Below are 228,241 nucleotides of genomic sequence, written 5' to 3' on the forward strand. Positions count from 1 at the left end.
AGATCTTCCTCCGTCTCGCGGCGGACGATGACCCGCGCCTGTCCGTCGCGCACCGCGACGACCGGCGGGCGCAGGGCGTGGTTGTAGTTGCTCGCCATGGAACGGCAGTACGCGCCGGTGGCGGGCACCGCGATCAGGTCGCCGGGGGCCAGGTCGGACGGCAGGAAGGCGTCCTTGACCACGATGTCGCCGCTCTCGCAGTGCTTCCCGACGACCCGGACGAGCATCGGCTCGGCGTCCGAGGTCCGCGAGACGAGCGCGACGCTGTACTCGGCGTCGTACAGCGCGGTGCGGATGTTGTCCGACATCCCGCCGTCCACGCTGACGTACGTCCGCAGCCCCTCCAGGGGCTTGATCGTGCCGACCTCGTACAGCGTGAAGGCGGTCGGCCCGACGATGGCGCGGCCCGGCTCGACGGAGATCCGGGGGGTGGCGAGCCCGGCGGCCTCGCACTCACGGGTCACGATGTCACCGAGCGCCTTGGCGATCTCCTGCGGCTCGCGCGGGTCGTCCTCGGAGGTGTACGCGATACCGAGGCCGCCGCCGAGGTCGATCTCGGGCAGCTCGACGCCGTGCTCGTCGCGCACCTCGGCGAGCAGCTGCACCACGCGCCGGGCGGAGACCTCGAAGCCGGCCATGTCGAAGATCTGCGAGCCGATGTGCGAGTGGATCCCGATCAGTTCGAGCCCGTCGAGGGTGAGCGCCCGGCGGACGGCCTCGGCGGCCTGTCCGCCGGCCAGCGCGATGCCGAACTTCTGGTCCTCGTGCGCGGTGGCGATGAACTCGTGGGTGTGGGCCTCGACGCCGACGGTCACCCGGATCTGCACGGGCTGGCGCCGGCCGAGCCGCTGCGCGATGTGGGAGACCCGGACGATCTCCTGGAAGGAGTCGAGGACGATCCGCCCGACGCCGGCCGTGACGGCCCGCTCGATCTCGTCGACGGTCTTGTTGTTGCCGTGGAAGGCGATGCGCTCGGCGGGCATCCCGGCGTCCAGCGCGGTGGTCAGCTCGCCGCCGGAGCAGACGTCGAGGTTGAGCCCCTCCTCCTTCAGCCAGCGCACGACCGCGCGGGAGAGGAAGGCCTTGCCGGCATAGAAGACGTCGGCGCCGGGGCCGAAGGCGTCGGACCAGGCGCGGCAGCGGGCCCGGAAGTCGGCCTCGTCCAGGAAGTAGGCCGGGGTACCGAACTCCTCGGCCAGCCGGGCGACTTCGATCCCGCCGACGGTCAGCGCGCCGTTCCCGTCGCGGGTGACGGTACGGGACCAGACCTTGTCGTCGAGGACGTTGAGGTCCTCGGCCGGGGCGGAGTAGTGGCCCTCGGTCATGACGTCGGCGTGGCGGGGACCGGCGGGGTGTGCGGATCGGCTCATCGTGTTGCTCTCTCGGGTCTCTCAGAGGTACGGGGGCGCGCTGATGCCGAGCAGGGACAGGCCGCCTGCGAGCACCGTCCCGGCGGCTTCGGCAAGAGCGAGCCGGGTGCGGTGGGCGGCCGAGGGTTTCTCGTCCCCGACGGGCAGGGGTGACGCGGCGTCGTGGAGGTCGAGGAACGCGTGCGCGACCGCTTCGAGGTGCCGGGCGAGCCGGTCGGGCGCGCGGTGGCGCGCCGCGGCGGCGAGCACGGCGGGGTGGTCGGCGACGAGGGCGAGGAGCGCGAGCGCCTCGGGCTCATCGAAAGCGGCTCGGCCGGGGGTGGGGGCGGGGCCCAGCTTCTGGCCCTGGTTCCGGTTCCGGCCGAGGTCCTGGTCCTGGTCCTGGTCCTGGGCGCGGTTCGAGTCCTGGCCGGGGGCCTGGCCGGGGTCGCTGGTGAACCCGAGCCGCTGGGCGCCGAGGGTGAACGTGTGGGCGCGGGAGTGGGCGTAGCGGACCAGGAACAGCGGGTTGCCCTCGCCCTGGACGAGGAGCCCGCCATCGAGCCGGGCGCGGTCGTGACCGGCCGGCCGGAGCAGCCCCCAGCGGGTGGCGTCGGGCCCGAGCCGCTCCAGCAGCTCCCCGGCGGTGGCGCCGGCCGGGACCGGCCGGATCTCCGTCAGCGGTACGGGGGGCCGGCCGTGGGCGTCGACGGCGATGCCGAGGCGCACCCAGTCCGGGTCGGAGGCCTCGTCGCAGCTGATGCGCACGGGCGCGCCCTGGGACCGTACGAGCCTGCGCACCGCGTCCGCGGTGACGGCGGCCCGGACCTCGCGGGCGTGGCTGAATTGCAGCGGCGTCCCGGCGAGCGCGTCGCCGTGTCCGTAGCGCAGCCCCTGGTCCAGCACCTGGCGCACGAGAGCGCCGTGGGCGTCGGCGGGGGCGTCGAGCGTGAAGTTCAGGAATCCGGGTCCGGTGATCTCGACCCGCCCGATCCCCGGTGCGCCGGCCATCCGCTCCCGAAGGATCTCGGCCACCTCGCGCGCGGGCAGTGCGGCGGGCCCGGCCAGCTGGAGAGCGACGGCACTGGCGTAGTCGCCCCGGCCGCCCGGCCGCGTCCTCTCCACTCGCACGCGCGCGGGCACGGGCGCGTGCAAGGCGTCCTCGTCGACCGCGCGGCGCACGGCGTGCAGCACGGTCGAGGAGAGGTCGGCGGGGGTCACGGGACAAGCGTATGGGAGGGAGGGGGGCCTTTCGCGAACCGGTTTCGCCATCCGGTCAGCCGGCGGCGCGCTCCGCCCGCCCGGCGCCCTGCCTGCCGTCGAGCGCCGACGGGCGGCCGCGCTCCATCAACTCCCGCACCACCCGCACCAGCTCGCTCGGCTCGAAGGGCTTCGCGAGGAACGCGTCGACCCCCGCCGCGACACCGTTGTCCACCTCGTACGGCGTACAGGCGCTGATGATCGCGACGGGCAGATGCCGCGTCCGTGGATCGGAGCGCAGTCTGGTGGCCGTCTGCAGACCGTCCAGCCGGGGCATGACGACATCGAGCGTGATCACATCGGGACTGACCCGATGCACCAGATCCAGACACTCGACACCATCGGCCGCGGTCACGACCTCGAAGCCCTCAAGCTCGAGATTGACCCTGATCAACTGCCGGATGACCTTGTTGTCGTCGACAACAAGCACGCGGCCGGACGCCCCTGACACCCTTCGAGAGTAGGCGGGCCGGAGTGGCTGCGTCCGGGTTTTGCCCACTTCCGTCCCCGGACGGATGGCGGCGCAGGTTGGCCGGATGTGTGTGCGACGGGTCCGGCGGGGCTCGCGGGACGTCCGCGACACCTCCGCGACGGCTCGGAAATACCTGTTCACGGCCACCCCGTCGAAGCTGGTAGTGTTTCACCCGTCGCCAAGCAACACAGCGATACGCCCCCGTAGCTCAGGGGATAGAGCATCGGCCTCCGGAGCCGGGTGCGCAGGTTCGAATCCTGCCGGGGGCACTTTCACCGGACAGCGTGATCATTACGTTGAAAAAGTGAAGTGCCAGACTTCGAGAGCCGGATCCAGTTCCACTGGATCCGGCTCTTCTGTCGTTGCGTGACCAGCCACCACGGGCGGTGGCTCAGCCGAGGACATGAAGATCGGCGCGCTTGGCACCCCGCGCCGGACCGTCGAGTCAGCCGGTGGGGAAGTGGTCCGGAGTGCTGATCCGGTCCTTGAGCAGTGCTCCGGACTCGGTCAGTACGCCGCTGGTGCTGTAGTCGGTGCCGTCGCACGTACCCGGGCGCAGCGCGGCGCTGCTCTCCGGAGCGTCGGAGTAGGTCCAGTTCGCGTAGCTGATCTTCAGCTGATCGAGGAGGTCCAGCCAGGCCGTGGTGCTCGCCCGGTCCATCGCTCCACCGCCGGTGGCGCTCACCGTGCCGAACTCGGTCACGAACAGGGGCAGTCGCGCGGCGGCCCGGCTCACTGCGGCGCGGTAGTTGTCCTTGTGGCTCGCGGCGTAGAAGTGGAACGTGTACATGATGTTGGTGGCATTGACCGGGTTGTTGATGACCTCGCTCTCGCCGGAGCCGTCGGAGACTCCCAGCGAGGACCAGCCACGGGTGCCGACCACGATCACGGCGTCCGGGTCAGCGGCCCGGATGACCGGGATGACCTGTTCGGCGTAGCTCTTGATGGCCGCCCAGCTCACGCCGTTGGGCTCGTTGGCGATCTCGTAGATCACGTTCGCCTTGTCGGCGTTGCGGGCGGCGACGGACGCGAAGAACGTCTTGGCGCGGTCGAGGTTGTAGTTCGGATCGCCCGGCGTCAGGGTGTGGAAGTCGATCAGGGCGTACATGTCGCGGGCCTCGGCCATGTCGACGAGGCCGTTCACGCGGTCCGTGAAGCCGGCCGGGTCGGTCTCGTAGCCGTCTTCCTGGACGTACATGGCGATACGCAGGAGGTCCGCCTTCCAGTCATGGGCCAGCGCGTCCATGGAGGCGGCGTTGTAGCACTGGCTGAACCACTGGATGCCGTGCGTACTCATGCCCCGCAGTTGTACGGGGCGGTCGTACTGGTTGCACAGGTTCACCCCGCAGACGTGAAGCCGTCCGTTGGTCCCCACGGGGGTGCCGTCGTCCACGACCGGGGGCTCTCCGGTGGAGCCCGTGCAGGGGACGCCGTTGAGCGTGAACGCCGAGGGGGCCGGGTTGGCGCCGGCGAAGGAGCCCGTGAAGCCGAGGTCGGCCGCTGCGCCGGTGGCCAGCGTGGCGTTCCAGTCCGGGGCGGTGGCGGTGACGGCGGAGCCGGCCTGCGACCAGGTGGCGTTCCAGCCCTGCGCGACCCGCTGCCCCGTGTCCGGCATGGCGAATGCGAGCTTCCAGCCGGCGACGGGGGCGCCCAGGTTGGTGACCTTCACCGCGGCCTGGAAGCCGCCCTGCCAGGTGTTGGTGACGGTGTAGTCGACCTGGCAGCCGGTCGCGGCCACCGCCGCCTGAGGGGTGGCCAGTGCCGTGAGGCCCAGGACCGTCGCGCAGGTCGCCAGTAAGGCGAGTAGACGCTTCAAGGTGTTCCTCCTCGTTCGAAGCGGACAACCGATATGGGAGCGCTCCCACTTCCCCGTTGGCCCGAGACCGTACACCGGAACGCCGATGCGCAGAAGGCATTCGACCGCCGCGGATTCCGGCGTCCGGTGACCGGCGGAGCGAATCCGACGGCGGCGGGCGACGGGCCGGTCGCGCCTGGTATCAAGATGATCAACGACAAGGGCAAGGCCCTACCGGTCGGTCCGGAACGCTTCAGCTACTCCGACGGAGAGCCGGGGCGCGATGAGTGAGGTGATGGTGGGCGTGACAGATTTCCGCCGGGAGGGGCGGCTCTTCAGGGTCAGCGGGTTCAACCCCTCGCACCGGCAGCTCTTTCTCACCAGTGAGGCCACTTTGGTGGACCGGACCACGACGAGGGTCGAGGTGTACTTCGGCCACGTCACGCTGATGTTCCTCAAGCCCCTCTACCGGAACGGGCTTTACGTCCGGGCGGCGAACGAGGCCGAGTTCGGCGTGCTGAGCGAGCGGCACGGCATTCCGGAGGAGGACGCCCCCTTCACATGGATGCTGGAGCAGGACGGCGACAGCTTCGTCCGCAGCGGCAAGCCGTCGTGGCGGGAGGCGGAGTACGAGCTGATGGGCGAGCGGCAGTCGTTGTACGGCCCACAAGCGGCCTGGCCTCCGGACTTCCCGGCGCAATGGGGGCAGATCGGCTGACCGTCGGCTGACCGTCGGCCGGCCGAAGCCCCGGCGGCCGGACCGAGAGGCGGGACGCTCGGCGCGCTACGGCGGCCCGCACAACCCCAGCAGGGTCCGTGCGGGCCGCCGTAGCGTGCGCGCCCGACCGGCCGAGGGCGTCCTGAGCGGTTGAGGCTCACCGGGGGCGGGCCCCGGCCGGGGCGCCGCTCACCGGCAGCCGGGCTCCGCGATCCCGGGCAGGACGTCGACCGGTGCGGCGCTCGCGACCGCCGCCGTGGCGCCACGGCCGGGGTCCTCCCATTCCAGCAGCGGGAGGCCGGCGCCGCCCGCCTTCAGCAGGGCCTCCCGGCGCACCCAGGCCCGGAGCAGTCCGGGGCCCGGGTCCCGCGAAGCGGCCGCCGCCCGCAGTTCGGCCTCGGGCAGCACCCGCCGCAGCACCGCCATCGGGCCGGGCCGGCGGGTGGCGGGCTCCACGTCGATGCCCACGGCGCCGGGGCCGGCCGCCGCCGCGACCAGGCCCTGGGCGTGGCTCATGCTGACGCCGGTGCGGGGGCTGTCCCGGAGCGAGGGGCGGCCGTGCTCGTCCTGCCGGCACTCGGGGCAGAACTGGACGAGCTCGTGGGCGTCCGGGGCGCTGCCGGTGAAGCGTGAGGCGCACAGGCGCAGCAGGAGTCGCGCCGCGACCACGTCGTCGCGGCGGGCCGGCACCCGTATCCGGGCCAGGCGCCGTTGCTCCCAGGGGGCGAGCATGTCCGCGTCCAGCTCAGGGTGGGCCAGGACCTCCGCCGTGGTGGCCACCGCGGCCACCACGCGGCCGGGGCGCGGCCGGGGACGGACGCTCAACGGCGGACGCTCATCCGGACGCCGCACCTGCGGCTGCCCCGGAGGCCGCCGAGGGGACGGGCGGGGTCAGGAAGGTCCGCTGTATGCGGTCGAGGGTGCGGAAGTCGTCGATGGTGACTTCCTGGAGGTCGATGCTGTTGCCGGAGAGCTCCTCCAGCAGGTCGATGAACTCCAGGAAGTCCATGGAGTCGATGAGGCGCGCCTCGATCAGGTCCTCGTCCGGGGCGAGGGCGCCGGTGAGGCCGGGGTTCTTCTCGTGGAGCCACGCGGTGATGCTGTCCATGGTGGGGAACCGTTCCTTGTCGTACGGGTGTTGTCGGAGCCGAGGCGGCCCGGAGCCGGGCCGCCTCGGCTCCGGGGTGAGCCGGAAGGCGCTCAGTCGCCGGCGCGGCGGAGCCGGTCGAGGGCCAGTTCGGGGGTGCCGTGGGCGAGGACCATCGCGTGGACCCAGCGCTCGACGCCGAAGGCCACGCAGGAGCTGTACACGGGTTCCTGGGAGCCCGCGCGGATGCCGAGCCGCTCGCCGAAGAAGTTGCGGTGCCGGTTGACCGAGGCGATCGCGGTACCGTCCGGGGCGCTGAACTCGTGCTTGACCGGGTCCAGCATCATCAGACGGGCGCGGGATCCGCCCTTGTCGTAGAACGGGTCGTCGGCTGCGGCCCGGGTCAGCTCCAGGCCGAGCAGGGCGGCGGCCTCGCGGATGAACTCCGCCCCTCGGTCCAGGTGTTCGGATGCCCCGTCCTGGGTGCCGAGGTACAGCACCTCGCGCATGTGGAAGCCCCAGAGCCGCCGCAGCCCGTCGTAGTGGGTCTCGTTGCGGTAGCAGCGGCCGGTCGCCGAGAGCCTCAGCCCGTCCGCGCCGATGTCCTGTCCCTCCAGCGAGAGCAGGAGCCCGTAGCAGGTGGCGGAGGGCAGGAGGTGGCCGGTGGGCTCCAGCGGCAGGCCGCCCGGCTGCTGACCGCCGGCCAGCCCGTCGAAGGCGTCCGGGGCGAAGCGGCCTGCGGCGACACCGAGATGGGGGAAGTTGCGGAAGTAGTCCAGCCGGGACAGGCCCTCTGCGGAGAGCAGGGGCGGGCCCACCACCTCCGGTGCCGAGAGCCTGGCCGCCAGGCCCGTCAGCAGGGAGTCCAGTCCGTGCAGCAGGGCGGTGTGGACCGGGTCCAGTGGGACCAGTCCGGGTCCCGGGCTCTTCAGGGTGATACCCGACGGCTTCGTGGTGTCGGTTGTGCTCATGCAGACCGCTCCCTCTGAGCGTGGCGAGGAGAGCCGAGGAGATGGTCCATCGGCAGGGCGGAACGTTCCGGACCGCTGGTCGGGGCGGAGCGAAGTTCCTTGTGAAGGTGGCCATTTCGACGGAACGCACGGAATGCGCCGACGGAGGCTCCGTCAGGAGCCATGCCACGTAGGGACCTTAGGGCGGGTCGCCGTAATTTGTCTAGACCAAAGATGACGAAACACCTTGCTGACCCGGCACGTTGCCCACGGCGGTGACAACGGCCCGCGCGCCCGTACCGGCGCGTCGCTTGACAGGGGTAATGGTCTGGACCACTGTGCTGATCGCGGGATCTCCACCGATCCGCCGGAGTGACCGCCCCCGATCCTGCCGTTCGCACTCTCCGCGGACAGCGGCGTGCTGCCCCTGGCCGAGAAGGAGTCCGTGTCCGCCATGCCCTTCTCACGCCTCCCGCGCGCCCTTCCTCCGGCGCCTGCCAACGGGACCCCGGGCGACCGCCGGGCCGCCCGAGTCCCCCTGCCCAGAAGGTCAGAGTGATACCCAACACCCCGCAAGGCTCCCGCCGTCCCCGGTTGCACCGGGCGGCGTCCGACCGTCCCTACTTCAGCGCCGACGGCGAGTCCTACCTCGCCCAGACCACCCTTCGGGAACTGAGCAAGTCGCGGCCGCTGCGGGTGCTGTCCGAGGAGGACTTCGCCCACTGGCAGACCTATGGCTACGTCGTCGTCCGCGAGGCGGTCCCCGCACAGACGGCCCGTCAACTCCTCGACTTCACGTGGGACTTCCAGGGCCTCGACCCGGACCGGCCGGACAGCTGGTACGAGGACCGCCCGTTCCGCTCCCAACTGGACCGCCAGCTGCACGTCTACGGCTTCGTCGAGGCGTACCACCACCAGCTGCTGTGGGACAACCGCCAGGCCCAGCGGGTGTACGACGCCTTCGTCGACGTGTGGGACTGCGAGGAGCTGTGGGTCACCCTGGACCGGCTCAACCTCAACCCGCCCAACGTCGGGAACCGGGACCGCGCTCTCATCGACGCCACCGACCGGGGCTTCGACATCGAGCTGCACTGGGACATCGACACCACGCTGGGCGTCCCGCCGCAGCGGGTGCAGGGCATCATCGCGCTCAACGACACCAGCCCGGAGACGGGCGGCTTCCAGTGCGGCCCCGAGCTGTTCCGGCGGTTCGAGGAGTGGAAGATCGGCCAGCCCGCGGACCGGGACCCCATCCGTCCTTCGGTGGACCGTTCCGAGTTCCCGGTCGTGCGGCCCGACCTGCACCCCGGTGACCTGCTGATCTGGAACGGCCTGCTCGCCCACGGGGTGGCCCGCAACACCTCGCGCGACGGCGTCCGGGCGGTCCAGTACCTGTCCATGATGCCCGCGCTGGAGGAGCACGAGAGGCTGCGGCGCTCACGCGTCGAGTCCTGGCGGCACCTGCGCACCCCGCGCTGGAACCGCACCCTGGTCGGCGATCTCACCCAGCACGAGTCCAAGCGCTACCCCACCGCCACGCTCGACGGGCTCGGCAGCCGGCTGCTCGGCCTCACCTCGTGGAACGACGCGGACCAGGAGCAGGGCCAGGAGCAGGTCCAGGGCCAGGACCAGGAGCAGCCCGCCGCCGGACGGAGCGAGGAGCCGTCGTGCGCCGCGTCTGCCTGACCCTCCCGACGAACCGGCCCTGCGCCGAGACGATCGCCGCGGTCGCCGCGGAGGCGGCCCACGGCGCCCGGCACTTCGGCGTCGAGGTGCACCTGCTGATCCTGGACTCGTCCGACGCCCCGGCACTCACCGGGCACCGGGCGGCCGTCTCAGCTCTGCCCCGGGAACCCGGCGTGGTCGTCCACCACCTCGACGAGGCCCGGCAGCGGGCCTTCCTGCGGGAGGTGGCCACCGCGTCCGGCGTCGCCGACCCGGACCGGGTGCTCGGCCTGATGCTGCCCGACCGCGTGTCGTACGGCGCCTGCACCAACCGGGCCTTCCTGATCGCGGAGGCGCTCGGCTGCGAATCGGTGCACCGCCGGGACTCCGACAGCCGGTACCAGAGCCTGGACGGCGAGCCGGTCTTCCCCCTCCACCAGGAACTGACCTCCCTGGGGCGGCGGGCCGCCGACGTCGCGGACCTGGTGTCGCGCAGCCGGCTCGACCCCGCGTACGCGCACCGGCCGGTGGCCATGGTGGGCGGCTCCTTCATCGGCGAGATGTCCGTGGACGTCGAGGAGATCCGCCGGCTCGACCCGGCCGTGCACCACGAACTGGTCGGGCTGTCGGTGCCGGAGGGGTATCCGGAGATCTGGCGGCGGAACCTGATCGAGGAGTCCTTCCGCGGCGCCGGGACGACTCCGTTCGCCGCCGACCTCACCACCCTCACCAGGGTCGCGCCGACCCGCGTCGACATGTGCAACATCGGCTTCGACAGCCGGGTCTACGGGGCGGTTCCGCTGCCGCCCGCCACGGACACCATCGGCAGCGACTACTTCCTCATCCACCTGGTCCACGACGCCCGCCTCCCCGGCGTGCTGCACAACCGGCACATCGTCAACTACCACACCGGTGAACGCCGTTCGGATGCCGGTTTCGTCGCCTACCAGGTGCGGCTGGCGAAGTTCCTGCTGTCGACGCCGTACTTCAACGCCGTGTACGCGGCAGCGGCGGCGGCCGGCGACACGCTGCTGGACCCGGCGGGCCGGGTCCGTCCCGACGCCGTCGCCGCGCTGGTCCGGGACAGCACACGGCTGGACCCGGCGGGGAACGCCGAACGGTTCGACGTCATCGAGCGCTCCTACCGTGCGCTGGGCGGCCGGTACACGGCGGTCGCGGAGGCCCTCGCCGCGCACCGCGAACCGCTGCTCGCCGCGGCCAGGGCGGACATGGAGGACTTCGCCCTGCTGATCGACGCCTGGGAACCCCTGGTACGGGCCGCCGGACGCGCCGGCCTCGGTACCGGTGCCGGGACCCGGAGCGGGACGCCCCGGCCGGGGCAGGAACGTACGGTCACCGTCGCCTACGCGGGCGGCGAGAGGCGCCGGGGCCCCGTCACGATGGGGCAGGCGAACATGATCCGCTGCATCCTGCGGGACGAGCCCCTGCACATCAACAACCACGACGTCTGGCCGGTCCCCCAGGGCGCCGCGCTGCAGCAGGTCCTCGACGCGCTGCGCGAACTGGTGGTACGCCACGAAGCGCTGCGCACCACCTTCCCCGAGCCGGCCGCCGGCGCGTCCCGCACCCAAGTCGTCGCCGCCGAAGGCGATTTCACCGTACGCGTCCTGGACCACGAGGAGTTGGGCGCGGACCCCGCGCACTACGCCGAGACGGTCGCCCGGCAGGCCCGTGCGGGGCGGTTCCGGCTGGACCGCGACTTCCCGCTCCGCATCACCCTGCTCAGCCTGCGCGGAGCACCGGCCTTCGTCACCCTGTCCTCCAGCCACGCGGTGACGGACGGCAGCGCCCTGGCCGTACTGCGCGAGGAGTGGCTCGCGCTGCTGGACGGCGCCGGGCTGCCGCCGGTGGAAGCGCTCACCCCGCTCGATCTCGCGGCCGAGGAGGCGACACCGGCCGGACTGCGCAGGTCGGAGGCGTCACTGCGGTACTGGAAGCAGATCATCGGCACCGGGCCGCAGGAGATGTTCGCCGAACCGAGGGCCGTCCGCTCGGACGGGCAGCAGCCGCAGCTCACCCTGCGCTCGCGGCGGGGTGCCCGAGCGCTCGCGCAGGCGGCCAAGCGCACCGGCAGCCCGTCGCCCACCGTGCTGCTGACGGCGTGGTGCACGCTCGTCGCGCACCGCGCCGGCCAGTCCACCTGCGTCGCCGCCGCCCCGCTGTCCAACCGGTCGCGCCCGGGGCTCGCCCGCTCGGTCAACACCCTGTCGCAGGACGCGCTGCTCTCCCTCGACGTGCGGGGGCCCTCCTTCGACGCGGTGCTGCGCAAGGCGTGGGGGGCGGCGCTCGGCGCCTACCGCCACAGCCAGTTCGACTCGGTACGCCTGTGGGAGGCGATCGAGGGGACCACCTTCGAACGGGGCAGCCACTTCGCGCGCGACGTGGTCTTCAACGACGTGAGCGTCCTCACCGACACCCGCGCTCCCGCCACCGACAGCCGCACCGGGGACGCGCAGGACGCCGAACTCGACCTGGACTGGGGCCCGGTGCAGGTACTGCCGACCCGCCTGCTGTGCTTCGCCTACCGGACGGACCCGGTGCTGCACCTCGGGATGTGGGCGGACCCCGCACTGTTCTCCCGGGAGGAGGCGGAGACCTTCCTCACCGGTCTGGTGAAGCTGCTCGAGGTGGTCGCGTACGAGGACGTACCGCTGGCCGCACTGACGGAAGTCACCGGGATCCGGCCGGCCGTGCGCGCGGGCGACTGGCTGCAGGTGGACGGCTGCTGGACATCACCGACCGCCGTGGCGGGCGCCCTGAGCGACGCACTGGGCGGCCTGCCCGTACACGTCACGACGGACGACGTCTCCGGACCCGAGCCGGTCGGCGATTCCCCCGGAGGCGGCCTGACCGCCTTCATCGCGTCCGGCGGCGCGCCACTCACCCCGGACGGGGCCCACACCGCGCTGATGGACGTGATCTCCGCGCCCGGCCCCGGCCATTCGGGACTCCTGGCGCCCACGCGATACGTCATCGTTCACGATTCGCCGGCCACTCCGGGCGAAAGCACCGCATGGCTCCGGCAGCGGATCCTCATGGAAGGGAACGGCCGTCACCGGCCGACGCGAGATGACCACTGACGAAGTGCTGGACCGGCCGGAGTCCCCGGATTCCGCTCCGCTCCCCAGCCCCTGGAAGTCGGGTTCCTTCCGGCTCTTCTTCACCGCCCGCAGCGCCTCGCTGCTCGCCGACGGCATGCTGATGGTCTCGCTGACCACGGCCGTGCTGGGGGCCGGATACGGCGCCGGCGGTGTGGGATACGCGCTGGCCGCGTGGATGGCACCGATCGCCCTGCTCGTGCTGTTCGGCGGCGTGCTCGCGGACCGGTTCACCCCGCAGGTGATGATGGTCGGCGCCGACCTGGTGCGGATGCTGGCCATGCTCACCCTCGCGGCGCTGCTCCTCACGACCGAGGTGCGCCTGTGGCAGATCATGGCCCTGATGGCGCTCAGCGGCGCCGCGACCGCCATGTTCCAGCCCGGGGTAGCCAGCATGGTTCCGCAGGTCGCGCCGGACATCCAGCGGGCCAACGCGCTGCTGCGGATATCCGAGGCGATGAGCGCGCTGGTCGGCCCCGGCCTGGCCGGTCTGCTGGTCGGCTACTGGCAGGTGGCGGGCTCCTACTTCGTGATCGCGGCGGCCTACGGGCTCAGCGCGCTGGTCCTCGTACCGCTGCGCAGGCTCAGCGTCGTCCGGGAGGAGGGCGACGACCCGGTGCTGCACCGCCTGAAGGCGGGCTGGCAGGAGTTCCGCTCCCGCTCCTGGCTGTGGGGCGTGATCGTCGTCTGGGCGATCTACGGCCTGTTCGTCTTCGGGCCGGCCCTGCCGCTGGGCGCCGCCCTGCTCACCGAGCAGCACGGGGCGGACGGCTACGGCTGGATCGCCTCCGCCGACGGCGCCGGAACGATCGTCGGCGGCCTGCTCGGCATGCGGGTACGGCCCACCCGCCCGCTCGTCGCGGGAGCCTGCGCGATGTTCTGCTTCGCCCTCAACCCCCTGGCCCCGGCCCTGGGTTGGTCCTTCACCGCCACCATGCTCACCGGGGTCCTGGCCGGCTGCGGCTTCGCCTTCTGGGGGGTGATGTGGGCGACCAGTGTGCAGTCCCACATCCCGCTCGCCGTGCTGAGCCGGGTGTACGCCTACGACGTCGCCGGGTCCATCATGGCCATCCCGCTGGGCAGGGCCCTGGCCGGCCCGGCATCCGAGGCCTTCGGCGCGGACCGCGTGCTGCTGTTCTCCTCGGCCGTCTCGGTGGTGTGTCTGGCCGCCATGCTGAGCGTGCCCGCCATCCGCCGCCTGGGCCGGGAGCCGGGGAAGGCCGACGCGCTGGAGTCGCCGATCACGGCGGAGGAGGTGCCGGCGGTCGGGCCGGCGGGGGCTGTGTGAGGGGCGGCGGGGCGCTGCGGGGGCCGGGAGCCATCGACAGCCAACGCAGTCGCCTCACGACCGAGCCCCGAAGCTACTGGGCTGTCTCGGTTGGCTCCTGGCCCTGCCCCCGGCTCCAGCGCAGTTCGTTCATCGCCTCTGCCGCCTCCCTGCGGACCTCGGGACGGAGGTCGCGAAGGAACCGCTCGACGATCGGCAGCGATCCCTGTCACTGCTCGAACCGGCGGTACGTTGACGGAGTCGGGTGGCTGAGCCACGCGGACCGGCATCCAATGCCAGCTGCCCTCTCGACCAGGCTTCCCTCTCAGCTGGTCGGGCCTGGACGGATTGAGCAACCCGGGACCTGCGTTCAGGCCGATGACGAACCATCAATTGACGGGACTTCCTCAAGTTTCCGAAAGATATTTTCGAGGTCTTCCGCCGTCGCCGCACAGAATTCCTGGTCACTCTCCCGAATTGCACCCATAGCATCATTGAAGTTTGCACCATCCGGCCCAGCCTCTCGCATGAGACGACTCGGCACGATCATCCAGTTCCTCACCGATTTAAACGTCCACTCGACCCTCTCCGGCGCTTCTTTCACGGCCGCCTCGAACAATTTCTTCAGCTCTTCACGGGGCTCAACATAACGCCACGCCACAAATGAGATCTGAAGGTAGCCATAAATGGGGTGACGCTCCACCGGGTGTCTAAACCACGCCACATCACCGAAACGACTCAACACCTGCCGTGCCCGCTCATTTCGTTTCATGCCTGCCTCTCCTGCCGACTTCAACGCCGCCTCCACGGGGGCGGCATCTTGTATTCCCCATTGTTCCGGATGACTTTCTCTCCATCATTCGTCAGCCTCAACGCCCGCTCATAGTCACCAAGAGGAACTGGATTGTGACTGAGAGTTGGATCGTAGACATAACGCCCGTCCGTATACACCTCATGGAAGGTGTAATCCTCAATATCCACACGGGCGCCGGCGCGTTCAGGGATCCTGATGTCACCGCCCGAGAAAGTCGTATAGTGCACTATTCTACCTTCCCCATCGGCTCTGCGAGATATGAAAGAAGCGATGTCGGAGCAGTCAACCTCCGGGCCTCGGGGTGCCGCTCTCATTACATCAGTGAGGTTGGCACTTGGCGGATGAGCGGAATTTGGTTCCCGAAAGTCGTAGGGGCCGCGCGGGCATGGCGAAAGCCCCAGAGGATCTGACCAGGTATGTGGATTATGGACGTAGGTACTGGGGTTCGGTGCGGCGGCCAAACCGAGTGGGTCAGAGCTGAAGTACCGCGCAGTTTCCGGGTCGTAGTGGCGGTGAAAATTGTAGTGGAGACTCGTTTCCGGGTCGAAGTACTGCCCCGGGAAGCGCAGCGGGATGTATGAGGTGCTGGACGCCGCCCACGTAGTCGTGCCCCACAGAGTGGCACGCGTCCGCCACGCGATAGCCCCCCGCTCGTCAATGAGCTCGGTCGGCGTACCAACAAGATCTGTGACGATCGAGAAGAAGCGCTCGTTGATCTCGCTCTGCGGTACATCCTTGGCCAGTATGCGTTCGGTCTGGGCCACAGGACGCATGTCGTGATAGTCCCAAGTCACCGAGACCGGGTGGGGCAATATGGGAGAGTACGTCACCTGCTCGCACAGAATGGGGCCATCCCAGATGAAGTCCACCCTCTCCAGCGCGGTCGAGCCGTCGGGGGCCAGTCGCCGCTTCCCTATGCGCCGCCCCACAGGGTCGTAGAGGTAGCGCCACAGGGTTCCGTCGGGTGTGGTGACGGCGGCAAGTCGATCCTCGACGCCCCAGCGAAAGCGCCAAACATCTGCCTTGCGCGAGAGGCGCTGTCTCCTGCGCAGTACAACGCGCCCCTGAGTGTCGTACTCGTAGTGCACGTTTCCTGCTTGAGTGATGCGCGTGCCGCGGTAAAGCCGAGGCCCTGTGGCTTCCTGCCCGGGATGTGAAGATGGCCAGACCGCATTCGTTTGGTTTCCGGCATCGTCATAGGTGTACTGCTCTGTCCACCCTGCTGCATGGACCGCAGTTACTCGGCCTGTGGTGTCGAGGTCGAAGGTCCGCGAGCCATTGAGGTCATCGTGAATACTCGTGAGGTGCCCATCCGTGCGATAGGCGTAAGCACGACGCTGGATGGGCTCACCTTGCGCCCCTGTCACTGATTGGCTAGTGATTCGACCTACTTCGTCGAGGGAATTCTGTATGGTTACAGCCTCGTTTATCTGGCGGACGACTTCCCGCCCGGCCACGTCGTAGCCAAACCGGAATGTGCGCCCCGAGGTTGTCAACTCGTTGCATCGACCTGCCCGGTTGTACTTCCAAGTACTGATCACACCGCTCGGCGTCTTGCGCCCTGTTCTGCGACCGATAGCATCGTAGGTGAACTCGATTATGCCGCCATTGACGGTCTCAGACTTCAGGCGGCCATTTCGATCACGCAGCCGCGTCAACGTCGCATCTGGGCCAATAGCCAAGGCGATTTCGTCGAATAGGTCGTACTCAAAAGTGGTGACCGCGCCCTGCGCCGTCTTGCGCAGGGTCTGGCCAAGCGCGTTGCGTTCGTATTCCACGGTATGGCCAATACCGTCGGTACGCGATATGAGATGCCCGGCATCGTCGTACACGTAACTCAGCGTACGAGAATCAAAGTCGGTTTCGCTCACGATCCGGCCGGCCGGATCGTAGTCATAACTCCATGATTGGCCCTGGGGGTTGAGCACCCGAGTCAGGCGCAGCCCGACATCGTGGCTGAACTCGTACCTCACGCCATCCGGCTCGGTCCGTGCCACCTGCAGATCGAAGCTCGTGTACTCAAAAGAGGTCGTCCCGCCGGACGACGCAGTGTGGGAAGTGCAGTTACTCTCGCCGTCGTATGTCCAAGACTCGTAGGAGCCGTCGGCTTCGATTTGGCGAGCAAGCTTCCCCTCGACTGTCCATTCGAAGGAGATGGTTGCGCCAAGAGGGCCGGTAACTGCAGCGAGGCGACCGAAGCAATCCCGTGAGTAGCGGATCGTGGCCCCCGACGAATCGGTGAACTCGACGGGAAGTCCCGCGGGGTCGCAGCGAAGCTGCGAGGCACGGCCAAGGGCATCCGTCACTGATATGAGATTCCCCGCGTCGTCGTACAAGAACCGAGTCGTCAAGCCTGCAGAGTCTGTGGTCGCGAGACGATTACCTCGCGCGTCGTAAGCACTGCGTAGAACGGTGCCGTCTGTTCTCCTCACAAGAACGGGCAGCCCTAGAGCGTTGAACTCCGCCGTAGCCCTGCGTCCGTCCGCGCGCTCCACGACAACAGGCCGGCCGTGCTCGTCGTACGTCGAGCGGCTGACGTGTCCCAGTGGGTCGGTGACGGACAGCAGCCGGTGGTATTGGTCGTATTCGAAGCGGGTGACAGCTCCCAGTGCGTTGATCTCGGCTATGACCTGGGAGCGGTCATTGATGACGTACCGGGTGGTGTGGCCGAGGCCGTCGGTCATGGAGGTCATGCGCAGGCCGGTGACGGGGTCGGTGTCGTCCCAGGTGAAGTGGGCTTCGAGGTAGCCGTTGGTGCCGGCCTGGTGGATGCAGCGGTCGTGTTCGTCGTAGACGTATTCGTAGCGGCTGTTGTTGGTGTCGGTCCACGCGGTGATGCGGCCGTGCTCGTCGCAGTCGAAGCGCAGGGGCTTGCCTGAGGAGTTGGTGGTCGCGGTGAGGTGGCCGTCGGTGTAGCCGTAGCGCAGGATCTCCTGGTCGGTGCCGTCGGGGGCGGCGCCTGCCAGGTGGAGGGCGGTGACTCTTCCCTCGTGCGTGGTGAGCTTCAGGTGGTAGCCGCCGTGGTGGACGATCGACGTCGGGGCGCCCGTCTCGTCGTACTCGAAGGCGATCCATCGGTTGTTGCGGTCGTCGATCTGGGCCAGGAGCGCCAGTTCGCCGTTGGAGTGGTCGGCGAAGTAGCGGACCTGGCCGGTGTCCGGGTCGGTGATGGTGTAGCCGTCGTCGACCCGGTCCAGGGGCCAGCGCCGGCCGTGCGTCGGCAGGACGGGAACGCCGGGCGCGGGGTGCGGGTAGGCCAGCAGGCTGCCGTCCTCGGCGCTGAACACCACTCCTTCCGCGTCGATCTCCAGGCGCTGGTCGACCGTGCTCGACCAGCCGGACCCGAACCAGTTGCCGGCCCGGTAGGAGGAGTCGAAGACCCGCTCGAAGGCGAGAGGCAGCGATCCGGGCAGCGCGATGTCCGTCTGCGGAAGCAGCATGCGGCCGGTCGCGACGTCGATGGGGTCACCGGCGCATTTGACCTCGCTGCACTTCTTGGCGCTGGAGGCGGGGTTCTTCTCGTGGCCGCGGCGGCCCTTGCCCTTGGGGTGTTTGAGGAGGTCCTTCATTCCGGCGCGCAGACCGCCCTTGAGCAGGCCGCCTCCCTTGGTGCCGAATACTTCGGGGACGAGTCGGCCGAGGAATTCGGCGGGGTCGCCCTTGGCTGCGCTCCAGGCGTTCTGCAGTGCCCGGTCGGGATTGGCGGCGGTGGATGCGAGCCCGGCGAGCGTCGTGTTGACGCCCTTGTAGTACTCGGCCGGGTGGGTCAGGTTGTAGGGGTCGAGCGGGTCGACCGAGCGGACGAAGTTCAGTATCCCCGCGGTGCCCTTGAGGACTCCGCCGCCGAAGTGGGACAGCTCGATTCCCTGGCCGACCTCGTAGTCGATGAGCTCCTGCTCGGCGCGGGCCAGACCGGTGGGCTCCTTGGGTGCGTGTGCCATCGCCGCGGTGATGGCCGACTTGGCCACTTCGGCGGCCTCGTTCCGCGCCCGCCGCGCGTCTTGCAGGATCTCCTGGGCGTGCTGGCGTTTGGCCACGCCCGGATCGGTGAACTTTCCCGGATGCGGGAGCGGATGATCGGTGTTGCGGACCGCGTTGTACGCCTCCGCCTTCTCCTTGAACGCGGCTGCGGCACGCTCGTAGTCCTGCTTGCTCTCCTTGTAGAGAGCTATCGCCTCAGTGGCCTTGGCCTGCGCGCTCGTGACCGTGCCGCAGTACGTCTCCAACGCCCCCGCAGCGTCCTCGAACGCATCCGCCGCCCGCAGCCAGTCCGTCGGCAGCGTCTCGAACTTCGCCCGGAAGGCATCGGCAGCCGCACCCTTCCAGTGACCGGAGTCGAGCCGTTTCATCCCGCCGCCGACGAGATCGAACGCCCGGTGGAAGTCCCGGAGGTTCGTCACCGTCGCGCTGATCTTCTCCGGCCGGCCATGGATCAGCTCGTCCGCTTCCTCACTCTGACCGAGCTGCTGCTCCCCGATCTCCGCACCCAGTGAGGACGCGGTCTCGTCGCCCCAGTCCTCGACCGTGTCCGCCCACTCGTGCGCACCGACCTTCTCCAGGCCCGAGCCGACGATGTCGGTGCCCTCGTCGACGACCTCACCGACGACCTTCTTGCCCTTGTCGACCAGCTTGCCCGCACCGTCGTACAGGTCTCCGCCGAGCTTCCCCCAGTCCACCATCAGCGGTTCTCCCCCCACCGCGGCTTCTCGGCCCGATCGATCGTCTCCTGCGACGGATCGAGCTTCTGCTTCAGCTGTTCATCCGCCGCCGCCCGCACATCCGGGTCCACCATCCCGGAGCGCTCCATCGAGTCGAGCAGGGAATCCTCCACGTCGTAGGTCGTGTCCTTCCAGGTCTGCTTCACCTCGTCGTGCGCCTCCAGCATCGACTTCGCACTCCAGTCCGGGTTGTCGTACGAGGTCTGGCTGCTGATCGTGTCCCAGCTCTTGTCCTTGACCTCGTCCTCGGACAGGTGCGGATTCCCGTTCAGGGAGTTCACGCCGATCTTCACCGAGTCCTTTACGTACTGCTCCTGCTCGGCGAAAGACCCAGCCGACAGCCCCACGCCCAGCGCGAAGCCGTTGCCCTTCTGCGTCAGAGCCCGCACACCCCACTCCCAGCGATCGCAGAACGTCCCGAACTCCGACGTCAGCCCGCCATGCCCCAACTCCAGCCCCGACAAAGCGAGATCGGAGAATCCCCGGCCCATCGACGCCTGTCCGATCATGCCGAGATCCTTCAGCTCCGCATGCGCCAGATCGATCCCCTTCGCGATCTCCGGCCTCCGGCGGCACCCGAAGCTCCGAGCCCTCCCCGCTCATCGCAGCCCCCCGAGATCCACAGCAACCCCGTCGGGCACGATCCCGGCCACCGGCGGAAACAACATCCCGCCATCCGCACTGCCCGCGTCCAACGCCACCCGGGCAGGCCCCGGCAACATCGGCACCATCACATCCAGCAACCGCGCACCCAGCACTGCCCGGAACACCCACTCACGCCCGGCTTCCCCACGGACCTCCGCGAACCGGGCCAACGCCGCCTCGTCCGAGAACGCACAGATCCAACGGACCCCGTCCCACTCCGCCGACCACAGATCCCCGGCCCCATCCAGCGGCACCAACACCGCCGCACGCCGGAACTCACCCAGCAACACAGCAAACTCACGCCGCGCCACCGCGACCGGATCATCGGCGTCTGTCATGGCACCGGCCGCGTCGGATACAGCCCTCAGCGCGGGATCCCCTTCGCCGGCGGGCCGGACGGCCAGACCCGCCGTGCCGGCCGTCCCTGGAAGCCGGGCAGGCGCAGCCGCCACATCATCCCCGTTATCGAACATACATTGCAGACTGTCACGGAGTCGTTTCCAGGAGCAACGACGAAAAGTAGTCAGCCGCGTTCCGGCCCCGGGCCTGCCGTTCGGCAGTGAACGCCTGGCGCGTCCGGCGCGCCAGCTGCTTGGCCACGGCATGTGGAAGCTTCTGCCGGGGCGGGCAGCGACAACCGGCGCGTTCTGTAGGACGTGTGGTCGGGGAACGGTTTCGGGGCCGGAAACCTCCGATCAACACGTCGCGGCGCCGGAACCGGCACCGGCACCGGGGCGCATTCGTACAGCCAGTCCCTACAGCGCCGGCAGGAAGGCCATCGGCGGTGCCTGGGTGAAGCTGCCGGTGACATCTCCGACGAGTCCGCCTTCGAGGCCGGTGTCGTGGGCCAGGTCGAGCTTCAGCACGGGCGCACCCTCCGAGAGATCGAGTCCGGACATACGGACCCAGACGATGTTGGGCCGTGACGTCGACTCATAGACATAGATGCCGTTGGTCAGGTCAACGAGGGTGCGCCAAATGGTCTGCGAGGCGTAGGGCTTGTCGGGGTCGGCCACACGGAAGGGCTGAGCGGCGTTGCGCATCACGCTCAGCAGCGACGCCACGGCCTCGGTGGTGCCGGCGGGCTGCGGGAGCCTGGACAAGTAGTACGCCGCGCGGGCAAAACGGTCCGAGGGATCAGTCCCGCCCGGCAGGGGCTCAACTCCGCCCAAGCCCTCGATCGTGCGCAGGCGAGCAAGCTGCTCCTCGAACGGAGGCGAGTTGGTGACCACCGTGTAGGCCCGGTCATGATGCACCCGCGGCGTCCCGTCCAGGTACTCGACGATCGCCGAGTCGCCCGACCGGTCATCCAGCGCCATGTGCAGCGTCACCGCCTTCCCGCTCGACGGGTCGGTCTGCGCGACCACTTGCAGCTGCGAGCTCTCGATCCAGGCGGCCGCGTCGGCGACGGTCGCGAAGTTGTCGAGTACGTACTGCATCCAGACCGCCGCACTCAACGCAGGCCGGCTCGTGTCCCGCTCGCCGTAGTCGGACTCCGGGAGGAACAGCTGATGCGCCGCAAGACCGGCTTCGTTCACCCCGTCGACGGTCATCAGGTCATGTGCACCGGCGACCACACTGCCGTACGTAGAGGCCCAGGTCAGCGCCCCACCGAGACCGTCTTCACGGGACATGCCACGCGGAAACGCCCAGAGGTTCGTCGCCATGTCCTCCATCCAGTCCATGTTCCGCCCAGCAAGAACCGCCCCGCCCGCATCAGCCCAGAGTGCCCGCGTACACATACGTTCTCGCTTTCCGGCCGTCAGAGATCCGAACTGACCCATAGTGGACAGAGGTCGTGATCGTCCACATCGCCATTATGGCGAATTAGGGGGAAATCGTCCTGCTGGTTCCGGTCGTGTTCAGCTCAGGACACGGGCTGGTCCCAGGGGCGCCGTCCTGCTGGGCCCGTACGTTGACCAGCCCCCGGCCGGGCCGGGCAGCGGAATAGCGAGTCCGCGGTGAAGCTGCTGAGCGGCCTCCGAAAGCGGCCGTAGCCTCGCCGGATCCTGACTGTCCGGGTACCGGGCCGAGCCAAAGCGCGACCCCAGGGCGGGAAGAACGCCGGCCAACACGTCGCGGAGCCGGTTGATCATCCGTCGCCGGCAGGAGACCGGACACGAACGTTGCCCGTCGAGCAGGACACAGGGCCCGCAGGGTTCCCGGGGCATCCGCTTTGATCACGTGATGCCGTGGGCCCGCCCCGCTGAGCCGGGGCCCGTCCGTGGTGTGGCCGACACCTCGCCGTCCAGTGCCCTCCGGGCCACGGCAACGAACCCGGTGCTGCCGGCGGACCGGGCACGCAGTGCCCCTGAGCGGGCTGAAGGCTCGAGTTCGGCGGCGCTGTCAGTCGCGTCCGGGCTGTCGTTCACGATGCGCGCGCACAGTCGGAACTCGCGACCTATGCTGCGAAGAACCTCGGCTCCGCGCTCCGCGACCTCGTCCGGTCCTACCAGCCGAACCCGGATGTACGCCTCATCCAGAGCCCTGCGCGCAGCGAATCCTGCTTCCCAGCGGCGCGACTCCGGGAGCGGAAGCGCGAACCACCCCTCGTCCAGGACGCGGTAGGCCGCGTCAGCCTCGGACAAGAGCTTCTCGTACGCCTCCCGGCGCATCTCCCGATGGTCGGTCGCCCGCCGCTCGGCCCGTTCCTCCCGGGCCAGGACACTCTGGTGACGTAGCTGCCGGCCGGTCACCCACGCCGAAGCCGCACCTGCGAGCCCCGCCGCGCTCAGCGTGGACAGGGACGTGATCAGGGCAACCGCGACAGTGTCATTCACGGCGCCCATCCCTGAGCCTGAGGCTGGAAAAGGCTCATGGAATTCCCACGGCAACCGCGTCGGGCACGATCCCGGCCACCGGCGGAAACAACATCCCGCCATCCGCACTGCCCGCGTCCAACGCCACCCCGGCAGGCCCCGGCAACATCGGCACCATCACATCCAGCAACCGCGCACCCAGCACTGCCCGGAACACCCACTCACGCCCGGCTTCCCCACGGACCTCCGCGAACCGGGCCAACGCCGCCTCGTCCGAGAACGCACAGATCCAACGGACCCCGTCCCACTCCGCCGACCACAGATCCCCGGCCCCGTCCAGCGGCACCAACACCGCCGCACGCCGGAACTCACCCAGCAACACAGCAAACTCACGCCGCGTCACCGCATCACCCGCCGCCGTCATCGCACCGGCCATGACCGGTGCCCCCCTCAGTGCGGAATCCCCCTCGCCATCGGACCAGCCGGCCGGATCCGCCGCGCCGGCCGTCGTCGAACACCGGGCAGGCGCAGCCGCCGCATCATCCCCGTTATCGAACATGCATAGCAGAATGTCACGGTGTGGTTCCCGGGAGCAACGACTGGCGGAGTCGATTGGAACGGCACCGCCGTCAGTCGGTCCGCCCAGCGCGGAGCCGCTGAACGTCCCGCACGAGCGTGTACGAAGCGCTGAGGAAGATCGCGGCTCCAGCCACGACCCAGAGAACCGACGCGCCAGAGCGGTACTCACGAACGCCCGCAACGACCAGCATCACGCTCGCAAGAACACCTGAGGCCGAGATCAGAGCGCTGATGCGGTGAGTCACACAGACATCATCAACGACAACCCCGGCCGGCGGAAGCGATCCAAACGAACCGGCCCAGCGGCCGGCACTCCAGGAGATCGCCGCCGAGGGACCCAAGTTGGTGCAGTTCGAGAACGGCCGCCGCGCGGGCTCCCTGCAGGAGGTTCGGGTCACGGACACCGAGGACCGGCCTACGGCGGCAGTGCCCCGACCACTCCGAGAGACCGAATGCCACTGCGTGCGCGACTCGGCAAGCCGGTGCTCGACCGGGACTTCTGAGTACGGGAGGAAGATCTCCGTCTCTTGGTCGAGTTTTCGCCACGGAAGCCTCAAAGGCTGCCCAAGGGTTCTCGAAGAGAGTCAAGGTATCGGCATCTCGACACACCCACCCGCGCTTGTGATCAGCGAGCATCCCCGTGGGTGCCCGCTCGGTCACCAGTCGTCACCGAGCGTTTGCGGGCCACGCCGGGCGTACGCTTCAACAAGTTGTTGACCGGGCATCAATCCCTTTAAACGCAGGGGTTGTTGGTGCATTCGACGTGTCACCACCAGGGAGAATGCATGCCTGCTGCCATGGGGGCGGCGCAGCCCGGACACCGGGCTGCCGCCGATGCGGGGCGGATACAGCTACGAGGCATTGCGCAGGTCGCCCTCAGCGCCAGCCCGTGGACCGGTTTGCTTTTCACCGCGGCACTGTTCACGAACGGCTGGCGTATCGGCCTGTACGGTCTGCTCGGCGCGGCGGCCTCCACCGTGGCCGCGTCCTTGCTGGGCGCCGACCGGGAGGGTCTGGTCAGAGGGCTGGAGGGCTACTGCGGTTGCCTGACCGCCATCTCCGTCGTCGTCCGGCTCGGGGCCTCGTGGCGCACCGCGCTGCTCGCCGTCCTCGCCGGAGCGGTCTGCGCGGTACTGGGTGCGGCGGCCGGCCGTCTGCTGGGCCGGGTCGGCCTGCCCGTACTGACGGCCCCGTTCTGCCTGGTTGCCGGAGTGCTGCAGATCGCCCTGCCGACCGCCCCGGCCGCCGCCGCGCCGGCGATCGACGGTGACGGGATCACTCATCTGTCGGCCCTCGAACTCGGCCGCGCCTTCTGCGACAACTTCGGTCAGATCTTCTTTCTCGACAAGTGGTACGCGGGCCTGATCCTGCTGGCCGGGCTGCTCGTCGCGTCCCGGGCCGCCGCCGTGGCCGCGGCCTGCGGCAGCGTGGTCGCGATCGTGACCGCCTGTGCCACGGGCCTGCCCGCCGACCCGATCAGCGCGGGGCTGTACGGCTACAACGCGGTACTCGTCGCCATCGCGCTGGCGGCCACCTTCTTGACGGTCACCCCGTGGACCGCGGGATACGCCGCGCTCGCCGTCATCTCATCGGTCCCCTTCACGGCTGCCTGGCAGGCCTTCGCCCGGCCTTCCGGCGGCTCCCCCTTCACCTGGCCGTTCGTCGTGACGACCTGGCTCTTCCTGGCGGCCGCTCCAGCCTTGGACCGGCCGGGCATCTCGCTCGAGAAGGCGAAATGACGCCATGAACCCCGCACCACGCGAGATCGACGAACTCCACACCTAGCAGACCGACGCCCCGCGGCATCGAGTTCGAGATCGCGGACACCCCCGTGGTGGTCGACGTCGACGTGCCGGTCGAACCGCAAAGGCCGGACCCTTCGGACGTGGTGAAGGCCGAGGACGTACGCGGGCTGGACCCCTTCGCGGAGTGAGCCCGCGAGCGGCCTTACGCCTGCGAGTCCCCCAGCCCCACCAGCCCCACCAGCCCCACCAGTCCCACCAGCCCGAGCAATGCCCGCAGTTCCGGAGGCGTTCCGCGTAGGCGCAGCGCGCAGGCGGTCGTTCTGCGGGCTGTCAGGGAGAGGCGGGCGATGTCCTCGACCGTTGCCAGGTCCGGATGGACGACGCCGCTCAGGTCGCAGCGCACCGTTGTGTCGTCCGCCGGCCCGGCCAAGGGGGCTTCCGGGCCTGCGCACCAGTCGGGGGCGGCGTCGCGGGTGATGCGGCCGGAGACGTTGAGCGCGGCCGGGCGCGGGGCTTCCGTACCCTGGTAGACCCGGGGCCGCGCCGGAAAGTTCCATCGCCCTGCGTGCCTGCGGTCGAGACCGGCCGAGGGACGTCGACCGCTTCAGCAACCGTCGAGAGGGTGCCTCGCACGTGAGGCACACCCCCAGCTTCACGCTCGAAGGATCCCCACCACCAGGCAAGATCGCTCAAAGTAACGAAGCACCACTAGACCGCGAAGCCGTTCACCCGCTCCGGCGTGATCCGGACGATCAGACGCACTTCCTCCGCCCCCTCGTGCGGCGGGTCCTCGCCCAAGTAGCGGTGCGACAGCCGACGCGGCAGCTCCTTCTCCGGGTCCGGTAGCAGCTCGGCAGTGCCACGGACCTCGACCGAGTGGTACGGGTTCGCCAGATCGAAGACCGTCAGGCTGACCCGGGGATCGCGGTCGATGTTGCGGGCCTTGCGCCGGGCCGCCGTCACCGAGACCAGCAGGGTGCCGTCCTCGCGCACGTACCAGACCACTGAAGTCTGCGGCCCACCATCGGGGTTGAGGGTGGCGAGCGTCGCGAAGTTCTTGCCGTCGAGGAGCTTTGCGGTGGCGGCGTCGAAGCCGTCGAAGCGTGTCATGTGAGGGGTCAACAGGGCTGCACGGCCCCACATTCCCGGTCCCGAGGAGCGCGGGCGAGAGACCCGCCAGCCCTATGACCACGGCTCCTTACACTCCTTGGATGCCCGTTCCCCTTTCCTCACTCGAGCGGGCCGGTACCGGTAGTCACCCACGTTCCGTTCCGGACTCGAGGCTTTCCTTCGACGGCGGCTCTCGGGCTGGCGACACCCAACGTGTGTCATCGGCGGCAGAGTTGGGGTGGTGCCAGTGAGGCGCTCAGACCATGAGGAGTGCGAGGAGCGAGACAACCATCCTGAGCAGTACGAGGCCGGCAAGCACTGTTCCGGCGATGAGCCAGGGGCCACGTGAGTGGCGCAGGAGGATGGCACCGCACCGGAGTCCGTAGGCGGCCAGGCCACCGGAGATGAGGAGGAACAGAAGAGTGCCGGCCAGTCCGTTCAGTCCGGCCGCACCCAGGAGGAACAGGACGACGTAGCACAGCAGGAGTTGTGGGAGCCCCAGTAGCCACACCTTCCGCACCTCTGCGGGGTCCGGGGCACCCAGGAGCGGAGGCGCAGCCGGTCCGGCAGGCGCCATAGGAGGCGGAGGTCCTGCGGTGACGTCGGGAGAGTAGTCATACGTCGCCGAGGTGGGAGGCGGCTGAAGGGCTGCACGCAACCGGTCGGCGAAGTCCGGGTCCGCCAGCAACTCGTCCGCGATCACGGATTCGACGATGCCCGACGACCCGGCACCGGGCTGCTCGTGCAGACGGGCGAGGGCGGAGGATCCCAGCGCGGTACGCCCGAGCTGGCCCCAGACTATTTCGCGAACCGCTGCGGTCTGCTCTGCCGAGGCCGGCGTGGACCCGGTCAGCACCCTGACCGCCGCAGCGGATATCTCGGAAGCCTGCATCTGGATCCTTCCGGCGCCTCAGTAGGTATTCGATCGTATGGGCGACCTTGGCGATTGGTCCCCGGTTTGCGACTACGCGCGGATGAGGGGCCGGGCCGCACGGCAGCTCGGCCGTGTCGTTGACGGACGGCCCTTGTCAGCACGGCTCGCTAGCATGCGAAACATGGGCATCAAACTTGAGAACGTCGGCATCGCCGTTCGCGACCTCGAAGCAACGATCTCCTTCTTCACCGACCTCGGCCTCACGGTCCTCGGCCGTGACACGGTCAGTGGTGAGTGGACCGACACAGCCGTCGGCCTTGACGGCAACCACGCCAGGATCGCAATGCTCCAGACACCGGACGGCCAGGGTCGTCTTGAGCTCTTCGAGTACATCCACCCCGAAGCGATCGAGACGGAACCCACGCTTCCCAACGAGATCGGCATGCATCGCGTCGCCTTCTCGGTCGACGACATCGACAAAGCACTCGCAACCGCCGCAAAGCACGGATGCCATCCGCTGCGCGGTGTGGCGACTTATCAGGACGTCTACAAGCTCACGTACCTACGCGGCCCCAGCGGCATCCTTGTGATGCTCGCCGAGGAGCTGAAGAAGAGCTGATCACGTCCGTCTGGATGGATGTGCTGACCTGACGGTTGGCCAGTGAGCCCAAGGGCCGTCCAGCAGTGTTGGTGGGGTGGGGCCGGTGGCCGCAGCAGCAGCTGCCCGACCGTTGACGTCGCTTCGGCGGCTGCGGCCGAAGGGGGCCGTGGCCTACTAGTCGCCGGTGCAGAGGTCGGCGGTCAGAGCCGCGCTGGCCCACTCCTCCCAGGCGTCGGGTGACCAGCCCCGATCACGTACGAAGATCAGGTACAGCTCCGGGCTGAGGAGCCCGTACAGCAGGTCGGCGGCGCGGGTGGTGTCGACGTCGGGGCGAGCGTCGGGTTTGGAAGTCAGTGCTGTCGCCGCGGCGTGCTGGACGGTGTAGCGCGGGTCGGCGTCGGCGGGCCACTGCGCGGCGATCTCCGGGTCCGTGGCCGCGGCGGCGGCGATCAGCGGCACGATCGGGGCGACGCGGCCCAGCATGTCACGTACACCCCGCACATGGGCGCGTAGTTGACCGGCTGCGGTGGGCTCGGCGCACGCGGCGCGAAACCAGTCCCGGTCCATCGTGGCGACCGGTTCGGCGTCGCCCGCGATGGATGTGTCGACGACGTCCTTGAACAGCGCGCGCTTGTTGCGGAACACGAAGTACACGGTCTGTACGGCCACACCCGCGCGATCCGCGACCTCCTGAAGGCTCGTCGCGCCGTACCCCTGCGCGACGAACAGGTCCCGCGCCGCCGCCACGATCTTCTCGCGAGTGCGCCGTGAGCGCTCGGCCTGCTTACCGGGGCGCTTGACGTTTCCGCCGGGTCCCTTGACTCCATCCATGACGGGAGTCTATCTCTAGAGTTAGCCACTAGAGCTGAACTCTAGTTTTGGAGAGATAGCCATGAACGAGACTCGGACAGCTGCGGAGCTCGGCCAGGAGGCGGCCGTGCGCCGCATGCTGGAGGACTACTACCGGAACGGTGAGCCACCGTGGGACAGCGGCGTCACGCCGCCCGAGCTGGTGGCCGTAGTGGAAGGGCCCGGCGCGCCGATGGCCGGCCGGGCCCTCGAACTCGGCTGTGGCACCGGGACCAACGCGGTGTACCTGGCCCGGCACGGCTGGCGGGTAGCGGCCGTCGACCTGGTCGACCGCGCGGTCCACCAGGCGAGGGAGAAGGCGGCCGAGGCCGGAGCAGACGTCACGGTGGTGTGCGGGGACGCCACCCGACTCGACGAGATGGACGTGCCCGGCCCGTACGATCTGTTCTTCGACCTGAGCTGCTACTGCGGGATTCCGCCGCACCGCCGCGACGCTTATGCCGCCGGCGTCACAAAGCGTGCCGCCCCCGGCGCGCGACTGCTGATGTTCGGTTACGGGCCCGAGGCGTTCGACGACCCGATCTCCGGCGTCACCGCCGACGAACTCGCCACCAGGTTCACCGGGTGGCAGCTGGCCGACGTGACACCCGGCACGAATCCGGTCCCGACGTTCTGGTTCACGCTGTACCGCGCCGCAGCCATGTCGTGATCCCGGTACTCCGGGCCACAGACGTCACGCACGGCCGTGCTCATAAATGGTCGTCTCGGAGCAGGCATCGGCGATGGCCCGCGTGTCCCAGTAGAACGGACGGACCTCCGTGATCCGCCGGTCCTTGACCGTGATCGTTTGCAGAATCGGGAAGCTGAGCTCGCGGCCGGTCGCACGGGCGCGAGCACGGACCTGGGTGAGCACGACCGCAGTTTCGCCGGTGGCGAGAAACTCCTGCTTCACCATCTCGAACGACTCCCACACCTCCCCCATCACGCGGAAGAACTGCGCCATGCCCTTGTGCCCACGCCAAGTGCCGCCGTAGGGCAGAGCGTCTGCTTGGTGCAGCTCGACGTCCGGTGCGAAGAAGGGGGCGAGCAGGTCGAACGAGGCCTCGCCGGGGCCTCCTGCCGCCAGGTACTCCGCCTCGGCCGCATACATGCCGGTGAGAACTGTCGTTGAGTCCGCAGTGGATGACATCGTCATGCCGCCAGAGTGATCAACGCAGGAGGATCTTGCTGGCGGCATTCGGACGTCGTCGTGGGGGACGGTTCGTTGTCCGGGACGGTCCGCTCTGCGGGCAACAGGCCCTGGTTCTACGGGGCCAGCGTGCGCACGACGCAGAACTCGTTGCCCTCGGGGTCCGCCAGGACCACCCAGTTCCGGTCCGGGCCCTGGCCCACGTCCGTCCTGGTGGCGCCGAGGCCGAGCAGTCTGCTCACCTCGTCCTCGGTACTGCGGTCGATCGGGCTGACGTCGAGGTGCAGCCGGTTCTTCGCAGTCTTGTCCTCGGGCACCTGGATGAACACCACGGTCGGTGGCATCTGACCGGCCCGGATATCCTCGACGGTCGGCTCCCAGGAGCCGATCTCGACCTGGCCCGCTCTCCGGTCGATCACCTTGAAGTCCAGGACCTCGCACCAGAAGGCCGACAGCCTCTCCGGGTCGTGACAGTCAACGGTCAACTCGGTGAACCTGCTTGCCATGTCTCCCCCAGATAGTGCGGACGGGGTTCAGGGTACTGACCGGCCCGCCCGCGCAACAGGCGGGTCAGACACGTCTGCCCCGTCAGACCGGCATGACCTGTACGTCGTACTGAGGAATCCACGGGCTCCGGGTGACCAGCGCCAACCCCTCGGCCTGCGCCTGCGCGACGAGTATCCGGTCGAACGGATCGGTGTGCACCATCGGCAGCCGGCCCGCCCGGACGCCGTGCGCGGCTGTGATGGGCAGGGCGCCGAACTGGAGATCCCGCACCTGTTCGGCCAGGTCTCCGGGACCCTCCAAGCCGCCGAGATACTGCTTGACGGTGATCTCCCAAGCCGACACCGCGCTGATGTACACGGCCGGTGCGGTCTCCAGGAGCTCCTTGCATGACGCGGGCAGTTGTGGTGAGTCTGCGATCCACCACATGACCACGCGCGTATCGAGAAGAAGTCGCATCAGCGCATCCCCAGCGCTTCCGCCACCGAGGCGCGCGCATCGTCGAAGTCCGCCGGGATACGGATACGGCCCCGCAGCGAGCCCCGCCCCGGCCGCCGCCACTGCGGTTGCGGCCTCGGGGGTGACGGTGGCTGCAGAAGCCTCCTCGCCACCGGTTGGCCCGCCCTGCTGATGACGATCAGCCGGCCGTCGACCAGCTGAGTCAGCGTGCCGGTGAAACGCGGCACGCACTCAGGCACCCGGCGCCGGAGCAGCCTCTTCCAGAGCGCCCTCACGACGAGACCACCGGGCCCGTCGCCGCCTTGCCCCGGCTCTCGGCCGCCGGTGCTGTTGCCCGCACGGTCACCTGCTCGGCTGCGTGCAGGCGCAGGGCCGGGCCTCCGTCGGCCAGGACGATGAGGACCGCCAGTCCTCCCGATGCGTACCGCTCGCTCCGTACCGCGCGAACCGTCTGCCAGGCGCCCCATGCGCGTACGCACTGGCCGGGCCGGACGGACACCGCCGCGATCTGGACCTCTGCGGGGGCGGGTACGGCGCCCGGTGCCAGGAGTTCCGCCCACACCGTCTTGCCGATCCCGGCCCGGCGCTCGTCCACGCCCCAGCGGTGTGCCAGCGCCTCGACGAGCAGGAGCCCGCGCCCGCCCTTGTCCAGTTCGCCGAGCCGTTGCACCTCGGGCCGACCCGACCCGGCGTCGCTCACCTCCAGCCGCAGGAGTTCGCCCCTCCCCCGGCACTCGATGCGTACGCCCACCATCCGGTCCCCGGGCACGGGCACCCGCACCGCGTTGGTCACCAGCTCCGAGAGGATCAACTCGCCATCCTCAGCGGCCGCCTGGACCGCCCGCCACTCCCCGAGCTTGGCGCGGAGCGCCGCTCTTGCCCTGGGGATGCTGCTGCGGCACCGAATCAGCCGAAGGCTGACTTCGCGACGGTCGAAATGCTCTGCCATAGCGCTCCCTGAGGGTCGCAGGAATCAAGACAAGGGGCTTTCGTTCAGGTGAAGTTAGTGGCCACTCCCCACGCCCAGAATGCACGTACACTTTGTACTCGCGCAACGTTGAATGGTTACCCGATGCCCAATTCATCCGTTCGTGCATCATGAGCGCAAAATCCTCACGCGACTGGTAAGGAGTGACTTATGCCATCCGTAAAGCCATCGACCGTCCTGGGGCGCCAACTCGGCGACGAGCTACGCCGTTTCCGTGAGGACGCCGGGCTGTCCACTGCCGCGGCAGCTGAGGTTCTCGACTGCACCAAGGGCAAGATCAGCCGCATCGAGAACGGGCATGTACCGGTCCGAACACCCGATCTGAGCGCCCTGATACACGCGTATGCCGTGTCGGATCCAGAGGCTCGCGACCGCCTCGCCTCACTTGCTCGCACAGCGAACCGTCGCCGCCGCGAGGGCTGGTGGCATCAGTACGGCTCCGTACTCGGTGACACATACCGCGACTACATCGAGATGGAGACGATCTGCGACGGCGTCAGGACGTTCCAGGTTCAGCTTGTCCCCGGGCTCCTGCAGACGCCGGAGTACGGGCGGGCGGTGACCGTCGCCTCCCGTGCCTGGCAAACCGCCGAGGAGATCGATCAGTTCGTACAAGTTCGACTGGCCCGGCAGAAGCGGCTGGCCGGCGACGATTCACTGGAGTTCTGGGCCGTTCTCGCGGAGGGCGTCCTCCACCAGCAGGTCGGCGGACAGGCCGTCATGCGCGACCAGCTGGAGCACTTGGCCAACCTGGCCGAGCAACCCAACATCACTGTCCAGGTGCTGCCGTTCTCACGCGGAGCGCACGCAGGTATGTTCGGTCCGTACCTGCTGCTGAGCTTTCCGCGGGTGTCGGCGCTCGATCTCGTACTGACGGAGACTCCGACCGGCAATATCTGGATGGAACGAGAGTCCGACGTCGCTCGATACCGGGACCTCTTCGACGACGCTCGCACCTCGGCGTTGCCGCCAACGGAATCACTCAGCGTGATCCGACGCATCGCCAAGGAGTACAGACCATGACTCGAGACCGCCACCTCCTGCCCGACCTTGCGGGAGCTGTTTGGCGCGTCAGCAGTTACAGCGGGGGCCAGGGCGAGTGTGTCCAAGTCGCTGACAACACCCCCCACCTCGTCCCCGTCCGCGACAGCAAGCGCCCCGCCGGTCCCGTGATCGCCTTCACCGCAGACGCCTGGCGCACCTTCGTCGGCGGACTGGGCTGAGCCGGTCTCGGCGGCCGTCGGGCAGGCCGGCTACGCCTCCCGGGACGGCGCGGCGCCGGGTCCGTCCTTGGCGCCGCCCCGTCCCGGGCACGGATTACGACACCGGCAGCCCCGGCGCCGGGTAGCCGTCCATCAGGTCCTTCACCTCGGCGCGGACCTTGGCGATCGCCGGTTCGTCTCCGGTGCGGGACGCTGTGACGGCGCGGTCGATCCAGCCCGCGACCGTGGCCATCTCCGAAGCGGGGATTCCTCGTGACGTGAGGGCCGGGGTGCCGATCCGGATGCCCGAGGGGTCGAAGGGCTTGCGGGGGTCGTACGGGACGGCGTTGTAGTTCACGACGATGCCCGCGCGGTCCAGGGCCTTGGCCGCCGCCTTGCCGGGGACGTCCTTGGTGGTGAGGTCGATGAGCAGCAGGTGGTTGTCCGTGCCGCCGGAGACGAGGTCGAAGCCGCGGGCGGCCAGTTGCTCACCGAGGGCGCGGGCGTTGGCCACCACCTCGTGGGCGTAGGTCCGGAACTCCGGCGTGGCCGCTTCCCGCAGGGCGACGCCGATGGCTGCCGTGGTCTGGTTGTGCGGGCCGCCCTGGAGGCCCGGGAAGACGGCGCGGTCGACGGCGCGGGCGTGTTCGGCGCGGCTGAGCAGCATCGCGCCGCGCGGGCCGCGCAGGGTCTTGTGGGTGGTCGTCGAGACGACGTCCACGTGCGGGGCGGGCGAGGGGTGGGCGCCGCCCGCGATCAGACCGGCGATATGGGCGATGTCCGCCACCAGGACGGCGCCCACCTCGCGGGCGATGGAGGCGAACCCGGCGAAGTCGATCTCGCGGGGGACGGCCGTGCCGCCACAGAAGATCACCTTGGGGCGCTCCGCGAGCGCCAGGTCGCGGACCTCGTCCAGGTCGACGCGGCCGGTGTCGCGCCGCACTCCGTACTGGACGCCGTTGAACCAGGTGCCGGTGGCGGAGACGCCCCAGCCGTGGGTGAGGTGGCCGCCCATGGGGAGCGCCATGCCGAGCACCGTGTCGCCGGGCTTGAGGAAGGCCAGGTACACGGCGAGGTTGGCCGGTGAGCCCGAGTACGGCTGCACGTTGGCGTGGTCCATGTCGAAGAGCGCCTTGGCCCGGTCGGCGGTGAGCGTCTCGACCTGGTCGATGATCTGCTGGCCCTCGTAGTACCGCTTGCCGGGGTAGCCCTCGGAGTACTTGTTCTGGAGCACGGTCCCCGAGGCTTCGAGCACGGCGGCCGATACGTAGTTCTCACTGGGGATCAGGCGGAGGGTGTCGGCCTGGAGCTGCTCCTCGGCGGCGACCAGGGCGGCGAGTTCCGGATCCGCCGCCGCCAGTGCGGGGTGGCGGGGGTTCGAGGGTACGGATGCGGTCACGGGATCCTCCCGGGTCGGCCGCGTACTGCGGCGTGGACCCGGATGCCCAGGCGGACGGCTCTCCGGCGATGACACCCCGGGCAGGCCCGGGGGGTGCCGCTCCCCCGTGGTCGATTCCACTGAGCACCCCGGTGAGGGGTACGCGCCAGTCGCGGCGACTCGTACCTTACCGGGCGCCGACGCCTGTCGTCTGGATCGGGCTGAGCTCACGGGGCCCGATACACGCGGCGACACCGGGCGGGATTTGTTGGTCTCCGGCCATTCGGTGCGAACCGCCCCCAGGCGGCGCCGCAAGGCGATCTCGGGGCGGCGGGCACGCGTGCGCCTGTCCCTTCCGCGCACCGTTCTCCCCTCACTCCGCCCGCCCGTCCGCCGCATGTGACCCGCACGGTCACCCGTACGGGTTGTCCATGACTATGGCATATGCCAACTCGCGGGATGCGGGCGAGAATTCGACAAACGGTCGCACTCGGCCGCCGTGGGCCCGGGTATCGAGCGCCTGTACGGAAAGGATGTCTGTGGAAGTCGGTACTCGGCTGTCCGGAGGGGGACGCATGCGGGGGTACGAGCACAGCAGCAACGATCTGAGCGGTACGGTGCACGGCTTCGTGGTGCAGGCGGGGAGCGTGCAGGGCGGCATCCATGTGGCCGGAACCGGGCCGCGGGAAAAGGTGCCGCCGCCCTGGCAGTTACCGCCCTCCGTCCGGATCACCGACCGCACCGACGAACTCCGCGCCCTGGAGGCGCACCGGTGCAGGGCTGCGGAGGACGGGCATTCCACGTTGGCGGCGGTGAGCGGGCTGGGCGGGGTGGGGAAGACCGCGGTCGCGGTCGCCTGGCTGCACACCCTGCGCCCGCACTTTCCCGGCGGTCAGCTGTACGCCGATCTGGGCGCGCAGGCACCGGGCGGACCCGTCGACCCCGGCGAGGTGGTGGGACGGTTTCTGCGGGCTCTGGGTGTCCCCACGGGCCAGGTGCCGTCGACGGTGGGCGAACGGGTCGCGCTCTACAGGTCATTGACCGCCGAACGACAGCTCGTAGTGCTGCTGGACGACGCCGCGACCGCTGCCCAGGTGCGGCCTCTGCTACCTGCGGGGCGGTGTGTGACGGCCGTGACGAGCCGCCGGCGAATGCCGGGGCTGAGCCTCGACGGGGGTCATGTGATCCATCTGGAGCCCCTCTCCACCGAGGCAGCGGTAGAACTCCTCGACGCGACCCTCGCCGACGGCCGCGTCGCCGCCCAGCCCGAGGAGGCGCGAGCCCTCGTCCTGCTGTGCGCGGGTTTGCCGCTCGCGGTGCGCATCGCCGGGGCTCGGCTGGCGGCCCGTCCCCGACAGGGCATCACCACGATGGTCCGCGCCCTGTCCGAGGAGCACGAACGGCTGAAGGCCCTGGCGATAGAGGGCGACCACGACGTGCGGGCGGCGCTGGACCTCTCCTACCAGGGCCTCCCGCCCACGGCTGCCCGCCTCTACCGGCTACTGGGGCTCCATCCGGGCCCGGAGTACGGCGCTCCGGTGGCCCGAGCGCTGCTGGGTGGGGATGCCGTCGAAGCCCTCGACGCGTTGCACGACGCGAATCTGATCGTCGATATCGCCGGGGTATCGGGCGGTGAGCGCTACCGGTTCCACGATCTGGTGCGACTGCACGCCGCCGCATGGGCCCTGCAGGAGGAGAGCGGCGACGAGCGGGCCGCCGCCCTGCTCCGTATCGGTCACCACTACCTCGCCAACGCCGGCCGGGCCGAGCAGATCATCGAGCCCGGACGCGCCTCCTTGGAAAGGGACTTCGAGCCGGAATCCGTCGTGGAGGAGGATCTCGCCCCCCTGGCTGGGCAGACGGCGGCGGAGGCCGCGCTGGACTGGCTGGAGCGGGAACTGCCCAGTCTGATGGCAGTGGTCCGCCTGGCGCGCCCGGCCGGCGCCCCGGAGCTCGCCTGGGGGCTCACCGACGCGTTGTGGCCGCTGTTTCCGCGTCGCAAGCTCTACAGGGAGTGGCGCGAGGCCCATGAGGAGGGGCTGCTGGCCGCAGAGGAGGCGGGGAACGAGGAGGCCGCCTGCCGGATGCTGACCTCCGGGGCCCTGGGAAGGCTCGCGACGGGCGACCACGCCGAGGGGCTGGCGATGTTCGAGCGGGCCGCCGCCTCCTTCCGGGCGCGCGGCGACGCCCTCGGCCATGCCCGGACGCTGAACTACCGGGGGCTGGCCCATCAGCGGCTCGGGCAACCGGACCGCGCGGCTGAACTCTTCGCCCGAGCGGCGGCCGAACTCCCCGCCTGCGGGGACCTCCGGGCCGGCGCGCTGGCCCGGTTCAATCTGGCCGATGTCGCCCTGGGCCAGGGGCGGTACGGGGATGCCGTCGTCAACGCCGAGGCCGCCCGGCTCACCCTGGAGGCGGCCGGCGACACGTACAACGCCGCTCGGGCCGCCGGCCTCGCCGGGCGGGCCTGCGTAGGTCTGGGCAGGCTCGACGAGGCGGAGTCGGAGCTGTCGGCGGCGCTGTCCGCGCTGCAGACCGAGCGGGCCGGGTTCGAGGCTGCCCACGTGCTCGGAGGCCTGGCCCGGCTCTCCGAGCGGCGCGGGCAGCCGTTGCAAGCCCGGCAGTACTACCGCAAGGCGCTGTTCCTGTACTCCTCAGCCGGCCGGTCGCAGTCGGCGGAGGCGGCCGAAGCACTGGCACGGCTCAGTGCGCTGGAGCCGCCGGAAGCGAGGCCCGGGGATCCGGGCCCCGAGGCTCCGGAGCCGGATGTGTCCGACGATATCCAGGACGGCGATGCCGCCGGCCGATAGCCGCGAACGGTCCTGACGACCCGTACGACCGCCGGGTCGAACTCGTCCGGGTCCCGGCCGGCCACCAGCCAGACGTGCGCGACCGAGGCCCAGACCGCCCAGGACTGCACCGGCCACCACGGCTCACGGACCAGCAGCCGTGGCCGGCCGCCGAACCGCAGCCAGCAGCAGGGGCCCCGGTACGCGGCCACCACCAGGGCGCCGGGGTGACAGTCGGCGAGGCCGGCCGTGTACCGGGCGGGGTCCTCGTGCGGCGGACGCCCTGCCGAGAGCAGTGCGACAGAAGGGAGTTCCGCCACCAGGACATCAGCCAGCAGCGGCATCGGAGGCGGTGCGGAGAGCCGGACGCGCAGATGCTCATCGACGTCCCGCAGCGCTCGGTCCGGGCACAGCAGAGCCGCTTCGGTGTGGCGGACTCCTCGCTGCGGGACGTCCTCGGTGAGCTGTACGGTCATCGCGCTCATCAGGCCGGTCCCCGGTCGTCGTGCCGCACCGTCACCGGCAGCGGGGCGTGGTCCGTACGCGGCCGGACGCCAGGGGCGCGCAGCCGGAGCTTGCGGTAGATCAGAGCCCGCATCCTGACGGCGAACCGCCCCGGCTCCGAGGTGATCCGAGCCGCCACCTGTTTGTATCGTTCGGCGCGATGGGCCGATGCGGCGCGGGCGAGCTGACGGTCCAGGGGACGGCCGATCTGCAGTCTCGGTGCGAAGGAGGCGAGTTCGGCGGCGGGCGAGGCGGGGTCCAGGTCGCCTGCCGGGTCGCTGCCCATGAAGACGGGGACTCCGGTCATCGCTCCGTAGAGAGTGATGGAGCCGTGGTCCCCGACGATGTAGTCGGCGGCGACCAGCGCGCCGACCCAGTCGGCGTACTGGCTGATCACCAACAGCCCGGCGCGTCCGAGCGCCGCGAGCCAGCTGCGGATCTGCCACACGCCGTGAGCGTTCCAGACATGCGGGTGGAGCAGGAGCGCGACGCGGAATCCCTCCCGGGGCAGCTCCCCGACCAGCCGTTCCAGCAGCTCCCACTGCTGGCCGAGGAGGGAACCCGGCCCCCAGGTGGAGCAGGCCATGACCAGTTGCTGTCGCGGCCCGACCCCCAGGGAGTCGCGGTAGAGGGCCCGTTGCGGCAGGCTCACGGTGATCCGGTCGAAGCAGGGGTCGCCGACCACCTCGGCTGCGGGCAGTGCCTCGGGGCATTCGCGTCCGAGGCGGGTCATGTCCTCGTGGTGGGCGAGCACGATCGATTCGGGCACCAGACGGCCGTCCTGGATCAGCCACTGCCGGTTGAGTCCGTAGATCCCGCGTCCGGCGACCCGGCGGCCGCGTTGCCCGGCGGGGACCAGCTTGTTGTGCCCGGCGCCGTGCGGGAGCACGATCACCGGGGCGTGTAACTCCCCCAGCCCGCCGTTGGCGGCCGCCAGTGCCAGGTCGAAGGGCATCTGGACCGCCTGGTGCCAGGGCAGTACCAGTCCCCCCAGCTGGTCCAGGAAGTGGTCCACCCCGTGGCTGAACACGTCGGGCGCCTGGGTGAAGAACACCTGCAGCCGCGCGTCACCCTCCAGCAGCCGTACGGCTTCGAGCAGCCGCTGCCCCGCTGTGACGGTGTGCACCACAGCCAGGATCTTTCTGCGCGTCCGCCGGGTGGCCCAGCGTTCGACGTCCAGGCGTACCGGTACGAGCGGCCGGTGCGCGTCCGACATGGTCAAGCTCATCTGATCAGTCCCCGTTTCCGTCGCCGCGGGCCAGTCGGCCTGCGGAGGCCGCGGCTGGTGGCGGCCCGGCACGCTTCTGCCCATGGGCGTGGACGGAGGGCTTGCAGGAATCCTGCGTTCCAGCTGTACGAAGAAGTGCGCTGCGCTATGCGCCCCGGCCGCGCCCCCATGCGCTCTAGTCCGGGTCGGTGGCTCAGGGAACAGTGGACTGTTCCGCACAGACGTGCGGGCGCTGCCGACGGCGGCAGGAAGTGACGCACCCATCGGGGGGCGATATGGACCTTCTTGCTCTGGGACCTCTGGAACTATGGCACGGAGACCAGCAGCACATGCTCGGTTCGGTGAAACACCGCTGTGTGCTCGCGGTTCTGGTACACGCGCGTGGGGAGCCCGTCGCCGTGGACACGTTGATGGAACGGGTCTGGGGCGACGAACCTCCGCCCAAGGGCCCCGCCACGCTCCAGACCTACCTCTCCAAACTGCGCAGACATCTGGGCGACGCAGTGGGTCCGCTCGTGCAGGTGGACCATGTGGCGCCCCGGCTGTACCGACTCCGCATGAACGACCTGAACGACCTGGACCTGATCCGCTTCCAGCGGTTTCGCGCCGAGGCCGCGGTGGCGGCGGAGCAGGGCCGGACGGACTGGGCGATCGGGCTGCTGCGCACCGCCGAGAGCATGTGGCGGGGCGAGCCGCTGACGGAGAGCTCCGGCGAGTGGGCTGCGTCGGTACGCACCCGCCTGATGGAGGACCACCGCCATGTCCGGGAGGAACGCATCCGGCTGGAGCTGGAGCTCGGCCGCCATGCCGATCTCATCGGTGAGCTGCGCGAGCTGGCTGCCGAGAGCCCGCTGGCCGAAGGGGTCGTCGGCTCCCTGATGCTGGCTCTCCACCGAAGCGGAAGACACAGCGAGGCGCTGGAGCTCTACCGGACAACCCATGCCAGGCTGCGCGAGGGACTGGGCATGGACCCGGGCCCCGGTCTACGGACCCTCCACCAGCGAATACTGGAACAGGACCGGGGCCTGACGGAGACCCGGGCGGTGGCCGTCACTGTCGGGACGCCCTCCCCCGCGACTCTCTCCCCGCCCGCTCCACCACCCGCCCCCACCGCCCCGCTCACGCGGCCCCCGGCCGGTTCCCCGGCCCGCAACAATCTCCCCCGTGACACCCGGGACTTCACCGGTCGCACCCGGGAACTGACGCTCCTGCGCGCAGGTATCGCCGGTGCCGACGACTACGCGCTGCCGCTCGCCGTATTGCACGGGATGCCCGGCATCGGCAAGACCGCGATCGCGATCCACGCGGCGCACCGGCTGGCCGACGCCTATCCGGACGGTCAGCTGTACGTCGATCTGCACGGGTTCAGCGGACAGCGTCCCTCCGACCCGGCCGAGGCCCTGGCTCTCCTGCTGCACGCCGCCGGATCGGGCGGCGCGCTGCCGGGCACACTCGACGAGCGGGCGGCCAAGTGGCGGGAGTGGACCGCGCGCAACCGAGTACTGGTGGTCCTCGACAACGCCCGGGACGCCGCCCAGGTCCGCCCGCTGCTGCCCGGTTCGGCCGGCTGTCTGGCCATCGTGACGAGCCGAAACCGCCTCTCCGCACTGGACGGGGCGACGTCCCTGCTGGTCGACGCGCTGCCGGCCCAGGAGGCGACGGCTCTGTTCACCCGGGTCGCGGGCACCGCCCGCACCTCTCGCGATCCGGAGGCACTGAAGCTGCTGGTGGATGCCTGCGGTCGTCATCCGCTGGCCACGACGCTGCTGGCAGGCCGGTTCCGGCACCGGGAGATCTGGGACCTGCGCCACCTGCTGAAGCGCCTGGAGCAGTCGAGCGACCCACTGGCCGAGCTCGACGAGGACGTGTTCGTCTCCGCGTTCCGGTTCTCGTACGCGGAGCTGACTCCCGGCACCCGCCGGCTGCTGCGCCTGCTGGCGCTGCATCCCGGCCCCGACGTCACAGCCGCAGCCGCGGCCGCACTGTCGGGAAACGCAACCGGCCTCGCCCCCGGGGCCGGAGCCGGGGGCGTGCGGCGCAGCATCGAGGAGCTGTTGGACTGCCACCTGGTGACGGAACCGGCACTCGGCCGCTACCAGTTGCACGACCTCACACGGGCTTTCGCGCTGCGCATGTCGACGGCCGAGGAGCCGGAGAGCACTCGCGGCAAGGCTGTCGGCAGGCTTCTCGGGTACTACCTCACTTCCGCGCACCGGGCCCACCGCCTCACTCATCCGCACCGCCGGGCCCTGGAGCCCGATCTCCCGTCGGTCCACGCGACCGAGTTCGGCGACGACGGAGAGGCGACGGCCTGGCTGAACGCCGAGCGGGCCAACCTGCTGGCCGCCGCTCGCACGGCTGCCGCCGAGAACGCGGACCACGCGGCCCTGTTCCCTCACGCGCTCGCCCCCTCCCTGAGGATCTGGGGCAGCTGGGCGGTCACCAACGAGTTGTACGGCGCGGCCGTGGAGGCGCTGCGCCCCCGGGGCAACCCGGTACTGCTGGCGCAGACGCTGATGGAGGCGGCGGACGTTCTGGCGCAGACGGGGCCCGGGGAGGCGCTGAGCTGTGCGGGCGAGGCGCTGACGCTGTTCCAGGACCTCAATGATCCCGCAGGATGCGCCGACAGCTCGTTCCAGGCGAGCCGCGCCCACCTGGCCGCCGGTCACACCGGCCCGGCGCTGCGCATGGTGGAGCGGGCACGGGCGCTCTACCGTGGCCTGGGCGACCTGCACGGCGAGGCGGACTGCCTCAACGTCGAGGGGGCAGCGCTGTATTACGAGGGCCGGTACGACGAGGCGCTCGTCCGGGCGCGCGTCACGCTCCGGATCCACGAAGGGACGGGCGACCTGCTGGGGCAGATCCGTGCGCACAACAACATCGGCGAGATCCACCAGCTCCAGGGGCGCATCGAGCGCGCCCGCGACCATCTCGAACGATCGCGGATGCTGGCCCAACTGCACAGCGGAGCCCAGGAGCTGGCCATTCTGGACACGAACATGGGCACGGTGCATCAGGCCATGGGAGACACTCCACGGGCGCTGGCCGGCTTCCGGCGGGCACTGGAGAGCCACCGGGCCCGAGGGGACGCACTGGGTGAGGTGAACGCCCTGATCAGCATGGGTGCCGCGCACGCGGCGAACGGCGACAGCGAGGAGGCGCTGCTTCAGTTCACTGTGGCGGAGGAGGTCGCGCGGAGGATCGACAGTGCCTATGAGCGCGCCAGGGCCTTGCTCGGCATGGCCGACATCCACCGGTCGGCAGGCCGGCCGGACGTGGCCCTGGAGATCTACGGGCAGGCACTCGGCCTGTCCGAGCGCACCGGCTCCCGTCCCGCTGCGGCGCGGGCGCTGGCCGGTCTCGCGCGTGCGGCCCTGACTACGCACCGGAGCGGCCTTGCCCTGGAGTACGGCAGGAGGGCGCAGGAGGTGTACCGGAGCCTGGGCACCGAAGCCGAGGCGGAGAGCCTGCGACGTCTGCTGCTGGAGGAAGTGAAGCGGACCGACACCTGAGCCTCGCCCAGCAGTCGGCCCGTTCGACCGCGGTGTGGATCAACCGCCGGTGACGTCCCCGGACAGGGGCCGCGAGGTCACCACATCCACTGAAGAATTTTCCACATGTACTTTACAACTTCCTTAGTTCCAGGCCGAGTTGGCCGATTTTCGGTGCCGATGATCCGACTGAACGATCATGGCACAGGAAACGGGCCGGCGAGCCCGAACTAGCTCACCCATTCGGGTGATTCGGTTACACAGGCCGCCAGCAACTCCCTTGCACAGCAAGGCATTTCGGCACATAGCGTGCCGATCTCCATGCACGCGACACGGAATGCCTGCATGACACCGCACGGCTCGCTTCCGACCCGGGCAGGAGCGCGACAGCGAATACCGATTCGACGGGCCGAACGGCTCCGCTACCCATACGGCTCCACGGCCCGTACGGGTGGACCCAGACCTGGACGTCCGGATCTATCGGGCACCTAAGGACAAGGGAGCCCTTCGCCTCGCAATCCGGTGCGAACCTCCCCCACCGGAAAGGCCCTTGGCCGATTCTTGGTCATTACATGCCCCGTACATGAAGCGTTGCTCGCCAGAGTGGCGCATTACATGTGCACATCATTCGGCACATGCTCCGCACGCGAGACCCACATCGCAGGGGGTTACTTTGAGAATCAGCCGCGCCGGACGACGCGCCGGGCTGAGCATGGCAGCGACACTGCCACTGCTCGCCGGAGCGCTCGCCCTCGGGATACCCAACGCAGCAGCGGACTCCGCACCGAGCGGCCGGGATGCGCTGCAGGGCACCAAGCCGGCCTGGGCCACCTCCACGGCCGACCGGGGCGCCACGGCGGACAGCGGAAAGGTCGCCGTCCGGGTCCACCTCGCCGGGCGGGACGCGAAGGGGCTGACCGCCTACGCGGCCGCCGTCTCCGACCCGCAGTCGGCGTCGTACGGGAAGTACCTGAGCGCCGCGCAGGCGCAGGCACGGTTCGGGGCGACCCAGGACCAGATCGACCGGGTCAGCAAGTGGCTGAAGTCGAGCGGGCTGACCGTCACCGGCGCCAACCAGCACTACGTCTCGGCCACCGGTGAAGTCGCCCGGACCGAGAAGGCGTTCAGCACCCAGCTACGCAACTACCGCAAGGGCGCCCACACCTACCGCGCCCCCGCCTCCACCGCTTCCGTGCCGGCCGCGCTGAGCGATGACGTGCTCGCCGTATCGGGTCTGGACAACGCGCCGCACAAGTCCAGCCACGACGAGGTGCTCCCGCCGCCGGACGCGGTGTTCCGCAACTCGGGTCCGGCCTCGTCGTACTACGGGTCGAAGACCGCCTCCACCCTGCCGAGCGCGTACGGGTCCAAGGTTCCGTACGCGATCAAGGGCTACACCGGCAAGCAGCTGCGCGCCGCGTACGGGGCCGGGAGCTACACCGGAAAGGGCGTGACCGTCGCGATCACCGACGCGTACGCCTCGCCCACCATCGCGGAGGACGCCGCCGAGTACGCCAAGCGCAACGGCGACGCACGTTACAAGCGCGGGCAGTTCAGCCAGGTGCTGCCGGACGACTACACGAAGACCGAGGAGTGCGGGGCCTCCGGCTGGTACGGCGAGGAGACCCTCGACGTCGAGGCCGTGCACGCCGTCGCACCCGCCGCGGACATCGTGTACGTGGGCGGCGCGTCCTGCTACGACAACGATCTGCTGGACTCGCTGAACAAGGTCGTCGACCACCGGCTCGCGGACATCGTCTCCAACTCGTGGGGCGACGTCGAGGCCAACCAGACCCCCGACCTGGCGCTCGCGTACGACCAGGTGTTCAAGATGGGCGCGATCGAGGGCATCGGCTTCTACTTCTCCTCCGGCGACGCCGGCGACAACGTCGCCTCGACCGGCACGAAGCAGATCGACGTCCCCGCGAACTCCGCCTGGGTGACCTCGGTCGGCGGTACGTCACTGGCCGTCGGCAAGCACGACACCTACAAGTGGGAGACCGGCTGGGGGACCACGAACGCTCCCCTGTCGGCCGACGGCAAGAGCTGGAAGGGGTTCCCCGGCGCCTACACCTCGGGCGCGGGCGGCGGCACCAGCTCCACCGTCGAGCAGCCGTTCTACCAGCGCGGCGTCGTGCCGGACTCGCTGGCGAAGGCCAACGGCAGGACCCGGATGCGCACCGCTCCGGACATCGCGGCCGTCGCCGATCCGAACACCGGATTCCTGGTCGGCCAGACCCAGACGATGCCCGACGGATCGCTGGGCTACGACGAGTACCGCATCGGCGGCACGTCGCTCGCGGCGCCGGTCATCGCCGGCGTCCAGGCCCTCTCCCAGCAGGCCAACCGGGGCAGGCCGCTCGGCTTCGCCAACCCGGCGATCTACGACCGGTACTTCTCGAAGGCGTACCACGACGTGACGGACCACCCGCTGGGCGCCGGGCACGACCTCGCCGTCGCCCGGGTGGACTTCGCCAACGGGTACGACGCGGCCGACGGTCTGCTGACCTCGGTGCGGAGCCTCGGCAAGGACGCCTCGCTGTCGGCGGTGCGTGGCTACGACGACGTGACGGGTGTCGGAACTCCGGCCCCCGGATACGTGAGCTCCTACCGCAAGCACTGATCCTCTGATCCGGTAGCGGTCGAGGTAGCGGAGCGGGAGTACGGGAAAGCGGAAGCGGACGGCCGCCCCGGGGCACGAGCCCCGTGGCGGCCGTCCGGTCCGTTCCGTCCGGTCCGTTCCGTTTGTTCCGCGCGTTCGTCCCGTTGGGGGGGCAGCGGGTCGGCGTGCCGGGGAAACGGCGAGGTCAGGCTGAGGTGCGTTTGCGCGGGGTGCTCTTCGCACCGGTCCGCTTATTCGCCGTTGTCTTCTTCGCCGCTGTCTTCTTGGTCCCCGCCTTCTTGGCCGCTGTCGCCTTCCTGGCCGGCGTCTTCTTCGCACCCCCGGCTGTCGCCTTCTTGGCCGGCGTCTTCTTCTTCGCCGTCGTCCCGGCAGCCGTGGACTTCTTCGCGCCCGACGGCTTTCGGTCCGCGATCGAGGTGACCTTCGCGACCCGCGCGTCCTCGCCGTCCCCCTCCTCCGCCCCGCCCGCGCGGGCCTCCTTCGCCGCCCGGACGCTGCTCTCCAGGGCCGCGACCAGGTCGATCACCTTGCCGCCGGTGTCCTCGGGCTCAGCCCGCAGCGGCACCTCGCCGGCGGCCTTGGCGGCGACGAGCTCCTCGACCGCCTCCCGGTAGTCGTCGCGCAGCGAGTCCATCTCGACCTCACCGAGCGTGGCCATCAAGGCGTCGGCCAGGTCCAGTTCGGCGGCGCGCACCTTCACGCCGGTGTCCGGAGCAACCCCCTCGGGGGCGCGGATCTCGTCCGGCCAGAGCAGGCCGTGCATCGCGATCACGTCGTCGACCACCCGCAGCATCCCGAGGCGCTCGCGCCCGCGCAGCGCGTACTTGGCGACGGCGACCTTGCGGCTGCGCTTCAGCGCCTCGCGCAGCAGGGTGTACGGCTTGGCGGCCGGGACCCCGTTGGCGGAGAGGTAGTAGGCCGCGTCCATCTGGAGCGGGTCGATCGACTCGGCCGGTACGAAGGCGACGATCTCGATCGTCTTGGCCGTCGGCAGCGGGAGCGAGCCGAGGTCCTCGTCGGTGATCGGGATCACCGAGCCGTCCTCGTCCTCGTAGCCCTTGCCGATCTCGGCCGCCGTCACCTCCTCCCCGTCCAACTCGCACACCTTGCGGTAGCGGACCCGGCCGCCGTCGCTGAGGTGGATCTGGCGGAAGGAGACCGCGTGGTTCTCGGTGGCGTTGATCAGCTTGACCGGGATGCTGACCAGGCCGAAGGAGATGGCGCCGTTCCATATGGACCTCACCGGTCACCCCTTGCGTCCGCGATATCTGCCGGGGCGGTTACTTCTTCCCGGGCAGTCATAGATGGGTACAAGCCTTTACAGATCCGTATTGACGGATTTCGTGTGATTCTTATCGTATGACGCCGATCACGGAGGTGGAGGGGCGGCGCCTGACGCTCAGCAATCTGGACAAGGTGCTGTATCCGGCCACCGGCACCACCAAGGGCGAGGTGCTGCACTACTACGCGGCCACGGCCGCCGAGGCGCTGCTGGCGCATCTGCGGGAGCGGCCCGTGTCGTTCCTGCGCTATCCGGACGGGCCGGACGGGCAGCGGTTCTTCACCAAGAACCCGCCCCCCGGTACGCCGTCCTGGGTACGGACGGCTCCGGTGCCGCACCACGACAACGAAGCGGCCAGGCAGCTCGTCGTGGGGGATCTCGCCTCGCTGATGTGGTCGGCCAATCTGGTGGTGGAGTTCCACACCCCGCAGTGGCGGTCCGGGGCGCCGGGGGTGGCCGACCGGCTGGTGTTCGACCTGGACCCGGGAGAGCCCGCGAGCGTCGTGGAGTGCTGCGAGGTCGCCCGCTGGCTGCGGGAGCGGCTGGCCGGGGACGGTCTGGAGGCGTACGGGAAGACCTCGGGCTCCAAGGGGCTGCACCTGCTCGTACCGCTGGAGCCCACGCCGTCCGAACGGGTGTCGGCGTACGCGAAGGGGCTGGCCGTCCAGGCGGAGCTGGAGCTCCCGGATCTGGTGGTGCACCGGATGAAGAGGTCTCTGCGGCCGGGGAAGGTGTTCGTCGATTTCAGCCAGAACGCCGCCGCGAAGACGACCGCCACCCCCTACACGCTGCGCGCGCGAGCGGAACCCTCCGTGTCCGCCCCGGTCACCTGGGCGGAGATCGAGGAGTGCCGGGAGCCCGGGGAGCTGGTCTTCCTGGCCGACGACATGGCGGAACGGCTGGCGCGGTACGGGGATCTGCTCGGGCCGCTCAACGAACCGGGCCGGGGGCGCCCGATCCCGGACACGGCATAGTTCGGGCCCCGGCGGCCCGGGGCATACCGCACCACTGCCTTTGTTGTCATGTCCAAAGGTAAAAGCCCGCATGTGGCGGGTGGATTGTCCGAGCGGTGGTGCACACTCTGCGCAGACACTGCTTCGTGGTGACGACCTCACCCCCGACGCCGCCGGCAATGGTGGGTGAGGCCGTAAGGCATGGGGAGGCGATGGCGTGTTCGCGGGGATCGACGAGGTCGACTGGGCCTCGATGGAGCATGCCTACGGGCCTGCCGATGATGTGCCCGGCCTGCTCCAGGGCCTCGCGTCCGCCGATCCGGCGGAGCGCGAGGGGGCACTGGACGGCATGTACGGGGCCGTGCACCACCAGGGTGACGTCTACGCGTGCACCCTCGCCTGCATTCCCTTCCTCTTCGAGCTGGTCGTGGACCCGGCGGTCCCGGACCGGGGAGGCATCGTCGAGCTGCTCACCAGCATCGGCGGCATCGACCTCGACGAGGACGACGAGGACGAGATCGACGAGGACGAGATCGAGGGCGCGGCGAACTACGCGATGGCGGCGGCGGCCGTCAGCGCGGGCGCCGGGGTGTTCTTCGCGCTGATGGCCGACGACGACCCGGGGGTGCGGGTCTCCGCCCCGCTGGCCCTGGCCACCCTGCACGGCCACCCCGCGCGGGTCCTGCCGCTGCTGCGGGAGCGGCTCGCGGTGGAGCCGGACGAGGAGGTACGGCTCGCCCTGGTCGAGGCGGCGGGGCGGGTCGCGCTGCGCCACCGCCCGCTGACCGACCAGATAGCGGACTGGCTGAGCCGGCTGGCCGCCGAGGCGCATCCGCCTGGGCTGCGGCTGGCGGCCCTGGCCCAGCTGGCACGCTGCGCACCGCAGGCGCTGCCGGGCGATGTGGTGCGGGTGGTGGCGGGGCTGCTGCGTCAGCTGCGCTCGTCGCCCCCGGCGGGGGGCGCGGAGCCGGGGTGCCGGGGTGCGGAGGCGCACAGCGAGCCGGAGCCGGCCGGGACCGAGGAACGGGCCGCGCCGGTGACCCTGGTGGGGCAGTTGCGGGCGATGTCGGCCGAGGAGAGCGCGGGCCGCACGGCGCCCTGGACGGCCGATCTGCTGCGCACCCTGCATGTCGGTCTCGACGACCGGGTCGCCGAGCGGACGGCGCTGCTGACCGACCAGCTGTGCAGCCCCGACCGCTGGCAGCGCATCGACGCGGTGCGGATGAGCAGTGGCCTGATCCGGGCCTGGCGCGGTTCCTACTCGGAGCTGGTGCGGCTGGTCGGCGAGCAGCTGGGTGCGGCCGAGCCGAGGCTGGCCGAGGCCGCGTCTCACGTCCTGGAGGAGCTGTTCGGCCTGGCCGCACCGGCCGCCGACGCGCTGGCGGCCCGGGTCGCGGCGGATCCGGGCGCCTGGGTGAAGGAGTGGGCGAGCGGGCCGCCCGGCCTCGGCAGCCCGGTGAAGGCGCTGTCGCGGCTGGGTGACGCGCGTGCCTTGCCCGCGCTGGCCGCCGCGCTGGAGCGGCCCGAGGTGCCGCACGACGTGGGGTTCGCCATCGGCTACCTGGGGGCGGCGGCCCGTCCGCTGGCCGGTGCGCTGCGGCGCAGGCTCGGTGAGGTGGGCCTCGACGAGGGCGCGTACGACCGGGCGAGCCCGCTGCTGGCCGGGCTGACGGCGCTGCGGGCGGGCGAGGCGGCGCCGGAGGTGCTTCGGGTGCTGCGCGGGGCTCCGGAGTACCGCGGTGAGTGGCTGCGCACGGCGGCGCTGCGGGCGCTCGGCTCCTTCGGTCCCGCGGCGCGCTGTGCGGTGCCGGAGCTGCGGGCGATGATCCGGCGTCCCGGTACCTCGGCGGCCACGGAGGCGGCCGAGGCGCTCTGGGCGGTCGCCGGGGACGCCTCGGCCGTGCTGCCGGTCCTGATCGAGGGGCTCCAGGCGGAGCACGCGCACGAGCGGCGGTCGGCGGCGAGCGCGCTGGGCCGGCTCGGGGCGCGGGCGGAGGTGACGGCGCCGCGTCTGCGGGCGCTGCTGGGGCACGAGGAGCTGTGGCTGCGGGTGGACGCGGCGATCGCTCTGTGGGAGGTTTCCGGGCGGGCCCGGGAGTCCGTTCCGGTCCTCCTGGCGGCCTGGGAGCAGAACCGCCATGTCAGGGTCCGGGTGGCCGAATGCCTGGCGCGGATGGGGGCCGCTGGTGCAGGGTCGGACGCGGCACACGTACTGCGCGCCGAGCTCGCCTCCGTACGCCGTCACAACGCGATGGACGGCGGCTACGGCAGCCATGACACATACGAGGACGAGAAGCTCCTGGCGCTCTGCCGCCGGGCGCTCATGGGTAATACGGGGAAGGGACCCACAACATGATCATTTTCGGTACGCGAGGCTATCTCTACCAACTGGCCGTCATGACGATGGTCTGCGGCTGGTGCGGGAACCCGTCCGCGCACACCCTGCGCAAGCGGGTCACGAAGTTCACGCTGTTCTTCGTGCCGCTGTTCCCCTTCTCGACGAAGTTCGCCACGCAGTGCACCTTCTGCGGTGGTGAGCAGCAGATTCCCAAGGAGCAGGCCGAGCAGCTGATGGCCCAGCACGTGGCGTCGCAGGGCGGTAACCCGTTCGGGCAGTCGCAGCAGCAGCCGGGCCCGGTGCCGGGAGCGCAGGGCCAGGGCCAGAACCCGTATCAGCACTAAATACGCATAAGAGACTTCCTTCCGAATAAGGTCGGTGGAGCCGGGGCCGTGTGCGAGCGCGTGCCGACCGGCTCGACGGACCTCGGGAACGGAGAAAGCCATGCGTGCGCAGCACCGGGCGCGGCCCCGCGCGGCGGCGCTGCTGGCCGGCGCCGCCCTGCTGGCCGGGTGCGGCACCGGCGGCGGGCTGAAGAGCACCGGGCCGGCCCCGGCCGCCATCGGCCCGGCCCGGCTCTGGCCGGAGCTGCCGCCCGCCTCCGCGGCTCCGTACGACTACGGCGAGGGCGAGACCGCGCACATCCCCGGCATCACGGTTCCGGGCGGCGACGTGCACCGGCTGGACCCGGTGGCGGTGGTGCGGGCGGGGCTGAAGGCGCGCCCCGACCGGGCCAGCGGTACGGATGAGCTCCCGGCCTCGGCGGTCCGCCGGATCAACGCCTGCCGGACCGCGCCCGACGACTGCCCGGTGCTCGCGCCGTACTACCGCGATCTGACCGGCGACGGCAGGGACGAGCTGGTCCTCGCCGTCAAGCTGGCCGACCGCCAGCTGTCCGTGCGGGTCTACATGCCCGAGTCGGGCGGGCTGACCCGGATCATGTCCACCTCGGACGCGGTGATCAGCGTGGAGCTGGCCGGCCGGGACCTGATCATGCGGGCTCCGTCGGCCATCACCGGGTACGAGTACCGCACGGCCTGGTCCTGGGACAGCAGGCAGCGCGCCATGCTGCCCACCCAGGACGGGATCCTGCGGATGACCCCGCAGCCGAAGCCCGGCCGCCGGCAGCCGCCGGGCCCCCGCCCCTCCGAACGGCCGGGCGAGCTGCCCTCCGCCGCCCCGACGGCTGCGCCGCCCACCGCGCTGCCGACCGCCGCACCCACCGCGGCGCCCTCGGCGGCCGTGTCCGCGGAGCGCCGGTGAAGCGGCGGGAGCGGTCCGCCCCGGGCCGGCGCGGGCTGCGGATGCCCGCCTGGACCGCGACGCTGACCTGGAAGTCCGCGGTCTTCATCACCGTGATGTGCTGCGTGCTCGCGGCCCTGCTGGGCGTGCTGGTGCACACCGCGGTCACCCGCCAGACGGTGGGCCACGCCCGCGAGAAGGCGCTGGCCCGGCTGGCGGACGTGACCGCCGCCTACGAGGCGGGCGAGGCGCTCCCGCCGCGCTCGGGTCTCGATCCGCCGGGGCTGCCCGCGTCGCTGCGCGCGCTGGCGGTGGACGGGGAGCGCGGCACCATGGTCGCCGACCGCCTCGGCCGCCCGACGATGTGGGCTGCCGCCCCGGCTGACGGCCACGCGCTGGCGACCCGGATCGACTACAGCCAGAGTGCCCGCACGATCAACGGTCTGGACGGCGCGATCATCGGCTCCTCGCTGCTGGCGATCGGCGCCACGCTGCTGGCCGGCGGCTTCGCCGTCACCCGGGTGACGCGGCGGCTGCACCAGACCGCGCGGGTGGCCCGCCGGATCGGGGCCGGCGACCTCGACGCCCGCGTCAACGACCCCCGTACGGCCGATCCCTCGCGGCGCCAGGACGAGGTGGCGATCGTCGCCGGTGCGCTGGACACGATGGCCTCGGCGCTCCAGCGCAAGCTGCTGACCGAACAGCGCTTCACCGCCGATGTCGCGCACGAGCTGCGCACCCCGCTGACCGGTCTGTCCGCCGCCGCGGAGCTCCTGCCGCCCGGCCGCCCGGCCGAACTGGTCCAGGACCGGGTCCGGACGATGCGCGCCCTCACCGAGGACCTGCTGGAGATCTCCCGGCTCGACACCCGCACCGAGCAGGTCGATCTGGACGTGTACGAACTGGCACCGCTCGCCCGGCGGGTGGTCGCCGCGTCGGACACCGGCACCGGGGCCGAGGTGGTCGAGGACGGGCCGCCGGTACGCGTGGAGACGGACCGGCGGCGGCTGGAGCGGGTGCTGGGCAACCTGATCAGCAACGCGCACCGGCACGGCCGCCCGCCGGTCGTGCTGACGGTCGACGGGCCGGTGGTGACGGTGCGCGATCACGGCGAGGGCTTCCCCGCCTACCTGACGGAGGACGGCCCGCAGCGCTTCCGTACCGAGGGCGGCAGCAAGGGGCACGGCCTCGGCCTGACCATCGCGGCCGGCCAGGCCCGGGTGATGGGCGCCCGGCTGGTCTTCGAGAACGCGGCGGACGGCGGGGCCCTCGCGCGGCTGACGCTGCCGGAGTACGTACCCGACGAGGACGAGGAGGACGACGACGGGGACGGGGAGCCGCCCGGCTGCCGGTCCTGACGGCCCGCCACCAAACCCCGGTCCCGACAGCCGCCGCTGCGGGACCCCGCGAACCTCCGCACTATGACATAAGGGAAATAGTCCCCGCCTCTTGCTACGTTGCGTGGCATGACCGCAACGACAGCGGACGCACCCCCGCCCGAGCTGCGCCTGCCCAAGCGGCGCGGCGTGGAACTCTCGCTCCTCGTCGGGGCCGTCCTCATCTCCGTCTACGGCTACGCCGCCGTCGGTCTGGCCAGGAACGACGCGGTCCCGCCCGATGTCGCCGGGTACGGCGGCGGCCTCGGCCTGCTGGCCCTCCTCGCCCATCTCGCCGTCCGCTTCCGCGCCCCGTACGCGGATCCGCTGCTGCTGCCCATCGCCGTGCTGCTCAACGGCCTGGGCCTGGTGCTGATCTACCGGCTCGACCTGGAGACCCCGAAGGACCAGGCCGCGACGACGCAGCTGGTCTGGTCCACACTCGGCGTCGCGTTCTTCATCGCGGTGGTGGTGTTCCTGCGCGACCACCGGGTGCTGCAGCGGTACGCGTACCTCTCGGTCGCCGCCGCCCTCGTCCTGATGATCGTGCCGATCTTCTTCCCGGCGGTGAACGGCGCGAAGATCTGGATCCGGGTCGGCGGATTCTCCTTCCAGCCGGGCGAGTTCGCCAAGATCCTGCTCGCCGTGTTCTTCGCCGCCTACCTCGCGGCGAACCGCAACGCCCTGGCGTACACCGGCCGCAGGATCTGGAAACTGCAGCTGCCCACCGGGCGGGTGCTCGGCCCGATCGTGGCGATCTGGCTGTTCAGCGTCGGGGTGCTCGTCCTGGAGCGTGACCTGGGCACCTCGCTGCTCTTCTTCGGCCTGTTCGTGATCATGCTGTACGTGGCGACCGGCCGGACCGGCTGGATCGCCGTCGGGCTGCTGCTGGCTGCCGTCGGCGCGTTCGTCGTGGGCTCCTTCGAACCGCACGTGCACAGCCGGGTGCAGGACTGGATCGACCCCTTCGCCTCCATCGACGCGGGCCAGGGGCCCAGCCAGCTCGCCCAGTCGCTGTTCGCCTTCGCGGCGGGCGGGATGCTCGGCACCGGGCTCGGCCTCGGGCACTCCATCCTCATCGGTTTCGCCGCCAAGTCCGACTTCATCCTGGCGACAGCGGGCGAGGAGCTCGGCCTGACCGGGCTGACCGCGATCTTCATGCTGTACGCGCTGCTGGTGGCGCGCGGCTACCGGGCCGGGCTCGCGCTGCGCGACTCGTTCGGGCGGCTGCTCTCGATCGGCCTCGCCTCGATCCTGGCGCTCCAGGTCTTCGTGATCGCGGGCGGTGTGATGGGGCTGATCCCGCTGACCGGTATGGCGATGCCGTTCCTCGCCCAGGGCGGCTCGTCCGTCGTCACCAACTGGATCATCATCGCGCTGCTGATCCGGGTCAGCGACCAGGCCCGCAGGCCCCACCCCGACCAGGTGGAGACCGGAGTCATCGCGCCCATCCTGGAGGACGAGCTGTGATCCCGTACGCACCGACCGCCCGGGGGACCCGGCCGTGATCCGTTACATCCGGCGCGCCGCCGCCTTCTGTCTGCTGCTGCTCGTGGCGCTGCTGCTGAACGCCGCACGCGTCCAGGTCTTCGAGGCCCCCTCGCTCGACGACAACTCCGCCAACCGCCGGAACACGATCGACCGTTACGACCAGCCGCGCGGCAACATCCTGGTCGACGGCAAGCCCGTCACCGGCTCGAAGGACACCGGCGAGCAGCTCGCCCACGAGCGCACCTACCGCCACGGCCCGCTGTACGCCCCGGTGACCGGGTACGCCTCACAGACGTACGGCACCACCCTGATCGAGAACGCCGAGGACGAGATCCTCTCCGGCACCGACCCGATGCTCGCCCCGGTCCCCTTCTGGAACGAGATCACCCGCAGCCGGCAGCCCGGCGGCGATGTCGCCACCACGGTCAAGGACTCCATGCAGCGCGCCGCCTACGAGGGGCTGGGCGGCCGGCGGGGCGCCGTCGCGGCCGTCGAGCCGACGAGCGGCAAGATCCTGGCCCTGGTCTCGACGCCCTCGTACGACCCCGGACGGCTCTCCGGCACCGGTTCGCCGGTCACCGACGCCTGGCGGGAGCTCAACGCGCAGACCAGTCAGCCGATGCTCAACCGGGCCATCCGGCAGACCTATCCGCCCGGCTCCACCTTCAAGATCGTGACGGCGGCGGCGGCGCTGGACGCCGAGGTCGTCACCGACCCGGACGCCGCCACCGACTCCCCCTCCCCCTACGTCCTGCCGGGCACCTCGACGACCCTGCCCGACGAGGCGAGCGGCTGCGCCGACGCGTCCCTGGCCGAGGCGATCCGGGTCTCCTGCAACACCGTGATGGCCCGGCTCGGCGTGCGTGTGGGGCTCGACGGCATGGTGGAGGCGGCCGGAAAGTTCGGCTTCAACGACACCGGGCTGAAGATCCCGTCCGGAGTGGCGAAGAGCAACTTCGACACCGACATGAGCGACGACCAGCTCGCCCTGTCCTCGATCGGCCAGTTCGACACCACGGCGACTCCGCTCCAGATGGCGATGGTGGCCTCGGCCGTGGCGAACGGCGGCGAACTCATGTACCCGCACCTGGTGGACCGCACGACCACGCACAGCGGCTCCACCGTCCGCACCACGGGGTCGCGCACCTACCACCGGGCGATGGATCCGCGGACGGCGACGCAGCTGCGGCAGATGATGATCGACGTGGTGCGGGACGGTACGGGCGGCAACGCGGCGATCGACGGGGCGACGGTCGGCGGCAAGACCGGCACGGCCCAGCACGGCATCGACAACACGGGCACCCCGTACGCCTGGTTCATCTCCTGGGCGCAGGCACAGGACTCGGCCCGGCCGGCCGTCGCGGTCGCGGTGGTCGTCGAGGACGCCGCCGCCGACCGGGCCGACATCAGCGGCGGCGGCAGCGCGGCACCGATCGCCCGGTCCGTCATGGAGGCGGCGCTGGCCGACTGAGGCCCGGCCTGCGCCCCGGCCCCGCGCTGGGCGCCCGTACTACGTGAACACGGGCCCACTCCACGGGCGTTCACCCCGCGACAGAGCTTCCCGGCGAGTCGGCCGGTCCCCCGGCGGCGGTGATCGGCCTGCGCGACTCGGCCCTGACCCGCGCGGTGTCCAGCGCCGCCTTGCCGAGGTCGACCTTCTCCGGGTCCTGGCTCGCGGACTCGGGCGTGACGACGGCGACGAACGCGGCCGTGTTGCCGTCGCCCCAGGCGCACATGGGAAGGGTGCTGGTGATCCCACCGCCCTTGGACCGCATGACCTGGCAGGACACGGTGATTCCGTACCCGTCGGGGGTGAACTCCCTGGCGGGTACGGCGATGGTCATCCCGTCCGTCTGGGTGGCCCCTTCCAGGATCTTGTCCCGGGAGAACTCCGGCTTCTTGATCCGTCCCCACAGCCCGGACACGATCAGGGTGCCGCCGGAGGACGAGGTGTACTGCGTGACGACGGCCTTCGCGTCGCGGATGCTCGGGTCGTAGGTCTCCTCGATCTCGCGGCCGTCGGTCGAGGAGGAGTCCTTGAGCAGCGTGTACTCGTCGTCCAGCAGCTTCTTGGGAACGGTGAGCCGGTACTCGGCCGCCGGGAACCCCCGGCCGGCCACCGCCTGCCCGGCGTCGGCCAGCCTGGAGACGCCGAACACGATGCCGCCGGCCACCACCAGCGCGCCGACGGTGATCCCGACGATCAGCCCGGTCCGCCGCTTCCGGGGCGGCGGCGGACCCTGCGGGAAGCCGAACGGCTGCTGCGGCGGACCCTGCGGATACCCGAAGGGCGGCGGGCCCGCGACGGGCTGCTGGGCGTACGGGCCCTGCGGGGCGTAAGGACTCTGCTGCCCGTACGGGGACTGCCGGCCGTACGGGGACTGCTGGCCGTACGGGTTGTCCTGCGGGGGCTGCGGCGGCGGTCCGTACGGGCCCTGCGGTGCTCCGTACGGGCCCTGCGGCGGCTGCGGCGGGGTGGTCATGGCGCCCAAGTTACGTCATGCGCACGAACACCATTTCGAACTTTCGAACCCCGGGGCCGACCGGTTCAGTTCAGCGGCTCGCGGCGCCGGAGCCATTCGTCGGGCACACCGCCGACCCCGGCCGCGGCGCCGACGATCCCGCCCGTGATCGCGCAGGTGGTGTCCACGTCCCCGAACCCCTCGGCCGTCGCCCAGAGCGCCGCCTCCAGGTCGTCCCGGTGCCGGGCGGCGGTCCACAGGGCGAACGGCACCGTGTCGTCGGCACGGATGCGGCTCCCGTTGCCGAGCAGGTCGGCGGCGCGCCACGGCTCGGTGTCGAAGGGCAGACCGGCGGCCCGCGCCAGCCCCTCGCGCACGGACCCCGCGGGGGTCCGCGCCACGACCTCGTCCAGCGTGAACTCGCCCCGCACCGCCAGTGCGGCGGCGACCGCGACCGCCACCGCGCCCGCGATCCCCTCGGGGTGGGCGTGCGTGACCTCCGCCTGCCGCGCGGCCTGTCCGGCGGCGTGGCCGACGTCCCGGTGGAACCGCGCCCCGAGCGGTGCGACCCGCATCGCCGCGCCGTTGCCGAGGCTGCCGCCCTCGAACAGCCCGGGGGCCAGCGTCCGCCAGTCGCCCGGTGACGTCAGCAGCTGGGGCAGCAGCATGTGCATGCCGTGGCCGTATCCCCGCGCCCGGTCGGCGTCGAAGGCCAGGGCGAAGGAGAGCGCGAGCCGGTCCTGCACGACCTCCCCGCACTCGTCGAGCACCTGGTGGAGCGCACGGGCCAGGGCTGTGTCGTCGGTCCAGTTCCACACGGGTTCCGGGGGCGTGCGGCGCGCCCTGACCTCGTTGTACGCCTGCCGGGGCGCCCGGAAGAGCGGGAACCACCGCTCCCCGAAGGCGTCCCCGAGCGCCAGCGCTTCGAGACTGCGACGGGCGGCGGCGGGGTCTGCTTCGACGGTCGTTGGGGCCATGGCGCCATCCTGGTCCCCCGGTCCGGTGCCGTACAGCCCTTTTCGACCGGAACGTCTTCGTCCGCAACGGTGGCATCCTTGGCGCCATGAGCGATCGGCCCGGCATCTCCGTCTCCCTCCGCCCCGCCACGGCTCCCGCCGACGACGGCCTGTCGGCGTTGCTGGCCGACTACCACCTGTGCACGGAGCGGGAGAAGGGCCGGGGCGTCGCGGACGTGACCGGGCTGCCCGACCGGTACCGCGCGGAGGTCGAGGACCCGGGGGCCGCGTTCGCCGACGCCGTCGTCCTCGTGGCCCGCGCCGAACAGGACGTCGTGGGCTGCCTGGTGGTGACCGCCCCCTCGGCCGGCCGGTCGGAGGTCAAGCGGCTGTGGACGGACCCCGGCCACCGGGGCCGGGGCATCGCCTCCGCCCTGCTCCGCGCGGCGTTCGACGAGGCCGCGCGGGGCGGAGCGGACACGGTGCGGCTGTCGGTGTGGAAGTGGCGCACGGGAGCGATCGCCCTCTACGGGCGGCTCGGCTTCACCGTCACCACGTCATGGGACGAGCGCGCGGATCTGGTCTGCATGGAACGCGCGGTGCGGAGCGCCCGGGGCACGGCCCTGTACCCGCGGGACGGGGCGCCCGCCGCCCGGCCCGGAACCGGACCGGGCCCTTCGTAGACCGTGGGAGCCAGGCCCGGGGAGCGGGGCCGCCGGGGGGACGAGAGGCCGCACGTCAGCACCGGGACCGCGTGCCATTCCGGGTGCCATGCCGGACACCTCGACGCGGCCCGCGAACCCGTCGACGGACGTCAGTGGCTGGTGCCGACGCAGGACGCTTCGATCTCGGCCGCCGGATAGGGCGTCCGCCTGCTCACGTTCAGCAGGCGGCGGTGGAAGCCGTCCAGGACGACGGCGGGCGCCGCGTGCCGGTCGATGACCGCGGCGGCCCCGGGCGGTACGCCCTCGGGCCGGTCGCCCGCGATCCAGCCGCGCAGGGAACCGGCGTCGCACACGTCGTCGAGCAGGTGGTGGCGGACCAGGTGCCCGGCGACGTAGTGGCGGTCGTACGCGAGGTGCCCGGCCAGGAAGCCGGTCTCCTCCGCCGTGAGTTCGAACCGGGAACTGAGGGCCAGGCCGAAGTCCGCGAAGCGGACCGAGTGGCCGTCGGTCAGGATGTTGCGGAAGTGGGCGTCGAAGTGCACGAAACCCTGCGAGCTCATGAAGTCCGCCCCGCGCGCCAGGGTCTCGTCCAGCCACGCGTACGGCGGGCTCTCCCCGCCCTCCCGGGCCGCCGCACGGCGCTCGCCGATCCAGGACGCGAGGGTCTGCGGCACGTGCTCCAGGAAGAGCACCAGGCAGGCCCGTGACGCGCCGATGGCCTCCAGCCGGCTCCGCACGGCCGGGGAGCCCTCCCAGTGGGCGACGGCCCCGTCGATGCCCCCGAACTCGTCCATGAAGTCCTGCGGGGCGGAGTCCGGCAGGACCCGCCAGTGGTACATCAGCGGGAAGTCCGGGTACGCGTCGCGGAGGACCCACCCGGTGGTGATGCGGTGCGCCGCCAGCTCCCGCCAGGCACCGAATCCGGCCGAGCCGATCCCGTACTGGTAGAACAGCGGCAGCCCGAAGAGGTTGGCGGTCGACCGCACGTTCTCCGGGCGCAGCTCGAGGTCCGTCAGCGGCACCCGTTTGACGAAGACCCGCTGCCCGCCCACGTCCAGCTCCGCCGACCGGCCGCCCATACCCGATCCGCCCGGCGCGGCCGCGTGGACCAGGTCGTGGAGCCGTTGGTCGCTGAGCTGCGACAGGTGGGCGGACACCGTGGCGTGGGCGGCCGACCGGGCGGCGCGCCGCCCGCCGCGCACGGGGCCGGCCGCGTGATCGGTCTCCTCGCTCATACGGCCGACTCCAGGGTTCGTTCGGGGCGTCAGGACGTCACGACTCCGTCGGACCCGCCGCCCCGCCGTCCGCGATGGCCTCCGCGACCTCCGCCACCCGCTCCTGCTCCTCGACCGCGAAACGGTCCCGGTCCAGCTGTTCGGCTATCTCCTCGTCCTGGGCCATCAGCAGGTCCAGGCTGGAGTCGCCCAGTTCGAGGACGCCCATGTCGACGTACGCCTTCTGGAGCCGTTCGCCCCACAGGCCGATGTCCTTGACGCACGGGACGATCCGGCTGAACAGCAGCTTGCGGAACAGCTGGAGGAACTCGGAGTGCTCGGAGAGCTCCTTGGCCTCCCGCTTGCCGATGCCGAAGTTCTCCAGCACCTCCACCCCGCTGAGCCGGTCGCGCATCAGGTAGCAGCCCTCGATGACGAACTCCTCGCGCTCGCGCAGTTCGGCGTCGCTCAGCTGCTTGTAGTAGTCGCGCAGCGCCATCCGGCCGAAGGCCACGTGGCGCGCCTCGTCCTGCATGATGTAGGCGAGGATCTGCTTGGGCAGCGGCTTGGTCGTCGTGTCGCGGATCATGCCGAAGGCGGCCAGCGCGAGGCCCTCGATGAGGACCTGCATGCCGAGGTAGGGCATGTCCCAGCGGGAGTCCCGCAGGGTGTCACCGAGGAGGCCCTGCAGGTTGTCGTTGACCGGGTAGAGCATGCCGATCTTCTCGTGCAGGAACCGGCCGTAGATCTCCGCGTGCCGGGCCTCGTCCATGGTCTGGGTCGCGGAGTAGAACTTGGCGTCCAGGTCAGGGACGGACTCCACGATCCGGGCCGCACAGACCATCGCGCCCTGCTCGCCGTGCAGGAACTGGCTGAACTGCCAGGAGGTGTAGTGCTTGCGCAGCTCGCCGCGGTCCTTCTCGGTCATCTTCGACCAGTGCGGCGTGCCGTACAGGGTGAGGGCCTCGTCGGGGGTGCCGAGCGGGTCGGCGGGATCGACCTCCAGGCTCCAGTCGATGCGTTTGTTGCCGTCCCACTGTTTGTCCTTGCCCTTCTGGTAGAGGGCGAGGAGGCGTTCGCGGCCGTCGTCGTAGTCCCAGCTGAAGCGGGCTGCCCCGGACGCGGGAACGGTCCACAGCGGCTGGTCCGGGGCGGTGGTGTAAAGGTCGTGGGTCGACATGGACGGCTCCTTCGCCTCGCATGCTTCGACAATTTACTTGCCGGATGGCTCAGTTGGCAGGTTCACATGCTGGTAGACGCCGGGTCAACAAGTCGTGCGCGAGGGATTGACGAGCTTGCTGACAGAAGGTCTCATAAGGAGTGACCGCCGGTAACCCATGTGTGAGGTGCCTCCAGCCATGACGACAGTGACCGAACGCGATGTGCAGTTGCTCCGCGACGCACTCGGCCCGCTCCGGGACCGCGAGCAGATCGCGGAACGGCTGCTGGAGGCCTCGGCCAAGCACTCCTTCGACCCCGACACGGAGATCGACTGGGAATCGGCGGTCGAGGACGGCAAGTGGTTCTGGCCGCCCGAGCTGATCTCGCTCTACGACACCCCGATGTGGCGGAAGATGTCGCTGGAGCAGCAACAGGACCTGGCCCGGCACGAGGCGGCCTCGCTCGCCTCGCTCGGCATCTGGTTCGAGATCATCCTGATGCAGCTGCTGGTCCGGCACATCTACGACAAGCCGGTGGTCAGCAACCACGTCCGCTACGCGCTCACCGAGATAGCCGACGAGTGCCGGCACTCGATGATGTTCGGCCGGATGATCACCTGGGGCGGGGCGCCCTGCTACCCGGTCCCGCGCAGGTACCACAACCTCGCCCGGGTGCTGAAGACCATCTCCACGACGCCCGGTTCGTTCGCGGCCACCCTGCTCGGCGAGGAGATCCTCGACTGGATGCAGCGGCTGACCTTCCCCGACGAGCGCGTCCAGACCCTGGTGCGCGGTGTGACCCGCATCCATGTGATCGAGGAGGCCAGGCACGTCCGGTACGCCCGTGAGGAACTGCGCCGCCAGATGGTGACCGCGCCGCGCTGGGAGCGCGAACTCACCCGGGTCAGCTGCGGCGAGGCGGCCCGCGTCTTCTCCGTCTGCTTCGTCAACCCCCAGGTGTACGAGAACGTGGGCCTGGACCGCCACGAGGCCGTGGCGCAGGTGCGGGCGAGCGGACACCGCGCGGAGGTCATGCAGTCGGGCGCCAAGCGGCTCACCGACTTCTTCGACGACATCGGGGTCCTCAACGGCGTGGGCCGCAGGCTGTGGAAGAACTCGGGCCTGCTCGCCTGACGGCGGTGACAGTGGCCGGGGCCGGGGCTGGGGCTGGGGCCGGGGCTGTGAGGGCTACGTCGGCGGTGACGATGACAGCGACGTTCACGGTGACGTTGACCGGACAGCCCTTAGGGTTGCGGGTATGACCCCTGCCGCAGCCGCGCCGCCGCAGCGCGCTTACCGAAGGCTCAGCGTCGAGGAGCGGCGCGCCCAGCTCCTCGGTGCGGCTCTCACCCTCTTCGCGCACCGGGCCCCCGACGAGGTCTCGCTCGACGAGGTGGCCACGGTGGCCGGCGTCTCCCGGCCGCTGGTCTACCGCTACTTCCCGGGCGGGCGCCAGCAGTTGTACGAGGCGGCCCTCAGGTCCGCCGCCGAGGAACTGATCCTGTGCTTCGCCGAACCGCCCGTGGGCCCGCCCACGGAGCGCGTCACGCGCGTCCTGGACCGCTACCTCGCCTTCGTCGACCAGCACGACGCCGGGTTCAGCGCGCTGCTGCGCGGCGGCAGTGTCGCCGAGACCTCCCGTACCGGCACGATCGTCGACGAGGTACGGCGGGCGGCCGCCGACCAGATCCTCCTGCACCTGGGCCGGGGCGCGGGCAGCGATCCCGGACCCCGGCTGCGGATGATGGTGCGCACCTGGATCGCCGCCGTCGAGGCGGCCTCGCTGATCTGGCTGGACGAGAAGAAGCAGCCGGACGCCTCCGAGCTGCGCGACTGGCTCGTCGACCAGTTCATCGGACTCCTCGCGGTCACCGCGGCCACCGACCCGGCCACCGCGGCCGCCGTGGCCGAGCTGCTGCCGCTGGAGACGGCGGCGGGACCGGCCGGCCGGCTGGCGGAGCGGCTGATCCCGGTGGTCGGCGAGGCCGCGCATCTGCTGCCCCCGGCCTGATCGGTCAGACTGGGGCGGTGAGAAGCGAGAACGTCCCCTTCACCGGCGGCCCGCTGGACGGGCGGGCCCTGCCCGTACTCGTCGGCGCCACCGGCCACCCGCCCAAGTGGTACGAGGTCCCGGTCCCGGACGCCGACGGCGGACCCGCCACCGTGCACTCCTACCGGCGGGTCCCGGCCGGGTACACCAAACGGCTGGGCATCCAGCGCGGCTGGGTCTACGAGTACGCCCCCGGCGGCCGTGAGCGCAGCGGACCCAAGTGGCCCTGGTCGAAGCCCGGCTGAGGGGTACCGGGTGAGCAGGCGTGGGACGGTTCGGGCGGCCCGTGCACCGGTCGGACCGAGCAGGTGCCGGGCGGTCTAAGATCGACGGTCAGGTCCGAGGACGGTCACATAGGGGGTGCGCCATGGAGGCGCTGCGTCAGGACGATCCACACCGCTTCGGCCCGTACACGGCGCTGGTGCGGCTGCGTGAGACGGCCGCGGCGGTGCAGTACCTCGCGCGCGGGGCGACCCCGCAGGACCTCGCCGTGATCACGGCCGCGCGGCCCGAACTGGCCGCGCTGCCCGCCTTCCGGCGGCACTTCCAGGCGGAGGCCAGGACCGCGGACCGGCTGGCCGGCGGCTGGGTGGCCGCGCAGCTCGGCACCGGCGCGGACGGGGACCAGGACGACGAGCTGCTGTGGACGGCCGCGGAGTACGTGCCGGCGCTGACGCTCGCCGAGGCGATCGAGACCGCCGGGCCGCTCCCGGAGCGGGCCGTGCGGATACTGGGCGCGGGCGTCGCCGAGACCCTCTCCCGGGTGCACGCCACGGGAGCCGTGCTGCAGGGGCTCGCGCCCAGGACGGTGCTGCTGGCGGAGGACGGGCCCCGGCTCACCGCCTTCGGCCCGCTGGGCGCGGCGGCCGACGCCGAGGCGCGGCCGGGCGGACAGCTCTCCGTCCGGCTCGGGTACCTGACCCCGGAGCAGATCGAGGGCGAGGAGGCCGGTCCGGCCTCCGACCTCTTCGTGCTGGGCCTGCTGCTCGCGTACGCGGCGACCGGCAGTACCCCGCTGGCGGACGGCCCCGCGACGGAGGCCGCCGAGCGGATCGCCCACACCGACCCCGAACTGGCCTCCGTGCCGGACGCGTTGCGCGAGCTGATCGGGCGCTGCCTGGCGAAGGACCCGGCGGACCGGCCGACGGCGGGTGCGGTGGCCGCGGAACTGGCCCTGGAGGGCGCCGCCGGCCTCGCGAAGGGCGGGGACTGGCTGCCGGGCACGCTGTCGGCGGCTGTGGCGGAACAGGGCGCGCGGGCGCGGGCGCTGGAGCCGGCGCCCCCCGTCATCGAGGACGCCGTGCCGGTGCCGGACGCGGCGGGGACGGCCGGCCAGGAAGCCCAGGCGGCCCCGGAGGTCCCTGGTGCCCCTGATGCCCCGGAGGTCCCTGATGCTCCGGATGCCCCCGATGCCCCCGATGCCAACGACGTCCCCGCAGCCACCGATGTGCCCGACGTCCAGGACGCCGTGCCGCCGGCGACGACCGCCGGCCACGGGGCCGAGGAGTCCGCCCCCCGCCGGGACACCCGGACCGCGCAGTTCGGCATCATCGACCCCCGTTCCCTGCGGCCCGATCTGGCGACGGCCCAGCTCGCGCTCAACCGCGAGCTGCCCGGCCCCGCCGGACCGCAGGCCGGTCAGGCGCCCCAGCCGCAGCCCCCTCACTCGCCCCAGGCACCCCAGAACCCCCAGCCCCAGCCGTACTCGGGCCCGTCGGCGCCCTTCCCCAACGCGGCTCTCCCGGTGCCCTACACACCCCAGCCCGCGCCCCTCCCCGCTCCCTCGCCGCTCCAGGCCGCTCCCGAGCGCCCGTCGCCCGGCCGCCGGAGCCTGCTGATCGGGGCGGCGGCCGGGGTCGTCGGGCTCCTCGTCGGCGGTGGCGCGGTGGCCGCGCTCGGTTCCGGCGACGACCCGAAGACCACGGACGACGCCAAGCCCGCCCCGAGCAGCAGTGGGGCCGCCGTCGCCGGACTGCCGCCGCAGCCGCGCTGGATCCACGCCCACCCGGCGTCCGAACCGGTCCCGCTGACCGCCGCGCTCTGGAACGACCGGCTGCTGGTGCTCACCGACGCGGCCCACGCCACCGCCATCGACCTGGGCACCGGCCGCCGGGTCTGGCAGAACGCGGACGCCGCCAAGGGACAGGCCGCCCTGCCCGCCGGAAAGGAACTCTGCTTCATCGCCGGCCCGGACGAGTTCCTGTGGCTGTCGGCGAAGGACGGCAAGGTCGCCCACCGCCTGGCGTACGCCGACGGCTTCGACGGCGCTCCGGGCCTGAAGGTGCGCACGCTCGTCGGCGCGTCGGGACCGACCGTCTGGCTCACCGGCTCCACCCGGTCCACCGTTAAGGCCCCCAAGCCCAAGAAGGGCAAGAAGCGCGGCAAGGACAAGGTGGTCGTCAAGTCCTACCTGTTCGGGTACGACATCGAGCAGCGCAAGGAGCTGTGGCGCACGGCGGTACCCACCGGTCGCGGCCCGGCGGCGCCGGTGTACCGGCTGATCGCGGCGGGGCCGGACAACATCGTCGTACGCCAGGACCACCTGTCGCTCACCCCGGCGGACGTGAAGGCCGCCAAGGGCAAGGGGATCTTCCGCAGCTTCGACCGGAAGACCGGGAAGTCCAGGTGGACCGAGGCGTTCGGCGGTGTCACCCCCGACGCGGCGGCCGTGGGCGACGAGGACGGCGTGCTGTACGCGGCGGTCGGGGACGATCTCCGCGCCTTCGGCTTGTCCGACCGCAAGCCCAGGTGGACCCTCAACGGCGCCGGCGGCACCCGGTTCGGGACCCCGGTCGAGGCCGGCAAGCTGCTGCACACCACCAACAGCAAGCTGGAGGTGGGGGCGGTCGACCGGGAGACGGGCCGGCTGCGCTGGCAGCGGTCGACGGAGGGTACTGGCCCCGGCCGGGCGCCCACCGTCACCGTCAGCGGCGGCGGGGCGACACTGTTCGCCGCGACCTCCGGACAGGTCACCGCGTTCGCGGCGGCCGACGGGCGGCGGCTGTGGAAGTTCCAGGACATCGGGGACCAGGACCCGAAGGGCGCCACGGTCAACGCCGCGTACCAGGTACTGCCCTACGGGAAGACCGCGGTCGTCCGGCGCGGCCGGGCGGTCTACGCGTTCCCGGTCGACTGACCGCAGAGCCGGAAGGCGGCACGCGACCGCCGCCTTCCGGGGGACCGGGCCGCCGCCACGCGCCCCGGTCCTTGAATCACCTGACGGCAGGTGAGCGTATAGAGGCATTGCGCTCACTTATGGGGTAGTCCGACGATTCACCCCGCTATCGGAGGTGATGTCGTGCCGGGCAGTGTTCTGCGCTCCGTCTGCACGGCGGCGCTCGCGGCCGTCGTCGTGACCTCACCGGCCGCCGCGGTGGCCGCCCCCTCCCCCTCCCCGGCGGCCGACCCGGCGGGCGGCGCCTCCCCGGAAGCGGCTGAACCGGGCACCGGTGCCGCCGCGCTGCTGGTGGAGCTGCAGAAGCTGTACCAGCAGGCCGAGGAGGCCACCGAGACGTACAACGGGACGGCGGCCGAGCTGAAGAAGCGGACCGCGGAGGCGAAGAAGCTGGACGCCGCCCTCGTCACCGCCCGCCTGTCGCTGTCACGCGGCCGCGACGCCGCGGGGCGCCTGGCCCGCGAGCAGTACCAGGGCCGCTCCGACTTCTCCTCGTACCTGCGGCTGCTGCTGTCCCGCGACCCCGCGCAGGCCCTGGACCAGGGGCAGGTCATCCAGCGGCTGGCCGCCGGGCGGGTGGCGGCCGTGAAGCGGCTCACCGGGGCGGAGAAGCGCGCCGACGAGCTGGCGAAGGAATCCCGCAAGGTGCTCGACCGGCAACAGGTGCTGGCCGCGCGGCAGAAGAAGGAACGCGACTCGGTGCGCGGCCGCCTCAAGGAGGTCGAGGCCATGCTCGCCACGCTCTCGGCGGACCAGCTCACCGAACTGTCGGGCCTTGAGGCGCAGGGCACCGCGAAGGCCCAGGAGAAGCTGGTCACCTCGGGCGCCCTGTCCTCGGCCCGGCCGCCGTCCGAGGAGGGCGGCGAGGCGGTCCGGTACGCGGTCCGGCAGATCGGCAAGCCGTACGTGTGGGGCGCCGAGGGGCCCTCTTCGTTCGACTGCTCCGGGCTCACCTCACAGGCCTGGGCGAGCGCCGGCCGCACCATTCCGCGTACGTCGCAGGAGCAGTGGCGCCGGCTCCGGAAGGTGCCGGTGAGCGCCCTGCGCCCGGGTGACCTGGTGATCTACTTCCCGAAGGCCACGCATGTGGCGCTGTACATCGGCAACGGTCTTGTGGTGCAGGCGCCCCGGCCGGGCTCCGTGGTGAAGGTCTCGCCGCTGGCGTCGAATCCGCTGCTGGGCGCGGTCCGGCCGGACCCGGAGGGCACCCCGCTGGCCTCGTACAAGGCGCCGGAGCTGCCCCGCGGGGCGTCCGGGGGCTCCGACGAGGGGTACAGCGTCTCCACGGCCCCCACCGGATGACAGCGCACCATGAAGGCCACCACCGTGACCGACTCCCAGGGACACGTCGCGGGAGGTGGCCTCAGGTGATCTTGCAGGCTGCCAGGCCCGCTTTCGCCCGCGCGTATTCGAAGATGTGTGCTTCGGCGCCGGAGACGGCGAGCGCGGCCAGGAACTGTTCACGTCCCTCGTGGAAGAGGCCGGCGGTGGCGTACGTCTGGCCGAGTCTGCAGCGGATGTCCATCTCCATTCGGTCGTAATGCGGTTCCTTCAAGGGGTCGATTCGTTCGTGGAGGGCGAGTGCTTCGTGGTGATGGGACAAGGCCTTGTCCAGGTCAGTGGTCTCTTGTGCGGTTCCGAGCCGCGTCAGCAGGAGTGCCTGTTGGAGGGTGTACGCACTCTGTACGACCAGGTCGAGGGCGCGGCGGAACATTCCGTACGCCTCGCGGTGGCGACCTTGGCTGAGGTGGACGTCCCCGATGCCGAGCAGGGCCTGGCACAGCAGGTTGGGTCTGCCGCTGGTCTCGGCGTGGGTGTAAGCCAGGCCCAGGCAGTCGAGCGCGGCTTCGATGCGTCCCTGGTAGTGGTGGACCGAGCCGAGCAGGTTGAGCGCCATGCCGGTGAGCCAGTTGTCACCCTGCTCTTCGGCAAGGTTCAGGGCCGTGGTCAGTTGAGGCATGGCGTCCTCTCCCCGGCCCAGGCTGAAGGCGACGGCTCCCAGCCCGGTCAGAGCACGAGCCTCTTCGCGTGGTTCGTTGTTCCGACGGCTGAGTTCCAGGGCCTTGGTGAACCAGGTGTGTCCTTCCGCCAGTCGGCCCTGGTAGAAATCGACCATTCCCCTGTCGCTCCGTAGAGCGGGAGCCATCCGCCGATCGGTCGCTTCGCCGACGCAGGCGAGCGCCGTCTCGAGGGTGACTGTGCACTCGTGATAGCGGCCTCGGCGCAGGAAGTAGTCGGTCAGTGCCTCGGCGATCCAGCCGGCGTAGTCGGCTTCGCCCAGCGCGGCGGCGTGAGCGACGACGTCGGGCAGGTCGGTGCCTGCCGCATCCAGCCAGCGCTCGGCGTGTTGCCAGTCGGAGAACGGAGTACCGGTGGGCTGTGGACCGGTGGGAAATCCGCTGGGGCCCCAGTCGCTGGCAAGACGGCCCGCGTCCAGGTAGAGGCGGAACAGGGCGGTGCGTGCCGCAGGATGTTCCTCGGGAGTGGCCTCGGCAAGGCGGCGGGCGTGTGCCCGGACCAGGTCGTGGAAGCGGTAGCGGCCCGGCCTGGGCTGCTGAAGGAGACTGACGTCGACGAGGCCTTCCAGGATGGTCTCCGCCTCGGCGTGCGAACAGCCCAGCATGGCCGCTGAGGCGAGCCTGTCGACCTCGGTCGTCGGTGCGAGTCCCAGGACCCGGAATCCGTGCTGAAGCCGTTCAGGAAGCTGATCGTAGGAGAGACGGAAGGCTGCTTCGACGCTGCGCTCCCCTACGCTCAGTTCTGCGAGCCGGTGCTCCTCCCCGGTCATCCGTTCCACCAGGAAAGCGGGTGTCCACGTGGGCCGGGTCTGTAGTCGTGCCCCGACGATCCGCAGTGCCAGCGGCAGGCCGTCGCAGAGCCGGGCCAGTTCGCGCATGGCCTCCGGCTCGGTGTCCGCGCGCTCCTCTCCGACCATGTGCCGCAGCAGCGACACCGCACCGTCGGCTTCAAGAGGTTCCAAGGTGATTCTGAGGTCGGCGTCGAGCTCGACCAGGCGACGGCGGCTGGTGATCAGTACCCGGCTGCCCGGCCCGGCCGGAAGGAGCGGGACAGCCTGTCGTGCGCTCGCGACGTCGTCCAGTACCAGCAGCAGTTGCAGCGAGCTTGTGGCGGCGCGCCACGCCGCTGTGAGCTCGTCGAGGTCACTCATTGCTTCGCTGTTGGGCTCGCCGAGGGACCGAAGGAACCTGCGCAGGACCCGTTGCGGGGCGAGGCTCCGCTGCTCCTCGCTGTGTGCCCGCAGGTCCGCGTGGAGGCTTCCGTCCGGGTAGTGGTCGCTCAGTTGGCGGGCCGCTTGGAGCACGAGTGTCGTCTTGCCGACGCCTGCGGTTCCGTCGACAGTCGTGAGGGACACCGCGTCACTCGGGGCCGGTGCGGTGAGAAGGCTCAGTTCGTGTGCGCGTCCGCTGATCTTTCCTACGCTGCCGGGCAGGTCCTTCACCACGCGGCGGCCACGGGCCGGGCGGGTCGCGTTGCCGAGGAGGAACGCGTCGTCACGTCGGAGAACCGCCTCGTGGACGCGCTGCAGTTGTCTGCCGGGGTCGACCCCCAGTTCGTCGGCGAGTCTTGCGCGCATGGCGGCGAAGGCTTTCAGCGCTTCGCCCTGCCGTTCGACTGTGTACAGGGCTCGCATACGCAAGCCCAGCAGTGGTTCGTTGAGAGGGTCGGCGGCCGTGAGCGCGGCCAGTTCATCGAGGGTGTCGCCGGCGCGCCCGAGCCCGATCAGGCACTCAAGCCTTCCGGTCTGGAGCGCGACGCGGCGTTCCGTCAGCCGCTGCCTCTCGGCCTGGGCGCATGGGCCGGGCAGTCCGGTCAGAGGCTCTCCCCGGAACAGGGCGAGTGCTGCGGCGAACCTGTCAGTGGCGGTGGCCAGGTCGCCCGAGTCCTTGGCCCGGCGTGCCGCCTGGGCATGCGTCTCGAGTTCGACGGTGTCCAGTTCGAGGCCTTCGGGCACAAGGCGGTATCCGCCGCCACCGCCGCGGATCACCGAATTCTCCGGCTTGGTCCCTTTCGGGTCGAGCGCTTTGCGCAACGCGAAGACGTAGCTGGCAAGTACCCGGTGGCCGGATTGCGGTAAGCGGGTCCCCCACACGTCGTCAAGCAACTGCTCGTAGCCGACCGGTCCGTTCCGGTGTAAAGCCAGTGCCACCAGCACGGCCTGCCGACGTGCCGGGGCGATGTCCACCGCCGTCGCACCGCGGCGTGCTCGGACCGGGCCCAGTATCTCGATCCGGAGCGGCTCCGGCACCCCGCCGCCCGCCGCAGTCCTCAGGCTTCCCTGCACTGCCACCTCGCACATCATCAAAATTTCATCGGCGCTGAAACGCCTGCGGTCATGGTTGACGGGACCGTGCGGGGCCCCGGGTGAAGTCTCCCGCGGGCAGAAGAGTTCGGTGCGGCGTCCCTCGGCCGTTTCGGGCGGGGCGGGAAGTCATGAGATGGCCTTCCGTCCGCATCCGGCGTCGGGGGGATGTCCTCAAGGACCCGGACCCGTTCTCGGACCATGCCGTCCGGGTTGTGCCGCTCGGCCCGTCCGCGTCGCACGGTCTCACTGCGGCTGTACACGGGCTCCCTGTTTCACATGAGGGTAGCGCTGCGGTGATCGCAGTGGGTGCACAAGCGGGGCAAGCCCGTTACGTCGGCGGCAGGTTGACCACATGCGGTCACCTCGGCGCGACGTGCGGAACGAGCGAGGGGCAGGTCGGCGTGGCGGACGTCAAGGGTGTGCTGCCGTCGTCCACCACGTCGGCCGACGGATCCGGCTCGATGGTCCCAGGGGCGCCCCGATCACGTGGGGACCCGATGAATCTGCCACGAGTCACAGAAGCGTGAGGGACATCCATGAGCCTCCGGACGCCGAGGAATCCGGACGCCGTGCTTGCGAGCCAGTAAGGGAGTGCCGTGACCGACGAGCAGAACGCAGCGCACGAGACGCAGGACGGGTACGGAGCACCGCCACCACCAGAGACGCCGGGAACCAACGCGGCGGTCCGGGGCCGCACGGACGGGAGGATCTCCCGTCGACGCCGTCGGACATACCTCATCGGCGCGGGCGTTCTCCTTCTCGCGCTCATGGCCGGAACGGCCGTCGGTCTCGCCGCCCAAGACGACGAGGCCGAGGACAGAGGAGACCGCAATCCGTTTGACCGGGCAGTGGCGAGCCTGGCCGAGGCCAAGGGCGTCCGTTACCAGGAAGCGGCCATCGGCGGCTACAGCGAGCGGGACATCACGGTGACCGCGTCGGGCAAGAAATTCGGCAGCGCCGGATTCGGCGAGAAGCTGAGCAGCCTGGAGGACGACGTCCTCCAGATCGCGCAGAAGACCTACACCCGGGCGAAGAAGGCCCCCGACTACGAGAAGGACGCGCTGCCCCCAGCCGAGCAGAACGGGCCGGGGCGCTGGGAGGTCGGTGATTCGACCATCGACGAGACCCTCGACAAGTACGTCTCCCCCAAGCTGCTGGCGGCGCAACTGGCCCGTTCGCTTGGCAAGGTTGAGCAGTTCCCAACTGTCAAAACGCCACCCCGCACCGTGGCGGGGGTACCGGCCCTGGCCGTCGATACCTCGGTCGGACGGCTCGTCGTCTCCAAGGCCGCGCCCTATCGCGTCCTGCGCATTGAGCCGTACAAGTTCAGCGAGATCACGGACCGGCTCAAGAAGGACTACGAGAAGGGAACGGTTCCCTCGATGCCTCCCCAAATTGACGGGGGCCCCCTCCAGGGAGACGAGACCATCTCCGAGGGGCTGGGGCTGACCCCTCTCGCCGGCCCCCAGGCGGATGCGATGTACGACCGGCTGGAGGGGTACGTCGCCAAGCTCGGCAACGCGGTGGACCCAAGCGTCGACTTCACCCTCAAGACCGCCGGTGATCTGGACTGCGGGCCCGGCGGCTGCTCCGTCCGGGAGAGCTTCGCCGGCAAGATCGTCCCCCGCAAAAAGGGGGAGCGCATCACGACCAACCAGGTCACGGCCGTACTGACAGCGACCGTGACCATCAACGGCAAGAGCGCGGGCCGGTGCACGAGCCCCCCGACGGTCGTGCGCTTCGCCGGCAACGTCTCGAACGGGAATCTCTCCTGCCACGTGCCGGAGGCCGGTCCGCTCTACTCCGCGGAACTGGCACGCCGCAAATCCGAGGCCGAACGGCAGGCCAATGCTATGGGCCGCTCCGTCGACTACGGAGTATCGATGCGCGCCTGGGCCGAGATCGACGCACAAGCCGTCGCGGCCGGCCGGGCACAAGAACTCATCGACGAAGTACGCGGTGAACGCGGAAAGTCCTCGTGAGCGCGACCAACTCCGTCCTGCCGGGACATTCTCCTGTGCACACCAGCACACCAGCACACGGCATCCGGCGCGGAATTCCGAACCACCGTACGGATGGCCCCGGCGCTTCAAAGCGCGGCATCACAAAGGCCGGGCCGCGAACTCTCTTCGCGGGTCTCCGCGACACACGTCGGGAGCAGGCGTGAATGCGCGTACCGGCGTGAAAGGGAAGTGTGAGAGGAAGTCATGACCGACCCGAAGCCGACCAGCGGGCAGCAGCCGCCCCCGCGCGGATCCGCAGCGGACGAACCGAGCACGCTTCCCTCCCCTGACGACACGCCACCGTGTCCGGACCGTTCACTGCCGCCCGGCACTCCGTGGAAGACGCGACTCCAGATCCTGACCGGATCCCGGTCGGCGTTGTTGTTCGGCATTGCTGGTGCAGTCGTTGTGGCAATGGTGGCGGGGCTCCTGACTCTGACGTCCTCGTCCGCCGACTCGGACGCGGCACAAACAACTCAGCGGAACCTCAAGCCGTTCAGGGAAGCCGTCGATGACCTGGCCAAAGCCCCTGGCCTGCGCTACAAGGACACCTCGGCTTCCGGTACCACCCAGAACGAGATCAGCGTCACGGCAAACGGCAGCCAGTTCGGAACCGCGTCCTCCGGACGGAACGCCCCCGTCCGGGACGTGCTGCGCATCGGCGGCAAGGCGTTCACGCGGGAGCATGTAGCCCCTGCCCCCGGACAGGACCCGACGGCGGGCGGGAAGACGCAGCCGAGCGAGTGGGCCGCAGGGATGGACGACGGCTCCAAGCTCCTGGACAAGACGCTCGCCCGCGCCATCGCCCCCTCAGGTCTGGCAGCCGTGCTGACGAAGGCCCTGACCGGCCTGGAAAAATCTCCTGCCTCAGCGGACGGGGCAAGGGCGTCGAGCCCGTACGGGCAGCAGCCACTGAGCGTGAACGGAACGCCCGCCCTCGGCGTCGACACCTCCGCCGGTCGGCTGCTCGTGACAAAGAACAAGCCGCACCGGGTGCTTCGGCTGGAGGCGCACGACCCCCGTGAAAGTATCTCCGCCCAGGGGGAACAGGCCCCGAACGGCGAGACACCGACAGCTCCCCCCACGGTGACCACCGGTCCACTGGTGTCCGGCGACGCAGAGGGAATGGAAGTTATCCCGGTGCTCGCCGATGCCGCCGACAAAATGTTCGACACTCTGGTCGAATACGCCGGCCAGCTCAAGGACGCGACCGACAGAGGCATCGCCTTCTCCCTCGACGGCGCGGGCGAGATGAACTGCACCTCGTCGGGCTGTACCACCACCCAGAGCTTCACCGGCGTGGTCACCTCCACCGCCCGGAAGGAACGCGTCACCAAAGGCGAGGTCACCGCCACGATGAACGCGAACTTCACCATCGACGGCAAGCCCGCCGGCCAGTGCACCAGCGCCCAGCGCACCTTCCCCGTCCGGGGCAATACCGTCTCGGGCACCCTGAAGTGCTCCGACCCGGGAGCCGGACCGCTCTACGCCTCGGTCGCGGCCCGGGTCCAAGCACAGGCCAAAGCCGATGCCCAGACCTGTGGCTGCCAGGTCCGCCTCACCTACCCCCTCCGCGCCAAGACCCTGATCAACGCCCGCGCGCTGGCCGAGGTCGAGGCGCAGAAGCTCGCCGACCAGGCAAAGTCGGAACGGGACCTCGCGGCCTGCGCCAAGCCGCACAGCTTCCCGTCCGGCACCCAGGTACTGCTGGCGAACGGCGCCACCCGCGCCATCGAGGACATTCGCATCGGAGACCGGGTCGTCGCCAGCGAACCGCGGACGGGGCTGACCGCTGCACGACCGGTGACCAACACCTTCACCACCGAGGACGACGAGAACTTCACCCGGCTCACGATCACCACCGAGCAGGGCCCGGCCACCGTCACAGCAACCGACAACCACCCATTCTGGCTTGAGGACGACCAGCGGTGGAAGAACGCCGGTGCACTTCGGATCGGTGACGAACTGCGCACCCCGGACGGCGTCAGCGTGCCCGTGACCGAGGTCCGTAACCAGCAGGGACCGCAACGCACTCATGACCTCACCGTCAAAGGCCTGCACACGTACTATGTGCTGGCGGGGCAGACGCCGGTTCTGGTTCACAATTCCAACTGTCCGCTGACTGGCGGGTTCAAGGCGGGTGTCAGCCCGGACGAGATCGCCGATATTAACCGCGGTTTCGGTGGGGAGACGTTGTTGAGCGGATCGCCAGCAAACACCCTGGCTAATGCCAGTCGCTATAACAGCTTCTGGGATAAGTCGGCGGTTGTGATCCGGGATATTGCGGGAAGCCACATGTTCAACAACGGAAATAAGCGAACTGCTCAGGCTACCGTTGAGCAGTTGATGCAACGGAACGGCGTCACGAGCGGTCCCACTTCCGCTGACCTCCGAAGTGTCATCGACAGGGTAGGCAAAGGTCAGCTGCATGACGTCAGTGACATCTCAGCAGCCTTGAGAGGCTATTGATGGGAGTAAGAGTGATGGATATCGAGCAGCTCATGGACAAGTTGGGCCGCTCTGGCGTCACTGTCATCCTTAAGATGGATGATGAGAGGATGGCGGAAGGTGGGGAGCCTTGGACGTTGGTAATGTCGGGGCCGGGGCTAGGTGAGCAGGGATTTATCCGTGCCGAATCTTCCAGCCTCAATGACTGCCTGGAGCAGGGGTTCGTACGGCTGCGTGCCAGGCCTGGCGACTGGGAATGGCTGACTGAAATCTAGTAGTCATCGAAATGAGGCCCTCCCGAGAATTTCGGGAGGGCCTCATGCCGTTTGACGGCAACGGTGACGGCAACGTCAGCGGACGACGGCTGCGGCGGGCGGGTCTTCCGGGGCGTCGGTCTGGCTGAGGATGCCTCCGAGGGTGTCGATGGCCTGGCGCTGGAGCCGGAGGCGTACCTGGGCGTAGACGCCGGCGGTGACGCCGATGTGGGCGTGGCCCGCGCGGGCAGCGCCTCCCGGACTCGGAAGAGGAAGAGGTGGACGAGGGTGCATGACTCTACGGACACCGACGCACCGGTCCGCGACGCCGCGCGGGGGCGCTACCGCTTCCGCGAGTACCACGTGACCACCGTCCCCGACCCCCTGGCTCTGCCGGCCTTCACGGCGCTCTGCGTCACCGGCGAGGAACGCAGCTGCGGCGCCACATCCGGCACCCTGCACACCCCGGACGAGCTGACCCGCTGGATCGCCGGACACTGCGCCCAGACCGGCCACCAGCACTACGAGCAGACCGTCCGCGCCATGCTCCGTGCCGAGCCCGGAGAATGGCAGTAAAGTCCCCCTGCGCCGACATCCCGCCAGCGGTAGCACCACCGTACGCGCCGCGCCGCTGACGGCAGTAGAGACGGCAACACCCACGGATTCCCCCGCACAACTACGGACACCAGCGGAACCCGAAACCACCGCCGATCTGCGAATACGCAGATAGAGCGGGGTCGCGTAGCACACGTACTATGTACTGGCTGGGCAGACACTGGTCCTGGTTCACAACAGCAACTGTGGTGGGCGCTGGAAATTGGGCGAAGATTATTCCAAGCCCAATAAGAATGGCGTCGCACCGTCCATGTCCACCATGCGTAAGCGGTTTTGGAAGAACGAAGCAGCGGAGCCGGGCGCCGCAGACCAATATGGTGCCGCGAACACCGGTCGCATGAAGCGCGGAATGGCGCCACAGCGGCAGCGTCCAGACGGATCGTGGGAATCAATGGAGCTGAGCCATGAACCTATTCCCGAGCGGGATGGCGGTATGTTGATAACGCCACGATGGCCAGAGGATAATGTCCTCATGGATCCAGGCGGACACCGTAGGCTGCCGCCCGGTTACTAGCGCTGCGAACGGGCGTGCGACGCTGGGGCCCTCTGGCCCCGCCGCCGAAGCGTGAAGCTGAAGTCGGGACGCTCTAGGAGGATTCAGGTGAGCATAAGCGGGTCTCAGGCAGCGGCCTTCTTCCGTGAGATCGCTCAGACTCGTACCGTTTGGTGGGTTCGAGACGACGACGGCAGTCCGACCCCGGTCTCAAGTTCTGGGCAACCAGCTTTCCCCTACTGGTCGTCAGAGGCCCGTGCGCTGCGCGCCACTCAGCTATGGGGTCCCCAATTTCGAGCTGTTTCAATGCCGCTGGATCATTGGCAAAGCGCGGCTTTGCCAGATCTAGTCAAGGACGACTTCCGGGTGGGGATCAACTGGAGTGGACAGCGCCTAACTGGATGGGACTTCACTGTTGGTGAAGTAGTCAATCGTCTCATTCACGCGCTCGGCGAGCCACCATACGGCCGGTAGATTCGGCCGAGAGGCCCCACCGGAGTCTGCTTCCGGTGGGGCCTCTCGGGTGTCTGACGGCAGTACCTGTCGGCAACGTCAGCGGACGGGGGTTGCGCAGGGGGATGGTTCGCCTCCGTCGTCGGGCTTACCGGTGGTCTCGGCGTTATTGCGAAGGGCGTGGCCGAGGAGGCCGATGCATCGCGCCTCGGATCCGCAAGGATCCCTGATCCGTTCGCCCTGCTCTCCGGACCGGCTGTGGGCCGCCGGGGGACGGCCCACAGCCGGCAATGTTCACCCATTCTGACCGTTACTTCACAGGTCAGGCGATGGGTCAGGCCCCGGACACCGAGGCGAGGTAGGCGTTCGTCTTCTCCGGCTCGAAGAAGAAGTTGTCGAAGTCCGCCGGGTCGTTGAACCCGTTGGCGAAGCGGTCCGCGACCGGCTGGAGCTGGCCGCCGGCGCCGATCAGGTTCAGCACGTGCTCCGGCGGGACGCCGAGCATCGCGTTGGTCCACCTCACGACGTGCTGGGCGGTGTCCCAGTAGCGGTCGAACGTGGACTGCATCCACTCCGCGTCGAACTCGCGGTCGCCGCGCTCGATGATCGAGTCCAGGTAGGCGTTCGCGCACTTGGACGCCGAGTTGGAACCCTGGCCGGTGATCGGGTCGTTGGCGACGACCACGTCCGCGACGCCGAGCACCAGGCCGCCGCCGGGCAGCCGGCCGATCGGCTTGCGGACGGTCGGCGCGTAGCGGCCGGCCAGGGTGCCGTTGGCGTCGGTCAGTTCGACCTTCGTGGCGCGGGCGTACTCCCACGGGGTGAACCGCTCCATCAGCTCCAGCGTCTTGGCCAGGTGCTCCGAGGGGTCCTTGATGCCCTGGAAGACGTCGAGCGGTCCGCCCGGCACGCCCTCCCAGAAGAGGATGTCGGCGCGGCCGGACGTGGTCAGGGTCGGCATCACGAACAGCTCGCCGACGCCCGGGACCAGGTTGCAGCGGACCGCGTCGAACTCGGGGTGCTCGGGGCGCGGTCCCATGCCGTGGACGTACGCGACGGCCAGGGCGCGCTGCGGGGCGTCGAACGGGGAGCGGGACGCGTCCCGGCCGAACATGGAGACCAGCTCGCCCTTGCCCGCCGAGACCATCACCAGGTCGTAGGTGCGAGAGAAGTAGTCCAGGTCCGAGACGGCCGCGCCGTGGATGACGAGCTGTCCGCCGCGCTGGGCGAAGGTGTCCATCCAGCCGGCCATCTTCACGCGCTGGTCCACGGACTGGGCGAAGCCGTCCAGCTTGCCGACCCAGTCGACGGCGCGCGAGGAGTCGGGCGCGGCGACCGAGACACCGAGGCCCTCGATGCGCGGGGCCTGGGACTCCCAGAAGTTGAGCTGGTAGTCCCGCTCGTGCTGGAGCGCGGTGTGGAACATGCACTGCGTCGACATGACCCGCCCCGAACGGATCTCGTCGGCGGTGCGGTTGGACATGAGGGTGACTTCGTACCCTCTGGACTGCAGTCCCAGGGCGAGCTGGAGCCCGGACTGGCCGGCTCCGACTATGAGTATCTTCCGCATCGCGGTTCTCCGTTGTGTGTGACGTGCGAGCTATTCGGGGGACACCTCGAGGGCGTGGCCCACCAGGGCCAGCAGGGCCTCGACGACGTTGATCTTGTTTCGCGCGTCCATGATCACAACAGGTACGTGCGGAGGTACGGTCAGGGCCTCCCTGACGTCCTCGGCCTCGAACCCGGGGGTGCCCTCGAAGTGGTTGACGGCCACGATGTAGGGCAGCCCGCAGCTCTCGAAGTAGTCGAGGGCCGGGAAGCAGTCGGCGAGCCTGCGGGTGTCGGCCATCACGACCGCGCCGATCGCGCCGCGCACCAGGTCGTCCCACATGAACCAGAAGCGCTGCTGGCCCGGGGTGCCGAAGACGTACAGCACGAGGTCGTCGCCGAGCGTGAGACGGCCGAAGTCCATCGCGACGGTCGTGGTGACCTTGTCGGGCGTGGCGCTGAGGTCGTCGGTCTCCTCGCTGGCCTGGGTCATCATCGCTTCGGTCTTCAGCGGGGTGATCTCGGAGACCGAGCCCACGAAGGTGGTCTTGCCCACGCCGAAGCCGCCCGCGACCACTATCTTCGTGGCGACCGGGGCCCTGGTGTGGTCCAGCTGCCAGGCCTGCAGACCTTCGTCGGCCCGGTTCTCCGGCCCCGGCTGACGCGGGGCGAACAGCGGCGACTCAGAGACGACGGAGTCCATTGAGCACCCTTTCGAGCAGTGCGCGGTCGGGCTGGCCGGCGCCGTGGCCGGTCCCGTACACGCGGATCTTTCCCTGGTCGGCCAAGTCGCTGAGCAGTACCCGGACCACACCGAGCGGCATCTTCAGCAGCGCGGAGACCTCCGCGACAGTACGCATCCGGCGGCAGAGCTCGACGATGGCCCGGAGCTCCGGCATGACGCGCGAGGCGAGGTTGCCGTTGGTCAGTTCGCGTCGCTCGTCGGGCGCTTCGAGCGCGGCCACGAACGTCTCGACGAGCAGGAGGTGGCCGAACCGGGTGCGGCCACCGGTCAGCGAGTACGGGCGGACCCGGGCGGGGCGTCTGTCGGCCCCCCGGACGGGCAGCCTGCGGGCGGGTTCGGCGGCGGGGGTCACTGGGCGCTCTCCATCGATTTGCGCAGCTCACTGCGGAGTTCGGGGGTGAGTACGTGGCCGGCCCGGCCGACGAAGAGCGCCATGTGGTAGGCGATGACGCTCATGTCGCAGTCGGGGGTGGCGTGCACCCCGAGCAGCGAGCCGTCGCTGATCGACATGACGAAGACGCTGCCTTCCTCCATGGCGACCATGGTCTGCTTGACGCCGCCGCCCTCCATCAGCTTCGCGGCGCCGATGGTGAGGCTGCCGATACCGGAGACGATGGTCGCCAGGTCGGCGCTGGAGCCGCGGGGGCCGTCCTGCTTGCCTGCCGCCTGGGCGGCCTGGTGGCCGGGGTCGGAGGAGAGCAGCATCAGGCCGTCCGACGAGACGACGGTGACCGAGTGGACCCCTGGCACCTCCTCCACCAGATTGCTCAGCAACCACTGAAGGTTCCGGGCCTCGGTACTCAGCCCGAACGTGCTGGGCGCAGTCAACTGCGTGCCTCCTCGACTGTGTCCCCCGTCTCGTCGGTTCGACCGTCGGTACGGTCGGCCGCCTCAGTGTGGCCTGTACGTGCGGTGCGACCGGCCGGTACGGCCGTCCCCGGCGTGGCGGAACCGGAGATCTCCGCCTCGACGTCCCTGCGGCCGTCCTTCGCGCCCTGGTGGAAGCCGCCCAGCCGGCGGCGCAGGGCGTCCTTGTCCACGCTGCCCCTGCGGTCGGCGGCGGGGGCGGCTGCGGGCGCGACGACCTTGGGGGTGCGCTTGGGCAGCCCCTTGTCGGTGACCGGGTCGGGCTCCGGCCGGCGCGGGCCGGGCACGGCGTCGGCAACGGCGGTGGGCGCCGGGGTGTTCTCCGGCTGCGGGCCCTCGTCGGCGGCGCGCTCGTGGGCGTCGGGGCCGATGGCGTAGGGGCCGGACGCGAGCGCGGGCTCGGGGCCGTCCCCGAAGGCCGGGGCGTGGGTGAACTCGGGTACGTCGTCGAACTCGGGCACCCTGGGGAGCCGGACCTGCATCGTGGTCTCGGACTCGGACTCGGACTCGGACTCGGACTCCGGCGGCTGCCCGGCCCCGGTCTCCGGGGCGGGGGCGGGGGCGGGGGCGGGCTGCGGCACGGGAGCGGGCTGCGGCCGGGGTGCGGGCTGCGGCCGGGGTGCGGGCTGCGGCTGGGGTGCGGGCTGCGGCTGGGGTGCGGCCACGGTCTGCTCCGGCGCGGGCTCCGGCCCGGTTTCGGCCACGGCCTCGGACTCGGCGATCGTCTGTTCGGCCGCCGCGATCAGCGGGTCGCCGGGCAGCGCCGGGGTGCGGCTCGGCAGTGCGTTGGAGTTGGCCTCCGCGACCGAGCCCGGCAGGTTCAGCGTGGGCGCGTCGCCGGGCGCGGTGACCGGCGGCGGTGTGGCGGCCGGCGGCGTCTTCGGCAGCAGGGCCGTGGGCAGTACGACGACCGCCGCCACCCCGTTGCCCTTCTGCTCGCGCAGCTGGACCCGCACGGCGTGGCGCGCGGCCAGCAGCGAGGTCACCTGGAGGCCGAGGCCGGCTCCGTCCGCGTTCTGTTCGCCCGCCTCGAAGAGCGACGGGTCGGCCAGCCGGGTGTTGAGCTCGCCCATCCGCACGGCCGACATGCCGATGCCCTCGTCCTGCACGGAGAGCATCACCTCGCCGCTCTCCAGCAGCCAGCCGGAGAGCTGGACCTGGGAGTCGGGCGGCGAGAACGAGGTGGCGTTCTCCAGGAGTTCCGCGACCAGGTGGCTGAGGTCGTCGGCGGCGAATCCGGCGATCTGGGCGTGCGGCGGCAGGGACTGGATGGTGACCCGCTCGTACCGCTCGATCTCGCTGACCGCCGCGCGCAACACGTCGACCAGCGGGATCGGGCCCGGATGCGTGTGCCCGTGCTCGGCGCCCGCGAGGACCAGCATGTTCTCGCTGTGGCGGCGCATGACCGTGGCCATGTGGTCGAGCTTGAAGAGGGTGGCGAGCCGGTCCGGGTCCTGCTCGCGCTCCTCCATCGACTCGACGACCCCGAGCTGGCGCTCGACGAGGCCGAGGTTGCGCAGCGAGAGGTTGACGAAGGTGTGGTGGACGGTGTTCTTCAGCTTCTCCAGCTGGGCGGTCAGGTCGGCGGTGTGGACCTGGAGTTCGGCGCGCTGGATGGTGAGCGCCTCGCGGCCGGCGATCAGCTCGGCGCGCTCGCTCTCCAGCTTCCCGAACCGCCCGTTGAACTCGTGGAGCAGTCCGTGCAGCCTGCCGTGCAGGGCGTTGATGGACCGGACGACCTGGGCGAACTCGTCGTTGCGGCCGGTGTAGCGGACCGGTTCGGCGGTCTCGGGCTCCGCCGCCAGGCGGGCGGCGCCGATCCGCAGCACGGCGAGCGGCTGGGTGAGGGTGCGGGCCACGGCGGTGGAGACACCGACGGCGATCAGGAAGCAGCCGCCGAGCAGCGCGATGCGCAGTTCGAGTGCGGTGACGTCGTCGTCGCGCAGCTGCTCAAGCCGCTGGACCTGGGCGGTGCCGAGCGCCGACTCGACGCTGCGCATCCGGTCGATCCGGGCGGAGAGCGCCGCCCCGGCCTTCTTGCTGTCGGTCTTCCGGTCGGAGTCGGAGAGCTCGGGACGGTCGGTGAGCTCGGCGAGGTACTTCTCCGCGTTGTTGACCTCGGGGCCGGTGACGGTGGACGCGAGCTTGTCGCGGGCGGTGGCGCCGGCCGCCTGGTCGAAGTCGGCCAGCGAGGAGAGCTCCCCGACCCTGGCCTGCTGGGCGGCGGCGCTCAGCTCGTCACGGGTGCGGTCGTCCTTCGTCTCGCCCTCGTCCTGGGTCTGGACGGGCAGCCCGGTGAACGGGTCGGTCTGCGTCACCGGTTCCGTGCGGGGAACGGCGAGCGCGGCGAGGAGCAGGCCCCGGGTGGCCGAGGCGTGTTCGGTGGCCTGGCCGAGGGCGAGCGGGGCGCGGCCGGGACCGGCGGCTCGCGGCGGGGTCTTCTCCGCGAGTTCGTCGGCGAGACCGTGGAGCTTGGCGATGACCTCGGAGTACGACTGATGGGCCTCCAGCGCCGAGCCCTTGCCGCTGATGGCGTCGCGGCGCAGCGAGGGGATGGTGGAGAGGTCGCGGCGCAGGACGTCGGGGGCCGCGTCGCGGATCTCGTCGACCTGCTGGTCCACCCGGGCGCTCCGGCTCCCGGCGGTGCCGGTCGTGCCGGGCTTGCCCTCCCGGCCGGCCGCGATGTACGCGGTGACCTCGTCGCGCTCGTCGGCGAGGGAGTGCGCCAGCGCGATGGCCTGCTGGTTCAGCTCCGCGAGAGTGACCAGCCGCTGTGAGTCGTTCAGATCGGACGAGGCGCCGAGGGCGGCCGGGGCCCCCGCGGCTATGACGGTGATCCCGACGACCGCGACTCCCGCGACCAGCCGACTGCGTACGCGCACGGTGCGCCCGCCTTCGGCCGGCGCCGAAGACGCCACCTCGGAACCGCTGTTGTTGCCGCCCTTGCTCCGAGGCCGCTTCTTCTGCACCGGTGCTCGCAATCTTGACTCGTCCGCCCTTGAAGCAGAGGTGACGCACGGCCACATGAACGAGCGCCCCGCCCCCTGGTACGGCTTCTGACCATTCCAGTGCTTTTGAGAGGGGGGCGCGCATCAACCGCTCCGCCACTCGAACGAGTGAACAGCAATCAAGAGTTGCCGAACAACTCTCCCCACGGGGCCTCAGCGGCACACCTGGACGCCTGGCTGGAACTTCCGGGCAGGCTTTGGCAGGATGCCCGCCCGCACCCTTGGCGGAGGGTTTACCTCCGCTCCAGCCGCCCGCCTGACCTGGTAGTACGAGTCGGCCCGGGTCCGTGCGCGCTTCGTGAAGGCGTCGTGCAGACTGACCGGATGCGTATGGAGCTCGCCACCGCCGCCGGCATTCCCGGGCGCTCGAACGAGGACTGGGCGGCCACCGTGCTGCCCGCCTCCGGCCAGGGCGGAGGGCTCGTCCTGCTCGACGGGGTCACCCCGCCCCCGGGCGACGACGGTTGTGTGCACTCGGTGCCGTGGTTCACCGCCCGGCTGGGCGGCGCACTGGTCGAACTGTCGGGTTCACGACGGGATCTGACCCTGCGGGAGATCCTGGCGGAGTCCATCCGGCGCACCGCCGACACACACCGCCCCCAGTGTGACCTTTCTCACGTACGCACACCACAGGCAACCGTCGTCATGGTGCGTTGGGACTCGACCGGGATCGAACACCTGGTCCTGTCCGATTCCGTGCTGCTTCTCGAATCGCCCGACGGGACGGTGCGCGCCCTGCTGGACGACCGGCTCGACCGGCTGCCGCCCGGCTCGCTCGCCTCCGACGCGATCGCCGACGCGCAGGTCCGGAACAAGGAGGGCGGCTTCTTCACCGCCGCCGCCGATCCGGCCGTCGCACAGCGTGCGGTGACGGGGCATACGCCCCGCGCCGAGGTCCGGGCGGTGGCCGCGATGACGGACGGCGCGAGCCGCTGGACGGAGATGTTCGGCGAGGGCGACTGGACGGCCTGCCTCGGGGTGCTGCGCAAGGAGGGGCCCCAGGGGCTGATCGACCGGGTGCGGGCCCTGGAGGACGCGGACACGGACCGTACGCGGCTGCGGCGGAGCAAGACGCACGACGACGCGACGGCGGTCTACGCGGAGCTGTGAGCCGGCCCGGAGCGCTTCCGTGAGGACGCGACACGGCCGGCGGACCGCCCTCAGTCCTCCGCGCGCGCGTTCAAGTGATGCAGCAGCCGGGCCAGTTCCGCGACCTCGGCCCGGTCCCAGTCCGCGAGCTTGCGCACGTACTGGTCCCGGCGGGCGTCGCGGACGCGCCGGAAGCGGTCGAGGCCCTCGTCGGTGAGGCGGACGAGGAAGGCCCGGCCGTCGGCCGGGTCGGGCTCGCGCGCCACCAGTCCGAGGCCTTCGAGGGCGCGCAGTTGACGGCTCATGGTGGCCTTGCCGACCCCGAAGTACGAGGCGAGGTCCGTGGCCCGCTGTCGTCCCGCCGACTCCAGGCGCACGAAGAGTCCGTAGGCGGCGGCCTCCAGCTCCGGGTGGACCTCGCGCGCCATCTCGCCCGAATTCGCCCGCGCCCGGCGCAGGAACACCGCCAACTCGAGCTCCAGGGCCAGGAATTCGTGGTCCACACCACTCGCCCCGGCTGCGCCGGGTTCACTCCCTCTTTCGCTCCCGTGCACGTCAACACCCCTCATGAGCTTTCCTGCCGCTGAAAGTTTCTTTCACCGCTGGTCATCGCCGCAGCTCCGTCAGTATTTCGCAGGAGTAGACCAACGGCACCGCCCTGGCCCTCTTCCGCCGCACGGGTCTACGTGCGTAGCGTCATGCATGGCATGTTCACACCATGACGTGCCACCAGGGGTGCGCCCACCGGTCCCTGAGTCAGCAGATCCCCCCACTGAGGCCTCGGAGGCACGCAATGCCCGTGCACAGATCCGGCTCAATGACCACCCGCCGCTCGCGCTTCGCAGCCGCGGGAACTCTGCTCGCAGCACTCTCCCTCCTCATCACCCTGCCGGGTGCCGCGGGCGCCGCGGGCAACCCGGCCACCGGTGACCCCACGAAGCCCGCCCGGGGCTCGGCCACCATGGGCATGGGCGTCGCCGCCCACGACGGCCGGGGCGGACTGCCGGCCGGCACCCGAGCCGTCCAGACCGAGGGCGTGGACGTCAGCGGCCACCAGAACGCCGTGAACTGGGCCGCCCTCTGGAGCAGCGGCGTCAAGTGGGCCTACGTCAAGGCCAGCGAGGGCACGTACTACACGAACGAGGACTTCGCCCAGCAGTACAACGGTTCGTACAACGTCGGCATGATCCGGGGCTCGTACCACTTCGCCACTCCGGACACGACGAGCGGCGCCGTCCAGGCCAACTACTTCGTGGACCACGGCGGCGGCTGGTCCAAGGACGGCCGGACACTGCCGGGCGCCCTCGACATCGAGTGGAACCCGTACGGCGACCAGTGCTACGGCAAGACCCCGGCGGCGATGGTCTCCTGGATCCGCGACTTCGTGAACACCTACAAGGCGCGCACCGGACGCGACGCGGTCATCTACACCGCGACGAGCTGGTGGCAGACCTGCACGGGCAACAACGCGGGCTTCGGCACCACCAACCCGCTCTGGGTGGCCCGTTACAACACCACGGTCGGCGCGCTCCCGGCCGGCTGGGGCTTCTACACGATGTGGCAGTACACCTCGACCGGCCCCACCGTCGGCGACCACAGCCACTTCAACGGCGCCCTCGACCGCGTACAGGCACTGGCCAACGGCTGAGCCACCACGCGCCGGTCTCCACCCGGCGCACCCTCCCCGCAGGAGAACCCGGCGACGCACCGCGTCGCCGGGTTCCTGCGGCCGTAATGCCTTCGCCGTCGGAACCCGGTTCCGGCATGATTCCCGGCGTGCACAAGGACGAGGGCGGGGACCGTCCCGGGCGATCGCGGTACACGCTGACCGGGACGGCGCACGGACACGCCTGGGGCTGGTGCTCCGAGGTGGAAGGGCTGTTCGGAGAGCCCCGACGCGGGACCTACGAGCTGTTCGGCTGGGTTCCGCAGGCGGAGTCGGGCGCCTGGGCCGGCAACCGCCTCTGGCTGGTGCCGGACGATGAGGCGCTCGGCCCCTGGCTCCTGGAGGACGCGGAGAGAGCGGAGCGGCCCGCCGGGACGGACGGTCTCGTGTTCACCGGCCTCGATGACTGTGAGGGTCCGCCCGAGGGGCACAGGGGCCCCGTCCGTGTGCATGACGGGCGCCGATGGCTCGGCTCCTGCCGGGAATTCGCCCGCATCCTGCCGCGCGAGAGGCCGGCACCCCCACTCGTCCTGCGGGGGCTCACCCAGGGCGATGAGCTGAGGGCGGCTCTGGCGAAGGGCACCCGGCGGGCGCTGGACCTGGAGCAGGCCGCCCTGGAGATACGTGACGACCAGGGCGCACCGCTCACCGAACGCCTGTTCTGGACCGAAGTCGCCGCCTGGCGCCCGTCCCCGTCCGGGGCGGATCTCATCGATCTGGAGCTGGACGGCGAGCTGTTCACGCCCGTCCCCGAACACGCCCGACCGATCTGGGAGCGGTGGCTCGCGGGGCCGCCCGGGACGGCGGCCGCCTGGGCCGGCCTCGACACCCGGCGCCGCTGGGTCTGGCACGACCTCGTCCGGGAGTGAGCCGCCCACCGCACCCTGCGTGACCGGCCGGCCGGTCACGCCTACACACTCGACGGCCGGCACATGACCGACGAACCGGGTCTCTACCTGGCGCTCGGAGAGGCGGTGAACGGGCCGGGCGGCTACTTCGGCGGCTGTCTCGCCGCCCTCGACGACTGCCTCCGCGGCGACTTCGGCCACACCGCCCCGGCGACGCTGCTCTGGCGCGACGCCGCGACGGCGCGCGAGCACCTGTCCCGGGCCCTGGCACCCGACGGCCGGCCCTACGACTTGTTCGGCCTCGCCCTCGGACTCCTGACCGAGGGCGGCATGCGCGTCACCCTGGCGTGACCCACGGACCGGCCACCGGGCCGGGCGCGATCCGTCCGCCGGGCACGGCCACGTCCTGACGACTGCCGGCCACCCGTCCGCCGCTTCGCCGGCCCGGACGCCCCCTGACCAGGCATTCCCTCTCACAGGGAGGCGGACACCCCCGCTATACATGCCGTGTATAGCCAGTGTGTATAGTCCGTCCGGACGCACGCCGTGTGCGCCTTTCAGCCAAGAAGGAGTGACCTGTCTTGCCCAGTAGGACGAAGTCGATCGGTACGGGGTTGGCCGTCACCCTTGTGACGGCCCTCACCCTCACGCTCAGCGGCTGCTCGATGGAGACCACCGCACCCGGCTCCGCACGCGCCGACGCCGCCTCGGACTCCAAGGGGTCGTTCGGCCCGGTGGACTGCCGCAAGGCCAAGTGCATAGCCCTGACCTTCGACGCGGGCCCGGCCGAGGACACCCCCCACCTGCTGGACATACTCAAGAAGGAGAAGGTCCACGCGACCTTCTTCCTGCTGGGCAAGAACCATGTGAAGAAGCACCCCGACACGGTCCGCCGGATCGAGGCCGAGGGTCACGAGGTGGCCAACCACACCTGGTCGCACGAGATCCTGACGGACAAGAAGCCCGCCGAGATACGGGCCGAGCTGGAGAAGACGCAGGACGCGATAGCGGCGATCACCGGCAAGAAGCCGAGGCTGATGCGCCCGCCGCAGGGCCGCACCGACGACACCGTCTCCAACATCAGCAAGGACCTCGGGCTCTCCCAGATCCTGTGGAGCGCCACCGCCAAGGACTACTCGACGACGGACTCCGCGCTGATCAAGAAGCGGATCCTGGACCAGGCGAGCAAGGACGGCATCATCCTGCTGCACGACATCTACAAGGGTTCGGTGCCCGCGGTGCCCGGCATCATCGACGCGCTGAAGAAGCAGGGCTACACCTTCGTGACCGTTCCCCAGCTGATGGCGCCCGCCGAGCCGGTGCCGGGCACGATCTACCGCCCCTGAGCCTCGCCGGCACGCGAAACGGCCCGCCTCCCCCGCGAGGGGAAGACGGGCCGTCCGTACCGGCCGCGCCCGTGGTGCCGCGCCCGTCACTGCGCGGCGCCTACGCGGCGGCCGGGATCCTGCGCTCCGCCGGGGCCGAGGCCGGGGCGAGCGCGATCTCCAGCACCTGGCGGACGTCGGTGACCGGGTGGACCTCCAGGGTGTCCAGCACCTCGGCGGGGACGTCGTCCAGATCCGCCTCGTTGCGCTGCGGGATCACCACGGTGGTGATGCCCGCGCGGTGGGCGGCGAGCAGCTTCTGCTTCAGGCCGCCGATCGGCAGTACCCGTCCGGTCAGCGACACCTCACCGGTCATCGCCACATCGGTGCGGACGAGGCGTCCGGAGAGCAGCGAGGCCAGGGCGGTCGTCAGGGTGATGCCCGCGCTCGGGCCGTCCTTGGGCACCGCGCCCGCCGGGAAGTGGATGTGCACGCCCCGGTCCTTCAGGTCCGCGACCGGCAGTTCCAGCTCCGCACCGTGCGAGCGCAGGAAGCTCAGCGCGATCTGCGCGGACTCCTTCATGACGTCGCCGAGCTGACCGGTGAGGGTCAGTCCGGAGGCGCCGGTCTCCGGGTCGGCGAGGGACGCCTCGACGAAGAGCACGTCGCCGCCGGCCCCGGTCACCGCGAGTCCGGTGGCCACACCGGGCACCGCGGTGCGGCGCTCGGCCGGGTCCTGAGCAGACTCCGGGACGTGGTGCGGCCGCCCGATGAGCGCGCGCAGGTGCTCGTCGGTCACCGTGAACGGCAGCTCCCGGTCGCCCAGTTCGTGCTGGGCCGCGACCTTGCGCAGCAGCCGGGCCACGGACCGCTCCAGGTTCCGGACCCCTGCCTCGCGGGTGTACTCGCCGGCCAGCTTGCGCAGCGCCGACTCGTCGAGGGTGACCTCGTCCTGCTCCAGACCGGCCCGTTCCAGCTGGCGCGGGAGCAGGTGGTCGCGGGCGATGACGACCTTCTCGTCCTCGGTGTAGCCGTCGAGCCTGACCAGCTCCATCCGGTCGAGCAGGGCTTCCGGGATGGCTTCCAGGACGTTGGCGGTGGCCAGGAAGACGACGTCGCTGAGGTCGAGTTCGACCTCCAGGTAGTGGTCGCGGAAGGTGTGGTTCTGGGCCGGGTCGAGCACTTCGAGGAGGGCGGCGGCCGGGTCGCCCCGGTAGTCGGAGCCGACCTTGTCGATCTCGTCGAGCAGGACGACCGGGTTCATCGAACCGGCCTCCTTGATGGCGCGGACGATGCGCCCGGGGAGCGCGCCGACGTAGGTGCGCCGGTGGCCCCTGATCTCCGCCTCGTCCCGGACGCCGCCGAGCGCGACGCGGACGAACTTGCGGCCCATGGCGTGGGCCACGGACTCCCCCAGCGAGGTCTTGCCCACGCCGGGCGGACCCACCAGGGCCAGTACGGCTCCGCCGCGCCGCCCGCCGACGACGCCCAGGCCCCGGTCCGCGCGCCGCTTGCGCACCGCGAGGTACTCGGTGATGCGCTCCTTCACGTCCTGGAGGCCCGCGTGTTCGGCGTCGAGGATCTCCTGGGCGCCGCGGATGTCGTAGGCGTCCTCGGTCCGCTCGGTCCACGGCAGTTCGAGGACGGTGTCGAGCCAGGTCCTGATCCAGGAGCCCTCGGGGCTCTGGTCGGAGGAGCGCTCCAGCTTGTCGACCTCCTTGAGCGCGGCCTCGCGGACGTGCTCGGGGAGGTCGGCGGCCTCGACGCGGGCCCGGTAGTCGTCGGACTCGTCTCCGGAGCCGGAGTCGCCGTTCAGTTCGGAGAGTTCCTTGCGCACGGCGTCGAGCTGGCGCCGCAGCAGGAACTCGCGCTGCTGCTTGTCGACGCCCTCCTGGACGTCCTTGGCGATGGACTCCGCGACGTCCTGCTCCGCGAGGTGTTCACCGAGCCACTGGATGGCGAGCTTCAGCCTGGCGACCGGGTCGGCGGTCTCCAGCAGCCGCACCTTCTGAGCGGTGGTCAGGAAGGGGGAGTATCCGGAGTTGTCGGCGAGCGCGGAGATGTCCTCGATCTGCTGGACCCGGTCCACGACCTGCCAGGCACCGCGCTGCTTCAGCCAGCTGGTGGCGAGCGCCTTGTACTCCTTGGCCAGCTCGGCGGCGGCCCCGGGAAGGGGGTCGGGGGCCGAAGCGTCGACCCGGGTGCCCTCCACCCAGAGCGCGGAGCCCGGTCCGTTGGTCCCGGCGCCGATCCGTACCCGGCCGCGCCCTCGGATGAGCGCGCCGAGGTCTCCGTCGGAGAGCCGTCCGACCTGTTCGACGGTGCCGATGACACCGATGCCTGTGTAGGTGCCGTCGATGCGCGGGACGAGAAGCACCTCGGGCTTGCCGCCGTCCTCACGGGCGACGGACTGTGCGGACTCCACGGCGGCGCGGACGTCGGTGTCGGACAGGTCCAGAGGTACCACCATTCCGGGCAGCACGACCTCGTCGTCGAGCGGCAGCACAGGCAGGGTGAGCGGTGTGACCGCATTGGACTCAGTAGCCATGATCTCCCCTTCGGCAGTCAAGTTGAGCTATGCAGACTCAATGCTTCTGAGCCGTTCAATGTTCCCCGGGAGGTGTTCGCTGTGAGCGATCAGGGTGTGACCAGGGGACGACTGCCTGCCTGTGCTCTTCGTGCAACACCGGGAGGCGCTCGCGAAATCCCGGGAAATCCCGTGGAAGGCGCGGGCAGCGCCGGACAGGATGACGCCATGAACGATTTCGCTCCCCCCTCGCAGGCCCTGCTGGTCGTGGACGTCCAGAAGGCGGGGGTGACGGGCGAGCGGGCGGTGCCCGGCGCGGCCGGACTCCTGGAGCGGGTGGCGGCCCTGATCGCCGGCGCCCGCGCCGGCGGTGCGCTGGTCGTCCACCTCCAGAACGACGGCGCCCCCGGCTCGGACGACGAGCCGCACACCCCGGGCTGGGAGCTGCACCTTCCCATCGGCGCCGGTCCTGCGGAGGTGGTGATCCGCAAGACCAGGGACGACGGCTTCGCGGACACCGGACTGGGAGACCTGCTGGCCGGCGCGGGGGCCGAGTCGCTCGTCGTGTGCGGGGTGATGTCGGAGATGTGCGTCCAGGCGACCGCCCGCACCGCCCTGGCCCTGGGCCACCAGGTCGTCCTGCCGTACGACGCCCACGCGACGCAGGACATCCCGGCCGCCCCCGGCATCAGTGCCGCGGTCCCGGCCGCCGTGGTGTCCCGGGTCGCGGCGTGGGCGATCAGCGGCGACGCGGAGGTCACCGTCCGGGCCGAGGACGTCACGTTCGCCGCGCCGCCGGGGACGCGGCGGGCGCCCGCCGGAGAGCGCCCGGCAAGCCCCTGACGACGGTAAACGGGTCGGCGCGGGCCCGCCGGCAGGGCAGAGTGCCCGTATGAACGAGGACAGAGGGCTGGAACCGGACGGCACGATCGCCCGCGAGGGATCGCTGGACCGCGTGCCGGAGCGGTTCGCGCCGGTCGTGGCGGCGGCCCGTTCCCGTATCCGCGAGGTCTTCGGCCCGGACCGGCTGGACAGCGCCTACATCTACGGCAGCATTCCGCGCGGCACAGCCGTTCCCGGCGTCTCCGACCTGGATCTGCAGCTGGTCCTGCGCACCGAACCCACCGAGGCGGACCGGGCCGACGCCGACGCCGTCGAGGCCGGACTCGACGCGTCGTTCGAGGAGATCGACGGCGTCGGCATCCTGCTGTCCGGCAGGGACACCGTGCTCAGCGACCTCGAACGCCATGACGCGGGCTTCTTCATCGCCTGCCTCTGCACCCCGCTGCTCGGCGATGACCTCGCCGGGCGGCTGCCGCACTACCGTACAAGCTCACTGCTCGCCCGGGAGACCAACGGCGACCTGTGCCTGCTGCTGCCGCGCTGGCACGAACGGGCCGCCGGGGCCAGGACGGACACCGAACGCCGCGCCATGAACCGCGGCGTCGCCCGCCGGATCGTGCGGACGGGCTTCACGCTCGTGATGCCGAGGTGGGGCGGCTGGACCAGCGATCTGACCGAGTGCGCCGAACTCTTCGCCCGTTACTACCCCCACGTGCCCGAACGGGCCGAACAGATGCGGCTGGCCGCCCGTACAGGCCGCACCCCGACCGCCGACCCGGCCGTCCTGTCGATGCTCGTCAACGACCTAGCCCCGTGGCTGGCGGCCGAGCACATCGCGGTGCACGGCGAGAAGACCCCGCGCCCCTGACCCCGCCGGGCAGGGGCCGGGCCGCAGCAGGACAGCGCCGGCCGCCGCCCGAACGGGCAAACCGCTGGCCCGGTGACTGCCGGGCGGGCGAGTATGTACGCGATACCGACCGGCGGTGCTCCACCCGCCGACCGACCCACCGGAGACCCCCGCCATGCACCACACCTACGGCCCCGACGCCCTCTCCCCCGTCACCCTCGACCGCCGCGAGGGGCCGTACGGGGAGGCCGTCCTGCGCAAGCGGGGCGACGACTTCGAGATCATCGCCAACGGGTGCTTCCTGATGGACACCTCGGACGGGCGCTCCGAGCGGCTGCTGATCGACGCCGCGCTCGCCGCGCTGCCCGCAGGCCGGGCCGCCCCCGCGGTGCTCATCGGCGGACTCGGCGTCGGGTTCTCGCTCGTACGGGCCGCCGAGGAGCCGCGGTGGGGGCGGATCACCGTGGTGGAGCGGGAGCCGGCCATCGTGGACTGGCACCTGGGCGGGCCGCTGGCCGGGATCTCGGGGGAGGCGCTGGCCGATCCGCGGACCGCGATCCTGACGGCCGATCTCGTGGCCCACCTCCGTACCACTACGGAACGTTACGACGCACTGTGTCTGGACATCGACAACGGGCCGGACTGGACCGTCACCGAGGACAACGGCACCCTCTACTCCCCCGCCGGGCTGGCCGACTGCCTGCGCTGCCTCACACCCGGCGGAGTGCTCGCGGTGTGGTCCGCGCAGCCTTCCGCGGAGTTCGAGGAGGCCTTGCGCGATGCCGGTTTCCAGGGGGTTCGGACCGAAGAGGTAGGGGTTGCCCGAGGTGTGCCCGACGTGGTCCATCTCGCAATTCGCACCGGCTGAGATCCCCCCGCCGGGTATCCGGGCCCCCGGGACGCCCGGGGGCCAAGCGCCACAAGAGCGACACTCCGCCTCCTGCGCACGGCCGGTACGCACTCATGCCCTTGCACCCTGCGTAGCCGAAAACCGTCCGCTGCCTTTACGCTGCTGACCGATAACGGGATCTCCCGCGAAATTCACAAGCGATAACCGTGCGTCCGGGGGAATGTCCCCCGCGAGAACGGGCAGGGGCGGGGCGATGGAACAGACACACACCACCCACAACGGTGTCGCGGCCACCCCGGGCGCTCAGCGCCGCGTGCTGGTGGTCGAGGACGACGCGACGATCGTCGACGCCATTTCCGCCCGGCTGCGGGCCGAGGGCTTCCTGGTGCAGACCGCGCTCGACGGCCCCGCGGCCGTCGACGCGGCCGAGGCCTGGCAGCCGGATCTGATGGTGCTCGACATCATGCTGCCCGGCTTCGACGGGCTGGAGGTCTGCCGCCGCGTGCAGGCCCAGCGCCCGGTGCCGGTCCTGATGCTGACCGCCCGGGACGACGAGACCGACATGCTCGTCGGCCTCGGGGTCGGCGCCGACGACTACATGACCAAGCCGTTCTCCATGCGCGAGCTGGCGGCCCGGGTGCACGTACTGCTGCGCCGCGTCGAGCGGGCCGCGCTGGCCGCCGTGACGCCGCGCAGCGGCATACTGCGCCTCGGCGAGCTGGAGATCGACCACGCGCAGCGCCGGGTGCGGGTGCGGGCGGACGACGTCCACCTGACGCCGACCGAGTTCGACCTGCTGGTCTGCCTGGCCAACACCCCGCGCGCGGTGCTCTCCCGGGAGCAGCTGCTGGCCGAGGTCTGGGACTGGGCGGACGCCTCGGGCACCCGGACCGTCGACAGTCACATCAAGGCGCTGCGCCGGAAGATCGGCGCGGAGCGCATCCGTACCGTGCACGGCGTCGGCTACGCCCTGGAGACCCCGGCACCATGACCGCGCCCGGACCGGGGCTGCGGCCGTTCTCGATCAAGGCCAAGCTGGGCACGCTCGTCGTGGTCTCGGTCTTCATCACCACCGGGCTGCTGATGGTGGCCCTGCGCACCCGCACCGAGCTGCGGTTCATCACGGTGTTCTCGGTCATCGCGACCCTGCTGATCACCCAGTTCGTGGCGCACGGCCTGACCGCGCCGCTGGACGAGATGCGGGCCGTGGCCCGGTCGATCTCGCACGGCGACTACACCAGACGGGTGAGCGGCGCCGACCGGCGTGACGAGCTGGGCGATCTGGCCCAGACGATCAACCTGATGGCGGACGACCTGGCGGCCGTGGACCGGCACCGCAAGGAGCTGGTGGCGAATGTCTCACATGAGCTGCGCACCCCCATCGCGGCACTGAGAGCCGTGCTGGAGAACGTCGTGGACGGGGTGTCCTCGCCCGATCCGGAGACGATGCGCACCGCCCTCAAACAGACCGAGCGGCTCGGCAGGCTGGTGGAGACGCTGCTGGACCTGTCGCGGCTGGACAACGGCGTCGTCACGCTGAAGGCCCGCCGTTTCGAGGTGTGGCCGTATCTGTCGGGGGTGCTGAAGGAGGCGAACCTGGCCGCCGGGCACCGCCGGCTGTCCTCGGGCTCCGGCAACTCCACCCGCAAGGACGTCCACCTGCATCTGGACGTGTCCCCGCCCGAGCTGACCGCGCACGCGGACGCGGAGCGGCTGCACCAGGTGGTGGCGAACCTGATCGACAACGCGGTGAAGCACAGCCCCCCGCACGGCCGGGTCACGGTGCGCGCCCGGCGCGGCGCCCAGCCCGAGTCGCTGCACCTGGAGGTCGTGGACGAGGGCCCCGGTATTCCGGAGTCCGAGCGGCACCGGGTCTTCGAGCGTTTCAACCGCGGCGAGGTGACGTCCCCGCACGGGCCGGGCAGCGACGGCGGTACGGGGCTGGGTCTGGCGATCGCCCGCTGGGCGGTGGATCTGCACGGCGGACGGATCGGTGTGGCCGAATCAGCTCGCGGATGCCGCATCCGCGTCACTCTTCCGGGGATCCATCAACCGCGAGGTTGACATAGGGTTCGAACCGGAAGGGCACGTTCTGCGTGTTCTGTTCAAGGGGTACGGTCCAAGGGGCCGTAACAGCGGTCTCGCGTACCCGGAGCAATGCGGAACCAAGCTTGTTTCCCGCCATTTCCTGCGCCGAAACCCGACTTTCGATGTGACTTGCACGACGAAGACCGGCCCGGTCCGCATGGAACGGTCCGGGAGGCGTAGCCTTGATTTCCGCTGTCCACCACCTTGTGAAGCGGAAGAGGGCGGTTGCCGCCGTGTCGTCTCAGTCCCCCAGTAACTCGAGCATCTCGACCGACCAAGCCAGCCCGGGTTCGAACCCGGCTGCTGCGTTCGGCCCCAATGAGTGGCTCGTCGACGAGATCTACCAGCAGTACCTCCAGGATCCCAATTCGGTCGATCGCGCCTGGTGGGACTTCTTCGCCGACTACAAGCCGGGTACGTCCGGCACGGCGGACAAGCCCGTTCCCGGCGCCGCAGCCGCGGGGGCTGCGGCGCCCACGGCTCCGGCCGTGACCGCGCCGACCGCCACCGACCAGACCGCCCCGGCCGCGCCGGCGCAGCCCGCCGCCCAGGCCGCCCCGGCCCCGGCAGCACCCGCTGCCCCGGCGCCCGCGCCCGCCGCTCCGGCGGCTCCGGCCGCACCGGCGAAGGCGGCTCCGGCTCCGGCCAAGGCCGCTCCGGCCCCGGCCGCCAAGGCCGCCGCCGAACCGGCCGCCGAGGCCCCTGCCGGGCCGGAGTACGTGACGCTGCGCGGCCCCTCCGCCGCGGTCGCGAAGAACATGAACGCCTCGCTGGAGCTGCCGACGGCCACGTCCGTGCGCGCCGTCCCGGTGAAGCTGCTCTTCGACAACCGCATCGTCATCAACAACCACCTCAAGCGCGCCCGGGGCGGGAAGATCTCCTTCACGCACCTCATCGGGTACGCGATGGTGCAGGCCCTCAAGGCCATGCCGGCGATGAACTACTCCTTCGCCACCAAGGACGGCAAGCCGACCCTGGTCAAGCCGGAGCACGTCAACCTCGGCCTGGCCATCGACCTGGTGAAGCCGAACGGCGACCGCCAGCTGGTCGTCGCGGCCATCAAGAAGGCCGAGACGCTCAACTTCTTCGAGTTCTGGCAGGCCTACGAGGACATCGTCCGCCGGGCCCGCAACGGCAAGCTCGGCATGGACGACTTCTCCGGAGTCACCGCCTCGCTGACCAACCCCGGCGGCATCGGCACCGTCCACTCGGTGCCCCGCCTGATGCCCGGACAGGGCCTCATCATGGGTGTCGGCGCGATGGACTACCCGGCCGAGTTCCAGGGCACCTCGCAGGACACCCTGAACAAGCTGGGCATCTCGAAGGTCATGACCCTGACCTCGACGTACGACCACCGGGTCATCCAGGGCGCCGCCTCCGGCGAGTTCCTGCGGATCCTGTCCCAGCTGCTGCTCGGCGAGAACGACTTCTACGACGAGATCTTCAAGGCGCTGCGCATCCCCTACGAGCCGGTCCGCTGGCTCAAGGACATCGACGCCTCGCACGACGACGACGTCACCAAGGCCGCGCGGGTCTTCGAGCTGATCCACTCCTACCGGGTCCGCGGCCACGTCATGGCCGACACCGACCCGCTGGAGTACCGCCAGCGCAAGCACCCCGACCTGGACATCACCGAGCACGGCCTCACCCTGTGGGACCTGGAGCGGGACTTCGCCGTCGGCGGCTTCGCCGGGCAGACCCTGATGAAGCTCCGCGACATCCTCGGTGTGCTGCGTGAGTCGTACTGCCGCACCACCGGCATCGAGTTCATGCACATCCAGGACCCGAAGGAGCGCAAGTGGCTCCAGGACCGGGTGGAGCGTCCGCGCCCCGCGCCGGAGCGCGAGGAGCAGCTGCGGATCCTGCGCCGCCTCAACGCCGCCGAGGCGTTCGAGACGTTCCTGCAGACCAAGTACGTCGGCCAGAAGCGGTTCTCGCTGGAGGGCGGCGAGTCCGTCATCCCGCTGCTCGACGCGGTCATCGACTCCGCGGCCGAGGCGCGCCTCGACGAGGTCGTCATCGGCATGGCCCACCGCGGCCGGCTGAACGTCCTGGCGAACATCGTCGGCAAGTCGTACGCGCAGATCTTCCGCGAGTTCGAGGGCAACCTCGACCCGCGCTCGATGCACGGCTCCGGTGACGTCAAGTACCACCTGGGCGCCGAGGGCACCTTCACCGGTCTGGACGGCGAGCAGATCAAGGTCTCGCTGGCCGCCAACCCCTCGCACCTGGAGGCGGTGGACCCCGTCCTGGAGGGCATCGCCCGCGCCAAGCAGGACATCATCAACAAGGGCGGCACGGACTTCACCGTCCTGCCCGTCGCGCTCCACGGCGACGCGGCCTTCGCGGGCCAGGGCGTCGTCGCCGAGACGCTGAACATGTCGCAGCTGCGCGGCTACCGCACCGGCGGCACCGTGCACGTGGTGATCAACAACCAGGTCGGCTTCACCGCCGCCCCGGAGTCCTCGCGCTCCTCGATGTACGCGACGGACGTCGCGCGCATGATCGAGGCGCCGATCATCCACGTCAACGGCGACGACCCGGAGGCCGTGGTCCGCGTCGCGCGGCTCGCCTTCGAGTACCGGCAGACGTTCAACAAGGACGTCGTCATCGACCTCATCTGCTACCGCCGCCGCGGTCACAACGAGGGCGACAACCCGGAGTTCACCAACCCGCAGATGTACACGCTGATCGACAAGAAGCGCTCGGTGCGCAAGCTCTACACCGAGTCCCTCATCGGTCGCGGCGACATCACGCTGGAAGAGGCGGAGCAGGCGCTCCAGGACTTCCAGGGCCAGCTGGAGAAGGTCTTCGCGGAGGTCCGCGAGGCCACCTCCGCACCGTCCCAGCCGCACGTCCCGGACGTCCAGGCCGAGTTCCCGGTGGCCGTGACCACCGCGGTGTCCTCGGAGGTCGTGAAGCTGATCGCCGAGTCGCAGGTCAACATCCCCGACTCGGTCACCGTCCACCCGCGCCTGATGCCGCAGATGCAGCGCCGGGCCGCCTCGGTGGACAACGGCACGATCGACTGGGGCATGGGCGAGACGCTCGCCATCGGTTCGCTGCTGATGGAGGGCACCCCGGTCCGGCTCGCCGGCCAGGACACCCGCCGCGGCACGTTCGGCCAGCGGCACGCGGTGCTCGTCGACCAGAAGACCGGCGAGGACTACACCCCGCTGCTCTACCTCTCCGAGGACCAGGCCCGGTACAACGTCTACGACTCGCTGCTCAGCGAGTACGCGGCGATGGGCTTCGAGTACGGCTACTCGCTGGCCCGCCCGGAATCGCTGGTCATCTGGGAGGCCCAGTTCGGTGACTTCGTCAACGGCGCGCAGACCGTCGTGGACGAGTTCATCTCCTCGGCCGAGCAGAAGTGGGGCCAGACCTCCGGCGTCACGCTGCTGCTGCCGCACGGCTACGAGGGCCAGGGCCCGGACCACTCGTCCGCCCGCCCGGAGCGCTTCCTCCAGATGTGCGCGCAGGACAACATGACGGTCGCCATGCCGACGCTGCCGTCGAACTACTTCCACCTCCTGCGGTGGCAGGTCCACAACCCGCACCACAAGCCGCTGATCGTCTTCACCCCGAAGTCGATGCTCCGGCTGAAGGCGGCCGCGTCGAAGGCGGAGGAGTTCACCACCGGTGGCTTCCGTCCGGTGATCGGCGACGAGTCGGTCGACCCGAACGCGGTCCGCAAGGTCGTCTTCTGCGCCGGCAAGGTCTACTACGACCTGGAAGCCGAGCGCGAGAAGCGCGGCGTGACGGACACCGCGATCATTCGCCTCGAGCGCCTGTACCCGCTGCCGGGTGCCGAGCTCCAGGCCGAGATCGCCAAGTACCCGAACGCCGAGAAGTACCTGTGGACCCAGGAGGAGCCGGCCAACCAGGGCGCATGGCCGTTCATCGCCCTGAACCTGATCGACCACCTGGATCTGGCCGTCGGCGCCGACGTCCCGCACGGTGAGCGCCTGCGCCGCATCTCGCGGCCGCGCGGCTCCTCCCCCGCGGTCGGCTCGGCCAAGCGTCACCAGGCCGAGCAGACCCAGCTGCTGGACGAGGTCTTCGAGGCCTGACCGGCACAGCACGAACCGGGGGCCCGGTACCGCGAGACCGTCGCGGTGCCGGGCCCGCGGCGTTGCGTCGGGCCGCCGGGCTCAGATGATGAGCGGTTCGAAGGGCCAGAAGGCCGGGTAGCGGGGCCTGGTCGCGATCGCCGCGTAACAGGCCACGGACAGCGGATGGCGGGACGTCAACGTGGCGTTGGCCCGCTCGCAACTGACCCGGCCCAGCTCGCGGGCCGCGCCGGTCCGCCCCGTGCGGGCCCTCATGACGACCGCGTTCATCGCGCAGCCGATGGCCCAGGGATGCTCCTCGCCGACCGCGCCCGCCATCGCGGTACGGGCCCGCTCGACCCGCTCGTATCCCGGGTCGCGGTCACCGAGCGACCAGTGCATCAGCCCCAGGTTGCCCTCGGCGCCGATCGTGTACGGATGCCGGTCGCCCAGCATTCGCCGGTAGCCGGTCACCACGTGTTCGTGAAGTTCCAGCGCCTGTCGGGGGTCACCGGCCTCCCTCTCCGCCGTCGCGACGGCCGTGGTGATCAGGAGGGTGAGGGGGTCGTGCTCTCCCAGGAGACGCAGGGCGCTCTGCCTGGTCGCGGCGAGCGCCGGAAGCGCGGACACGGCTCCCTCCAGCGCGTACTGGCAGAGTGTCAGGTGGTACTGGGCGCGCAGCGTCTGCGGGTTGTTGCCGCCCATCCCCCGCAGATGGCGCCCGACCGTGTCGCGCAGGGCGAGTTCCGCCTCCCGGTGCCGCCCGAGGAGCCGCAGGTCCATGGCGAGGTTGATCTCCGAGTACAGGGCCGGCGGCGCGTCGGGCGTCAGGACGGACCGGCGCACCGCCAGGGTGCGCTCGTCCTGTTCCCTGGCCTCTTCGTAGCGGCCGAGCAGCCGCAGCGACACAGCGAGGTTGTTCTCCGCGTTGAGCGTGCGGGGGTCCTCGGGGCCGAGCAGCTGCCGGTCGCGCTCCAGGATCGAGGCGGAGAGGTCCAGCGCCTCCTGATAGCGACCGAGGCCTCTCAGATCGGCGGCGAGACCACCGGCGGCACGCAGGTGGTCGAGGTCCAGGTATCCGCGCTCGGCGGCCAGGAAGTCAGCGGTGGCGCGCTCGACGCTCTCGCTGCCCCGGTAGTCGCCGAGAGCCCGCAGCAGGTTGGCGTAGTGGTGGCGCAGGGCCAGGATCCGGTGGTCGGCGGGCCCGAGCAGCGCCTCCCAGGACTCCATCGCGGGGGCGGCGAACCGGACGCCGCTCCCGTACTCGCCCGAAAGGTACATGTACCGCAGGCAGTTGAGCACCAGTCGCTGTACCTGTGGGTCCTCGCTCTCCAGGACCTCGGCCCATTTGAGGTGGGGGGTGAGGGCGGCGTAGGCAGGCCAGTGGCGGATGTCGGCGGGATCGCCGGGGTCTGCGGCGGCGAGGGCGCGCCGGGCGACGTCGGCGCATACCCGGCGGTCGTGGTCCGGCATGTCCTTGCGGACCAGCTGATGGACCATGCGGTGCAGATGGATCGAGTCCACGGACCGGTGGCCGCCGTCCGATTCATGGAACTCCAGCCATACCACCGAGTACTGGCGCAACTGTCCGACGGCCCTGTCCCAGATGAGCGGATCGTTCATCAGGCCCGCAAATGGTGACGGCAGTTCGTCGCCCGCCGCTCCTCTCAGCAACCGCACGGGAATGGCGCCGGGTGCGAAGAAGCTGCACAGTCGCAGCAGGTCGAGCGCATCGGGCACGGTGTCCCTGAGCCTGTTCAGCAGGATCGACCAAGCGGTCTGGAAGGCCATCGGGAAGTCGGCGGACACCTTCACGACGTCCTGGCCGGCCCCGCTCTCAAGGAGTTCGAGGTACTCCTCGACCGGCAGGCCGGAGCCGTTGAGCCAACCGGCGGTCTGATCGAGCAGCAGCGGCAGGTCCTCCAGCGCCCCGGCCAGCCGGTCCGCATCGGCGGGGTCCAGCCGGGGGGCGCGGCGCCGGATGAAGCCGACCGACTCCTCGCGCCGGTAGACGGGCACCTCGATCGGCGCGTCCCGCCCCTCCTCCTCGCCGGTGCTGCGGGAGGTGATCAGTACGTGTCCCGTGCCGGCGGGCACCAGGTCCCGGATCTGGTCGGGTTCGTCGGCTCCGTCCAGCACAACGAGCCACCGCTCGTACGGTTCGCCGCGCCGCAGCGACTCGTGCACGGCGCGCAGCCGCTCCCCGTACTCCGGGCCTGTGGACAAGTGGAGTTCGGGGGCGAGTTCGGCGAGCTTGTAGCGAACCGGGGTTCGCCGGTCGGCGGGCACCCACCACACGACGTCGTACTCGAAGCCGAACCGGTGGACGTACTCGGCGGCCAGCTGCGTCTTGCCGACCCCCGGCATCCCGCTCAGGGTGACGGTGGCCCCGCCGGGTCCTCCCGCGTGGAAGGCCTCGCCGATGCCGGCGAGCAGTTCCTCGCGGCCGGTGAAGCGGGTGTTGCGGCGCGGCACCCCGCCCCACACCTCGGGGGTGTGGGCCGGGTGGTGCGGGCCCGGCCTGGCGGCGACGTCCTCGGGCAGCGGGCCGGTGGGGAGGCCGAGGCGTACGAGCAGCCGGCGCTCGGCGTCCTCCTCGCCGACGCCGTACAGCTCCAGCGGGTCCAGCAGGGAGACCGCGCCGCCCAGCGGGGCGGTGTGGGTGAACCAGACCGCCGCGAACCGCTCCCGCCGGGGCCCGACGACCTCGCGCAGGGCCCGGTCCCACTCCTCGCGCCCGTGGCCGGCGAGCTGGACGTACCGGGGGCTGAGCAGGAGCAGGACCCGGCCGCCGGAGCGGGCCAGCGCGCGCAGCGTGTCGGCCGGTGAGTCGCCTGCCCGGGGGTCCCGGCACTGCCGGCGGACGGTCACCCCGCGCCGCTCCAGCCGGTCGGCGGTCCATGCCGCCCAGGCCCGGTCGGAGTCGGCGTGGCTGAGGGTGATGCCGGTACCGGGTGCGGGGGGCTGCGGAGCGGGCGGGGCTGCGGTGCCCGGTCGGCGCGCGGTCGCCCGGGGGCGGGCCCCGGTGGGCGGTGCGCCGCTCGGGGGCGCCCCGGGGCCCCCGGGCCCCGGCAGCCACCGGTCGCCCGGCCCCCCGTGCGGGTCGGCGGACTCCGTGATGCGGCAGGGCAGTTCGGCCCTGCGGACCGGGGCGCCCCACTGGTTGGAGATGGTCAGCCGCAGCACCGCGGGCCCGGTCGCGGTGCCCGCGGTGACGAGGAATCTGGCCGGGCCGTACGTACCGCCGAAGCGGTGCAGTACGAGTCCCGGGTCGTCGAGCACCTCGCAGACGAAGTGCGGGGCGCCGTCCAGGGAGACGCTGAAGGCCAGCTCCTCCTCCTCGTACGGCCAGGCCTCGCTGTCCTCCTCGTCGCGGGCGTTCAGGGGGCCGCGCAGGTCGACGCCGACGCACTGGACCACGCCGGGTCCGACCTCGGGCAGCCAGCCCACGACGGGCTCGATCAGCAGCGGCCGCTCGTCACCGTTCACTCCCGGCCCCCGCCCGTGTGCGGGCCGTCGTCCGCGTACCGGCCGGTGAGGTGCAGGGTACTGAGCGGGTGCCCGTAGTACTGGAACATCAGGCTGTACAGCAGCCGCAGGGCGTTGCGCTGCCCCCGCTCGTCGAACGTGCCGTCGTCCCGGACCATCAGCGGAACCCCGCCCTCCGCGAGGAACCTCTCGTGCGCCCCGGTCCGGAAGGCCCGCAGGGCGCGTGCCACCGGCCGGTCCGGGTCGGCCGTCACCGTCTCGACGAGTCGGCGGATGAGCTCACGGGCCTCGGCGTCACCGACCTTCCCCGCGGTGACGATGCAGCCGCCCGCCCCGTTGCCGAGGAAGACCTCCGTGAAGCCCCGCAGATACTGTCTGCCGTCCCCGTCGTGGTCCAGGAACCGGCCGGAGTGGCAGGCGTTGAGGCAGACCAGTGAACCGTCCCGGCCGAGCAGGCGCATGCCGTGGTCGTGGTACTCCGCCCAGGTCACGTCGGCCAGGGTGAGTTTGCTGAGCTCCTGGTCGAAGGTTCCGTGGCAGCCCATGTAGACCAGTCCTGTGGGGTCGGCGGTGTGTTCGTCCAGGCTCTTCAGGAACGACACGATGCCGGAGTGCGGCCGGTGCTCGTAGCCGTGGAAGACCTCCCGGTCGGAGCGCATGTCCGGGTGGAAGTAGCCGAGCACGGCACCGGCGGGGGCGGCGACGGCGGTCGGGAAGTCGTCGCCGCCCCGGACCGCGTCGAACCAGCGCGCCAGGTCGACGAGCGTCCCGAGCATTCCGCCGGGGAGTCCCGCGGCCGGCTCCGGTGGCAGGGCGAGCGCCTCCCAGGGCAGGTCGAAGCCGGTCTGGTCGAGTATCACGAGCTGCAGGCTGTTGCCGTGGACCTGCCGGCACCGATTGATCCAGCCGGTCAGCGGGCCCTGGTTGCGCGACCAGCGGTGGATGGAACGGAGCAGTTCGGACGGCGGTTCGCCGCCGGGCCGGGCGTTGCCGAGGCTGATCGCCGCCGGGCGCCGCTGGCCGTCGCCCGAGGTGTATGGGAGGGGCGCGACCCCGGGGCACCAGGCCTCGAAGCCGTACGCCTGGGGCAGTCCGGGCGAGGAGTGCCGGCGCCGCACCCGGACCCGGGCGTACCGGGTGTCGGGGGCCTGCCGGGCGTCGACGGCCACCGTGCCGAGCCCCAGCGGTTCGGCGGTACGCGCCCTGGCCGGCACGACGGCCCGTGGGACGGGCAGCGCCTGTCCGGCCAGCCTGCCCAGGCGCCGGATCACGTTGCGGGGGTCATCACGCACGGCCGGCCCCCTCGTCGTCGGCCCGCGCCGCGATGACGTCGGCGCCGAGCGCGTCCGCGAGTTCGGCGGGCAGTGCGGTGTACGGCCGTCGCCCGGGGTCGATGACCACGCTGTGCAGCCGGGTGCCGCCCAGGGCGCCGATCCGTTCGGCGGCCCGCATCGCGTCCGTCGTCCCGGTGCGCCCGGCCGGGCCGCGCTCCCGGCGTCCGGTGCGGCCCTCGGTCAGCGGCACGTTGCCCCGCCCGTCGGTCACGACCACGAGCAGCGCCTCGACGAGTCCGGCGCGGTGGTGCCGGAAGGCCCGGCGCAGGGCGCTGCCGGCCTGGTCGAGGCCGTGCGCGAGCGGGGTGGCGCGGCCGGCGGGCCGGCCGAGTGCGGCGGCGATCCTCGGGTCCCGGGTGGACCGGGCGGAGAACGAGCCGGCCCGCAGTTCGTTGGCCGCTCCGCGGGCGCCCACCTCCACGACGTGGACGGCGGCCCGGGTGACGTAGGCCCACTGGAGGAACGGTTCGAGCGCCGGGCGCCAGTCCCAGTCCCCCCGGCAGGTGTGGTCGAGGACGAGGGTGAGCATCCGGACGGGTTCGGGTGCCCGGACATAGCCGCGCAGGTCCTGCGGGAGGATCACCAGCGATCCCTGGCCGCCGCGTATCGCCCGGTACTTGGCGGCCTCCATCGCGGTGCGGACCGGGGCGAGGTCCCACAGGTCGCGGGCGCGCCGCACCCCCACGACGGCACCGCGCGAGGCCCGGGTGCCCGCTGTCCGGCGGGCCGGTATCCGCAGCGTCGCCCCGTCGGGCCCCGGGCCCGCGCCGTCCTCCGGGTACGGGGTGAGGGGGCCGGGCGCCGCGCCCCGGACCGGGGCCGGGGCCGGACCGAGGGAGACCGCGGCCTCCGGCTCCCGCACGAACGGGCCGGTCCCGGGCGGTGGTTCGGGTCCGGCCGGGTGGTCCGGAAGCGGACGGCCGGGGCCCGGCCCGGGAGCCCGTGGCGGCTCGGGGGCGGGGGCGGAGGCGGGGGGTGGTGCCGGAGGACGGTGGACGGTGCGCAGACGGATCAGCCGGGCGGCCCGGTCCACGTGGGCGGGTGCGACGTGGACGGGGGCGGTGGTGGTCGCCGCGGTCGCCGGGTCGCCGAGCGGCTCCGCCCGCTCCTGCGCAGCGTCCAGCCGGGCCAGGGCGCGGGCGATGCGGCCCAGCGCGAGGGCTCTGCGGTGACCGGGCCCCTCCCTGTCGTCCAGGTGCTCCAGCACCGACGCGGCGAACCCGTCGGCGAGCGTGGCGGGCCGCCGTGGCGTGCGCGGGCTCAGCGCGGCGGCCCAGGCGGCGGGCAGCGGGCCGAGGGGGCCGGGGCCCGGCCGCAACCGCAGACCGGGGACGCCGAGGCGGACGGCGAAGCGGTCCAGGAGGTGCGGCGAGACGTGTGCGGCGTCCTCGGACCGGCAGAACGCCAGCCACCGGGCGCGGGGCGTCCACCTGCGCCGGATGCCGGAGTGTTCGAGGGTGGCGGTGTCCGCGCCGAGGAGCTGGACGGCGGCCCGCATCCCCGGCACGCTCAGCCGGGCCAGGTCGGGCACGACGACGAGCGGCGGGACGTCTCCTGTCTCGGCCAGCGGTCCTGGCCCCAGGGTGAATTCGATGCCGCCCGAGCCCCGCCGCACCAGGGGCCGTGACCACAGGTCGTCGTCGGCGGTCGCGGCGTCGAGCGTCGTGCGGGGCACGGCCTCCGGCGGCCGGCCGCAGGCCGTGCCGAGCACCTCGGCGAACACCCGGGCCACGGCGGGGACCTGCTCGGACGGCAGGTCGAAGAGCAGCACACCGGTCAGGCCCGGCTCCAGGGCGGAACAGACCAGCGCGGTCAGCAGCCGGTGGGCGGCGTCGTCACGCTCCTCCGGGTCCTGGGTCTGCGGCGGCCGGGCGGACACGCGGTCAGCCGAACAGACCGGCGAGGGCGCCGTACTCGTCGGGCCCCCAGGCGAACTCCGCTCCGTGGGCGGATTCGGGCCTGCGGTGGCGCAGCGCGAGCGGCAGCACCCGGTGCACGTGCCGGGGCTCGACCCGCCCCGCGCCCTCCAGGGCCGCCAGCGCGCGGGCGGCTTTGGCCACCAGGAGGTCGCCGCGTTGCCCGACGGCGCCGGACCGGGCGGCCGCCTCGGCGCAGAGCCTGCTGATGTCGTCGTCCAGGCGGACCTCGGTGAGCCGGTCGCGGGCGGCCAGCAGCTGTTCGCGCAGGCGCCCGTTCTCCTCGTGCGCGGCCAGCAGCCAGGCCGAGCCGTCGGTTTCGAGCTCTTCCTCGAAAGTGAGCACGGTGGTGATCATCCGGTGCCGCTGCTCGATGTCGAGCTCGGCCGCCGTGACCATCAGCCCGAAGCGGTCGAGCAACTGGGCGCGCAGGCTGCCCTCCTCCGGGTTCATGGTGCCGACGAGCCCGAAGGAGACATGGGTCTCGGTGTCGATGCCCTCGCGCTGGACGGACAGCACCCCCGTGGAGACGACGTCCAGGATGATGTTGACGATGTGGTCGTCCAGGAGGTTGACCTCGTCGATGTACAACAGCCCTTTGACGTGTGCCTCTTCGAGCAGTCCGGCCTGCCTCCTGGCCTCGCCCCGCATCAGCGCGTCCAGTTCCCAGCCGCCGAGCACCCGGTCGTCGGTCGCGTTGATCGGCAGGGTGACGGGCAGCCGGCCGCCGGTCATCAGCGCGAAGGCGCGGACGACGGTGGACTTGGCCGTGCCGCGCTGTCCCGCGATGAGGACGCCGCCGATTCCCGGGGCGACGAAGTTCAGCTCCAGCGCGAGCTTGAGCTCGTCCTGCCCGACGATTCGGCTGTACGGCAGGATCGGGACCGCCCGCGCCGGCTCACTCATGAAGGCGTCACCGTGGCCGTGGCGCGCTCCTCGCGTCCCGGCTGCCAGCGGAAGGTGACCTGGATCTGCGCCTGCGCACCGGTCTTCACCACGGCGGCCATCCCGGCCTCGAAGGTGATGCCGACCTGGAGCTCGATCTCGTCGGGCCGCAGCCCCTGCCCCAGGTCACCGAGCCTGCGCATGGCCTGGGAGGCGCACCGGCGGGCGAGGTCGAGGCCGTCCCCGTACAGATCGCCGGCCGCCCCCACCGCGCGCCTGGCCGCCGCCGCGGCGTCCCGGGTCTCCTCGCTGCCGTACAGGGAGTCCACGTCAGTGGCGGCCGCCCCGGTCGCGGTGTACGCCTCGGCGTCCACCACGACAGGTATCGGGCCGTCCTCCCCCGGTGCCACCGAGCCCACAACGACAGCCATACGCGCCCCCTGAATCACCAACCGACCTGTCCAGCAAGGTTACTGACGCGTTCTCACCTACCGCCGGGGTTTCCGGCAGGCTGATCAGATGATCTGCGGTTCGAAGTCCCAGAACGGCCGGTTGCGGGAGCGCGCCGAGATGGTATGGACGTGCTGCGCGCCCAGGGTGGTCACCAGATCGTCGAGCGCCTCCGACTCGACCTTCTCCGCCCGCTGCCGCTCGCGCAGTGCGCGCAGATCGGCCGCGTGGGCGATCCGGGCGGTCAGGGTCAGCGGGTGGGTCCTGCCGAGCACCTCGGTGGCACGGGCGATGACCGAGTCCGTCAGCGCCGTTGCGGACTCGGGGTCGCCGACGAGATTGCGGAGAGCGGCGGCGTTGACCGCGCAGCCCAGAGTCCAGGGGTGGTTCTCGCCCACCGCCCGGCCCATGTCCACGAGCGCCTCCTCCAGGAGGTGGTACGCCTGGTCCCGCTCCCCGACGCTGCGCAGGATCAGGGCGTGGTTGGCGCGGGTGCCCGCCACGTAGGGGTGCTGGTCGCCCAGCATGTCCACGTAGCCCTCGACGACCTTCTCGCTTATGGCGCGGGCCTGGTCGATGTCGGCGTGTTCGCGGGCGAAGAAGCTCTGGCTGGCCGCGAACATCATGGTGAGCGGGGCGGCCTCACCGAGCACCCGCTCACCCCGCTCCAGCACCCGGCTGAACAGCGCCGCCGCCTTGTTCCGCTCGCCCGAGCGGTACTGGCAGAGCGCGAGGTTGTGCTCGGCGGTCAGGGTCTGCGGGTTGTCCTGGCCCATCACGAGCCGGTGCACGCGGACGCTCTGGCTCTGGATCGACTCCGCCTCGGTGTAGCGCCCGAGCAGCCGGAGGTCGGTGGCGTAGTGGATCTCGGAGTAGAGGGTCCAGCTGTGGCGCGGGCGCAGCAGCTGGCGGCGCGATTCCAGGGTGCGCCGGTTGAGTTCAAGCGACTCCTCGTACCGTCCGAGCAGGCGCAGGGACGTACCGAGGTTGTTCTGCGCGCTGAGCGTGCGCGAGTCCTGGTCGCCCAGCAGTTCGCGGTACGAGGCCAGGATCCAGCCGGACATCTCGTGCGCCTCGTCGTACTGCCCGAGGCCGCGCAGGTCGGCCGCGAGACCGCCGGCCGCGCGCAGGTGTTCCAGGTCGTCGGCGCCCCGCTCGGCGCGCAGGTGGTCGACGGCGGCCCGTTCGATGACCTCGGTCCCGGCGTAGTCACCGACCGCGCGCAGCAGGTTGGCGTAGTTGTAGCTGAGGTCCCAGACGCGGGGGTGGTTCTCGCCCAGCAGCTCGCCCCAGGCCTTCATGGCGCGGGAGCCGAGCTTGATGCCGGCCCGGTACTCGCCGGAGAGGTACATGTAGCGCAGGCAATTGAGCACCAGCGAGTGCACCGCGGGGTCGGTGCTGCGCAGCACGTCGGCCCACTTCAGGTGCGGGGCGATCTCGGCGTACGCGGGCCACAGCCGGGTGTCGGTGGGGCGGCCCGGGTCTGCGGAGGCGAGGGCGCGGCGGACCACGTCGATGAATTCCTCGCGGTCGCGCTCCGGCATGTCCTTGCGGACGATCTGGTGGACCATCCGGTGCAGGTAGACGGACTCGCCGGACGACGTCTCGTCGATGACCGACTCGTGGGACTCCAGGCGGACCACGGAGTACTGGCGCAGCTGGCTGATCGCCTTGTTCCACAGCAGCGGGTCGTTCATCAGGCCGGACAGCTGCTCGGGCAGTTCGCCCGGCGGCATTTCCTTGAGCAGCCGTACGGGGATGGAGCCGGGGGCGAAGAAGCTGCACAGGCGCAGCAGGTCGACGGACTCGGGGACGGTGTCCCGGAGCTTGTTCAGCAGTATCGACCAGGCGGTCTGGAAGGCCAGCGGGAAGTCGGCGGAGACCTTGACGACGTCCTGGTCGATGCCGCCGCCGAGCAGCTCGATGTACTCCTCGACCGACATGTCGGAGTCGTTCAGCCAGCCGGCGGTCTGGTCGAGGAGCAGCGGGAGGTCCTCCAGCGCCTCGGCGAGCTGGTCGGCCTCGGGGCGGGTGAGGCGGGGGGCGCGGCGCAGGATGAAGGCGATCGATTCGTCGCGCGCGTAGACCGGTACCTCGACGAGGTTGCTGTTGTGCTCGCCCCACTCGGGGTTGCGGGAGGTGATCAGGACATGGCCGGGGCCGGTGGGCACCAGGTCCCAGATCTGTTCGGGTTCGTCCGCGCCGTCCAGGACCAGCAGCCAGTGCGAGTGCGGGTCGCCGCGGCGCAGCGAGTCGCGTACCGCGCGCAGCCGTTCGCCGTATTCGGCGCCGGTGGACAGGCCCAGTTCCGGGGCGAGTTCGGCGAGCTTCTGGCGGTAGAGGGCGCGCCGGTCGGCGGGTACCCACCACACCACGTCGTACTCGGAGCCGAAGCGGTAGACGTACTCGGCGGCCAGCTGCGTCTTGCCCACACCCGACATGCCGTGCAGGGTGACGACCCCCGCACCGGCGCCGGCGTCCTGGAGGGCCGTGTAGGCCTTGCTGAGCAGTTCCTCGCGGCCGGTGAAGCGGGTGTTGCGGCGCGGTACGCCGCCCCACACCTCGGGGGTGTCCGCCGGGTAGCGCGGGCCGGGCCGCGCCTCGGCGTCCTCGGGCAGCGGGTCGGTGGGCAGGCCCAGCCGCACCAGCAGCCGGCGTTCGGCCTCGTCCGCGCCGACGTTCGTCAGGTCCGCGGCGCCGAAGACGGAGGTGGCGCCGGGCAGGGCCGAGGTGGTGACGGACGCGGCGGCGAAGCGGTCCGGGTCGGGGGCGACGACCTCGCGCAGGGCGCGGTTCCACTCCTCGTGGCCGCGGGGTCCGACCTGGAAGTACCAGTCGCTGAGCAGGACCAGGATCCGGCCCCGGGAGAGCATCAGGTCGCGCAGGGCGTCCTCCAGCGGGACCTCGACCGGAGGGTCCCAGCGCTGCTGGACGACCGTCACCCCGCGCCGCTCCAGCCGGTCCGCGATCCACGCCGCCCAGGCCCGGTTGAAACCGGCGAAACTGAGGGTGACGGTCTGCGCCCCGGTTGCTCCAACTTGCTTACGCGTTCCGGGCATTCAACCGTCTCCCTGACCTCGTTGCGAGCTCTTTCAAGATACACCGGAGCCGCTCGCTCCGGCCGGAATCTCCTGGCCGCTCAGCTCCCGGATGATCCGTTCCTCTGCTGCCATATCACCTTGGCGGTGCTCACATAGGCCTCCGCGCGAGCCAGGTGACCCGTGGGTGGCGGCGAATCCTCCAGACGGTGGTAGACCGTGATCATCTCGTTGACGAGCACCCGGCCCTCGGCGGTCAGCGCGGCGGAGCCGGCCAGCACCGGCAGTACGGCGCCGACCTGTTGGCGGCAGCGCGCGTGTTCCGCCCAGGCCAGATCGCGGTGGGTGACCCGCCGCGCGCCGAGCGCGAACCGCTGCCAGTAGTCGGCCAGCGCCAGGTGCGAGTAGGCGCCCTGGAGCAGTCCGTCGAAGGGCCTGGGGTCGGAGCGCCACGGTGCGAAGTGGCGTGGGGTGGCGTCCTCGTGGTGCAGCCTGACGAGTGAGCCGAGCGCGGCGAGCTTGGTGTGCTGGAGTTCGTGCACGAGGGTCGAGGCGAAGTAGGCGGGCGTGGCGGGCTTGCTGCTGAGGACCGCGCCGAACGCCTCGCGCCGGGTGCCGCTGCAGTGGGCCGCGCCCTGGCCGGTCGGCCCGGACCCCGGCGGCGGCCCGAGCGGCACGAGGCAGCGCAGCAGGACGGCCGCCTCGGTGAGCCGGTGCTCGCCGCCCACGCGCAGCAGCGGTTCGACCCCGGACCAGGACTCGGTCCAGGCCTTGCGTTCGTGGTCGTCGATGTGGGTGGCGGCGCTCAGCCCGTGGCGTTCCAGGCCGGTGCCCCGGGTGCGGTACGGGTCGAGGTCGTCCAGCGGTACGGGGCGGGTGCCCGGCAGTACGGCCGGCAGGGTGAGCACCGGCAGCCAGCGTGGGTCGGCCGAGCTCATGGTGCCGTCGGGCAGCGCCCGTACCGACAGGGGCGGGGCGCCGGCCGGGCGGAGCGTCATCTCGGTTCCGTCGTAGCCGAGTCCGACCGGGCCCGGGTCCACCCGTGCCGCCCCCAGGGTGGGCAGCGAGAGCAGTCCTTCGCGGGCGGTGAGCCGGGTGGTGCAGGGCAGCCCGGCCCGGACCGAGGCTGCTGCGGCGAGGGCGCCGAGGTGGGCCAGGTCGGTGCGGAGTTCCGGGCCCGCGGCGGTGGTCGCGGTGAGGCCGCCCAGCAGCCGCTGCGCCCAGGGGCCGGCCATGGGGTGGAACAGCACGGTGCGCACGGCGGCCCGGTCGGTGCGTTCGGCCGCTTCGAGCAGCGCCCAGTCCTCGCGGAGCCGGTCCAGCGCTCCGGGCGGGCACACGGTCGCGGGGGCGGCCTCCGCGGCGTCGAGCAGGGCCCGCAGGAGGACGAGGCGGCGGGTGTCCTGGTCGCGGACGAGCAGGCCGAGGGAGTCGGTGTCGCCCTCGGTGCGGCCGAGTTCGCGCAGTACGCGATCGGGTATGGCGGGGCTCATGGGGGGTCTCCTGCGGTTGCGTCGGCGAGCCGGTCCGCGACGTGGCGGACCAGCCGTTCGAGGTCCGCGCAGTAGACGGACGGGTTGATGAAGCCGTTCTCTGCGCGGTAGCGGTGTGCGTAGTGGCCGCCGCCGCAGACGGTCAGCAGCGGGCAGGACCGGCAGGCGGCGGCCAGCGCGCCGGCTCCGGCCTGGCGGGCGGCGACGCCGGGGTGGCGCAGGGCGTCGTCGAAGGTGTGGCGGAACACGTCGAGTCCGGTGGCGGCGGCCGTGTCGTAGGCGGACTTGAGGGAGTCGACCTGTTCGATCGACCCGTCGGTCTCGACCACGACGGCGTTGACGGGGTCGAGCCCCAGGGATTCGGTGGCGGCGGGCAGGCCGAGGAGCAGGGCGACGCACTCCTCGAAGAGCCGGATCCGGGTCTCCCGCCGGGCCGCCGGCCACCAGCGGTCGAAGACGGCGCACAGCCAGTCGCCGTACGGGGTGGCGCGGCCCGACCCCGGGCCCCTGGGGATGCCCGCCGGGTCCGGCAGTCCGGGCGGCGGGCTGGTCCAGTTGCCGTGCGGCAGGAGCAGGTCCAGGGCCGGCGGGCGCAGGGCGAGCAGCGACTCGTACATCTCGACGGGGTCGGTGCGCGGGTCGACGACGGTGAGGATGCCCGCGTACGCGCCGGGGTGCCGGTCGGCGAGGAGCCGGGCGCCGCGTGCGGCGGCGGGCCAGGAGGGGCGCCCGGCGTGGTCGGTGCGCTGGGTGTTGTGGGCGGCCAGTCCGCCGTCCAGGCTGATGCCGATGCTGATGCCGTGCCGGGCGAGCACGGTGACGCCCGCGTCGGTGAGCAGCGTGGCGTTGGTCTGCACGGTGGCGTGGACGGTGCAGCCGGGCGGCACCCGCTCGCGCACCCGGTCGGCGAGTGCGGCCAGCCGGTCCGGGCCGGCGAGCAGGGGTTCGCCGCCGTGCAGCACCAGGGCGACGTGGAGCAGCCGGTGGGCGGCCGCGTGTTCCGCGATCCGGTCCGCGGTGCGCTCCAGGACGGCGGGCGCGGCGGCGGCCGGCCGGTCCCGCCAGGTGCGGTCCGGGCCCTCGTACAGGTAGCAGTAGCGGCAGGCGAGGTTGCAGCGGCCGTGCACCTTCACGATGAACTGCCCGAACGGTACGGGTGCGGGCGGGCCCGCGCGGCCGTCGGCCGGTTCCGGGCGCGGCCCGGCTCCGGGGAACGGCCCGCCGCTCCCGTCCGCGTACCGCCGCTCCCCCTGTGGCATCGCCCGTCGGGCCACTCCGGCACCCCCGTGCTGGTCGTCTGCCGGGACGGTCACCGGCACCGGCCCGGGGTGAGTATCCCCGGCGCCGGCGCGGGCAGACCCGTCCCGGTCGATGATGTCCTGATCGGCCGCGCCCCGGGCCGAAACCGTGCGGGTCCGGGGCGGGGCGCGGCGGGGCCGCCCGGCTCAGAAGGCGTTGTTGAACCCCCAGAGCATCTCCCGGGGCTGTTCGGCCCGGCCGCGCAGGTCCGCGACCACCTCCGACAGCACCGGGTGGCTCAGGGTCCGCAGGGTCTCCAGATCGAGACCCAGCAGATCCGGCAGCGCGCCCCCGGCTGCGGGCCCACCGCCGCCCGTGCCCGCGGGCACATCCGCCCCGTCATCACGTGTCGACTCGTCCATCACGCCTCCCCGTACTCAGCAGCGGGCCGCCCGCGCCGCGCTCGCCGTTGAGCGCGCACCGCCGGTCCCGCGTCCCTGACCCGCTTCGTCCCTCTGCCCGCGCCCCGGCCGGCGCCGGTCGCGCGCCGGCCGTGCCCGTATCCGGTCCGGGCGCACGGCTGTGCCGGGTGCTCGTCGTTGAGCACTCAGCGCTCCAGCTCGGCCAGCCGCTCGGCGGTACGGTCGCCCGCCGCGCCGCCGCCGTCCGGCAGCTTGCGCCACTCCAGGCGGGCCGCCCGGTACGCCTCTCGCGCGGCCCGGGGGCGCCCCGCTCTCTCATACGTCATACCCCGCCAGTGGTTGGCTGTAGCACCCAACTCCACGGACTCCCGCAGCTGTTGCGGACTCTCCAGCTCCGCTTCGGCCGTCGCGGCGGAGGCCGCGGCCGAGCGGAAGGCCTCCGCCGCCTCGTCGCGCCGGCTCGGCCTGACCAGTACGTCGGCGGCCTCCAGGAGCGCCCTGCCCAGCGCCAGCCAGCAGCGCGCCGCGGTCAGCGGGGCCGCGGCCTCCTGCGCGGCCAGGCCGAAGAGGTACTCGGCCTCCCGCAGGTCGACCCGGTCCGCGGTCGCCCGGTGCCGCAGCATCAGGGCCCGGCCGAGCATCAGCAGCCGCTCCGACTGGTCCGCGCCGCCGGCCGGCGTCTCGGTGCGGCAGTCGCGCAGCACCCGCACCGCGGCCCCGATGTGCGCCCCGCCGTCCGGGAGTTCGGCGCGGCGCAGCAGGGTGCCGCCCCATTCGGCCAGCAGGTCGGTGTGGGCGCGGGAGTCGCGGGGGATGCCGCGGGCCGCGCGGGCGAACCAGTCGGCGGCCGCCACGAGTTCGTCGGGGTCGCCGGTGTGCTCGTAGCGGGCGACCCGGACCCGTCCGGCCCTGGTCTGCAGCTGGGCGCGCTGGCGCTGCTCCCGTACGGTCTCCAGGGCCTGGCCGGTCAGGGTCGCGGCCTCCTCCGGTTCCTCGCCGGAGGCCAGCAGCGCGTCCACCAGGTCCAGCACGATGCGGACCTCGGTGCCCATGGTGTGCCGGCCGCCCTGGGCGAAGGCCGTGCGCAGCGAACGGGCGGCCTGCCGGGCGAACTCCCTGGACCGTTCGGTGTCCTCGGTGGCGCCGGCCAGTTTCAGCAGCGTCCGGCCGTGCTGGAGCGGGAGTGCGGCCGGCCGGTTCTCCTGGTCGGGCCAGGAGTCCGCGAAGGCCTCCAGCATCCCGCAGGCGCTCTGCAGCAGGGCGCTGTCGCCGTCGAGCCGCCACTGCGCCTCCAGGGCCCGCACCCGCTCCAGGGTGAGCGCCAGCGCCTCGGCCGGCGGGAGGCCGGGGGCCGCGCAGGCGGCGGTGTACTCGCGGTCGGCGCGGCGCAGGAGCTCCAGGGCGCCGCGCCGGTCGCCGCGCCGCCGCCGGTCGTCGGCCGCGGCGTGCAGCACCTTGGCCAGCACCGCCCGTTCGCGTACGGCGCCGGGGGCCGAGGCGGCGCGCCCGGCGGCGCGCTCGGCCTCGCGGAGCAGCTCGGCGCCGCCCTGCACCTCCCACAGACGCAGGACGCAGCGCGCGTACTGCGCCCAGAGTTCGGGGTCCGCGGACGGGCGCGGGCCGTTCTCGGCGGCGCCCCGCAGCAGCTGGACCGCGTCGATCAGGCGCTGCACCATCTTGTCGGCCTCGAACTGCCGCATCAGTTCGCGGGCCCGCTCCACGGCCGAGGTTGCGCCGGGGGCGGGGAGCTTCGGCGGGATCACGAATCTGTTGGGCACAGGCATGAATCGCTCCAGTACGCGGGCTGCGACCTCGGCAAAGGCGTGGGGCACGCGGGGGCCGTCGCTCCTCCCGGGCGCCTCGTCCGCCTCGTTCTCCTCGCTGTCCTCGCTCTCTTCCTGGTCGTCGCTCTCCTCGGCCGCCGGGCGCACGGCGGCCCCGTCGGCGTCTCGGGCGCCGAGGGGGAAGGGACCCGCCGTCGCGTCCCCGAGCTGGGCGAAGGCGAGGGCCGGGAAGTTGGGCCCGCCCTTGCCGAACCGCGTCTCGATGTACTGCGAACAGTGCTTGAGCACGAGCAGTGCCTCGTCCCGGCCCAGCGGGCCGAGCAGCGCCTCCTGGACGCCGGGTGCGAACGCGTACCACTGGCCGTACCGGCCGCCGGTGCCGTCGACGCGCAGGAGCAGGCCGCTGAGCAGCACCTCGGCCAGTTCGGACGGGCCCGACTGGGGCAGCATGGTGCGCTGCACGAGCTGCATCACCGGGAGGTAGAGGGGCGCGGCCGCGAGGTAGACGGCCAGCTGCCCGGCGGCGGGCGAGGCTGCCGAACGGAAGCGGCTGACCAGCTGGAGCGAGGACAGGGTGGAGCCGGAGCGCTGGACGGCCGCCGCCGGCTGGTCGGCCCGCACCCAGCCGACCGCTCCGGAGATCCGGGCCGCGCCGGTGCCGGAGAGCAGCCTGGCCCAGGCCGCCAGCGCGCCCGGCACCGGCGGGAGGACCGGGACGGCCAGGGCGCCGGGGTGGACGGCGGTGCCGGTTCCGGCGTCCTCGGTGACCTTCAGCAGGGTGGCTCCCGCGAGCCCGTCCCCGCGGGAGAGCGAACCGAAGGTGACCGGCAGCCGGGTGCGGTTCCACATGCGCTGCGGCAGTGGCTGGAGCACGGCGACCGGGGCCTGCCGGGCGAGCTGGTGCAGCAGCCGGTGGGCGCGTCCGCTGCGCCAGAGCGGTCCGGCGCAGTCGCTGATCATCACGGTGACCCGGCGTCCGGTCGGATCGCTGAGCCGGTCGGCGGAGTGCAGCGGGGCGTTGGCGGGGTCGGAGCTGCGGCTGACCGTGCAGCCGCCGTCCGGGCCCTGGTGCAGATAGCGCACCTGCACATCCCGGAAGGCGCCCAGCTGACCGAAGATCTGCTGCAGTTCCGCGAACATCCGGTCCCACACCAGCATCGACGACGAGGCGTCCATGACGCACTGGAGGATCGCGTCCCCCCGGCCGACGCCGCGGAACACCGGCATGACCATGCCGCCCGCACGGGCGCTGAGGTCGGCGGTCGCCGTCTCGTCCAGGGTGCGGCGCAGCGGGGCGGAGACCGGCCGGTAGCGCTGCAACGGGCGCAGTGCGCGGGTGAGTTCCAGGGGTGCGGGCAGGACGGGGGCGGCCGGAACGCCGAGCGGGAGCTCGGCGGCGCGGCCCGGCGCGGCGAACCGCCGGTCCGCCGGGAGAATGCCCCCGTCCCCGTCCCCGTCCCCGTATCCCGAGGCCGAGGTGCCCGGGACCGGGTACAGGGCGATGCGCCCGTCCCGGGCCGGCGGGTCGGCCGGCTCGCGGTACTCGCCGGGCCGGCCGGTGCCCGAGGCGCGGCCGCTCTTCGCGCCCGGCCGGTCCCGGACCCCCGGACCGTCCTGCTCCGGGTGGCTCCGGACGTCCGCGACCGGGGCCCCCGACTCGTCCGCGTCCTGCTCCTCCCCGCCGCCGGGCCGGCCGGTCAGCCGGGCCAGCCAGAGGGCGTCACAGAGCTGCTCGGCATCGGGGTCGAGCCCGGCCCCGCGCAGCCGGACCACCAGCTCCTGCAGCGGCTCCGCGTCGTACGGCTCCGAGGCGCCGGCCGCACCGGGCCGCGCGCCGGCGTCGTCCGCCCCGGGCATCAGTACCTCACCTCGGCCGGTCGAGCCGCTGGATGAGCAGTTCGGCCAGCCGGTCGCGGCCGGCCGGCGCAGCGGCGTGGGTGAGATAGATGGCGTTCAACAGCTGGTCCGTGGCGAGGAGTTCACTGCGCGACCGTTCCAGGAAGCGGGTGATGAGGTCCTCGCTGGAGCGGGCCGCCTCCTCGCCCAGATGGGCCTTGACGAAGGAGGCGAGGCGCTTGTGGTCGGGGCGGTCGAGCTCCAGGTGGATACAGCGGCGCATCAGGGGGGCCGGGAAGTCCCGCTCGCCGTTGCTGGTGAGGACGACGAAGGGGAACGCCCGGCACTGCACCCGGCCGCCCTTGATCCGTACCTTGTTGCCGTCGTGGTCCAGCACGTCCGCCTCGCCGTCGGGCAGCCGGTCCACGATCCGCTCCAGCTCGGGGATGGCGAACTCGCCCTCCTCCAGCACGTTGAGCAGGTCGTTCGGCAGGTCGATATCGCTCTTGTCGAGCTCGTCGATGAGCAGCACCCGGGGCCGGTCCGAGGGCAGCAGGGCGGTGCCGAGGGGGCCGAGCCGGATGTAACTGCCCACGTTCTGGGCCGAGTCGGATCCGACGACGCCGTCCGCGGCCGCGTGCGAGGCGATCTGGACGTCCTGCAGCCGGGCGATCGCGTCGTAGTGGTAGAGGCCGTCCAGGAGGGTGGAGCGGCTGACGATGGGCCAGCGCAGCACCTTGCCGAATTCGAGTTCGCGGGCGACGGAGTGGGCCAGGGTGCTCTTTCCGGCCCCCGGGTCCCCGGTGACGAGCAGCGGCCGCCGCAGATACAGCGCGGCGTTGATCATCTCGAGTTCCTCGGCGCCCGGCCGGTGCTCCTCCGCGATGCGTCCGGGGATGCCGAGGCGGCGGTCGGCCGAGTCGTTCCCGTCCGCCGGGGTTCCCCGGCCGCCGGAGAAGTCGCGCCAGGGCGGCGGGGGCGGCAACTGCGGTAAACCGTCGTGCGGTTCACCGATTCCTCGGTAGATGAGCCACTCACTCGGTTCACTCATGGCGTGGTCCTTGTGTCACTCGTCCGCCGGGCACGGCAGCTGGTCCGCCGGGGACGGCAGCCGTCGAACGTGCCTTACCGTAGCGATCAGGCGCACCCCCCGTAAGGGGATCGGCGCGGTCCTTCGGGTGATGTACGGCGCGTCCGGTCACGGCGCCTCCAGGAGTTCGTCCGAACCGGGCAGCGGATGGTGCGGATCGTCATAGAACAGGGTGATTCCGTCGGACCAGTACGTCTCGGTGCGTTCCGCACTCACTGCTTTTCTCAACTCCAGTATTTTCAGAGGCAGTCCGTCACGGGACCGGGCGTCGGACACGGCCTCGGCGACCCGTCGGTGGAACTCCCGGCAGACCGTGTCGGTCTCCGTCGGCCGCCGTTGCAGCAGGGCCACTCCGAAGCCGGTCTCCAGCACCCGGACCGCCCCGGCCGTGATCTCCGGGTCCGGCCGGCTGCCGTAACGGCAGAGCACCGGCACGCTGTCGTGGGCCAGAGTGCGCAGCTGCGCGACCTCCGGTACGCGTACCCGCAATTCGTTCTCGCAGTCGACGACTTCGGCCCGTGTCGCGGCGCCCGGAGTGAGCTTCCAGCGCGCCAGGCGCTCCTCGGCCGGCCCGTGTACGGCGCTGCGAAGGACCACCGGGCGCAGGACGCCGAGCGGCAGGCCGTCCGGGGGGAGCTCCCAGCGGTCGACCTCCAGGCCGAACAGCGCGGGGGTGACGGCGACCTGCAGCAGGGCGGGACTGCCCGGCTCGTCGCACTGCCGGAAGGCCTCGGTCAGCGCGGCCGCGAGCCGGCCCGGCAGCGGGTCGAGCACGGCGCCCTGGCTGTCCTCGTCGACGGGCAGCATCTCCCCGGTGTGGCGGACGACGCCGATCCGCCAGTCGTAGCGGTCCCGGGCCCAGCCCTGGGGTTCCAGCGCCAGCAGGACGCAGGGGCGTTCGCCGTGGCGGACGGGACCGCCCGTCCGGACGCCGGCCTGGCGGCGGTTCTCCTCCAGGCGGAGCCGGACGGCCGCCCACTCCATGGCGAGCTGCCGGCGGAAGTCCCGGGAGAGCTCCTCCTCCGCGATCCGCTTCACCCATTCCCACAGCGACTTGGCCGCTGTCCTGGTGGAGGGCACGTCGAAGGGCCGGTCGGCGGCGAGGACGCCCATGCAGTAGCGCAGGACCAGTTCGAGCGGGGCGTCCCGGTCGCGGGCGCGGGTGTCGTACAGGGCGCCCAGCCCGTCCCGCCAGCCGCGCGGGGCCGGGCGGTGGTCACGGGAGTGGACGCCGGGCAGCGCGTCCAGGATGAGGAGCAGGCCGCGGGTGCTGACCGGGGGCGGGAACTCTGCGAGCCGCCCGAGCAGGTCGGCCCGCCGTTTGGGGCCGAGCACGCCGCCGGGCGGGGACGCCAGCTCGCTCTGCACGTCGGCCCAGGTCCGCTCGGTGCTGGCCGGGCTGTTGTGCCGGTCCGCGTGGTAGCGGTCGTGGGCGTGGAAGACGGACTGGTAGGTGTCGTCGGCCTCGGTCTCCACGGGCGCGGACGGCACCTTCAGGGTGCGCAGCCGCTCGATCCCCACGGCCGTTCCGCCCTGGTGGTTGTCGAGCCGCGACTTGATCACCCCGACCACCTCGCCCCGGGCGAGATCGACCACGGGCCCGCCGGACATGCCCGGCTCCAGCCAGTCGCCGTCGAGCCGGACGACCTGTTCGGCGTCGTCCGACGCGCCGTAGGCCCCCTTCACCACGCAGACGCCGCTGCGCTTCAGCAGCCCGCCGCCCTGCGAGGGCGCCCAGCCCACGCAGTGGATCTCCCGGCTGCGGAGCATCGCCTCCGAGCGCTCGGTGACGTACACGCAGGTGTGCTCGACGGGCCGCTGGAGCTTGATGAGCGCGAGATCGGGGGCCGGCCAGCCGGTGAGGCCCTGCGGGCGGGCGCCGGGCATGGCGACGACGACCTTGCCCGGCACCTCGCTCAGTTCGGTGCTGTAGCGGTCCTCCTTGAACCACACGTTCACCACGCCCCCCTCCCCCCGCATCGCCACGTGCGCACACGTGAGGATCCAGCTCGGCGCGATGAAGAAACCGCTCCCCAGGAACTCCCCGCCGGGTCCGTCATGGGCATACCCGGCCCCGGGTCGATGGATGCGCACGGTCGCGTCATGCACGAGGCCCATGAGAGCAGTCTCCGACTGCCCCGGGCCCCCCTCTGCGCCCCCGTCGCCCTCGGAGCTCATGCCCCGCCGCCGGTGGTGTCGCCCGCCCCGTCCGGATGCGCCGGGGCGCCGGGGGACGCACCGGCGGGCGGGCCGGGGGGCGCGGGCGCCGGTGCGACCGGCGGCGCCCCCGGGGGCGCGAACGGAACCGGCGGCACGTACCCCGGCGTCCCGGCCGGCCCGGGGGCCTGCGCGGGTACGGGGGCGGGCGCGGGCGGGGGTGGGTCGACGGGCGGCCCGCCGCCGTTCCAGGTGAGCGTGACCTTGATGGCCCCCTTGGCCTCGCCGTCCGCGAGGAGCCCGACGATCCGGCCCGACTTGGCGGTGAGCTCGATCCCGAACTCGACACTCACCTCGTCCGGCCGCACGGCGCGCAGCGGCACGGCGAGCGAGCGCGCGACGCTGGTCACCACACCTTGCAGGCTCTCGACCCGGGCCTGCACCTGGTCCGCGATGTCGCCGAACCCGGTGTCCGTGTACGTCGGACCGGACCCGGGCGCCGGACCGTCCAGCTCCTCGGCTCCCGAGATCCGGGCCCAGACCGGCGTGCCGTCCGGCATCTCAATGCGCGTAATACGGGCCACACTGTCGCTCATGACACCCCCCGCTCCCCAACTACCCGCAGGTTAACGGCCGTAGTCGGCCGATGCGAGGTAGTTGGACATGACGCAGATGCTCGGCGGCCCGGTTCTCGGCCGGTCCGCACGGCCGGGAGCGTCCTCTTGCGTGCGGGCCGGCCGGCCGGCGGGGAAAGGGCCCGCCGCTCATGGAAGCGGCGGGCCCGGCAGATCACCCCTGGTTCCACCAGATGAGGCCGGTGACGACGGCCCCGCCGACTGCGGACGCCAGGCCGTAGACCAGTCCATGACCGGCGGTGAGCGCGAGGGACCGCAGATCACGGCGCCGCCCCGCCGGGACGTCTCCCCCGGCGGACGGCACCGCTGGCAGGGCGCCGCGCGACGCCTGGCGCCGCGAGGGGAGGGCCGACGTGCCTTCCGAATCGCCCGTAGGCTCGAATGCGCAACCCATGGTTCTCTCCTTTGATCGGTGGAGCTACTGGGCAAGGCACGCGGCCTCCTGTTCACAGCAGGGGGCCGCAGCCGTTTCGTACGCCTCCTCTCGGCATCACTCGTCCGTCACTCCACGACTCCGGGCAGGGGCCCGGAGGGGTCGTCGTAGTACAAGACAATGCCGTCGGGCCGGTCGCGCCGACCGGCTCTGAAATCGGCGCCTCCCCCATGGCAGTGCGCCTCGGCCGTCGGCGGAATGCCCCACGGACGGCGTCGGCCACCCGATCCCGCCCCGGCCGTGCGAAGCGATGGTCATCGGGGCGGCACAGCACCGGCACCGTTCGGCATCGGCTCCCCTCCCCGCACGTTCCCCGCCCGGCCTGTCAGGCCGTAGCCGGACGCCGGGCGATGGATGCGTACGGTGGCGTCCTCCACCAGGCCTCTCGGGCCATGGCGCATGGCGAGCTTCACGAGGACCTGCGGCGTGCGGGGCCAACGCGCTTCACTAAACTTGCGCCATGTACTTCACCGACCGCGGTATCGAGGAGCTGGAGAAGCGGCGAGGCGAGGAAGAGGTCACCTTCGAGTGGCTCGCCGAGCAGCTTCGTACGTTCGTCGACCTGAACCCCGACTTCGAGGTGCCGGTCGAGCGCCTCGCCACCTGGCTGGCCCGGCTGGACGACGAGGACGAAGACGAGGACTGATCAGCGCAGGATGTTCAGGGCCCGTCCGGCCCGCCGTCCCTGATCCGGTCGTACGCGAGACCGAGCGCACCGTGCACCATCAGCAACGCCCCGGCGAAGACCCAGCCGCCGCTGCGCCGGCCGGCTCCCCAGAGGGCGAGCGGGAGTCCGGCTGCCAGCTGGGCGCCGGCCAGGGCGCGGGCCCGGGGCCCGCGCATCCAGGGGCCCATGCGGCCGTTCTCGACCGCGTCGAGCTCGACCCTCACCGCGTCGCGCCAGCCGGCCCACGTGATCAGCTCGGCCTCGGGCCGGGCACCGGCTCCGGCGGTCAGTGCGGCGGCGGGTTCACCGGGGTCGAGCCCGGCCGGGAGCGTCAGCCCGATGCGGGTGAGGACGGCGAGCAGCCCGCGCAGCCGGGTGCGGGCGTCCGCCTCCGGGTCGGGGCGGGTGAGGGCTTCGAGCGCCTGGACGTCCGGTACGGGATCGAGGCCGAGCCGCTCGGCGAACGTACGCATCGCCTCGTCCTCGCCCACCGGGGTCCCGTCCGCGAGCCAGACGTAGCCGACCGGCCGGCGGAAGCCCGCGGCCAGGGTGCAGCCGGCCCGGTCGCCGTCCCACCAGAGCGCGAGGACCGGCCAGGTGGAGCCGACCGCGAGTGCGGTGGCCCAGCCTCCCAGCACCCGCTCGACGGGTTCGGCCGGCTCCCCCGCGCCCCGTTCGCGCCGGTCCTGCCAGGGCGTTCCCTCGGGCACGAGGACGCTCCACCCCTCTCCGGCGGGCGCGAGCAGCATCCGTTCGCGCAGCAGGTGGGCGACCGGCCGTACGGCATCGGGTTCGGCCCGGCACAGCAGCAGTGCACCCACGGGTGATGTCGCGTCCATGCGTCACACCGTAGGACAGTTCAGCGGGATTCATTACCCTTTGGGGCGATTTGGGCTATCGACCTCACTTCGGCGTCCGCCCCGACCGGCCTTGACTTCCCCCATCCGCGATATATCGTGTTCTGCAAGAGACGCGATATGTTGCGTCGTTCGCGCTCCCCGGGAGGTCAGATCCATGCCTGTGTCGACGTGGGCCATCGCCGAGCCTCAGAAACTCACCTTCGACGAACCCGTGACGGCGCTCAGGGTGCGCATCGTCAACGGCACGGTCAATGTCGTCGGCACCGACGAACCGACCGCCCGGCTCGAGGTCACCGGTATCGAGGGACCGCCGCTGATCGTGACCCAGCAGGACGGCGTCCTCACCGTCACCTACGAGGACCTGGCCTGGCAGGGCCTCCTCAAGTGGTTCGACCGCAAGGGCTGGCACCGCAACGCGGCCGTCTCCCTCGCCGTCCCCGCCGGATCGGGCGTTGAGGTCGGCGTGGTCGGCGCAGGGGCGTTCGTCTCCGGAATCCGCGGCCGTACGGACGTACGCGGCGTCACCGGCGACACCACCCTCGTCGGACTCGCGGGCCCGGTCGGCGCGGAGACCGTGTCCGGCAACCTGGAGGCCCAGGCCGTCACCGGTGATCTGCGCTTCCACTCGGTCTCGGGCGACCTGACGGTCATAGAGGGCGCCGGCATCTCCGTACAGGCCGAATCGGTCAGCGGCGACATGGTCCTCGACCTGGACCCGACCGGCCGCCCCACGGACATCCGGCTCACCACCGTCTCCGGCGAGGTCGCCATCCGGCTGCCGCACCCGGCGGACGCGAAGGTGGAGGCGAACACCGCGAGCGGCTCCGTCTCCAACGGCTTCGAGGACCTCCGGGTCAACGGCCAGTGGGGCGCGAAGCGGATCACCGGCACGCTCGGCTCCGGGGCCGGGACGCTGAAGGCGACAACGGTCTCGGGGTCCATCGCCCTGCTCCGCCGCCCCCCTGCGGAGGACGACGCGCACGCCGCCGAGCCGACCGGAAAGGTGCTCTGACATGCCCCCCGTATTCGCCCACGGCCGCCTGCGCCTCTACCTGCTGAAGCTGCTCGACGAGGCGCCCCGCCACGGCTACGAGGTGATCCGGCTGCTGGAGGAACGCTTCCAGGGGCTGTACGCACCCTCGGCCGGCACGGTCTACCCGCGGCTGGCCAAGCTGGAGGCCGAGGGCCTGGTCACCCACGCCACCGAGGGCGGCCGCAAGGTCTACTCGATCACCGACGCCGGCCGCGCCGAACTCGCGGGACGCACCGGCGAACTGGCCGATCTGGAGCTGGAGATCCGGGAGTCGGTCTCCGAGCTGGCCGCCGAGATCCGCGACGACGTGCGAGGGGCGGCCGGCAAGCTGCGCAGCGACATGCGCGCCGCCGCCGACGAGTCCCGGCACACCACCGGCTCCCGTCCGGGCGGGAAGGCCGGCAAGGAGTCCCCCTTCGGCGGATTCGGGGACTTCGGGGGCCTCGGCGACCTGTCCGACCTCAGCGACAAGGAGGCGTGGCGGACCGCGAAGGAGGAGCTGCGCAAGGCCCGGCAGGAGTGGAAGGAGCAGGCCCGCCGGGCGAAGGACGAGTCCCGCCGCGCCCGCGAGGACGCCCAGCAGGCCCGCCGCCAGGCCAAGGAGGCCCAGGACCGGGCGCGCGAGCAGATGCAGAACGCCGCCCGCCAGGTCCAGGAGCACTTCGCCCGGGGCGACTGGCCGGCCGGGGTACGGGAGGGTCTCGCGGAGATCACCGGCCAGCTGGGCGCCTTCGCCCGCACCGGCACCCGGCCTCCGTACAGCGAGCCCGAGCCCGCAGGCGCCGACCCCGACTGGGGCAAGGACTCGGGCGGCACGGGCGACCCCGCACGCGATCTGGACCGCCTGCTCGACCGCTTCCGGGACGACATCCGGGACGCGGCCAGGGACCGGGGGGTGACGGAGGAGCAGCTCACGGACGCCCGCCGCCACCTGTCGACGGCGGCGGCCCACATCGGGGCGCTCCTGCGCAAGGACGCCGACGGCGGTACGAAGTAGGGACCGGCGGCGGTGCGAAGCACGCAGCGGCGGGCGACCGGGGGTGTTCCCCGGTCGCCCGCCGCTCGTCCCGGCCCCCGGTCCGGGGAAGGCCCCGGGCCGACCGCCGCTCGGCGCGCTCCCGTTCAGCCCGCCCTGCGGTCCTGCTGCGCGCCACCGTCCCCGTAGAGCGCGCGCTCGACCGCCGCGTAGCTCGCACCGTGCTCGGCGAGCACGTCGGCGACGACACCGGGGGACGCGGCCAGGGCCAGAAGCAGGTGTTCCTCGCCGATGAACCTGTCGCCCCGGCCGAGCGCGATGCGCAGGGACTTCTCCAGGATCGTCTTGGACCCGCGGGTGAACCGGCCGCCGATCCGCTTGCGGCGGTCCGCCTGCCCGTCCCGCAGGGCCCCCTCACCGTGCGCCTCCTCGACGCGGGAGACGATCGCGGTGAGATCGATACCGATGCCCGCGAGGGCGTCGGCATCGGCCTGCGTCATGCCGCCGCGCCTGCGCGCTTCGGCCAGCGCGGCCTCCACCGACGCCCTGCGGTCCGTGAGGCCCAGCGCGGCGGCGGCGAAGGAGGCCCGGCCGCCCTCCTGGTCCAGCAGCGCGAGCAGCAGATGCTCCTCGGTGACCGGGCCGGCCCCGGTCCGGTCGGCGTGGGTGACGGCGCCGGTCACGGTGGCGCGGGCGCCCCTGGTGAATCGCTCGAACATCAATGCCTCCCGTACTTCTTGTGCACGGCCTGGCGGCTGACGCCCAGTTCGGCCGCGATCTCCTGCCACGACCAGCCCTGGACCCGGGCGCTTCTGACTTGTACGGCTTCGAGTTGTTCCAGCAGTCGTCGCAGCGCGGCGACCGACCGCAGCCCCACCCGGGGGTCGTGGTCGCCGGCGCGTGCGGCGAGTTCCGTCGCTTCGGTCATAGCTGTCAACTTACATTGACACGACCTCGCGTGTCAATCCTGGTTGACAGTCAGCACGATCTTCCCGAACTGGTCGCCCGAGGCGAGGCGCTCGAAGCCCTCCCGGGCCCGGTCCAGCGGCAGCACCTCGTCGATGACGGGCCGCACCCCGGTGGTCGCGCAGAACGCCAGCAGGTCCTCCAGTTCGCCCTTGGACCCCATCGTCGAGCCGACGATCTTCAGCTCCAGGAAGAAGATCCGGGTCAGTTCGGCGTGCGAGGGCCGGTCACCGCTGGTGGCGCCCGAGATGACCAGCGTGCCCCCGGGGCGCAGCGACTTGACGGAGTGGGACCAGGTCGCGGCGCCGACCGTCTCGATGACGGCGTCGACGCGGTGGGGCAGCCGCGCGCCGGGCTCGTACGCCTCGACGGCGCCGAGTTCGACGGCCCGCTCGCGCCTGGCCTCGTCGCGGCTGGTGGCGTAGATCCGCAGTCCGGCGGCCCGGCCGAGCACGATCGCGGCGGTCGCGACACCGCCGCCGGCGCCCTGGACGAGCACCGAGTCGCCGGGCCGCACCCCGGCGTTGGTGAAGAGCATCCGGTACGCGGTCAGCCAGGCGGTGGGCAGACAGGCGGCCTGCTCGAAGGTGAGCTCCTTCGGCTTGGGCAGCACGTTCCACGTGGGGACGGTGACCTGCTCGGCGAAGGTGCCCTGGTGGCGTTCGGTGAGGATGGAGCGGGGCTCGTCCGGCCCGACTCCGTGTCCGGTCTGGCCGATGACGGAGTGCAGGACGACCTCGTTGCCGTCCTGGTCGGTCCCGGCGGCGTCGCAGCCGAGGATCATCGGCAGCTTGTCCTCCGCGAGGCCGACGCCGCGCAGGGACCAGAGGTCGTGGTGGTTGAGGGAGGCGGCCCGGACGTTGACGGTGGTCCAGCCCGGACGCGCGCCGGGAGCGGGGCGTTCGCCCAGCTCAAGGCCGTTGAGGGGGTGGTCGCGGTCGAGGCGGGATGCGTAGGCGGCGAACATGGGGCCGACGATAGGCCGGGCGGCGGTCCGGTGTAACCGGCTGCGGGTGTGACACGCGCCGCGCGGCAACAGGCCCCTCTGCGACACGTGACACGTGCCGCGCGGAAACAAGCCTCTCCGGCGTTCGAGGAGCGGGGGTCCGGGGCAGCGCCCCGAAAAGGGCGGCACCGCCGGACCCCCGCCTCAGAACGTCAGCGCCGGGCCACACCCTCCGCGCGGGCCGCGGCGGCGACAGCCGCCGTGACCGCCGGGGCGACCCGCTCGTCGAACGGCGACGGGATCACGTAGTCGGCGGCCAGCTCGTCGCCCACCACGTCCGCCAGCGCGTTCGCCGCGGCGATCTTCATGCCCTCGGTGATCCGGGACGCCCGCACCTGGAGCGCGCCGGCGAAGATGCCGGGGAACGCCAGGACGTTGTTGATCTGGTTCGGGTAGTCGGAGCGCCCGGTCGCCACGACGGCCGCGTACTTGTGCGCGATGTCGGGGTGCACCTCGGGGTTCGGGTTCGCCATCGCGAAGACGAACGCGCCGGGTGCCATCGAGGCGACGGCCGGCTCCGGGACCGTACCGCCGGAGACGCCGATGAAGACGTCCGCGCCGGCCAGCGCGGTGTCCAGCGGACCGGAGATGCCGGCCTTGTTCGTGAGCGCGGCCAGCTCCCGCTTGACGTCGGTCAGGTCCTCGCGGTCCCGGCTGACGATGCCCTTGCGGTCGGCGACCGCGACGTCCCCGAGCCCCGCCTCCAGCAGGAACTTGGCGATGGCCACGCCGGCCGCGCCCGCTCCGGAGATGACGGCGCGCAGATCCCCGAGGCTGCGCCCGGACAGCTTCGCGGCGTTGCGCAGAGCGGCGAGCGTGACCACGGCGGTGCCGTGCTGGTCGTCGTGGAAGACCGGGATGTCGAGCCGCTCCTGGAGCTTGCGCTCGATCTCGAAGCAGCGCGGCGCCGAGATGTCCTCCAGGTTCACGCCACCGAAGGACGGGGCGAGCCTGACGACGGTCTCGACGATCTCGTCCGCGTCGGTGGTCGCGAGCGCGATCGGCACCGCGTCGACGCCGCCGAACTGCTTGAACAGGATCGCCTTGCCCTCCATCACCGGGAGGGAGGCCTCGGGTCCGATGTCCCCGAGCCCCAGCACCGCGGTGCCGTCCGTCACGACGGCGACGACCTGCGACTTCCAGGTGTAGTCGTGGACGAGTTCGGGATTCTCCGCGATCGCGCTGCACACCTTCGCCACACCGGGCGTGTACGCGAGGGAGAGGTCGTCCTTGTCCCGGATCGGGACGGTGGCCTGCACGGCCATCTTCCCGCCCCGGTGGAGGGCGAAGGCCGGATCGAACGGCTCGTCGGTCGCACTGCCGGTGCTGTCCGTACTGCTGTCGCTGCGAGGATTGACGATCTCCGCTGCCATGGTGTTGACCCCTTAAGTCTTCATCGTTTGAGGGTGGCCACTCCTGGTTGAGGAGGGGTGGGCGGGCACCGCGTACGTGCCCTGCGCCAGGCGGTTGGCCCGCCCCGGCAGGGGGAGAGGTACGTACGCGCGGGCGCGCCGCACACGCGCCCTGAGCCCCGGATGAGGGGTGTAAACGTCTTTCATACCGGACGGACCGGGTCGTGGACGAGTCCATACCCGCTCGGTGACGTGACTCATAGCCCAATATCTGGACAAAGCCCGCCACGCGAAGAATGAGTGTCCACCGACCGAGACGCACCGCAGATTCTGCGGCCGCAGGAAAGAAACCCCATAGAAGGTCCGGCCTTGGTGTACCGGCCTCGTGAGGATCGGGGATCGCCCGTTACCCGATTTTGACATGACCGGCCCCCTGATTGCGCTGGTCCGAATGGCAAGATGCCGTAATCGCACACGGCGGCGACACCCGACGACGTGTGCCACACCGCCTGGCAACACCACCCTCATCTGCCGGAGGAACCCGATCATGACCGCACGCAAGACTCGTCGTACGACCGCGAAGTCCCGGATCGCAGCGGTCGGCGCCATCGCGGTCGCCGGCACCATGCTGCTGACCGCCTGTGGCGACCAGACGAAGAACAACTCCAGCGACTCCGCCTCCACGAAGGCGAGCGACGGCGCCGCCGCCTCCCCCGCCGACCTCCTCCCGCCCGAGATCAAGTCCAAGGGCGTCATCAAGGTCGGCTCGGACATCGCGTACCCGCCGGTCGAGTTCAAGGACAAGTCCGGCAAGACGGTCGGCATCGACCCGGACCTCGCCGCGGCCCTCGGCAAGGAGCTGGGCGTGGAGTTCCAGTTCGAGAACGGCACGTTCGACACGCTGGTCACGGGTCTGCGCTCCAAGCGCTACGACCTGGCCATGTCGGCGATGACCGACACCAAGGACCGCCAGGAGGGCATCGACCCCGAGACGAAGAAGAAGGTCGGTGAGGGCGTCGACTTCATCGACTACTTCACCGCCGGCGTCTCGATCTACACCAAGAAGGGTGACGACCAGGGGATCAAGACCTGGTCCGACCTCTGCGGCAAGAAGATCGCCGTCCAGCGCAACACCGTCTCGCACGACCTGGCCAAGTCCGAGTCGAAGAAGTGCACCGGCGGCAAGAAGATCGCCATCGAGCCGTACGACAACGACCTGGAGGCCCAGACCCGGCTGCGCTCCGGCGGCGCCGACGCAGGCTCCTCCGACTTCCCGGTCGCCGCGTACGCGGTGAAGACCTCGGGCGGCGGCAAGGACTTCCAGATCGTCGGCGACCAGGTCGAGGCTGCCCCGTACGGCATCGCCATCGCCAAGGGCAACGACCAGCTCACCAAGGCCGTCAAGGCGGCCATGGACGCGATCATCAAGAGCGGCGAGTACGAGAAGATCATCGCCAAGTGGGGCGTCGAGGCCGGTGCGGTCACCGAGGCCAAGCTGAACGGCGGATCGTGACCGGGCGCCGGCGCTGAAAGGCATCAGCCGTGATTGACATCGAGAAGTCGGGCCCGGCCGACGAGCAGCCGCCCACTCCCCCCACCCCGGTGGCCGGACCCGAGGCGATCAAGGCCATCCCGGTCCGGCACTACGGCCGTTACGTGTCGGCGGTCATCGCCATCGCCGCACTGGTCGCGATCATCTATGCCTTCAGCCAGGGAAAGATCACCTGGGGCGCGGTCCCGGATTACTTCTTCGACGACCGCATCGTCAAGGGCGTCGGCCAGACCCTGCTGCTGACCGCCCTGTCCATGGTGATCGGCGTGGTCGGCGGCATCCTGCTGGCCGTCATGCGCCTGTCGAAGAACCCGGTGACCTCGTCGATCGCGTGGTCCTACATCTGGTTCTTCCGCGGGACACCGGTCCTGGTCCAGCTGTTCGTCTGGTTCAACCTGGGGCTGGTCTTCCAGTACATCAACCTCGGACCGATCTACAAGGACTACTGGTCGAGCTTCATGACGCCGCTGCTGACGGCGCTGCTCGGCCTCGGCCTCAACGAGGCCGCGTACATGGCGGAGATCTGCCGGGCCGGTCTGCTCTCGGTCGACGAGGGCCAGACGGAGGCGTCCCACGCGCTGGGCATGAGCCATGCCAAGACCCTGCGACGCGTCGTGATCCCGCAGGCCATGCGGGTGATCGTGCCGCCGACGGGCAACGAGGTCATCAACATGCTCAAGACCACCTCGCTGGTGGCCGCCGTGCAGTTCTACGAACTCTTCAAATACGCCCAGGACATCGGGCAGGCCTCCGGAGCCCCGGTGGAGATGTACTTCCTCGCCGCCGCCTGGTACCTGATCATGACCTCGGTGCTGAGCGTCGGGCAGTACTACCTGGAGCGGTACTACGCCCGGGGCTCCAGCCGCAGTCTGCCGCCCACCCCGATGCAGAAGATCCGGACCAACCTGCTGTCACTGGGCCGCCCGAACGGAGGCATGGCATGACCGCCATGGTGAAGGCCGAGGGCGTCCACAAGTCCTTCGGCGCCGCACACATCCTCAAGGGCATCGACCTGGAGGTCGCCCCGCGCGAGGTCTTCTGTCTGATCGGCCCGTCCGGTTCCGGCAAGTCGACGTTCCTGCGGTGCATCAACCACCTGGAACAGATCAGCGCCGGCCGGCTGTCCGTCGACGGCGAGCTGGTGGGCTACCGGCAGAAGGGCGACAAGCTCTACGAGCTGAAGGACAGCGAGGTCGCCCTGAAGCGCCGGGACATCGGCATGGTCTTCCAGCGCTTCAACCTGTTCCCGCACATGACGGCGATCGAGAACGTCATGGAGGCCCCGGTCCAGGTCAAGCGCGAGTCCAAGGCCGTCGCCCGTGCGCGGGCGACCCAGCTGCTCGACCGGGTCGGCCTGTCCGACAAGGCGAACAACTACCCCTCGCAGCTCTCCGGCGGCCAGCAGCAGCGGGTGGCCATCGCCCGCGCACTGGCCATGGAGCCGAAGCTGATGCTCTTCGACGAGCCCACGTCGGCGCTCGACCCGGAGCTGGTGGGCGATGTCCTGGACGTCATGCGCGGTCTCGCCGACGACGGCATGACGATGATCGTCGTGACCCACGAGATGGGCTTCGCCCGCGAGGTGGGGGACGCGCTGGTCTTCATGGACGACGGTGTGGTGGTCGAATCGGGCCACCCGCGCGACGTGCTGACCAACCCGCAGCACGACCGGACGAAGTCGTTCCTGTCCAAGGTGCTCTAGGACGGTACGAGGGGAGGGCGGTACGGACTCGAAGGTCCGTACCGCCCTCCCCTCCCCCGTTCGCCGGCGCGCTACTTCTTCGGCAGCAGCTCCGGGCTGAGCATCAGCGTCCGCAACTGCGCCCGCGTCAGCGGCGGGGCCTTGAGCAGCGGACCCTGCGAGCCGGCGGCCTCGAAGCCGGTGCTGTCCCGGACGGCCAGCATCCCCCCGTCCTTGAGCGTGAGCCGGGCCACGAGCTCGGGGCCCCACTTGGGTGTGCCGCCGTAGTTCATCGCGTCACTCCAGATGGTCAGCACCCGCCCGTCCGGCAACTTCTCCCGGACGCAGTCGTCGGGGGCGGGCTCCCCGGCCTTGTCCTTGCACAGGTTCTCGTCCCGGGGGGCGCCGCCGAGCTTCGCGTCCAGCATCTTCGGGGTCTTGACGTCGACGGTCAGATAGCCGACCCCGCCGTCCCTGCGCACGGAGTACTGGCCGTCCAGCGGCCCGACCGGATGCTCCTCGGCCTGCTCCGACGACGCGTGCTTGATGATGACGGCCATCGAGACCTGCTCGACCGCACCGACCCCCTTCGGCAGCAGTGCCGTCAGCTCCTCGGCCCGTCCGCTGTTGCCGACCAGCTCGGTGGGGGCCGCCACCGAGGAGTCCTGCGGGGCCGGTCCCGAGGAGAGCCCCGGCACCACGAACGCCCCTGCGGCGACCGCGCAGACCGCCGCGGCCGACGCCCCGGCCCGGCGGCGCCGCCGCACCCGGGCCGCCCCGGCGTAGACCGCTTCCGTGCTGATGACCGGCTGCCCCGCGTCCTCCGCGGCCCGCCCCAGCAGCTCACGCACCTCGCTCATACCTTCTCCTCCGTCATCTCGGCGCGCAGCGCCGCCAACCCCCGAGCCGCGTGGCTCTTGACCGTGTTCTCCCGCATCCCGAGCAGTGCGGCCGTGGCCTGGATGCTCAGGTCCTCCCAGTAGCGCAGCACCAGTACGGCCCGCTGCCTGGCGGTGAGCCGGGCGAGTGCCGCCCGGACCGCGAGGCCGGTGTCCGTGTCGGGCGCGCGGTCCGCCCGGTCGGGCAGTTCGCCGTACGACTGCTCCCGGCGCCAGAACCGGCGGCGGGACGCGATGAAGGTGTTGACCAGGGTCTTGCGTGCGTACGCCTCGATGTTGTCGAGCCGCCCGTGCCGCCGCCCGCCGAGCACCACCTTGACCAGGGCCGTCTGAACCAGGTCCTCGGCCTCGTGGCGGTCTCCGCAGAGCAGGTAGGCGCTGCGGTACAGCGCGGTGCGTCTGCTCTCCACGAAGGCGTGCAGCGCGGCATCGTCATCGATCCGCATCGTCACCGCCCCTCTCCGGGTCCGCCGGTGCGGACCGTCTCACCCTTCCAGTGCGGTGGGGCGCGGGGCGGGTTGCGGCAGCCGGCCGGAAAACCCGGGAGGGGCGGCCCGGACCGTCGTCCGCGCCGCCCCTCCCGGGATACTGCCGCTACTTCACCGCGAGCACCAGGCTGTCCGAGGGCGAGGCCCAGACGGCCCGCGCCTCGCCGAAACCGGCCGCGCGCAGGGTGTCCGCGTGCCAGCGCACGGACGGCATGTCGCCGTCGGCGTGCTCGCCGTAGATCGCGAACCGTTCGGCGGTCGGGCCGGCGAGCACCGGGTCCTGCGCGGCGAGCGCCCACCAGTCCGCCCAGTCCACGGCGCCGGCGGCCTTGGCCCGGTCCATGCCGGCGTGCCGTCGGGCGCGTTCGGCGGCGTTGATCCGGGGGGTGTCCGTATCGATCATGTGGTCGGCGTTCATGAACACCCCGCCGGCCCGGACGAGGCCGCCGATCTGCCCGTAGAGGGTGGTGAGCGGCTCGCTGTGCAGCCAGTGCAGGGCGGTGGCGGTGAGCACCGCGTCGTACGAGTCGTACGGCAGCGCGTCCGTCCACCGAGGGTCCTTGAGGTCCGCGGTGACGAAGGTGACGCGCTCGTCGCCGTCGAAGGAGCCGCGGGCGATGGCGAGCAGCGCGGGATCGAGGTCGACCCCGGTGCTGGTGGCCTTCGGGAACCGCCGGAGCAGCCGGTCCGTAATACTTCCCGTACCGCACGCGAGGTCCAGCACCCGCGGTTCGGGGCCGACCAGGGCCTCGGTCATGTCGAGCATCACGCGGAAGCGTTCCTCGCGGTCGGGCATGTACCACTCCTGCTGCCGGTCCCAGCTCTCCTGCCAGGACTGCCAGTCGGTACCCCGCGCTGTCTCCGTCACCCGAAACCCTCCTTTGTAATACCCTGGACCCAGAGAAGACCATTACATCATCGTCGCACCGACCTTAGACCGACGCCGTAAGGACTACAAGTGGAACTGGCCTATTACTCGGACTACGCCGTGCGCCTGGTCAACACCGAGGAGCCGGCCCGCAACAAGGACACCCTCACCTCGGTCGACGCGGTGCGCGAGCTCTTCGGCGTCAACGGGCAGGCCGCCCGCCGGGCGACCGACGCGGACGTGACCCGCTTCCGGTCCGTACGGGCCAGGCTCCGCTCGGTCTTCGAGGCGGCCGACGGCGGCGACGAGACGCTGGCCGTGGACCTGCTCAACTCGCTGCTGCTGGAGTTCCCGGTCAGCCCGCAGATCTCCGGCCACAACATCCGGGACGCGGACGGCAAGCCGGACTGGCACATGCACCTGGCCGACCACCCGTCCAACGCCACGGCGGGGTACGCGGCGACCGCGGCAATGGGCCTCGCCTTCCACCTCACCTCGTACGGCGTGGACCGGCTCGGCCTGTGCGAGGCGGCGCCGTGCCGCAACGCCTACCTCGACACCTCGACCAACCGCTCCCGCCGCTACTGCTCGGACCGCTGCGCGACCCGCGCCAACGTCGCGGCCTACCGGGCCCGCAAGCGCCTGGAGACGGAGCGCGCCGCCGAGACCGGCCGCAGCGCGGAGACCGCCCAGCCCGCCACCCCGCGCAACGAGCGCTGATCCTTCGTCAGCGGCCGGTAGCGCGCCCGCACCCTGGCCAGTACCAGCTCCTCGGGCACGACCCCGTAGTCCGTGCTGTCGCCGCCCGCGAACCTGTTGTCACCGAGCACCCACCAGCCCCCGGTCCGCCGCTCCACGGCACGCTTGACCACCAGCAGGTCCTGCTGGAACGGATGCCTCAGGATCACCACGTCACCGGGGCGCACCGGCGCCCCGTACTGCACGAGCAGCCAGTCCCCGTGGTGGAGCGTGGGCACCATCGAGGGCCCGGTCACCTCCACCACCTGGAACGGCACCCGCGCCAGCCCGCGTCCGGGCTGTTCATCGGTCAGCTCCGGCAACTCCGGCACCTCCCGCATCTCTCCGGCACCTCCCCGTCAGTCCAGCACACCGTCCACACAGCGTTCCGTACATTCGGCCACTGGTCCCATCCTCACCCTGGACTTTTGGCCTAAGCCCATGGGGGCACCCACTATTTCGCGGCTCTCACGGAGTAATGTCCCACCTGAGAAGACGATCACGAGGAAGGACAGCCCCATGCTTTCCCGCCTGTTTGCCCCCAAGGTGAAGGTCAGCGCCCACTGCGACCTCCCCTGCGGCGTGTACGACCCGGCCCAGGCCCGCATCGAGGCGGAGTCGGTCAAGGCCGTCCAGGAGAAGTACCAGGCCAACGAGGACGCGGACTTCCGCACGCGCTCGATCCTGATCAAGGAGCAGCGCGCCGAGCTCGCGAAGCACCACGTCTCGGTGCTCTGGAGCGACTACTTCAAGCCGCCGCACTTCGAGAAGTACCCGGAGCTGCACCAGCTGGTCAACGACACCCTGAAGGCGCTCTCCGCGGCCAAGGGCTCGAACGACCCGGCGACCGGCCAGAAGGCTCTGGACCTGATCGCCCAGATCGACAAGATCTTCTGGGAGACCAAGAAGGCCTGATCTCCGGCCGGGCAGCCTGACCCGCGGTTCTCGCCGGTCACGCAGCCCACCCGACCGCACCCGGTCCGCCGGTCGCCCGCAAGGGCGTCCGTGTCGGGCCGGGTGCGGTCTTGTTGGCGGACGCCCCCGTGGTGATCGAAGCCGGAAGGGGCCATGGCGAGGCGCGCTCCGGCCGGCTGGGGCTGGCTCAGGGGCTGAGCAGCGTGCCCTGACCCATGCCGCGCAGCAGGGTGTCGACCACGAGCGCGGCCAGTTCGTCCTCGTTCCTGGTTTCGGTGGCGCGGGTCTGGGCGGCCTCGTGGATCAGGGCGTAGTAGACGCGGCGGGCCCACGCCAGGTCCGTGCCGGGGCGCAGGATGCCCGCTTCCAGGGCCCGCCGGAACAGCCGGTCGCACTGGTCGAGCACTTCGGCGTGCACGCGTGCCACCTCGGGGTCCTCCGGGGTGGTGGCACTCATCGCGAAGCCCCACCCGGTCTTGACCCTAAGGACGTTGGCGGTCACCTGGTAGAGGGCGACCAGGGGCGGGGCGCTGTCGGCGCGGGCACTCGTCACGGCTTCGTGGAACTGCCGGGCGGCCCACTCCCGCAGCGCGGCCACGAGCGCCTCGCGGCTGCTGAACCGGCGGTGGACCGTGGTGCGCGCGACGCCCGCCTCCTCCGCGATCTGCTCCATCGTGGCGGCCGGGTTGGCGCCGAGGACCCGCTCGGCGGCTTCCAGGATCGCCCTGACCGTCCGCTCCGTATCGGCGCGCAGCGGTCGCTGCTGACTCTTCCGGTCCACGAGGCCCCTCACATCCCATCTTGTGTTCGAACAGGCTACGGGACAGTCGCCGCTCATCCACGACTTGCAACATCCATGTTGCAGCTCCTAGGGTTGTTGCATCACTAGCGACCCATCTAGGTGAAGGGGTGCCTCATGGACCTGCAACTGACCGGCAAGACCGCCGTCGTGACCGGCGCGAGCCGCGGAATCGGCCTGGCCACCGTGTCCGCGCTGATGGGAGAGGGGATGCGGGTGGTCGGCGCGGCGCGGACCGTCACGCCGGAGCTCAAGGAGACCGGCGCGGTCTGCGTCGCCATGGACCTCTCCGCGCCCGACGCCCCGGGCCAGCTGGTCGCTCTGGCGGCGGCCGAGTTCGGCGGGCTCGACCTCCTGGTGAACAACGTCGGCGGGGGCGACTCGGGCGCGGACCCGACGGGCGGGTTCCTCGGCTTCACGGACCAGCAGTGGCACGACACGTTCAACCTGAACTTCATGACGGCCGTCCGCACCACACGGGCCGCCCTGCCCCACCTCACGGAGAGCCGGGGCTCCATCGTCAACATCTCCTCCAACGGGGCCAGGACCCCGCACGCGGGCCCCGTCCCGTACACCACCGCGAAGGCGGCGCTGACGGCGTTCGGCAAGGCGCTGGCCGAGGAGTTCGGCCCGCTGGGCGTGCGCGTCAACACCGTCTCGCCCGGCCCCGTCCGCACCGCCATGTGGGAGAGCCCGGACGGGTACGGGGCCGAGCTGTCCAGGTCGATGGGCGTGGAGCACGAACAGCTCCTGGCCGGTCTCCCGGCCGCCGTGGGCATGGTCACCGGCAGGCTCGTACACCCGGAGGAGGTCGCCGCGCTCGTCTCCTGGCTCGCCTCCGCCCGCGCCGGCAGCATCACCGGCGCGGACCACATCATCGACGGAGGCTCGATCAAGACGGTGTGACCGTGCCCCGCTCCGCTCGTCGGCCGCCGAGGAACGCCCCGGCGAGCAGAGCCCCGGCCAGGACCAGCGCGGAGTTGACGAGGGTCGCGACCGCGACCCCCGACAGGACGCCCTGCGGGCCGGTGTCCCCCGAGCCGGCGATCCGGGCGGTCGCGATCGCGCTCATGACCGGGATGCCCAGGGTGATGCCGACCTGCTGGGTCATCGTGGCGAGGCCGGTGGCCAGGCCCTGCTCCTCGTCCGGGAGGCCGGAGGTGGCGGTGACCATGAAGCCGACGATCATCAGCATGTTGCCGATGCCCCCGATGAACGTGGCCGCCAGCAGCAGCCAGATCCATGTCCCCGAGGTGCCGAGCGCGACCAGGGACAGGGTGGCCGCCGCCTGGACGATGCCGCCGGTGACGATGGTGGCGCGGTTGCCGAAGCGGCCGACGGCCCGGCCGCCCAGGGTGCCGCCGATGACCGTGCCGATGCCGAGGACACCGAAGGCGAGCCCCGTCGCGAGGGGCGAGTAGCCCAGCACCTCCTGGAGGTAGAGCGTCAGCAGGAAGACCAGCGAGGTCTCGGTCACGAAGGCGATCAGACCGGTGGCGTTGCCCCAGATGACGCTGCGGCGCTTGAGGATGTGTACGGGGACGAGCGGTGCGGCGGCCCTCTTCTCGACGAACCAGAAGCCGACGAGCAGCGCGATGCCCGCCAGGAGTGCGGCCAGGGTGGCGGGCGTGGTCCAGCCGGTCGCGCCCGCCCGGGTCAGCCCGTAGACCAGGAGCAGCAGGCCGCCGGTGACGGTCGCGGCTCCGGGCACGTCCAGGCGGGGGCGGCGCGCCGGGCGCGAGTCGGTGATGACGGACGGGGCCAGGGCGACGACGAGTGCGGCGACGGGCACGTTGACGAAGAAGGCCCAGCGCCAGGAGAGCAGGTCGGTGAGCAGCCCGCCGAGGATGGCGCCCGCCGTGAATCCGGCGGACATCAGTGCCCCGTTGAGGCCCAGGGCGCGTTCGCGCAGCGGGCCCTCCTTGAATGCCGTGGTCAGCAGGGCGAGTCCGGCCGGAGTGACGGCCGCGGTGGCGAGACCCTGGAGGACCCGGGCGGTGAGCAGCACCTCCGGGGAGGTCGCGAGCCCGCCCAGCGCCGAGGAGAGGCCCAGGACGACCATGCCGCCGATGAACAGGCGCTTGCGGCCGACGAGGTCGGCGACGCGGCCGAACAGGAGCGTGAACCCGGCGGCCGCCAGGGCGAACGCGGTGGCGATCCACTGGAGGTCCGGGAGGGCGAAGCCGAGTCCCTCACCGACGACGGGCAGTGCGACGTTCAGGATCGAGAAGTCCACCGCGATCATGAACTGGGCGCCGAGGAGGAGGGCGAGTACGAGCTTCTGCCGGCCGGTCATCCGGGACGGGTCCGGCGGAGCGGCGTCACCGAGGGAGCCGAGGGACGAGCCGATGGGGGCGCGGGACGGGGTCTGACCGGGGGCGGGCGGGGTCTGACCGGGTACGGACGGGGTCTGGCTGGGTGCGGACATGGTCGCCTTCTTCGGACGGAGGTTTTAACGGATCTGGAGTTCCGTTAAGATGAGGTGACCGTAGCAGAGGAAGGCGCAGTAATGGAACTGGAGACCCGTTATGACATCTGAGGGTGTGGAACCCGGTACGGTCCGGCCCGGCGGTCGCACCGCCCGGGTGCGGGAGGCCGTTCTGCGCGCGGCGGGTGACGCGCTGGCCGAACACGGCTTCGACCGCCTCGATCTGGCCGACGTCGCACGCCGTGCGGAGGTGGGCAAGACGACCGTCTACCGCCGCTGGTCCAGCCCCACCGGGCTGATCGCGGATCTGCTCGACGACATGGCCGAGCAGTCCTCCCCGCGCACGGCGACCGGCTCGCTGGCCGGGGACCTCAGGGCCAACGCCCGGCTCGTGCTCGACACCCTGACCGACCCCCGCCAGGGCGCCCTGTTCCGCTCCGTGATCGCGGCCGCGGCCTGCGACGAGCGCACGGGCCGGGCGCTGAACCGCTTCTACGCGATCCGGATCAAGGAGTGGTCCGGCTGTGTCACCGAGGCCGTCGAGCGCGGGGAGCTGCCCGCCGGCACCGATCCGGACGAGGTCATCCGTGCCGTGTCGGCGCCGCTCTACTACCGCCTGCTGGCCAGCGGCGACCCGCTCGACGCGGCGGCCGCCGACCGCGCGGCCGACGCCGCCGTCGCGGCCGCGAGGGCGGGTGCGTACGTGAGCTGAGCCCGCCTCAGCCCGCCCGCAGCCGGGCCGCCCAGGGGTGGTCCGCGCCCTCGGCCAGGGTGATCGTCTCGGTCAGCCAGGCGCGCTGGTCCTCGCCGAGGACCGGCAGCGCGGCCTCGAAGTCCCGCTCGTCCTTGGGGCGCCGGGACCGGGCCTTGTACAACAGCTGCACCTGCGGCACGAGATGGGGGACGCCGTCCCCGGAGACCGTGCCCAGCCGGGCCAGCGGGAGCCTGATCCTGGGGTCGCGCCGGAACACCCAGTCCTCGCCCACCACGTCGTCCAGCATGAACTGGACGCGCCACGGCTCGTCCGGGCCCGGCCGGCACCAGATGTCGTGCACCAGCTCCGGCAGCACCTCGCCGGGGCGCCAGGGCCGCAGCGTGCCGGGCGGATCGGCGGCCCACCACTCCCAGCCGGGAAGCGCCCGCTGGACGGCGAGCTGGTCCCGGCGCAGCAGGAGCACGTCGATGTCGGCGTGCTCACGGTAGGCGCGGCCGACGGCCAGCTCGACCGCGTACCCGCCCGCGATCCACCACGGGCCGCTCAGCGGGGCGAGCAGGGCGACGGTCGCGGAGAGGGACAGCGGGTCCCAGGGGCCCCAGGGGGTCTCCGTGCGCACGGCGTCCTCAGCCCGGCAGGAGCAGGTGCCGGTAGCTGTCCGGATGCTCCCTGAGGTAGGTGGCCAGGTCCTTGGGTGGCCGGCCGGTGAGCCGTCGCACGGCGTCCGAGACCGTGGCCATCTCACCGGCCGCGATGGCCTCGTACGATGTCACCCATCCCGCCACCTCCCAGTCCGGCGCGCCGTACCCCGAGCGTGAGGCGTAGGCCTCCTCCCGCGTCTCCGGCACGTAGGTGACGGTCCGTCCGGTGACCCTGCCCAGCTCCTCGGCCGCCTCGGCGAGGGTGAACGCCTCCGGTCCGGTCAGGTCGTACGTCACCCCGTCGTGCGCGGCGTCCCCCGCCAGGTCGCCGCCGGGCAGCAGTACCGCGGTCGCCGCGTCGGCGATGTCCTCGTGGGCCACCGCGGCCACCCGGCCGTCCCCGGCCGGGCCGCGCAGCACGCCGTCGGCGCCGGTCATCGCCGGCAGGCCCGCGAGGTACCAGCTGTCGCGGAGGAAGGTGTGGCGGACACCGGAGACCCGGATGTGCGCCTCGGTCTCCCAGTGGTCGCGGGCGAAGGTGAACGTCGCGTCCGGCGCCGCGCCGAGGAACGAGACGTACACGATCCGTTCGACGCCCGCCGCCGTCGCCGCGTCCACGGCGCTGAGATGTTCACCCACCCGGTCCGGGCTCTCGTGCGCCGATACGAGGAACAGGGTGTGCGCCCCGGCCAGCGCCCGGCGCATCGCGTCCCCGTCGCCGTAGGGCGCGGCCGGCGCGATGTCGGCGCCGGGCAGTTCCGGCAGCCGGGACGGGTCGCGGCCCAGCAGGCGGACCGGAACGCCCGCCCGGACCAGCCGCCTCGCCACCCGGCCGCCGAGCGCACCGCTCGCGCCGGTGACCGCGGTGAGGGGACCGCTCGTGAGGTCTTCGGGGCCGTGCCTCTCGCCGGATGGTGTGTGGTCCGATGGCGTGTCGTCCGATGGGGTCATGCCTGATCGCCTTCCTTGCGCTGCCAGGGGCGCACCTCCACGACCGCGTCGACCGGAACCGGTCCGTAGATGTGCGGGAACTCCTCGCCGCCGGGTGTGACCGACTCGTAGCGCACGGGCGCGGGGAGCCGCTCGGTGTCGATGACGAGGACCACCAGGTCCTGGTCACCGGCTCCGGCCCGGTTCCCGGCGCCGTACAGCATCTCGGCCACACCGGGGAGCTGGTGCGGCAGCGAGCAGTGGATGAAGCCCTCTTCGTGCAGGGTGCGGCCGCGGGTGGACGTCTCGTACGTCCCGGTCCCGCGGGCCGCCTCCCACAACGGGCTTTCGGTGAGGTGCAGCAGTTCGGCCATGGCCCAAAACTAGGGCCGACCGAGTGGCCTAGCCGCGTCGGCGCGTCCTTCGGGCCATCAGCGTGGCCGCCGATCCCGCGACCAGCAGCGCTGCCGCGATCCCGCCGATCACCCATTCACCGCCGCGCGAGCCCGTGTTCGGGAGCTCTCCGCCCGGGTGGGGCCGGTGCGGCCAGGAGTGCGTCGGGGTGGGCCTGGGGCCGGGGGTCGACTCGGACGGGGACGGTCCCGACGTGTCCGTCGGAGTGGGGCTCGGCGTGTCCGTCGGGGTGGGGCTGGGTGAGTCCGTGGGCGTCGGGGTGGGCGAGTCCGTCGGGGTCGGCGAGGGCGACGGTTCCGCGTCGCAGTCCGGCAGATCGCCGTCGAAGGGATAGGCGTGCATCTCCTGGCCGCCCGACTCGCCCGCCGAGGTGTGGGTGAGCGAACCCGCGCTGTAGAAGCGGCCGTTGGTGCCGCTGACGTCCAGCCGGGTCTGGCTCGACTGCTGCCCGATCAGCACACTGCCCTGGAACTGGCCGGTGCCGCCGAGACCGATCTCCGTGGCATCCGGGAAGTTCCACAGCAGGTTCTCGCGGAGGCCGGACTGCGGCAGGGACCCCATGTACGTCCTGATGTTCCGGGTCGTGCCGTACACGTTGACCAGTACGGTGGCGCCGTCCGGAACGCCGTTGAAGACGATGCCCTCGTCCCCGCCCGCGCCCGAAGCGATATCGGCGTCCAGCGCGAAGACCTGGAGCGGCGAGGTGCCGTCGCCCGTGAACATGGTCTCCGAACCGTTGTTCTCGGTGGTGCCGGTCGTCGGGCGGCGGTGGTCGGCGTTGTCGTCGTACGCGTAGCAGTGGCTGGCCTCCGTGAGCTGTCCGCGCAGGTCCGCGTAGGGGACGATCGCGTCCGGGTCACTGATCGGCGCCGTGTCCGGATCGACCGTGCCGCTCAGCGCCTGGGCGTACCGGACCCGCCCGGTGTTCGCCATCTCCACCGCGAGAAGCCGCTGGCCGCCGGCGATCGTGAGGTTCCCGCCGACGGTGAGGTAGTCGCTGCCGTTGGGCGGCGGCACCCGTGAGCCGACACCCGCGACGCCGACGTTGTAGATCTGCGAGGCACCGGGCCGCTTGTTCATGTCGAACTCGCCGAGGGTGACGATCTTCCCCTCGGCCTCGGCCGCCGCCTCCCGGACCAGGTAGTCGCCACCGACGTAGATGTTGATGTTGCTGTCGTGGTTGACCACGGGCCCGTTGTTCGGGTCGTTCCAGTCGGTGGGGCAGTCGTCCCCCAGACACGGCCCGAGCCCGCCGGGCAGCGGGTCGGCGGCCGCGGCGGGGGCGAGGGCCCCCACCATGGCCGCCGCTGCCGCCACCGTCACCGCCACGCGGTGAGTTTTACCGCTTCTGCGCGCTTTTGTTCCCATACAGCGCAATATGCAGGTTTACTGAGTACTCATCAGCTGTGCCACGCCGGTCGGGCGTGCCGCTTCCGCCGACCGGTCGGCCGGGCGGCCCCGGACGGCGGCGCCCGTCAGCCCGCCAGCAGCTTCGCCTCGGTGTCCGGATCGAGGCCGACGGAGGGCCGGTCGGGCCGCTGCGGCGCGCTGCCGCCGCGTTCGCACAGCCACTCCCAGGTGTCCTGGACCGTCTCCCCGACCGGCCGGCAGCGCAGCCCGGTGGCGTACGCCCGGCTGACATCGCCCTGGTGCAGGGTGTCGTAGAGCTCGCCCGGCGGCAGCCAGACCGGCAGGTCGGACCAGGGCTCGACGCCCGCCGCGAGGATCGCCCCGGTGTCGGTCCAGCGCAGCTCGGCACCGGAGCCGGTGGCCCGCACGCAGGCGTCGAGCAGCTCCCCCATGGTGGTGTGCCCCGGGCGGCTGACCAGGTTGTACGGTCCGTGCAGTTCCTGCCCGGCGGCGTCCAGCAGCCATCCGGCGAGGTCGCGTGCGTCGATGTACTGAAGGGGCAGATCAGGTGTCCCGGGGGCCAGTACGGGTCCGCCGCGGGCGATCCGGGTCAGCCACCAGGGCAGCCGGCCGATGTTCTCCCAGGGGCCGATGATCAGCCCGGCGCGGACGAGCAGCGCCCGGTCCCCGAAGGCCTCCAGTGCGGCCAGTTCGCCACCGCGTTTGGCCAGGGGGTACGAGACGTCGCCGCCGGCGTCCGGGGAGGCGCCGTCCACCAGCGGACCGTCCTCGGGCAGACCTGCCGGGGCCGGGTAGGCGTAGACGGAGCGGCTGGAGACGTACGCGTAGCGCCGGGCCCGTCCGGCGAGCAGCCGGGCCGCGTCCCGTACGGCCGAGGGGGCGCCGCTCCAGGTGTCGACGACCAGGTCCCAGGTGTACGTGCCGTCCCCCGGCCCGCCGGCGGCCTCCAGCGCGGCCAGATCGTCCTCGGCGGTGCGGTCACCGAGCAGTTCGGCCGTGCCGGGCGGCGGTGCGTGGTGGCCCCGGTGGAACACGGTCACCTCCCAGCCGCGCGCGAGGGCGTCCTCGGTGACGGCCCGGCCGACGAACTCGGTACCACCCAGCATCAGAAGCCTCATGACAGCGACTCTGCATCCCCGCGCCCCGAACCGGAACCGGCCTCGCTGTGGGCTGAATCGGGCCCGGCGCGGGCCGGTCCCGTCCAGTCCGGCCGGTCCGGGCTCAGGAGGAATGGGCGAGCGGGCTCCGGTTGCGCAGCAGCCACTGGCGGTAGCCCTCGACCCGCCCGGCCGCCTCCCGGTACGCGGCCTCCAGCTCCCCGTACACCGTCGCCGTGTCGGCGCCCGGCCGCGAGACCAGCAGCAGCCGCACCGCCAGCGGGTCGTCGCGCAGCGGGCGGATCGCCATGTCGTCGCGCGGGCCCGAGGTCGGCTGGCAGGGGGCGACCGCCTCGCCGAGGACGACGAGGGAGGCGGCGGTGAGGTAGTCGCCGTGCAGCACGGTCGGCGCGACCCCGGCGGCGCCGAACACCCGGCGCAGGCCGTCCCATTCGCCGTCCACCGTGGGGTCGACCATCCACCGGTCGGCCGCCAGGTCGGTGAGGTCGACGACGGGCAGGGCGGCGGCCGGGTGGTCGCGGGCCATCGAGATGAACTGCGGTTCGCGGTCCAGGAGCACCCGCTGCACCAGGCCGTCCGGCACGTACAGCGGGCAGCCCTCCACCTCGTGCACGAACGCGACGTCGAGCCGGCCCGCCTCGACCGCGCGCAGCAGTGCGTGGGCGGACACGTCGACCCGCAGCGAGATGTCCGTGCCGGGCAGCCGGACGCGCAGCCTGCGCAGCCAGCCGCCGATGACCCGGCTGGCGGTGCAGCCGATCCGCAGCCGGGGACCGCCGGGCCGGGCGGCGTCCGCCTCCGCCTTGGCGTCGGTGACCAGCGCCCGCATGCCGTCCACGAGCGGGCGGGCCCTGCTCAGCACGGCGTGGCCGAGCAGGGTGGGGCGGCAGCCGGTGCGCTCGCGGCTGAACAGTTCGGCGCCCAGCGAGTTCTCGATGCGGCGCAGCTGGGTGGTGAGCGAGGGCTGGCTCACGCCCAGCCTGCGGGCCGCCCGGTGCAGGCTGCCGGTGTCGGCGATGGCGCACAGCGCCCTGAGGTGCCTCACCTCAAGCTCCATACCGCCGAGAGTAGGGCGGTGGGACCGTGCCGCACCAGACGCCCCAACCCCATCAAACTCCTGTAATTCAGGGGTTGGTGGAATGCCGGACACCGTTTGTGCCCGCTCGCGTCATCGCGTGCTCACCCCGCAGCGGTGGTGGGGTGATAGGGCGGCGCTATCGCCGGTTGGCATCATCCGCCGGGGCTCCGACGTCACCGACACTCTCTCCGTACCGCACCCGTCCGAGTCCGATCACCGGACGGGTTCCTCGGACAGGTAACTGGTAGGAGACCCCCCATGAGACACCCCAGGACCGTCATGTCGGCCGTGGTCGGCCTCGGCTTCGGCCTCGCCGCCGCGCTGGGAACCGCACCCGCGCTCGCCTCTGCCGCCCCCGCACCTGCCTCTTCCGCGCCGGCCCCCCACGTCGCGTACACCTCGCACTCCGGATCCCACGAGAGCGCCGCCGCCAACAAGGCGTTCTTCGAGGCGGTCGCGAAGTCGGTCGCCGAGAAGCGGGCCGCCCACCCGGGCGTCCAGTCGGTCACCATCGTCTACAGCACCGCCAACGCTCCCAGCTTCCGCACCCAGATAGCCAACAGCGCGCAGATCTGGAACAGCTCGGTCTCCAACGTCCGGCTGCAGGAGGGGTCCAACGCGGACTTCACCTACTACGAGGGCAACGACCCGAGCGGCTCGTACGCCAGCACCGACGGACACGGCAACGGCTACATCTTCCTCGACTACGCGCAGAACCAGCAGTACAACTCGACCCGGGTCACGACCCACGAGACCGGACACGTGCTCGGCCTGCCGGATCACTACTCGGGCCCGTGCAGCGAGCTGATGTCGGGCGGCGGCCCCGGCCCGTCCTGCACCAACCCGTATCCGAACACCAATGAGCGCAACCAGGTCAACTACCTCTGGCAGAACGGCTTCGCGGCGGCGCTCGCCCGCAGCGGTTCCTGACCGGGGCATGCGGACAGGGGCCGCCCCGCAGGACGGGGGTGGCCCCTCACCCGTTCAGTCCCGGTACGGACCACCCGGCGATTTCGGCAGGGACCACCCGTCGAGTTCGTTCACGGATCACCCGTTGAGTTCGGCGCGTACGAGGGCCAGCAGCTCGTCCTCCGTCATCCCGAGCTCACGGGCGTCGCCGACCACCTCGCGGACCCGCTCCAGCAGCCTGGCACGGTGCGGGGAGACGCCCGCGGCGACCATCGCGCCGCGCCCCCGGCGCAGTTCGATGAGCCCTTCCTCGCGCAGCCGCTGGTAGCCGCGCAGCGCCGTGTGCACGTTGACGCCCAGCGATTCGGCGAGGACCCGGGCGGCGGGCAGCCGCTCGCCGGGGGCCACCGTCCCGTCGGCGACGGCGCGGCGCACGCAGGCCGCGATCTGGTCACCGAGCGGCACGGTGGAGGTGGGATCGACCCGGAAAAGCATGGTCATTTTTCCGTTCGACGCTGATCGATCAGGGTGTTGAGAAGTGCTGCGGCGGTCGCCGAATCCCGGACGGTCACCGCAAAGGACCGGCCGCCCGCCAACTGCGCCACGATTCCCTCTCCGGACCGGGTCATGACGCCGGTACGCCCGGGGCGGATCCGGTAGCCCCAGCCGCCGTATTCGGCCAGCGGGTTGATCCTACGGCTGCTCGCCGCCTCGATCCGGTCGAGCGGGACCCGTATCCGGGGCCACGGCAGCACTCCGGAGACGGTGATGCCACGCCGGTCCACCATGACGTACGGACGGGCGAAGACCGCGAGGAGCACACCCGCCACGAGAGCCGGAACCGCCGCGACCCAGCCGGCGGTGAGCAGCAGGGCGATCCCTCCCGTGCACACGGCGAGCGGGGCCACCGACAGCCACCAGGCCCCGGCGTTGCGCGCCCAGCCCGCGATCTCGCCGTCGGCCAGCGCGATCCGTTCACCGCCACCGGCCGGTCCGCGTCCGGCCGGGGCCTCTTCCGGAGGAAGGAGCGCGGCGAGCAGCAGGCCGATTCCGAAGGCGAGCGCGGCGACTCCCAGGGCAACGGCCATGTGCCACATCGGGAACGAGACGCCCTGCGCCCGGCCCTGCGCGTCCTGGGCCGCGTCCACGTTGATGAGCAGGGTGACCGCCATCAGGTAGCCGAGGCCGCCGGCGACGGCATAGCCACTGGCGACGGTCCTCCGGTACGCGGCGCCGGTGAACCTCCCGGCGACCGCCATCAGGACCCACAGGGCCCCGATCCCGGCGAACAGCACCACGACGACGGCGATGTACGACCCCTGGCCCGCATGGTCGTCCGCCTCTCCGTTGCCCACGAAGTGGCTGGCCAGCCGCGCGGGCAGCCGGTCGCGGCGGGTGGCGAAGAGGATGAGGTCGGCGGCGAGGGCGAGTACGAACGGCAGCGCGGCGAGGCTCACACGGCCAGCGTTTCGACGGTTCATAGAAACCTCCATTGTTTGCATGCTAGTAGAACAATGAAGGTGAGGCAATGCGGAGCCCGCCTGACGGTGACGCGCTGTCAGGCGGGCTCGGTGACGGTCGGGTACGAGCGCTGAGCGGTTGGTGCGGTCCGACGCCCTGCGGGCCGGGCGGTCAGGCCAGTTCGAGGGGGAACGCTCCGCGGTGTCCGGTGCCCGCGCCGGCCGTCGGCCTCGGCTCGAACTCCGGGCAGCTCCAGGTCTCCTGGACGAATCCGCTGCGCCGGTCCCAGAGGTCGAGGACATCGCCCCGGCCGTCCGCTCCCCGGTACTCGTCCTTGGCACCCCGGAAGCAGGCGAGCCCACCGGAGAGGCCCCGGCCGGGGGCCGGGAAGTAGTCCGAGAAGGCGCAGGCGATACAGCTCCGGAGCCGGACCCCGGGCGGAAGGACCCGCTGGATGGTGGCGAGCGCGGAGCCGAAGTCGCTCTCGGCCCGGTGGGAGCGGAAGCCCGCTCCGCCGAACTGCAGCTCCAGGTAGAGGTACGGGTCCGGCCTGCGCAGGGACAACAGGCAGCTGAGCCGCGCCTGCTGGGGCACCCCGTCCGCGGTGACCGGGAACGGCAGGTCCCATTCCAGGACGCAGTCGTTGAGCACACCGTCCGCCAGGGCGAACACCTCGCCCTGGTCCGGCGTGCCCGCCGCGGGACGCAGCCCGTCGAAGCTCTCGCCCTCGAAGTCCACTCCCCGGATACGGAGGCGGAGTTGCTGTCCGTCGGTGGTGAGGATGACGGCATCGGATCCCTGCCGGTCCCGGTACCACCCTGCCCACGACTCATCTGTCATGGGCAGGGACTGTAGCCCGTGCCTCGGACACTCCCTCCTGCCGCCCTCCACTTCACCGCACGAGGCCTGTGACCTCGGCCGATCCTCCCCTCCCGCTCAGTGGGTCCGGCGGGTGACGAACTCCGCCAGGGCCAGGAGATCGCCCGCCGCGGACAGATCGGGCACCGCGCGGGACAGGTGGTGCACGGCGCGCGCCATCCGGTCCGCGGCGCAGCTCTGCGCCCAGTCGCGGCCGCCGGCCCTGTCGACGGCGTCGGCGGCGCGGCTCACCTCGCCGACGGTGTTCATCGCACCCCGGTAGAGCGCGGTCAGTTCCGCGGCCGCCGGGGTGCCGGAGGTGAGCGCGGCGACCACGGGCAGCGACTTCTTGTGGGCGGCGAGGTCGGCCCCCACCGGCTTCCCGGTCTGGGCCGGGTCGCCCCAAATGCCGATGAGGTCGTCGATGAGCTGGAAGGCCAGCCCCGCCTCCCGGCCGAACCCGTCCATCGCGCCGACGGCACGCGCGTCGGCGCCCGCGTAGAGCGCGCCCAGCGCGCAGGCGCAGCCGAGCAGAGCACCCGTTTTGGCCGTCGCCATGGTGAGGCACTCGTCCAACGAGACCTCCTCCGGGCCTCTTTCCTCGAAGGCGCAGTCGGCCTGCTGTCCGGCACAGAGTTCGATGATGCAGGTCGAGAGCCGGGCCGAGGCTCGCGGTGACACGGCTCGGGCGTCCTCGGCGAGCAGTCGCTGGGCGAGGGCCAGTACGGCGTCACCCGCGATGACGGCATCCGGGATGCCGAACACCGTCCAGGCCGTGGCACGGTGACGGCGGGTCCGGTCCTCGTCGATGACGTCGTCGTGCAGCAGGGTGAAGTTGTGGGCCAGCTCCACGGCGACGGCCGCCCGCACGGCGTCCCTGGGATCGCCCCCGAGCGCCCGGGTGGCGGCCAGCACGAGCGCGGGTCTGATCGCCTTGCCCGCACCGGCGTCGGCCGGGCTTCCGTCGGCGTGCTGCCAGCCGAAGTGGTACATGACGACGCGCCGGATCGATCCGGGCAGCGAGTCGACCGCCGCCCGCAGGTGGGGGTCGACGAGGGCTCGGGTGTACTCCAGCAGAGCTGCGGCCTCGTTGCCCTCGGTCGCGGCGTCGGTACGGGTCATGGTCAATCGGTCACCCCGGTCGTTGCCGTCCCTGCCCGGTCGCTGTCGCCCCGGGCCGGGACGTGGGTGGTTGCTGTGTGTGCCTCGGACGGCGGCGCGTTCCGGACCGGGCCGGCCGGTGGCGCCGGCCCTGCCCGGACACGGCCCAGGGGCTGTCGTCGAACTGCCGTCGTCGCCCGAAGGGCGGCCGCGCGGGGTCAGGTGCGTGCTCTCGGCGTGCCGGCCCCGGGCCCCTGTACTGGACGTACCGGGGCCCGGGGCCGGTGCGGCGAGAGTGCGTGCATGGCGCCGCACGGCAGACGGCAGTTCGACGACAGGCCCTAACGCCAGCGGCTCACTTCGACGTTCTCCAGGACACCGAGGGCGTCCGGGACCAGTACGGCCGCCGAGTAGTAGGCCGTCACGAGGTAGGAGATGATCGCCTGCTCGTCGATCCCCATGAACCGGACCGAGAGGCTGGGCTCGATCTCGTCGGGAATGCCCGTCTGCTGGAGCCCGACGACGCCCTGCTCGGACTCGCCCGTCCTCATGCAGATGATCGACGTGGTGCGGGCGTCGCTGACCGGGATCTTGTTCGACGGGAAGATCGGCACTCCGCGCCAGGCCGCCATGCGGTGACCGCCGACGTCCACGCTCTCCGGCACCAGGCCGCGCTTGCTGCACTCCCGGCCGAAGGCGGCGATGGCCCGCGGGTGGGCCAGGAAGAGCTTCGATCCCCGGCGGCGCGACAGCAGTTCGTCCATGTCGTCCGGGCTGGGCACCCCGTCGTGGGGCTGGAGGCGCTGCTCGTAGTCGCAGTTGTTGAGCAGGCCGAACTCGCGGTTGTTGATCAGCTCGTGCTCCTGGCGCTCGCGCAGCGCCTCGACCGTGAGCCGCAGCTGCTGCTCGGTCTGGTTCATCGGCTGGTTGTAGAGGTCGGCGACCCGGCTGTGGACCTTCAGCACGGTCTGCGCGACGCTCAGTTCGTACTCGCGCGGCGCGGCGTCGTAGTCGACGTACGTGTGCGGGACGAGGGCCTCCCCGACATGTCCCGCGGACAGGTCGATGGCCGCCTCGCCGTACTTGTTGGTGCGCTGGTGCGGGATGGCCAGCAGCCTGGCGAGGTGCTCGCGCAGCGAGTCGGACCGCTCCGCGAGGTTGAGGACATCCGCCCGCTGCAGCGTCAGTACGGTGCAGTCGGTGACGGCGCGGGCCGTGTACTCCCAGAGGGCGTCCCCCTCGACGAGGGAGTGGTCGCCGAAGTAGGCCCCGTCCGCGTGCACTCCGAGCACCGTCTCGTCCCCGTAGGGGCCGGTGCCGATCTTCTCGACCCTGCCGTGCGCCAGCAGGAAGACCCGGTCCGCCGCGTCACCGGCCGTGGCCAGGAGGTGCCCGGCGGGAATGTCACGCTGCTCGCACCTGCGGGCCAGCTCGGCGAGCGCCTCCTCGTCCCCGAAGTCCCGCAGGGCCGGGAGCTCACCGAGCTCGGCGGGAATGACCGCCACTCGGTCGCCGGTCTGCACGAAGGTCACCCGGCCGTCGCCGACCGAGTAGCTCAGCCTCCGGTTCACCCGGTATGTGCCGCCCTGCACCTGGACCCACGGGAGCATCTTCAGCAGCCACCGCGAGGTGATCTCCTGCATCTGCGGGGCGGACTTGGTGGTCGTCGCGAGGTTCCGTGCGGCTGCCGTGCCAAGACTCTGCTGCGGCGGCACCTGCACGTTCTGAACCTCTTCACCAACGGACATCTGACGTCCTCTCGATCATCGGCTGAACTGCAGCAGAAGCCTTTCAGCACGTGACTCGGCGCGCCATTACACAAAAGAGTGTGACTAATCGGGCTTTGGGCTGGGCACAACGCTGCGCGATGCCCGAGGAGCAGTTTATTTGCATCTCAGATACCAATTATCTACGGTGACGCCCATGCGGCTCACGAGATTCACCGACGTGTCACTGCGCGTACTGATGCGCCTCGCCGTCATGGAGAACGAGGAACCGCCGACCACCCGCGAGGTGGCGGCGGCCATGCGCGTGCCCTACTCCCACGCCGCCAAGGTCGTGGCCCGCCTCCAGCACCTCGGCCTGGTCGAGGCGCGACGGGGCCGGGGCGGCGGACTCGCCCTCGCCGCGGGCGCCCGGACCGCCTCGGTCGGCGGGCTCGTCCGCGAGCTGGAGGGCCCCGGCGACGTCGTCGAGTGCGAGGGCGCCACACCGTGCCCGCTGCGGTCGGCGTGCCGGCTGCGCGGCGCCCTGCGCGACGCGGCGGAGGCCTTCTACGCAGCGCTCGACCCGCTCACCGTCGCGGACCTCGTCGCCTCCCCCACCGGACCGCTCCTGATCGGCATCAGCAGCGCCCGGCCGCCCGGCGACTGAACCGCACCCCCACCCGCGCCGGGTGAGAGGCCGGCCCCCTCGCCCGAATCCGGCGAACCCATAAATACGCATCTTGGATACCAATTCAAACACGAGGAGTCACGATGCTCTCCGAGCCGTCGACCGTCACCGTCCGCGCCACCCTCCCCGCCGTCGGCGCGGCCATCGGAGACATCGCGGATCTCTTCTACCGCAAGCTGTTCGACGCCCACCCCGAGCTGTCGCGCGACCTGTTCAACCGGGGGAACCAGGCCTCGGGCGCGCAGCGCCGGGCGCTCGCCGGCTCCATCGCCGCCTTCGCGGCCCAGCTGGTCGGGCACCCGGACACCCGCCCCGACGTCATGCTCGGCCGCATCGCGAACAAGCACGCCTCGCTCGGCGTCACGGCCGCCCAGTACGACGTCGTGCATACCCACCTGTTCGCCGCCATCGCGGAGGTGCTCGGCGACGCGGTGACCCCGGAGGTCGCCGCCGCCTGGGACGAGGTCTACTGGCTGATGGCCAACGCCCTCATAGCCATCGAGGAGCGGCTGTACGCGCAGCGGGGCGTACTCGCCGGTGACGTCTGGCGGGACTGGGAGGTGGTTTCCCGGACCGAGGAGACCCCGGACGTCGCCACCTTCGGGCTCCGCCCCGCCGACGGTTCGCCCGCCCCCGGCTTCCGGCCCGGCCAGTACGTCTCGGTACGGTGCGAGCTCTCGGACGGCGCACGCCAGATACGCCAGTACAGCCTCTCCTCGGCCCCCGGCTCCCCGCTCCGCGCCATCACCGTCAAGCGGGTGCGCGGCGAGGGCGTCCCGGACGGCGAGGTCTCGCACCGGCTCCACGCACGGGTCCGGCCGGGCGACCGGCTCCAGGTCTCGGCGCCGTACGGCGACCTCGTGCTGAAGTCGGACCGGGCCCCGCTCCTGCTCGCCTCCGCAGGCATCGGATGCACCCCGATGCTCTCGGTTCTGGAGCACCTGGCGAACGGCGGGCACCGCGGCCCGGTCACCGTCGTGCACGGCGACCGCTCCCCCGACGACCACGCCCTGCGCACCGCCCACACCGTGCTCACCGGCGAACTCCCCGAGGCCTCGGCACACTTCTGGTACGAGAACCCCGGGCCGGGCCACCCCGCGAACCGCACGGGCCTGGTCGACCTGACGGGCCTGGCCGTCGCCTCCGGCACCCACGCCTACCTGTGCGGCCCGCTGCCCTTCATGCGGTCGGTGCGCACCCAGCTGCTCGCCAAGGGCGTCCCCGCCGCCGACATCCACTACGAGGTGTTCGGCCCCGACCTGTGGCTCGCCGAGGACTGAACCGGGTCCGGCGCTCGCGGAATTGACCGGATCGGCTCGCACACCGCCCGAACAGAACACCGTGAACAGCCCATGACTGGCTCAGGCCCCGGTTCGCCGGGTACAAGCGCTGTACGGGCATCTCTCCCCCACGCGCAAAAGGAGTCGGCCATGTCCTCACCCATGTCCGCGAGCACCTTCCTCGCCGCCCTGAAGGACGAGGGGCTCACCGTCGTGCAGGTAGGCGACTGGCGAACCCACAACCGCAACCAGCAGGGCGACTGGGGCCCGGTCAACGGCGTGATGATCCACCACACCGTCACCAAGGGCACCGACGCCACCGTCCAGCTCTGCCGCGACGGCCACAGCGACCTGCCGGGGCCGCTGTGCCACGGCGTCATCGCCAAGGACGGCAGCGTCCACCTGGTCGGCTACGGCCGGGCCAATCACGCCGGCCTCGGCGACGACGACGTGCTGCGCGCCGTCGTCGCGGAGAAGGGCCTGCCGCCGGACAACGAGGCCAACACCGACGGGAACCGGCACTTCTACGGCTTCGAGTGCGAGAACCTCGGCGACGGCAAGGACCCCTGGCCCGACGTCCAGCTCGAAGCCATCGAGAAGGCCGCGGCCGCGGTCTGCCGCCATCACGGCTGGACCTCCAAGTCGGTCATCGGGCACCTGGAGTGGCAACCGGGCAAGGTGGACCCCCGCGGCTTCACGATGGCCGACATGCGGGCCCGGATCAACGCCCGCCTGAAGTAGCCGCCCGCCGCCGGGACCGCGCCCCGTCCACAATGGGGACATGCCCGCCACACCGCCCGGTCCCCCCGCCCTCTCCCGGCTGCGGCCGGCACTTCCGTCACCCCTGCTGCCGGTCGAGGACGACCGCTTCGGGCGGTACGGCGTGCGGCTGCTCCTCAAGCGCGACGACCTGATCCACCCGGATCTGCCGGGCAACAAATGGCGCAAGCTCGCCCCCAACCTGCTCGCCGCCGCCGGACGTCCCGTGCTGACGTTCGGCGGGGCGTACTCCAACCACCTGCGGGCCACGGCCGCCGCCGGACGGCTGCTGGGCTTCCGTACGGTCGGCGTCGTCCGCGGTGACGAGCTGGCCCACCGGCCGCTCAACCCCTCGCTGGCGCGGTGCGTCGCCGACGGCATGCGGCTGCACTTCGTGGACCGCCGGACGTACCGCGCCAAGGCCGATCCAGAGGTCCTGGCCGGGCTGCTGAGCGCCCACGGGGAGTGCGAGGTCATCCCGGAGGGCGGCAGCAACGCCCTGGCCGCACAGGGCTGCACAGAGCTCGGGCGGGAGCTGCGCGGGCGGGCCGACGTGGCCGCGGTGGCCTGCGGCACGGGTGGCACCCTGGCCGGCCTCGCCGCCGGTCTCGCACCGGGGCAGCGCGCGCTCGGCGTCCCCGTCCTGCGCGGCGGCTTCCTGGGCGACGCGGTACGCGGCCTCCAGCGGGAGGCGTTCGGCGGACCGGCCGGCGACTGGTCCCTGGACGAACGCTTCCACTTCGGCGGCTACGCCCGCACCACCCCCGCCCTGCACGCCTTCGCGGACGACTTCGAGGACCGGCACGGCCTGCCGGTCGAACGGCTCTATGTGGCCAAACTCCTCCACGCGCTCACGACGCTGGCCGGGGAGGGCGCGTTCCCCGCCGGGAGTACGGTCGCCGCCGTGATCACCGGGCGCCCGGACCCCGCAGACGCGCCCGGCGCACCTCAGTCCGACTCCTCCCGGTAGGCCGCCGCCTCCTCCAGGTCGAGGCGCCTGAGCAGGGTCCGCATCATCTCGTCGTCGATGCCCCGCTCGTCCCGCAGCCGCACGAAGACCTCGCGCTCGGCCTCGATCATCTCGCCGGCCAGCCGCCGGTAGGTGTCGTCCGCCGACTCCCCCGTCACCGGGTTCGACGCCCCGAGCCGCTCCCACACGGCGTTGCGGCGCCGCTCCAGCACGGTGCGCAGCCGGTCGGTGAGCGGCTGGGGCAGCCGGTTGCGCTCGTCGCCGAGCAGCTCCTCCAGGCGCGCCTCGGCGGCCGTGGACGCCTCGCTCTGCGCCTGCGCCTCCGCGAGGGTCTCGGCCTGCCGGTCGCGCCCCGGGAGGCGCAGCACGCGCACCAGGAGCGGCAGCGTGAGCCCCTGGATGACCAGGGTGCCGATGACCGTGGTGAACGTCAGGAAGAGGACCAGGTTGCGGGCCGGGAAGTCCGCGCCGCCGGCCGTGACCATCGGGATGGAGAACGCGATGGCGAGCGAGACGACACCGCGCATCCCGGCCCAGCCGACGATGAGCGGCGCGGTCCAGTCGGTCTCGGGCTCCCGGTCCCTGATCCGCTTCGACAGCCACCGGGGCAGGTAGGTCGCCGGATAGACCCAGACGAACCGGACCACGACGACCGCCAGGAACACCGCCACCGCGTACCAGAGCGCATCCGCGACGGCGTACGTACCGAGCCCCCTCAGTACGAAGGGCAGCTGGAGGCCGATCAGCGCGAAGACGGCGGACTCCAGGATGAAGGCGACCATCTTCCAGACGGCCGCCTCCTGGAGCCTGGTGGCGAAGTCGACCTGCCAGGACCGGTGACCCAGGTAGAGCGCGACGACGACCACGGCGAGCACTCCGGAGGCGTGCACCCGCTCGGCCGCCGCGTACGCCACGAAGGGGATCAGGAGCGACAGGGTGTTCTGGAGCAGGGGCTCCTTCAGATGGGTGCGCAGCCAGTGCAGCGGCACCATGAGCACCAGCCCGACCGCGACACCGCCGACCGACGCGAGGAAGAACTCCCCGATTCCGGCGCCCCAGCTCATCCCCTCGCCCACGGCCGCCGCGAGGGCCACCTTGTACGCGGTGATCGCGGTGGCGTCGTTCACCAGGGACTCGCCCTGGAGGATCGTCGTGACCCTGGCCGGCAGGCCGACCCGGCGGGCGATGGCGGCGGCCGTGACCGCGTCCGGCGGGGCGATCACGGCGCCCAGCACCAGTGCGGCGGTGAGCGGCAGATCGGGCACCAGCCGGTAGGCCAGCCAGCCGACCGCGACGGTCGCGAACAGCACGTAGCCGACGGAGAGCAGCGCGACCGGGCGCAGATTGGCCCGCAGGTCGAGGTAGGAGCTGTCGACGGCGGCGGTGTAGAGCAGCGGCGGCAGCAGGAGCGGCAGCACGATGTGCGCGTCCAGGGTGTACGTCGGCACCCCCGGCACGTAGCTGCCGATGAGCCCCATGGCCACCAGCAACAGCGGGGCCGGTACCGGGGTGCGGCGGGCCAGCCCCGCCATCGCCGCACTCGCCGCGACCAGTGCCACCAGTGGCAACGCGTCCATCTCAGGGTCCTCGCATCCGTCGTAACCTGGCAATCATGAGTGAGTGCCCGCACGTATCAGATCTGCCGCGCCCCGAGCCCGCACCCCTCGGCGAGACCTGTCCCGAATGCCGGGCAGCGGGCACCCACCCCGTGCAGTTGCGTCTCTGCCTGGTCTGCGGCCATGTCGGCTGCTGCGATTCCTCACCGATGCAGCACGCCACGGGCCACTTCAAGGAGACCGGTCATCCGGTGATGCGGAGCTTCGAGCCCGGTGAAAGCTGGCGTTGGTGCTTCGAGCACGGTTCGATCGTCTGACGTCTGGGTACGTCAAACCGGCGCCTGTTGTTCGTAATTGACCGCCGCAGACCTCTAGCCACTGTGTGTACTCATGGGCTTACCATGAGTGACAGTCATGGGACGGGGTCTTGGCGACACGGCATCATGGATCGCGATAGCGTCGCCGGACCAAGAACCGAAGACGTACCGCATGGCTCCGGGGCACTCTTCCCGGATCCTCGAATGAGTTTGTGCCACCTTGGAGGTGAGGGTGTCCCAGATCGCAGGCGAGCCCGGGAATCAGGACTTCGTAGAGGTCCGGCTGCCCGCTGCGGGTGCCTACCTGTCGGTGCTGCGTACGGCCACGGCCGGTCTCGCAGCGCGCTTGGACTTCACTCTCGACGAGATCGAGGATCTTCGCATCGCGGTCGACGAGGCCTGCGCGATCCTGCTTCAGCAGGCCGTGCCCGGCTCCGTCCTCAGCTGCGTCTTCCGTCTCATCGACGATTCTCTCGAGGTGACGGTATCGGCCCCCACGACGGACGGGCGGGCCCCGGAGCGTGACACCTTCGCCTGGACGGTGCTCTCCGCACTGGCGGGCAAGGTCGACTCCACGGTCGCCGACGACCGGACGGTCAGCATCAGCCTGTACAAACAGCGCGGCGCGGGACCCGGGCCGGCGTGAGCAACGGGAACGGGGACGGTCCTGTGCGGGACGAGACGATCCGACCAGGGGTGGTGCACGCGGCAGGCATCCCGGAGCAGCAGGCCATGACTCATCCGGTGGACGGGGCCGACCTGCCCCGTGCGGTGGACGGGGCGGACGGGCCCGCTGGCCGTACGGTCGCGGTGGAGCAGTCGCAGGCGGAGCGGGCAGGCCAGATGAGCGAGCACAGGCACCACGATCCGAACGACCGCAGCGGGGCGCGGGCGTTGTTCATCGAGCTGGGCAAGCTCCCCGAGGGCTCGCCCGAGAAGGCCGAGCTTCGCAATCGGCTGGTGCGGATGCATCTGCCGCTGGTGGAGCACCTGGCCCGGCGGTTCCGCAACCGGGGCGAGCCGCTGGACGATCTGACCCAGGTCGCCACGATCGGCCTGATCAAGTCGGTGGACCGGTTCGATCCGGAGCGGGGCGTCGAGTTCTCGACGTACGCCACGCCCACGGTCGTCGGTGAGATCAAACGCCATTTCCGTGACAAGGGCTGGGCGGTGCGGGTGCCGCGCCGCCTCCAGGAGCTGCGGCTCTCGCTGACCACGGCGACCGCGGAGCTCTCCCAGCAGCACGGCCGCTCGCCCACGGTGCACGAGCTGGCGGAACGTCTCGGCATCTCCGAGGAGGAGGTGCTGGAGGGGCTGGAATCGGCCAATGCCTACAGCACCCTCTCCCTGGACGTGCCGGACACCGACGACGAGTCCCCCGCGGTCGCGGACACGCTCGGCTCGGAGGACGAGGCGCTGGAGGGCGTCGAGTACCGCGAGTCGCTCAAGCCGCTGCTGGAGGACCTGCCACCGCGTGAGAAGCGGATTCTGCTGCTCCGGTTCTTCGGCAACATGACCCAGTCGCAGATCGCGCAGGAGGTCGGCATCTCGCAGATGCACGTCTCACGGCTGCTGGCCCGCACCCTGGCCCAGCTGCGCGAGCGGCTGCTCGTCGAGGAGTAGCCGGACGGTGTGCGCGGCCCCGGGAGACCGGCGGCCGCCCGCATCCCGGTTCACACGTACGCGTCAGGCTTCCGGGTCCGTGTCGGGCTCGGCGCCCGGCCGGCGGATGCCCAGCGCGACGATCGTCGTCGGCCGCGCCAGCTGGTACAACGCCGTCAGCGACACCGCCGCCAGGACGATCCCGGCCGGGATCAGCGCGCCCTGGGACCGCAGCAGCGTCCACGCCACCGGCAGCGCGATGATCTGGGTGATGAGGGCGGGGCCGCGGCTCCAGCTGCGCCGCCGCAGCAGCCCACGGGCGGCGAACAGCGGGATCAGCCCGAGGGCGATCAGCGTCAGACCGCCCATCTCGGCCTGCTGCGGGCTCTCGGGGCGGCCGAGCAGCCCCATGACCAGCATGTAGATCCCGCCGATGACGAGGGCCGCGCCCTCCAGGGCGTTGAGTCCGGCCACGAGCGTGATCCTGGCCGGCTTCGGCGGCTCGGCCAGAGGCATCGACGAGGGCGCGTTCTGCTGAGTACTCACCCCTGCAGGTTGGCACCCCGGAGCCGCCGAAGCGAAGCCGGGGTCACGGATCCACCGGAAACCGGCCGTCACGATCGGCCCACCGCGCCCGGACCGTCACCCTGCGTGAGGGCCGGCAGGCAGGACTTCAGGCCTTTACCCCGCGGTAGGTAGTCTGGCGGTCATGCGCGCACTTCTTGTGGTCAATCCAGCTGCTACCACCACCAGTGCACGCACCCGTGATGTGCTCATCCACGCACTGGCCAGCGAGATGAAGCTGGAGGCCGTGACCACCGAGTACCGCGGGCACGCCCGCGATCTGGGGCGTCAGGCCGCCGACAGCGACGACATCGATCTCGTGGTGGCACTCGGCGGTGACGGCACGGTCAACGAGGTCGTGAACGGCCTGCTGCACAAGGGCCCCGACATCGACAACCTGCCGAAACTCGCCGTCGTCCCAGGTGGCTCCACCAATGTCTTCGCGCGCGCCCTCGGCCTGCCCAACGACGCGGTGGAGGCGACCGGCGCCATCCTGGACGCACTGGCCAACCGCACGGAGCGCACCGTCGGCCTCGGCCTGGCGGCCGGCACCCCGGGCACGGAGGACGAATCCGTACCCGAACGCTGGTTCACCTTCTGCGCCGGCCTCGGATTCGACGCCGGAGTCATCGGCCGGGTCGAACAGCGACGGGAACAGGGAAAGCGTTCGACCCATGCGCTGTACGTCCGCCAGGTGCTGCGCCAATTCCTGGAGGAACCGCACCGGCGGCAGGGAACGATCACGCTGGAGGTGCCCGGACACGAGCCGGTCACCGATCTCGCGCTCTCCATAATCTGCAATACGGCACCCTGGACCTACCTGGGGAATCGCCCGATGTACGCCTCCCCGAAGGCCTCGTTCGACACCGCCCTGGACGTCCTCGGCCTGCAGCGGCTGTCGACGGCGGCGGTCACCCGCTACGCGACCCAGCTGCTCACTTCGAGTCCCGAGAAGGGGCCACACGGTAAGCACGCGGTTTCACTGCATGACCTCACAGACTTCACCTTGCATTCAAAGGCCCCACTGCCCTTCCAGATGGACGGTGACCACCTGGGGGTGCGCACAAGTGTGACGTTCACAGGCGTACGCCGTGCACTGCGTGTGATTGTGTGAGTGGAAGGGACCAAAGTCCTTTAACTCGAACGTTTGGACTGGCTTCCACCCTCTAGAAGTACGGCTGTGACCTAGCCGACACCGAGGAATCAAAAAAAACTTTCCTGAAGGGGTTGTATCCGCCGCCGAGGTTTGCGAATCTCTACATGGCGATCGGGACGGCCCGCAACAACGGCCTCCACTGAGAGCCAGAACCCCTCCTCACTTAAACAGGACCACATCCAGTTCATCTGGGCGTCGGCCCGACATCTGCGGGGGGATTCGTGAAAGCGTTCACATTCACAAGCCACAGTACGTATACCAAGGAGAGGTAGCAGCCATGGACTGGCGTCACAACGCCGTTTGTCGTGAGGAAGACCCGGAGCTGTTCTTCCCCATCGGCAACACCGGTCCTGCGCTGCTGCAGATCGAGGAAGCCAAGGCCGTCTGCCGTCGCTGCCCCGTCATGGAGCAGTGCCTGCAGTGGGCGCTCGAGTCCGGCCAGGACTCCGGCGTCTGGGGTGGCCTCAGCGAGGACGAGCGCCGCGCAATGAAGCGCCGCGCCGCTCGCAACCGGGCGCGCAACGCCAGCGCCTGACCGACGCCACCGCTACGAACCTCAGCCAGGCGGCGCGTACGGAGTGTACGCATCACCCCGCCCCCCGAGTCGCAGCGCGCAGTACCCCCGAAGCGCATGCTTGACCAGAGAGCCCGGACCGTTCACCAACGGTCCGGGCTCTCTGCTGTGCCGCGCACTCCGAGCTCCTGTGCCGCACGCCCCCGAAGGGGTGCCGCCGCTTGCCGGCAGGGGCGCCGCTACTTGTCGGCGCTGACCGGGATGTCGAGGATGACCTGGGTGCCGCGCTCGGGCGCCGGCACCATGCCGAACGTCCCGCTCAACTCGCCCTCCACCAGCGTCCGCACGATCTGGAGCCCCAGATTGCCGGTGCGCTGCGGGTCGAATCCCTCGGGCAGTCCGCAGCCGTCGTCCTGGACCGTGATCAGCAGCCGCGTCTCCGTGGGCGAACCGCCCCGCACCGCGGAGACCTCGACGGTGCCTGACTCGGCGACACCGAAGGCGTGCTCCAGCGCGTTCTGCAGCACCTCGGTGAGGACCATCGCCAGCGGAGTGGCAACTTCCGCGTCGAGGATGCCGAAGCGTCCCGTCCGGCGACAGGTGACCTTGCCCGGCGAGATCTCCGCGACCATGGCGATGACCCGGTCCGCGATCTCGTCGAACTCCACCCGCTCGTCCAGATTCTGGGACAGCGTCTCATGCACGATGGCGATCGAACCGACGCGCCGTACCGCCTCGTTGAGCGCCTCGCGGCCCTGCTCGGAGTCCATCCGGCGGGACTGCAGCCGCAACAGGGCAGCCACCGTCTGGAGGTTGTTCTTCACCCGGTGGTGGATCTCCCGGATGGTGGCGTCCTTGGTGATCAACTCACGCTCGCGGCGGCGCAGTTCCGTGACGTCGCGCAGCAGCACCAGAGAGCCGATCCGGACCCCCTTGGGCTTGAGCGGGATCGCCCGAAGCTGGATCACCCCGCCCGTGCACTCGACCTCGAACTCACGGGGCGCGTAACCGCTGGCCATTTTGACCAGGGCCTCGTCCACCGGCCCCCGGGAGGGCGCCAGTTCGGCGGTGATCCCCCCGAGGTGCTGGCCGACCAGGTCGGAGGCCAGGCCGAGACGGTGGTAGGCGGAGAGGCCGTTGGGGCTGGCGTACTGGACGACGCCGTCGGCGTCGAGCCGCACCAGGCCGTCGCCGACCCTGGGCGAGGCGTCCATGTCGACCTGCTGGCCGGGGAACGGGAAGGACCCGGCGGCGATCATCTGGGCCAGGTCGGAGGCGGACTGGAGGTAGGTGAGTTCCAGCCGGGACGGGGTACGGACGGTGAGGAGGTTGGTGTTGCGCGCGATCACGCCCAGCACCCGGCCCTCCCGGCGCACGGGGATCGACTCGACCCGCACGGGAACCTCCTCGCGCCACTCCGGGTCGCCCTCGCGCACGATCCGGCCCTCGTCCAGCGCCGCGTCCAGCAGCGGGCGGCGGCCGCGCGGCACCAGGTGGCCGACCATGTCGTCCTGGTAGGAGGTGGGGCCGGTGTTGGGCCGCATCTGGGCGACGGACACGTAGCGGGTGCCGTCGCGGGTAGGGACCCAGAGGACCAGGTCGGCGAAGGAGAGGTCGGAGAGCAGCTGCCACTCCGAGACCAGCAGATGGAGCCACTCGAGGTCGGTGTCACTCAGGGCGGTGTGCTGGCGGACGAGGTCGTTCATGGAGGGCACGCGTGCGAGCGTACCCGTGGATGTGCGCAGGTACCGAACCGGACGGCCCGGCGCCACGTGCAGTAGGAAGGGCCGGAAATTACCGTGCCCCATGGATGGACAGGCATGAATGGTCTAGTCCACAATGCAGGAGACAGAGCCTCCGCTCTCCCCGCACAGGAGAGCGGAACGAGGTACCCGCGCTCTCTGCCCTGACTGCGCCGGTACCTCTCCCGGGCCGGGGGCACCGCACACCGCCGGCCTGGCTGACCGCCCTTCGGGCGGTCTTACTCCGGGCTGCGGTGCTGGTCGGGCTGAGGGTCCCGGCCCGGCGCCGTGGCCCGCGGGTGTTTCCGGGGGTGCGCTCAGTGCGTTTCGGTGACCTTCGCCAGCGCGCGGGGGGCGTCCGGATCCTGGCCCCGGGCGATCGTCACCTCGTACGCCAGCATCTGCAGCGGCAGGATCTCCAGGATCGGCTGGACCTCCTCCGCGACTCCGGCCGTCGGCAGCACGAACCCCGCCGACGCCGCCCGCACCTGGGCCTTCGGGCCGACCACGAAGAGGTCGGCGCCGCGCCCGCGGAGCCGGTCGAGCACCGGCTGGAGGGCCTCGCCGCCCCGGCCGTCGGTGACCACCGCGATCACCGGGGAGATGTTGTCGACCATGGCGAGCGGGCCGTGCAGCAGATCGGCGCCCGAGTAGGAGAGCGCGGGGATGTAGCTCGTCTCCATCAGCTTCAGGGCGGCCTCCTTGGCCGTGGGATAGCCGTAGCCGCGCGAGGTGATGACCATGCGTTCGGCAAAGCGGTAGCGCGAGGCCAGAGCCTTGACCTCGTCCTTGCGGGCCAGGACCGCCTCGGCCAGCTCCGGCAGGATCGCGGCAGCCGCGCCGTCACCGCCGCGCAGCCCCTCCACGAACAGGTACAGGGACAGCAGCGAGGCGGTGTACGTCTTGGTGGCCGGCAGGGCCTTCTCCGGGCCCGCCAGGATGTCGATGTGGTACTCGGAGACCGCGGCCAGCGGGGAGTCCGGGTTGTTGGTCACCGCGAGTGTCACCGCACCGGCCTCCCGGGCGGCCTTGGTGGACGCGACCAGGTCGGGCGAGCCGCCGGACTGGCTGACGGTGATGACCAGGACGTCCCTCAGGTCCGGCTTCGCGCCGTACGCGGTGGTGGTGGACATCGAGGCCAGACCGCAGGGCAGCCCGAGGGTGATCTCGATCAGGTACTTCGCGTAGAGCGCGGCGTTGTCCGACGTGCCCCGGGCGGTGAGCAGGACGAAGCGGGGGTTCCGCGCCGCGACCTCGGACGCGACCGCCCGGATGGCGGGGGCTCCCTCGGCGAGGATGCGGCGGAGCATCCCGGGCTGCTCGGCCATCTCGCCGGACATGATCCGGCCGGGGAGTTCGCCCTCGTCTGCCGGGTACGTGACGGACATGTCTGGTGCCTCCCGGGGTTGTGCCGATGCGTCGGCCGGAGCCGGACCAAGTCCAACACGGGGCACCGAGGGGCCGCCAGCGGTGGGCACCCGGCGGGATTGCGGACGGGGCGCAAGGGGTTCACCCGGCGGGCGCCCGGGGGCATCGTCCGCGTGCGCCGGGTCTGCTAGATTAGGACTTTGATTGGTCTATACCACATGATTCACTCCAGATCGGCAGGCCCCGCGTGGAAGTTGTCATCGTCCCGGACGCCAAGGCAGGCGGCGAACTGATCGCGGGGGCCATCGGCGCCCTGCTGAGCCGTAAGCCCGACGCCGTTCTCGGCGTTGCCACCGGCTCGACCCCGCTGCCCATCTACCAGGCACTCGCGGACAAGGTCCGCTCCGGTGCCGTGGACGCCTCGCGCGCCCGCATCTGCCAGCTCGACGAGTACGTCGGGCTGCCGGCGGGCCACCCGGAGTCGTACCGCTCCGTGGTCCTGCGCGAGGTCGTCGAGCCGCTCGGGCTCTCCGAGGCCTCCTTCATGGGCCCGGACGGCTCCGCCGAGGACGTCCAGGCCGCCTGCGAGGCGTACGACAAGGCGCTCGCCGAGGCCGGCGGGGTGGACCTCCAGCTCCTCGGCATCGGCACCGACGGGCACATCGGCTTCAACGAGCCGTGCTCCTCGCTCGCCTCCCGTACCCGGATCAAGACGCTGACCGAGCAGACCCGGGTCGACAACGCGCGCTTCTTCGACAACGACATCACGCAGGTGCCGCACCACGTGATCACCCAGGGCATCGGCACGATCCTGGAGTCCCGCCACCCGATCCTGCTCGCGACGGGCGAGGGCAAGGCCGATGCCGTGGCGGCGACGGTCGAGGGTCCGGTCGCCTCGGTGGTGCCCGCGTCGGCGCTGCAGATGCATCCGCACGCGACGATAGTGGTCGACGAGGCGGCGGCGTCGAAGCTGAAGCTGGCGGACTACTTCCGCGCCACGTACGCGGCGAAGCCGCCGTGGCAGGGTATTTAGTACGTGGCGGTACGCGTGAGGGGCCGGGCACCTGGTGGTGTCCGGCCCCTCACGTCTGTACGGGTGCGTCGTGGTGGACGCCTTGTCCTCAATCGCCGGACGGACTGGATTTTCGGGCCTGCCCGTCCGGCGCGAGGGCTTGTCCCTCAATCACCGGACGGGCTTGAGGTGCCCGGCGTCCGGTGTTGTCTCAACCGGCCGACGGGGTGGCTTCCGTTGATGCGATCTTCTCTGCCGCTGCCAGGCCGCAGACCCGGGCGGCTCCGTGGGTGGCGATGTAGAAGGCTCCCCTCGGTTCGGCCTGGGGTACGCCCATCTCGACCACGATCGTGTCCGCACGCGCCGCCAGCAGCGCGTCGAGGGCCGCCGTCATCCACGGGTGGCGGTGCGCGTCGCGGACGACCGCGACGATGCGCCGCTCCCCCGCGGCCCGCAGCACCTCGTCCGCGAGGGCCTCGTGCTCGCTGCCGTACGTGTCCGTCCCGGTGCCCGGCACCAGCCGGGCCAGTTCGGCGGCGACGCCCCAGGGTGTCTCGTCCCCCACCGCGATGTTCGCGACCGGGGTGAGCGCGGCGACATAGGCCGGGCCGGTCAGCGGTTCGGCCGGGCCCGTCACCACGACGGCTCGGCGGGCCGCGACGAGGCCGATGTCGGAGCTGATGAGCTTGCTGCCCCCGGCGCCGGGCGCGGTCCCCTCCTGCACTGCCGCGCCCGGCTCCGGGACAGCCCCCCCGGCCCGTCGCGTCCAGGACGCGAGGGCCCGCACCCGGGCGGCGGCATCAGCCAGCCGCTCCTCGGGCAGGTCACCGGAACGGACCGCCTCGACCAGCGCGTCGCGCAGCCGGAGCACCGTGCTGTCGTCGTCGAGGCCGCCGCCGACACAGAGCGCGTCGGCGCCCGCCGCGATCGCGAGGACCGAGCCGCGCTCGATCCCGTACGTCGAGGCGATGGCCTGCATCTCCACGGCGTCGGTGACGATGAGTCCGTCGTAGCCCAGCTCCTCGCGCAGCAGGCCGGTGAGGATCTGCGGGCTCAGCGTCGCCGGGCGGTGCGGGTCGAGCGCGGGAAGCAGGATATGCGCGCTCATCACGGATTTGGAACCCGCCGCGATCGCCGCCCGGAAGGGCACCAGTTCACGGGCGTGCAGGGTTTCCAGGTCCACGTCGATGCGCGGCAGCGCGTGGTGCGAGTCGACCGCGGTGTCGCCGTGCCCCGGGAAGTGCTTGGTGCAGGCGGCGACGCCGGCGGCCTGGAGGCCCTCGATGTACGCGGCGGTGTGGCGGGCGACCAGCTGGGGTTCGGCGCCGAAGGACCGCACCCCGATGACCGGGTTGCCGGGGTTGGAGTTGACGTCCGCGGACGGCGCCCAGTTGAGGTTGACGCCGCACGCGGCGAGCCGGCGGCCCAGCTCCTGGGCGACGGCGCGGGTCAGCGCGGTGTCGTCGACGGAGCCGAGCGCCAGGTTGCCGGGGAAGGACGAGCCGTGGCGCACCTCCAGCCTGGTGACGTCCCCGCCCTCCTCGTCGATCGCGACGAGTACGTCATCGCGTTCGGCGCGGAGCTGGGCGGTGAGCGCGGTGAGCTGTCCGGGCGTCTCGATGTTGCGGCCGAACAGCCCGACGGAGGAGAGACCTTCGCCGATCCGGCGCAGCAGCCAGTCCGGTGCCGTGGTGCCGGTGAACCCCGGCTGCAGGACGGCGAGGGCGTCGCGGGTGACGGTGTCCGTGGTGGATACGAGGGTGGTCATGGGGTGCGTTATCCCTTCACGGCACCGTCGGTGAGACCGCTGACGGCCTTACGCTGCAGGAAGACGAAGAGGATCAGGATCGGGACCGCGAAGATCGAGGCCGCCGCCATGGTGGCGCCCCAGTCGTCGCCGAACTGGCTCTGGAACTGGGAGAGCCAGAGCGGCAGCGTCTTGGACTCGGGGTCCTTGTTGAGGATGAGGACGAGCGGGAACTCGTTCCACGCCGTGATGAAGCCGAAGAGCGAGGTCGCCATCAGACCGGGGGCGAGCAGCGGCAGGATCACCTTGACGAAGGCCTGCGGGCGGCTGCACCCGTCGACCATGGCGGACTCCTCCAGTTCCTTGGGCACGGCGGCGACGTAGCCGCGCAGCGTCAGGATCGTGAAGGGCAGCACCATGACCATGTAGAAGAGGGTCAGCGGGACCAGGCTGTTGAGCATGTCCGCGTCGCGGACCAGCATGTAGATCGCGATGACCATGACTTCCCACGGGGCCATCTGCGCGATCATGAAGACCAGGATCATGCTCTTGCGGCCCTTGAACCGCATCCGCGCCAAGGCGAACGAGGCGAAGAGCGCGATGATCAGCGAGAAGACGACCGCGAGCAGCGTGACGGTCAGTGAGTTCCTGACCAGTGTGAAGAAGTCCGGTGCGTGGTACGCCGTCTTGAAGTGGTCGAACGTGATGTCGGTCGGGAACCAGACCGGCGTCTCCGTGATGATGTCGCCGGTCGGCTTGAACGCCGTGCTGAACATCCAGTAGACGGGGAAGACGAAGGCGGCGAAGAGGACGATCGCCGCTGCGTTGGGCCAGATGCGGCCGAGCAGTGAGCGCTTCACAGCTCGTCCTCCTCTTGCTTGAGAACGATGCGGAGGTAGTACGAGGTCAGCCCCAGCATGATCAGGATGGTGAGCAGCGAGATCGCGGCGCCCATGCCGTAGTGCTGGTTTCCGACCCCTTCGACGAAGGCGTAGATGGGCAGCGTCTCGGTGAGGCGGTTGGGGCCGCCCTCGTTGATGGTGAACAGCTGCGGGAACGCCTTGAACACCCAGATGACCTCGAGGAAGGTCGTGGCGTAGAGGAAGGGCCGCATGAACGGGAACGTCACCTGTGTGAAGCTCTTCCAGTTGCCGGCCCCGTCGAGCGAGGCGGCTTCGTAGAGTTCCTTGGGGATCGTCGTGGTGGCGGCGTAGAGGTTGATCGCCACGAAGGGGATCGACTGCCAGACGATCAGCAGCCCGACCACGAAGAAGGTGGAGACCTGCGAGCCGGTCCAGTTGTACTCGGCCATGGAGTGGAAGCCGATTTTGTCGAGCACGTAGTTCACGACGCCGAACCGCGAGGCGAAGAGCCACTGGTAGACCGTGGACGCCGCGACGACGGGCATGGCCCAGGCGAGCACGAGGCCCAGCATCAGGGTGAGGCGCATCCGCTTGCCGAGGCGGGCGAGCAGCAGTCCGACCAGCGTGCCGAACAGCATGATCAGCGCGACGTTGATGCTGGTGAAGATGATGGTGCGGAGGGTGACGCGCCAGAAGTCCTCACCACCGAGGATCTCCGTGTAGTTCTTGAACCCGTTCCATTCGGTGGCGTGCCGGATCAGCTGCCCCATATTGAGGTTCTGGAACGACAGCATGCCGTTCTTCACCAGGGGATAGCCGAGGAGGAGCGCCGTCACGGCGAGAGCGGGTACGAGCAGCAGATAGGCCGCGGCCCCCGCGCCCAGCTTCCGCCCGCGTTTCCCGTCCGGTCCGGCGGGTGGCTGCCCGCCGTGCCCCCGGCCTGCGGCTGTCTTAGCCACGTCCGACGGATTGGTGTCTACTGCCATGCTCGTCATCACTTCCAACAGAGCCCTACAGGAACGGTGCGTACAGCCGGGGCGGCGGGTGGATGCCCGCCGCCCCGGAGTGTGTCGCGCTGCTGCGACTACTGCTGCTGGCTCAGGCGCTTGTTGAGCTCGCCCTCGACCTGCTTGGCCGCGTCGGCGGACGACTTACCCTGCAGGACCAGTGTCATGTAGGTCTTGATCGGGTTCGGCGGGTTCTCGACCGGCGCCCATTCCGGGATCAGCGGCGTCGTGCCACCGGACTTGGCGGCGGCGGGGCCGGCAGCCTCGGCCGCGGGCTGGCCCACGGCGAACTTCTGCATGGCCTCGGACTTCGGGGTCCAGCCGGCCTCCTTGACGAGAGCGCCGTCGTTCGCCTCGCTGAGGGCGATCTTCAGGAACTCCTTGGCGAGGTCCTGCTTCTTGCTGCCCGCGGCGACGGCGAAGTTGGAGCCACCGAGGAAGACACCCTCGGGCTTCTCGGCGGTCTCACCGGGGATGGTGAAGAAGCCGATGTCCTTCTCGAGCTTCGGGTTGGCCTTGATGGCCGTACCGGCCTCGTAGCCCATCGCGATGATGGCGCCGGTCTTGCCCTTGGCGAAGACCTCGGCCTGCTGCGGGGTGGCCTCGTCCTTGTCCTTGGGGGCCTTGGAGTAGGACTGGTACTTCTTGTACACGTCCATGGCCGCGGCGACCTTCGGGTCGGCCAGGTTGGAGACGTACTTGTCGCCTTCCTTCTTGACCGGCTCGACACCCTGACCGACGAGCAGACCGTCGAAGAAGTACCAGTTCTGGCCGGGCAGGTAGATCGGCTCGGCGTCACCCTTCTTCTTGATGGCGTCGAAGGCCTTGAAGAGGTCCGCGCGGGTCTTCGGCGTCTCGGTGATACCGGCGTCCTTGAAGACCTTCTTGTTGTACATGACGACGCGGTTACCGAAGTACCACGGCAGCGCGTACTGCTTGCCCTCGAAGACGGAGGGGGCGTTGACCGCGTCGGGCCAGGCGCCGCCGATCTCCTTCTTCACGTCGGCGAGCTCGGCGAGACCGCCGGTCTTGGCGTACGCCGGGGTCTGGGTGTTACCGATCTCCAGCACGTCGGGCGGGTTGGACTCGGAGAGCGCCGTGGTGACCTTCTGCTGAATACCGTTCCATTCCTGGACTTCGATCTTCAGCTTGGCCTTGGTCTTCTTCTCGAACTCGTCGGTGACCGTCTTGGTCCAACCGGGCGGGTTCGAGCCGGACATCGTCCAGACAGTCAGGGTCTGGCCCGCGTATCCTTCGGCACCGGCCTTCTTGCCGTCGCCGCTGTCGTCGTCCGAACCACAGGCCGCCATGCCGAACACCATGCCCGCGACGCCGATCGCCGCGATGAGCTTGCGCTTCACGCCACCCTCCTCAGGGATGCTGCAACCCCCGCCCACCGCGCAAATAACGTCGACGAGTACTACTGGGGCTGGAACCTGGTCTTTAATGGTTTAGACCAGTACCGGGAGCTTGGCCTAGACCTTTAGGGGTGTCAAGGGTGTATAAGAAGTGCACTCGCGTCCGTTATAGGACCGACATCTGAGGGAGGGCGACGAGCCGTGACCGGACCGTGCCACCATGTGAGCCGCGACAGACGGAGGAGCCGGTGACGGCAGCAGCGCAGCAGTCGGGAAGGCGGGCCATGGGCGTCGACGGGGGCAGTTCGGAGACCGAGACGGGCGGGGGCGCCGGGACGCGTACCGCGCGCGTTCCGAAGTACTACCGGCTGAAGCGGCATCTCCTCGACATGACGGACACGATGCCGCCCGGCACCCCGGTGCCCCCGGAACGGACCCTGGCCGCCGAGTTCGACACCTCGCGCACCACCGTGCGCCAGGCTCTCCAGGAACTGGTCGTCGAAGGCCGGCTGGAACGCATCCAGGGCAAGGGCACCTTCGTCGCCAAGCCGAAGGTCTCGCAGGCCCTGCAACTCACCTCCTACACCGAGGACATGCGCGCCCAGGGACTGGAACCGACGTCCCAGCTGCTGGACATCGGCTACGTCACGGCCGACGACACCCTCGCCGGACTCCTCGACATCACCGCCGGCGGCCGCGTGCTGCGGATCGAGCGGCTGCGGCTGGCGAGCGGTGAGCCGATGGCGATCGAGACCACCCACCTCTCGGCCAAGCGCTTCCCGGCGCTGCGGCGTTCACTGGTGAAGTACACCTCTCTCTACACGGCCCTGGCCGAGGTGTACGACGTCCGGCTGGCCGAGGCCGAGGAGACCATCGAGACCTCGCTCGCCACCCCGAGCGAGGCCGGACTGCTCGGCACGGATGTGGGCCTGCCGATGCTGATGCTGTCCCGTCACTCGCTGGACGAGCAGGGTGAGCCGGTCGAGTGGGTCCGTTCGGTCTACCGAGGTGACCGCTACAAGTTCGTGGCCCGCCTGAAGCGTCCACTGGACTGACCGGGCAACGCCCCGGCGCACCACCCCGACAGCCCCCGTGGAACCGCTTCCACGGGGGCTTTCCCGTCCCCCGGACAGCCCCTTCGTCCCGCCATTGGTCTGAACCACATCCCCCACCCCTTCTCCCGCGCAGGGGATCGTCCCGGCGGCCCGCCACCGGCCTGCGGACCGTTGCCGGACCGCAATGCGGACAGGGGGTGACGCTGGCCGGAACCCTCGCCTAGATTTCCTGCGCATTGCAAAGGTGATCAGCGAGGGGACGGAGTCGCCGCCATGTCAGCAGACCCAGAAGGAAAGCCAGCGGACCCAGGAGGAAAGCCGCCCACGGTCACACCCGTGCGGGTGGTCATCGCCCTCTGCCTCATCGCGCCGTTCGTGGCGATGCTCTGGGTGAGTTCGTACGCCAAGATCGACCCGACCTTCATCGGCATCCCGTTCTTCTACTGGTACCAGATGCTCTGGGTGCTCATCTCGACCGCACTCACGATGATCGCGTACAAGCTGTGGCAGCGTGACCAGCGCGCCCGCAAGGGGGGTGCGTCCGCATGAAGGACGGCGTGAACGGCATCGCGCTCGGCGTCTTCATCTTCTTCTTCCTGGCCGTCACGGTCGTCGGCTTCATGGCCGCCCGGTGGCGCAAGGCGGAGAACGAGGCCAGCCTCGACGAATGGGGCCTGGGCGGACGGTCCTTCGGCACCTGGGTCACCTGGTTCCTGCTCGGCGGCGACCTCTACACCGCGTACACCTTCGTGGCCGTACCGGCGGCGATCTACGCGGCCGGCGCGGCCGGCTTCTTCGCGGTGCCCTACACCATCCTTGTGTACCCGCTGATCTTCACCTTCCTGCCGCGCCTGTGGTCGGTCTCGCACAAGCACGGCTACGTCACCACCTCGGACTTCGTCCGGGGCCGGTTCGGCTCCAAGGGACTCTCGCTGGCCGTCGCGGTCACCGGCATCCTCGCCACCATGCCGTACATCGCGCTCCAGCTCGTCGGCATCCAGGCGGTGCTCGACGTGATGGGCGTCGGCGGCGGCGAGGACACCAACTGGTTCGTCAAGGACCTGCCGCTGCTGATCGCGTTCGCGGTGCTCGCCGCGTACACCTACTCCTCGGGCCTGCGCGCGCCCGCGCTGATCGCCTTCGTCAAGGACGGGCTGATCTACCTGGTCATCGCCGTGGCGATCATCTACATCCCGATCAAGCTCGGCGGCTTCGACGACATCTTCGCTGCCGCGCAGGAGAAGTTCGCCGGACCGCCGGGCGGCAAGCCGACCGGTGCGCTCGCGCCCGGCGTGGACGGCCAGTGGGGTTACGCCACGCTCGCGTTGGGCTCGGCGCTGGCGCTGTTCATGTACCCGCACTCCATCACGGCGACGCTCTCCAGCCGCAGCCGCAACGTGATCCGCCGCAACACCACGATCCTGCCGCTCTACTCGCTGATGCTGGGCCTGCTCGCGCTGCTCGGCTTCATGGCGATCGCCGCCGGGGTCAAGGTGGACAACGGCCAGCTGGCGATCCCGCAGCTGTTCGAGGACATGTTCCCCGACTGGTTCGCGGGGGTGGCGTTCGCCGCCATCGGCATCGGTGCCCTGGTCCCCGCGGCGATCATGTCGATCGCGGCGGCGAACCTGTTCACCCGGAACATCTACAAGGACTTCCTGAAGCCCGACGCGACCCCCGCCCAGGAGACCAGGGTCTCCAAGCTGGTGTCGCTGCTGGTGAAGGTCGGCGCGCTCGCCTTCGTCCTCACCATGGACAAGACGGTCGCGATCAACTTCCAGCTGCTCGGCGGGATCTGGATCCTCCAGACGATGCCGGCCCTGGTCGGCGGCCTGTTCACCCGGTGGTTCCACCGCTGGGCGCTGCTCGCGGGCTGGGCGGTCGGCATGGTCTACGGGACGGCTGCCGCCTACGGGGTCGCCAGCCCCACCCAGGCGCACTTCGGCGGCTCGTCCAAGGAGATCCCGGGCATCGGCGAGATCGGCTACATCGGCCTGACGGCGTTCGTGCTGAACGTCGTGGTGACCGTCGTCCTCACCTTCGTCCTGAACGCCGTGAAGGCGCCTGCGGGGATCGACGAGACCTCTCCCGCCGACTACACCGCCGACGCGGGCGACCCGGGCGTGAAGACGGAGCTCCCGCCGGCCACGGCCGGTGCGCCCGGCGGTCACTGACCGGGGCCCCCACGGGCCGCCGCACCCCAGCACGTATGGGGTACGGCGGCCCGTTCGCACGTCCGGGGGAAATCCCCGTGCCGGCGCCGCCCGCGGGTGCGGCAGACTTCCGTGCATGGACATAACCATCAGGCCGGTCGAGCCCGCCGAGTACGCCGCCCTCGGCGAGATCACCGCCGAGGCCTATCTCGGGGACGGGCTGCTGGACTTCGGCGCCGACGATCCGTATCTGGTGCAACTGCGCGACGTCCCCAGGCGGGCCGCCGAGGCCGAGGTGCTTGTCGCGGCGGACGCGCGGGGCCACGTCCTCGGCGGGGTCACCTACGCGCCTCCGGGCAATCGCTGGGCCGATATCGCGGCGCCCGACGAGGCCGAGTTCCGGATGCTCGCGGTCTCCCGCGAGGCCCGCGGCGCCGGGGCGGGCGAGGCGCTCGTACGGGCCTGTATCGACCGCGCACGGGCCACCCCGGGGGTCACCGGCATCGTCCTGTCGACGCAGCCGGCGATGCGCGGCGCCCATAGGATCTACGGGCGCCTCGGCTTCGTCCGGACCCCCGAGAAGGACTGGTATCCCATCGAAGGGCTCTCGCTGCTGACGTACCGCCTGGAGTTCCCGGCGGTCTCTTGATCGGTCACGCGACACAACATGTGGGGGCTGCCTCATCCGGCGGCCCCCACATGTATGCTCATGCTCGCTGTCGCCGCAGGGAAATCCGGTGCGAATCCGGAACTGTCCCGCAACGGTGTATTCGGTGTGCTTTTGTGCACCCCCGAGTCCGAGGACCTGCCGACAGCGCATCCGGCTCGACCGAACCGGATGCCCAGACGTCCGGGCCTCGTGGATGGGCCGGTGGACGCCGTACGACGTGCTGCCCCGACCGGGGCCCCGCTCCGTCCGGCTGCCCCGTTCCTCCGCCGGCCCAGAGCCGAGCGAGGGAGAGCACCACGTGACCATCGCGCCAGCCGATCCGGTTTCAGCGGCCGAATCAACGGGACCCACGAGCGACGGACCGGGCACCGCACTTCTGCGGACCCTCACCGCCCTCACCGCGGACCTGCCCGACACCGACCCCGGACGCGTCGCCGGCGCCGCGCTGCGCGGCCGCAACGCCCGGTCGGACGAGGCCGAGCTGCGCTCGCTGGCCACCGAGGCCGCCGCGGGCCTGATCTCCGAGGACCCCGCCTACTCCCGGCTCGCCGCCCGCCTCCTCACCCGCACCATCGCGGACGAGGCGGCCGGACAGGGCGCGACGTCCTTCTCCGCCTCCGTCGCGGCCGGCCACCGCGAGGGCCTGATCGCGGACCGCACCGCCGAGTTCGTGACGCTGCACGCGGCCGCTCTCGACGCGCTGGTCGACCAGGCCCTCACCGACGGCGCCGACGACCGGTTCGGCTACTTCGGGCTGCGCACCCTGCACAGCCGCTACCTGCTGCGCCACCCGATCACCCGCCAGGTCGTCGAGACCCCGCAGCACTTCATGCTGCGGGTGGCCGCCGGGCTCGCGGAGGACGACTCCGAGCGCGCCCTGGACGAGGTCGCGGCCCTGTACCGGCTGATGAGCCGGCTGGACTACCTGCCCTCCTCGCCCACGCTCTTCAACTCCGGCACCCGGCACCCGCAGATGTCCTCCTGCTACCTGCTGGATTCGCCGCTGGACGAGCTGGACTCGATCTACGACCGCTACCACCAGGTGGCGCGGCTGTCGAAGCACGCGGGCGGCATCGGCCTCTCGTACTCCCGCATCCGGGCCCGCGGTTCACTGATCCGGGGCACCAACGGGCACTCCAACGGCATCGTGCCGTTCCTCAAGACGCTCGACGCCTCCGTCGCCGCGGTCAACCAGGGCGGCCGGCGCAAGGGCGCCGCCGCGGTCTACCTGGAGACCTGGCACGCGGACATCGAGGAGTTCCTGGAGCTGCGCGACAACACGGGCGAGGACCAGCGGCGCACGCACAACCTGAACCTGGCGCACTGGATCCCGGACGAGTTCATGCGCCGGGTCGACGCGGACTCCGCCTGGTCGCTGTTCTCCCCGGCCGACGTGCCCGAGCTGGTCGACCTGTGGGGCGACGCGTTCGACGCCGCCTACCGCGCGGCCGAGGCCAAGGGCCTGGCCCGCAAGACGATGCCGGCCCGTGAGCTGTACGGCCGGATGATGCGGACCCTCGCCCAGACCGGCCAGGGCTGGATGACGTTCAAGGACGCCTCCAACCGGACCGCGAACCAGACCGCCGAGCCGGGCCGCGTCGTGCACTCCTCGAACCTGTGCACCGAGATCCTCGAAGTCACCGACGACGGCGAGACGGCCGTCTGCAACCTGGGTTCGGTCAACCTCGGCGCGTTCGTCGAGGGCGGCGCGATCGACTGGGAGCGCCTCGACGCCACCGTGCGCACCGCCGTGACCTTCCTGGACCGGGTCGTCGACATCAACTTCTACCCGACCGAGCAGGCCGGCCGGTCCAACGCCCGCTGGCGGCCGGTGGGGCTGGGCGCGATGGGTCTCCAGGACGTCTTCTTCCAGCTGCGGCTGCCCTTCGACTCCCCCGAGGCCCGCGCGCTCTCCACGAAGATCTCCGAGCGGATCATGCTCGCCGCCTACGAGGCGTCCTGCGATCTCGCGGAGCGCTCCGGCCCGCTGCCCGCCTGGTCCGAGACGCGTGCCGCCCGCGGCGTGCTGCACCCGGACCACTACGCCACCGAGCTGAACTGGCCGGAGCGCTGGGACGCGCTGCGCGCCCGGGTCGCGAAGACCGGCATGCGCAACTCTCTGCTCCTGGCCATCGCGCCGACCGCGACCATCGCCTCGATCGCGGGTGTGTACGAGTGCATCGAGCCGCAGGTCTCCAACCTCTTCAAGCGCGAGACGCTCAGCGGTGAGTTCCTCCAGGTCAACGCCTACCTCGTGGACGAGCTGAAGAAGCTCGGCGTGTGGGACGCGCGCACCCGGGAGGCGCTGCGCGAGGCCAGCGGCTCGGTGCAGGGCTTCGCGTGGATCCCCGAGGACGTGCGGGCGCTGTACCGCACCGCGTGGGAGATCCCGCAGCGCGGCCTGATCGACATGGCGGCCGCCCGTACGCCGTTCCTGGACCAGAGCCAGTCGCTGAACCTGTTCCTGGAGACGCCGACGATCGGCAAGCTCTCCTCGATGTACGCGTACGCCTGGAAGCAGGGGCTGAAGACGACGTACTACCTGCGCTCGCGCCCGGCGACGCGGATCGCCCGTGCGGCGTCCGGCCAGGCCGCGGCCGCCGCCCCCATTCCCGTACAGCAGGCGGCCGCGCCCGACGCGGACGCGATCGCCTGCTCCCTCGAAAACCCCGAGTCCTGCGAGGCCTGCCAGTAATGAGCGCATCCGAGAACAAGAACCTGCTGGACCCGGGCTTCGAACTGACCCTGCGGCCCATGCGCTACCCGGACTTCTACGAGCGCTACCGGGACGCGATCAAGAACACCTGGACGGTGGAGGAGGTCGACCTGCACTCCGACGTCTCCGACCTCGCCAAGCTGTCGCCGGGCGAGCAGCACATGATCGGGCGGCTCGTCGCGTTCTTCGCGACCGGTGACTCGATCGTCTCCAACAACCTCGTGCTGACGCTGTACAAGCACATCAACTCCCCCGAGGCGCGGCTCTACCTGTCGCGGCAGCTGTTCGAGGAGGCCGTGCACGTCCAGTTCTATCTGACGCTGCTCGACACCTATCTGCCCGACCCGGACGACCGGGCGGCGGCCTTCGACGCGGTCGAGGAGATTCCCTCGATCCGTGAGAAGGCGCAGTTCTGCTTCAAGTGGATGGACTCGGTCGAGAAGATCGACCGGCTGGAGACGAAGGCCGACCGCCGCCGCTTCCTGCTGAACCTGATCTGCTTCGCGGCGTGCATCGAGGGGCTGTTCTTCTACGGCGCGTTCGCCTACGTCTACTGGTTCCGCTCGCGCGGCCTGCTGCACGGCCTCGCCACGGGGACGAACTGGGTCTTCCGCGACGAGACCATGCACATGAGCTTCGCGTTCGAGGTCGTGGACACCGTCCGTAAGGAGGAGCCCGAACTCTTCGACGACGCCCTCCAGCAGCAGGTCACCGACATGCTGAAGGAGGCCGTCGAGGCGGAGCTGCAGTTCGGCCGCGACCTGTGCGGCGAGGGCCTGCCGGGCATGAACACCGAGTCCATGCGCGAGTACCTGGAGTGCGTCGCCGACCAGCGGCTCGCCCGGCTGGGCTTCCCCGCGGTGTACGGATCGCAGAACCCGTTCTCGTTCATGGAGCTCCAGGGCGTCCAGGAGCTCACGAACTTCTTCGAGCGCCGCCCGTCTGCCTACCAGGTGGCGGTCGAGGGCACGGTCGGCTTCGACGACGAGTTCTAGGACCTGCCCTTTCCCGGCGGGGCTCAGACCCTCGCCCAGCTCCTCAACGGCGGACGCCGTGCGGCCTTCACCGGCTGCGCGGCGTCCGCCGTTTCCGGTGGTGCCGTTCTCCGGCTCCGTTCCGCGTCCCGGAGCTCGCGGCCGATGCGGAGCTCGCGGGCGATCCCGATCAGCGCCGGGAGCAGGACGAGGACGATAAGAGCGGATATGCCCAGGACGTTCTGGAATGTGTTCATGCCTCTACTGTCGTCCGTCCGAGCAGAATCCGGCAGTGGCAGGACTGTCATGGAGCATCGAATTACTGCCACACTGGGGCCATGCTGAAAAACGTCGCCGTCCTGCTGCTCGACGAGGTCCACCCCTTCGAACTCGGCGTGCTCTGCGAGGTGTTCGGGCTCGACCGCAGCGAGGAGGGCCTGCCGGTGCACGATTTCGCCGTGGTCTCCGCCGACGGCCCGGTGCTCCAGACCCACGCGGGGTTCACCATCAGCACCCCGCACGGCCTCGACCGCCTGGAGGAGGCCGACCTCATCGCCGTGCCGGCCGGCAGCCACTTCATGGACCGGGAGTACCCGCAGGAGGTGCTGGAGGCCCTGCGCCGGGCCGTGGACCGAGGCGCCCGGGTGCTGAGTGTCTGCTCGGGTGCGTTCGTGCTGGGCGCGGCCGGACTGCTGGACGGCCGTCGCTGCACCACGCACTGGCGCCACTCCGACGCGCTGGCCCGCCGCTTCCCGCGCGCCTGTGTCGAGCCCGACGTGCTGTACGTGGACGAGGGCTCCGTCATCACTTCGGCGGGCACGGCCGCGGGCATCGACGCCTGTCTGCACCTGGTCCGCCAGGCGTACGGGCCCGCCGCCGCCAACACCATCGCCCGCCGCATGGTGGTGCCGCCGCACCGCGACGGCGGGCAGGCGCAGTACATCCAGCGGCCGCTGCCCCGCGACCGCTGCGACACGGTCGGCGACACCCTCGTCTGGATGGAGCGGCATCTGAACCAGGAGATGACCGTCGAGCAGCTCGCCGCCCAGGCGCACATGTCGCCGCGCACCTTCGCCCGGCGCTTCCAGCAGGAGACGGGCACCACGCCGTACCGCTGGCTGCTGCGCCAGAGGGTGCTGCTGGCCCAGCACCTCCTGGAGACATCGGACGAAACGATGGACACGATCGCGGGACTGGCGGGCTTCGGCAACGCCGCAGCCCTGCGCCACCAGTTCGTACGTTCACTGGGCACCACGCCGAACGCGTACCGGCGGACCTTCCGCGGACCCTCGGACCTGACCGAAGTCGCCTGACCCCGGCCGCGTTGACATCCGATCATTCGTCCAACCGTTTCCCTCACCTGTCCATGGACCGGGGCCCGGCGGCGGGCCCAGGGTCGGACGATGGACATCCGGACGGCAGGACGAAGGACCATCGGGGCCGTGGTGGCCGCGCTCGCCGCCACTCTGCTGCCCTGGCAGAGCGCTGCGGCCGTGGACGGACCGGGCGCCGCCCCTCCGCCCGAGGTGCTGCCCTCGCTGCGGCAGTGGCAGCCCGCCGAGGGGGAGTTCACCCTCACCGACCGGGCCAGGATCGTGCTGGACGGGGTGCGGGAGCAGCGCACCGCCGATGACGCGAAGCGGTTCGCGGGCGAGCTGAAGGGCGGCGCTGCGGTGTCCCGGGGGCGGGCACGGGCCGGCGACGTGGTGCTGCGCCAGGACGCCTCCCTGAAGGGGTCGCTGGGCACGGAGGGCTACCGGCTCGACGTCGGGGACCGGGTCACGGTCACGGCGGCGACCTCCACGGGCGTGTTCTACGGCTCACGCACCGTTCTCCAGCTGCTGAACGACGACGGCCGCGCGGCCCGGGGCTCGGCGACCGACGTGCCGGCGTACCGGGAGCGCGGGGTCGGGGTCTGCGCCTGCTACATCAACGTGTCCCTCCCCTGGTTCGAGCGGCTGATGAAGGACATGGCCTCGCAGAAGCTCAACCAGCTCTGGATCGAGGCGAAGGTCAGGAGCGACACCGACCCGGAGTCCGCTTTCTGGGGCTACTACACCAAGCCGCAGATCCGCTCGCTGGCCGCGACGGCGAAGAAGTACCACATCGAGCTGGTGCCGGAGATCAACTCCCCCGGTCACATGGACACCTATCTGGAGAACCACCCCGAGCTCCAGCTCAAGGACAAGGACGGCGTCGCCTCGCCGCCCCGGCTGGACATCTCGCGGCCCGAGGCGCTGACGTACTACACGTCCCTGGTGGACGAGGCCCTGAAGGTGTGGGACACCCGTACCTGGCACATGGGCGCCGACGAGTACATGATCGGCTCCTCGTATCCGGACTACCCGCAGCTCCAGGCGGCCGCGATCGCGAAGTTCGGCGCGTCGGCCACCCCCGACGACCTCTTCGTCGACTTCATCAACCAGGTCAACGCACATGTGAAGGCCGGCGGCCGGTCACTGCGGATCTGGAACGACGGGCTGACCGGCCACAACGCCGCCGTGCCGCTGGACCGCGACATCGCCGTCGAGCACTGGCTGGGCGGCGGCGCCATCCAGCAGCCGTCCGAACTGCTGGCCGAGGGCCGTCCGGTGATGAACTCCGCCTACTCCCTCTACCTGGTGCGCGGCGGCTTCACGATGGACACGCGCAAGCTGTACGAGAGCGACTGGACGCCACTGAGCTTCGAGGGCGAGACGCTGCCGGCCACGGCGGCGAACCTGACCGGCGCGAAGATCAGCCTCTGGCCGGACAGCGCGGCCGCCGAGACCGAGAACGAGGTCGAGGTGAAGGTCTTCATGCCGCTGCGCTTCATCGCCCAGGCCACCTGGGGCGGCCCGAAGCCGAGTGACACGTACGCCGGTTTCGAGGCCCTGGCCCGGCGGATCGGTCACGCGCCCGGCTGGGCGAACACCGACCGCGCCCCGCTCCCCGACGGCACGTACCGGCTGACGTCCGGCGCGAAGGCGCTCGCGCCCGGCGCGGACTCCGGGGTGGCGCTGACCCGGGGCGCGACGGCGGGCTGGACGCTCACCGCGACCGCCGACGGGTACTACACCGTCCGCTCGGCCGGGAACGGGACGTGTCTGGACGCGGTACGGGGGAAGAAGTACCTGGGCGCCCCGCTGGAGGTGGGTGCCGAGCTGTCGCTCGGGACCTGCTCGGCGGGGGCGCGCACCCAGCGCTGGCAGCTGGACACCGGGGCCGGTGCGCTGGTCCTGCGCAACGCCGTCTCGCAGCTCCGGCTGACGGAGCGGGCCGAGGACGGCGCGGCGGTACAGACGACGGGCGGGGCGCGCCTGACAGCGAAGTCCGCCTGACGCGCGACTGTGGGGCCCGCCGTGACGGCGGGCCCCACACGTGCGCCGGAGCTCAGATACCGCAGTTCGGCGCCGACCAGAAGTGGCTCGGGCCCTGGTTCACGTGCACGTGGTCGTTGTGGTCCGGGTACCCCGGGCCGAGGATGCCGTTGAACCCGTGGTTACGGGCCTCCTTGGCCAGCGTGCAGAAGGCGATGCCGCCGAGGTCGGCCGCGTCGCCGTACAGGTGCCGGCTGTTCGAGGCGCCACCCACCGAACTGTTGCAGGAGGTGGAGCGGAAACCGCTGTTGACGGTGATGGGGTGGTCGCCGAGCGCGTGGCGCAGCGCCTCCAGTTTCCACATGGTGCTGAGCGCGTTGGCCTTCGCCGTTCCCGCCGCGACCGCGCCTCCGGCCCAGGTGCTGTTGCACTTGTTGAGTTCGGCGTAGGTGAAGTGGACGGGCGTGCAGTCGTTGTCCTGGAGGGCGTAGAGCTTGGCCTGGGTGGCCGGGCCCGCGACGCCGTCGGCGGCCAGCCCGTAGGCGGCCTGGAAGCGCTTGACGGCGGCCGTGGTGGCCGGTCCGTAGGAGCCGTCGACGGCGAGTACGGAGTTGTACCCGGGGTATCCGGCGACCCTGATCTGGAGCTGGACGACATCGTTGCCGGTGGCGCCCGGCGAGAGGGTCCGGGTCCAGGTGTAGCAGCCGTCGGCCTGGGCGGTGCCGGCCGTGACCACGGCCCCGCCCAGCGCGAAAGCCATGGTCATGACAAGGCCGAGCAGAAGTCTCGCGGAACGTCTGAGCATGGGGGCTCCCTACCACGACGAAGGTGTGAGCAGAGAGACTGTCGGACGAGTCGACGCGCGTCAACTACGCCCAGGAGAAGGCTGGTTGACGGGCGGGAGACAGTGCGGAGCCCTGCCCCGGCGTACCGGAACAGGGCTCCGCGAGGCTGCGCGCGCCGGTGTCAGTCGTTCGGCACGATCTCGTAGCGCGGGGTGTTCTCCTCCATCTGCCGGAGCGCGTCCTTGCGGTCGCGCTTGGAGAGCCGGTCGATGTACAGGTACCCGTACAGGTGGTCCGTCTCGTGCTGGAGGCAGCGGGCGAAGTAGCCGTTGCCCCGCACCTTGACCGGATTGCCCTTCGCGTCCTGTCCGCGCACCACCGCGTAGTCCGGGCGGGCCAGCGAGGCGTACGCCGTCGGGACCGAGAGGCAGCCCTCGTTGGAGTCGTCCAGGACGCGCTCCTCGGGCGCCAGCTCTTCCAGCACCGGGTTGCAGATGACGCCGGTGTGCCGCACGCCGTCGTCGTCCGGGCAGTCGTAGACGAAGACCTTGAGGTCGACGCCGATCTGGTTGGCGGCCAGGCCCACGCCCTCCGCCGTCCGCTGGCTGGCGAACATGTCGTCGATCAGCGTGGCCAGCTTCTCGTCGAACGCGGTGACGTCCTTGCACTCCTTGTGCAGGACCGGGTTGCCCACCACCGTGATCGGGCGCGAGGTGCCGCGCTCGCGGTAGGCCGCCTCACGCGCCTCGCAGTCCTCGGTGTCGACGAGGAAGCCCTCGTCGTCGACGCCGTCGACGCTGATCTGCTCGTCCGTCTGGTGCTGCGCCATGTCCGCCGTACGCCTTCCTCACAACGTGAAACCCGGGATCCGCGGCTCGCGAGGACCCGGGCACCCGAACACCGGAATCGGTGCGCACACAGCCTACGGGTAGCGGTCAGCAGACCTCTTCCAGATCCCGCCACTCGCGGCTGTCCGGACTGTCCGCGACCCATCCGTCCAGCAGTCCGCGCACCAGCCCCGCGGGCGCCGCGAGCCCGCACTCACGCTCCGGCACCCACAGCTCACCCGCGGTGCGGTGGCCCAGCGGGCCGGGGTGGCCCGGCTCACTGTGGTCGTGCGGGTCCAGGTGCTCGCCGTCACCCTCGTCGCTCTCCATCCGGCTCTCCGAGCAGGCCCGGCAGAGCAGCCGGACGGACGAGGACCAGTCCTCGGCGGCGAAACCGGCGTCGGAGGCCAGCTGCTCCAGGGCGTCCCGGTCCGCCTCGGTGGCGGCTTCGAGGAGCACCACCCAGGTCGGCACAGGGGACGGCGCCCACAGCTCGATCTCGTCGAACACGGGATAGGAGGGCCCGGCCGCGGTGATCCGTTCACCGTTCGGCACCCCGTCGTGCAGCACGACCTCGCCCCAGCGCCGCCCGGAGGACGGCAGCGGGATCGACAGCACTTCCATCCGCGCCGGGTCCAGCCTGCGGCCCCACACGACCTCGGCCTCGCCCTCCGGCGACAGCCTCACGGCTGCGCTGCCCAGGTCCAGGCCGACCGGCTCACTGTGGGAGGCGGGGGTCTGCTGCCCGCCTCCGGGCACCCTCAGCCCGTACGCCTGCCAGGCCCGGCGCGCCAGCGGCCAGTCCTGCAGCGCGGTGGCCGCGATCCCGACGTTCCACCAGTCGGGAGCGCCGGATTCCTTGTCGAGCAGCGCCACGGCGCGCAGCCCGGCGGCCCGCGCCTGCTCCCAGTCATGCCGGAACTTGTGCAGCAGCGCCAGGTTGAACCATGACTCGGAGAGCCAGGGCTCCAGGTCCGCCGCACGCGTCAGCAGTGCGCCCGCGTCCTCGTACCGGCCGTCGCCGATCAGCGTGAACGCGCGGTCCGTGGCCTGCCGCCAAGAGGCGGAGGGCCGATGCCGTACCTTCCCGAAGATCCTCACGATTCCCGCCTGTCCCGACTGGACACCCTCGTTTTCCGCTCTCCTTCGCATCCAACCATGCCTGGCCGGACGCCCGCTCATTACCCATGGGTTACCCAGGCGGGACGGGGGTCAGACCGCCCCTGGCCAGAACCCGGGCAAGCGATTCCACGACCTGGGGCTGGTAGTCGTGGCCGGTCCCGAGCCTGAGCCGTTCCAGCGCGCCGAGCGGCCCGCCGGCGCTGTCCCCGCACAGGTCGTCGTACGCGTTGACCGCCCTGACGATCCTGGCGGACAGCGGCTGCTCGCGGAAGGGGTCAGCCTGCTGCTCCACGACGACGGCGACCCTCGCGTCCACCCCGGTCTGGCGGACCACGGCCCCACCGAGCAGCGCGATCCGGCGCTGCTCGGCGGCCGGCAGGGTGGCGGTGGCCCCCTCCGGGACCGGGTCGACCAGCGAGAGCTGCCCGATGTCGTGCATCAGGGCCGCGTACTCCAGGACCGTGAGATCGGGCCCGGAGAGTCCCAGCTCACGGCCGACGGCCGTGCAGAGCGCCGCCACCCTGCGGGCGTGGCCGTGCGGGGTGTACCCGGCGATCTCGGTGGAGCGGGCCAGCGAGGCGATGGTCTGCCGGTAGGTGGTGCGCACGGCGGCGTAGCGGCGGAACGAGAGCTGGGTGAGCAGCAGCGGTACGCACAGGACGGGCAGCGCCCACAGCCCGGCCGCGGCGACCCCGAGCGCCATCACCGCGCCGGTCGCGCAGACCGCAGATCCGATGCCGATCAGGGCCCGCAGCTCGTCGCGGAGCAGCGGGCCGTACGGGACGGTGGTGCCGGCCCGCAGCACCAGGGCGCCCAGGACGGCGTCGCACAGCGCGGTGAGGCCGAGCAGCAGGAGCAGGAAGGCCGCGTAGTACGGGCCGTCACCGAACCAGGTCTCGGACCGGCCGGAGTTGTAGAGCGGCTGGAAGCACACGGCCGCGAAGCCCACGGTCAGGATGCGGCGTGCCACCTGGTCCGGTCCGGGCCCGCTGCCGCGTGCGACATGGGGCACGGAGGCGACGAGCTGGGCCGCGACGAGCACGGCGATCACCTGGAGGGCGCCCTGGCCGGTGGGCTCCCCGCCGCTGCGCCCGAGCAGGGCGTACGCGAGGGCTCCGGCGGCGCCGAGCGGCGCGGGCTCCCGCTCCCCGGGCAGGGCGCCCCAGCGGGCCAGCTCACCGATGGCGATGAGCACCCCGAAGGCGAGGGCGTGGCCCGGGTCGTGGATCCCGTGCCAGAGGGTGTGCCCGAGCGCGGCGGCGGTGAGCGCGAGAGCGGCGCCGCGCACGACCGGGGTGACGGGTGCCGGCCGGACCCGCTGCGCCCTCACCGCCGCCGGCCCGGCCGTCGGGAGGCCGGCGGGGGCGGCACGCCGCATCCGGCCCCGCCGTCCGCCGGATCCGGCGAAGGGCCGGGACCGAGCCCGTCCGGCGGCTGCGGACGAGCCGGCTCCCGGGCGGCGCCCGAGCCCCCGCCCGGCTCCCCGGCACGTGCTCCCGGCACCTCCGCCCCCGTCACGGCGGACGACACCCACCCGTGCCGTTCCAGGCCGCGCGCCAGCGCCCGCACCATCTGCGGATCGAACTGGGTGCCGGCGCACCGCCTGAGCTCCTCCACGGCGGCCGGCACCGGGCGCCCCGGCCGGTAGGACCTGGTCGAGGTCATCGCGTCGAAGGCGTCGGCCACGGCGACCACCCGGGCGAACTCGGGGATCTCACGGCCGGTGAGCCCGTACGGGTAGCCGCTGCCGTCGAGCCGTTCGTGGTGGTGCAGGATCGCGGCCCGTGCCTCACCGAGGAATCCGATGCCGCGCACGATCTCGTGCCCGTACTCCGGGTGCAGCTCGATCACCCGGCGCTCGTCCGGGGTCAGCGGCCCGTCCTTGCGCAGCACCCGGGTCGGCACGCCGAGCTTGCCGACGTCGTGCAGGATGCCGGCGAACCGGAGCACTTCGACGCGGTCCCGCGCCATGCCCAGCTCATCGGCGATCAGCACGGAGGCGCGCCCCACGCGCTCGCTGTGGCCCCGGGTGTAGGTGTCCTTGATGTCGACGGCCTGCACCAGGGCCCTGATGGTGGCGCGGTGCGCGGCGTGCTCGCGGTGGTACTGGGCGAAGACCCAGCAGGAGATGTACATCGGCAGCAGGACGAAGAGCGCGGCCAGCGGCCCGTACGAGCTGTTCCACAGGACCGCCATCATCAGTCCGGCGAGGCCGTGCACGAGGTGCGGGCCGAGCGAGCGGGGCAGCAGCCCGCTCCAGGCGCGCCGCAGCGGCAGCTGTTCGGCCGCGGCCAGGATCGAGCCGTCGAGCGCGCTCAGCACCAGGCTGAAGGCGAGGGCGGCCGCGCAGGCGGGCAGCAGCGCGTACGGGAGGTCGGGCAGCCGTCCGGCGCCGGATCCGCCGAGTGCGGCGGGCCCGCCGAGCAGGGCGTGGACCTGGGAGGCCGCCCAGACGGTGAGGGCGAGCTGGGCCGCCCGCCAGATACGGCGGGCGGCGGCCGGGGGGCTGTCCACCCGCCCGGCGAACGAGCCGGGTATCGCGACCAGCGCCGCCGCTCCCGGCGGCAGCAGGAAGGCGGCGGCGAGGAGCAGCGGGAAGAACGATCCGGCGCTGACCGGCACGGAGCTGCCGAAGAAGCGGCAGCGGCCGGGAAGTTCACAGAGCAGGCAGAGCCCGGCGAGCAGTGCGAGGGTGGTCCACGGGGTGCCCGCGCCGGGGCGCAGCGCGGGCAGCACGCAGAGGGTGGCGCAGAGCGCGACGGCCAGGATGTACGCCCGCGCCGCGCCGCGTGTGGCTCTCACCCGTTCCGCCCGCCCCCAGCATCGCCAAATGGAGGCGCCAGGCTAGCGAGTTGGGTGGCCGGGCTCGGTGCCGACGGCCAGGATTAGCACGTTCGGGTGATGCGTCAGTCCTTGGCGGCGGCCGGCAGCTCGCTGTCGGAGACCGTCACGTCCTGCTCGGGCACGGCCTGGCCGGAGCGGATCAGGTCGATCCGCCCCATCACCTTGGAGCGCAGGTCGGTCGGCACGTCGTCCTGACCGCAGCAGCGCTTCACCAGCTTCTTCACGGCCTGCTCGAGGCCGTACTTCTCCAGGCAGGGCGAGCACTCGCCGAAATGCGTCTCGAACTTGGTGCAGTCGCTGTCGGGCATCTCCCGGTCGAGGAACTCGTAGAGGTGGTCAAGGACCTCCGAGCAATCCGTCTCGTGCGGCTCTCCGCAGCTCATGAGCCCGAGCCTTTCCGATCGTCCGACTCACCGGCGCCCGCCGGGACGAGCCCGCGGTCACGGGCGTAGTCCTCCAGCATGCCGCGCAGTTGACGGCGGCCCCGGTGCAGTCGGGACATCACCGTACCGATGGGAGTCCCCATGATGTCCGCGATCTCCTTGTAGGCAAAGCCCTCGACATCGGCAAGATAGACCGCGATGCGGAACTCTTCGGGGATCGCCTGCAGCGCAGACTTCACATCGGAGTCGGGCAGGTGGTCGAGTGCCTGGGACTCGGCGGAGCGCAGACCGGTCGACATGTGCGACTCGGCACGCGCCAGCTGCCAGTCCTCGATCTCCTCGGCCGCACTGCGCTGGGGTTCGCGCTGCTTCTTGCGGTACGAGTTGATGAACGTGTTGGTGAGGATGCGGTACATCCACGCCTTGAGGTTGGTGCCCTCACGGAACTGGTGGAAGGAGCCGTACGCCTTGGCATACGTCTCCTGGACCAGATCCTCGGCATCCGCGGGGTTGCGCGTCATGCGCAGCGCGGCCGAGTACATCTGGTCGAGGAAACCGAGGGCATCGCGCTCGAAGCGCGCGTTGCGCTCGGCGGTCGTCTCCTGCGGGCGGCCGTCGTCGGTCCCTGTGTCGGTCCCAGTGACCGGACCCACCTCCTCCAACGCTGTGGCGGAACCGAAACCGGACCCGCTCGAATCGGAGAATAGTCGACCTTGGTCGAGCGCGGGCTGTCGATCCGATCCGCTCAGTGCCCGCTCGGGAGTGGTCCTGGCCGCATGCAGCACCGTCCACTCCAGGTCAGCGGCGTTCGAGCGACGCGGGCAGATGGTCGAACCCATGCGACGGACTCCCTCTCCACATACGACGTTGGTGTACCGACACACGGCACAACAGTGGCCCCCCGCCCAACATTCCCGGCTGCCGCGTCAGGCGATTTCGGCCACCCATCCGGTCACGGCCGAGGTGAGGATCTCCATCGCCTGATCCTCGGTCACCCCCGACCGCTTCGGTACGGCGAAGCCGTGGTCCCCGTGCGGCACCTCGGCGATCCGGTACTCCCCCGGCGGGAATTCGGCGGGCCTGCCGAACGGGTCGTTGCCGCCCTGGACGACGAGGGTGGGCACGCCGGAGCCCAGCAGTTCGTCCGCGCGGGACTTCTCCGGCCTGCCCGGAGGGTGCAGCGGGAAGCTGAGCGCGAGGACGGCGCGGGCGCCGAGTCCGGCCGCGGTGCGGCAGGCCACCCGGGCGCCCGCGCTGCGCCCGCCGGCCACGACCGGGAGCCCGGCGGCCGCCAGAACCGGCCACAGGCCGCGCCAGCCGGTGTCCAGGGTCTTCGGGGCGGGCGCGAGCTTCTTCCCGGCGACCCGCCAGGGCTGCTCCACCAGAGCGACGCTCACTCCGTGGGCGGGCAGTGCGGCGGCCAGCGCCCGCAGGTCCCGGGCCTCGATGCCGCCGCCTGCGCCGTGGCCCAGGGCGAGCAGGAGGCGGGGGTCCTTCGCGGGCAGCCAGCTGATCCGGGCGGTCCCGGCCTCGGTGTCTACCGTCTCGGTGCGGGGGTCCTTCTCGGTGGCTTTCACACCACCCATCCAACCAACCCCCGGCGGGCCGGCCGGGGTCCGGCGCGTACCTAGAACAGCGTGCCGACCTCGGGCGCGGCCAGCTCGTCCTTCAGCTCGGGTCCGTTGTTGCGGACGTTGCTGACGGCGGTGGCCACCGGGTAGGCGCGCATCAGGCCGCCGGGCGGGGGCGTGAGCAGGCCGCGCAGCTCGTCCAGGTCGGTGTGCGAGGGGTCCAGCCAGTCGTCCCAGCGGTCCGGGGTGAGCATCAGCGGCATCCGGGGGTGGATGTCGGCGAGCGCGGCGGGCCCCTCGGCGGGGGCGACGGCGAGCGGGCTCGTCTCCGCCTCGGTGGTGATCACCGAGCAGGTCACCCACCAGGCCCGGGGGTGGTCATCGGGCAGGGTCCGGTCGCGCCAGAACTCGTAGAGCCCGGCCATCGCGAAGACCGAACCGTCGGCGGGGGTCACGAAGTAGGGCTGCTTGCGGGGCCGCTTCTTGCGCCCCTTCTCCTCCAGCTGCCGTTCCTCGCTGCCGGTCACCCACTCGTAATAGCCGTCGGCCGGCAGGATGCAGCGGCGCGAGACGAAGGGGCGGCGGAAGGACGGCTTCTCGTGCACCGTCTCGGCGCGGGCGTTGATCATCCGGGCGCCGCCCTCCAGCGATTTGGCCCAGGAGGGGACGAGCCCCCATTTCAGTGCGCGCAACTGGCGAACCGGACGCTGGTCATCCGCGTCTTTCACCGGACGCTCCAGTACGGCGTAGACCTCCTTGGTCGGCGCCACGTTGTAATCGGGCTCCAGCGTCTCGGCCGGTTCCCACTTCTCCACCTGGAAGAGTCCGGTCAGATCCTCGGGCCGCCGACTCGCTGCATACCGTCCGCACATAAGTGCCAGACTGCCACGACCGTCACCCCGACCGGACGTCAATACCGCAAGGAGCCGCCCGCGCCATGGACAGCACCGATCTCGGCAATCTCTGGGACCGCGTCTTCGGCACCCAGCCGGCCCCCGAGCAGTGGCTGGTCGTGGTGACCGCCACGGCCGCGCTCATCGCCGTCGTGCCGAACTTCATATGGCGGCTGACCCGCAACGCGATCACCATCGCCCACGAGGGCGGGCACGGACTCATCGCGCTGCTGAGCGGGCGGCAGCTGTCGGGCATCCGGCTGCACTCGGACACCAGCGGGCTGACGGTGAGCCGGGGCAAGCCGACCGGCATCGGCATGGTCCTCACCGCGGCGGCGGGCTACACCGCGCCACCGCTGCTCGGGCTGGGGGGCGCCTGGCTGCTGGCCAACGGCCGGATCACGCTGCTGCTCTGGCTGGCGACGGCGCTGCTCGCGGTGATGCTGGTGATGATCCGCAATGTGTACGGGGCGCTGACGGTGATCCTCACCGGTTCGCTCTTCCTGCTGATGTCGTGGCTGGCCTCACCCGCCTGGCAGTCGCTGTTCGCGTACAGCGCGGTCTGGTTCCTGCTGCTGGGGGGCGTGCGCCCGGCCTTCGAGCTGCAGTCCAAGCGGCGGCACGGCGGTGCGCCGGACTCGGACGCCGACCAGCTGTCCCGGCTGACGGACGTACCGGCGGCGCTGTGGCTGTTCCTGTTCCACGCCGTTTCGCTCTGCTCGCTGATCGGCGGCGGGCGCTGGCTGCTGGGCCTGTGACCCCGCCGCCCCCTCTACCACCCTCGCGTTACGTCCCGGTTTCCGCGCATTTGATCAAGATCCGGGTTTGCGTGGAGCCATTAAAGTAAGCGCATGACCGAAAGTTCCGTGCACCCCGCCCTCTGGCCCGCCCCTCACGCGAGCGGAGCCGTCGACGCGACCGTCACCGTGCCCGGATCGAAGTCGGTCACCAACCGCGCGCTGGTGCTGGCCGCGCTCTCCTCGGAGCCCGGCTGGCTGCGCCGGCCGCTGCGCTCCCGCGACACCCTGCTGATGGCGGACGCGCTGCGCGCGATGGGCGTCGGCATCGAGGAGACGATCTCCTCCAGCTCGTCGGTCGCGGGCGGCCCGGACGGCTCCGGCGAGGCCTGGCGGGTCATCCCGGCCGGTCTCCACGGCCCGGTCACCATCGACGTCGGCAACGCGGGCACGGTCATGCGCTTCCTGCCCCCGGTGGCGGCCCTCGCCGACGGCCCCGTCCACTTCGACGGCGACGCCCGGTCCTACGAGCGCCCGCTGAACGGGGTGATCGACGCCCTGCGGGTGCTCGGCGCCCGGATCGACGACGACGGGCGCGGCTCGCTGCCGATGACGGTGCACGGCGGCGGCGCGCTGGACGGCGGCCCGGTCGCGATCGACGCGTCCTCGTCCTCCCAGTTCGTCTCGGCGCTGCTGCTGTCGGCGCCGCGCTTCAACCAGGGCGTGGAGGTGCGTCACACCGGCACCCGGCTCCCGTCTATGCCGCACATCCGGATGACCGTCGACATGCTGCGGGCCGTCGGCGCCCAGGTCGACGAGCCGGAGACGGGCGGCGAGCCGAACGTCTGGCGGGTCTCCCCCTCCGCGCTGCTCGGCCGTGACCTGACCATCGAGCCGGACCTCTCCAACGCCCAGCCGTTCCTGGCCGCGGCGCTGGTCACCGGCGGCCGGGTCACCGTGCCGGACTGGCCGCTGCACACCACGCAGCCCGGTGACGCGCTGCGCGAGATCTTCACCGCGATGGGCGGCAGCTGCGAGCTGACCGAGCACGGCCTCACCTTCACCGGCTCCGGACGTATCCACGGCATCGACGTCGACCTCGGCGAGGTGGGCGAGCTGACCCCGGGCATCGCGGCGGTCGCGGCCCTGGCCGACTCCCCCTCCACCCTGAGCGGCGTGGCCCATCTGCGGCTGCACGAGACGGACCGGCTCGCCGCGCTCACCAAGGAGATCAACGAGCTGGGCGGCGAGGTCACCGAGACCGCCGACGGCCTCCACATCCGGCCGAGGCCGCTGCACGGCGGTACCTTCCATACGTACGACGACCACCGGATGGCCACCGCCGGGGCGGTCATCGGCCTTGCCGTCCCCGGAGTGGAGATCGAGAACGTGGCGACGACCGCCAAGACCCTGCCCGACTTCCCGCAGATGTGGACCGGAATGCTCGGGGCCTGAGACATGCGCCGCTACGGCAAGAACCCCGACGAGGACGACATCCGGGTCCGCCCCAACCGCAAGGGCAACCGGCCCCGTACGCATATCCGCCCCAAGCACGAGGACGCCGAGGAGGGCATGGTCCTCACCGTCGACCGGGGCCGCCTCACCTGTCTCGTCGAGGGCCGCACGGTCATCGCGATGAAGGCCCGTGAGCTGGGCCGCAAGGCAGCCGTGGTGGGCGACACCGTCTCCATCGTCGGCGATCTGTCCGGCGACAAGGACACCCTCGCCCGGATCGTCCGGATCGGTGAACGCCGCTCGGTGCTGCGCCGGACGGCTGACGACGACGATCCCTTCGAACGGGTGGTGGTCGCCAACGCGGACCAGCTCGCGATCGTCACGGCGCTGGCCGATCCGGAACCCCGCCCGCGCATGATCGACCGCTGTCTGGTCGCCGCGTACGACGGCGGGCTCTCGCCCCTCCTGGTGCTGACCAAGTCCGATCTGGCCTCCCCGGACAAGCTGCTGGAGGCGTACACCCCGCTGGGCGTGCCGTTCATCGTCACCAACCGCGAGGAATTGGAGAACGGCGACGCGGCGGAGCGGGTCCGCGAGCAGCTCAACGACCGGGTGACGGCGTTCGTCGGGCACTCCGGCGTCGGCAAGACCACGCTGGTCAACGCCCTGGTACCGAAGGACAGACGGCGTACCACCGGGGTCGTCAACGCGGTCACCGGGCGCGGCCGCCACACCACCACCTCGGCGCTGGCCCTGCCGTTGCCTGACTACCGGGGCTGGGTCATCGACACCCCGGGCGTCCGCTCCTTCGGCCTGCACCACATCGACCCGTCCCGGGTCATCAACGCCTTCCCCGACCTGCAGCCCGGCACCGAGAACTGCCCGCGCGGCTGCACCCACGACAGCCAGCAACCGGAATGCGCGCTGGACGCCTGGGTGGCCGACGGGCACGCCGATCCGGCCCGGCTGGACTCACTGCGCCGGCTGCTCTCCACCCGGGAGCGACGCGAAGGCGACTGATCCGGGCACGTTTGCGATCACTCGCCACCGGTAAGTGCATAATCACGAATCACGCCCAGCGGTACGAGGCGGTCACCGATGCGGGAGGGCACTGACGATGGCGTGGCTGCTGGTGGTGGTCGCCGGACTTCTGGAGACGGGCTTCGCCGTCTGTCTGAAGCTCTCGCACGGCTTCACCCGGCTCTGGCCGACCATCGCGTTCTGCGTCTTCGCGCTCGGCAGCTTCGGTCTGCTGACCATGTCGCTGAAGAAGCTCGACGTCGGACCCGCCTACGCGGTGTGGACCGGCATCGGGGCCGCGGGCACCGCCATCTACGGCATGATCTTCCTCGACGACGTGGTCTCCACGCTCAAGCTGATCTCGATCTCGCTGGTGATCCTCGGCGTGATCGGGCTCCAGCTCTCGGGGTCCTCGCACTGAGCCTCTCGGGGTCCTCGCACTGAGCACCGGGCCTCAGCATCCCGGGGCCGCGGAATCCGCAGCCCGCTCGACCACCTCACGCACCAGTGGCGCCCCGTCCCCCGCCGCCCCTGGCTGCGGGGGCACCAGTGCGTAGGACAGGGCGAGCCGCAGGGCGAGTTCGCAGGTCACGGCCAGGGCCGCCGGGTCGTGCGGCGGGCGCCCGTCGTCCAGGACGGCCACCGCTCGGTCTCTGACGTGCCCGAGCAGTTCGGCGGGGGTCGGCGGTCCCGCGTCGGCCGGGCGCTGCGACGGCACGGGCGAGCCGGCCGGGCGGGCCCGGTGGGCGGGGTGCGGTAATCGGTCCTCCCAGCAGCCCGTGAGCAGCCCTCGGAGCAGGCCGTCCGTACGGGTGGCCCGGACCGTCCAGGCCGCGGTGGCGGCCAGCCTGTCGCCGGTGCCGCCGGCTGTTCCCAGCGCCCGCTCGACACCGGCCAGGTAGGCGTCGGCGGCCCGCCGGACCAGGGCGCGGGCCAGTCCGTCCTTGCTGCCGAACTCGTTGTAGAGGGTCTGCCGGGAGACTCCGGCGACGGCTGCCACGTCGACCATCCGCACGGCCGGCCAGGGCCGGGTGCTCAGGGCCGCGTGGGCGGCGTCCAGCAGTGCGTCTCGCGCTGTCGGCATCATCGCCTCCCACGCCGGGGCCTGCGTTTCAGAGTTGACGCGCTCCCCCGGACTGTCAAGAGGCTGGGCAGCGTCCGGGGCCCTGTGGCTCCGCTCACCCATGGTCGATACTGTGACGGTCATGCCCGATTACCACGATGATCTGCGCCTCGCCCACGTGCTGGCCGACGCCGCCGACGCGACGACGATGGACCGGTTCAAGGCTCTGGACCTCAAGGTCGAGACGAAGCCGGACATGACGCCGGTGACCGAGGCCGACAAGTCCACCGAGGAGCTGATCCGCGGCCACCTCCACCGGGCCCGCCCGCGCGACGCGATCCTGGGCGAGGAGTACGGGATCGAGGGGACCGGTCCCCGGCGCTGGGTGATCGACCCGATCGACGGAACGAAGAACTACGTACGCGGCGTGCCGGTCTGGGCGACGCTGATCTCGCTGATGGAGGCGGGTGAGGACGGTTTCCAGCCGGTCGTCGGCCTGGTGTCCGCGCCCGCGCTGAACCGGCGCTGGTGGGCGGCGAAGGGCGCGGGGGCGTTCACCGGCCGCAGCCTGACCTCGGCGTCCCGGCTGCAGGTGTCGAAGGTGGAGCGGATCGCGGACGCGTCGTTCGCGTACTCCTCGCTGACCGGCTGGGAGGAGCAGGGCCGGCTCGACGGCTTCATGGATCTGACCCGGGCCTGCTGGCGCACCCGCGGGTACGGGGATTTCTGGCCGTACATGATGGTCGCCGAGGGATCGGTCGACATCTGCGCCGAGCCCGAGCTGTCACTCTGGGACATGGCGGCCAACGCGATCATCGTGGACGAGGCGGGCGGCCGGTTCACCAGCCTGGACGGAGTCTCGGGGCCGGGCGGCGGCAACGCTGCGGCCTCGAACGGAACGCTCCACCACGAACTGCTGGGCTATCTGAACCAGCGCTACTGACCGTTGCGGACCGGACCGTACGGCGCTGAGCAGGCGCACCGGTCACACGAGGGGCGTGCCGCACCACCGCGCGCCCCTCGGACGATCTTCACCACCCCTTGTTGCCACCCCTGAACAGTGCGACTCTGAGAGTCCCCCCGCTTGTGAACTTGTGAACCGACTCACAGAGTCGCTCACGAAGGAGGTGGCTCCTTTCATGCTCGTCCGTGACGCCATGAGCACGGTGGTCCTCACCATCGGCCCCGCCCACACCCTCCGCCAGGCAGCCCGGCTGATGTCGGCGCGCCGGATCGGAGCAGCAGTCGTCCACGACCCGGACACCTGCGGTCTCGGCATCATCACCGAGCGCGACATCCTGAACGCGGTCGGATCCGGCCAGAACCCCGACGTCGAGACCGCCGCCAAGCACACCACCACCGATGTGGTCTTCGCCGCGCCGGCCTGGACCCTGGAGGAGGCGGCCGAGGCCATGACGCACGGCGGCTTCCGGCATCTGATCGTGCTGGACGACAACGGCCCGGTCGGCGTCGTGTCGGTGCGCGACATCATCCGCTGCTGGGCACCGGCGGGCCGTCATCCGGTGGAGCTGGTCGGCTGAGCACGCCTGCGGAAACGGCCGGCCGGCCCCCGTACAGGGGGACCGGCCGGCCGGGGCAGGCGGCTGTCAGCCGCGGAGGGCCTGGACCGCCGCTTCCAGCCGCTTGCCGAAATCTCCGTCGGCCTGACGGAAGTTGTTGATCGCCCGCTCGGCGATGTCGTCGCGCGAGACCTTCGAGATGAACCCGGCGAGGTTGTCGATCAGCCGGGCCTTCTCGTCCTCGGAGTAGAGCCGGTAGAGGTTGCCCGCCTGGACGAAGTCGTCGTCCTCGGCGTGCACGGCGGCCTCGTGGGTGCCGGTGCCGCCGGTGACCTGGGTGGGCTCCCACAGCGGACGACCGGTCTGGACCGGGCCGCCGAAGCTGTTCGGCTCGTAGTTCTTGGCGCCCTTGTGGCGGCCGTCGTACAGGGAGCCGTCACGGCCGTGCGTCCGCGCCTCGGCGGCGTGCGGGCGGTTCACCGGCAGGTGGTCGGCGTTGATGCCGACGCGGTAGCGGTGCGCGTCGCCGTACGCGAAGAGGCGGCCCTGGAGCATCTTGTCCGGGGACGGGCCGATACCGGGCACGAAGTGCGCGGGGCTGAAGATCGACTGCTCGGTCTCCGCGAAGACGTTGTCCGGGTTCCGGTTGAGCTCCAGCTTCCCGATCTCGACCGGCGGGTAGTCCTCGTGCGGCCACACCTTGGTGAGATCGAAGGGGTTGAAGCGGTAGGTGGCAGCCTCTGCCGCGGGCATGATCTGGACCTGCACGGTCCAGGACGGGAAGTCGCCGCGCTCGATCGACTCGCGCAGATCGCGCTGGTGGCTGTCCGGGTCCTCGCCGGCCAGCTTGTTGGCCTCGTCCTGGGTCAGGTTCCTGATGCCCTGGTCGGTCTTGAAGTGGTACTTGACCCAGAAGACCTCGCCGGCCTCGTTGTTCCACTGGTAGGTGTGCGAGCCGAACCCGTTCATGTGGCGCAGCGTGGCCGGGATGCCTCGGTCGCCGAAGAGCCAGGTCACCTGGTGGGTGGACTCGGGCGACAGCCCCCAGAAGTCCCAGACGTTGTCCGCCTCCTGCGAGCCGGTGTACGGGTCGCGCTTCTGGGTGTGGATGAAGTCGGGGAACTTGATGGCGTCCTTGATGAAGAACACCGGGGTGTTGTTGCCGACGAGGTCGTAGTTTCCGTCCTCGGTGTAGAACTTCAGCGCGAAGCCGCGAGGGTCACGCACCGCGTCGGCGGAGCCGAGGTTGCCGGCGACGGTGGAGAAGCGCAGGAAGGTCTCGGTCTGCTTGCCGACCTCGGAGAGGAACTTCGCCCGCGTCCACTGCGAGACGTCTCGGGTCAGCGTGAACGTGCCGTACGCACCGGCGCCCCGGGCATGCACGACGCGCTCCGGAATGCGCTCCCGGTTGAAGTGCGCGAGCTTCTCCATCAGCGACTGGTCCTGCACCAGTACCGGACCACCGATGCCGGCGGTCTCGCTGTTCTGGTTGTCGGCGACCGGTGCTCCGGTCTCTGTGGTGAGCGGTCCCTGCGTCACGTGCGCCTCCTGCGTCATTCCTGCACATTCGTCATGTCGTCATGGCGTGCACAGCCTGTCCCCTGGCCTGCGTCGAACTCGATCCTACATTGGACTTAATCCAAGTCAAGCAGACATCCAGAGTCACACGAGTTCGGAACAGGACCCCTCCACTGCTAGGATTGCCCTTATGAGTGACCTGCTGGAACGACTTCGTGGACGCGGCTGGCGCATGACCGCACAGCGGCGCGTCGTGGCCGAGGTGCTCGACGGGGAGCATGTGCACCTGACAGCCGACGAGGTCCACGCACGGGCCGTCGACCGGCTGCCCGAGATCTCCCGGGCCACCGTCTACAACACGCTGGGCGAGATGGTGACGCTCGGTGAGGTCATCGAGGTCTCCACCGACCGCCGGGCCAAGCGTTACGACCCGAACGCCCACCGCCCCCACCACCACCTGGTCTGCGCGAACTGCGGGGCCATCCGCGACGTGCACCCGGCGGGCGACCCGCTGGCGGACCTGCCGGCCGGCGAACGCTTCGGCTTCATGGTCTCCGGCGTCGAGATGACCTACCGGGGCATCTGCCCGAACTGCGCAGCGGCCGCCTGACTTCACCCCTCCCCCAGCCCCGCACCGGACACTCCGGCGCGGGGCTTCTTCGCATGCGCCCGCGCACTGACCCCCGCGCACCCCCTTCCCGAATCTGACGGGTCGTCATATCGTCATCGGCGATCACCGCCGCCCCGCGGCGGCTCCGCACCTCGATTGCGTACGAGGAGAGACCCGTGGGAGACCCGCACCCGAACCCACCCCCCGCGCCACCGCCGTCCACCGACGCCCCCAAACTCCGCGCCCGCTCCCTCGCCCGCTCCTTCGGACGGGGAGCCAAGGCCCTGGCCGCCCTCGGGCCGGTCGATCTCGACATCGTGCCGGGCGAGTTCGCCTGCATCGTCGGCCCGTCCGGCTGCGGCAAGTCCACCCTGCTCAGGATCGCGGCCGGACTGCTGCGGCCCAGCGCCGGCGAGCTGTCCATCCGTACGGCATCGCCCCGGCCCGCCGCGATGATCTTCCAGGACTACGGGATCTACGACTGGAAGACCGTCCTGGCCAACGTCCGCTTCGGCCTCGACATCCAGCGCGTCCCCCGCAAGGAGGCCGACGCCAGGGCGCACGACTGGCTGTCCCGGATCGGTCTCGCCGAATTCGCCGGCGCCTACCCGGCCGCGCTCTCGGGCGGGATGCGCCAGCGGGTCGCGATCGCCCGCGCACTCGCCGTCGAACCCGAGGTCCTGCTGATGGACGAGCCGTTCGCGGCGCTCGACGCCCAGCTGCGCACGATCCTCCAGGACGAGTTGCTGGAGCTCACCCAGACCACCCGCACCACCACCCTCTTCATCACCCACAGCCTGGAGGAGGCGATCGTGCTCGGGGACCGGGTGCTCGTGATGTCCGCCCGCCCCGGCCGGATCATCGCCGAGCACCGCCCGCCGTTCGAGCGGCCCCGCACCGGCGACATCCGCTCGACACCGGAGTTCACCGCGCTGAAGAGCGAGTTGTGGGACCTGCTGCGCGGCGAGGTCCGCGGAGAGGCGGCCCTGGTATGAGCACCGCCGTGAAGTCCGCGACCACCGACGAGCAGGTGCTGGTCCGCAGGCCCGGCCCGCAGGAACTGCATCCGGTACGCACCCACCGCAGGCGCCGCACGCTCGAAATCGCGCTCGCCGTCGCCGTACCGCTGCTCCTGGTGCTGCTGTGGCAGCTGGCCGCCGCCAGGTCCTGGATCGACGACCGGGTCTATCCCGCGCCCTCCACCATCTTCGCGGACGGCTGGGACCGGGCCGCCGACGGCGATCTGTGGCCCGACGTGTGGGCCACGCTCAAACGGGTCCTCGGCGGCTACGCGATCGGCACGGTCGCGGGCTACGCGCTCGGCCTGCTGATGGGCTCGCTCGCCCTGGTGCGGGCGGCGCTGGAACCCTTGCTCGACGCCCTGTACGTCGTACCGAAACTGGCGCTGCTGCCGGTCTTCCTCAACATGTTCGGACTCGGTGAGGGGCCGCAGATCGCCCTGGTCGCCGCCACCGTCTTCTTCTTCGTCTGGATCTCGACCATGGCGGCCGTGCTCGCCGTCCCGGTCGGCCACCGGGACGCGGGGCAGGTCTTCGGCGCCTCGCCCTGGCAGATGTTCCGGCACGTGCTCCTGCCGGCCTCGCTGCCCGCGGTGCTGGTCGGCGCCCGGATCGCGGCCGGCGTTGCGGTGCTGGTCATCGTCGCCTCGGAGCAGATCGCGGCGGCCGACGGACTGGGCCATCTCATCTTCGACTCCCGGGCCCTGTTCCAGAACGACGTGATGTTCGTCGGCATCGTCTGTGTGGCGGTGCTCGGCGTCGTCTTCTCCGAAGTGGTCCGGATAGCGGGCCGGCTGCTCACCCCCTGGGCCCCGCGCGACCGGGGCCGCAGCCAGTCGTGACCAGCAACCCTCGTTCCCCGTACGGAGGCACTGTGCGCACACGTACCCCCTTCACCTGCACCGTCGTGCTCGTGGCGGCTTCGCTGCTCGGCGCCGCGGGCTGCGCCGGGAAGGACTCCCCGGGCGACGGCTCCGCCGGCTCCGCCGCACCCCGGACCGTCAAGCCCGTGGCGGGCTGCGGCGCCGGGAGCTGGACGGACCCCTCGGACCTCTCCCCCGACCGCAAACCCGCCCGCTGCGAGAAGGGGGCACCCGCGCCCCGGCCGCCGGCGAAGAAGCGGAAGATCGTCCTGGCCACCGGCACCCTGAGCGCGGAGTACGTGGCTCCGCTCCAGGTCGCGGTGGCCAAGGGCGAGTTCGCGAAGGAGGGCCTGGACGTCCAGCTGAAGGTGCTCCCCACCCCGGACGCCCTGCCCCTGCTCGCCAAGGGGGACGTCGACGCCCAGTGGGCGGCGCCGGAGGTCGCGGTGATGAACGGCATCAACGGCGGCTTCGACATCAAGTGGGTCGCGGGCAACTTCTCCCCCGACCCGGCCTCCAAGAGCGGCCTGTGGGTACGGCTCAAGGACGGCGAGAGCGCCGGTCACGTCGATATGGCGGGCCGGAAACTCGGCACGATGATCGGCAAGGGCTCGGTGATCGCCTACCCGATGGACACCTCGCTGAAGAAGCACGGCGGCGGCCTAGACAAGATCAGCTTCCAGCAGCTCGGCTCCGCAGACGTGCTGACCGCCCTGCAGAACGGGGGCGTGGACTCCGCCTGGCTGCTCGACCCGATCTGGCGCAAGGTGGACGGCGACAAGAAGTACGCCTTCCTCGGCGGCCAACCGGCCGGCGAACCGCTCGGCGGACTCCTGTTCGGCCCGAACCTGCTGAACGAGGACCCGGACGCGGGCGTCGCCTTCCTGCGGGCCTACATCCGGACGGTGAACACCTACTTCGCCGGCGACTACAAGTCCGACCCCGCCTTCGTCAGCGAGCTGGCGAAGCTGATGAAGACCGACGAGGCCACCCTGCGCTCGACCCCGTCGATGCGGATGGACTGGGAGATCCGCGCGGGCACCACGGACCGGGTGCAGAAGGCGTACGCCGACTCGGGCGTCGAGACGGGCACGCCGGTACCGGAGGACAAGGCCGTGGACCGGGCAATGTACGGCGAGGCCGTGGGCCACAAGCCCTGAGCGGGGCCCGTGCCGCACGGGACGGGAACATGCACAGAGGGCCGGATCCCCGAAAGGATCCGGCCCTCTGTCTTTAGTAGCGGGGACAGGATTTGAACCTGCGACCTCTGGGTTATGAGCCCAGCGAGCTACCGAGCTGCTCCACCCCGCGCCGTTGTGATCCCCACATTACGTCACCCCTCCGGACCAGCGCAAATCACTTCCCTGCCACGCCCCGCCCCACCGGGAACGCCCTGGAACCTCAGCCAGATCAAGGCCGTCCGGCGATCGAGGACAAGGCGGGGCCGAAGGCGCCGCGCCCCCGAACCCCGCCACCGGCTCCCGCCTACGCGGTCAGCTCCTGGTGCAGCGCCTCACGCAACCGCGCGGCCCGCTCCGAGACCTCCGCCGGCCCCAGCTCCACCGCCCGCGCACACCACCGCTGCCCCTCGGTGAGCTCACCGCGGCGCGCGGCCAGCAGGGCCAGGCGCAGGGCCGCCCGCCCGTGCCCGTCGTTCGCGGCACGGCTCCACCACAGCGCCGCCTCGCGCTCACTGCCCTCGCGGGCGAGCAGCAGACCGAGGTTGAAGGCCCCGTTACGGCTGCCCGACTCGGCCGCCTCCCGGTACCAGCGGCCGGCGCTCTCCACATCGCCCCGGGACGCGGCGAGCATCCCGACGCGCACCTGGGCCCGGCGATGGCCCTGCTCGGCGGCGCGCTCGTACCACTCCTCGCACTCGGACTTCTCCGGCATCGGCTCACCCAGGGCGGGCGGGCCCGGCGGCGGCAGCCGCGAGTCCAGCACCCCGGCGAGCCGGAAGGCGGCCTCCGCGCTGCCACCACCGGCGGCGCAGCGCAGGTGGCGCTCCGCCTCCCGCTCCTCACCGTGGTGCAGCAGCGCCATGCCGACCTGCAGTGCGGCCTCGGTATGGCCGGCCGCCGCGGCCCGCTCGTACCAGAGCAGGGCGGCCCGGTCCTCGTCGCGCCCGGCGTGCAGGATGCCCAGGTTGAACGCGGCGTCGACACTGCCCGCCTCGGCGGCCTTGGAGAACCACGGCTCCGCACCGGTCGCGTCGCCCGCCTGGAGCAGCAGCACGGCCAGCGCGTTGGCGGCCTCCCGGTGACCTGCGTACGCGGCGCGGCGGTACCACTGCTCGGCCTGCGCCGTACGGTCCTGGGCGGCGCAGAGCAGCCCCAGGTTGTACGCGCCGTTGACGTCACCGGCGTCCATGGCCGCGCGGTACCAGCGCTCGGCGGTTTGCTGCTCCCCGCGGGCGGCGTGCAGCGCACCGAGCGCGTTGGCGGCGTTGCCGTCACCCTCCTGTGCGGCGCGCAGCCACCACACGGCGGCGCTCTCCCGGTCGCCGGCGTCACGGAGCAGGAAGCCGAGCGCGCACGCGGCACGCGCCTCGCCCGCCTTGGCCGCGATGAGGTACCAGCGTCCGGCCTCCTTCAGCTCGCCGCGCTGCTCCAGGATGGCGCCGAGGTGCAGGGCGGCACGCCGGTGACCGCGCGCGGCGGCCTGGCGGTACCACTGCTCGGCCTCACCGACCCGGCCGGCTTCGGGGCCGGCGACCGGGCTGTCGTCCTTGCGCCCGGCCGGCCGGCCGGGGGCGGTGCCCGACTTGTCGTCCGCTGCGGTGCGGGGGCCGAGTCCGGGGCGGCCGAACGCGTCGTGTGCGTCGTCGGCCGCGTTGCGCTCCACCATGCGCGCCAGCCGGTAAGCGGCTTCGCGGTGCCCCTGCTCGGCGGCGGCACGCAGCCAGCGCTCGGCGCCGACGTCGCTGCGGTGCTCAAGGAGGTCGGCGAGGGCGTAGGCGCCCAGCGCGTGGCCCTGCTCGGCGGACTGGCGCAGCCAGTACTCGGCGCCGGGCTCGTCACCGCGCTCGCGGTAGTGGCGTCCCAGGGCGTGCGCGGCCGCGGCGGAGCCGGCGACGGCAGCGGTCCGCCACCAGTCGGCCGCCTCGTCCGGGTAGCCGCGCTGGTGCAACAGGACGCCGAGGTTGTTCGCCGCCGCCCGGTCGCCGTCGGCGGTGGCAGCGCGCAGGTAGGCCTCGGCTCCGCTCAGGTCGCCCCGGCGCAGCAGCAGGGCACCGAGGACGCTCATCGACGCGGTGTCCCCGGCGTCGGCGGCACGACGGTGACGCGCCTCGCTCTCGGCGTTGTCCGCACTCTCTGCGGTCTCCGCGCCCTCGGCGTGCTCCACGCCGTCCGCGGACTCTGCGGTCTCTGCACTTTCGACGGTCGCGGCACACTCCGCAGTCTCGGCGGTCTCGATGTAGTCGTTGTACCGTGCGGCGGCGGCAAATGCCACATCCAGCACGTTTTCTGCCGGATGGGCATGACGCTGACCAAACCGCCCTGTCTCCAACAGAGTTGCCCTGTCCCCCATAAATACCATCGTCGCACCACCTGTAACCCGCGTACACCTGGTATATCGCGGCCAGCGAGGTCAATTCAGCGTTTTGTCGACTTGCCCACAGAGAGACAAGTCAAGCACGTCCCTGTCCAACTGCTGCCCCATGAACCGCACTTCACGCCGACTGTGCGAAAAAGTCACGACGACACGGCGAAGGCCCGGATCCTCGAAAGGATCCGGGCCTTCGTCTTTCAGTAGCGGGGACAGGATTTGAACCTGCGACCTCTGGGTTATGAGCCCAGCGAGCTACCGAGCTGCTCCACCCCGCGCCGTCGTGCTGAAACCGTACCACGGCGCGGAGGTGAAGCTTTACCGAGTCACTCAGCCACCGCTGCCGGTGCTCGCCGGCTTGTCCGACGCGCCGGCCTTGTCACCGTCACCGGCCTTGTCACCCTTGTCGGTGCCGTCGGCCTTGTCACCCTGGCCCGCCTTGTCACCGTCGCCGGTACTGCCGGACTTGGGCTGGGCGGCCGCCGCACGCTCCAGGGCGTCCTGGAGATCCGTCTGGGCCTTGCCGTAGGCGGTCCAGTCCTGCTTCTTCAGGGCTGCCTCGCCTTCCGTGTAGGCCTTCTGGGCGTCCGCGATCGCCTTCTTCAGCGCGGCGTCGCCGGTGGCCGGCGGCTCCGTGGTGTCACCCGGTGGTCGCGTGTTCTCGGCCGGTGGCCGGCTCGTATCGGACTCGTCCACCCCGAAGACCGCGTTGAGCGCATCCCCGAGACTGTTCTCGAAGACGGTCTTCGACCCGTACGAGGCGGCGACCTTGCGCAGCAGCGGATAGTTCTGGGTGCCACCGCGCGTGTACACCGGCTCGATGTAGAGGAAGCCCCCCTCGAGTGGCACCGTCAGCAGGTTGCCGTACTCGATGTCGGAGTCGGTGCCCTTCAGGTTTCTCACGAACTCGGCGACGTCGTCGTTGCCGTTGAGCTCACTCTGTACCTGGCCGGGGCCCTTCACCGTGGTGGTGACTCTGAGCAGTCTTATCGTGCCGTAGTCCTTGCTGGACGCGTCGGCGTCCACCGCCATGAACGCCCCCAGGTTGGGCCGCCCCTTGGGGGTGAGCGTCGTCGTCAGCGAGAACTTCTGGGCCTTCTGGTCCGGCATCTTGATGCTCAGGTAGTAGGGCGGGACGGCGCCGGACTCCTTGTTCGTCGGGTCGTCCGGGACCTGCCACGCGTCACTGCCGCTGTAGAACTGGGCGGGGTTCTCGACGTGGTAGCGGGTCAGCAGCTCGCGCTGCACCTTGAACAGGTCCTGCGGGTACCGCAGGTGATCCATCAGGTCCTGCGGGATGTCCGCCCGGGGCTTCACGGTCCCGGGGAACGCCTTGCGCCAGGTCTTGAGGATCGGGTCCTCGGTGTCCCACTCGTAGAGCTTGACCGTGCCGTCGTAGGCGTCGACGGTGGCCTTCACCGAGTTGCGGATGTAGTTGACCTGGTTCTGCTGGGCGACGACGGCGCGCTGGTTGGTGGTCAGCGAGTCGGCTGTGGTGTCACCCAGCGTCGTACGCGAGGCGTACGGGTAGCCGTTGGTCGTGGTGTACGCGTCGACGACCCACTGGATGCGGCCGTTGACCACGGCCGGGTAGGCGTCGCCGTCGATGGTCAGCCAGGGAGCGACCGCCTCGACCCGCTCCTTGGGGGTGCGGTTGTACAGGATTCGCGAGCCGTCACCGATGGCTCCCGAGTACAGGATCTGCGGCTCGCTGAACGCTACCGCGTAGGCGGCGCGGTTGAACGCGCTGGAGAGACTGACCCCGCTCTTGCCCTTGTAGCTGGTGGTCTTCTCGCCGTCCTCCTCGTAGTCGAGCTCCTTCTGGGGCCCGCCGACGATGGAGTACTGCTCGGTCTTCTCGCCGTAGTAGATCTCCTGCTGGTACTTGCCCAGCTCGCCGGTGGTCGGCAGGCCCGACTCGGTGAAGTCGGGAGATCCCTTCGGGTTCGTGCCGGTGGTGGTACCCCGCGCGGCGATCGCGCCGTAGCCGTGGGTGTAGGTGAAGTGGTCGTTGATCCAGTTGCGCTTGGGGATGCCCTGGAGGTTGAGCTCGCGCAGACCGATGACCGTGTCCTGCTCCTTGCCGGACTCGTCCTTGTAGCGGTCGACATCCAGCGTCTTGGGGAACTGGTAGTAGTTCCTCTTCTGCTGGAGCTGCTGGAAGGCCGGGGAGACGACGTTGGGGTCCATCACCCGGTAGCTGGCCGCCGCGTCCGCGCCGGCGCGGAGCTTCGTCTCGTCGTCCGTGGTGCTCTTGCCCGCGTAGTCGTCGACCTGTGCGTCGTCGATGTCGTAGGCGTCACGCGTGGCGTCGATGTTCTTCCGGATGAACGGGGCTTCCTTGGCCTGCTCGTTCGGCTGGACCTGGAACTTCTGCACGATCGCCGGGTAGAGCCCGCCGATCAGGATCGCGGAGAGGACCATGAGCCCGAAGCCGATCACCGGCAGCTGCCAGGTGCGGCGCCAGAGCGTCGCGAAGAACAGCACGGCGCAGATCGCGGCGATGCAGAACAGGATCGTCTTCGCCGGGAGGTAGGCGTTGGCGTCGACGTACCGCAGACCCGTCCAGTTGTCCGTGGCCTTGAAGTCGCTGGACTTCACGGCGAGCCCGTAGCGGTCCAGCCAGTACGCCACGGCCTTCAGCGCGACGAAGATGCCGAGCAGAACCGAGAGGTGACCGGTGGCCGCCCCCGTCGCCCGCGCGCCGGGGCTGGTGATGCGCAGCCCGCCGTACAGGTAGTGCGTCAGCGCGGCGGCGACCAGGGAGAGCACCGTGGCCGCGAAGCCGAAGCCCAGCAGGAAGCGGTACCAGGGCAGGTCGAAGGCGAAGAAGGACACGTCCAGATGGAACTGGGGGTCCTTCTGCCCGAACGACACGCCGTTCACATACATCAGCCAGGTACGCCACTGGCCGGAGGACGACGCTCCGGCGATCAGCCCCACGAGCGCGGTGATCGCGAGCAGCACCCACTTCTTGTACGGGGCGAGGCCCATCCGGTAGCGGTCCAGGCTCTGCTGTTCCAGCGACATCGCGCTCAGCGGCGGCCGGAGCCGGTGCGCGAGCCAGATGTTCACGCCGACGGCGACGGCCATCAGCAGCCCGAAGACGAGGAACAGCCCGATCTTGGTCCACAGGGTGGTGGTGAAGACGGATGAATACGCGACCGATCTGTACCAGAGCCAGTCCGTCCAGAAGCCCGCGAACATGACGAACGCCATGGCGAGAATCGCCAGGACGCCCAGTGTCATGAGCAGGGTTCGGGCGCGCCGGGACGGGCGGCCGACTCTGATCCGTGGCCCTGTCGGGCCTCCGCCGCGGTCCGGCATCTGGAAAGCCAACGTGCGCACCTCAAAGTTCGCGGTCGTGTTGAAGGGGCCCCGCGATCGTAGAGCCCACCTATGCAACTTACTGAGGCTTTACCTAGTTCCCGTTCCCGGGGCAGAAGGAGGCAGGATGTTGTCCATGTCCAACGTTTCCCCCTCAGGCCCTCCGATGGCCGCGAGCCCGCTCACCGTGGCGGTGCTCGAAATCGACGAATACATCTCCGGCCTCGGCTGGGACCAGCCCGCCCGGCTCTTCGCCCTCGTCGACACCGCCCGGCTGCGGGTCCAGGAGCCGGGCCTCGCCGCCCAGCTCGGCCTCGACGGCGACGGCTCGAAGGCCGCCGCACTCACCCCTATTGAGCAGGAGGAGCTTCCCGCAGGTACCGCGCTGGACGAGTTCCTAGCCACGATCGCCTGGCCGGACGCGGTGGTCGGGTGCGCGATGACGGTGGAGCGGCTGATGCTGCCGCCGTCCGCCGAGGCCTCCGTCCCCGAAGGTCTCGACGACACCCAGCTGACCAAGTGGGTGGCCGGTCATCCGGACCGTCAGGAGGTGCGGATGACCGTGGCCGTGCTGCGGGACGGCGCCCGGGAGTCGGCCGTACGGCTCCGGGAGAAGGACTCCCCGAACGAGGTGCTGACCGGTGCCGGTCTGGTGCCGGGGCTGGCCGAGGCACTGGCCGCGACCTTCGAGTCCTGACCCGTCCGGTCCGCCGGAGCGGGGACCGGTCAGCCTGTCGAGCAGCTCGCCAGGCCGGCCGTGTCCCCCGAGCGGATCCTGTCCAGCGACTTCTTGGCGTCGTCGATCGTCTTCACCCGCACCAGGGTGAGTCCGTCGGGGGTGTCGGACGCGGCCGACTTGCAGTTGTCGGCCGGGGTCAGGAAGTAGCGCGCGCCGGCGTTGCGCGCGCCGACCAGCTTCATGTTGATGCCGCCGATCGGTCCGACCTTGCCCTTGTCGTCGATCGTCCCGGTGCCCGCGACGAACTTGCCGCCGGTCAGCTGTCCCGGAGTGAGCTTGTCGACGATGCCGAGCGAGAACATCAGACCGGCACTCGGGCCGCCCACGTCGGCGAGCTTGATGTCGATGTCGAACGGGAAGGTGTGGTCCGTACCCGCCTGGATGCCGACGATCGCCCGGTTCTCCTTGGGCGCCTTCGCGGTGGTGAGGGTGATCTTCTCGGTCCCCTCGGGCTCCTTGCCGGCCTTCTCGGCCGCCGCCGCGGCCTTGGCCGGGATGACCGTGAAGGTGACGTCCTGGCCGGGCTTGTGCCGGGTGACGAGCTTCGCGACGTCCTCGGGCTGCTTGACCGCCGTACCGTCGACGGCCTTGATCACGTCGCCGGCGTGCAGCTTGCCCTGGGCGGGACTGTCCTTGATGACCGTGGAGACGACGACCCGTGACGACACCGGGATGCCCAGTTCGGTGAGGGCCGCGACCTTGGCGCTCTCCTGGGACTGGCTGAACTCCTCGGCGTTCTCCTGCGTCGACTGCTGCTCGGTCTTGCCGTCCGGGTAGAGCGTGTCGTGCGGTACGACCAGGCTGTCGTGGCCCAGCCAGCCGTACACGGCCTCGACGAGGTTCATCCTGTAGTCGGCGCCGGTCACCCTGACCGTCGTCATGTTGAGGTGGCCGGACGTCTTGTACGTCTTGTGCCCCGTGATCTGCAGGACGGGGTCCCCGTCGACCTCACCGAGCGTGTTCACGGTCGGCCCGGGGGACATCTCCGCGTACGGCACTTTGATCAGCACACCCGCGCAGAGCAGCGCGATCAGAACCAGGGTGGAGGCGAGCATCGTCGCGGTTCGGCGTGGCATGGAACGACAGTACGGGAAGGGTCCGTCTGTCCACCGCCGGGGCCGGTCCGTACGAGGGGCTGAGCCCGCGTCCGTGCGACGCCCGGCGCAGCGCCGGTACGAGGTCCGGGACGGGTATACGCAGAGACGTCGGCGGCTCTCGGCGGACGACGCGGCGGCTCGGATTGGCGACCGCGTACGTTCGGCGTGGCGTCAGACGTTCGATATCTGCTCGACCGGTTCCGAACCGGAGTGCGACTTCTCCATCGCCTCGCGGAACCGGGCGTAGCCGGCGAGCTCGGTCACATCGCCGGTCGTGCGATTACGGGCGGCCCAGCTTCCCCATATCGCGGCACCGAACGCAGCAAAAAGCGGAATCAACAACCAGGCGAGTGCTGCCATGACGACCTCCCTGCCCCATGAGCAACCGCAACTGACCGATCAGCAGATTAACCATCTGCAGAGCCAACGCTCACGGCAGGGGTGCGGTTACGCAAATCGGGGGGAAGCCCACCCGGCCGGGTTTGCGCTCAGCAGGCGCCGACCCACTCCTCCGTCCCGTCCGAAAAGCGCTGGTGCTTCCAGATCGGAACCTCGTGCTTGAGGTCGTCGATGAGCCTGCGGCAGGCCTCGAAGGCCTCCGCGCGGTGCGGACAGGAGACCGCCACGACCACGGCGAGATCGCCCACCTCCAGTTCACCCACTCGGTGGACGGCGGCGAGCGCCCGGACCGGGAAGGCACCCACGACCTTCTCCGCCACCCGGCGCATCGCGTCCAGGGCCGAGGGGTGGCACGAGTAGCCGAGCGCACCCACGTCCTGGCCGCCGTCGTGGTTGCGCACGGTGCCGACGAAGAGCGCGGTGCCGCCCGCGGCGTCGTCGCCCACGGCACGGAAGACCTCGTCCAGCGACAGCGGCGTGTCGCGGATGTCCAGCAGCCGGATGGGGTCCGGTGCCGCCTGCTCGCCGGGGTGGTCATGCGTAGGTGCCATACGGACCATCGTGCCGTACCGCGCCGGCATCACGGAATAGCGCAATCCGCTGGTGGGACGCCGTCGCCCTTGGAGCCTCCTACAGACGCCGGAACCGTGCCCGGACACCCGGAACAGGCCCCGGGGCCCGTATCGGGTTGCCGGGGCGCCTCGGGACAGCCCTCAGATACGGCGGCGCGCCTTGCGGGCGCGTCGTACCAGCGCGGCGGTGCCCAGCAGGGCCACGGTCGCACCGGCGGCACCGGCCGCGGTGGCGTCCTTGCGGCCGAGCCGACGGCCGGCGAGGGTGTGCCGTCCCTCCACCTCCTCGAGGAGCGCGGCGAGCACCTCCTCGTTGGTCCAGCTCGGGCGCCAGCCCGCGTCGTGCAGCCGGCTCACGCTCACCACCCAGGGGTGCATCGTGTACGCCAGATCGCCTGCGGGGGACGGGGTGAGGCCGATCCGGTGCAGCCTGGCGGCGGCTCCGAGCGCGACGGCGGAGGGCAGCTCCATCCGGCGGACGCCGCTGATCTCCTCGACCTCCTCCTGTTCGAGCCAGCCGTCGCAGCCGACCGCGAACTCTCCGTCGATCTTCTCGAGCGCGGCGTACTCCAGTGCCGTGACCAGGTCGTCCACGTGGCAGAACTGCCAGGTGGGATGCGATCCGGCGACGACCAGGAGGCGCGGTGACTCGAAGTACCGGGTCAGCGCCGTGTCGGTGCCGCCGACGAGCACCGTGGGGCGGACCACCGTGACGTGGAGCCCGGGGTGGGCGCGGGGCGCGCGGCGGCCGAGCCGTTCGATCTCGAGGAGGTCACCGACGCCTGTCGCCTCCGCGGTGGCCCGCAGCTCGGCGTCCTCGGCCAGCGGGATGTCGTTGTCGGGCAGCGCGCCGTAGACCATCGCGGAGGTGCACAGCACGACCCGGTGGACGCCGACGGCCGCCGCGGCGGTCAGCACGGTCTGGGTGCCGCGCACGTTGTAGGCGGTGCGGGCGGCGGCATCGGTCTCCAGGTCGAGGTCGAGCGCCAGGTGCACCACGACGTCCGCGCCCCGCAGCTTCTCCGCGATCGCCGGGTCGCGGACGTCGAGGATGTGCCAGGTGGCCTCGGAGACCTCCCCGCGACGCTCGTCGATGGCGATGACCTGCTTGATCTCCTCTGAGGCCGCGAGCCGGGCCGCGAGCAGTTCTCCGACGCCCGTGGCGGCTCCGGTGATGGCCACGACGGGTCCACGGCTCCTGGAACGGCTCCGGTCGGCTTTGCTGCCGGTCCTGGGCTCGGCCGGGCCGGCGGTCGTGGTCTCGGTCGGGTCCTGCGACCCGTTCTCGGGCTTCTTCTCGTTCTTCTTCCCGGGCTTCTTCTCGGGCTTCTTCTCGGGCGGCGGGTCGGCCAGGTTTCGCGCTGCGCGAACCTGTGGATCTGGGGAACTCACCGGGCGTCTCCAGCGGTTGTCTTCAGTACGTACCCGAATGACGCGTACGTACCAGGTGGCGTCCATCCTGCCGCAGGCCGGGAGCCGGCGGAGCACTGAGGCCCTGAGCGGACTTGGTGTCTACGCTGGATGGTGATGTCGGGCAGTCGCCGTCGGTTCGATCCGGCGGCCCTACGAGCCGAGGAAACCCGTGAGTGACACCCCATTCGGATTCGGCCTTCCGCCGGAGGAGCCGGACGACGGCGACCATGGCAAGAAGAAGGACCCCACCGGAGGTGGGCAGGGTTCGGGCGGTCCGGCGAACCCGCTCGGCTTCGGCCCCGGCGCGGGCGGTGACAACCCCTTCGCCGCCATGTTCGGTTCGATGAACCCGAACGACCTGGGCGCCGCCTTCCAGCAGCTCGGCCAGATGCTGAGCTACGAGGGCGGTCCCGTGAACTGGGACATGGCCAAGCAGATCGCCCGCCAGACCGTCTCCCAGGGCAATGCCGACGGCACCAAGGACGCGAGTGTCGGCCCGTCCGAGCGCGCCTCGGTCGACGAGGCCCTGCGACTGGCGGACCTCTGGCTGGACGGCGTGACGTCACTGCCGTCCGGTTCGGTCTCCACCGTGGCCTGGAGCCGCGCGGAGTGGGTCGAGGCCTCCCTCCCCGCCTGGCAGAAGCTGGTCGACCCGGTGGCCGAGCGTGTCGGTCTCGCCATGGGCGACGTGCTGCCCGAGGAGATGCAGGCGATGGCGGGCCCGCTGATCGGCATGATGCGGTCGATGGGCGGCGCGATGTTCGGCCAGCAGATCGGGCAGGCCGTCGGGGTGCTGGCCGGTGAGGTCGTCGGCTCGACCGACATCGGGCTGCCGCTGGGCCCCGCCGGCAAGGCCGCGCTGCTGCCGCTGAACGTCGAGCGCTTCGGCAAGGACCTGAGCGTGCCGCAGGACGAGGTGCGGCTGTACCTGGCGCTGCGCGAGGCCGCTCACCAGCGTCTCTTCGCCCACGTGCCGTGGCTGCGCTCGCACCTGTTCGGTGCCGTGGAGGGCTACGCGCGCGGCATCAAGGTCGACACCAGCAAGCTGGAGGACGTGGTCGGCCAGTTCGACCCGTCGCAGCCCGAGCAGCTGCAGGAAGCGCTTCAGCAGGGCATGTTCCAGCCGGAGGACACCCCGGAGCAGAAGGCCGCGCTGGCCCGCCTGGAGACGGCGCTCGCGCTGGTCGAGGGCTGGGTGGACGCCGTGGTGCACGAGGCCGCGAAGTCGCGGCTGACCTCGGCGGACGCGCTCCGCGAGACGATGCGCAGGCGGCGCGCCTCCGGCGGTCCCGCCGAGCAGACCTTCGCCACGCTGATCGGTCTCCAGCTGCGTCCGAGGCGGCTGCGTGACGCCTCGCGGCTGTGGGCCTCGCTCACGGACGCGCGGGGCCTCGACGGGCGCGACGCGCTGTGGGAGCACCCCGACATGCTGCCGACCGCTCACGACCTGGACGATCCGGACGGCTTCGTCCACCACGAGCAGCTGGACTTCTCCGAGCTGGACAAGATGCTCGGCGAGGCCGCGAACGGGCCGCAGAAGCCCGCTGCGGGCGGCGACAGCAAGGACGGGCCCGGCCAGGACGGCGCCGAGGGCAAGGGCGACAGCGGTACAGCCGGCGAAGGCACGGACGGCGACAGCAAGGACGACGACAGCAAGGACGACACCGACAAGTGAACCTGCACGACGACGCCGTTCTCGTACTGAAGAACTACGGGGGCGGTGGGGACGGAGCCCAGGAGGAGCTGCGCCGGGCCTATCTGGAGCACCTGGCAGTGCATCCCGACGGCATGTGGAAGGCGTGCGGGGCCGGGCACCTCACGGCGAGCGCGCTGGTCGTGGACCCCGAGCGCGGCAAGGTGCTGCTCACGCTGCACCGGAAGCTGCGGATGTGGCTGCAGATGGGCGGTCACTGCGAGCCCGGGGACGCCACGCTGGCCGGGGCGGCGCTGCGCGAGGCCGCCGAGGAGTCCGGTATCGCCGGTCTGACGCTGCTGGCGGGCAGCCCGGTCACCCTGGACCGCCACGCGATCCCGGCGCCCTGCAACTGGCACCTCGATGTCCAGTACGCGGCGCTGGCCCCCTCGGGCTCGACCGAGCGGATCAGTGACGAATCGCTGGACCTGCGCTGGTTCGCCTACGACGAGGTCCCCGAGGTCGCCGACTCCTCGGTGGTGCGCCTGGTGGAACGTACGCGGGCGGCGTTGGACGGCGTCCGCTAGCGGAAACGGAACGGCGACAGCACGGCGGGACCGGAGCACCGGTAAGGGGCGTCCTCCATGGAGGACGCCCCTTACCGGTGCCATCGGGTGCGGCTCAGTTCCAGGCGTTGTTCTGGTTCTGGGCGTGGACCCCCTGCTGCCCCATGCCGAACTGGGCGGCCAGCCCCTGGCCGATCTGGGCGCTCTGCGGCGGCAGCACCTCACTCGGCTGGACCAGTGCGAAGCCCTGCCCGAGGAAGCTGAGCTCCCAGCCCTCTCCGGTGTTGCCGCGTCGGCGCATGACGCCCGAGGAGTGCGTCTGGGCCTGCATCTGCACGCGCAGCGAGCTGGACCAGGCGACCACGGCGTCCGCGTCGGCGTTGACGTACTTGTCGGGCGTGACCTGCATCATCAGGGGCTGGCCGGAGGTCATCAGGGCGACCTTGCCGCTGCCCGAGATGTTGAGCTGGTACTTGCCGGTGCCCGAGATGCCGTACTGGCTGTCCACCGCGATGACCTCGGTGTGCAGTGACGAGTCGAGCGCCAGGACGTAGGCGCTGTCCACCGTCATGCCGTCGCGGTCGACATCCACCACGTGGACGTACTGCGCCAGGTTGGCGAGATAGACGGTGCCCTGGCCCGAGCACCGCATCAGCTCGAGGCCCTCACCGGTGCTGGCGCGGGCCCGGCGCTGTCCGTGCGACTGGTACTCGCCGTCGAACTCCATGAGCCCCTGGTAGGCGACCATGGCGCCCTTGCGGGCCAGGACGTCGTCGCGGCCGGTCAGCGAGACCCGCAGGAGCTGCGGATTCTGGACCGTGTACCGGTCCTGGGACTGCTGTTCCGTGTAGCTGAAGAGCGGACTCTGCATGGTGTGTTCTCCCTCCCCGTCAGTTCCGGACCCGCAGGCGGTCGGTACTGTCCTCGCTCGGCTGGACGACGACGATCCCCTGGCCGGAGAAGGCCATCTGGAACGCCTCTCCGCTGCCCCGCCCGATGAGCGAGGAGGCCTTGAAGCTGCGCTTGCCCTTCACCTTGAGGTTCGGGGACCACGCCACCAGCGCGTCCGGGTCGACGTACGTCTCGTCCTCGCCGCGCCCGCAGTCCACGACGATCGGCGTGCCGCGGGAGGTGATGGCGACCCATCCGGTGCCCGAGATGCAGACGTTCCAGAGGCCCTGGCCGGCGAACTTGGCGAGCCCCTTGACCCGTTCGACACCCCAGGTGAGATGGGCGTCGAAGGCGAGGACGTTGGTGCCGTTGACCGAAAGGGAGTCGTTGTTGAGATTGATGACGACCACGTCCGCGCCGTAGTCGGCGAGGTAGAGCAGCCCGTCACCGGCGCACTTCATCAGGGGCGTGCCCTCGCCGGTGATCCACTGCGAGGCCATCTGACGGACGGCGGGCGGATTGGGTTCGTACTGGACGAAGCCCTCGTACGCCACCATCGAGCCGGTGCGCGCGTAGAGGTCCTGGCCGGTGGCCATGGCCACCTTCAGCATCGAATGGCCGTGGTTCGCCATCCGGGCCGTTACGGGTGTCGGGGCGTAGCCCGCGAGTTGCTGATTCATGACGGGCTCCCTCAGACCTCGTAGGGCTGGACGACGATGAAGTTGCCGGGTGCGCCCCGGAACTGGAGGTTCACGGTCTCCCCGCTGTGCCCGGGGTAGGCGTTGCGGCGCAGCCGGACCTGGCTGGAGACGATCACCTGGGACGCCGAAGACCACGCCACGACGGCGTTGCAGTCGGCGAAGGTGGTCGGGGTGACCGGCAGGACGACCGGCACACCGTGGGTCTTGACGACGACGGTGCCGGTGCCCTGGAACTGCATGGTGAACAGGGCGCCGCCGGGGATGCCGTGGCCCTCGATCCTGCGGACCTCGTGCTGCAGCGACTCGTCGAAGGCGAGGACGTTCTCTGCGGAGACGCAGATGCCGTCGCCCTGGAGTTCGACGGAGTGCAGGTGGGAGCCGTCCTCGGCGAGGAAGACCTGCCCCCGGCCGGTGCAGCGCATCAGCTGCATTTCCTGACCGGTCGCGTTGCCGACGATCCGGCCGGCGAAACCGGCGCCCTTGTAGCCGAAGTCGACCTTGCCCTGGTACATCACCATGCTGCCCTGCCTGGCCAGCACTCCCCCACCGCCGTTGGTGAGGTCGACCCGCATGAGCTGCTGGTTCTGCGAGGTCCAGCGCTGGCCGGTGGCCGTCTCCTTGTACGGCTGGAGCGCGGCCAGGAGCCCCGCCCCGGCAGGCGGCACCCCTTGCGGCACGCCCTGGGGCATGCCTGGCGGCTGCTGTCCGTACGGAGCCGCAGCAGGCTGGCCGTACGGGGCGGGGGCCTGCTGCCCGTAGGGCGCGGGAGCCTGTCCCGGGACCTGCCCGAACTGCGACTGCTGGGGCGGCTGCCCCGGCTGTCCGTACGGAGCGGGCGGAGGCGGAGGCGGCGGGGGCACGCTGCCGCCCTGCGGTGCCAGCGGCGCGACGATGGTGGGCGCGGCGTGCATCTGCTGCTGCGGGGTGGGCGCGGGTGCGGCCGGTCCGCCGAAGGACGGTGCGGGCTGCGGGACCTGCGGTGCGGCCGGGGCGCCGAACGCCGGAGGGGCCGCCGCGGCCTGTGCGGGCGGGGCGAAGGACGGGGCTGCGGACTGCGGCTGCGGAGCCGCCGGCTCCTCCTCGGCGACCTCGCCGCCGAAGTTCTTCAGCAGCGCGTCGAGTCCGCCGTCGAAGCCCTGGCCGACAGCGGCGAACCGCCAGACGTCCTTCAGGTAGAAGTCACCCAGCATCACCGCACGCTCGGTGGTGAACTCCGAGCCGGTGAAGGCGTACCTGACGACTTCCTCGCCGCCCGCGACGATCCGGATGTAACCGGGGCCGACCTGCGCCATCTGTCCGGCACCGTCCAGCGTGGCGGTGAACGACAGTTTGTGGATGCTCGCCGGAATGCGGTCCAGAGTCACACGGAACGACTCGGTGTCACCGGCCTGGGCGCCCAGGAGCTGAATGGACTCCTCGGGCGATTTCGGCTGATTGAAGAAGATGAAATACCGGTCGTCGGAGAGCTGCTCATTGGCATCGAGGCCGAAACAGCTGATGTCAAAGGTCAGTCCCGGGCCGGCGATCTGCACACCTACGTACAGGTCCGTCCCCGGTGTGAGATCGCTGATCTTGGCCTTGTGGCCGCGTTGGAATTCCCTGGCCATGCGTAACGACCGTCCCCCATCCGGAAAGCTGAATGCGTCGCGTCAGGCTAACCGCAAAGTCCTGCCCCGGACCAAGCCGGTACAGACCCGGTACACAACCGCCGGACGTCACTCGCCCCGCGCGGCGGGCAGATGCGGCAGCCGGTCCGCGGCCACCACCCCTTCGAGATAGCCGCGCGCCCGCTCGGTACGGGGATAGGCGTCCAGGAGCCGCCAGAACCGCGGACCGTGTCCGGGCACCAGGAGATGGGCCAGTTCGTGGACCAGCACGTAGTCGACGACGTACTCCGGCATGCCCTGCAGCCGGTGCGACAGACGGATGCTGCCCTCGGCCGGGGTGCAGGACCCCCACCGGGTGTTCTGGTTGGTCACCCACCGGACGGAGACGGGTCTGGCCCGGCCGTCGAAGTACTGCGCGGACAGCCGCTCCGCCCGTTCGGCGAGTTCGCTGTCACCGAGGATCCGTCTGCTCTCCTGGGCGGCCAGTTTGTCGAGCATGACGCTCACCCAGCGCTGTTCCTCGGCCTCGGACATCCGGGCGGGGATCAGCACGATCGTGCGGTCGCCCTCCCGGTACGCGGAGACCGTTCTGCTGCGGCGGGAACTCCTGCGGACCTCGACCGCGCTCGTCGTCGAGCCGCGGGGCGGATGGTCTGCCGCGCTGCGCTGCTGGATTCCGGCGCTGCGCGCGGGGGTCTCCCCGGCGAAGCCGGGCGACGGGTCGGCGGGCACGGCACGACGTTACCCGTTGCCGGTGGGGGAAGTCCCGTCTCCCGAACGGTTCACACATGATCCGCCCCGCGGCGTGCACCGTTTGAACGACTAATACCCCCCGCCTGTGGATAACTTTCCACCCGCATCTGCGGCCCTGTGCATTCTGGCAATGGATCTCGCGCAGACGCACGGACCGCACACAGATCACGCACAGACACCGACCGGGGGAAACCATGCATCCGATGTTGAAGCCCGCGTTGCGCCGCGCATGGCGCGGCAGCGGCACCGTCCAATTCGGCGTGACGCCCGCCCATGCGGTGAAGGTCGGCCCGATGGACCTCGCGACCGGCAGTTTCCTGGAGCTCCTCGACGGAACACGCGGGATGCCGCTGCTGCACGAAGAGGCCAGGGCGCTGGATCTCACCGAACACCACGTGGACACCCTCGTCATGCGCCTGCTGGACGCGGGACTCATCGACGACGTGAGGGCCGGCGGCCCGGAAGCCGATGCGTTACGGAACCGGGCGGAGGCCATGGAGCGTCACCGGCCCGATCTGGCGTCCCTCTCCGTCGTGCATCCCGAGCCCGGCGGCGGGATGCGCCGGATGGCCGCCCGCCGCTCCATGCGCGTCCAGGTCCGGGGGGCCGGCCGGGTGGGTGCGGCCGTCGCCGCGGTGCTTTCCGGCTCCGGGGTGGGGCACGTCGAGGTCCTGGACGGCGGCACCGCCGAGCCGGGTGACGTCTCGCCCGGGGGTCTGCCACCGTCGGCGGCGGGAGAGCGCCGGGACACCTCGGCCCGGCAGTTGGTCCGGCGCTCGGCTCCCGGCCCGGCGCGGCGGACGGCCCAGCCGCCGGGCCTGCCGGCGAGCGGCGAGCCCGGACTGTCGCTGATCGTGGTGGCCCCTCGTGAGAGCCTCTCCGCCTACATCCCCGATCCGCGCACCGCCGAGCCGTGGATCGCCTCGGGCACACCCCACCTCTACGCCGGAGTCATCGAGGCCACCGGCTTCGTCGGACCGCTGGTACTGCCGGGCGGCACGGCGTGCGCGGGATGCCTCGATCTGCACCGGCGCGACCGGGACCCGCAGTGGCCCCGGATGCTGGCCCAGTGGCAGTCCGGGCGGCGCACCGCCGTACAGGCCTGCGACCTGGGCCTGGCTACCGCGGTGGCGGGTCTGGCCGCCGCCCACGCGCTGTCCTTCCTCGACGGGGAACTGCCCGCCTGCACCGGGTCCCGGTGGGAAGCCGCGCTGCCGCTGTTGGACTGGCGGTCGGAGCCGATCCGGGCACACCTCGACTGTTCCTGCAGAGCGGGTGGGCACACTGAGGGGTGCGCACCTCCGGGGCCGGCACGGCGCACGACACAATGGCCGGGTAGCCGCCGCACGGCAGTCTGGGATTTGGAGGGGTTTATGTCTGATCTTCCCCGGAAGGCGGTCACCCGAACCGCCAAGCTGGCAGCGCTGCCTTTGGGGTTCGCGGGCCGCGCCACGTGGGGGCTGGGCAAGCGCATCGGCGGGAAGTCCGCGGAGCTGGTCGCCCGCGAGGTACAGCAGCGCACCGCCGACCAGCTCTTCAAGGTCCTGGGCGAGCTGAAGGGCGGGGCGATGAAGCTCGGACAGGCGCTGTCCGTCTTCGAGTCCGCCCTCCCCGAAGAGGTCGCCGGTCCCTACCGCGCGGCCCTCACCAAGCTGCAGGAGGCCGCCCCTCCGATGCCGAGCAGCACGGTCCACGCGGTGCTGGCCGAGCGTCTCGGCCAGGACTGGCGGGACCTTTTCCTGACCTTCGAGGACAAACCGTCGGCCGCCGCCTCGATCGGGCAGGTGCACCGGGCGGTGTGGCACGACGGGCGCAACGTCGCGGTGAAGGTGCAGTACCCGGGAGCCGGGGAGGCGCTGCTCTCTGACCTGACCCAGCTCAGCCGGTTCGCCCGGCTGCTGGGCCCGCTGATTCCGGGCATGGACATCAAGCCGCTGATCACGGAGCTCCGTGACCGGGTGTCGGAGGAGCTGGACTACGAGCAGGAGGCGCAGTCGCAGCGCGAGCACGCCGAAGAGTTCGCGGACGATCCCGATGTCGTGGTGCCGGGCGTGGTCCACCAGTCCGATCAGGTGCTGGTCACGGAGTGGATCGACGGGGTGCCGCTGGCCGATGTGATCGCCGACGGAACCGCTGAGCAGCGCGACCGGGCCGGACAGCTGCTGGCCCGGTTCCTCTTCTCCGGCCCCGCGCGCACCGGGCTGCTGCACGCGGACCCGCACCCCGGCAACTTCCGGCTGCTGCCGCCGGACGCGGCCTGCACGGCTGACAACGACGGTGCGACGGCCCCCGGGGCTGATCATTGGCGGCTCGGTGTCCTCGACTTCGGAACGGTGGACCGGCTGCCGGGCGGGCTTCCGCAGACCATCGGGGACTCGTTGCGTCTCACGCTCCAGGGCGACGCGGACGCGGTGTACGCGCTGTTGCGCGAGGAGGGGTTCGTCAAGGACTCGATCGACCTCGCTCCGGACGCGGTGCTCGACTACCTCCAGCCGATCATTGAACCCGCCCTGGTGGAGGAGTTCGCGTTCAGCCGGGGCTGGATGCGCAGTCAGGCCGCCCGGATAGCGGATCCGCGTTCGCCCGCCCACCAGTTGGGCAAGCAGTTGAATCTGCCGCCTGCCTATCTGCTCATACACCGTGTGACGTTGAGCACGATCGGGGTGCTGTGCCAGCTCGGCGCGACGGTCCGGCTGCGCGACGAACTCGAGTCCTGGCTCCCGGGGTTCCTGCCGCAGGAAGAGGAGGGGTGGGCTGCGCAGGAGTGGGCCGAGGAGGAGCTGCCCGGGGAAGCGGCGTCCGAGCTCGCCACATAGCGGCCGCTCACCACCAGTCGGAGCCGAGCCGGCCCTCGATGGCTCGGATGTGGGTGCGGGCGCAGTTGTCGCAGAAGTAGCGCCGGCTGCCGTGCTCCACGGAACAGAGCCAGGTCGGCGGTGCGCTGTCGCTCCCCGATCCGGTACCGCACAGGGCGCATACGACGCCCGCGCCGCTCTGCGCGCCCGCTGCTTCGGGGCGCTGGGTCTCCTCGTCCACCTCCCGACGATATCTCCACCGGCCTGGTCCGGCACGGCACCACACAGCACGGCCTCGGGGCCGGTCCGCGTGGACCGGCCCCGAGGCAGGGGTGGTGATGTGGGTGCTGGGTACTGCGCGCTGCGGGTCGGAGAGCGGCTGCCCCGCAGCGGTAGTGCTGACCTTCTGTCATGCGGTGTTCTGTCCTGCGGTGTTCTGTCCTGCTCCTCAGTGCATGACCGCCATGGCCAGCGCACGCCGGGCACGCATCGAGGCGCGCTCGGCCCGGCGCTGCATCCGCCGCGCGTTGATCAGGCGCACGGCCTGACGATCCGCGTCGGCTTCCCGCAGGCGGTCGTGCATATGAGCACGAGCCAGGGCTTCTGGGATGAGTTGCATCTCACGGGTCCTGTTCTGACGCGAGTCGTTCGCGCCGATGATGGTGACGTCCGGTGTCGCGGAGCCGACGGGCTCCCTCGTGGGGATGGTCATTGGTTCCTGGTTTCGCGGGTCGTGGGTCTGGGGACGGTCGATGGTTCCGATGCGCTTCATGGGTTTGGGGGCCGCAGCTCCCAGGCCGGCGATCACGCCGCGACCGGGTTCTTGCGCGGACGGCCACGCGGCCGCTTGCGAGCAACGACGACGCCCTGGATGAAGAGCTCGCCACCCCAGACACCCCACGGCTCGCGGCGCTCCTTGGCGCCGGCGAGGCAGGCCTCGACGAGCGGGCAGGTGCGGCAGAGGGACTTGGCGTACTCGACGTCGGCCGGGGACTCGGCGAAGAAGACCTCGGGGTCGTAGGAGCGGCAGGGGACGGGTACGCCAAGGTTCTCGATGGCGTCGTCGAGCGCGGTGAGCGCAGTGAGCGGGATCAAGGTGGAGTCCTCCGTGAGGCCGGGCGGGGGGATCGTTTCGGAAGGCGGGACGGACGGGGCGTGCGCTTCGAGTTGCACGGTGGTGGTGTCCTCGTCTGGTCGTTTCCGGCCTGTTGGCCGGGGGCGGCTGGTACCAGGTGTTACTTGTCCCGAGGCTCCTTCGCGCTGTCCCGTCCGTTCGGACAAAACAAAAGGGCCGCGGATCCCGAGTGGGGTTCCGCGGCCCTGAAGGCGCCGGCCTGACTGTCGATCAGGCTGGATCTCTCCAGGGTTCAGGCCCACGGAAGGCCCACATCGTGTGGTGGTGCGTCGTCTGCTTCTTGGCTCCGGCTTCCGCTCCCGCACCGACGGCCGCAAAGGCATAGGCCTGGGCCTGTCCCTTCGCTACTGCTGCTGCCGGTGCCTGGGTCGGTCGCTCATTACGCTCCCGCTCGGGAAGGCTCACCAGGGACAGCGGGCTGACGGCGGAAATGCCGGACATACCGGTGCCACGCAGGGAAGACGTCGAAGAGTGGGCGAGGCCGAGCGAGCAGGCGGAGACGACCGAGAGATCGGTCATTTTGTTGGTCTCGATGATGTTGATCACTTCAATCGCCTCCTCTCGGCGTCTAGAGCGGACCGACCGAGCCGGTCCTACGTATTCGGATAAGTACAGCACAGGATCAGGGCTTCAGAGAAGTCGCTGTTCCCGTGGTTAAGAACCTATGGTGATTACTGGGGCAGGCGCAAACTATTTTTTCGACGAGTTTTTCTCACACCTGCTCGTCGGCCTCCGCAGGCTCCTCCGCCCCGTCCCCACCTGCGCAGATGTCCAGCACCGCGGCTCCGAACCGGCCCAGCTTCCGCGCGCCGACCCCGGGGATCCCGGCCAGCTCGCCCTCGCTGCCGGGCACGGCCTCCGCGATGGCCATCAGCGTCTTGTCGGTGAACACGCAGTAGGCGGGCTGGCTGATCTCCTGCGCCCGGACCGCACGCCAGTCGCGCAGCCTCTCGTACAGCGCCTCGTCCATGTCGGACGGGCAGTCGTCACAGCGCATCAGCTTCATCTCGCCCGCGTCGGTGAGGGTCTTGCCGCACACCCTGCACAGCGCGGGCCCGCGCCGCTTGCGCCGGGCCGCCACCGGCCGCTCGATGCCGCCGCTGCCGCCCGCGGTGCCCCTGGCGCCCAGCGCCGCCGAGCCGGGACGCAGTCCGTTCAGGAAGCGGCTCGGGCGGCGGCCGGCCCGGCCGCCGGGCGAGCGGGCCAGCGACCACGAGAGCGAGAGGTGGAAGCGTGCCCGGGTGACACCGACGTACAGCAGCCGGCGCTCCTCCTCGATCTGCTCGTCCGTCTTGGCGTAGGTGATCGGCATCATGCCCTCGGTCAGTCCGACCAGGAACACGGCATCCCACTCCAGGCCCTTCGCGGAGTGCAGCGAGGCCAGGGTGACGCCCTGGACCGTGGGGGCGTGCTGGGCGGCGGCCCGCTCGTCCAGTTCGGCGACCAGGTCGGAGAGGGTCGCGCCCGGCCTGGCCCGCTCGAAGTCCTCGGCGAGCCTGACCAGTGCGGCCAGGGACTCCCAGCGGTCGCGCACCGCCCCGGAGCCGGCCGGCGGCTCGCTCCGCCAGCCCTTGGTGGACAGCACAGCGCGGACCTCGGCGGGCAGCCCCTGCGCATCGTCGAGCAGGGAGTCGTTGCCGCCGGCGCGGGCCGCGCCGCGCAGGGCGACGCCCGCTTCCCGTACCTCCGCGCGTTCGAAGAACCGCTCGGCGCCCCTCAGCTGGTACGGCACCCCCGCGTCGGCCAGGGCCTGCTCGTAGACCTCGGACTGGGAGTTGACCCGGTAGAGCACCGCGATCTCGCCCGCCGGGACGCCTGCCGCGATCAGGTCGCGGATGCGGCGGGCGGTGCCCTCGGCCTCGGCGGGCTCGTCCGCGTACTCCGTGTAGGCGGGCTCGGGACCGCGCTCGCGCTGCGAGACCAGTTCGAGCCGGTGCTCGGCGGCCCTGCCCCGGGCCTGGCCGAGCAGCCCGTTGGCCAGGTGGACCACCTGGGGCGTCGAGCGGTAGTCCCGGACGAGCTTGACGACGGTGGCCCGGGGGTGGCGGGTGCGGAAGTTCAGCAGGTGGTCGGGGGTGGCTCCGGTGAAGGAGTAGATCGTCTGGCTGGCGTCACCGACGACGCAGAGGTTGTCCCGGTCGCCCAGCCAGAGGTCGAGCAGCCGCTGCTGGAGCGGGCTGACGTCCTGGTACTCGTCGACGACGAAGTGCTGGTACTGCCGGCGCACGTGGTCGGCGATGTCGTGCCGGTCCTGGAGGATGCCCACGGTCAGGAGCAGCACGTCCTCGAAGTCGATCACCGTCCGGTCCCGCTTCAGCTGCTCGTACGTCGCGTAGACCTGTGAGATCTCGGCGGGATCGCGCGGGGCGTCCCGCTGGGACTTGGCGACCACGGCCGGGTAGTCGGCCGGCACGGTCTGGGTGACCTTGGCCCACTCGATCTCGCTCGTGACATCGCGCAGCTCGTTGCGGTCGAGGCGGATGTTGCAGCGGGCCGCGGCCTCGGCCACCAGCTGGACCTTGCGCTCCAGCAGCCTGGGCAGATCGCCACCGACTGCTTTCGGCCAGAAGTACTGGAGCTGGCGCAGGGCCGCGGAGTGGAACGTGCGCGCCTGCACCCCGCCCGCTCCGAGCTGGCGCAGCCGTCCCCGCATCTCGCCGGCGGCACGGTTGGTGAACGTGACGGCGAGCACACTCGTCGGCTGGATGATCCCGGCGCGCACCCCGTAGGCGATGCGGTGCGTGATGGCCCGCGTCTTGCCCGTACCGGCCCCGGCCAGCACGCATACCGGGCCCTGCAGGGCCATGGCGACCTCGCGCTGCTCGGGGTCGAGCCCGTCGAGGACGGCGTCGGCGGAGTCGGGGACCTGAGGGAAGAGGGTGGAATGCGTTGCTGATGTCACCCCGCCATGCTGCCAGGTCGAAAGGGGCGGACGCGGAAGTTGTCCACAGGGGTGCCGCATCTGTCGTACTGGTCGTACTGGTCGCACTGATCGCGACCGGCGCCTGGAGCGCTGCCGGGATCGGCGCCGGGCGCGCTGCCGGGAATGGTGGACAGGTCACGTACGTTCCCCTGTCGTGCGGCAACGCACGTCCCGGATCTCGGGGCCTTTGCGCGTGCCACCCGATGCCTGACGCCCGCCGTGAACCACGCGGCGGGTGGTGTGCGGAGTGTGGAGTGTGACGGAGGAGACGGGACGGGATGTGGCGGGATTGCCGGGACCGATGAGACAGAGGAGCGCGTAGACATGCCGGGCACTGTGACGATGTACAGCACCACGTGGTGCGGATACTGCCGTCGGCTCAAGGGCCAGATGGACCGCGAGGGCATCGCGTACACCGAGATCAACATCGAGCACGACCCGGACTCCGCGGCCTTCGTCGAGAAGGCGAACGGCGGGAACCAGACGGTCCCGACCGTTCTCTTCCCGGACGGTTCGACGCTGACGAATCCCTCGCTGGCCCAGGTGAAGCAGAAGGTCGGCGCCTGACCCCGCCGAGCCCCACCCCGAGCGCGCCCGCCCGCCGCTTCCGGTCGACACGGACCGGAAGCGGCGGGCGGCTGTGTGCCTGCATCAGTTCAGGAAAGTCAGTTCAGTAAGGCCGGTTCAGGAAAGCCGGCTCAGGAAAGCCGGCTGAGGAAGATCAGCTCAGGCCTAGTTGGCGGGACGCCGCCGCAACCGTCTGTTCGAGGAGGACGGCGATGGTCATCGGGCCGACACCTCCGGGGACCGGGGTGATCAGGCTCGCGTGCTCGGCGGCTGTCTCGAAATCGACGTCACCGACGTTGCCCTCGTTGTAGCCCGCGTCGATCACCACCGCGCCCGGCTTGATGTCGGCACCGGTGATGAAGCGCGGCCGGCCGACCGCGACGACCAGGGCGTCCGCCTGCCGCACGATCGCGGAGAGGTCGGCGGTGTGCGAGTGGCAGTACGTCACTGTGGCGTTGCGCCCCAGCAGGAGCATCCCGGCGGGCTTGCCCAGGATGGCGCTGCGTCCCACGACCACCGCGTGCTTGCCCGCGAGGTCGACCTCGTACGCGTCGAGCAGCCGCATGATGCCGCCCGGGGTGCAGGAGACGAATCCGGGGAGGCCGAAACCCATCGCCGCGAAGGCGTGCATGGTGACGCCGTCGACGTCCTTCTCCGGGGCGATCGCCTCGAAGGCGGCCCGTTCGTCGATGTGCGGGCCCATCGGGTGCTGCAGCAGGATGCCGTGTACGCCCGGGTCCTTCGACAGGGTGGTCACCGCGGCGACCACGTCCTCGGTGGTGGAGTCGGCCGGAAGTGCCACGTGCCGGGACTCGATGCCCGCCCGCGCACACCGGTTGCGCTTCATCTTGACGTACGTCACCGAGGACGGGTCCTCACCGACGAGGACGGTGGCCAGGCAGGGCGGGGTTCCGGTGCGCAGCCGGATCTCCGCGGCCGCGGCCGTGGTCTCCTCGACGCTTCGGCGGGCGAGGCCCGTGCCGTCCATCAGCTGAGCCGTCTGGGTCGCGTTCACTGGTACTCCTGGGCGCTCGGGCGATCGCGTCGGCCACCGGGGCCGCGAGGGATCGCGGATCGTGGTCGGTCGCCCAGGCGCACGGCTTCGGCAGCCCCATGGACTGCCGGTGTTCTCTGCGGCCGCTCCCCGGTGGTGCTCCACCTCAGCGCCAGTCACGGCCCGCGTCCACTGTAGAGCCACGCGAACGGGCCCGGGGAGCGCGGGCCGCGCTCCCCGGCTCGCGTTCCCGCTCCGGTGCCGGCTGCTCGCTCCGGTGTCAGCCGGCGCTGCGCGGCCTCGGGAGGGGCTTGCCGTACCAGATCTCGATCAGCCGGGCGGCGATCGAGATGCCGAACGGGGGCAGGATCTCGCCGGACTCGAAGGCGGCGGTCAGCTCCTCGCGGGAGAACCAGCGCGCCTCCTCGATCTCCTCGCCGTCGACGTTGATGTCGAACGTCGTGGCCCGTGCCATGAAGCCGAGCATCAGGCTGGACGGGAAGGGCCAGGGCTGGCTGGCGACGTACTCCACCTCGCCCACCGTGATGCCGGCTTCCTCGAACACCTCGCGCGCCACGGACTGCTCGATCGATTCGCCCGGCTCGACGAATCCGGCCAGGGTCGAGAAGCGGCCCTCGGGCCAGTGGACCTGGCGGCCCAGCAGGGCGCGGTCCTGGTCGTCGGTGACGAGCATGATGACCGCGGGGTCGGTGCGGGGGTAGTGCTCCGCACCGCAGGCCTGGCAGCGGCGGATGTGTCCGGCCGCCGCGATGACCGTGCGTTCGCCGCAGCGGGAGCAGAAGCGGTGCAGCCGCTGCCAGTTCTCCAGCGCCACCGCGTGCACCATCAGACCGGCGTCGCGGGCGCCGAGGAGCAGGCCCGCCTCGCGGAGCCCGGCGGGACGGGCCGACTGGTCCATGCGGCCGGGCAGCGAGTCCTTCTGGAGGGCGAAGTAGCTGACGCCGTCCTCGTCGGTGCCGAGGAAGTAGCGGTGGGTCTCGGTGACGGGCGCCTCGAAAGCGGGGGTCATCACGAGTTCGGTGCCGTCGGCGGTGTCGTCGATCAGCACCTGCCCGCCGGAGACGACGAAGACCCGGGTCGTCGGGTGACTCCATGCGGCGGCCAGCCAGGCCTCGTCGAGGCGGTGGTGCGCGGCGCGGTCGATGCCGCTGGGCGCGGTCAGGCCGATGGGCCGGTCGGTGGTGGCGTTGTCGAAGGTGCTCACAGGTGCTTCCTACTCCCCCGGGATGGATCGGGTGTTCAGAGGATTCAGCGGAGTGCGGCCGCCAGTTCGCTCCAGAGGTGGGCGGTGGTCTCCACGCCCTTGAGCAGCAGGTCGAGTTCGACCTTCTCGTTGGGGGCGTGCCAGCCGTCGGACGGTACGGAGATGCCGAGGAAGAGGACGGGGGCGCCGAGCACGTCCTGCAGGTCGGCGGCGGGTCCCGAGCCTCCTTCGCGGGTGAAGAGGATCTTCTTGCCGAAGGCCCGTCCCATGGCGCGGGCGACGGCCTGGAGGGCGGGGTGGTCCAGCGGGGTGAGGCAGGGGCGGGTGGCGGGGAGGAAGGTGATCCGGTGGCCGATCCCGGCCGGGATGCGGGCCTCGGCCCAGGCCCGTACGGCGTCCTGGACGCGGTCCGGGTCCTGCCCCGCGACCAGGCGGAAGCTGATCTTGGCCAGGGCGGAGGACGGGATGATCGTCTTGCTTCCGGCGCCCTGGTAGCCGCCGCCGATGCCGTTGACCTCGGCGGTGGGGCGGGCCCAGATGCGCTCCAGGGTGGAGTAGCCGGCTTCTCCGGAGGCGGCCTGCGACCTGGCGGTGCGCAGCCAGGTGGCCTCGTCGAAGGGCAGTGCGGCGAAGAGCTCGCGTTCGGTCGTGGTCAGTTCGGCCACGCCGTCGTAGAAGCCGGGGACCGCGACCCGGCCGTCCTGGTCGTGGAGCGCCGCGACGAGCCGGGCGATCTCGGTCGCCGGGTTGGGGACCGCGCCGCCGAACGAGCCGGAGTGGATGTCCTGCCCGGGGCCGCGCAGCTCGATCTCGCACTCGGCCAGGCCGCGCATGCCCGTGCAGACGGTCGGGGTGGTCTCGTCCCACATGCCGGTGTCGGAGACGATCACGGCGTCCGCGGTGAGCCGGTCCGACCGCTGCTCGACCAGGGCGCGGAAGTGCGGGGAGCCCGACTCCTCCTCGCCCTCGACGAGGAGCTTGAGGTGCACGGCGGGGCTGGTGCGGCCGGTGGTGGCGAGGTGGGCCCGGACGCCGAGGGTATGGAAGAACACCTGTCCCTTGTCGTCGGCCGCGCCGCGCCCGTACATCCTGCCGTCCCGGATGACCGGCTCGAACGGCTCGGTGTCCCAGCCGTCCTCGCGGGCGGCGGGCTGCACGTCGTGGTGTCCGTACACCAGGACGGTCGGGGCGTCCGGATCCTCGGACGGCCACTCGGCGAAGACGGCGGGCGCACCGTCCGTCTCCCAGACCTCGGTGACCGGGAAGCCGGTCTCCTTCAGCTTGGCGGACAGCCACTCGGCGCTGCGCGTCACGTCCCCGTCGTGCTCCGGCTGCGCGGATACGGACGGGATGCGCAGCCACTCCGCGAGGTCGTCGAGGAAGGCGGCGCGGTGCTGCTCGGTGTACGTACGGACGGCGCTGTCCGGGGTGTCGCTCATGACCTTCAGCTTATCCGGCCGCAGGAGGTGGCTCGTCCAGGAGGATGCGCTCCAGCTCCGGACGGCCCGGGAGGCGGGCCGGCCGGACGCTTTCGCCGGTGCGGACGAAGAGGAACGTGGCCGTCACGTCGGTGAGCGGCAGTCCGTGCAGTTCGGCCCAGGCGAGGCGGTAGACGGCGAGCTGGAGGGGGTCCGCGGTGTTGGTGCGGCTGGTCTTCCAGTCGACGATCTCGTACGTGTCCCCGGTCCGGTACACCGCGTCGATCCGGCCCCGGACGATCCGGCCGGCCAGCGTGATCTGGAACGGCGTCTCGACGCGGTACGGGGTGCGGCGGGCGTACGGGGTGCGCTCGAAGGCCTCCTTGAGCAGCGCGAAGTCCTGCTCGTCGGCGATCTCGGCCTCGTTCTCCTCGCCGCCGGGCAGCTCGTCGGGGCCGAGCATGGGCAGCGGCAGCTCCTCGAAGCGGGACTCGACCCAGGCGTGGAAGCGGGTGCCCCGGCGGGCGGCGGGCTGCGGGGGACGGGGCATGGGCCGGGCCAGCTCCTGGGCGAAGCCGTCCGGGTCGTCGGCCAGGCGCATCAGCTGGGTGGCGGAGAGCGAGGCGGGGACGAGGACGTCGCGCACGGTGGCGCGGGCCCGGCGCAGCTCCCCGGCGAGGGCGTCGAGGTCGCGGTCCCAGGAGGCGAGGGTGCGGGCCTCCTCGGGGGTGAGGCGCGGGGGGCCCTGCTCGGGCAGCCGGGCCGCGGGGATGTGCGGGGCCGGGGCGTCGTGCGGGGCGGGGGAGCCGTGCGGGCCCGGGGGGTCGTGCGGGGCCGGGGTGTCGTGCGGGCCCGCGCCACCGTGCGGGGTGTCCTCGGGGGCCGGTACCTCGTCCAGGAAGGGGTCGTCCTCGGGGAACAGCTCCGCGTCGTCGAAGGGCGGCTCGTCGGGCGGTGGCCCGTCCGGCAGGAGCGCCGCCGCTCCATGGCCCACCGCCCCGTACCCCTCGGGCACCGGCCCCGCCCCGGCCAGTGCCGTCAGGTGGGCCAGCACCGTTTCGGCGGCAGCCCTGCGGCGGGCCAGCGCGGTGTCGTCCAGCGGCAGCGGCCAGGCGTGGTCGGCTGCGGACTCGGCCAGGGCCGGGTTCTCCTCGTCCTCGGCCGGCTCGTCCGCCCACACCTCGATCTCGCCGTGACCGGCCGCGCAGTGCTCGTACAGCGCGTGCAGGAAGCCGGACGGGCCTCGGGTCTTCTTCTGGCTGGGCCCCCACCAGTGGCCGGAGCCGAGCAGCAGGGTGCGGGGCCGGGTGAAGGTGACGTATCCGAGGCGCAGCTCCTCGGTGTGCTGGTGCTCCTTCATCTCCTCCTTGAAGCCCTTGAGTCCCTTGGCGTCGAAGGAGTGGACGACGGGCAGGGTGGCCGTGTCGCCGCGCAGGGCGTGCGGGAGGACCTTGGACTGGGAGGTCCAGGCGTCGCGGGACTGGCCGCTGGGGAACTGGCCGGTGACCAGTCCCGGCACGGCCACGACGTCCCATTCCAGACCCTTGGACTTGTGGGCGGTGAGGACCTTGACGGTGTTCTCGCCGCCGGGCAGCGCGTTGTCCAGGCCCTTCTCGTACTGGGCGGCGGTGCGCAGGAAGCCGAGGAAGGCGAGGAGTGTGGCCTCTGCGTCGACGGCGGCGAAGCGGGCCGCGACGTCGAGGAAGTTGGCGAGGGTCTCGCGGCGGCGGGCCGCCAGGGCCTGCGGGGAGGCGGAGAGCTCGACCTCCAGTCCGGTGGTGCTCAGGACCCGGTGCAGTACGTCCATCAGGGGGTCGGAGAGCGAGCGGCGCAGTTCGCGCAGTTCGGTGGCGAGCCGGGCGAAGCGGATGCGGGCCTCGGTGGAGAACGGCAGCCGGTCGTCCTCGTCGCCGCCGGAGTCGAGGAAGGTGTCCAGGGCGTCGGCCAGGGAGATCACCTCGGCCGGGTCGATGCCCTCGACGGCCTCGGCGAGGCGGCGGTCGGGGTCGAAGTCCTCGTCGTCGCCGTGGGAGGCGCGGTGGACGAGGAGGCGGGCGCGGCGGCCGAGCAGCGCCAGGTCGCGGGGGCCGATCCGCCAGCGGGGGCCGGTGAGCAGCCGGACCAGGGACGCGTTGGCCCCCGGGTCCTGGAGGACCTCGCAGACCGCGACGAGGTCGGCGACCTCGGGGAGGTGGAGCAGCCCCGAGAGGCCGACGACCTCGACCGGGATGTCCCGGGCCACCAGGGCGGCCTGGATCTGCGGGAAGTCCCCGGCGGTTCGGCACAGGACGGCGATCTCGCCGGGTGCCTTGCCGGTCCGCACCAGGTGGGCGATCGAGTCCGCGAGCCAGTCGATCTCCTCGGTGTGGGTACGCAGCAGGGCGCAGCGGACGAGCCCGTCGCGCTCGGCGCCGGGTGCGGGGCGCAGCGCCTCGACGCCCTCGTGCATGGCGCGCAGCGGCTCGGCCAGGCCGTTGGCGAGGTGGAGGAGGCGGCCGCCGCTGCGGCGGTTCTCGCTGAGGGAGTAGCGGGTCGCGGGGGCGCCGTCGGCCTGCGGGAAGTGGCGGGGGAAGTCGTCGAGGTTGGCGACGGAGGCGCCGCGCCAGCCGTAGATGGCCTGGCAGGGGTCGCCGACCGCGGTGACCGCGTGCCCGGAC

General features: G+C 71.1%; 195 protein-coding genes, 3 tRNA genes, 6 pseudogenes and 2 riboswitches (2 of these 206 running past the window's edge). Of the genes and pseudogenes, 88 read left to right on the top strand and 116 right to left on the bottom strand.

Translation table 11 applies throughout. From position 1 onward, the window contains the following. The 3 genes in view from lysA to EDD93_RS02040 are tightly spaced (at most 55 nt apart) and all read right to left on the bottom strand, a layout consistent with a single transcriptional unit that may run on beyond the window. Positions 1–1,370, bottom strand: the 5' portion of a protein-coding gene (lysA, locus tag EDD93_RS02030; protein ID WP_123523524.1) for a diaminopimelate decarboxylase. It extends 22 nt beyond the left edge of the window; 1,370 of the gene's 1,392 nt are visible here — the first part of the coding sequence; its start codon is at positions 1,368–1,370; its stop codon lies off the left edge, out of view. 21 nt (positions 1,371–1,391) lie between these two features. Next, positions 1,392–2,570 (bottom strand): ArgS-related anticodon-binding protein NrtL, encoded by a 1,179-nt coding sequence (nrtL, locus tag EDD93_RS02035; protein WP_123523525.1) that lies wholly within the window; start codon positions 2,568–2,570, stop codon positions 1,392–1,394. 55 nt (positions 2,571–2,625) lie between these two features. Further along, positions 2,626–3,060: a response regulator gene (locus EDD93_RS02040; RefSeq protein WP_260255590.1), complete on the bottom strand. Its 435-nt coding sequence runs from the start codon at positions 3,058–3,060 to the stop codon at positions 2,626–2,628. A 218-nt stretch (positions 3,061–3,278) separates the two neighbouring features. Here EDD93_RS02040 and EDD93_RS02045 point away from each other — a divergent pair. Beyond that, positions 3,279–3,350: transfer RNA gene (locus EDD93_RS02045), tRNA-Arg, on the top strand. 176 nt (positions 3,351–3,526) lie between these two features. On the opposite strand, the gene EDD93_RS02050 is transcribed toward EDD93_RS02045, so the two are convergent. Continuing rightward, positions 3,527–4,897: a cellulase family glycosylhydrolase gene (locus EDD93_RS02050; RefSeq protein ID WP_123523527.1), complete on the bottom strand. Its 1,371-nt coding sequence runs from the start codon at positions 4,895–4,897 to the stop codon at positions 3,527–3,529. A gap of 283 nt (positions 4,898–5,180) precedes the next feature. Between EDD93_RS02050 and EDD93_RS02060 the strand changes: the two genes are divergently transcribed. Beyond that, positions 5,181–5,594: a hypothetical protein gene (locus EDD93_RS02060; RefSeq protein WP_123527538.1), complete on the top strand. Its 414-nt coding sequence runs from the start codon at positions 5,181–5,183 to the stop codon at positions 5,592–5,594. Positions 5,595–5,783: 189 nt separating this feature from the next. Here the strand turns inward: EDD93_RS02060 and EDD93_RS02065 are convergent, their stop codons facing one another. From EDD93_RS02065 to EDD93_RS02075, 3 genes are all read right to left on the bottom strand, one after another. Further along, positions 5,784–6,419: a 4'-phosphopantetheinyl transferase superfamily protein gene (locus tag EDD93_RS02065; RefSeq protein WP_260255591.1), complete on the bottom strand. Its 636-nt coding sequence runs from the start codon at positions 6,417–6,419 to the stop codon at positions 5,784–5,786. 10 nt (positions 6,420–6,429) lie between these two features. After that, complete coding sequence (locus EDD93_RS02070; protein WP_123523529.1) at positions 6,430–6,702, bottom strand: acyl carrier protein; 273 nt, start codon at positions 6,700–6,702, stop codon at positions 6,430–6,432. A 92-nt stretch (positions 6,703–6,794) separates the two neighbouring features. Continuing rightward, positions 6,795–7,652, bottom strand: coding sequence for an aminoacyl--tRNA ligase-related protein (locus tag EDD93_RS02075; protein ID WP_123523530.1), 858 nt, complete (start codon positions 7,650–7,652; stop codon positions 6,795–6,797). A 534-nt stretch (positions 7,653–8,186) separates the two neighbouring features. Between EDD93_RS02075 and EDD93_RS02080 the strand changes: the two genes are divergently transcribed. From EDD93_RS02080 to EDD93_RS02090, 4 genes and pseudogenes are all read left to right on the top strand, one after another. Next, positions 8,187–9,317, top strand: coding sequence for a phytanoyl-CoA dioxygenase family protein (locus EDD93_RS02080; RefSeq protein ID WP_123523531.1), 1,131 nt, complete (start codon positions 8,187–8,189; stop codon positions 9,315–9,317). Then, a pseudogene (locus EDD93_RS40025) lies at positions 9,299–10,531 on the top strand (DUF6271 family protein); the annotation flags it as partial. The gene EDD93_RS02080 and the pseudogene EDD93_RS40025, both read left to right, overlap by 19 nt. A gap of 33 nt (positions 10,532–10,564) precedes the next feature. Beyond that, entirely contained in the window at positions 10,565–12,397 is a 1,833-nt protein-coding gene (locus EDD93_RS02085; RefSeq protein ID WP_260255875.1) for a condensation domain-containing protein, read from the top strand. Beyond that, positions 12,387–13,703, top strand: a complete 1,317-nt coding sequence (locus EDD93_RS02090; protein WP_123523532.1) for an MFS transporter — start codon at positions 12,387–12,389, stop codon at positions 13,701–13,703. The genes EDD93_RS02085 and EDD93_RS02090 overlap by 11 nt, the downstream gene beginning before the upstream one ends. A gap of 349 nt (positions 13,704–14,052) precedes the next feature. Here EDD93_RS02090 and EDD93_RS39340 read toward each other — a convergent pair whose 3' ends face one another. The 7 genes and pseudogenes from EDD93_RS39340 to EDD93_RS02120 form a co-directional block, all read right to left on the bottom strand. Next, positions 14,053–14,454: a hypothetical protein gene (locus tag EDD93_RS39340; RefSeq protein ID WP_148083829.1), complete on the bottom strand. Its 402-nt coding sequence runs from the start codon at positions 14,452–14,454 to the stop codon at positions 14,053–14,055. 20 nt (positions 14,455–14,474) lie between these two features. Then, positions 14,475–19,175: a putative T7SS-secreted protein gene (locus EDD93_RS02095; protein ID WP_123523533.1), complete on the bottom strand. Its 4,701-nt coding sequence runs from the start codon at positions 19,173–19,175 to the stop codon at positions 14,475–14,477. Next, positions 19,175–19,817 (bottom strand): annotated as a pseudogene (locus EDD93_RS02100) (hypothetical protein). The gene EDD93_RS02095 and the pseudogene EDD93_RS02100 overlap by 1 nt, the downstream one beginning before the upstream one ends. Next, positions 19,814–20,197 carry an SseB family protein gene (locus EDD93_RS02105; protein WP_260255876.1) on the bottom strand — a complete coding sequence of 128 codons (384 nt, stop codon included), beginning with the start codon at positions 20,195–20,197 and terminating at the stop codon, positions 19,814–19,816. The pseudogene EDD93_RS02100 and the gene EDD93_RS02105 overlap by 4 nt, the downstream one beginning before the upstream one ends. Positions 20,198–20,614: 417 nt before the next feature. Further along, positions 20,615–21,643: a linear amide C-N hydrolase gene (locus EDD93_RS02110; RefSeq protein ID WP_311318296.1), complete on the bottom strand. Its 1,029-nt coding sequence runs from the start codon at positions 21,641–21,643 to the stop codon at positions 20,615–20,617. A 396-nt stretch (positions 21,644–22,039) separates the two neighbouring features. After that, the gene (locus EDD93_RS02115) at positions 22,040–22,639 is read right to left on the bottom strand and encodes a hypothetical protein (protein ID WP_148083830.1); all 600 of its coding nucleotides are present in this window, start codon (positions 22,637–22,639) and stop codon (positions 22,040–22,042) included. A gap of 34 nt (positions 22,640–22,673) precedes the next feature. After that, positions 22,674–23,177, bottom strand: coding sequence for an SseB family protein (locus tag EDD93_RS02120; RefSeq protein ID WP_398902717.1), 504 nt, complete (start codon positions 23,175–23,177; stop codon positions 22,674–22,676). A 332-nt stretch (positions 23,178–23,509) separates the two neighbouring features. On the opposite strand from EDD93_RS02120, the pseudogene EDD93_RS40030 reads away from it, so the two are divergent. After that, positions 23,510–23,605, top strand: a pseudogene (locus EDD93_RS40030) (XRE family transcriptional regulator); the annotation flags it as partial. Positions 23,606–23,982: 377 nt separating this feature from the next. Beyond that, complete coding sequence (locus EDD93_RS02135) at positions 23,983–24,936, top strand: urea transporter (protein WP_123523538.1); 954 nt, start codon at positions 23,983–23,985, stop codon at positions 24,934–24,936. A 208-nt stretch (positions 24,937–25,144) separates the two neighbouring features. Here EDD93_RS02135 and EDD93_RS02140 read toward each other — a convergent pair. The 3 genes and pseudogenes from EDD93_RS02140 to EDD93_RS02150 all read right to left on the bottom strand — a co-directional run. After that, positions 25,145–25,426, bottom strand: a pseudogene (locus EDD93_RS02140) (hypothetical protein); the annotation flags it as partial. 224 nt (positions 25,427–25,650) lie between these two features. Further along, positions 25,651–26,052, bottom strand: a complete 402-nt coding sequence (locus EDD93_RS02145; protein ID WP_123523540.1) for a PPOX class F420-dependent oxidoreductase — start codon at positions 26,050–26,052, stop codon at positions 25,651–25,653. 256 nt (positions 26,053–26,308) lie between these two features. Continuing rightward, positions 26,309–26,944, bottom strand: a complete 636-nt coding sequence (locus EDD93_RS02150; RefSeq protein ID WP_123523541.1) for a hypothetical protein — start codon at positions 26,942–26,944, stop codon at positions 26,309–26,311. Positions 26,945–27,107: 163 nt separating this feature from the next. Between EDD93_RS02150 and EDD93_RS02155 the strand changes: the two genes are divergently transcribed. Next, a complete protein-coding gene (locus EDD93_RS02155; RefSeq protein ID WP_123527543.1) occupies positions 27,108–27,545 on the top strand; it encodes a VOC family protein in 438 nt (145 codons plus the stop codon). A 156-nt stretch (positions 27,546–27,701) separates the two neighbouring features. On the opposite strand, the gene EDD93_RS02160 is transcribed toward EDD93_RS02155, so the two are convergent. Beyond that, positions 27,702–28,358, bottom strand: coding sequence for a TetR/AcrR family transcriptional regulator (locus tag EDD93_RS02160; protein WP_123523542.1), 657 nt, complete (start codon positions 28,356–28,358; stop codon positions 27,702–27,704). A gap of 61 nt (positions 28,359–28,419) precedes the next feature. Between EDD93_RS02160 and EDD93_RS02165 the strand changes: the two genes are divergently transcribed. Beyond that, complete coding sequence (locus EDD93_RS02165; protein WP_123523543.1) at positions 28,420–29,046, top strand: class I SAM-dependent methyltransferase; 627 nt, start codon at positions 28,420–28,422, stop codon at positions 29,044–29,046. 24 nt (positions 29,047–29,070) lie between these two features. Here EDD93_RS02165 and EDD93_RS02170 read toward each other — a convergent pair whose 3' ends face one another. From EDD93_RS02170 to EDD93_RS02190, 5 genes are all read right to left on the bottom strand, one after another. After that, a complete protein-coding gene (locus EDD93_RS02170; protein ID WP_185092191.1) occupies positions 29,071–29,532 on the bottom strand; it encodes a nuclear transport factor 2 family protein in 462 nt (153 codons plus the stop codon). A gap of 110 nt (positions 29,533–29,642) precedes the next feature. After that, entirely contained in the window at positions 29,643–30,032 is a 390-nt protein-coding gene (locus tag EDD93_RS02175; protein ID WP_123523544.1) for a VOC family protein, read from the bottom strand. Positions 30,033–30,114: 82 nt separating this feature from the next. Beyond that, positions 30,115–30,489 (bottom strand): type II toxin-antitoxin system VapC family toxin, encoded by a 375-nt coding sequence (locus tag EDD93_RS02180; protein ID WP_123523545.1) that lies wholly within the window; start codon positions 30,487–30,489, stop codon positions 30,115–30,117. After that, complete coding sequence (locus tag EDD93_RS02185; RefSeq protein ID WP_148083831.1) at positions 30,489–30,716, bottom strand: prevent-host-death protein; 228 nt, start codon at positions 30,714–30,716, stop codon at positions 30,489–30,491. Before EDD93_RS02185 ends, EDD93_RS02180 begins: the two co-directional genes overlap by 1 nt. A 44-nt stretch (positions 30,717–30,760) precedes the next feature. Next, positions 30,761–31,438, bottom strand: a complete 678-nt coding sequence (locus EDD93_RS02190) for an ATP-binding protein (RefSeq protein ID WP_123523547.1) — start codon at positions 31,436–31,438, stop codon at positions 30,761–30,763. A 189-nt stretch (positions 31,439–31,627) separates the two neighbouring features. Between EDD93_RS02190 and EDD93_RS02195 the strand changes: the two genes are divergently transcribed. Both EDD93_RS02195 and EDD93_RS02200 read left to right on the top strand, forming a co-directional pair. Continuing rightward, positions 31,628–32,500, top strand: a complete 873-nt coding sequence (locus EDD93_RS02195; RefSeq protein ID WP_123523548.1) for a helix-turn-helix transcriptional regulator — start codon at positions 31,628–31,630, stop codon at positions 32,498–32,500. After that, the gene (locus tag EDD93_RS02200; protein ID WP_123523549.1) at positions 32,497–32,700 is read left to right on the top strand and encodes a DUF397 domain-containing protein; all 204 of its coding nucleotides are present in this window, start codon (positions 32,497–32,499) and stop codon (positions 32,698–32,700) included. Before EDD93_RS02195 ends, EDD93_RS02200 begins: the two co-directional genes overlap by 4 nt. A gap of 94 nt (positions 32,701–32,794) precedes the next feature. Here the strand turns inward: EDD93_RS02200 and glyA are convergent, their stop codons facing one another. After that, a complete protein-coding gene (gene glyA, locus EDD93_RS02205) occupies positions 32,795–34,078 on the bottom strand; it encodes a serine hydroxymethyltransferase (RefSeq protein ID WP_123523550.1) in 1,284 nt (427 codons plus the stop codon). 37 nt (positions 34,079–34,115) lie between these two features. Further along, positions 34,116–34,241, bottom strand: a riboswitch (ZMP/ZTP riboswitch). Positions 34,242–34,632: 391 nt separating this feature from the next. Here glyA and EDD93_RS02210 point away from each other — a divergent pair. Further along, on the top strand, positions 34,633–36,867 hold the full coding sequence (locus tag EDD93_RS02210; protein ID WP_123523551.1) for an NB-ARC domain-containing protein: 2,235 nt from the start codon (positions 34,633–34,635) through the stop codon (positions 36,865–36,867). A gap of 463 nt (positions 36,868–37,330) precedes the next feature. Here EDD93_RS02210 and EDD93_RS02215 read toward each other — a convergent pair whose 3' ends face one another. Further along, on the bottom strand, positions 37,331–38,578 hold the full coding sequence (locus EDD93_RS02215; RefSeq protein ID WP_123523552.1) for a hypothetical protein: 1,248 nt from the start codon (positions 38,576–38,578) through the stop codon (positions 37,331–37,333). Positions 38,579–38,907: 329 nt separating this feature from the next. On the opposite strand from EDD93_RS02215, the gene EDD93_RS02220 reads away from it, so the two are divergent. Then, the gene (locus EDD93_RS02220; protein WP_311318297.1) at positions 38,908–42,090 is read left to right on the top strand and encodes a BTAD domain-containing putative transcriptional regulator; all 3,183 of its coding nucleotides are present in this window, start codon (positions 38,908–38,910) and stop codon (positions 42,088–42,090) included. Positions 42,091–42,781: 691 nt separating this feature from the next. Next, on the top strand, positions 42,782–44,692 hold the full coding sequence (locus EDD93_RS02225) for a protease pro-enzyme activation domain-containing protein (protein WP_123523554.1): 1,911 nt from the start codon (positions 42,782–42,784) through the stop codon (positions 44,690–44,692). A gap of 184 nt (positions 44,693–44,876) precedes the next feature. Here the strand turns inward: EDD93_RS02225 and EDD93_RS02230 are convergent, their stop codons facing one another. Then, a complete protein-coding gene (locus tag EDD93_RS02230; RefSeq protein ID WP_123523555.1) occupies positions 44,877–45,935 on the bottom strand; it encodes a Ku protein in 1,059 nt (352 codons plus the stop codon). A 116-nt stretch (positions 45,936–46,051) separates the two neighbouring features. Here EDD93_RS02230 and ligD point away from each other — a divergent pair, with 116 nt between their 5' ends. The 7 genes from ligD to EDD93_RS02265 all read left to right on the top strand — a co-directional run bounded on the left by ligD (position 46,052) and on the right by EDD93_RS02265 (position 54,845). After that, positions 46,052–46,948 carry a non-homologous end-joining DNA ligase gene (ligD, locus tag EDD93_RS02235; protein WP_123523556.1) on the top strand — a complete coding sequence of 299 codons (897 nt, stop codon included), beginning with the start codon at positions 46,052–46,054 and terminating at the stop codon, positions 46,946–46,948. A 196-nt stretch (positions 46,949–47,144) separates the two neighbouring features. Continuing rightward, on the top strand, positions 47,145–49,283 hold the full coding sequence (locus EDD93_RS02240; protein WP_123523557.1) for a HEAT repeat domain-containing protein: 2,139 nt from the start codon (positions 47,145–47,147) through the stop codon (positions 49,281–49,283). After that, positions 49,280–49,609, top strand: a complete 330-nt coding sequence (locus EDD93_RS02245) for a zinc-ribbon domain-containing protein (RefSeq protein ID WP_123523558.1) — start codon at positions 49,280–49,282, stop codon at positions 49,607–49,609. The genes EDD93_RS02240 and EDD93_RS02245 overlap by 4 nt, the downstream gene beginning before the upstream one ends. 100 nt (positions 49,610–49,709) lie before the next feature. Beyond that, positions 49,710–50,528 carry a hypothetical protein gene (locus EDD93_RS02250; RefSeq protein WP_123523559.1) on the top strand — a complete coding sequence of 273 codons (819 nt, stop codon included), beginning with the start codon at positions 49,710–49,712 and terminating at the stop codon, positions 50,526–50,528. Positions 50,529–50,569: 41 nt separating this feature from the next. Next, a complete protein-coding gene (locus tag EDD93_RS02255; protein WP_123527545.1) occupies positions 50,570–51,865 on the top strand; it encodes a HAMP domain-containing sensor histidine kinase in 1,296 nt (431 codons plus the stop codon). Positions 51,866–51,973: 108 nt separating this feature from the next. After that, positions 51,974–53,353: an FtsW/RodA/SpoVE family cell cycle protein gene (locus tag EDD93_RS02260; RefSeq protein ID WP_123523560.1), complete on the top strand. Its 1,380-nt coding sequence runs from the start codon at positions 51,974–51,976 to the stop codon at positions 53,351–53,353. A 34-nt stretch (positions 53,354–53,387) separates the two neighbouring features. Then, on the top strand, positions 53,388–54,845 hold the full coding sequence (locus EDD93_RS02265) for a penicillin-binding protein 2 (protein WP_123523561.1): 1,458 nt from the start codon (positions 53,388–53,390) through the stop codon (positions 54,843–54,845). A gap of 70 nt (positions 54,846–54,915) precedes the next feature. Here EDD93_RS02265 and EDD93_RS02270 read toward each other — a convergent pair whose 3' ends face one another. Next, positions 54,916–55,857: a hypothetical protein gene (locus tag EDD93_RS02270; protein WP_123523562.1), complete on the bottom strand. Its 942-nt coding sequence runs from the start codon at positions 55,855–55,857 to the stop codon at positions 54,916–54,918. A 65-nt stretch (positions 55,858–55,922) separates the two neighbouring features. Next, entirely contained in the window at positions 55,923–56,813 is an 891-nt protein-coding gene (locus EDD93_RS02275) for an ADP-ribosylglycohydrolase family protein (protein ID WP_123523563.1), read from the bottom strand. An 86-nt stretch (positions 56,814–56,899) separates the two neighbouring features. Between EDD93_RS02275 and EDD93_RS02280 the strand changes: the two genes are divergently transcribed. Beyond that, positions 56,900–57,475: an N-acetyltransferase gene (locus tag EDD93_RS02280; protein ID WP_123523564.1), complete on the top strand. Its 576-nt coding sequence runs from the start codon at positions 56,900–56,902 to the stop codon at positions 57,473–57,475. A gap of 131 nt (positions 57,476–57,606) precedes the next feature. Here EDD93_RS02280 and EDD93_RS02285 read toward each other — a convergent pair whose 3' ends face one another. Continuing rightward, the gene (locus EDD93_RS02285; RefSeq protein ID WP_123523565.1) at positions 57,607–58,692 is read right to left on the bottom strand and encodes a protein kinase; all 1,086 of its coding nucleotides are present in this window, start codon (positions 58,690–58,692) and stop codon (positions 57,607–57,609) included. A gap of 37 nt (positions 58,693–58,729) precedes the next feature. Then, positions 58,730–59,851: a ferritin-like domain-containing protein gene (locus tag EDD93_RS02290; protein ID WP_123523566.1), complete on the bottom strand. Its 1,122-nt coding sequence runs from the start codon at positions 59,849–59,851 to the stop codon at positions 58,730–58,732. A 178-nt stretch (positions 59,852–60,029) separates the two neighbouring features. Here EDD93_RS02290 and EDD93_RS02295 point away from each other — a divergent pair, with 178 nt between their 5' ends. The 5 genes from EDD93_RS02295 to EDD93_RS02315 all read left to right on the top strand — a co-directional run bounded on the left by EDD93_RS02295 (position 60,030) and on the right by EDD93_RS02315 (position 66,358). Beyond that, positions 60,030–60,965, top strand: coding sequence for a diiron oxygenase (locus EDD93_RS02295; protein WP_123523567.1), 936 nt, complete (start codon positions 60,030–60,032; stop codon positions 60,963–60,965). Positions 60,966–61,089: 124 nt separating this feature from the next. Beyond that, positions 61,090–61,842, top strand: coding sequence for a TetR/AcrR family transcriptional regulator (locus tag EDD93_RS02300; RefSeq protein ID WP_123523568.1), 753 nt, complete (start codon positions 61,090–61,092; stop codon positions 61,840–61,842). Positions 61,843–61,859: 17 nt separating this feature from the next. Beyond that, entirely contained in the window at positions 61,860–62,126 is a 267-nt protein-coding gene (locus tag EDD93_RS02305; RefSeq protein WP_123523569.1) for a hypothetical protein, read from the top strand. A gap of 122 nt (positions 62,127–62,248) precedes the next feature. After that, positions 62,249–65,017, top strand: coding sequence for a PQQ-binding-like beta-propeller repeat protein (locus tag EDD93_RS02310; RefSeq protein ID WP_123523570.1), 2,769 nt, complete (start codon positions 62,249–62,251; stop codon positions 65,015–65,017). Positions 65,018–65,179: 162 nt separating this feature from the next. Further along, the gene (locus EDD93_RS02315; RefSeq protein ID WP_123523571.1) at positions 65,180–66,358 is read left to right on the top strand and encodes a C40 family peptidase; all 1,179 of its coding nucleotides are present in this window, start codon (positions 65,180–65,182) and stop codon (positions 66,356–66,358) included. Between the two features lie 61 nt (positions 66,359–66,419). Here the strand turns inward: EDD93_RS02315 and EDD93_RS02320 are convergent, their stop codons facing one another. Then, positions 66,420–69,365 (bottom strand): BTAD domain-containing putative transcriptional regulator, encoded by a 2,946-nt coding sequence (locus EDD93_RS02320; RefSeq protein WP_260255592.1) that lies wholly within the window; start codon positions 69,363–69,365, stop codon positions 66,420–66,422. Positions 69,366–69,976: 611 nt separating this feature from the next. Between EDD93_RS02320 and EDD93_RS02325 the strand changes: the two genes are divergently transcribed. The 3 genes from EDD93_RS02325 to EDD93_RS02335 all read left to right on the top strand — a co-directional run bounded on the left by EDD93_RS02325 (position 69,977) and on the right by EDD93_RS02335 (position 74,106). Further along, complete coding sequence (locus EDD93_RS02325) at positions 69,977–71,362, top strand: hypothetical protein (protein ID WP_148083832.1); 1,386 nt, start codon at positions 69,977–69,979, stop codon at positions 71,360–71,362. Positions 71,363–71,587: 225 nt separating this feature from the next. After that, complete coding sequence (locus tag EDD93_RS02330; RefSeq protein ID WP_123523573.1) at positions 71,588–73,852, top strand: polymorphic toxin-type HINT domain-containing protein; 2,265 nt, start codon at positions 71,588–71,590, stop codon at positions 73,850–73,852. Between the two features lie 14 nt (positions 73,853–73,866). Next, positions 73,867–74,106 (top strand): hypothetical protein, encoded by a 240-nt coding sequence (locus EDD93_RS02335; RefSeq protein WP_260255593.1) that lies wholly within the window; start codon positions 73,867–73,869, stop codon positions 74,104–74,106. 75 nt (positions 74,107–74,181) lie between these two features. Here the strand turns inward: EDD93_RS02335 and EDD93_RS02340 are convergent, their stop codons facing one another. Beyond that, on the bottom strand, positions 74,182–74,379 hold the full coding sequence (locus tag EDD93_RS02340; protein ID WP_123523575.1) for an integrase: 198 nt from the start codon (positions 74,377–74,379) through the stop codon (positions 74,182–74,184). Between EDD93_RS02340 and EDD93_RS02345 the strand changes: the two genes are divergently transcribed. Beyond that, positions 74,374–74,661 carry a hypothetical protein gene (locus tag EDD93_RS02345; protein WP_123523576.1) on the top strand — a complete coding sequence of 96 codons (288 nt, stop codon included), beginning with the start codon at positions 74,374–74,376 and terminating at the stop codon, positions 74,659–74,661. The genes EDD93_RS02340 and EDD93_RS02345 overlap by 6 nt on opposite strands. Before the next feature lie 640 nt (positions 74,662–75,301). Next, positions 75,302–75,667 (top strand): DUF2750 domain-containing protein, encoded by a 366-nt coding sequence (locus EDD93_RS02355; RefSeq protein ID WP_123523577.1) that lies wholly within the window; start codon positions 75,302–75,304, stop codon positions 75,665–75,667. Between the two features lie 313 nt (positions 75,668–75,980). Here the strand turns inward: EDD93_RS02355 and EDD93_RS02365 are convergent, their stop codons facing one another. Genes EDD93_RS02365 through EDD93_RS02385 form a run of 5 tightly spaced genes read right to left on the bottom strand, consistent with a single transcriptional unit; the run spans position 75,981 to position 81,775 of the window. Continuing rightward, positions 75,981–77,216, bottom strand: coding sequence for a styrene monooxygenase/indole monooxygenase family protein (locus EDD93_RS02365; RefSeq protein ID WP_123523579.1), 1,236 nt, complete (start codon positions 77,214–77,216; stop codon positions 75,981–75,983). 30 nt (positions 77,217–77,246) lie between these two features. Continuing rightward, positions 77,247–77,897, bottom strand: coding sequence for an ATP/GTP-binding protein (locus tag EDD93_RS02370; protein ID WP_123523580.1), 651 nt, complete (start codon positions 77,895–77,897; stop codon positions 77,247–77,249). After that, a complete protein-coding gene (locus EDD93_RS02375; RefSeq protein ID WP_123523581.1) occupies positions 77,878–78,291 on the bottom strand; it encodes a DUF742 domain-containing protein in 414 nt (137 codons plus the stop codon). Before EDD93_RS02375 ends, EDD93_RS02370 begins: the two co-directional genes overlap by 20 nt. Further along, positions 78,288–78,767, bottom strand: coding sequence for a roadblock/LC7 domain-containing protein (locus EDD93_RS02380; RefSeq protein WP_123523582.1), 480 nt, complete (start codon positions 78,765–78,767; stop codon positions 78,288–78,290). Before EDD93_RS02380 ends, EDD93_RS02375 begins: the two co-directional genes overlap by 4 nt. Then, on the bottom strand, positions 78,764–81,775 hold the full coding sequence (locus tag EDD93_RS02385) for a nitrate- and nitrite sensing domain-containing protein (RefSeq protein WP_123523583.1): 3,012 nt from the start codon (positions 81,773–81,775) through the stop codon (positions 78,764–78,766). Before EDD93_RS02385 ends, EDD93_RS02380 begins: the two co-directional genes overlap by 4 nt. A 363-nt stretch (positions 81,776–82,138) precedes the next feature. On the opposite strand from EDD93_RS02385, the gene EDD93_RS02390 reads away from it, so the two are divergent. Beyond that, positions 82,139–82,924, top strand: a complete 786-nt coding sequence (locus EDD93_RS02390) for a protein phosphatase 2C domain-containing protein (protein ID WP_123527547.1) — start codon at positions 82,139–82,141, stop codon at positions 82,922–82,924. A 50-nt stretch (positions 82,925–82,974) separates the two neighbouring features. On the opposite strand, the gene EDD93_RS02395 is transcribed toward EDD93_RS02390, so the two are convergent. Next, positions 82,975–83,472 (bottom strand): MarR family winged helix-turn-helix transcriptional regulator, encoded by a 498-nt coding sequence (locus tag EDD93_RS02395; RefSeq protein ID WP_185092192.1) that lies wholly within the window; start codon positions 83,470–83,472, stop codon positions 82,975–82,977. Positions 83,473–83,696: 224 nt separating this feature from the next. On the opposite strand from EDD93_RS02395, the gene EDD93_RS02400 reads away from it, so the two are divergent. The 3 genes and pseudogenes from EDD93_RS02400 (at position 83,697) to EDD93_RS02410 (ending at position 86,763) form a co-directional block, all read left to right on the top strand. Further along, positions 83,697–84,551: a lysozyme gene (locus EDD93_RS02400; protein ID WP_123523585.1), complete on the top strand. Its 855-nt coding sequence runs from the start codon at positions 83,697–83,699 to the stop codon at positions 84,549–84,551. Between the two features lie 116 nt (positions 84,552–84,667). After that, a pseudogene (locus EDD93_RS02405) lies at positions 84,668–85,768 on the top strand (barstar family protein). Positions 85,769–86,082: 314 nt separating this feature from the next. After that, entirely contained in the window at positions 86,083–86,763 is a 681-nt protein-coding gene (locus tag EDD93_RS02410; RefSeq protein WP_260255878.1) for a polysaccharide deacetylase family protein, read from the top strand. 100 nt (positions 86,764–86,863) lie between these two features. Here EDD93_RS02410 and lon read toward each other — a convergent pair whose 3' ends face one another. Then, on the bottom strand, positions 86,864–89,290 hold the full coding sequence (gene lon, locus EDD93_RS02415; RefSeq protein ID WP_123523587.1) for an endopeptidase La: 2,427 nt from the start codon (positions 89,288–89,290) through the stop codon (positions 86,864–86,866). A 207-nt stretch (positions 89,291–89,497) separates the two neighbouring features. Here lon and EDD93_RS02420 point away from each other — a divergent pair, with 207 nt between their 5' ends. From EDD93_RS02420 to EDD93_RS02445, 6 genes are all read left to right on the top strand, one after another. Beyond that, the gene (locus EDD93_RS02420) at positions 89,498–90,112 is read left to right on the top strand and encodes an isochorismatase family protein (protein WP_123523588.1); all 615 of its coding nucleotides are present in this window, start codon (positions 89,498–89,500) and stop codon (positions 90,110–90,112) included. 49 nt (positions 90,113–90,161) lie between these two features. Continuing rightward, the gene (locus EDD93_RS02425; RefSeq protein ID WP_123523589.1) at positions 90,162–90,980 is read left to right on the top strand and encodes a nucleotidyltransferase domain-containing protein; all 819 of its coding nucleotides are present in this window, start codon (positions 90,162–90,164) and stop codon (positions 90,978–90,980) included. A 154-nt stretch (positions 90,981–91,134) separates the two neighbouring features. Beyond that, positions 91,135–91,827 (top strand): spermidine synthase, encoded by a 693-nt coding sequence (locus EDD93_RS02430; RefSeq protein ID WP_123523590.1) that lies wholly within the window; start codon positions 91,135–91,137, stop codon positions 91,825–91,827. A 235-nt stretch (positions 91,828–92,062) separates the two neighbouring features. After that, positions 92,063–92,800, top strand: coding sequence for a response regulator transcription factor (locus tag EDD93_RS02435; protein WP_014154105.1), 738 nt, complete (start codon positions 92,063–92,065; stop codon positions 92,798–92,800). Further along, on the top strand, positions 92,797–93,873 hold the full coding sequence (locus EDD93_RS02440) for a HAMP domain-containing sensor histidine kinase (protein ID WP_123523591.1): 1,077 nt from the start codon (positions 92,797–92,799) through the stop codon (positions 93,871–93,873). Before EDD93_RS02435 ends, EDD93_RS02440 begins: the two co-directional genes overlap by 4 nt. Before the next feature lie 257 nt (positions 93,874–94,130). Further along, positions 94,131–97,970, top strand: a complete 3,840-nt coding sequence (locus EDD93_RS02445) for a multifunctional oxoglutarate decarboxylase/oxoglutarate dehydrogenase thiamine pyrophosphate-binding subunit/dihydrolipoyllysine-residue succinyltransferase subunit (protein ID WP_123523592.1) — start codon at positions 94,131–94,133, stop codon at positions 97,968–97,970. 81 nt (positions 97,971–98,051) lie between these two features. On the opposite strand, the gene fxsT (EDD93_RS02450) is transcribed toward EDD93_RS02445, so the two are convergent. The 14 genes from fxsT (EDD93_RS02450) to EDD93_RS02515 all read right to left on the bottom strand — a co-directional run bounded on the left by fxsT (EDD93_RS02450) (position 98,052) and on the right by EDD93_RS02515 (position 120,111). After that, positions 98,052–101,438 carry an FxSxx-COOH system tetratricopeptide repeat protein gene (gene fxsT / locus EDD93_RS02450; RefSeq protein ID WP_123523593.1) on the bottom strand — a complete coding sequence of 1,129 codons (3,387 nt, stop codon included), beginning with the start codon at positions 101,436–101,438 and terminating at the stop codon, positions 98,052–98,054. Then, the gene (locus tag EDD93_RS02455; protein ID WP_123523594.1) at positions 101,435–102,730 is read right to left on the bottom strand and encodes a CHAT domain-containing protein; all 1,296 of its coding nucleotides are present in this window, start codon (positions 102,728–102,730) and stop codon (positions 101,435–101,437) included. Before EDD93_RS02455 ends, fxsT (EDD93_RS02450) begins: the two co-directional genes overlap by 4 nt. Continuing rightward, a complete protein-coding gene (locus EDD93_RS02460; protein WP_123523595.1) occupies positions 102,723–104,651 on the bottom strand; it encodes a hypothetical protein in 1,929 nt (642 codons plus the stop codon). The genes EDD93_RS02455 and EDD93_RS02460 overlap by 8 nt, the downstream gene beginning before the upstream one ends. A gap of 4 nt (positions 104,652–104,655) precedes the next feature. Beyond that, positions 104,656–105,594 carry an AAA family ATPase gene (locus tag EDD93_RS02465; RefSeq protein WP_123523596.1) on the bottom strand — a complete coding sequence of 313 codons (939 nt, stop codon included), beginning with the start codon at positions 105,592–105,594 and terminating at the stop codon, positions 104,656–104,658. Then, positions 105,591–106,004 (bottom strand): CU044_2847 family protein, encoded by a 414-nt coding sequence (locus tag EDD93_RS02470; protein ID WP_260255594.1) that lies wholly within the window; start codon positions 106,002–106,004, stop codon positions 105,591–105,593. Before EDD93_RS02470 ends, EDD93_RS02465 begins: the two co-directional genes overlap by 4 nt. Positions 106,005–106,088: 84 nt before the next feature. Beyond that, positions 106,089–109,082, bottom strand: a complete 2,994-nt coding sequence (fxsT, locus tag EDD93_RS02475; RefSeq protein ID WP_123523598.1) for an FxSxx-COOH system tetratricopeptide repeat protein — start codon at positions 109,080–109,082, stop codon at positions 106,089–106,091. Between the two features lie 80 nt (positions 109,083–109,162). Then, on the bottom strand, positions 109,163–110,554 hold the full coding sequence (locus EDD93_RS02480) for an aKG-HExxH-type peptide beta-hydroxylase (protein WP_123523599.1): 1,392 nt from the start codon (positions 110,552–110,554) through the stop codon (positions 109,163–109,165). Beyond that, on the bottom strand, positions 110,551–111,813 hold the full coding sequence (locus EDD93_RS02485; protein WP_123523600.1) for an FxsB family cyclophane-forming radical SAM/SPASM peptide maturase: 1,263 nt from the start codon (positions 111,811–111,813) through the stop codon (positions 110,551–110,553). Before EDD93_RS02485 ends, EDD93_RS02480 begins: the two co-directional genes overlap by 4 nt. A 186-nt stretch (positions 111,814–111,999) precedes the next feature. Beyond that, positions 112,000–112,215 carry an FxSxx-COOH cyclophane-containing RiPP peptide gene (gene fxsA, locus EDD93_RS02490; RefSeq protein ID WP_123523601.1) on the bottom strand — a complete coding sequence of 72 codons (216 nt, stop codon included), beginning with the start codon at positions 112,213–112,215 and terminating at the stop codon, positions 112,000–112,002. Positions 112,216–112,400: 185 nt separating this feature from the next. Further along, positions 112,401–115,856 carry an SAV_2336 N-terminal domain-related protein gene (locus tag EDD93_RS02495; protein ID WP_123523602.1) on the bottom strand — a complete coding sequence of 1,152 codons (3,456 nt, stop codon included), beginning with the start codon at positions 115,854–115,856 and terminating at the stop codon, positions 112,401–112,403. A gap of 7 nt (positions 115,857–115,863) precedes the next feature. Then, positions 115,864–116,886: a MoxR family ATPase gene (locus EDD93_RS02500; RefSeq protein WP_123523603.1), complete on the bottom strand. Its 1,023-nt coding sequence runs from the start codon at positions 116,884–116,886 to the stop codon at positions 115,864–115,866. Between the two features lie 147 nt (positions 116,887–117,033). After that, positions 117,034–119,043: a trypsin-like peptidase domain-containing protein gene (locus tag EDD93_RS02505; RefSeq protein ID WP_123523604.1), complete on the bottom strand. Its 2,010-nt coding sequence runs from the start codon at positions 119,041–119,043 to the stop codon at positions 117,034–117,036. A gap of 56 nt (positions 119,044–119,099) precedes the next feature. Next, entirely contained in the window at positions 119,100–119,678 is a 579-nt protein-coding gene (locus EDD93_RS02510; RefSeq protein ID WP_123523605.1) for a CU044_2847 family protein, read from the bottom strand. 193 nt (positions 119,679–119,871) lie between these two features. Continuing rightward, positions 119,872–120,111 (bottom strand): hypothetical protein, encoded by a 240-nt coding sequence (locus tag EDD93_RS02515; protein WP_123523606.1) that lies wholly within the window; start codon positions 120,109–120,111, stop codon positions 119,872–119,874. Positions 120,112–120,610: 499 nt separating this feature from the next. Here EDD93_RS02515 and EDD93_RS02520 point away from each other — a divergent pair, with 499 nt between their 5' ends. Further along, positions 120,611–120,796, top strand: coding sequence for a DUF6104 family protein (locus tag EDD93_RS02520; RefSeq protein ID WP_064729792.1), 186 nt, complete (start codon positions 120,611–120,613; stop codon positions 120,794–120,796). A 14-nt stretch (positions 120,797–120,810) separates the two neighbouring features. Here the strand turns inward: EDD93_RS02520 and EDD93_RS02525 are convergent, their stop codons facing one another. Next, complete coding sequence (locus EDD93_RS02525) at positions 120,811–121,656, bottom strand: hypothetical protein (RefSeq protein ID WP_123523607.1); 846 nt, start codon at positions 121,654–121,656, stop codon at positions 120,811–120,813. A 175-nt stretch (positions 121,657–121,831) separates the two neighbouring features. Here EDD93_RS02525 and EDD93_RS02530 point away from each other — a divergent pair, with 175 nt between their 5' ends. Next, positions 121,832–122,689 (top strand): DUF4097 family beta strand repeat-containing protein, encoded by an 858-nt coding sequence (locus EDD93_RS02530; protein ID WP_123523608.1) that lies wholly within the window; start codon positions 121,832–121,834, stop codon positions 122,687–122,689. A gap of 1 nt (position 122,690) precedes the next feature. After that, a complete protein-coding gene (locus EDD93_RS02535; protein WP_123523609.1) occupies positions 122,691–123,707 on the top strand; it encodes a PadR family transcriptional regulator in 1,017 nt (338 codons plus the stop codon). 125 nt (positions 123,708–123,832) lie between these two features. Here EDD93_RS02535 and EDD93_RS02540 read toward each other — a convergent pair whose 3' ends face one another. The 4 genes from EDD93_RS02540 to EDD93_RS02555 form a co-directional block, all read right to left on the bottom strand. Further along, complete coding sequence (locus tag EDD93_RS02540; RefSeq protein WP_123523610.1) at positions 123,833–124,405, bottom strand: Clp protease N-terminal domain-containing protein; 573 nt, start codon at positions 124,403–124,405, stop codon at positions 123,833–123,835. Then, the gene (locus tag EDD93_RS02545) at positions 124,405–124,614 is read right to left on the bottom strand and encodes a sigma factor-like helix-turn-helix DNA-binding protein (RefSeq protein WP_123523611.1); all 210 of its coding nucleotides are present in this window, start codon (positions 124,612–124,614) and stop codon (positions 124,405–124,407) included. The genes EDD93_RS02540 and EDD93_RS02545 overlap by 1 nt, the downstream gene beginning before the upstream one ends. 33 nt (positions 124,615–124,647) lie before the next feature. Then, entirely contained in the window at positions 124,648–125,619 is a 972-nt protein-coding gene (locus EDD93_RS02550) for a zinc-binding dehydrogenase (RefSeq protein WP_123523612.1), read from the bottom strand. A 191-nt stretch (positions 125,620–125,810) separates the two neighbouring features. Beyond that, positions 125,811–127,031 (bottom strand): NADP-dependent malic enzyme, encoded by a 1,221-nt coding sequence (locus EDD93_RS02555; protein WP_123523613.1) that lies wholly within the window; start codon positions 127,029–127,031, stop codon positions 125,811–125,813. Positions 127,032–127,557: 526 nt separating this feature from the next. Here EDD93_RS02555 and EDD93_RS02560 point away from each other — a divergent pair. Genes EDD93_RS02560 through EDD93_RS02570 form a run of 3 tightly spaced genes read left to right on the top strand, consistent with a single transcriptional unit; the run spans position 127,558 to position 130,264 of the window. Next, positions 127,558–128,523 carry an ABC transporter substrate-binding protein gene (locus EDD93_RS02560; RefSeq protein ID WP_123523614.1) on the top strand — a complete coding sequence of 322 codons (966 nt, stop codon included), beginning with the start codon at positions 127,558–127,560 and terminating at the stop codon, positions 128,521–128,523. Between the two features lie 29 nt (positions 128,524–128,552). Further along, complete coding sequence (locus tag EDD93_RS02565; RefSeq protein ID WP_123523615.1) at positions 128,553–129,506, top strand: amino acid ABC transporter permease; 954 nt, start codon at positions 128,553–128,555, stop codon at positions 129,504–129,506. 5 nt (positions 129,507–129,511) lie between these two features. Next, positions 129,512–130,264 carry an amino acid ABC transporter ATP-binding protein gene (locus EDD93_RS02570; RefSeq protein ID WP_123527548.1) on the top strand — a complete coding sequence of 251 codons (753 nt, stop codon included), beginning with the start codon at positions 129,512–129,514 and terminating at the stop codon, positions 130,262–130,264. A 71-nt stretch (positions 130,265–130,335) separates the two neighbouring features. Here EDD93_RS02570 and EDD93_RS02575 read toward each other — a convergent pair whose 3' ends face one another. The 3 genes from EDD93_RS02575 to EDD93_RS02585 form a co-directional block, all read right to left on the bottom strand. Further along, on the bottom strand, positions 130,336–131,103 hold the full coding sequence (locus EDD93_RS02575) for a hypothetical protein (protein WP_123523616.1): 768 nt from the start codon (positions 131,101–131,103) through the stop codon (positions 130,336–130,338). After that, positions 131,100–131,588: a SigE family RNA polymerase sigma factor gene (locus tag EDD93_RS02580; protein ID WP_123527549.1), complete on the bottom strand. Its 489-nt coding sequence runs from the start codon at positions 131,586–131,588 to the stop codon at positions 131,100–131,102. The genes EDD93_RS02575 and EDD93_RS02580 overlap by 4 nt, the downstream gene beginning before the upstream one ends. Positions 131,589–131,736: 148 nt before the next feature. Further along, a complete protein-coding gene (locus EDD93_RS02585; protein ID WP_123523617.1) occupies positions 131,737–132,498 on the bottom strand; it encodes a trans-aconitate 2-methyltransferase in 762 nt (253 codons plus the stop codon). A 90-nt stretch (positions 132,499–132,588) separates the two neighbouring features. On the opposite strand from EDD93_RS02585, the gene EDD93_RS02590 reads away from it, so the two are divergent. Further along, positions 132,589–133,218: an ABATE domain-containing protein gene (locus EDD93_RS02590; RefSeq protein ID WP_123523618.1), complete on the top strand. Its 630-nt coding sequence runs from the start codon at positions 132,589–132,591 to the stop codon at positions 133,216–133,218. Here the strand turns inward: EDD93_RS02590 and sodX are convergent. After that, positions 133,122–133,577: a nickel-type superoxide dismutase maturation protease gene (sodX, locus tag EDD93_RS02595; RefSeq protein WP_123523619.1), complete on the bottom strand. Its 456-nt coding sequence runs from the start codon at positions 133,575–133,577 to the stop codon at positions 133,122–133,124. The two genes, EDD93_RS02590 and sodX, sit on opposite strands and share 97 nt — an antisense overlap. A gap of 178 nt (positions 133,578–133,755) precedes the next feature. Here sodX and sodN point away from each other — a divergent pair, with 178 nt between their 5' ends. Continuing rightward, positions 133,756–134,151, top strand: coding sequence for a superoxide dismutase, Ni (gene sodN, locus EDD93_RS02600; RefSeq protein WP_073736973.1), 396 nt, complete (start codon positions 133,756–133,758; stop codon positions 134,149–134,151). Positions 134,152–134,338: 187 nt separating this feature from the next. On the opposite strand, the gene EDD93_RS02605 is transcribed toward sodN, so the two are convergent. Beyond that, on the bottom strand, positions 134,339–134,932 hold the full coding sequence (locus EDD93_RS02605) for a TetR/AcrR family transcriptional regulator (protein WP_260255596.1): 594 nt from the start codon (positions 134,930–134,932) through the stop codon (positions 134,339–134,341). Between the two features lie 135 nt (positions 134,933–135,067). Here EDD93_RS02605 and EDD93_RS02610 point away from each other — a divergent pair, with 135 nt between their 5' ends. Next, positions 135,068–135,856 carry an SDR family oxidoreductase gene (locus EDD93_RS02610; RefSeq protein ID WP_123523621.1) on the top strand — a complete coding sequence of 263 codons (789 nt, stop codon included), beginning with the start codon at positions 135,068–135,070 and terminating at the stop codon, positions 135,854–135,856. Here the strand turns inward: EDD93_RS02610 and EDD93_RS02615 are convergent. Next, positions 135,843–137,378, bottom strand: coding sequence for an MFS transporter (locus tag EDD93_RS02615; protein ID WP_123523622.1), 1,536 nt, complete (start codon positions 137,376–137,378; stop codon positions 135,843–135,845). The two genes, EDD93_RS02610 and EDD93_RS02615, sit on opposite strands and share 14 nt — an antisense overlap. Positions 137,379–137,478: 100 nt before the next feature. On the opposite strand from EDD93_RS02615, the gene EDD93_RS02620 reads away from it, so the two are divergent. Next, positions 137,479–138,090, top strand: coding sequence for a TetR/AcrR family transcriptional regulator (locus tag EDD93_RS02620; protein WP_123523623.1), 612 nt, complete (start codon positions 137,479–137,481; stop codon positions 138,088–138,090). A 7-nt stretch (positions 138,091–138,097) separates the two neighbouring features. Here EDD93_RS02620 and EDD93_RS02625 read toward each other — a convergent pair whose 3' ends face one another. The 6 genes from EDD93_RS02625 to EDD93_RS02650 form a co-directional block, all read right to left on the bottom strand. Then, entirely contained in the window at positions 138,098–138,712 is a 615-nt protein-coding gene (locus EDD93_RS02625; protein ID WP_123523624.1) for a nucleotidyltransferase domain-containing protein, read from the bottom strand. A 7-nt stretch (positions 138,713–138,719) separates the two neighbouring features. Then, a complete protein-coding gene (locus tag EDD93_RS02630; protein ID WP_123523625.1) occupies positions 138,720–139,685 on the bottom strand; it encodes an SDR family oxidoreductase in 966 nt (321 codons plus the stop codon). Next, entirely contained in the window at positions 139,682–140,038 is a 357-nt protein-coding gene (locus EDD93_RS02635) for a DUF952 domain-containing protein (protein ID WP_123523626.1), read from the bottom strand. Before EDD93_RS02635 ends, EDD93_RS02630 begins: the two co-directional genes overlap by 4 nt. A 28-nt stretch (positions 140,039–140,066) precedes the next feature. After that, positions 140,067–141,407: a choice-of-anchor A family protein gene (locus EDD93_RS02640; RefSeq protein ID WP_311318298.1), complete on the bottom strand. Its 1,341-nt coding sequence runs from the start codon at positions 141,405–141,407 to the stop codon at positions 140,067–140,069. Between the two features lie 146 nt (positions 141,408–141,553). Then, positions 141,554–142,555: an NAD-dependent epimerase/dehydratase family protein gene (locus tag EDD93_RS02645; RefSeq protein ID WP_123523628.1), complete on the bottom strand. Its 1,002-nt coding sequence runs from the start codon at positions 142,553–142,555 to the stop codon at positions 141,554–141,556. 115 nt (positions 142,556–142,670) lie between these two features. Beyond that, a complete protein-coding gene (locus EDD93_RS02650; RefSeq protein WP_185092193.1) occupies positions 142,671–143,624 on the bottom strand; it encodes a LysR family transcriptional regulator in 954 nt (317 codons plus the stop codon). 279 nt (positions 143,625–143,903) lie between these two features. Between EDD93_RS02650 and snpA the strand changes: the two genes are divergently transcribed. Further along, a complete protein-coding gene (gene snpA, locus EDD93_RS02655; protein ID WP_260255597.1) occupies positions 143,904–144,575 on the top strand; it encodes a snapalysin in 672 nt (223 codons plus the stop codon). Between the two features lie 117 nt (positions 144,576–144,692). Here the strand turns inward: snpA and EDD93_RS02660 are convergent, their stop codons facing one another. From EDD93_RS02660 to EDD93_RS02680, 5 genes are all read right to left on the bottom strand, one after another. Beyond that, positions 144,693–145,049: a GntR family transcriptional regulator gene (locus tag EDD93_RS02660; protein WP_123523631.1), complete on the bottom strand. Its 357-nt coding sequence runs from the start codon at positions 145,047–145,049 to the stop codon at positions 144,693–144,695. A 2-nt stretch (positions 145,050–145,051) separates the two neighbouring features. Further along, positions 145,052–146,035, bottom strand: a complete 984-nt coding sequence (locus EDD93_RS02665) for a DUF1648 domain-containing protein (RefSeq protein ID WP_123523632.1) — start codon at positions 146,033–146,035, stop codon at positions 145,052–145,054. Positions 146,036–146,186: 151 nt separating this feature from the next. Next, a complete protein-coding gene (locus tag EDD93_RS02670) occupies positions 146,187–146,855 on the bottom strand; it encodes a DUF6304 family protein (RefSeq protein ID WP_123523633.1) in 669 nt (222 codons plus the stop codon). 96 nt (positions 146,856–146,951) lie between these two features. Continuing rightward, positions 146,952–147,995: a family 2 encapsulin nanocompartment cargo protein polyprenyl transferase gene (locus tag EDD93_RS02675; RefSeq protein WP_123523634.1), complete on the bottom strand. Its 1,044-nt coding sequence runs from the start codon at positions 147,993–147,995 to the stop codon at positions 146,952–146,954. 320 nt (positions 147,996–148,315) lie between these two features. Continuing rightward, positions 148,316–149,722 (bottom strand): family 2B encapsulin nanocompartment shell protein, encoded by a 1,407-nt coding sequence (locus tag EDD93_RS02680; RefSeq protein WP_123523635.1) that lies wholly within the window; start codon positions 149,720–149,722, stop codon positions 148,316–148,318. A gap of 175 nt (positions 149,723–149,897) precedes the next feature. Between EDD93_RS02680 and EDD93_RS02685 the strand changes: the two genes are divergently transcribed. The 4 genes from EDD93_RS02685 to EDD93_RS02700 all read left to right on the top strand — a co-directional run bounded on the left by EDD93_RS02685 (position 149,898) and on the right by EDD93_RS02700 (position 153,377). Further along, complete coding sequence (locus EDD93_RS02685; RefSeq protein WP_123523636.1) at positions 149,898–150,347, top strand: Rrf2 family transcriptional regulator; 450 nt, start codon at positions 149,898–149,900, stop codon at positions 150,345–150,347. A gap of 104 nt (positions 150,348–150,451) precedes the next feature. Then, positions 150,452–151,648 (top strand): globin domain-containing protein, encoded by a 1,197-nt coding sequence (locus EDD93_RS02690; protein ID WP_123523637.1) that lies wholly within the window; start codon positions 150,452–150,454, stop codon positions 151,646–151,648. A 150-nt stretch (positions 151,649–151,798) separates the two neighbouring features. Continuing rightward, the gene (locus EDD93_RS02695; RefSeq protein ID WP_123523638.1) at positions 151,799–152,389 is read left to right on the top strand and encodes an N-acetylmuramoyl-L-alanine amidase; all 591 of its coding nucleotides are present in this window, start codon (positions 151,799–151,801) and stop codon (positions 152,387–152,389) included. 40 nt (positions 152,390–152,429) lie between these two features. Next, positions 152,430–153,377 carry a 1-aminocyclopropane-1-carboxylate deaminase/D-cysteine desulfhydrase gene (locus EDD93_RS02700; RefSeq protein WP_123523639.1) on the top strand — a complete coding sequence of 316 codons (948 nt, stop codon included), beginning with the start codon at positions 152,430–152,432 and terminating at the stop codon, positions 153,375–153,377. Here EDD93_RS02700 and EDD93_RS02705 read toward each other — a convergent pair. Further along, a complete protein-coding gene (locus EDD93_RS02705; protein WP_123523640.1) occupies positions 153,356–154,954 on the bottom strand; it encodes a Na+/H+ antiporter in 1,599 nt (532 codons plus the stop codon). The genes EDD93_RS02700 and EDD93_RS02705 overlap by 22 nt on opposite strands. A 35-nt stretch (positions 154,955–154,989) precedes the next feature. Here EDD93_RS02705 and EDD93_RS02710 point away from each other — a divergent pair, with 35 nt between their 5' ends. The 3 genes from EDD93_RS02710 (at position 154,990) to EDD93_RS02720 (ending at position 156,873) form a co-directional block, all read left to right on the top strand. Next, positions 154,990–155,250 carry a UBP-type zinc finger domain-containing protein gene (locus EDD93_RS02710; RefSeq protein ID WP_123523641.1) on the top strand — a complete coding sequence of 87 codons (261 nt, stop codon included), beginning with the start codon at positions 154,990–154,992 and terminating at the stop codon, positions 155,248–155,250. Between the two features lie 232 nt (positions 155,251–155,482). Further along, positions 155,483–155,896: an anti-sigma regulatory factor gene (locus EDD93_RS02715; protein ID WP_014048265.1), complete on the top strand. Its 414-nt coding sequence runs from the start codon at positions 155,483–155,485 to the stop codon at positions 155,894–155,896. Beyond that, entirely contained in the window at positions 155,893–156,873 is a 981-nt protein-coding gene (locus EDD93_RS02720; protein WP_398902755.1) for an RNA polymerase sigma factor SigF, read from the top strand. Before EDD93_RS02715 ends, EDD93_RS02720 begins: the two co-directional genes overlap by 4 nt. A gap of 63 nt (positions 156,874–156,936) precedes the next feature. On the opposite strand, the gene EDD93_RS02725 is transcribed toward EDD93_RS02720, so the two are convergent. Continuing rightward, positions 156,937–157,326 carry a hypothetical protein gene (locus EDD93_RS02725; protein WP_123527550.1) on the bottom strand — a complete coding sequence of 130 codons (390 nt, stop codon included), beginning with the start codon at positions 157,324–157,326 and terminating at the stop codon, positions 156,937–156,939. Positions 157,327–157,561: 235 nt separating this feature from the next. Between EDD93_RS02725 and EDD93_RS02730 the strand changes: the two genes are divergently transcribed. Continuing rightward, complete coding sequence (locus tag EDD93_RS02730) at positions 157,562–158,530, top strand: diacylglycerol kinase family protein (RefSeq protein WP_123523643.1); 969 nt, start codon at positions 157,562–157,564, stop codon at positions 158,528–158,530. A 319-nt stretch (positions 158,531–158,849) separates the two neighbouring features. Next, the gene (locus EDD93_RS02735; RefSeq protein WP_003953983.1) at positions 158,850–159,107 is read left to right on the top strand and encodes a WhiB family transcriptional regulator; all 258 of its coding nucleotides are present in this window, start codon (positions 158,850–158,852) and stop codon (positions 159,105–159,107) included. 218 nt (positions 159,108–159,325) lie between these two features. Here the strand turns inward: EDD93_RS02735 and EDD93_RS02740 are convergent, their stop codons facing one another. Further along, the gene (locus tag EDD93_RS02740; RefSeq protein ID WP_123523644.1) at positions 159,326–160,792 is read right to left on the bottom strand and encodes a sensor histidine kinase; all 1,467 of its coding nucleotides are present in this window, start codon (positions 160,790–160,792) and stop codon (positions 159,326–159,328) included. A 353-nt stretch (positions 160,793–161,145) separates the two neighbouring features. Continuing rightward, positions 161,146–162,216, bottom strand: a complete 1,071-nt coding sequence (locus EDD93_RS02745; RefSeq protein ID WP_123523645.1) for an SIS domain-containing protein — start codon at positions 162,214–162,216, stop codon at positions 161,146–161,148. Positions 162,217–162,443: 227 nt separating this feature from the next. Between EDD93_RS02745 and nagB the strand changes: the two genes are divergently transcribed. Continuing rightward, entirely contained in the window at positions 162,444–163,229 is a 786-nt protein-coding gene (gene nagB / locus EDD93_RS02750; protein WP_123523646.1) for a glucosamine-6-phosphate deaminase, read from the top strand. A gap of 190 nt (positions 163,230–163,419) precedes the next feature. Here the strand turns inward: nagB and EDD93_RS02755 are convergent, their stop codons facing one another. The 4 genes from EDD93_RS02755 to EDD93_RS02770 form a co-directional block, all read right to left on the bottom strand. Beyond that, positions 163,420–164,976, bottom strand: coding sequence for a glycoside hydrolase family 3 protein (locus EDD93_RS02755; protein WP_123523647.1), 1,557 nt, complete (start codon positions 164,974–164,976; stop codon positions 163,420–163,422). A gap of 8 nt (positions 164,977–164,984) precedes the next feature. Continuing rightward, positions 164,985–165,815: a carbohydrate ABC transporter permease gene (locus EDD93_RS02760; protein WP_123523648.1), complete on the bottom strand. Its 831-nt coding sequence runs from the start codon at positions 165,813–165,815 to the stop codon at positions 164,985–164,987. Continuing rightward, positions 165,812–166,804 carry a carbohydrate ABC transporter permease gene (locus tag EDD93_RS02765; protein WP_123523649.1) on the bottom strand — a complete coding sequence of 331 codons (993 nt, stop codon included), beginning with the start codon at positions 166,802–166,804 and terminating at the stop codon, positions 165,812–165,814. Before EDD93_RS02765 ends, EDD93_RS02760 begins: the two co-directional genes overlap by 4 nt. Before the next feature lie 98 nt (positions 166,805–166,902). Continuing rightward, the gene (locus EDD93_RS02770; RefSeq protein WP_123523650.1) at positions 166,903–168,186 is read right to left on the bottom strand and encodes an extracellular solute-binding protein; all 1,284 of its coding nucleotides are present in this window, start codon (positions 168,184–168,186) and stop codon (positions 166,903–166,905) included. A gap of 281 nt (positions 168,187–168,467) precedes the next feature. On the opposite strand from EDD93_RS02770, the gene EDD93_RS02775 reads away from it, so the two are divergent. The 6 genes from EDD93_RS02775 (at position 168,468) to EDD93_RS02800 (ending at position 175,772) form a co-directional block, all read left to right on the top strand. Further along, positions 168,468–169,238, top strand: coding sequence for a GntR family transcriptional regulator (locus EDD93_RS02775; protein ID WP_123523651.1), 771 nt, complete (start codon positions 168,468–168,470; stop codon positions 169,236–169,238). Between the two features lie 342 nt (positions 169,239–169,580). Next, positions 169,581–169,787: a DUF3311 domain-containing protein gene (locus EDD93_RS02780; RefSeq protein ID WP_037787228.1), complete on the top strand. Its 207-nt coding sequence runs from the start codon at positions 169,581–169,583 to the stop codon at positions 169,785–169,787. After that, positions 169,784–171,412: a monocarboxylate uptake permease MctP gene (mctP, locus tag EDD93_RS02785; protein WP_123523652.1), complete on the top strand. Its 1,629-nt coding sequence runs from the start codon at positions 169,784–169,786 to the stop codon at positions 171,410–171,412. Before EDD93_RS02780 ends, mctP begins: the two co-directional genes overlap by 4 nt. 115 nt (positions 171,413–171,527) lie before the next feature. Next, positions 171,528–172,040, top strand: a complete 513-nt coding sequence (locus tag EDD93_RS02790; RefSeq protein ID WP_123523653.1) for a GNAT family N-acetyltransferase — start codon at positions 171,528–171,530, stop codon at positions 172,038–172,040. 20 nt (positions 172,041–172,060) lie between these two features. After that, positions 172,061–172,219, top strand: a riboswitch (cobalamin riboswitch). Positions 172,220–172,359: 140 nt separating this feature from the next. Further along, positions 172,360–174,756, top strand: a complete 2,397-nt coding sequence (locus tag EDD93_RS02795; protein ID WP_123523654.1) for a ribonucleoside-diphosphate reductase subunit alpha — start codon at positions 172,360–172,362, stop codon at positions 174,754–174,756. Next, positions 174,756–175,772 (top strand): ribonucleotide-diphosphate reductase subunit beta, encoded by a 1,017-nt coding sequence (locus EDD93_RS02800; RefSeq protein ID WP_123523655.1) that lies wholly within the window; start codon positions 174,756–174,758, stop codon positions 175,770–175,772. Before EDD93_RS02795 ends, EDD93_RS02800 begins: the two co-directional genes overlap by 1 nt. A gap of 23 nt (positions 175,773–175,795) precedes the next feature. Here EDD93_RS02800 and EDD93_RS02805 read toward each other — a convergent pair whose 3' ends face one another. Further along, on the bottom strand, positions 175,796–176,008 hold the full coding sequence (locus EDD93_RS02805; RefSeq protein WP_123523656.1) for a hypothetical protein: 213 nt from the start codon (positions 176,006–176,008) through the stop codon (positions 175,796–175,798). 81 nt (positions 176,009–176,089) lie between these two features. Between EDD93_RS02805 and EDD93_RS02810 the strand changes: the two genes are divergently transcribed. Together EDD93_RS02810 and EDD93_RS02815 are read left to right on the top strand one after the other, a co-directional pair. Continuing rightward, entirely contained in the window at positions 176,090–177,064 is a 975-nt protein-coding gene (locus tag EDD93_RS02810; protein ID WP_123523657.1) for a helix-turn-helix domain-containing protein, read from the top strand. A 90-nt stretch (positions 177,065–177,154) separates the two neighbouring features. Further along, positions 177,155–179,071, top strand: a complete 1,917-nt coding sequence (locus EDD93_RS02815; protein WP_260255598.1) for a family 20 glycosylhydrolase — start codon at positions 177,155–177,157, stop codon at positions 179,069–179,071. A 52-nt stretch (positions 179,072–179,123) separates the two neighbouring features. Here the strand turns inward: EDD93_RS02815 and EDD93_RS02820 are convergent, their stop codons facing one another. The 9 genes from EDD93_RS02820 to EDD93_RS02860 form a co-directional block, all read right to left on the bottom strand. Beyond that, positions 179,124–179,855 carry a D-Ala-D-Ala carboxypeptidase family metallohydrolase gene (locus EDD93_RS02820; protein WP_123523659.1) on the bottom strand — a complete coding sequence of 244 codons (732 nt, stop codon included), beginning with the start codon at positions 179,853–179,855 and terminating at the stop codon, positions 179,124–179,126. A 161-nt stretch (positions 179,856–180,016) separates the two neighbouring features. After that, the gene (gene def, locus EDD93_RS02825) at positions 180,017–180,664 is read right to left on the bottom strand and encodes a peptide deformylase (RefSeq protein ID WP_123523660.1); all 648 of its coding nucleotides are present in this window, start codon (positions 180,662–180,664) and stop codon (positions 180,017–180,019) included. A gap of 106 nt (positions 180,665–180,770) precedes the next feature. Then, positions 180,771–181,763, bottom strand: coding sequence for a hypothetical protein (locus EDD93_RS02830; RefSeq protein ID WP_123523661.1), 993 nt, complete (start codon positions 181,761–181,763; stop codon positions 180,771–180,773). A gap of 91 nt (positions 181,764–181,854) precedes the next feature. Continuing rightward, positions 181,855–183,162 carry an HD-GYP domain-containing protein gene (locus EDD93_RS02835; protein WP_260255599.1) on the bottom strand — a complete coding sequence of 436 codons (1,308 nt, stop codon included), beginning with the start codon at positions 183,160–183,162 and terminating at the stop codon, positions 181,855–181,857. Continuing rightward, entirely contained in the window at positions 183,111–184,586 is a 1,476-nt protein-coding gene (locus EDD93_RS02840; RefSeq protein ID WP_123523662.1) for an HD-GYP domain-containing protein, read from the bottom strand. The genes EDD93_RS02835 and EDD93_RS02840 overlap by 52 nt, the downstream gene beginning before the upstream one ends. Positions 184,587–184,690: 104 nt before the next feature. After that, the gene (gene rsrA, locus EDD93_RS02845; RefSeq protein WP_073737027.1) at positions 184,691–185,011 is read right to left on the bottom strand and encodes a mycothiol system anti-sigma-R factor; all 321 of its coding nucleotides are present in this window, start codon (positions 185,009–185,011) and stop codon (positions 184,691–184,693) included. Next, positions 185,008–185,664 (bottom strand): sigma-70 family RNA polymerase sigma factor, encoded by a 657-nt coding sequence (locus EDD93_RS02850; protein ID WP_018105559.1) that lies wholly within the window; start codon positions 185,662–185,664, stop codon positions 185,008–185,010. Before EDD93_RS02850 ends, rsrA begins: the two co-directional genes overlap by 4 nt. 273 nt (positions 185,665–185,937) lie before the next feature. Then, positions 185,938–186,597, bottom strand: coding sequence for an alpha/beta family hydrolase (locus EDD93_RS02855; protein ID WP_123523664.1), 660 nt, complete (start codon positions 186,595–186,597; stop codon positions 185,938–185,940). A 41-nt stretch (positions 186,598–186,638) separates the two neighbouring features. Beyond that, positions 186,639–187,454, bottom strand: coding sequence for an SOS response-associated peptidase (locus EDD93_RS02860; RefSeq protein WP_123523665.1), 816 nt, complete (start codon positions 187,452–187,454; stop codon positions 186,639–186,641). Between the two features lie 65 nt (positions 187,455–187,519). Here EDD93_RS02860 and EDD93_RS02865 point away from each other — a divergent pair, with 65 nt between their 5' ends. The 4 genes from EDD93_RS02865 (at position 187,520) to EDD93_RS02880 (ending at position 191,108) form a co-directional block, all read left to right on the top strand. Further along, complete coding sequence (locus tag EDD93_RS02865) at positions 187,520–188,233, top strand: M50 family metallopeptidase (protein WP_123523666.1); 714 nt, start codon at positions 187,520–187,522, stop codon at positions 188,231–188,233. Positions 188,234–188,326: 93 nt separating this feature from the next. Then, positions 188,327–189,667: a 3-phosphoshikimate 1-carboxyvinyltransferase gene (gene aroA, locus EDD93_RS02870; RefSeq protein WP_123523667.1), complete on the top strand. Its 1,341-nt coding sequence runs from the start codon at positions 188,327–188,329 to the stop codon at positions 189,665–189,667. Between the two features lie 3 nt (positions 189,668–189,670). After that, entirely contained in the window at positions 189,671–190,687 is a 1,017-nt protein-coding gene (gene rsgA, locus EDD93_RS02875; RefSeq protein ID WP_123523668.1) for a ribosome small subunit-dependent GTPase A, read from the top strand. 97 nt (positions 190,688–190,784) lie between these two features. Then, complete coding sequence (locus EDD93_RS02880) at positions 190,785–191,108, top strand: multidrug efflux SMR transporter (RefSeq protein ID WP_024492250.1); 324 nt, start codon at positions 190,785–190,787, stop codon at positions 191,106–191,108. 33 nt (positions 191,109–191,141) lie between these two features. Here the strand turns inward: EDD93_RS02880 and EDD93_RS02885 are convergent, their stop codons facing one another. After that, a complete protein-coding gene (locus tag EDD93_RS02885) occupies positions 191,142–191,771 on the bottom strand; it encodes a TetR/AcrR family transcriptional regulator (protein ID WP_123523669.1) in 630 nt (209 codons plus the stop codon). A 121-nt stretch (positions 191,772–191,892) separates the two neighbouring features. Here EDD93_RS02885 and hisN point away from each other — a divergent pair, with 121 nt between their 5' ends. After that, the gene (gene hisN, locus EDD93_RS02890; protein ID WP_123523670.1) at positions 191,893–192,693 is read left to right on the top strand and encodes a histidinol-phosphatase; all 801 of its coding nucleotides are present in this window, start codon (positions 191,893–191,895) and stop codon (positions 192,691–192,693) included. 196 nt (positions 192,694–192,889) lie between these two features. Beyond that, positions 192,890–193,291, top strand: a complete 402-nt coding sequence (locus tag EDD93_RS02895; RefSeq protein ID WP_123523671.1) for a cyclic nucleotide-binding/CBS domain-containing protein — start codon at positions 192,890–192,892, stop codon at positions 193,289–193,291. Between the two features lie 66 nt (positions 193,292–193,357). Here EDD93_RS02895 and EDD93_RS02900 read toward each other — a convergent pair whose 3' ends face one another. Further along, positions 193,358–194,827, bottom strand: a complete 1,470-nt coding sequence (locus tag EDD93_RS02900; RefSeq protein WP_123523672.1) for a catalase — start codon at positions 194,825–194,827, stop codon at positions 193,358–193,360. Between the two features lie 151 nt (positions 194,828–194,978). On the opposite strand from EDD93_RS02900, the gene EDD93_RS02905 reads away from it, so the two are divergent. From EDD93_RS02905 to EDD93_RS02920, 4 genes are all read left to right on the top strand, one after another. Then, positions 194,979–195,398 (top strand): Fur family transcriptional regulator, encoded by a 420-nt coding sequence (locus tag EDD93_RS02905; protein ID WP_123523673.1) that lies wholly within the window; start codon positions 194,979–194,981, stop codon positions 195,396–195,398. 176 nt (positions 195,399–195,574) lie between these two features. Continuing rightward, positions 195,575–196,393 (top strand): ABC transporter ATP-binding protein, encoded by an 819-nt coding sequence (locus EDD93_RS02910; RefSeq protein WP_123523674.1) that lies wholly within the window; start codon positions 195,575–195,577, stop codon positions 196,391–196,393. Then, the gene (locus tag EDD93_RS02915; RefSeq protein WP_123523675.1) at positions 196,390–197,259 is read left to right on the top strand and encodes an ABC transporter permease; all 870 of its coding nucleotides are present in this window, start codon (positions 196,390–196,392) and stop codon (positions 197,257–197,259) included. The genes EDD93_RS02910 and EDD93_RS02915 overlap by 4 nt, the downstream gene beginning before the upstream one ends. Positions 197,260–197,291: 32 nt before the next feature. Further along, positions 197,292–198,440 (top strand): ABC transporter substrate-binding protein, encoded by a 1,149-nt coding sequence (locus EDD93_RS02920; protein WP_123523676.1) that lies wholly within the window; start codon positions 197,292–197,294, stop codon positions 198,438–198,440. Between the two features lie 77 nt (positions 198,441–198,517). On the opposite strand, the gene EDD93_RS02925 is transcribed toward EDD93_RS02920, so the two are convergent. The 4 genes from EDD93_RS02925 to EDD93_RS02940 all read right to left on the bottom strand — a co-directional run bounded on the left by EDD93_RS02925 (position 198,518) and on the right by EDD93_RS02940 (position 204,156). After that, positions 198,518–198,591 (bottom strand) — tRNA-Met (locus EDD93_RS02925). A 174-nt stretch (positions 198,592–198,765) separates the two neighbouring features. After that, positions 198,766–200,820: a tetratricopeptide repeat protein gene (locus tag EDD93_RS02930; RefSeq protein ID WP_185092196.1), complete on the bottom strand. Its 2,055-nt coding sequence runs from the start codon at positions 200,818–200,820 to the stop codon at positions 198,766–198,768. Between the two features lie 213 nt (positions 200,821–201,033). Further along, positions 201,034–201,107: transfer RNA gene (locus EDD93_RS02935), tRNA-Met, on the bottom strand. Positions 201,108–201,159: 52 nt separating this feature from the next. Further along, on the bottom strand, positions 201,160–204,156 hold the full coding sequence (locus tag EDD93_RS02940; protein WP_185092449.1) for a UPF0182 family protein: 2,997 nt from the start codon (positions 204,154–204,156) through the stop codon (positions 201,160–201,162). A 127-nt stretch (positions 204,157–204,283) separates the two neighbouring features. On the opposite strand from EDD93_RS02940, the gene EDD93_RS02945 reads away from it, so the two are divergent. After that, positions 204,284–204,853, top strand: coding sequence for a PPA1309 family protein (locus EDD93_RS02945; protein ID WP_260255601.1), 570 nt, complete (start codon positions 204,284–204,286; stop codon positions 204,851–204,853). 29 nt (positions 204,854–204,882) lie between these two features. On the opposite strand, the gene EDD93_RS02950 is transcribed toward EDD93_RS02945, so the two are convergent. The 4 genes from EDD93_RS02950 to EDD93_RS02965 form a co-directional block, all read right to left on the bottom strand. Next, positions 204,883–205,971 carry a PDZ domain-containing protein gene (locus tag EDD93_RS02950; RefSeq protein ID WP_123523680.1) on the bottom strand — a complete coding sequence of 363 codons (1,089 nt, stop codon included), beginning with the start codon at positions 205,969–205,971 and terminating at the stop codon, positions 204,883–204,885. Between the two features lie 192 nt (positions 205,972–206,163). Beyond that, a complete protein-coding gene (locus tag EDD93_RS02955) occupies positions 206,164–206,352 on the bottom strand; it encodes a hypothetical protein (RefSeq protein WP_123523681.1) in 189 nt (62 codons plus the stop codon). 128 nt (positions 206,353–206,480) lie between these two features. After that, positions 206,481–206,942 carry a molybdenum cofactor biosynthesis protein MoaE gene (locus tag EDD93_RS02960; RefSeq protein WP_123527552.1) on the bottom strand — a complete coding sequence of 154 codons (462 nt, stop codon included), beginning with the start codon at positions 206,940–206,942 and terminating at the stop codon, positions 206,481–206,483. Positions 206,943–207,104: 162 nt separating this feature from the next. Continuing rightward, a complete protein-coding gene (locus tag EDD93_RS02965) occupies positions 207,105–208,355 on the bottom strand; it encodes an SDR family oxidoreductase (protein WP_123527553.1) in 1,251 nt (416 codons plus the stop codon). Positions 208,356–208,545: 190 nt separating this feature from the next. Here EDD93_RS02965 and EDD93_RS02970 point away from each other — a divergent pair, with 190 nt between their 5' ends. Then, positions 208,546–210,051, top strand: coding sequence for a zinc-dependent metalloprotease (locus tag EDD93_RS02970; RefSeq protein ID WP_123523682.1), 1,506 nt, complete (start codon positions 208,546–208,548; stop codon positions 210,049–210,051). Further along, on the top strand, positions 210,048–210,596 hold the full coding sequence (locus tag EDD93_RS02975; RefSeq protein ID WP_123523683.1) for an NUDIX hydrolase: 549 nt from the start codon (positions 210,048–210,050) through the stop codon (positions 210,594–210,596). The genes EDD93_RS02970 and EDD93_RS02975 overlap by 4 nt, the downstream gene beginning before the upstream one ends. Before the next feature lie 94 nt (positions 210,597–210,690). On the opposite strand, the gene EDD93_RS02980 is transcribed toward EDD93_RS02975, so the two are convergent. The 4 genes from EDD93_RS02980 to EDD93_RS02995 form a co-directional block, all read right to left on the bottom strand. Next, entirely contained in the window at positions 210,691–211,446 is a 756-nt protein-coding gene (locus tag EDD93_RS02980) for an AIM24 family protein (RefSeq protein ID WP_123523684.1), read from the bottom strand. 19 nt (positions 211,447–211,465) lie between these two features. Next, positions 211,466–212,146 carry an AIM24 family protein gene (locus tag EDD93_RS02985; RefSeq protein WP_123523685.1) on the bottom strand — a complete coding sequence of 227 codons (681 nt, stop codon included), beginning with the start codon at positions 212,144–212,146 and terminating at the stop codon, positions 211,466–211,468. A gap of 11 nt (positions 212,147–212,157) precedes the next feature. Continuing rightward, on the bottom strand, positions 212,158–213,774 hold the full coding sequence (locus EDD93_RS02990; protein ID WP_123523686.1) for a TerD family protein: 1,617 nt from the start codon (positions 213,772–213,774) through the stop codon (positions 212,158–212,160). A 108-nt stretch (positions 213,775–213,882) separates the two neighbouring features. Then, positions 213,883–214,506 carry a M48 family metallopeptidase gene (locus EDD93_RS02995; RefSeq protein WP_123523687.1) on the bottom strand — a complete coding sequence of 208 codons (624 nt, stop codon included), beginning with the start codon at positions 214,504–214,506 and terminating at the stop codon, positions 213,883–213,885. Positions 214,507–215,111: 605 nt separating this feature from the next. On the opposite strand from EDD93_RS02995, the pseudogene EDD93_RS40035 reads away from it, so the two are divergent. Together EDD93_RS40035 and EDD93_RS40040 are read left to right on the top strand one after the other, a co-directional pair. Next, positions 215,112–215,783 (top strand): annotated as a pseudogene (locus tag EDD93_RS40035) (ThiF family adenylyltransferase); the annotation flags it as partial. Between the two features lie 117 nt (positions 215,784–215,900). Continuing rightward, positions 215,901–217,343, top strand: coding sequence for an AarF/ABC1/UbiB kinase family protein (locus EDD93_RS40040; RefSeq protein ID WP_260255879.1), 1,443 nt, complete (start codon positions 215,901–215,903; stop codon positions 217,341–217,343). A gap of 7 nt (positions 217,344–217,350) precedes the next feature. On the opposite strand, the gene EDD93_RS03005 is transcribed toward EDD93_RS40040, so the two are convergent. The 5 genes from EDD93_RS03005 to EDD93_RS03025 form a co-directional block, all read right to left on the bottom strand. Then, a complete protein-coding gene (locus tag EDD93_RS03005) occupies positions 217,351–217,563 on the bottom strand; it encodes a hypothetical protein (protein WP_123523689.1) in 213 nt (70 codons plus the stop codon). Positions 217,564–217,770: 207 nt separating this feature from the next. Beyond that, the gene (locus EDD93_RS03010) at positions 217,771–218,094 is read right to left on the bottom strand and encodes a hypothetical protein (RefSeq protein ID WP_123527554.1); all 324 of its coding nucleotides are present in this window, start codon (positions 218,092–218,094) and stop codon (positions 217,771–217,773) included. 32 nt (positions 218,095–218,126) lie between these two features. Continuing rightward, the gene (locus EDD93_RS03015; protein ID WP_030915514.1) at positions 218,127–218,495 is read right to left on the bottom strand and encodes a WhiB family transcriptional regulator; all 369 of its coding nucleotides are present in this window, start codon (positions 218,493–218,495) and stop codon (positions 218,127–218,129) included. Positions 218,496–218,667: 172 nt separating this feature from the next. Continuing rightward, positions 218,668–219,003 carry a hypothetical protein gene (locus EDD93_RS03020; RefSeq protein ID WP_123523690.1) on the bottom strand — a complete coding sequence of 112 codons (336 nt, stop codon included), beginning with the start codon at positions 219,001–219,003 and terminating at the stop codon, positions 218,668–218,670. 166 nt (positions 219,004–219,169) lie between these two features. After that, entirely contained in the window at positions 219,170–221,359 is a 2,190-nt protein-coding gene (locus tag EDD93_RS03025; RefSeq protein ID WP_123523691.1) for an ATP-dependent DNA helicase UvrD2, read from the bottom strand. A gap of 345 nt (positions 221,360–221,704) precedes the next feature. Between EDD93_RS03025 and EDD93_RS03030 the strand changes: the two genes are divergently transcribed. Next, positions 221,705–221,947: a mycoredoxin gene (locus tag EDD93_RS03030; RefSeq protein WP_123523692.1), complete on the top strand. Its 243-nt coding sequence runs from the start codon at positions 221,705–221,707 to the stop codon at positions 221,945–221,947. A gap of 154 nt (positions 221,948–222,101) precedes the next feature. On the opposite strand, the gene EDD93_RS03035 is transcribed toward EDD93_RS03030, so the two are convergent. The 4 genes from EDD93_RS03035 to EDD93_RS03050 form a co-directional block, all read right to left on the bottom strand. Further along, positions 222,102–222,935, bottom strand: a complete 834-nt coding sequence (locus EDD93_RS03035) for a tetrahydrofolate dehydrogenase/cyclohydrolase catalytic domain-containing protein (protein WP_123527555.1) — start codon at positions 222,933–222,935, stop codon at positions 222,102–222,104. A 286-nt stretch (positions 222,936–223,221) separates the two neighbouring features. After that, complete coding sequence (gene nudC / locus EDD93_RS03040; RefSeq protein WP_123523693.1) at positions 223,222–224,166, bottom strand: NAD(+) diphosphatase; 945 nt, start codon at positions 224,164–224,166, stop codon at positions 223,222–223,224. 44 nt (positions 224,167–224,210) lie between these two features. After that, positions 224,211–225,605 (bottom strand): dipeptidase, encoded by a 1,395-nt coding sequence (locus EDD93_RS03045; protein WP_123523694.1) that lies wholly within the window; start codon positions 225,603–225,605, stop codon positions 224,211–224,213. Positions 225,606–225,615: 10 nt separating this feature from the next. Continuing rightward, positions 225,616–228,241 carry the 3' portion of an ATP-dependent DNA helicase gene (locus EDD93_RS03050; protein WP_123523695.1) on the bottom strand. 887 nt of this gene lie beyond the right edge of the window, so the window shows 2,626 of its 3,513 coding nt (coding positions 888–3,513); the start codon falls outside the window, past its right edge; its stop codon occupies positions 225,616–225,618.

This window comes from Streptomyces sp. 840.1 (assembly GCF_003751445.1).
GTDB lineage: Bacteria > Actinomycetota > Actinomycetes > Streptomycetales > Streptomycetaceae > Streptomyces.

Excerpts from the sequence above, each read along its gene's own strand:
- EDD93_RS02095 (WP_123523533.1), bottom strand. The coding sequence starts at position 19,175 with ATGGTGGACTGGGGGAAGCTCGGCGGAGACCTGTACGACGGTGCGGGC.
- EDD93_RS02705 (WP_123523640.1), bottom strand. The coding sequence starts at position 154,954 with ATGGACGCGTTGCCACTGGTGGCACTGGTCGCGGCGAGTGCGGCGATG.
- EDD93_RS02435 (WP_014154105.1), top strand. The coding sequence starts at position 92,063 with ATGGAACAGACACACACCACCCACAACGGTGTCGCGGCCACCCCGGGC.
- EDD93_RS02155 (WP_123527543.1), top strand. The coding sequence starts at position 27,108 with ATGGGCATCAAACTTGAGAACGTCGGCATCGCCGTTCGCGACCTCGAA.
- EDD93_RS02210 (WP_123523551.1), top strand. The coding sequence starts at position 34,633 with ATGCGGGGGTACGAGCACAGCAGCAACGATCTGAGCGGTACGGTGCAC.
- EDD93_RS02580 (WP_123527549.1), bottom strand. The coding sequence starts at position 131,588 with ATGCGGATCGATGACGATGCCGCGCTGCACGCCTTCGTGGAGAGCAGA.
- EDD93_RS02550 (WP_123523612.1), bottom strand. The coding sequence starts at position 125,619 with ATGTTCGCCGCCTACGCATCCCGCCTCGACCGCGACCACCCCCTCAAC.
- EDD93_RS02370 (WP_123523580.1), bottom strand. The coding sequence starts at position 77,897 with ATGGACTCCGTCGTCTCTGAGTCGCCGCTGTTCGCCCCGCGTCAGCCG.
- EDD93_RS02800 (WP_123523655.1), top strand. The coding sequence starts at position 174,756 with ATGAGCGCATCCGAGAACAAGAACCTGCTGGACCCGGGCTTCGAACTG.
- EDD93_RS02425 (WP_123523589.1), top strand. The coding sequence starts at position 90,162 with ATGAACGAGGACAGAGGGCTGGAACCGGACGGCACGATCGCCCGCGAG.
- EDD93_RS02300 (WP_123523568.1), top strand. The coding sequence starts at position 61,090 with ATGACCCCTGCCGCAGCCGCGCCGCCGCAGCGCGCTTACCGAAGGCTC.
- EDD93_RS02120 (WP_398902717.1), bottom strand. The coding sequence starts at position 23,177 with ATGTTCGATAACGGGGATGATGCGGCGGCTGCGCCTGCCCGGTGTTCG.
- EDD93_RS02420 (WP_123523588.1), top strand. The coding sequence starts at position 89,498 with ATGAACGATTTCGCTCCCCCCTCGCAGGCCCTGCTGGTCGTGGACGTC.
- EDD93_RS02735 (WP_003953983.1), top strand. The coding sequence starts at position 158,850 with ATGGACTGGCGTCACAACGCCGTTTGTCGTGAGGAAGACCCGGAGCTG.
- EDD93_RS02645 (WP_123523628.1), bottom strand. The coding sequence starts at position 142,555 with ATGCTGGGTGGTACCGAGTTCGTCGGCCGGGCCGTCACCGAGGACGCC.
- EDD93_RS02765 (WP_123523649.1), bottom strand. The coding sequence starts at position 166,804 with ATGGCAGTAGACACCAATCCGTCGGACGTGGCTAAGACAGCCGCAGGC.
- EDD93_RS02670 (WP_123523633.1), bottom strand. The coding sequence starts at position 146,855 with ATGACAGATGAGTCGTGGGCAGGGTGGTACCGGGACCGGCAGGGATCC.
- EDD93_RS02470 (WP_260255594.1), bottom strand. The coding sequence starts at position 106,004 with ATGGCTGTCGTTGTGGGCTCGGTGGCACCGGGGGAGGACGGCCCGATA.
- EDD93_RS02485 (WP_123523600.1), bottom strand. The coding sequence starts at position 111,813 with ATGCCACAGGGGGAGCGGCGGTACGCGGACGGGAGCGGCGGGCCGTTC.
- fxsT (WP_123523598.1), bottom strand. The coding sequence starts at position 109,082 with ATGCCCGGAACGCGTAAGCAAGTTGGAGCAACCGGGGCGCAGACCGTC.
- EDD93_RS02245 (WP_123523558.1), top strand. The coding sequence starts at position 49,280 with ATGATCATTTTCGGTACGCGAGGCTATCTCTACCAACTGGCCGTCATG.
- EDD93_RS02505 (WP_123523604.1), bottom strand. The coding sequence starts at position 119,043 with ATGGGCCTCGTGCATGACGCGACCGTGCGCATCCATCGACCCGGGGCC.
- EDD93_RS02330 (WP_123523573.1), top strand. The coding sequence starts at position 71,588 with ATGACCGACCCGAAGCCGACCAGCGGGCAGCAGCCGCCCCCGCGCGGA.
- EDD93_RS02650 (WP_185092193.1), bottom strand. The coding sequence starts at position 143,624 with ATGGAGCTTGAGGTGAGGCACCTCAGGGCGCTGTGCGCCATCGCCGAC.
- EDD93_RS02340 (WP_123523575.1), bottom strand. The coding sequence starts at position 74,379 with ATGCACCCTCGTCCACCTCTTCCTCTTCCGAGTCCGGGAGGCGCTGCC.
- EDD93_RS02940 (WP_185092449.1), bottom strand. The coding sequence starts at position 204,156 with ATGCCGGACCGCGGCGGAGGCCCGACAGGGCCACGGATCAGAGTCGGC.
- EDD93_RS03030 (WP_123523692.1), top strand. The coding sequence starts at position 221,705 with ATGCCGGGCACTGTGACGATGTACAGCACCACGTGGTGCGGATACTGC.
- EDD93_RS02525 (WP_123523607.1), bottom strand. The coding sequence starts at position 121,656 with ATGGACGCGACATCACCCGTGGGTGCACTGCTGCTGTGCCGGGCCGAA.
- EDD93_RS02200 (WP_123523549.1), top strand. The coding sequence starts at position 32,497 with ATGACTCGAGACCGCCACCTCCTGCCCGACCTTGCGGGAGCTGTTTGG.
- def (WP_123523660.1), bottom strand. The coding sequence starts at position 180,664 with ATGGCGCAGCACCAGACGGACGAGCAGATCAGCGTCGACGGCGTCGAC.
- EDD93_RS02855 (WP_123523664.1), bottom strand. The coding sequence starts at position 186,597 with ATGGGTGGTGTGAAAGCCACCGAGAAGGACCCCCGCACCGAGACGGTA.
- aroA (WP_123523667.1), top strand. The coding sequence starts at position 188,327 with ATGACCGAAAGTTCCGTGCACCCCGCCCTCTGGCCCGCCCCTCACGCG.
- snpA (WP_260255597.1), top strand. The coding sequence starts at position 143,904 with ATGAGACACCCCAGGACCGTCATGTCGGCCGTGGTCGGCCTCGGCTTC.
- EDD93_RS02955 (WP_123523681.1), bottom strand. The coding sequence starts at position 206,352 with ATGGCAGCACTCGCCTGGTTGTTGATTCCGCTTTTTGCTGCGTTCGGT.
- EDD93_RS02150 (WP_123523541.1), bottom strand. The coding sequence starts at position 26,944 with ATGCAGGCTTCCGAGATATCCGCTGCGGCGGTCAGGGTGCTGACCGGG.
- EDD93_RS02575 (WP_123523616.1), bottom strand. The coding sequence starts at position 131,103 with ATGAGCGAGGTGCGTGAGCTGCTGGGGCGGGCCGCGGAGGACGCGGGG.
- sodX (WP_123523619.1), bottom strand. The coding sequence starts at position 133,577 with ATGCGGGAGGTGCCGGAGTTGCCGGAGCTGACCGATGAACAGCCCGGA.
- EDD93_RS02820 (WP_123523659.1), bottom strand. The coding sequence starts at position 179,855 with ATGCTCAGACGTTCCGCGAGACTTCTGCTCGGCCTTGTCATGACCATG.
- EDD93_RS02510 (WP_123523605.1), bottom strand. The coding sequence starts at position 119,678 with ATGAGCGACAGTGTGGCCCGTATTACGCGCATTGAGATGCCGGACGGC.
- EDD93_RS02145 (WP_123523540.1), bottom strand. The coding sequence starts at position 26,052 with ATGACACGCTTCGACGGCTTCGACGCCGCCACCGCAAAGCTCCTCGAC.
- EDD93_RS02555 (WP_123523613.1), bottom strand. The coding sequence starts at position 127,031 with ATGGCAGCGGAGATCGTCAATCCTCGCAGCGACAGCAGTACGGACAGC.
- EDD93_RS02680 (WP_123523635.1), bottom strand. The coding sequence starts at position 149,722 with ATGTCCGTTGGTGAAGAGGTTCAGAACGTGCAGGTGCCGCCGCAGCAG.
- EDD93_RS02900 (WP_123523672.1), bottom strand. The coding sequence starts at position 194,827 with ATGACGCAGGAGGCGCACGTGACGCAGGGACCGCTCACCACAGAGACC.
- EDD93_RS39340 (WP_148083829.1), bottom strand. The coding sequence starts at position 14,454 with ATGAAACGAAATGAGCGGGCACGGCAGGTGTTGAGTCGTTTCGGTGAT.
- EDD93_RS03010 (WP_123527554.1), bottom strand. The coding sequence starts at position 218,094 with ATGAAGCGCATCGGAACCATCGACCGTCCCCAGACCCACGACCCGCGA.
- EDD93_RS02220 (WP_311318297.1), top strand. The coding sequence starts at position 38,908 with ATGCTCGGTTCGGTGAAACACCGCTGTGTGCTCGCGGTTCTGGTACAC.
- EDD93_RS02620 (WP_123523623.1), top strand. The coding sequence starts at position 137,479 with ATGACATCTGAGGGTGTGGAACCCGGTACGGTCCGGCCCGGCGGTCGC.
- EDD93_RS02535 (WP_123523609.1), top strand. The coding sequence starts at position 122,691 with ATGCCCCCCGTATTCGCCCACGGCCGCCTGCGCCTCTACCTGCTGAAG.
- EDD93_RS02275 (WP_123523563.1), bottom strand. The coding sequence starts at position 56,813 with ATGGCCCCAACGACCGTCGAAGCAGACCCCGCCGCCGCCCGTCGCAGT.
- EDD93_RS02335 (WP_260255593.1), top strand. The coding sequence starts at position 73,867 with ATGGATATCGAGCAGCTCATGGACAAGTTGGGCCGCTCTGGCGTCACT.
- EDD93_RS02685 (WP_123523636.1), top strand. The coding sequence starts at position 149,898 with ATGCGGCTCACGAGATTCACCGACGTGTCACTGCGCGTACTGATGCGC.
- EDD93_RS03045 (WP_123523694.1), bottom strand. The coding sequence starts at position 225,605 with ATGAGCGACACCCCGGACAGCGCCGTCCGTACGTACACCGAGCAGCAC.
- rsrA (WP_073737027.1), bottom strand. The coding sequence starts at position 185,011 with ATGAGCTGCGGAGAGCCGCACGAGACGGATTGCTCGGAGGTCCTTGAC.
- EDD93_RS02500 (WP_123523603.1), bottom strand. The coding sequence starts at position 116,886 with ATGAGTGAACCGAGTGAGTGGCTCATCTACCGAGGAATCGGTGAACCG.
- EDD93_RS02530 (WP_123523608.1), top strand. The coding sequence starts at position 121,832 with ATGCCTGTGTCGACGTGGGCCATCGCCGAGCCTCAGAAACTCACCTTC.
- EDD93_RS02160 (WP_123523542.1), bottom strand. The coding sequence starts at position 28,358 with ATGGATGGAGTCAAGGGACCCGGCGGAAACGTCAAGCGCCCCGGTAAG.
- EDD93_RS40040 (WP_260255879.1), top strand. The coding sequence starts at position 215,901 with ATGTCTGATCTTCCCCGGAAGGCGGTCACCCGAACCGCCAAGCTGGCA.
- EDD93_RS02665 (WP_123523632.1), bottom strand. The coding sequence starts at position 146,035 with ATGAACCGTCGAAACGCTGGCCGTGTGAGCCTCGCCGCGCTGCCGTTC.
- EDD93_RS02215 (WP_123523552.1), bottom strand. The coding sequence starts at position 38,578 with ATGAGCTTGACCATGTCGGACGCGCACCGGCCGCTCGTACCGGTACGC.
- EDD93_RS02880 (WP_024492250.1), top strand. The coding sequence starts at position 190,785 with ATGGCGTGGCTGCTGGTGGTGGTCGCCGGACTTCTGGAGACGGGCTTC.
- EDD93_RS02175 (WP_123523544.1), bottom strand. The coding sequence starts at position 30,032 with ATGGCAAGCAGGTTCACCGAGTTGACCGTTGACTGTCACGACCCGGAG.
- EDD93_RS02135 (WP_123523538.1), top strand. The coding sequence starts at position 23,983 with ATGCCTGCTGCCATGGGGGCGGCGCAGCCCGGACACCGGGCTGCCGCC.
- EDD93_RS02105 (WP_260255876.1), bottom strand. The coding sequence starts at position 20,197 with ATGACAGACGCCGATGATCCGGTCGCGGTGGCGCGGCGTGAGTTTGCT.
- EDD93_RS02410 (WP_260255878.1), top strand. The coding sequence starts at position 86,083 with ATGGAGACCACCGCACCCGGCTCCGCACGCGCCGACGCCGCCTCGGAC.
- EDD93_RS02805 (WP_123523656.1), bottom strand. The coding sequence starts at position 176,008 with ATGAACACATTCCAGAACGTCCTGGGCATATCCGCTCTTATCGTCCTC.
- EDD93_RS02980 (WP_123523684.1), bottom strand. The coding sequence starts at position 211,446 with ATGCAGAGTCCGCTCTTCAGCTACACGGAACAGCAGTCCCAGGACCGG.
- EDD93_RS02480 (WP_123523599.1), bottom strand. The coding sequence starts at position 110,554 with ATGAGCCCCGCCATACCCGATCGCGTACTGCGCGAACTCGGCCGCACC.
- EDD93_RS02985 (WP_123523685.1), bottom strand. The coding sequence starts at position 212,146 with ATGAATCAGCAACTCGCGGGCTACGCCCCGACACCCGTAACGGCCCGG.
- EDD93_RS02610 (WP_123523621.1), top strand. The coding sequence starts at position 135,068 with ATGGACCTGCAACTGACCGGCAAGACCGCCGTCGTGACCGGCGCGAGC.
- mctP (WP_123523652.1), top strand. The coding sequence starts at position 169,784 with ATGAAGGACGGCGTGAACGGCATCGCGCTCGGCGTCTTCATCTTCTTC.
- EDD93_RS02740 (WP_123523644.1), bottom strand. The coding sequence starts at position 160,792 with ATGAACGACCTCGTCCGCCAGCACACCGCCCTGAGTGACACCGACCTC.
- EDD93_RS02280 (WP_123523564.1), top strand. The coding sequence starts at position 56,900 with ATGAGCGATCGGCCCGGCATCTCCGTCTCCCTCCGCCCCGCCACGGCT.
- EDD93_RS02790 (WP_123523653.1), top strand. The coding sequence starts at position 171,528 with ATGGACATAACCATCAGGCCGGTCGAGCCCGCCGAGTACGCCGCCCTC.
- EDD93_RS02495 (WP_123523602.1), bottom strand. The coding sequence starts at position 115,856 with ATGCCCGGGGCGGACGACGCCGGCGCGCGGCCCGGTGCGGCCGGCGCC.
- EDD93_RS02810 (WP_123523657.1), top strand. The coding sequence starts at position 176,090 with ATGCTGAAAAACGTCGCCGTCCTGCTGCTCGACGAGGTCCACCCCTTC.
- EDD93_RS02660 (WP_123523631.1), bottom strand. The coding sequence starts at position 145,049 with ATGCTTTTCCGGGTCGATCCCACCTCCACCGTGCCGCTCGGTGACCAG.
- EDD93_RS02710 (WP_123523641.1), top strand. The coding sequence starts at position 154,990 with ATGAGTGAGTGCCCGCACGTATCAGATCTGCCGCGCCCCGAGCCCGCA.
- EDD93_RS02700 (WP_123523639.1), top strand. The coding sequence starts at position 152,430 with ATGCCCGCCACACCGCCCGGTCCCCCCGCCCTCTCCCGGCTGCGGCCG.
- EDD93_RS02465 (WP_123523596.1), bottom strand. The coding sequence starts at position 105,594 with ATGAGTGAGCCGGCGCGGGCGGTCCCGATCCTGCCGTACAGCCGAATC.
- EDD93_RS02520 (WP_064729792.1), top strand. The coding sequence starts at position 120,611 with ATGTACTTCACCGACCGCGGTATCGAGGAGCTGGAGAAGCGGCGAGGC.
- EDD93_RS02865 (WP_123523666.1), top strand. The coding sequence starts at position 187,520 with ATGGACAGCACCGATCTCGGCAATCTCTGGGACCGCGTCTTCGGCACC.
- EDD93_RS02075 (WP_123523530.1), bottom strand. The coding sequence starts at position 7,652 with ATGAGCACAACCGACACCACGAAGCCGTCGGGTATCACCCTGAAGAGC.
- EDD93_RS02190 (WP_123523547.1), bottom strand. The coding sequence starts at position 31,438 with ATGGCAGAGCATTTCGACCGTCGCGAAGTCAGCCTTCGGCTGATTCGG.
- fxsA (WP_123523601.1), bottom strand. The coding sequence starts at position 112,215 with ATGGACGAGTCGACACGTGATGACGGGGCGGATGTGCCCGCGGGCACG.
- EDD93_RS02775 (WP_123523651.1), top strand. The coding sequence starts at position 168,468 with ATGGGCGTCGACGGGGGCAGTTCGGAGACCGAGACGGGCGGGGGCGCC.
- EDD93_RS02195 (WP_123523548.1), top strand. The coding sequence starts at position 31,628 with ATGCCATCCGTAAAGCCATCGACCGTCCTGGGGCGCCAACTCGGCGAC.
- EDD93_RS02905 (WP_123523673.1), top strand. The coding sequence starts at position 194,979 with ATGAGTGACCTGCTGGAACGACTTCGTGGACGCGGCTGGCGCATGACC.
- EDD93_RS03035 (WP_123527555.1), bottom strand. The coding sequence starts at position 222,935 with ATGGACGGCACGGGCCTCGCCCGCCGAAGCGTCGAGGAGACCACGGCC.
- EDD93_RS02695 (WP_123523638.1), top strand. The coding sequence starts at position 151,799 with ATGTCCTCACCCATGTCCGCGAGCACCTTCCTCGCCGCCCTGAAGGAC.
- EDD93_RS02815 (WP_260255598.1), top strand. The coding sequence starts at position 177,155 with ATGGACATCCGGACGGCAGGACGAAGGACCATCGGGGCCGTGGTGGCC.
- EDD93_RS02310 (WP_123523570.1), top strand. The coding sequence starts at position 62,249 with ATGGAGGCGCTGCGTCAGGACGATCCACACCGCTTCGGCCCGTACACG.
- EDD93_RS02615 (WP_123523622.1), bottom strand. The coding sequence starts at position 137,378 with ATGTCCGCACCCAGCCAGACCCCGTCCGTACCCGGTCAGACCCCGCCC.
- EDD93_RS02860 (WP_123523665.1), bottom strand. The coding sequence starts at position 187,454 with ATGTGCGGACGGTATGCAGCGAGTCGGCGGCCCGAGGATCTGACCGGA.
- EDD93_RS02730 (WP_123523643.1), top strand. The coding sequence starts at position 157,562 with ATGCGCGCACTTCTTGTGGTCAATCCAGCTGCTACCACCACCAGTGCA.
- hisN (WP_123523670.1), top strand. The coding sequence starts at position 191,893 with ATGCCCGATTACCACGATGATCTGCGCCTCGCCCACGTGCTGGCCGAC.
- sodN (WP_073736973.1), top strand. The coding sequence starts at position 133,756 with ATGCTTTCCCGCCTGTTTGCCCCCAAGGTGAAGGTCAGCGCCCACTGC.
- EDD93_RS02895 (WP_123523671.1), top strand. The coding sequence starts at position 192,890 with ATGCTCGTCCGTGACGCCATGAGCACGGTGGTCCTCACCATCGGCCCC.
- EDD93_RS02165 (WP_123523543.1), top strand. The coding sequence starts at position 28,420 with ATGAACGAGACTCGGACAGCTGCGGAGCTCGGCCAGGAGGCGGCCGTG.
- EDD93_RS02885 (WP_123523669.1), bottom strand. The coding sequence starts at position 191,771 with ATGCCGACAGCGCGAGACGCACTGCTGGACGCCGCCCACGCGGCCCTG.
- EDD93_RS02915 (WP_123523675.1), top strand. The coding sequence starts at position 196,390 with ATGAGCACCGCCGTGAAGTCCGCGACCACCGACGAGCAGGTGCTGGTC.
- EDD93_RS02745 (WP_123523645.1), bottom strand. The coding sequence starts at position 162,216 with ATGTCCGTCACGTACCCGGCAGACGAGGGCGAACTCCCCGGCCGGATC.
- EDD93_RS02960 (WP_123527552.1), bottom strand. The coding sequence starts at position 206,942 with ATGGCACCTACGCATGACCACCCCGGCGAGCAGGCGGCACCGGACCCC.
- rsgA (WP_123523668.1), top strand. The coding sequence starts at position 189,671 with ATGCGCCGCTACGGCAAGAACCCCGACGAGGACGACATCCGGGTCCGC.
- EDD93_RS02260 (WP_123523560.1), top strand. The coding sequence starts at position 51,974 with ATGACCGCAACGACAGCGGACGCACCCCCGCCCGAGCTGCGCCTGCCC.
- EDD93_RS02225 (WP_123523554.1), top strand. The coding sequence starts at position 42,782 with ATGGCAGCGACACTGCCACTGCTCGCCGGAGCGCTCGCCCTCGGGATA.
- EDD93_RS02400 (WP_123523585.1), top strand. The coding sequence starts at position 83,697 with ATGCCCGTGCACAGATCCGGCTCAATGACCACCCGCCGCTCGCGCTTC.
- EDD93_RS02950 (WP_123523680.1), bottom strand. The coding sequence starts at position 205,971 with ATGCCACGCCGAACCGCGACGATGCTCGCCTCCACCCTGGTTCTGATC.
- EDD93_RS02110 (WP_311318296.1), bottom strand. The coding sequence starts at position 21,643 with ATGGGTCAGTTCGGATCTCTGACGGCCGGAAAGCGAGAACGTATGTGT.
- EDD93_RS02930 (WP_185092196.1), bottom strand. The coding sequence starts at position 200,820 with ATGGTATTTATGGGGGACAGGGCAACTCTGTTGGAGACAGGGCGGTTT.
- lon (WP_123523587.1), bottom strand. The coding sequence starts at position 89,290 with ATGGCTACTGAGTCCAATGCGGTCACACCGCTCACCCTGCCTGTGCTG.
- EDD93_RS02180 (WP_123523545.1), bottom strand. The coding sequence starts at position 30,489 with ATGCGACTTCTTCTCGATACGCGCGTGGTCATGTGGTGGATCGCAGAC.
- EDD93_RS02570 (WP_123527548.1), top strand. The coding sequence starts at position 129,512 with ATGGTGAAGGCCGAGGGCGTCCACAAGTCCTTCGGCGCCGCACACATC.
- EDD93_RS02090 (WP_123523532.1), top strand. The coding sequence starts at position 12,387 with ATGACCACTGACGAAGTGCTGGACCGGCCGGAGTCCCCGGATTCCGCT.
- EDD93_RS02545 (WP_123523611.1), bottom strand. The coding sequence starts at position 124,614 with ATGACCGAAGCGACGGAACTCGCCGCACGCGCCGGCGACCACGACCCC.
- EDD93_RS02690 (WP_123523637.1), top strand. The coding sequence starts at position 150,452 with ATGCTCTCCGAGCCGTCGACCGTCACCGTCCGCGCCACCCTCCCCGCC.
- ligD (WP_123523556.1), top strand. The coding sequence starts at position 46,052 with ATGACGCCGATCACGGAGGTGGAGGGGCGGCGCCTGACGCTCAGCAAT.
- EDD93_RS02285 (WP_123523565.1), bottom strand. The coding sequence starts at position 58,692 with ATGAGCGAGGAGACCGATCACGCGGCCGGCCCCGTGCGCGGCGGGCGG.
- EDD93_RS02295 (WP_123523567.1), top strand. The coding sequence starts at position 60,030 with ATGACGACAGTGACCGAACGCGATGTGCAGTTGCTCCGCGACGCACTC.
- EDD93_RS02440 (WP_123523591.1), top strand. The coding sequence starts at position 92,797 with ATGACCGCGCCCGGACCGGGGCTGCGGCCGTTCTCGATCAAGGCCAAG.
- EDD93_RS02540 (WP_123523610.1), bottom strand. The coding sequence starts at position 124,405 with ATGTTCGAGCGATTCACCAGGGGCGCCCGCGCCACCGTGACCGGCGCC.
- EDD93_RS02070 (WP_123523529.1), bottom strand. The coding sequence starts at position 6,702 with ATGGACAGCATCACCGCGTGGCTCCACGAGAAGAACCCCGGCCTCACC.
- EDD93_RS02635 (WP_123523626.1), bottom strand. The coding sequence starts at position 140,038 with ATGGCCGAACTGCTGCACCTCACCGAAAGCCCGTTGTGGGAGGCGGCC.
- EDD93_RS02395 (WP_185092192.1), bottom strand. The coding sequence starts at position 83,472 with ATGAGGGGTGTTGACGTGCACGGGAGCGAAAGAGGGAGTGAACCCGGC.
- EDD93_RS02990 (WP_123523686.1), bottom strand. The coding sequence starts at position 213,774 with ATGGCCAGGGAATTCCAACGCGGCCACAAGGCCAAGATCAGCGATCTC.
- EDD93_RS02170 (WP_185092191.1), bottom strand. The coding sequence starts at position 29,532 with ATGACGATGTCATCCACTGCGGACTCAACGACAGTTCTCACCGGCATG.
- EDD93_RS02835 (WP_260255599.1), bottom strand. The coding sequence starts at position 183,162 with ATGCGGCGTGCCGCCCCCGCCGGCCTCCCGACGGCCGGGCCGGCGGCG.
- EDD93_RS02755 (WP_123523647.1), bottom strand. The coding sequence starts at position 164,976 with ATGACCACCCTCGTATCCACCACGGACACCGTCACCCGCGACGCCCTC.
- EDD93_RS02515 (WP_123523606.1), bottom strand. The coding sequence starts at position 120,111 with ATGGGTTGCGCATTCGAGCCTACGGGCGATTCGGAAGGCACGTCGGCC.
- EDD93_RS02365 (WP_123523579.1), bottom strand. The coding sequence starts at position 77,216 with ATGCGGAAGATACTCATAGTCGGAGCCGGCCAGTCCGGGCTCCAGCTC.
- EDD93_RS02630 (WP_123523625.1), bottom strand. The coding sequence starts at position 139,685 with ATGACCCCATCGGACGACACGCCATCGGACCACACACCATCCGGCGAG.
- EDD93_RS02675 (WP_123523634.1), bottom strand. The coding sequence starts at position 147,995 with ATGACCCGTACCGACGCCGCGACCGAGGGCAACGAGGCCGCAGCTCTG.
- EDD93_RS02250 (WP_123523559.1), top strand. The coding sequence starts at position 49,710 with ATGCGTGCGCAGCACCGGGCGCGGCCCCGCGCGGCGGCGCTGCTGGCC.
- EDD93_RS02390 (WP_123527547.1), top strand. The coding sequence starts at position 82,139 with ATGCGTATGGAGCTCGCCACCGCCGCCGGCATTCCCGGGCGCTCGAAC.
- EDD93_RS02945 (WP_260255601.1), top strand. The coding sequence starts at position 204,284 with ATGTTGTCCATGTCCAACGTTTCCCCCTCAGGCCCTCCGATGGCCGCG.
- EDD93_RS02255 (WP_123527545.1), top strand. The coding sequence starts at position 50,570 with ATGCCCGCCTGGACCGCGACGCTGACCTGGAAGTCCGCGGTCTTCATC.
- EDD93_RS02270 (WP_123523562.1), bottom strand. The coding sequence starts at position 55,857 with ATGACCACCCCGCCGCAGCCGCCGCAGGGCCCGTACGGAGCACCGCAG.
- EDD93_RS02430 (WP_123523590.1), top strand. The coding sequence starts at position 91,135 with ATGCACCACACCTACGGCCCCGACGCCCTCTCCCCCGTCACCCTCGAC.
- EDD93_RS02560 (WP_123523614.1), top strand. The coding sequence starts at position 127,558 with ATGACCGCACGCAAGACTCGTCGTACGACCGCGAAGTCCCGGATCGCA.
- EDD93_RS02290 (WP_123523566.1), bottom strand. The coding sequence starts at position 59,851 with ATGTCGACCCACGACCTTTACACCACCGCCCCGGACCAGCCGCTGTGG.